Source organism: Methylotenera sp. (genome assembly GCF_030653755.1).
Taxonomy (GTDB): domain Bacteria; phylum Pseudomonadota; class Gammaproteobacteria; order Burkholderiales; family Methylophilaceae; genus Methylotenera.
The window spans coordinates 1-187810 of the sequence record NZ_JAURYU010000011.1; the positions used below are offsets into that span (position 1 = coordinate 1).

At 42.0% G+C, this 187810-nt stretch carries 161 protein-coding genes and 1 pseudogene; 102 read left to right on the forward strand and 60 right to left on the reverse strand.

Annotation, left to right across the window (positions count from 1 at the left end; all coding sequences use genetic code 11):
• A partial coding sequence (locus Q7U33_RS01700; RefSeq protein ID WP_304857818.1) for a type IV pili methyl-accepting chemotaxis transducer N-terminal domain-containing protein occupies window positions 1–1073 on the reverse strand: 1073 nt, incomplete at its 3' end.
• A 771-nt stretch (window positions 1074–1844) separates the two neighbouring features.
• Here Q7U33_RS01700 and Q7U33_RS01705 point away from each other — a divergent pair.
• Window positions 1845–2165 (forward strand): PepSY domain-containing protein, encoded by a 321-nt coding sequence (locus Q7U33_RS01705; RefSeq protein WP_304857819.1) that lies wholly within the window; start codon window positions 1845–1847, stop codon window positions 2163–2165.
• Here Q7U33_RS01705 and Q7U33_RS01710 read toward each other — a convergent pair.
• The 6 genes from Q7U33_RS01710 to ftsY form a co-directional block, all read right to left on the reverse strand.
• The gene (locus Q7U33_RS01710) at window positions 2146–3498 is read right to left on the reverse strand and encodes a sensor histidine kinase (protein WP_304857821.1); all 1353 of its coding nucleotides are present in this window, start codon (window positions 3496–3498) and stop codon (window positions 2146–2148) included. The genes Q7U33_RS01705 and Q7U33_RS01710 overlap by 20 nt on opposite strands.
• The gene (locus tag Q7U33_RS01715) at window positions 3498–4163 is read right to left on the reverse strand and encodes a response regulator transcription factor (RefSeq protein ID WP_304857822.1); all 666 of its coding nucleotides are present in this window, start codon (window positions 4161–4163) and stop codon (window positions 3498–3500) included. The genes Q7U33_RS01710 and Q7U33_RS01715 overlap by 1 nt, the downstream gene beginning before the upstream one ends.
• A gap of 3 nt (window positions 4164–4166) precedes the next feature.
• Window positions 4167–4496, reverse strand: a complete 330-nt coding sequence (locus Q7U33_RS01720) for a PepSY domain-containing protein (RefSeq protein WP_304857823.1) — start codon at window positions 4494–4496, stop codon at window positions 4167–4169.
• A gap of 224 nt (window positions 4497–4720) precedes the next feature.
• Entirely contained in the window at window positions 4721–5641 is a 921-nt protein-coding gene (gene ftsX / locus Q7U33_RS01725) for a permease-like cell division protein FtsX (protein ID WP_304857824.1), read from the reverse strand.
• Entirely contained in the window at window positions 5638–6351 is a 714-nt protein-coding gene (ftsE, locus tag Q7U33_RS01730; RefSeq protein WP_304857826.1) for a cell division ATP-binding protein FtsE, read from the reverse strand. The genes ftsX and ftsE overlap by 4 nt, the downstream gene beginning before the upstream one ends.
• Before the next feature lie 45 nt (window positions 6352–6396).
• The gene (gene ftsY / locus Q7U33_RS01735) at window positions 6397–7377 is read right to left on the reverse strand and encodes a signal recognition particle-docking protein FtsY (protein WP_304857828.1); all 981 of its coding nucleotides are present in this window, start codon (window positions 7375–7377) and stop codon (window positions 6397–6399) included.
• A 320-nt stretch (window positions 7378–7697) separates the two neighbouring features.
• On the opposite strand from ftsY, the gene Q7U33_RS01740 reads away from it, so the two are divergent.
• The 9 genes from Q7U33_RS01740 to Q7U33_RS01780 all read left to right on the forward strand — a co-directional run bounded on the left by Q7U33_RS01740 (window position 7698) and on the right by Q7U33_RS01780 (window position 13245).
• Window positions 7698–9023, forward strand: coding sequence for a pitrilysin family protein (locus tag Q7U33_RS01740; RefSeq protein WP_304857829.1), 1326 nt, complete (start codon window positions 7698–7700; stop codon window positions 9021–9023).
• Window positions 9024–9070: 47 nt separating this feature from the next.
• The gene (locus Q7U33_RS01745; RefSeq protein ID WP_304857831.1) at window positions 9071–10411 is read left to right on the forward strand and encodes a pitrilysin family protein; all 1341 of its coding nucleotides are present in this window, start codon (window positions 9071–9073) and stop codon (window positions 10409–10411) included.
• A gap of 146 nt (window positions 10412–10557) precedes the next feature.
• Window positions 10558–11118, forward strand: a complete 561-nt coding sequence (gene rsmD, locus Q7U33_RS01750; RefSeq protein WP_304857832.1) for a 16S rRNA (guanine(966)-N(2))-methyltransferase RsmD — start codon at window positions 10558–10560, stop codon at window positions 11116–11118.
• Entirely contained in the window at window positions 11105–11599 is a 495-nt protein-coding gene (gene coaD, locus Q7U33_RS01755; RefSeq protein ID WP_304857833.1) for a pantetheine-phosphate adenylyltransferase, read from the forward strand. Before rsmD ends, coaD begins: the two co-directional genes overlap by 14 nt.
• Window positions 11600–11612: 13 nt before the next feature.
• Entirely contained in the window at window positions 11613–12008 is a 396-nt protein-coding gene (locus tag Q7U33_RS01760) for a hypothetical protein (RefSeq protein ID WP_304857834.1), read from the forward strand.
• The gene (locus tag Q7U33_RS01765) at window positions 12009–12260 is read left to right on the forward strand and encodes a YfhL family 4Fe-4S dicluster ferredoxin (RefSeq protein WP_304857836.1); all 252 of its coding nucleotides are present in this window, start codon (window positions 12009–12011) and stop codon (window positions 12258–12260) included.
• Window positions 12261–12274: 14 nt separating this feature from the next.
• Complete coding sequence (gene gloA, locus Q7U33_RS01770) at window positions 12275–12664, forward strand: lactoylglutathione lyase (protein ID WP_304857837.1); 390 nt, start codon at window positions 12275–12277, stop codon at window positions 12662–12664.
• Between the two features lie 82 nt (window positions 12665–12746).
• A complete protein-coding gene (locus Q7U33_RS01775) occupies window positions 12747–13004 on the forward strand; it encodes a GIY-YIG nuclease family protein (protein WP_304857838.1) in 258 nt (85 codons plus the stop codon).
• Complete coding sequence (locus tag Q7U33_RS01780) at window positions 12997–13245, forward strand: hypothetical protein (protein WP_304857840.1); 249 nt, start codon at window positions 12997–12999, stop codon at window positions 13243–13245. Before Q7U33_RS01775 ends, Q7U33_RS01780 begins: the two co-directional genes overlap by 8 nt.
• Before the next feature lie 187 nt (window positions 13246–13432).
• Here the strand turns inward: Q7U33_RS01780 and Q7U33_RS01785 are convergent, their stop codons facing one another.
• The 4 genes from Q7U33_RS01785 to creB all read right to left on the reverse strand — a co-directional run bounded on the left by Q7U33_RS01785 (window position 13433) and on the right by creB (window position 17938).
• A complete protein-coding gene (locus Q7U33_RS01785) occupies window positions 13433–13933 on the reverse strand; it encodes a M23 family metallopeptidase (RefSeq protein ID WP_304857842.1) in 501 nt (166 codons plus the stop codon).
• A 362-nt stretch (window positions 13934–14295) separates the two neighbouring features.
• A complete protein-coding gene (gene creD, locus Q7U33_RS01790; RefSeq protein ID WP_304857843.1) occupies window positions 14296–15693 on the reverse strand; it encodes a cell envelope integrity protein CreD in 1398 nt (465 codons plus the stop codon).
• A 93-nt stretch (window positions 15694–15786) separates the two neighbouring features.
• Window positions 15787–17241, reverse strand: a complete 1455-nt coding sequence (creC, locus tag Q7U33_RS01795; RefSeq protein ID WP_304857844.1) for a two-component system sensor histidine kinase CreC — start codon at window positions 17239–17241, stop codon at window positions 15787–15789.
• A 16-nt stretch (window positions 17242–17257) separates the two neighbouring features.
• The gene (gene creB / locus Q7U33_RS01800; protein WP_304857846.1) at window positions 17258–17938 is read right to left on the reverse strand and encodes a two-component system response regulator CreB; all 681 of its coding nucleotides are present in this window, start codon (window positions 17936–17938) and stop codon (window positions 17258–17260) included.
• A gap of 166 nt (window positions 17939–18104) precedes the next feature.
• Here creB and ybaL point away from each other — a divergent pair, with 166 nt between their 5' ends.
• Window positions 18105–19796 carry a YbaL family putative K(+) efflux transporter gene (gene ybaL / locus Q7U33_RS01805; RefSeq protein WP_304857848.1) on the forward strand — a complete coding sequence of 564 codons (1692 nt, stop codon included), beginning with the start codon at window positions 18105–18107 and terminating at the stop codon, window positions 19794–19796.
• 98 nt (window positions 19797–19894) lie between these two features.
• Here the strand turns inward: ybaL and dnaJ are convergent, their stop codons facing one another.
• From dnaJ to waaC, 5 genes are all read right to left on the reverse strand, one after another.
• A complete protein-coding gene (gene dnaJ / locus Q7U33_RS01810) occupies window positions 19895–21025 on the reverse strand; it encodes a molecular chaperone DnaJ (RefSeq protein WP_304857849.1) in 1131 nt (376 codons plus the stop codon).
• 101 nt (window positions 21026–21126) lie between these two features.
• On the reverse strand, window positions 21127–23049 hold the full coding sequence (dnaK, locus tag Q7U33_RS01815; RefSeq protein WP_304857850.1) for a molecular chaperone DnaK: 1923 nt from the start codon (window positions 23047–23049) through the stop codon (window positions 21127–21129).
• A 149-nt stretch (window positions 23050–23198) separates the two neighbouring features.
• The gene (gene grpE, locus Q7U33_RS01820; RefSeq protein WP_304857852.1) at window positions 23199–23711 is read right to left on the reverse strand and encodes a nucleotide exchange factor GrpE; all 513 of its coding nucleotides are present in this window, start codon (window positions 23709–23711) and stop codon (window positions 23199–23201) included.
• Window positions 23712–23852: 141 nt separating this feature from the next.
• Window positions 23853–24833, reverse strand: coding sequence for a UDP-glucose 4-epimerase GalE (gene galE, locus Q7U33_RS01825; protein WP_304857854.1), 981 nt, complete (start codon window positions 24831–24833; stop codon window positions 23853–23855).
• The gene (waaC, locus tag Q7U33_RS01830; RefSeq protein ID WP_304857856.1) at window positions 24830–25849 is read right to left on the reverse strand and encodes a lipopolysaccharide heptosyltransferase I; all 1020 of its coding nucleotides are present in this window, start codon (window positions 25847–25849) and stop codon (window positions 24830–24832) included. The genes galE and waaC overlap by 4 nt, the downstream gene beginning before the upstream one ends.
• A gap of 41 nt (window positions 25850–25890) precedes the next feature.
• Here waaC and Q7U33_RS01835 point away from each other — a divergent pair, with 41 nt between their 5' ends.
• Window positions 25891–27045: a glycosyltransferase family 4 protein gene (locus Q7U33_RS01835; protein WP_304857858.1), complete on the forward strand. Its 1155-nt coding sequence runs from the start codon at window positions 25891–25893 to the stop codon at window positions 27043–27045.
• Window positions 27038–27871, forward strand: coding sequence for a lipopolysaccharide core heptose(I) kinase RfaP (rfaP, locus tag Q7U33_RS01840; protein WP_304857859.1), 834 nt, complete (start codon window positions 27038–27040; stop codon window positions 27869–27871). Before Q7U33_RS01835 ends, rfaP begins: the two co-directional genes overlap by 8 nt.
• 143 nt (window positions 27872–28014) lie before the next feature.
• Here rfaP and Q7U33_RS01845 read toward each other — a convergent pair whose 3' ends face one another.
• On the reverse strand, window positions 28015–28884 hold the full coding sequence (locus Q7U33_RS01845) for a lysophospholipid acyltransferase family protein (RefSeq protein WP_304857861.1): 870 nt from the start codon (window positions 28882–28884) through the stop codon (window positions 28015–28017).
• Between the two features lie 156 nt (window positions 28885–29040).
• On the opposite strand from Q7U33_RS01845, the gene Q7U33_RS01850 reads away from it, so the two are divergent.
• The gene (locus tag Q7U33_RS01850) at window positions 29041–29820 is read left to right on the forward strand and encodes a lipopolysaccharide kinase InaA family protein (protein ID WP_304857862.1); all 780 of its coding nucleotides are present in this window, start codon (window positions 29041–29043) and stop codon (window positions 29818–29820) included.
• Between the two features lie 39 nt (window positions 29821–29859).
• On the opposite strand, the gene cptA is transcribed toward Q7U33_RS01850, so the two are convergent.
• Entirely contained in the window at window positions 29860–31539 is a 1680-nt protein-coding gene (gene cptA, locus Q7U33_RS01855) for a phosphoethanolamine transferase CptA (RefSeq protein ID WP_304857864.1), read from the reverse strand.
• Window positions 31540–31772: 233 nt separating this feature from the next.
• On the opposite strand from cptA, the gene Q7U33_RS01860 reads away from it, so the two are divergent.
• The 12 genes from Q7U33_RS01860 to Q7U33_RS01915 all read left to right on the forward strand — a co-directional run bounded on the left by Q7U33_RS01860 (window position 31773) and on the right by Q7U33_RS01915 (window position 46434).
• Complete coding sequence (locus Q7U33_RS01860) at window positions 31773–33239, forward strand: lipopolysaccharide kinase InaA family protein (protein ID WP_304857865.1); 1467 nt, start codon at window positions 31773–31775, stop codon at window positions 33237–33239.
• 22 nt (window positions 33240–33261) lie between these two features.
• Window positions 33262–34980, forward strand: coding sequence for a carbamoyltransferase (locus Q7U33_RS01865; protein ID WP_304857866.1), 1719 nt, complete (start codon window positions 33262–33264; stop codon window positions 34978–34980).
• Between the two features lie 183 nt (window positions 34981–35163).
• On the forward strand, window positions 35164–36978 hold the full coding sequence (gene edd / locus Q7U33_RS01870) for a phosphogluconate dehydratase (protein WP_304857868.1): 1815 nt from the start codon (window positions 35164–35166) through the stop codon (window positions 36976–36978).
• A 222-nt stretch (window positions 36979–37200) separates the two neighbouring features.
• Window positions 37201–37827 (forward strand): bifunctional 4-hydroxy-2-oxoglutarate aldolase/2-dehydro-3-deoxy-phosphogluconate aldolase, encoded by a 627-nt coding sequence (gene eda, locus Q7U33_RS01875; protein WP_304857870.1) that lies wholly within the window; start codon window positions 37201–37203, stop codon window positions 37825–37827.
• A 121-nt stretch (window positions 37828–37948) separates the two neighbouring features.
• Window positions 37949–38608: an HAD family hydrolase gene (locus tag Q7U33_RS01880; protein ID WP_304857872.1), complete on the forward strand. Its 660-nt coding sequence runs from the start codon at window positions 37949–37951 to the stop codon at window positions 38606–38608.
• Entirely contained in the window at window positions 38605–39315 is a 711-nt protein-coding gene (locus Q7U33_RS01885; RefSeq protein ID WP_304857873.1) for a toluene tolerance protein, read from the forward strand. Before Q7U33_RS01880 ends, Q7U33_RS01885 begins: the two co-directional genes overlap by 4 nt.
• Window positions 39316–39330: 15 nt before the next feature.
• Window positions 39331–40434 (forward strand): glycosyltransferase, encoded by a 1104-nt coding sequence (locus Q7U33_RS01890; RefSeq protein WP_304857874.1) that lies wholly within the window; start codon window positions 39331–39333, stop codon window positions 40432–40434.
• Window positions 40435–40438: 4 nt separating this feature from the next.
• The gene (locus tag Q7U33_RS01895; RefSeq protein WP_304857876.1) at window positions 40439–41323 is read left to right on the forward strand and encodes a DUF6625 family protein; all 885 of its coding nucleotides are present in this window, start codon (window positions 40439–40441) and stop codon (window positions 41321–41323) included.
• A 97-nt stretch (window positions 41324–41420) separates the two neighbouring features.
• On the forward strand, window positions 41421–43304 hold the full coding sequence (locus Q7U33_RS01900) for an acyltransferase family protein (RefSeq protein ID WP_304857877.1): 1884 nt from the start codon (window positions 41421–41423) through the stop codon (window positions 43302–43304).
• A gap of 115 nt (window positions 43305–43419) precedes the next feature.
• A complete protein-coding gene (locus Q7U33_RS01905; protein ID WP_304857878.1) occupies window positions 43420–44466 on the forward strand; it encodes a glycosyltransferase in 1047 nt (348 codons plus the stop codon).
• 89 nt (window positions 44467–44555) lie between these two features.
• Entirely contained in the window at window positions 44556–45422 is an 867-nt protein-coding gene (locus Q7U33_RS01910; protein ID WP_304857880.1) for a hypothetical protein, read from the forward strand.
• A 145-nt stretch (window positions 45423–45567) separates the two neighbouring features.
• Window positions 45568–46434, forward strand: a complete 867-nt coding sequence (locus Q7U33_RS01915) for an NAD-dependent epimerase/dehydratase family protein (protein ID WP_304857882.1) — start codon at window positions 45568–45570, stop codon at window positions 46432–46434.
• Between the two features lie 12 nt (window positions 46435–46446).
• On the opposite strand, the pseudogene Q7U33_RS01920 reads toward Q7U33_RS01915, so the two are convergent.
• The 8 genes and pseudogenes from Q7U33_RS01920 to hrcA form a co-directional block, all read right to left on the reverse strand.
• Window positions 46447–46628, reverse strand: a pseudogene (locus Q7U33_RS01920) (transposase); the annotation flags it as partial.
• Between the two features lie 16 nt (window positions 46629–46644).
• Window positions 46645–48180: a hypothetical protein gene (locus Q7U33_RS01925; protein ID WP_304857884.1), complete on the reverse strand. Its 1536-nt coding sequence runs from the start codon at window positions 48178–48180 to the stop codon at window positions 46645–46647.
• Between the two features lie 50 nt (window positions 48181–48230).
• Entirely contained in the window at window positions 48231–49247 is a 1017-nt protein-coding gene (waaF, locus tag Q7U33_RS01930; RefSeq protein ID WP_304857885.1) for a lipopolysaccharide heptosyltransferase II, read from the reverse strand.
• 49 nt (window positions 49248–49296) lie between these two features.
• Window positions 49297–50757, reverse strand: a complete 1461-nt coding sequence (rfaE1, locus tag Q7U33_RS01935) for a D-glycero-beta-D-manno-heptose-7-phosphate kinase (RefSeq protein WP_304857887.1) — start codon at window positions 50755–50757, stop codon at window positions 49297–49299.
• Window positions 50758–50882: 125 nt separating this feature from the next.
• Window positions 50883–51458, reverse strand: coding sequence for an SIS domain-containing protein (locus Q7U33_RS01940; protein WP_304857888.1), 576 nt, complete (start codon window positions 51456–51458; stop codon window positions 50883–50885).
• Window positions 51458–52462, reverse strand: a complete 1005-nt coding sequence (rfaD, locus tag Q7U33_RS01945; RefSeq protein ID WP_304857890.1) for an ADP-glyceromanno-heptose 6-epimerase — start codon at window positions 52460–52462, stop codon at window positions 51458–51460. The genes Q7U33_RS01940 and rfaD overlap by 1 nt, the downstream gene beginning before the upstream one ends.
• A 78-nt stretch (window positions 52463–52540) precedes the next feature.
• Window positions 52541–53647 (reverse strand): ferrochelatase, encoded by a 1107-nt coding sequence (gene hemH, locus Q7U33_RS01950; protein ID WP_304857891.1) that lies wholly within the window; start codon window positions 53645–53647, stop codon window positions 52541–52543.
• A gap of 63 nt (window positions 53648–53710) precedes the next feature.
• The gene (hrcA, locus tag Q7U33_RS01955; protein WP_304857893.1) at window positions 53711–54721 is read right to left on the reverse strand and encodes a heat-inducible transcriptional repressor HrcA; all 1011 of its coding nucleotides are present in this window, start codon (window positions 54719–54721) and stop codon (window positions 53711–53713) included.
• Window positions 54722–54994: 273 nt separating this feature from the next.
• On the opposite strand from hrcA, the gene Q7U33_RS01960 reads away from it, so the two are divergent.
• Window positions 54995–55864 carry an NAD kinase gene (locus tag Q7U33_RS01960; RefSeq protein ID WP_304857895.1) on the forward strand — a complete coding sequence of 290 codons (870 nt, stop codon included), beginning with the start codon at window positions 54995–54997 and terminating at the stop codon, window positions 55862–55864.
• 185 nt (window positions 55865–56049) lie between these two features.
• Window positions 56050–57702, forward strand: a complete 1653-nt coding sequence (gene recN, locus Q7U33_RS01965) for a DNA repair protein RecN (RefSeq protein WP_304857898.1) — start codon at window positions 56050–56052, stop codon at window positions 57700–57702.
• Window positions 57703–57733: 31 nt separating this feature from the next.
• Here the strand turns inward: recN and fur are convergent, their stop codons facing one another.
• The gene (gene fur / locus Q7U33_RS01970) at window positions 57734–58159 is read right to left on the reverse strand and encodes a ferric iron uptake transcriptional regulator (protein ID WP_304857899.1); all 426 of its coding nucleotides are present in this window, start codon (window positions 58157–58159) and stop codon (window positions 57734–57736) included.
• An 88-nt stretch (window positions 58160–58247) separates the two neighbouring features.
• Between fur and Q7U33_RS01975 the strand changes: the two genes are divergently transcribed.
• The 7 genes from Q7U33_RS01975 (at window position 58248) to Q7U33_RS02005 (ending at window position 66358) form a co-directional block, all read left to right on the forward strand.
• A complete protein-coding gene (locus Q7U33_RS01975; RefSeq protein WP_304857901.1) occupies window positions 58248–59237 on the forward strand; it encodes an outer membrane protein assembly factor BamE in 990 nt (329 codons plus the stop codon).
• 42 nt (window positions 59238–59279) lie between these two features.
• Window positions 59280–60089 (forward strand): 4-hydroxy-tetrahydrodipicolinate reductase, encoded by an 810-nt coding sequence (gene dapB / locus Q7U33_RS01980; protein ID WP_304857902.1) that lies wholly within the window; start codon window positions 59280–59282, stop codon window positions 60087–60089.
• Window positions 60090–60100: 11 nt separating this feature from the next.
• A complete protein-coding gene (locus Q7U33_RS01985) occupies window positions 60101–60718 on the forward strand; it encodes a DUF2238 domain-containing protein (RefSeq protein WP_304857904.1) in 618 nt (205 codons plus the stop codon).
• Between the two features lie 165 nt (window positions 60719–60883).
• Window positions 60884–62023: a glutamine-hydrolyzing carbamoyl-phosphate synthase small subunit gene (carA, locus tag Q7U33_RS01990; protein WP_304857906.1), complete on the forward strand. Its 1140-nt coding sequence runs from the start codon at window positions 60884–60886 to the stop codon at window positions 62021–62023.
• A gap of 106 nt (window positions 62024–62129) precedes the next feature.
• A complete protein-coding gene (gene carB / locus Q7U33_RS01995; RefSeq protein WP_304857909.1) occupies window positions 62130–65333 on the forward strand; it encodes a carbamoyl-phosphate synthase large subunit in 3204 nt (1067 codons plus the stop codon).
• 90 nt (window positions 65334–65423) lie between these two features.
• Entirely contained in the window at window positions 65424–65906 is a 483-nt protein-coding gene (greA, locus tag Q7U33_RS02000; protein WP_304857911.1) for a transcription elongation factor GreA, read from the forward strand.
• 14 nt (window positions 65907–65920) lie between these two features.
• Window positions 65921–66358, forward strand: a complete 438-nt coding sequence (locus tag Q7U33_RS02005; protein ID WP_304857913.1) for a DUF4149 domain-containing protein — start codon at window positions 65921–65923, stop codon at window positions 66356–66358.
• Window positions 66359–66419: 61 nt separating this feature from the next.
• On the opposite strand, the gene yhbY is transcribed toward Q7U33_RS02005, so the two are convergent.
• Complete coding sequence (gene yhbY, locus Q7U33_RS02010; protein ID WP_304857915.1) at window positions 66420–66728, reverse strand: ribosome assembly RNA-binding protein YhbY; 309 nt, start codon at window positions 66726–66728, stop codon at window positions 66420–66422.
• A 72-nt stretch (window positions 66729–66800) separates the two neighbouring features.
• Here yhbY and rlmE point away from each other — a divergent pair, with 72 nt between their 5' ends.
• From rlmE to Q7U33_RS02040, 6 genes are all read left to right on the forward strand, one after another.
• Window positions 66801–67421, forward strand: a complete 621-nt coding sequence (rlmE, locus tag Q7U33_RS02015) for a 23S rRNA (uridine(2552)-2'-O)-methyltransferase RlmE (protein WP_304857917.1) — start codon at window positions 66801–66803, stop codon at window positions 67419–67421.
• Window positions 67422–67504: 83 nt separating this feature from the next.
• Entirely contained in the window at window positions 67505–69409 is a 1905-nt protein-coding gene (gene ftsH, locus Q7U33_RS02020; protein ID WP_304857919.1) for an ATP-dependent zinc metalloprotease FtsH, read from the forward strand.
• Window positions 69410–69581: 172 nt separating this feature from the next.
• The gene (gene folP, locus Q7U33_RS02025; RefSeq protein ID WP_304857920.1) at window positions 69582–70430 is read left to right on the forward strand and encodes a dihydropteroate synthase; all 849 of its coding nucleotides are present in this window, start codon (window positions 69582–69584) and stop codon (window positions 70428–70430) included.
• A gap of 36 nt (window positions 70431–70466) precedes the next feature.
• Window positions 70467–70748, forward strand: a complete 282-nt coding sequence (locus Q7U33_RS02030; RefSeq protein WP_304857921.1) for a hypothetical protein — start codon at window positions 70467–70469, stop codon at window positions 70746–70748.
• A gap of 63 nt (window positions 70749–70811) precedes the next feature.
• Window positions 70812–72167 carry a phosphoglucosamine mutase gene (glmM, locus tag Q7U33_RS02035; protein ID WP_304857922.1) on the forward strand — a complete coding sequence of 452 codons (1356 nt, stop codon included), beginning with the start codon at window positions 70812–70814 and terminating at the stop codon, window positions 72165–72167.
• A 226-nt stretch (window positions 72168–72393) separates the two neighbouring features.
• Entirely contained in the window at window positions 72394–72930 is a 537-nt protein-coding gene (locus tag Q7U33_RS02040) for a phosphatase PAP2 family protein (RefSeq protein WP_304858012.1), read from the forward strand.
• 43 nt (window positions 72931–72973) lie between these two features.
• Here Q7U33_RS02040 and Q7U33_RS02045 read toward each other — a convergent pair whose 3' ends face one another.
• Window positions 72974–73825 (reverse strand): zinc dependent phospholipase C family protein, encoded by an 852-nt coding sequence (locus tag Q7U33_RS02045; protein WP_304857923.1) that lies wholly within the window; start codon window positions 73823–73825, stop codon window positions 72974–72976.
• A gap of 169 nt (window positions 73826–73994) precedes the next feature.
• Here Q7U33_RS02045 and Q7U33_RS02050 point away from each other — a divergent pair, with 169 nt between their 5' ends.
• Window positions 73995–75209, forward strand: a complete 1215-nt coding sequence (locus Q7U33_RS02050) for a glycosyltransferase (protein ID WP_304857924.1) — start codon at window positions 73995–73997, stop codon at window positions 75207–75209.
• A gap of 191 nt (window positions 75210–75400) precedes the next feature.
• On the opposite strand, the gene pstB is transcribed toward Q7U33_RS02050, so the two are convergent.
• The 6 genes from pstB to Q7U33_RS02080 all read right to left on the reverse strand — a co-directional run bounded on the left by pstB (window position 75401) and on the right by Q7U33_RS02080 (window position 81034).
• Entirely contained in the window at window positions 75401–76180 is a 780-nt protein-coding gene (pstB, locus tag Q7U33_RS02055; protein ID WP_304857925.1) for a phosphate ABC transporter ATP-binding protein PstB, read from the reverse strand.
• A gap of 44 nt (window positions 76181–76224) precedes the next feature.
• Window positions 76225–77160, reverse strand: a complete 936-nt coding sequence (gene pstA / locus Q7U33_RS02060; protein WP_304858013.1) for a phosphate ABC transporter permease PstA — start codon at window positions 77158–77160, stop codon at window positions 76225–76227.
• Window positions 77161–77162: 2 nt separating this feature from the next.
• Window positions 77163–78110: a phosphate ABC transporter permease subunit PstC gene (gene pstC, locus Q7U33_RS02065; protein ID WP_304857926.1), complete on the reverse strand. Its 948-nt coding sequence runs from the start codon at window positions 78108–78110 to the stop codon at window positions 77163–77165.
• Between the two features lie 93 nt (window positions 78111–78203).
• Entirely contained in the window at window positions 78204–79205 is a 1002-nt protein-coding gene (locus tag Q7U33_RS02070) for a PstS family phosphate ABC transporter substrate-binding protein (protein ID WP_304857927.1), read from the reverse strand.
• Between the two features lie 163 nt (window positions 79206–79368).
• The gene (locus tag Q7U33_RS02075) at window positions 79369–80367 is read right to left on the reverse strand and encodes an inorganic phosphate transporter (RefSeq protein WP_304857928.1); all 999 of its coding nucleotides are present in this window, start codon (window positions 80365–80367) and stop codon (window positions 79369–79371) included.
• A 10-nt stretch (window positions 80368–80377) separates the two neighbouring features.
• On the reverse strand, window positions 80378–81034 hold the full coding sequence (locus tag Q7U33_RS02080; protein ID WP_304857929.1) for a DUF47 domain-containing protein: 657 nt from the start codon (window positions 81032–81034) through the stop codon (window positions 80378–80380).
• Between the two features lie 294 nt (window positions 81035–81328).
• Between Q7U33_RS02080 and prfB the strand changes: the two genes are divergently transcribed.
• From prfB to Q7U33_RS02105, 5 genes are all read left to right on the forward strand, one after another.
• A protein-coding gene (gene prfB, locus Q7U33_RS02085; RefSeq protein ID WP_304857930.1) for a peptide chain release factor 2 occupies window positions 81329–82433 on the forward strand; the annotation gives its coding sequence in 2 pieces (ribosomal slippage) (window positions 81329–81409 and window positions 81411–82433; 1104 coding nt in all).
• A gap of 1 nt (window position 82434) precedes the next feature.
• Window positions 82435–83997, forward strand: a complete 1563-nt coding sequence (gene lysS, locus Q7U33_RS02090; RefSeq protein ID WP_304857931.1) for a lysine--tRNA ligase — start codon at window positions 82435–82437, stop codon at window positions 83995–83997.
• A 207-nt stretch (window positions 83998–84204) separates the two neighbouring features.
• Complete coding sequence (locus tag Q7U33_RS02095) at window positions 84205–85656, forward strand: porin (RefSeq protein ID WP_304857932.1); 1452 nt, start codon at window positions 84205–84207, stop codon at window positions 85654–85656.
• A gap of 160 nt (window positions 85657–85816) precedes the next feature.
• Window positions 85817–86461: a DUF2490 domain-containing protein gene (locus Q7U33_RS02100; protein WP_304857933.1), complete on the forward strand. Its 645-nt coding sequence runs from the start codon at window positions 85817–85819 to the stop codon at window positions 86459–86461.
• A 342-nt stretch (window positions 86462–86803) separates the two neighbouring features.
• Window positions 86804–87775 carry a serine protease gene (locus Q7U33_RS02105; protein ID WP_304857934.1) on the forward strand — a complete coding sequence of 324 codons (972 nt, stop codon included), beginning with the start codon at window positions 86804–86806 and terminating at the stop codon, window positions 87773–87775.
• Between the two features lie 52 nt (window positions 87776–87827).
• On the opposite strand, the gene Q7U33_RS02110 is transcribed toward Q7U33_RS02105, so the two are convergent.
• Genes Q7U33_RS02110 through Q7U33_RS02120 form a run of 3 tightly spaced genes read right to left on the reverse strand, consistent with a single transcriptional unit; the run spans window position 87828 to window position 91104 of the window.
• A complete protein-coding gene (locus Q7U33_RS02110; protein ID WP_304857935.1) occupies window positions 87828–88295 on the reverse strand; it encodes a response regulator in 468 nt (155 codons plus the stop codon).
• 8 nt (window positions 88296–88303) lie between these two features.
• A complete protein-coding gene (locus Q7U33_RS02115) occupies window positions 88304–90271 on the reverse strand; it encodes an ATP-binding protein (protein WP_304857936.1) in 1968 nt (655 codons plus the stop codon).
• A 53-nt stretch (window positions 90272–90324) separates the two neighbouring features.
• Window positions 90325–91104, reverse strand: a complete 780-nt coding sequence (locus Q7U33_RS02120; RefSeq protein ID WP_304857937.1) for a LuxR C-terminal-related transcriptional regulator — start codon at window positions 91102–91104, stop codon at window positions 90325–90327.
• Between the two features lie 106 nt (window positions 91105–91210).
• On the opposite strand from Q7U33_RS02120, the gene Q7U33_RS02125 reads away from it, so the two are divergent.
• The 5 genes from Q7U33_RS02125 (at window position 91211) to Q7U33_RS02145 (ending at window position 94528) form a co-directional block, all read left to right on the forward strand.
• Window positions 91211–91471: a hypothetical protein gene (locus tag Q7U33_RS02125; protein ID WP_304857938.1), complete on the forward strand. Its 261-nt coding sequence runs from the start codon at window positions 91211–91213 to the stop codon at window positions 91469–91471.
• Window positions 91472–91522: 51 nt separating this feature from the next.
• Window positions 91523–91792 (forward strand): hypothetical protein, encoded by a 270-nt coding sequence (locus tag Q7U33_RS02130; protein WP_304857939.1) that lies wholly within the window; start codon window positions 91523–91525, stop codon window positions 91790–91792.
• 58 nt (window positions 91793–91850) lie between these two features.
• A complete protein-coding gene (locus Q7U33_RS02135; protein WP_304857940.1) occupies window positions 91851–92123 on the forward strand; it encodes a hypothetical protein in 273 nt (90 codons plus the stop codon).
• 157 nt (window positions 92124–92280) lie between these two features.
• A complete protein-coding gene (locus Q7U33_RS02140; RefSeq protein WP_304857941.1) occupies window positions 92281–93825 on the forward strand; it encodes a SulP family inorganic anion transporter in 1545 nt (514 codons plus the stop codon).
• A gap of 58 nt (window positions 93826–93883) precedes the next feature.
• Window positions 93884–94528, forward strand: a complete 645-nt coding sequence (locus Q7U33_RS02145; RefSeq protein ID WP_304857942.1) for a carbonic anhydrase — start codon at window positions 93884–93886, stop codon at window positions 94526–94528.
• A gap of 103 nt (window positions 94529–94631) precedes the next feature.
• Here the strand turns inward: Q7U33_RS02145 and fdx are convergent, their stop codons facing one another.
• The 12 genes from fdx to Q7U33_RS02205 form a co-directional block, all read right to left on the reverse strand.
• Window positions 94632–94973 carry an ISC system 2Fe-2S type ferredoxin gene (gene fdx / locus Q7U33_RS02150; RefSeq protein ID WP_019897759.1) on the reverse strand — a complete coding sequence of 114 codons (342 nt, stop codon included), beginning with the start codon at window positions 94971–94973 and terminating at the stop codon, window positions 94632–94634.
• A 95-nt stretch (window positions 94974–95068) separates the two neighbouring features.
• Window positions 95069–96964, reverse strand: a complete 1896-nt coding sequence (hscA, locus tag Q7U33_RS02155) for a Fe-S protein assembly chaperone HscA (RefSeq protein ID WP_304857943.1) — start codon at window positions 96962–96964, stop codon at window positions 95069–95071.
• Window positions 96965–97061: 97 nt separating this feature from the next.
• Entirely contained in the window at window positions 97062–97592 is a 531-nt protein-coding gene (gene hscB / locus Q7U33_RS02160; RefSeq protein ID WP_304857944.1) for a Fe-S protein assembly co-chaperone HscB, read from the reverse strand.
• A gap of 12 nt (window positions 97593–97604) precedes the next feature.
• On the reverse strand, window positions 97605–97928 hold the full coding sequence (iscA, locus tag Q7U33_RS02165) for an iron-sulfur cluster assembly protein IscA (protein ID WP_304857945.1): 324 nt from the start codon (window positions 97926–97928) through the stop codon (window positions 97605–97607).
• Between the two features lie 101 nt (window positions 97929–98029).
• Window positions 98030–98425, reverse strand: coding sequence for a Fe-S cluster assembly scaffold IscU (gene iscU, locus Q7U33_RS02170; RefSeq protein WP_304857946.1), 396 nt, complete (start codon window positions 98423–98425; stop codon window positions 98030–98032).
• Between the two features lie 366 nt (window positions 98426–98791).
• On the reverse strand, window positions 98792–100045 hold the full coding sequence (locus Q7U33_RS02175; RefSeq protein WP_304857947.1) for an IscS subfamily cysteine desulfurase: 1254 nt from the start codon (window positions 100043–100045) through the stop codon (window positions 98792–98794).
• Window positions 100046–100102: 57 nt separating this feature from the next.
• Window positions 100103–101248 (reverse strand): cysteine desulfurase family protein, encoded by a 1146-nt coding sequence (locus tag Q7U33_RS02180; protein ID WP_304857948.1) that lies wholly within the window; start codon window positions 101246–101248, stop codon window positions 100103–100105.
• Between the two features lie 20 nt (window positions 101249–101268).
• On the reverse strand, window positions 101269–101796 hold the full coding sequence (locus Q7U33_RS02185; RefSeq protein WP_304857949.1) for a Fe-S cluster assembly transcription factor: 528 nt from the start codon (window positions 101794–101796) through the stop codon (window positions 101269–101271).
• Window positions 101797–101942: 146 nt separating this feature from the next.
• Entirely contained in the window at window positions 101943–102692 is a 750-nt protein-coding gene (gene cysE, locus Q7U33_RS02190; RefSeq protein WP_304857950.1) for a serine O-acetyltransferase, read from the reverse strand.
• A gap of 166 nt (window positions 102693–102858) precedes the next feature.
• Window positions 102859–103911: a serine protease gene (locus tag Q7U33_RS02195; protein WP_304857951.1), complete on the reverse strand. Its 1053-nt coding sequence runs from the start codon at window positions 103909–103911 to the stop codon at window positions 102859–102861.
• 133 nt (window positions 103912–104044) lie between these two features.
• Window positions 104045–104629 carry a type II secretion system protein gene (locus Q7U33_RS02200; protein ID WP_304857952.1) on the reverse strand — a complete coding sequence of 195 codons (585 nt, stop codon included), beginning with the start codon at window positions 104627–104629 and terminating at the stop codon, window positions 104045–104047.
• 121 nt (window positions 104630–104750) lie between these two features.
• On the reverse strand, window positions 104751–105494 hold the full coding sequence (locus Q7U33_RS02205; protein ID WP_304857953.1) for an RNA methyltransferase: 744 nt from the start codon (window positions 105492–105494) through the stop codon (window positions 104751–104753).
• Between the two features lie 122 nt (window positions 105495–105616).
• On the opposite strand from Q7U33_RS02205, the gene Q7U33_RS02210 reads away from it, so the two are divergent.
• Both Q7U33_RS02210 and Q7U33_RS02215 read left to right on the forward strand, forming a co-directional pair.
• Window positions 105617–106429: an inositol monophosphatase family protein gene (locus tag Q7U33_RS02210; protein ID WP_304857954.1), complete on the forward strand. Its 813-nt coding sequence runs from the start codon at window positions 105617–105619 to the stop codon at window positions 106427–106429.
• 227 nt (window positions 106430–106656) lie between these two features.
• Window positions 106657–108687, forward strand: a complete 2031-nt coding sequence (locus Q7U33_RS02215; RefSeq protein WP_304857955.1) for a site-specific recombinase — start codon at window positions 106657–106659, stop codon at window positions 108685–108687.
• A gap of 136 nt (window positions 108688–108823) precedes the next feature.
• Here the strand turns inward: Q7U33_RS02215 and Q7U33_RS02220 are convergent, their stop codons facing one another.
• A complete protein-coding gene (locus tag Q7U33_RS02220) occupies window positions 108824–112033 on the reverse strand; it encodes a methyl-accepting chemotaxis protein (protein ID WP_304857956.1) in 3210 nt (1069 codons plus the stop codon).
• A gap of 134 nt (window positions 112034–112167) precedes the next feature.
• Window positions 112168–113970: a GGDEF domain-containing protein gene (locus Q7U33_RS02225; protein WP_304857957.1), complete on the reverse strand. Its 1803-nt coding sequence runs from the start codon at window positions 113968–113970 to the stop codon at window positions 112168–112170.
• Window positions 113971–114212: 242 nt separating this feature from the next.
• Here Q7U33_RS02225 and Q7U33_RS02230 point away from each other — a divergent pair, with 242 nt between their 5' ends.
• The 6 genes from Q7U33_RS02230 (at window position 114213) to Q7U33_RS02255 (ending at window position 121516) form a co-directional block, all read left to right on the forward strand.
• The gene (locus Q7U33_RS02230) at window positions 114213–115061 is read left to right on the forward strand and encodes an ABC transporter permease (RefSeq protein ID WP_304857958.1); all 849 of its coding nucleotides are present in this window, start codon (window positions 114213–114215) and stop codon (window positions 115059–115061) included.
• Window positions 115051–115734, forward strand: coding sequence for an adenylyl-sulfate kinase (gene cysC / locus Q7U33_RS02235; RefSeq protein WP_304857959.1), 684 nt, complete (start codon window positions 115051–115053; stop codon window positions 115732–115734). The genes Q7U33_RS02230 and cysC overlap by 11 nt, the downstream gene beginning before the upstream one ends.
• Entirely contained in the window at window positions 115731–116999 is a 1269-nt protein-coding gene (locus Q7U33_RS02240; protein WP_304857960.1) for an ABC transporter ATP-binding protein, read from the forward strand. The genes cysC and Q7U33_RS02240 overlap by 4 nt, the downstream gene beginning before the upstream one ends.
• The gene (locus Q7U33_RS02245) at window positions 116990–117901 is read left to right on the forward strand and encodes a glycosyltransferase family 2 protein (RefSeq protein ID WP_304857961.1); all 912 of its coding nucleotides are present in this window, start codon (window positions 116990–116992) and stop codon (window positions 117899–117901) included. Before Q7U33_RS02240 ends, Q7U33_RS02245 begins: the two co-directional genes overlap by 10 nt.
• Before the next feature lie 35 nt (window positions 117902–117936).
• A complete protein-coding gene (locus Q7U33_RS02250; RefSeq protein WP_304857962.1) occupies window positions 117937–120033 on the forward strand; it encodes a hypothetical protein in 2097 nt (698 codons plus the stop codon).
• A gap of 190 nt (window positions 120034–120223) precedes the next feature.
• Complete coding sequence (locus Q7U33_RS02255; RefSeq protein ID WP_304857963.1) at window positions 120224–121516, forward strand: glycoside hydrolase family 99-like domain-containing protein; 1293 nt, start codon at window positions 120224–120226, stop codon at window positions 121514–121516.
• Here Q7U33_RS02255 and Q7U33_RS02260 read toward each other — a convergent pair whose 3' ends face one another.
• Window positions 121517–122455 carry a glycosyltransferase family 2 protein gene (locus Q7U33_RS02260; protein ID WP_304857964.1) on the reverse strand — a complete coding sequence of 313 codons (939 nt, stop codon included), beginning with the start codon at window positions 122453–122455 and terminating at the stop codon, window positions 121517–121519.
• Between the two features lie 280 nt (window positions 122456–122735).
• Between Q7U33_RS02260 and mutS the strand changes: the two genes are divergently transcribed.
• The 11 genes from mutS to Q7U33_RS02315 all read left to right on the forward strand — a co-directional run bounded on the left by mutS (window position 122736) and on the right by Q7U33_RS02315 (window position 139651).
• Window positions 122736–125363 (forward strand): DNA mismatch repair protein MutS, encoded by a 2628-nt coding sequence (gene mutS / locus Q7U33_RS02265; RefSeq protein WP_304857965.1) that lies wholly within the window; start codon window positions 122736–122738, stop codon window positions 125361–125363.
• A gap of 273 nt (window positions 125364–125636) precedes the next feature.
• Window positions 125637–126200 carry an ANTAR domain-containing response regulator gene (locus Q7U33_RS02270; RefSeq protein WP_304857966.1) on the forward strand — a complete coding sequence of 188 codons (564 nt, stop codon included), beginning with the start codon at window positions 125637–125639 and terminating at the stop codon, window positions 126198–126200.
• A 232-nt stretch (window positions 126201–126432) separates the two neighbouring features.
• Window positions 126433–127737 (forward strand): CmpA/NrtA family ABC transporter substrate-binding protein, encoded by a 1305-nt coding sequence (locus Q7U33_RS02275; RefSeq protein ID WP_304857967.1) that lies wholly within the window; start codon window positions 126433–126435, stop codon window positions 127735–127737.
• 45 nt (window positions 127738–127782) lie between these two features.
• Window positions 127783–128625 (forward strand): nitrate ABC transporter permease, encoded by an 843-nt coding sequence (gene ntrB, locus Q7U33_RS02280; RefSeq protein ID WP_304857968.1) that lies wholly within the window; start codon window positions 127783–127785, stop codon window positions 128623–128625.
• A gap of 28 nt (window positions 128626–128653) precedes the next feature.
• Entirely contained in the window at window positions 128654–129457 is an 804-nt protein-coding gene (locus Q7U33_RS02285; protein ID WP_304857969.1) for an ABC transporter ATP-binding protein, read from the forward strand.
• A gap of 58 nt (window positions 129458–129515) precedes the next feature.
• On the forward strand, window positions 129516–130943 hold the full coding sequence (locus Q7U33_RS02290) for an alginate export family protein (protein ID WP_304857970.1): 1428 nt from the start codon (window positions 129516–129518) through the stop codon (window positions 130941–130943).
• Window positions 130944–131176: 233 nt separating this feature from the next.
• Window positions 131177–133606, forward strand: a complete 2430-nt coding sequence (gene nirB / locus Q7U33_RS02295) for a nitrite reductase large subunit NirB (RefSeq protein WP_304857971.1) — start codon at window positions 131177–131179, stop codon at window positions 133604–133606.
• A 42-nt stretch (window positions 133607–133648) separates the two neighbouring features.
• The gene (locus tag Q7U33_RS02300) at window positions 133649–134854 is read left to right on the forward strand and encodes a NarK/NasA family nitrate transporter (RefSeq protein ID WP_304857972.1); all 1206 of its coding nucleotides are present in this window, start codon (window positions 133649–133651) and stop codon (window positions 134852–134854) included.
• 36 nt (window positions 134855–134890) lie between these two features.
• Window positions 134891–136585 carry a bifunctional protein-serine/threonine kinase/phosphatase gene (locus Q7U33_RS02305; protein ID WP_304857973.1) on the forward strand — a complete coding sequence of 565 codons (1695 nt, stop codon included), beginning with the start codon at window positions 134891–134893 and terminating at the stop codon, window positions 136583–136585.
• Between the two features lie 28 nt (window positions 136586–136613).
• A complete protein-coding gene (nirD, locus tag Q7U33_RS02310; protein WP_304857974.1) occupies window positions 136614–136928 on the forward strand; it encodes a nitrite reductase small subunit NirD in 315 nt (104 codons plus the stop codon).
• Window positions 136929–136933: 5 nt separating this feature from the next.
• Window positions 136934–139651, forward strand: a complete 2718-nt coding sequence (locus Q7U33_RS02315) for a nitrate reductase (RefSeq protein ID WP_304857975.1) — start codon at window positions 136934–136936, stop codon at window positions 139649–139651.
• Window positions 139652–139989: 338 nt separating this feature from the next.
• Here the strand turns inward: Q7U33_RS02315 and Q7U33_RS02320 are convergent, their stop codons facing one another.
• The 5 genes from Q7U33_RS02320 to nadB form a co-directional block, all read right to left on the reverse strand.
• Entirely contained in the window at window positions 139990–140475 is a 486-nt protein-coding gene (locus Q7U33_RS02320; protein ID WP_304857976.1) for a hypothetical protein, read from the reverse strand.
• 45 nt (window positions 140476–140520) lie between these two features.
• On the reverse strand, window positions 140521–141000 hold the full coding sequence (locus tag Q7U33_RS02325) for a peptidylprolyl isomerase (protein ID WP_304857977.1): 480 nt from the start codon (window positions 140998–141000) through the stop codon (window positions 140521–140523).
• Between the two features lie 89 nt (window positions 141001–141089).
• A complete protein-coding gene (locus tag Q7U33_RS02330; RefSeq protein ID WP_304858014.1) occupies window positions 141090–141551 on the reverse strand; it encodes a YaiI/YqxD family protein in 462 nt (153 codons plus the stop codon).
• 27 nt (window positions 141552–141578) lie between these two features.
• Window positions 141579–143066: a DEAD/DEAH box helicase gene (locus tag Q7U33_RS02335; protein ID WP_304857978.1), complete on the reverse strand. Its 1488-nt coding sequence runs from the start codon at window positions 143064–143066 to the stop codon at window positions 141579–141581.
• 448 nt (window positions 143067–143514) lie between these two features.
• Window positions 143515–145161 (reverse strand): L-aspartate oxidase, encoded by a 1647-nt coding sequence (gene nadB / locus Q7U33_RS02340; RefSeq protein WP_304857979.1) that lies wholly within the window; start codon window positions 145159–145161, stop codon window positions 143515–143517.
• 300 nt (window positions 145162–145461) lie between these two features.
• Between nadB and rpoE the strand changes: the two genes are divergently transcribed.
• The 21 genes from rpoE to Q7U33_RS02445 all read left to right on the forward strand — a co-directional run bounded on the left by rpoE (window position 145462) and on the right by Q7U33_RS02445 (window position 164706).
• Window positions 145462–146079: an RNA polymerase sigma factor RpoE gene (gene rpoE / locus Q7U33_RS02345; protein ID WP_370651974.1), complete on the forward strand. Its 618-nt coding sequence runs from the start codon at window positions 145462–145464 to the stop codon at window positions 146077–146079.
• A gap of 57 nt (window positions 146080–146136) precedes the next feature.
• Window positions 146137–146628 (forward strand): sigma-E factor negative regulatory protein, encoded by a 492-nt coding sequence (locus Q7U33_RS02350; protein ID WP_304857981.1) that lies wholly within the window; start codon window positions 146137–146139, stop codon window positions 146626–146628.
• Window positions 146629–146648: 20 nt separating this feature from the next.
• Window positions 146649–147620, forward strand: coding sequence for a MucB/RseB C-terminal domain-containing protein (locus Q7U33_RS02355; RefSeq protein ID WP_304857982.1), 972 nt, complete (start codon window positions 146649–146651; stop codon window positions 147618–147620).
• A gap of 27 nt (window positions 147621–147647) precedes the next feature.
• Window positions 147648–148112, forward strand: a complete 465-nt coding sequence (locus Q7U33_RS02360) for a SoxR reducing system RseC family protein (protein WP_304857983.1) — start codon at window positions 147648–147650, stop codon at window positions 148110–148112.
• A 51-nt stretch (window positions 148113–148163) separates the two neighbouring features.
• Entirely contained in the window at window positions 148164–149573 is a 1410-nt protein-coding gene (locus tag Q7U33_RS02365) for a DegQ family serine endoprotease (protein ID WP_304857984.1), read from the forward strand.
• A gap of 202 nt (window positions 149574–149775) precedes the next feature.
• A complete protein-coding gene (gene lepA, locus Q7U33_RS02370; protein WP_304857985.1) occupies window positions 149776–151569 on the forward strand; it encodes a translation elongation factor 4 in 1794 nt (597 codons plus the stop codon).
• An 82-nt stretch (window positions 151570–151651) separates the two neighbouring features.
• Window positions 151652–152431, forward strand: a complete 780-nt coding sequence (gene lepB / locus Q7U33_RS02375) for a signal peptidase I (RefSeq protein ID WP_304857986.1) — start codon at window positions 151652–151654, stop codon at window positions 152429–152431.
• 39 nt (window positions 152432–152470) lie between these two features.
• The gene (locus tag Q7U33_RS02380) at window positions 152471–152869 is read left to right on the forward strand and encodes a DUF4845 domain-containing protein (RefSeq protein ID WP_304857987.1); all 399 of its coding nucleotides are present in this window, start codon (window positions 152471–152473) and stop codon (window positions 152867–152869) included.
• Between the two features lie 45 nt (window positions 152870–152914).
• Complete coding sequence (gene rnc, locus Q7U33_RS02385; protein ID WP_304857988.1) at window positions 152915–153607, forward strand: ribonuclease III; 693 nt, start codon at window positions 152915–152917, stop codon at window positions 153605–153607.
• Window positions 153604–154533: a GTPase Era gene (era, locus tag Q7U33_RS02390; RefSeq protein ID WP_304857989.1), complete on the forward strand. Its 930-nt coding sequence runs from the start codon at window positions 153604–153606 to the stop codon at window positions 154531–154533. The genes rnc and era overlap by 4 nt, the downstream gene beginning before the upstream one ends.
• A 30-nt stretch (window positions 154534–154563) precedes the next feature.
• Window positions 154564–155298 (forward strand): DNA repair protein RecO, encoded by a 735-nt coding sequence (gene recO, locus Q7U33_RS02395; RefSeq protein WP_304857990.1) that lies wholly within the window; start codon window positions 154564–154566, stop codon window positions 155296–155298.
• A 77-nt stretch (window positions 155299–155375) separates the two neighbouring features.
• Window positions 155376–156104, forward strand: coding sequence for a pyridoxine 5'-phosphate synthase (pdxJ, locus tag Q7U33_RS02400; protein ID WP_304857991.1), 729 nt, complete (start codon window positions 155376–155378; stop codon window positions 156102–156104).
• A 28-nt stretch (window positions 156105–156132) separates the two neighbouring features.
• Entirely contained in the window at window positions 156133–156510 is a 378-nt protein-coding gene (acpS, locus tag Q7U33_RS02405; RefSeq protein WP_304857992.1) for a holo-ACP synthase, read from the forward strand.
• Window positions 156510–157310, forward strand: a complete 801-nt coding sequence (locus Q7U33_RS02410; RefSeq protein WP_304857993.1) for a tRNA threonylcarbamoyladenosine dehydratase — start codon at window positions 156510–156512, stop codon at window positions 157308–157310. The genes acpS and Q7U33_RS02410 overlap by 1 nt, the downstream gene beginning before the upstream one ends.
• 99 nt (window positions 157311–157409) lie before the next feature.
• Window positions 157410–158396, forward strand: coding sequence for a class 1 fructose-bisphosphatase (locus Q7U33_RS02415; protein ID WP_304857994.1), 987 nt, complete (start codon window positions 157410–157412; stop codon window positions 158394–158396).
• Window positions 158397–158431: 35 nt separating this feature from the next.
• The gene (gene fba, locus Q7U33_RS02420; RefSeq protein WP_304857995.1) at window positions 158432–159475 is read left to right on the forward strand and encodes a class II fructose-bisphosphate aldolase; all 1044 of its coding nucleotides are present in this window, start codon (window positions 158432–158434) and stop codon (window positions 159473–159475) included.
• A gap of 3 nt (window positions 159476–159478) precedes the next feature.
• Window positions 159479–160279, forward strand: coding sequence for a triose-phosphate isomerase (gene tpiA / locus Q7U33_RS02425; RefSeq protein ID WP_304857996.1), 801 nt, complete (start codon window positions 159479–159481; stop codon window positions 160277–160279).
• 43 nt (window positions 160280–160322) lie between these two features.
• Window positions 160323–160487 carry a DUF2256 domain-containing protein gene (locus Q7U33_RS02430; protein ID WP_081621918.1) on the forward strand — a complete coding sequence of 55 codons (165 nt, stop codon included), beginning with the start codon at window positions 160323–160325 and terminating at the stop codon, window positions 160485–160487.
• Window positions 160484–162031, forward strand: coding sequence for a cryptochrome/photolyase family protein (locus tag Q7U33_RS02435; protein ID WP_304857997.1), 1548 nt, complete (start codon window positions 160484–160486; stop codon window positions 162029–162031). The genes Q7U33_RS02430 and Q7U33_RS02435 overlap by 4 nt, the downstream gene beginning before the upstream one ends.
• Before the next feature lie 102 nt (window positions 162032–162133).
• Window positions 162134–164212 carry a polyphosphate kinase 1 gene (gene ppk1 / locus Q7U33_RS02440; RefSeq protein ID WP_304857998.1) on the forward strand — a complete coding sequence of 693 codons (2079 nt, stop codon included), beginning with the start codon at window positions 162134–162136 and terminating at the stop codon, window positions 164210–164212.
• Between the two features lie 20 nt (window positions 164213–164232).
• On the forward strand, window positions 164233–164706 hold the full coding sequence (locus Q7U33_RS02445) for a histidine phosphatase family protein (RefSeq protein WP_304857999.1): 474 nt from the start codon (window positions 164233–164235) through the stop codon (window positions 164704–164706).
• Between the two features lie 274 nt (window positions 164707–164980).
• On the opposite strand, the gene Q7U33_RS02450 is transcribed toward Q7U33_RS02445, so the two are convergent.
• Entirely contained in the window at window positions 164981–165445 is a 465-nt protein-coding gene (locus tag Q7U33_RS02450) for a hypothetical protein (protein WP_304858000.1), read from the reverse strand.
• 75 nt (window positions 165446–165520) lie between these two features.
• Entirely contained in the window at window positions 165521–167044 is a 1524-nt protein-coding gene (locus Q7U33_RS02455; protein WP_304858001.1) for a Ppx/GppA phosphatase family protein, read from the reverse strand.
• A 216-nt stretch (window positions 167045–167260) separates the two neighbouring features.
• Here Q7U33_RS02455 and Q7U33_RS02460 point away from each other — a divergent pair, with 216 nt between their 5' ends.
• The 10 genes from Q7U33_RS02460 (at window position 167261) to Q7U33_RS02505 (ending at window position 187294) form a co-directional block, all read left to right on the forward strand.
• A complete protein-coding gene (locus Q7U33_RS02460) occupies window positions 167261–167506 on the forward strand; it encodes a hypothetical protein (protein ID WP_304858002.1) in 246 nt (81 codons plus the stop codon).
• A gap of 69 nt (window positions 167507–167575) precedes the next feature.
• Complete coding sequence (locus Q7U33_RS02465) at window positions 167576–168208, forward strand: ParA family protein (RefSeq protein WP_304858003.1); 633 nt, start codon at window positions 167576–167578, stop codon at window positions 168206–168208.
• A 118-nt stretch (window positions 168209–168326) separates the two neighbouring features.
• A complete protein-coding gene (htpG, locus tag Q7U33_RS02470) occupies window positions 168327–170228 on the forward strand; it encodes a molecular chaperone HtpG (RefSeq protein ID WP_304858004.1) in 1902 nt (633 codons plus the stop codon).
• 162 nt (window positions 170229–170390) lie between these two features.
• Window positions 170391–172910, forward strand: a complete 2520-nt coding sequence (locus Q7U33_RS02475; RefSeq protein WP_304858005.1) for a glycogen/starch/alpha-glucan phosphorylase — start codon at window positions 170391–170393, stop codon at window positions 172908–172910.
• Between the two features lie 114 nt (window positions 172911–173024).
• The gene (locus Q7U33_RS02480) at window positions 173025–173708 is read left to right on the forward strand and encodes a DUF4197 domain-containing protein (RefSeq protein ID WP_304858006.1); all 684 of its coding nucleotides are present in this window, start codon (window positions 173025–173027) and stop codon (window positions 173706–173708) included.
• A gap of 663 nt (window positions 173709–174371) precedes the next feature.
• Window positions 174372–175919: a TolC family protein gene (locus Q7U33_RS02485; RefSeq protein WP_304858007.1), complete on the forward strand. Its 1548-nt coding sequence runs from the start codon at window positions 174372–174374 to the stop codon at window positions 175917–175919.
• Entirely contained in the window at window positions 175920–176840 is a 921-nt protein-coding gene (locus tag Q7U33_RS02490) for an efflux RND transporter periplasmic adaptor subunit (RefSeq protein WP_304858008.1), read from the forward strand.
• Window positions 176841–176894: 54 nt separating this feature from the next.
• Entirely contained in the window at window positions 176895–183776 is a 6882-nt protein-coding gene (locus Q7U33_RS02495; protein ID WP_304858009.1) for an Ig-like domain-containing protein, read from the forward strand.
• 43 nt (window positions 183777–183819) lie between these two features.
• Window positions 183820–185187, forward strand: coding sequence for an efflux RND transporter periplasmic adaptor subunit (locus Q7U33_RS02500; protein WP_304858010.1), 1368 nt, complete (start codon window positions 183820–183822; stop codon window positions 185185–185187).
• Between the two features lie 4 nt (window positions 185188–185191).
• Window positions 185192–187294, forward strand: a complete 2103-nt coding sequence (locus tag Q7U33_RS02505) for an HlyD family efflux transporter periplasmic adaptor subunit (RefSeq protein ID WP_304858011.1) — start codon at window positions 185192–185194, stop codon at window positions 187292–187294.
• Window positions 187295–187810: the final 516 nt, after the last annotated feature.

The following is a 187810-nucleotide window of genomic DNA, read 5'->3' on the forward strand; positions in this document are numbered from 1 at the left end:
CTAAAGTAATGGTCGTGGCTAGTTTTCTTTTCAAAATCAACTTGCCAAATTTTCTGTGCCTCAGTTAAATCTTCTGGATGAACAACCGAAATCCATTTTTCTATGGATAGGCTGTCGTTTGGATTCAGTCCTGTAAAATCAAACCACTGCTTATTGGTATAGGTGAATGATTCGCCATCAAATGCCCACATATGAATATTCGTGTTATTGAGCAGAATTGATAGCCTTTGTTCGCTTTCTGCAAGCGCCTTACTTCTGGCCGCTAGCTCAGAGGTTCGCTGTTTTATTCTATCTTCAAGATGCTCTTGGTGTACTAAGATTTCGTCTGTAGCGTGCTGGAGTTTCCCAATCACGGCTTTAATGTGTTTGATGAATGGATTGAAAATTAGCAATGCCTCTAGTGACAGCAACAATAGCGTTAGAAGCCATAATGCGGTCTCTGCACTTTCTAATTGTTTGATAGAAGCTTCACCCTCTAATTGATATTGATGTACGGCTTTATCAAGAGATGATACTAAGGTGGTTGGTGCTGTGTTGGTAATATAGCGTAGTGCGGCGTTATCTGGATTGAGTTTATCTTTATCTGTGGCGAGTAATGCGCGCACAGTATTGATGTAAGTCCTAACTTGATTGTTAAGTGCTGAGTCACCTTCAAAATACATGGTTCTAACTGCTGGTGACATTGTTGATGGAAGTCCCATTTCTTGATTGCCATAAAGTAATCCATGATGCGAGACTGCCATTAGTTCAATAGATTCGTTCAATTTGCTACGAATAGACGCTCGTTCGTTTGCGGGTGCCGTAACTAATAAGTTAGCGAACAATGCTGTGCGCTGGCTTAGCATACGTTGACGACCGCTGATGTTAACGACAGCGGCGGTGCTTTCCTGCTCTAAGATTACAAGTTTAAGGCTGTACCAAGCGGCGGTTGAGAGAGCAGCAACAAGAGATAGTGCAAGTACATAGCGCCAAGTGAGAGCCTGTGCGATACCTAAGTCATCTTTGATGTGTAGTTTTGCAAACAAGTTTTTCTCGGTTCTTGCCACTGCATATGACAATTGTGTATGAATCAAAACCCTAGATATAGTTAAGTTTACATTTATTATTAAATATTTAGGTTAATTGTATATGGGTTTTACTTCGTACTTTGTTTTATTGCGTCAATTGAGGGCTTAAATAAACAAGGTATCAGTATGTATGCAAATTTCATTCCATAGGCAGCGGCTATTTCTAAAGAGTAACGTTTAGCCAATATTTTTATTGGGATATGAAGTGATATGAGGCAATTTATGTGTAGGACTAAAACTTGATAAGCAGGTGTTTAGTCTAGTGGTGATAGATCGCAATATTCACCTAATTAAATTGGGCTTAATTACCTTGGCATAAGCTAACACACTTGTTGTATAGCAATGCATGGTTAGAGAAGTTGATATGAAGTATAGAAAGTTTTGTTAGGGTTGGATGTCAGTTACAGATTGTTGATGTAGTTGGATTTGGGTAATTACGCACATGGATAGAGCCGTCCTGAGCGTTGTATTTAATCACAATGCTGGTGCATAACTACCCATAATAGAGTGTGGTATGTCGAAATTGCATCATTATTGTGCACTGTCACATAAGTTACCCAGCATTTATAGCGGATTTTTACGAGTGCTTTTATGGTTGTTGTGAGATTTCGTATCTACGGTAGTTAATTTTTTTGGTGCAAATGATAGGTTTTGATGAGGAGGTAAATGTCAATTTAAGTGTTGATTAAAGTTATTTGATACCTAATTAGTTTTTAAGCTTGATTTAAGCTTAAGCGCATAAAGTGATGCTCACCAATCATTAAAAGGAGTTTCATCATGAAAAAATCAATGAATATATTTACCTTAGCGTCAGTTATCTCAATAACTTTATTATCGCCATTAGCATTTGCAGATAACGATATTCAAAAAATTGAAGCAATTTCAAAAGAGTTAGGTTTAATTACATTAGAACAAGCGAAAGCCAAAGCACTTGCAGCAAAGCCAGGTGTCGTAGATGATGTTGAACTTGAAAATAGAAAGTTTGGTAAAGGGTGGGACTACGAGTTTGAAATTGTGGATGCCGACGGGCGTGAATGGGAGGTGTTGGTGGATGCTAAAACTGGCGTAGTAAGAGATGTTAGTCGTGAGTGGTTTTAAGTGAGTGCTTGCGGGGGCTAAACCTAACTTCAACGCGTAAGCCGCCCAGTGCGGCCGAGCGGCTAAAGCTTAGGTTTGCGCCATAGCTATTTGCAATATCATAGACGATAGCAAGCCCCAAGCCACTACCCGCAACAGATTCATCAGCTCTAAAGCCACGTTGTGTGAGTGAGTTTAATTCATGAACAGGGCAGCCTGGCCCATCATCTTCAATCACAAAAATTGGTGATTCGTTACCCGTGACCGTCAGTGATACATTACGCTTGCACCATTTACAGGCGTTGTCCAGTAAGTTGCCAAGTATTTCCAATAGGTCTTCGCCATCGCCATGAAACTTTGTGCCGTCGGCGACTTCCCACGTGATATTCACGATTTTACTTTTGTAAATCATGCGCATGGTATGCGTGAGTTGCGCAATTTCAGTGTTAAGATCTATTTGCTGCATAGGCTGAACGTTACCCATTAAGCGCGCGCGTTTTAACTCTCGTTCAATAATTTGGTCCAAGGCGTCCGTTGCTGCGTATATTGACGCACGAATGTCTGGCATTTTTTCAATTTCTGAACGCTCAGCGGTTTGATTAAGCAAGGTGAGCTTTGTTTTGAGGGCGTGAGCCAGATTACCTAGAGACTCTCTGGAGCGTTTAGACTTTTGCTGGATAGTTTGTAGCAGATGATTAAGTTCTGTAATCAGTGGCGCAATTTCTTCAGGACCTTTGGATGCTATCTGGTTGGTTTCACCGCGCTCTAGTTTTGCAATATCACTTTGAATCTTTTTTAATGGCAGAAGTGCATGCTGAATAATTAGCCGCTGTATGCCTAATAATATCATGAGGCCTAGTAATGAAATTGCGGCATATATCAATTGAAAGCGCGCAATGCTGGCTTTTAAGGGGCCTAAATTTTCAGCAATTGCTATCGTAATGGCTTGCCCTTGTTTTTGATAGCCATTGGCAACAATCAGCAGTGATTGCGCTTCAGGACCTTTGCCATAAAGCAGTCTTTTTTCATCTTTCGCTAAGCGACCGATATTGAGGTCGGTATCCCATAATGAGCGTGAAATGAGGCGTTGTTTACCAGAAGTAACAACATAATAGTGTCCAGAGAATGCGCGCTGGTAGATAGCACTTAAGCGTTGCGGGTCGATTTTAAGTTGATTGGATGCATTAAATTGCGCACTGGCAAGCAGGCTCTCGCCCTCATGTTGCAGACGTTTGGATAATTGGTCTTCGCTGAGCTTGTTAATTGCGTAGCTCACCACTAGCCATTGTAGCGAGAGTAGCAAGACTAGACTAAGCGTTAAGCTCCAAGATAGGCGACCCTTGAGCGATAGCATTACGTTGTTGCCCCAAATACATAGCCCTGGCCACGCCTTGTTTGTATTAAGTGACTCCCAATTTTTTGGCGCAGACGGTTTACATAGACCTCAATTACATTACTATCTTTATCTTCATCATATTCATAAACATGTTCAGTGAGCACTGTTTTAGAAAGAATGTATCCTGAATGCAGCATAAAGTATCGTAGTAATCTAAATTCGATATTGGTGAGCTTACATTGCTCGCCATTGTCGAATATAACTGTTTGCGTTTGTTCGTTTAATGTAAAGTGCCCTGCATGTAGCGTTTCTACAGCATTACCTGTGCTACGTTTAAGTACAGCGCTGATGCGTGCAAGTAACTCTTCAATCTGAAAAGGCTTGCTGACATAATCATCGGCACCAGTATTAAAACCAGCTACTTTATCTTGCCATCCACCTCTGGCAGTGAGAATAATGATAGGCGCAGTGATTTGCGCTTTGCGCCAGTTAGCTAATATCTCTAGGCCATTACGTTTTGGTAGGCCTAAATCTAGTATGACCAAGTCGTAAGGCTCTAATTTACCTTGTATTTCAGCTTCTATGCCATCTGTCGCTAAGTCTGTGGCATAGCCAGCGCGTTGCAAGCTTGTTTGAAGTTGCGGACCAAGTATTGCATCATCTTCAACTAAAAGTAAGCGCATTATTTAATCCTCAAGCTCCAGCTTGATTAGCTTGCCTGTTTTTGCATCAAGCTTAATTTCCCAAACTTGACTGTGCGCATCTAGAATTTCCACCTCATAGATATGTCTTCCTTTTTTGCGCTCAAGTTCTGTTTCCAGCACTTCGCCAGGTTTAATTTCTTTTGCTAATTTTATGATTTTCTCTAATGGGAGAATCTCGCCAGCGCTTAATAGTTGACGCGCAGTTTGCTGATTACTATCAGCGTTGGCATGATGATTAGTCAATATCAATACGCTTGCTAAGAGTATACAGGCGACAATGGCTAATACAGATAAGCTAAATTTTTTCATCATAATATGTTGTTTGTTTAGGTGGTATTGCGCACCTAGACAACACTCCAATTGAAAGATAATGGTAACGCATTGTGCATGAGAAAGCTTAATCTAAGCTTAAAATCTCAGTGCTTTGCTAGGCTAGGAGAAGATGAGTGACGCTTAAAAATAGTTAATCTCGCGACACTTTCTTATCAAAGTATGTCGCTAACATAGTATGTTTAGAGGTGAGTTTGAAAAGACTATTAATTAATTTTATAGCTTGCAATTGCGCGTGATACAGCGATATATGAGCCTACCCAGCCAATGCCGATTGCGGACATCATGACAGTGAGGAATAGTTGTGCATCAAACAGCGTTAGGCTGAAGTCATTGCTATATAAATGGGCGATTTGCGACATGGATAGATTAAACGCCTGAATCATGCCGACAAGCATCAATACAGCCAATAAGCCGCCAAATAAGCCGTAAAGTGCGCCAGCATATAAAAACGGCATGCGTATAAAACTGCGGGTGGCGCCGATAAGGTTGCTCACTTCTATTTCATCTTTCTGCGTTAATATCTGCATGCGTACAGTGTTGCCGATAATCACTAACAGTACGATGGCTAATAAGCCAGCAATCATCGAGATAAGCTTTTTACCTAGGTTTAATAAAGAGGAAAGACGCTTCACCCATTCGGTATTGAGCAAAGCCAGCTCTACATTCGGTAAGTGTTGTAGTGTATCTTTTAGTTGAATCAAGCTGTCAGGGTCTGATGATTTTGCTTGAATAAAAAATGCGTCTGGTAATGGGTTTTTACCTAGTTGCGATACAGCATCGTTCACATCTTGATTACTTTTTGATTTAACTTGTAATTGTTGCCACGCTTCTTCTTTAGTGACTAAATGAAAACGCTGAATATCCTGATTTTTCGCTAATTGTTGTTCAATTTTTTTAATTGCATCAGGATTGATGTCTACTTTGAGAAATAGGCTGATCTCTGTGTCTTTTTGCATGTGCTCAGTGAGCTTTGATAAGTTATCGACAGCCAAATAGAATAAGCTGGGCAGGCACATGGCCACACCAATTACCAAGCAAATCATAAACGTTGAAAGCATGTTGTTACGCATGCGACTAAGCACAAGCTTAAGTGTCTGTATGTGTTGATTTAGCCAGTTGTTCATGATGTGGAACGCTCTATGGAAGATAACGCTTGGTCTACATGAGACTCTTTAAGTAAATGCTCAGTCAGTGAGCCTTGGTTGATATGCATCACTCTGTTTTGTCTTGCGCTCATGCCTAATGCATCATGAGTGGACATAATCACTGTTACCCCCACTTGATTAAAAGCATAGAAAATCGCCATAATATCTGCGGCGTAGCTAGCATCTAAATTGCCTGTAGGTTCATCCGCAAGTAATATCGATGGACGGCTTACCACTGCACGTGCAATCGCTAAGCGCTGTTGTTCACCACCAGATAAAGTAATTGGCATCGCCTTTTCTTTATTTAATAAGCCTACTTTATCCAGTGCTGCGCGTACGCGTTTAGCAGCTTCTTGTCCTGTTATGCCATTGATACGTAAAGGTAAAATGACGTTCTCAAAACAGTTTCTGTCATACAGCAGTTTATGGTCTTGAAAAATCAAACCAAATCGACGGCGTAAAAATGGGATGGCAGAAGGTTTAAGCTGGTTAACATTCTGATTGGCAATCAGCACGGTGCCACTGGTAGGGCGCTCTGTGGCGGCAATCAGTTTTAATAATGTACTTTTACCAGCGCCAGAATGCCCAGTAAGAAACACAAACTCACCAGCATCAATGTTAAAACTAATGTTTTTGAGTATTTCATCGCTACCTGGGTAGCGCTTGGTGACTTTATCAAATTGAATCATATTTGTATTTTAGTCTTAATGCGGGTGCGTTTTGAAAATTGTTTTTTATGACTCAATCATCGCGTCAATAAACTCATTTGCATTAAATGGTCTAAGGTCGTCAATTGCCTCACCAATGCCAATATAGCGGATAGGTATTGGCCTTGCCTGTGCAATTGCCGCAATCACGCCCCCTTTGGCGGTGCCATCCAGCTTGCTTAACACTAAGCCTGTGACGCCGAGTGCGTCATCAAAAATTTTCACTTGAGATACTGCATTTTGCCCAGTGTTAGCATCTAGCACTAGCAACACTTCGTGCGGTGCGCCAGGTAATGCTTTGTCCATCACACGTTTAACTTTTGCAATTTCATCCATCAGGTGCATTTGCGTAGGTAGGCGGCCAGCTGTATCTGCCAACACAATATCAATGTTTTTGGCACGCGCAGAGTTAATAGCATCAAACATCACCGCTGCAGGGTCGCCACTAGTTTGGGCAACCACATGTACATTATTACGCTCACCCCATACTTGTAATTGTTCACGTGCGGCTGCTCTAAATGTATCGCCAGCAGCAATCAGCACACTCTTGCCTTCTGATTGAAAATGTTTGGCTAACTTGCCTATAGTGGTGGTTTTCCCCGCGCCGTTCACGCCAGCCAGCATGATAATAAACGGTTGGTGGGTCGTTGTTTCTAGTGGTTTTTGTAATGGTAAGAGTAAGTCAGTGAGTGACTCTTTCAGGGCCGCTTTAAGTTGCACTGTGTCATCAAGGTTTTGGCGTTTTACGCGACTTTTGATGTCATCAAGTAAATGTTGTGTTGCACTAATGCCTACATCAGACGTTAATAATATCGTTTCTAGTTCTTCATAAACCTCAGCGTCAATTTTCCCACCACCAAAAATACTGGCGAGTTGATTGCCCAGCTGGCTTCTGGTTTTTGCTAAACCTTGTTTTAAGCGCGTAGCCCAACTTTGGCTTTGAGCTACTTCATTAGGTTTAACTTCTGGCGTAGTAACTGGTTTGTCTTTTTTGAAAAAATCGAACATAAATTTTTAACTGAGTTTAGTAGCACTATTTTAGCTTAATTTTGCTTGAGGCAAACCAGTTCATTTCATGTATGTTAATGAACTCATATGACCTTTTAATTAAGCATGATTGCCATTAACATGGCTGATTTAGAATAATGCCAGTGATTTATTGAGATACGGTCCAGGCTGAACTAAGTCAATGGTATCCTTGTCACAAAAGCTTATTCAATGAGTCGTCTGAATTTATGTCAGACTTAGCGTTTGTTTAATCATACTGATAAAAATAACTGGAGATAAGTCCTGTGCGTACAAAATGTTTTTTAATCCTTTTGTTATTAATGCCACTCACTGTTTTTGCTAATCCATCCATCAAAGAATTCAAGCTAGATAATGGCCTTAAGGTGATTGTGCAAGAAGATCATCGCGCCCCTGTTGTAGTGTCTCAGGTTTGGTATCGTGCTGGCAGCTTGGATGAAGTGAACGGAAAAACAGGCGTGGCACATGTGCTTGAGCATATGATGTTTAAAGGTACAAAAAAAGTACCCGCTGGGCAATTCTCACGTTTAATCGCTGCGGCAGGTGGCAAAGAAAATGCATTTACTAGTACTGATTACACCTGTTATTTTCAGCAACTAGAAAAATCACATTTGCCGCTTTCATTTAAGTTAGAAGCTGACCGCATGGCGAACTTGCAACTAACCGAAGAAGAATTTGCTAAAGAAATCAAAGTGGTGATGGAAGAGCGTCGCTGGCGCACTGATGATAAGCCGCAGTCCAAAGTGAATGAAGCATTTCAAGGGGTTGTGTATCGAGCACATCCATACTCACGCCCTGTGATTGGCTTTATGGATGACTTAGAAAACATGACCGTTGAAGACGCGCGTGAGTGGTATAACAATTGGTATGCACCTAACAACGCAACATTAGTAGTGGTAGGTGATGTGAAAGCTGATGAAGTGTATCAGTTAGCAAAACAACATTTTGGAAAGCTAAAGCCTAAGGTGTTGCCTGTACGCAAACCTCAAGTCGAGCCAGTACAGTTAGGCGAGCGACGTGTCGTTGTAAAAGCCCCAGCTAAACTACCGTATTTGTTGATGGGCTATCATGTGCCGCCTGTGCTTAATCCTGAATCAGACTGGGAGCCTTATGCATTGGAAGTGCTGGCTGGTGTATTAAGTGGCAACCCTGCAGCACGACTCAACCAAAGTTTGGTTCGAGACTCACAATTAGCCATTGATGCAGACGCTGGCTATGATTTGTTATCACGCGGACGCCAAAGTTTATTTTCTTTAGATGGCACACCTAGTGAAGGCAAAACGGTGGTTGAGCTTGAGCAAGCATTATTGCAAGAAATCGAAAAAATTAAGAAAACAGGCATTTCACAAGAGGAGCTTGATCGTGTTAAAGCGGGCGTAATTGCTGCTGATGTTTATCAACGTGACTCTATGTTTTATCAGGGCATGCAGTTAGGTACGATAGAAACGATTGGGTTCTCTTGGAAAATAATAGAAGATTATCCTAATAAACTGCGTGCGGTGACTGCTGAGCAAGTGCAGGCTGTGGCAAAAAAATATCTGCATCAAGATAACCTCACGATTGCGACATTGGATCCTCAACCGATGGACCCTAATGCAAAGCCACAGGGTCAGCCACACGTACACTAATTGAATATAACACTTTAATTTTTAAGAATTTTTAAGGTAAAAAAATAATGAGTTTGCAATTTATCAAAAGAATAGTCACATCCAGTCTTTTAGTCATCAGTTCAAGTGTTATGTTTGCCGTCACCAGCGTACATGCTGCCGTGAACATTCAGCAATGGCAAACCTCTGCGGGTTCTGAGGTTTACTTTGTAGAAAACCATGATTTGCCTATTTTAGATATTAGTGTGAATTTTGCAGCGGGTAGTGCACGCGATACAGCAGAAAAATCTGGCGTGGCTGGCATTACTCGGTACTTAATGACATTAGGTGCGGCGGGCATGACAGATGAAACCATCGCCAATAAGTTCGCAGATGTCGGTGCGGTGTTAGGCGGTAGCTTTGATGCTGATCGCGCAGCGCTATCGTTACGTACTTTAAGTAGTGAGCGTGAGCGTTTGCAAGCCCTTAATGTGTTTGCGCAGATTCTGCAAAAGCCAGACTTTCCTGAATCTGTACTAAGCCGAGAGAAAGCCCGTATTATCTCAGGCTTGCAAGAGTCAGCGACTCAGCCAGAAAGTATTTCAAATAAAGCTTTTATGTCTGCTTTGTATGAAAACCACCCATACAGCTTGGATGAAAGCGGTGAGATTGACACCGTAGCGAAAATTAAACGTGACGATTTGCAAGTATTTTATCAACAGTTCTATAGCGCTAAAGGGGCTGTCATCGCCATGATTGGTGACCTAACGCGCGAGCAAGCGCAGCAGATTGCTGAGGCTATTAGCGTAGGTTTACCTGCTACCGCAGCACCAGCGCCAATTGCGCCAGTTAATATGTCAAGCAAGGCAAAAGAGCAAAGGATTGCACATCCTGCTTCTCAGTCTCATATTTTATTGGGTCACACTGGTATTCAGCGTAATGACCCAGATTTGTTTCCGCTTTATGTGGGCAACTATATTTTAGGAGGGGGCGGTTTTGTTTCTAGGTTAACAGAAGAAGTGCGCGAGAAGCGCGGCCTTGTTTACAGTGTGTATAGCTACTTTATGCCAATGGCTGAACTTGGGCCGTTTCAAGTTGGCTTGCAAACTAAAAAGGACCAAGCAGAAGCCGCATTGGCGTTGGTGCATGAAACATTGGAAAAATTTATTAAAAATGGTGTTACCGAGGCAGAGTTAAAAGCGGCAAAGGCTAATATCATTGGTGGCTTCCCAATGCGCATTGATAGTAATAAGAAAATTCTGGATTATCTAAATGTCATCGGTTTTTATAAGTTGCCACTAAACTACCTAGATGAATACAACAAAAAAGTAGAGCAGGTAATGGCTACGCAAATTAAAGACGCTTTTAATCGCCGTTTAAAAACTGAAAATTTTGTGACGGTGATTGTAGGTGACCCAAAAGTACAATAACAATCACTCAAGTTCTGGAAGACCAAGCGTTTGTAATATTCTGGGTTAATCCCAAGTAATTGTTAACGGAAACTACTTGGGATGAGTGGTGATGCGAATTGGTAGTAAAATGCGGTTTTATAGCAACATTTAGCACCGCATTCAATATGGCCGAGAAGAAATCAAATACTGTACGCATTAATGCGGGTGAGTGGCGTAGCCGTTTACTTAAGTTTCCAGATGCACAAGGTTTGCGCCCTACGCCAGAGCGCGTTAGGCAAACTGTATTTAACTGGCTAGGCCAGGACCTCACAGGTCGAGTATGTTTGGACTTGTTTGCAGGCACTGGCGTGATGGGCTTCGAGGCTTTATCACGCAATGCCAAGTCTGTTGTGCTGGTGGAAAAAACGGCAGCCGTTTATAAAGCAATGCTAGAGAATAAAACCATGCTGAAAGCCGATGCCGCGCAGATACTGAACATGGATGCTTTGGTTTTTCTGGATAAAAATCAGCAGTTATTTGATGTGGTATTTCTCGACCCACCTTATCATCAAGGTTGGCTGGATAAAGTCTTATTGCAACTACCCAAACATTTGAGTGCGCAAGGTATTGTCTATGTTGAGGCTGAATACGCATTGGCAGATAATGATGTTTGGCAAGTATTTAAGCAGAGTAAAGCAGGTAATGTTTTTTATCATCTGATAAAATTGCGTGATGACACAAATTAAAAAACGAATTGCTGTTTATCCAGGTACTTTCGACCCAATTACTTTAGGGCATGAAGACCTTGTGCGTCGCGCTGCCTATCTGTTTGATGAGGTAATCGTCGCAGTGGCGGGTAGTACTAATAAAGCGACACTTTTTAGCTTGGATGAGCGGGTGCGTTTGGCGCAAGAAGTGTTTTCAATGTATGCCAATGTGCGTGTAATCGGGTTTAGTGGTTTATTGATGCAATTTGTGCAGGCGCAAAATGCACACATGGTGATTCGCGGTTTACGTGCCACCTCTGATTTTGAATATGAATTTCAATTAGCAGGCATGAATCGCAAGCTTTACCCAGAATTTGAAACTTTGTTTCTAACCCCCTCTGAGCAGTTTATGTTTATTTCATCTAGCCTCGTGCGCGAAGTCGCAACACTAGGTGGCGATGTGCAGGCATTTGTGTCGCCTACGGTGAAGGACGCGATTTTGCAGAAGTTGGAAAAGTAATGAAAAAATTTACATGATAAATTTTAAAAGATGCGTTCTATTTTGCCTCATTGTGCTGGTTTCAGCCTGTGCAACCAATCAACCTAACCCATTGCAGAACTTGTCTGGCACCTATGTTGGTCAAGTGGTTTCTGTGACTAATATACCAATCACAACCGAATTTAGTGTGAATGATCAAGGCGTTAGATCTGGGCGGTATGTCATGACGGAACGAGATGGTACGCAAGTGTCAGGCACCTTGGATGAGTTTAAGCAAGAGGGGCCGTATACTTTACTGGCCAGTTGGCATGATAAATATGGGAATGGTAAGTTAAGAATGTTGTTTTCACAGCAACAACTTTTATTTAAAGGATTATGGGGGCATCATGCTGATAGCACCCTAATGCGTTGGGATGGAGTAAAAGAGTAAATGGCTTTAATGATTACCGACGAATGCATCAATTGTGATGTGTGTGAGCCTGCATGTCCCAATAGTGCAATTTATCAGGGTGAAGAAATCTATGAGATTAACCCAGATTTATGCACCGAATGTGTGGGGCATTACGATAAGCCGCAATGTCAGCAGGTTTGCCCGATTGATTGCATTCCGCTCGATCCAGAAAGAGTAGAATCCAAAGAGCAATTGCTGAACAAATATCATCAATTGACAACAACACATTAAATAAAGGACCGCAAATGCGCATGTTACATACTATGCTTCGTGTTGGTAACATGGAGCGCTCAATTAAGTTCTATACCGAAGTATTAGGCATGAAACTGCTACGCCAACATGATTTTCCTGATGGAAAATTTACGTTGGCATTTGTTGGCTATGGTGCAGAAAGTGACCACACGGTATTAGAGCTTACCTACAACTATGGCGTTGAAAGTTACGACATGGGTAAAGCCTATGGCCACATTGCGATAGAAGTGGACGATGCTTATAAAGCATGCGATGCAGTACGAAATGCTGGCGGTAAGGTTGTGCGTGAGGCTGGCCCGATGATGCACGGCACCACAGTGATTGCCTTTATTGAAGACCCTGATGGATATAAAGTAGAATTTATCCAAGCAGGTACTTATTAATAGTTACTTAATAGTAACGCGAGTTGTATTTTATGCACAGGCACGGTGTTCACTTTCAATTAAGCCATAGAATTTACGGTTAATGGTGACTTGGGTACTCTATTTACTCGAATGTAAAAATGGCGCTTTTTACGCAGGGATTACCAATGATTTGGCATCAAGATTCTCTGCACATCAGGCGGGTAAAGGTGCGCGCTACACTCGCGCTAACCCACCTACCAAGATACTAGCCTCTAGGCCATACCCAGACCGTTCTACCGCAAGCGTTGCCGAAGTACAATTAAAACGGCTACCCCGACATAAAAAGCTCGACTTCTTTGAGTGTGTAAATCATGGATAAAGATGCATTATTAAAAGCAGTGCTGGCAGCACAAGCTGGTGATTGGCATACCTCACATAACATCGCACAAAACTATAACGACAGCACAGCCAACTGGCTACACGCAGTGCTGCATAAAATTGAAGGTGATGAGTGGAATAGCAAGTATTGGTACGCACGCACTGCGGGGCGGCATTATGATGATTTTGTTGATACCACTTCAGAGCTCTTAGCCATACATCAAAGCTTGTTGCAGAAATAGGCCGCACAAGCATGGTTAAGCCTGTCAGAAACTTTGCGTAGCTAAGGAAAATGGAATAAGTCGCCGAGCGAGATAAAGTGCTAGGCGCACGGAACGCAGAAACCGAGATAGTATGCAGTATACAGCGAGGTTGCGAGTACCGCGCAACGCAGCAATTTGCTCGCGCAGGCACTTATTCCGCGTTTCCCTAAATAAATTGGTCTTGTGGGTTCAAATAGAACATGCGTTTCCAGCCCTGCAATTCAGTTGTGATATTTGTAGGTTTGGGGGTTAATGACACCACGCTGTAATGCAAATGTGGTGGTTTGCCAGCGGCATTGCCAGAGTCGCCCACTTTACCAATTTCTTCTCCTTGCGAAGCCCAGCTTAAGCACCTTGTATTGATTTCTTGTAGATGGGCATAATAATGTATCTGCCATTGGGGGCTTAGTACAGCCACCACTTTGCCTCCCATGTCGATATCGCCTGTAAACACGACTAATCCACCAACGCTGGAAAGGACTGGCGTGCCGCTTTTTGCAAAGATATCAATGCCCTTATGTACACCAGACTTACCCCAAGGGGAATACCAAAAGCTATGTGGGTTCCAGTCTTTAGACGTGGCGTTCTTGACAGGGATGATGCCACTTTGTTTGAAATTACAGCTTGCAATGATTGCAATCAATAATATGAGAGATAGTTTTTTCATCTGCTTACTTTCTTATGATCGTTTTGCACGAAGTCGGTTTAACCTTAGAAGTCGACAGTTACGTCATCCTCGCGGAAGCGTGGCCCCATCTAACTATAGCTATTCCACTAAATAATTCTATTGCCACCTAGTCATTCCGTGCTTGACACGGAATCCAGTGACTTAAAGACTTTGGATACCGACTTTCGTCGGTATGACGATTTGTGCGATGGGGTACAGCATCGGATTATTTGATGGAGCAGCTATATTTGATTAAAATGGACTCCAGCTTTTCGCGCTTCTACTTGGCACTTAAGTGTTGGAGGTCTAGTCCTTACTATTTTTAACGAAGGACTAGACTTTATTTAATTTCTATCTAGTATTTAATTGGTATCAGGGCTGCCAATTTGGTACCAATCGACTTTTCTTGTCACCACCATGGTGAGTGCGAGTAAGCCAAAGACTAAAAGTGTACCCATGAGCAGTGCGTTATCCTCTGAGGCTAATATGCCGTATAAGGCGCCATATAAAGTAATGAGCATGGTGCTAAATACAAAGCCGTGCATCTTACTTTTTAGTACGTGGCTCAAGTAATAGCCTAATAAAATCACGCATGATGAGCTTGCGGCAAGGTAAGACCAAGCAAAACCAATATGCTCTGAGAATGAAATCAATAGTAAATAAAATAACGCCATGCTCAGGCCAACTAATGTGTATTGCGCTGGGTGGATGCGTAGTTGTTTTAGAATCTCAAAGATAAAGAAGCCCGCAAAAGTTAAGCCAATGAACAGTAGGCCATATTTAGTGGCACGGTCGGCTTGGCTGTACACGTTAATAGGCTCAACAAAACTGACAGAAAGCGATTCAATGCGGTTATCAGCATTGGTCATAGATTGATTGGCCGCAGTGGCTGCAGCATCCCAGCGTTTAGTTAATGCGTTGCTAAGTGCGGCTTGGTTGCTACTAGATAGCGATGATATCTCCCAATGTGCTTCAAACCCAGCTGGTGTAATCTTTTGTGTAGCGGCATTGGGTAAAAAGCTACCACTGAAATGAGGATGTCTCCAGCTTGATTGCAGTGATATCTTGTTGTTTTCTGCAATCGGAGAAAAGTTAAAGTTTTCCATGCCTCGTAAGTTAAGGTTTAATTCAAAAGGAATGTTTTGAGCCACCCCTACGGTAATGATGCCAATAGTTGCATGTATGCCGTTGCCTAAAGATTCAATACTGCTACCTTGCTCAAACTTTAAAGCTTGCTTGTTCCATGTAATAGTTGGCTGGCCAGTGATCCCACGAGTGTCACTAATGCCTAATGCGATGTATGCTGGTTGAAAGGTAATCTTTCCATCTTCGTGCGAAGGGCTAATATCGAGATTTGCAGGGAGGATGAAGTTACCTTTGACCATCCCGCCCAGTTGGTACATTAAAGCTTTGTAGATGCCTAGTTTTTTATATTCATTAGAAAAGCCACCAGTAAGCTCAAGGTTTTCTGGTAAATAATATTTGATAGAAGACGCTCGCTTACTGATGGGCTTTAATATTTTATTGCCAGCAGCGTTAAACTCTTCGTTGTACTCTATATATTCCTCGGTGTATGGCACGGCTAGTATAGGCCCAATCATAGTTTGTGACCCAGCGGAGCTTTGTGCAATGTTGCGCTTTACGTCTTCTTGCCTACTTTGACGTTCAATAATGAGCGAGTTAACGTAACTTACCGCCCACGACATTAGTATCGTGAGTAAAAAAATGCCTAATACTTTAAAAAGAAATGGTCTATTCATGATATGCCCCTGATGTTTTCTGGAGCCTCAAGAATAGAGCGCTAACGTGAAGTGTTAATGCGCTTGTGTGAAGTGAATGTGAAGTGGCTTAAGTTAGAGCGTAATGGTTGCTTTTACGCCACCCTCTTGGACGTTGCCAACAGTTAATGTGCCGCCATGCAGTAGGATGACTTCTTTGACAAAATTCAAACCCAAGCCAGTGCTTTTCTGACCAGCATTGGCGGAATGTTCAGGGCGTGGTAGCGAGTAAAACTTATCAAATATTTTATCCATTGCAAACTCAGGGATACCCGTGCCTTGGTCTTGAATACTTAACACTAGGTGGTTGTGTTCTCGGTTTAATGTAATGCTAATCGTACTTTTATTTGGGCTAAAATCCAGCGCATTTTCAAGTAAGTTATTAATTGCTTGGCTTAATAAAAAGCGATCACCCTCAAACATCCCTTCATCATTCGCGTGTAACGCAAACTGAATATCACGTTTGGATGCTTTGTCTTTGAGTAGTTGCATTTGGTCTGTGATGAGGTCTTGAATGTGTAAGGGCGTACGGTGTACGAGTTGTTGTTGATGCTCAAGCGCAGCTAAACCCAAAATGTTTTGTATCATGTTTTGCAGGCGTTGCGATTGCGTTTGAATATTGCCCAGAAAGCGTAGCTGGTCAGCCGCTGGCATGTTAGGTGACATTAATTCACTTGCAGCCTGAATCGCGGTAATGGGGCTTTTAAGCTCGTGCGTGATTTGATGAATAGCATCTTGCACATGTTGTTTGCCATCTAGCTCATGGCGCATAGATTGCATTGCGTTGGCTAACTCGGCAAGTTCATCATTGCTAGAGCTTGGGTTGCTTGCTTTTTTACCTTGAGCCACTGCAATGGCATAGTCTCTTAGCCGATGAATAGCGCTGGTAAAACGCCATGTAAATAGCACGCCGATAGCGAGTGATAGCACAAACAATAATAAACCCCAGCGCATAATTTTTAGCTGCGCGCGTTCAATAAACGGCAATAAAGAACGGTTAGGTTTAGCAACGGTCAGTGACCCGATGATTTTCTTGCCATCTTTAATGGGGGCCGCAATATACATAATGCTATCACCATGCTCATCTCCCGCAACTACAGGGCTGGAACGTACGCCATATTTTCCGCGCAAGGTGAGATAAACATCATTCCAGCGCGAGTAGTCTTGCCCTAAGGCAATGTTTGCAGAGTCGTAAATCACAATACCTTGCGTGTTTGTGATGTAAATGCGGTAATCGGTCGCGTTTTTATGCACACCCCAAATATTGGCAGTATTCGGATTTTTTAAATACGCTTTGATGGCTTGAGAAAAATTACCCGATTGTATTTTCCCTGTTTTAACCTCATTGCTTGCAAGAGATGCCAATACGTTGGCGGTATCTACCAACGTGTTCTCCATGGCCTGTCTTACCCCTGGTTTAACCTCATCGACAAAAACAGTCAGCACAAACCAAGCCGCCAAACCCACTAGTAAAAAATAGCCTAAAAATATTTTCAGGCTGATCGTCATTTTAAAAGGTAAGCGCATCATTAAGCTAAGTGCATCATTAGTTAAGCAAGCTATAACCCATGCCCCGATGCGTGACAATCACATCAGACTCAGCGTTTACCTCACGCAACTTTGCGCGCAAGGTTTTAATATGCGCATCTACCGTGCGCTCTAAGGTATTTTCAGCATTGACCCACACAATATCCATCAACTGATCGCGAGAAAATACCCGCTGTGGCTGGTGAATAAGTGTTTTGAGTAATAAAAACTCATAACGCGTCAGCTCTAAAAATCTGTCGTGATATTGAATACGATTTGCTAATGCATCCACAACAAAGTGTGTGGAATTTTTTTCAGGTTTAGCCAAGTCAGCACGGTTTTCAGTCCGTCGTAAAATTGTTTTTACGCGAGTGACCACCTCACGCGGGCTAAATGGTTTGGTCACATAATCATCCGCACCAATTTCTAAACCAATAATTCGGTCAATTTCATGGTTGCGCGCGGTAAGAAACAATAGCGGAATTTGTGAAGTTTCACGGATTTTTTTACAAACATCAAAACCAGACATATCGGGTAAACCAACGTCTAACAACACAAAGTCATAGGCGTGATGATTAAGCTCAATAAGCGCATCGCCACCCAATGATTTATGCGTGGCTTGCATGCCCATTTCGTGAAATGCGTAAATCAGCGTTTCCGCAATGGCAGGCTCGTCTTCAATAATTAGCACATTAAACATGTACGTATTTTAGATGAGAAATTTATCTTTATGTGATTTGGATTGTTTTTGTTGGTAGAATCGATGCGTGCACCATGCATACTTGTCTTATTCTTAAAATATAATCAAAAATCCATTTAATCAAAGATCTAACTTCATTGTTAGTAATGTAAAGATGTAAAAACTTATGGAACATAACGTAACACTTATCACTACTATTGCAGCTGGGTTTGGCCTTGCGTTAGTTTTTGGTTTTATTGCCGAGCGTTTTAAGTTGTCAGCATTGGTAGGGTACCTGGTTGCTGGCATCTTGATAGGGCCAGCAACACCAGGATTTGTTGCAGATGCGCATATTGCTTCTCAGTTATCAGAAATTGGTGTGATGTTGCTTATGTTTGGTGTTGGGCTTCATTTCTCAATTGATGACTTAATGTCGGTTAAGCGTATCGCCATCCCAGGTGCAATTGTGCAGATGACGATTGCTACATTGTTGGGTATGTATGTCTCTAGCCTATGGGGCTGGACGATGGGTGAAGGCTTGGTTTTTGGCTTGTCACTGTCTTGTGCAAGTACTGTTGTGTTGTTAAGGGCGTTAGAGTCTAGAAACTTGCTAAATACTATCAATGCCAAGATTACTGTTGGCTGGTTGGTGGTGGAGGATTTAATTACAGTATTAGTCCTAGTACTTTTACCTCCACTAGCAAGCTTACTAGGTGGCTCGGCACCAGAAGCTGAATCGACATCCATTTGGCAAACGATAGGGATGACGTTGCTACAGGTCGTAGCGTTCGTCATGATTATGTTGATAATTGGCAAGCGATTGTTACCTTGGTTGTTGTGGCATGTTGCAAAAACTGGGTCACGCGAGCTTTTTACACTCGCAGTGATATCCGCTGCGATAGGCATCGCCTATGGTGCGGCAGTGCTTTTTAGTGTTTCATTCGCGCTAGGCGCATTCTTTGCTGGCATGGTGATGCGTGAATCAGAGTTTAGCCATCGTGCAGCACAGGAATCACTTCCCCTCAGAGATGCATTTGCAGTACTGTTCTTTGTGTCAGTCGGCATGCTGTTCCAGCCGTCGATTTTGATTAATAAGCCGTTAAGTGTGCTCGCAGTTGTGGGTGTCATTGTGGTTGGTAAGTCTATCGCTGCGATGGCGATAACATTAGCGTTCCGCTACCCGCTTAACACGGCCTTGGTGGTTGCAGCGAGTCTTGCGCAAATTGGCGAGTTCTCATTTATATTGGCTGGCTTAGGTGCCTCTCTTGGCATTCTTCCAATTGATGGGATGAGTTTAATTCTGGCTGGTGCATTAATTTCAATTGCCATTAACCCACTCTTATTTTCCGCGATTAATCCATTTAAAAAGTGGTTAGTTGGCTTGTCCGACCTTGCAAGTGAGTTGGAAAAAAGATCAGATCCTTTTGCTGAGCTACCAATGAGCACTGAGCGTAAGTATTTAGAAGGGCAGGTTGTTCTTGTGGGTTATGGACGGGTCGGGCGCAGAATTGCTCAGGAACTGACAGAACATGACATTCCTTTTGTGGTTGCAGAACAAAACAGAGAACTTGTTGAAGGATTAAGAAAAAAAGGCATACCTGCAGTTTCTGGTAATGCATCAGAACCTAGTGTGTTGATTCAGGCGCATATCGCCAATGCATCTATGCTGGTAGTAGCAACACCAGACACTATTGATGTGCGTAAAATGGTGGATACAGCCAAAGCATTGCGACCTGAAATTAGAATTGTATTAAGAACACACAATGAAGCTGAGTCTGAGTTGTTGCGCAAAGATAATTTAGGTACTGTGTTCTATGGGGAAGAGGAGTTAGCTAATGGGATGTGTAAATTCATTGTGAGCCAGTTTGCACCTAAGTGACGATGATGACTGTGGCGATAAATGAATCAAATTAAGAGGCCTGCAAATGCAGGCCTCTTAATTGAGTGTTAAGACTTTAACTTAATTCATAGATGAAATTATCCAAAAAAGTCTTTGGCTTTATCTACCCAACTTTTATTTTTTGGACTGTGCTTGCCAGCATCTGCTTGCGTGCTTTCTTCAAACTCGCGTAACAGCTCTTTTTGGCGTGTAGTTAGTTTTACTGGTGTTTCCACCACTACATGCACCATTAAATCACCGTAGTCACTAGAGCGTAGCGGTTTAATGCCTTTACCACGCAATCTGAATACGCCACCAGTTTGCGTTTCAGCTGGGATCTTCATCTTGGCTGAACCATCTAGTGTAGGCACTTCAATTTCACCACCAAGTGCGGCAGTGCTGAAGCTGATTGGCATTTCACAATGTAAATTACCGCCATCACGTTGGAAAATCTCGTGTGTTTTCAAGTGAATCACCACATACAAATCACCAGTTGGGCCACCGTTGACACCAGCTTCGCCTTCCCCACTTAAGCGAATTCTGTCGCCTTCATCCACCCCAGCTGGGATTTTGACTGAGAGTGTTTTGTTTTGCTTAACGCGGCCAGCACCATGGCAGCTAGGACATTTATCATCTTCTTTAATGACTTTACCTGTGCCGTGGCAATTAGGACAAGTTTGTTGTACAGAGAAAAAGCCTTGTTGCATACGTACTTGACCATGACCCGCACAGGTAGGGCAGGTAACAGGTGATTTACCCGATTTTGCACCTGTACCGCCGCAAGGGTCGCATTTCGCTTGTACTGGAATACGAATCTTGGTTTCAGTGCCTTTAGCTGCGTCTTCAAGCGAGATTTCCATGTTGTAGCGTAAATCTGCACCACGATACACATTGCTGCGTTGGCCGCGAGCGCCACCACCAAAGATATCGCCGAAAATATCGCCAAACGCATCGCCGAAGCCAGCACCACCAAAGCCAGCTCCGCCACCACCCATGCTTTGGTCAACGCCAGCATGGCCGTATTGATCATACGCCGCACGTTTTTGGTCGTCAGATAGCATTTCGTAGGCTTCTTTTGCCTCTTTAAATTGATCTTCTGCTTTAGGGTTGTCAGGGTTGCGGTCAGGATGGTACTTCATCGCCAGTTTGCGATAAGCCTTTTTAATCTCTTCTTCAGAGGCATCCTTATTTACACCTAGGACTTCGTAGTAATCTTTTTTAGCTGCCATAAATTTAGTCTGTAGTAGTTAGTTGGGACTTGCTTGTTAAATGGAAAAGTCGTTAGCATCTTTTGACGCTAACGACTGTCGACCATAAGCTAGCGCTAAAATTAGTCTTTCTTCACTTCTTCAAACTCTGCATCCACTACATCACCATCCACAGTTTTTTCACCTTCTGGGCTTGGTTGTGCGCTTTCAGTGTTTGCTTGCGCTTGTTGCTCTGCGTAAACTTTTTCACCTAGTTTTTGTGATGCGGTGGTTAAGGCTTCTGTTTTTGCTTCGATTTCAGCTTTGTCGTCTGATTTTAAAGCTTCTTCAACGTCTTTAATTGCAGTTTCAATCGCTTCTTTTTCAGCAGCATCTAACTTATCACCATGTTCAGTCAATGATTTTTTCACTGAGTGAACCATGCCGTCTGCTGTGTTACGTGCATCAACAAGTTCGCGTAATTTGCGGTCTTCATCTGCATATTTAATAGCATCTTCTTCCATCTTTTTGATTTCTTCTTCAGAAAGACCAGAGTTTGCTTTAATCGTGATTTTGTTTTCTTTGCCAGTGGCTTTGTCTTTTGCTGAAACATGCAAAATACCATTAGCATCAATATCAAACGTCACTTCAATTTGTGGCATACCACGTGGTGCTGGTGGAATGTCGCTTAAGTTAAATTGACCAAGTGATTTGTTAGCAGATGCCATTTCGCGCTCACCTTGCAACACTTGAATCGTGACCGCATTTTGGTTGTCGTCAGCAGTAGAGAATACTTGCGATGCCTTGGTTGGAATCGTAGTATTTTTCTTGATGAGTTTAGTCATCACGCCGCCTAGTGTTTCAATACCTAATGACAATGGGGTCACGTCTAGCAACAACACGTCTTTCACGTCACCTTGTAACACACCACCTTGAATCGCTGCACCTACTGCAACTGCTTCATCAGGGTTCACGTCTTTACGTGGCTCTTTACCGAAAATCTCTTTTACTTTTTCTTGCACTTTAGGCATACGGCTTTGACCGCCAACCAAAATTACATCGGTAATGTCGTCGATAGACACGCCAGCATCTTTAATGGCAGTTTTACAAGGTGCCATCGTACGCTCAATCAAGTCATCTACTAATGACTCTAATTTTGCACGCGTGATTTTCACCACTAAGTGTTTAGGGCCAGTTGCATCCGCTGTAATGTAAGGCAAGTTCACTTCAGTTTGTTGTGCGCCAGACAATTCAATTTTTGCTTTTTCAGCCGCTTCTTTTAAGCGTTGTTTTGCTAATAGGTCGTTACGTAAATCTAAACCGTTTTCTTTTTTGAACTCATCAGCCAAGAAGTCGATTAAGCGGTTATCAAAGTCTTCACCACCTAGGAATGTGTCACCATTGGTTGAAAGCACTTCAAATTGATGTTCGCCATCAATGCTTGAAATTTCAATGATAGATACGTCGAATGTACCGCCACCCAAGTCGTACACAGCGATTTTACGGTCGCCTTCTTGTTTATCTAAGCCGAAAGCCAATGCAGCAGCAGTTGGTTCGTTAATGATACGTTTAACTTCTAAACCAGCGATACGGCCAGCATCTTTAGTGGCTTGGCGTTGGCTGTCGTTAAAGTATGCAGGTACTGTAATTACAGCCTCAGTCACTTCTTCACCTAAGTAATCTTCAGCTGTTTTCTTCATTTTACGTAAAACTTCAGCTGAGATTTGTGGTGGTGCCATTTTTGCGCCGCGTACTTCAACCCATGCATCGCCGTTGTCAGCTTTAGCAATGGTGTAAGGCATTAAGCCGATGTCTTTTTGTACTTCTTTTTCCTCAAAACGGCGACCAATCAAACGCTTTACCGCGTAAAGTGTATTTTTTGGGTTAGTTACCGCTTGGCGTTTTGCAGGAGCGCCCGCTAAAATTTCGCCATCTTCTTGATATGCAATGATAGATGGTGTTGTACGTGCGCCCTCTGCATTTTCAATCACGCGTGGCTTGCCGCCTTCCATGACTGCTACGCAAGAGTTCGTTGTACCTAAGTCAATACCAATAATTTTTCCCATGTTTATATCCTTTTACTTTTAATTTGTTTAACCACTTTTAAGATGGTTGTCTAAAAGTGGTTTAATTCATAACCTTGATTGCTAGATGGTGATTGTTTTTTTAAATTCAAGTGTTTTTCTAAATTCAAACGGTATATTTAAAAAAATAATTATTTCGCCACCATCACTAATGCAGGGCGTAATACGCGGTCATTCAATGTGTAGCCTTTTTGCAGTACGCTAGTTACGGTGTTAGGTTCACCACTGTTTTCTAACATTGAAATCGCTTGATGTTTGTTAGGGTCAAACTTTTCGCCTACTGGGTTTATCTCAGCAATATTGAATTTTTCAAATACGCTAGATAATTGTTTCGCGGTAAGTTCAACACCATCTTTATAGCTTTGTACTTCGGTGGCTTCAATGGATATAGCAGCATCTAAGCTATCTTTAACTGCCAACAATTCGCCAGAGAATTTTTCTAAAGCAAATTTACGTGCTTTATCAATATCATCTACTGCGCGACGGCGAATATTTTCACCTTCAGCTTTTACATATAACACACTTGCCTTGGCTTCTTCCAGTGCCGCTTCTAGTTCAGCAATTTTTGTTTCTGGTGAAGTGGTTTCTGGCATCTCTGTGCTGATTTCTTGCTCAGGTTGTTGGTTCTCTTGATCTTGCTGCATAACAGTCCTCTTTTTTCAAACCTAGTGGTTTAAATGTGTAGTGGTTTAAATATAACGATTATTTGGAGATGGGGCGGGGTTTTAATTTTTCAATAGCTAAAAGTTGAACTATTTAAAAATAGCATCAATTTTAAGTGCGAATTAGTTTTTTGCTAATTCCCAAGCCCATGCATGTTGAATGATTTCGGCTAAATCGCTGTATTGAGGTTGCCAACCAAAAGTATTTTTTGCGAGTGTAGCGTCAGCGACTAAGCGCGCAGGGTCGCCAGCTCTTCTTGGGGCATACGTGCGTGGGACTTCTTCCCCAGTGACTTTGCTTGCGGTCTGGACGACCTCATTGACGCTATAGCCCAAGCCATTGCCTAGGTTAAAAACGCCAGATTCGCCACCGTTGTTGAGATAGTTCATGGCTAATATATGCGCACTTGCTAAGTCCTCCACATGAATATAATCGCGGATACAAGTGCCATCTGGTGTGTCGTAATCTTGCCCAAATAGTTGCAGTGGTGGGCGTTTACCTGTAATGGCTTGTAATACAAGTGGAATCAAATGTGTTTCAGGGTCATGCTGTTCGCCGATGCGCGCTTGCGGGTCTGCACCTGCTGCGTTGAAGTAGCGTAGGGCAATGTATTTTTGCTGATGTGCGCTCGCAAAATCGGCAAGCATCTGCTCTACCATCAGTTTACTGCGTCCGTATGGATTAACCGCATTGGTTGGGTGTTGTTCATTAATCGGCGTATATAAAGGTTCACCATACACTGCGGCGGTAGAGGAAAACACCAAAGGCCCCACTTGATGATCGCGCAATGCTTCTAGTAAGGTGAGTGTTGCTGCCGTGTTGGCGCGATAATATTTCCCTGGATCTTTGACTGATTCGCTCACCACGATTTGCGATGCGAAGTGGAAAACACCCGAAAATTGATGTTGTTGAAATAGTTGGTCTAAAAATGCACGGTCTTCAAAGTCATGAACGATTAACTCGCCACCAAGGACTGCGGTTGCTTTACCTGCTGATAAATTATCGACAATAATCACACGGTGATGCTGCTCAATAAGCGCTTTGACAAGATGCGAGCCAATATAACCCGCGCCACCAATCACTAAAAATGTCGCATTTTTCACGGCGTGTCCTTGTTAATATAGTCCTTGTTGATAAAGTCCTTGCTGATAAATTTGCGTGCTAAATCAAATACGTCTTCTGCACTTGGTGTTTGCGCTTTACCGCCAATATTAATCGCTGCATTGTTGCCACCGCCCATCACCCCCGTGTATTCGGGGTTGGTATCTGTGTAAATGGCAATGCTTGGTTTATCTAACGCGGTTGAAAGGTGCATTAAGCCTGTGTCAACACCAATGTTAAATTGTGCATGTGCCAAAATCGTAGCCAGTGGCGTGAGTTTTAATTTAGGTAATACCAATGCATTGCTGGCTTGTTCAGCGATTGATTTCGCACGTTGTTCTTCAGCGGGGTTTGACCATGGTAGTACCAATGACAAGCCTGCTTCTTTAAGGTGTTTGGCTAGCGCGACCCAGTGAGAAATTGGCCAAAGTTTTGAATCTCGACTTGTGCCGTGTAGCCCAACAACATAGTGCGCTGGTAGCGCTAATGGAAGTGACTGTAATGAGGTGGCGGCTAAACCATAATCAGGCGCTGATGTTGGGATAGGGTAGTGTAGTGCAAGCGCAGCTAGTGCTCTGTTACGTGAGACTGCATGTTGTTGCTTGGCTACGTGATGTTTTTGCTTGTAAAAGAAGCTGGCAATTGGCTCGCGTGCAGAGTGGTAATCCATACCATGAATGTCGCCGTGGGAAAATTGGGCTAGTAGCGCACTTTTGAGCAGACCTTGCGTATCAATAATCAAATCATAAGTCGTAGGACTAAGGCGTTTTTTTAGTTCAGCAATTTCATGCCAAGTGTTACGATGTAACAGTGATTTACGCCAACGTCTAACAGCAACAGGGATAGTGTTGCGGACTTGTGGGTGTAAGCGAGGTATTTCTGCAAAGCTCTCTTCCACCATCCAGTCAAAGTGCGCGTCTGGGTAATGCGCACGAATATCGGCGATGATGGGGAGGTTGTGAATGACATCACCCATGGATGATGTTTTGACGAGCAGTATCTGCGGCATATCTAGCATTTTCGCATACAATTATATTTTTTGACCAGCAAGAGTACATATTGAAATTTTCATTCTTGATTTTTAAGTACTTTCCGTACGGCGGTATGCAGCGCGATATGTTGCGTACCGCAAATGAGCTTGTGAAGCGTGGTCACGAGGTGGAAATATTCACCATGCGTTGGGACGGTGAGTTGCCAGAGGTAACCACGCCATCAGCAATCAAGGTGCATGTGTTACCGCAAACAGGTTTGTTTAATTACCAACGCTATCAAAAATTTATTGATGCGGCTTTTAAGTTAATCAAGGCTGGCAAGTTTGATTATATTTTTGGCTACAACCGCATGGCGGGTCTGGACGCACATTTTGCAGCGGACCCTTGTTTTATTGAGCGTGCACATCAGCAACGCAGTTTTTTTTATAGATTGTTGCCACGCTATCAATGGTTTGCGGCATGTGAGCGCGCAATATTTTCGCACGATCAAAAAACAGAAGTGTTAGCAGTGTCACTCACTGAGAAACCGCATTTTCAAAAATGGTATGGCATTCAAGATGCACGGTATCACTATATTCCCCCATTTTTATCGCCAGAGCGGTTTGTATTGCAAGACAAGCAAGTGATGCGTACGTATCTGCGCGAGTCTTTTGGGTTTGGCGCTGATGATTTTGTTTATCTGCTGACAGGGTCAGGTTTCGCAATGAAGGGGCTGGATCGAGCGATTTTAGCGCTAGCCGCTTTGCCCGAGCACTTACGCAGCAATACACGCTTAGTTGCAGTGGGTCAGGATAATCCTAATACTTTCAACAAGATGGCAAAAAGCCTAGGTTTACAAAACAATGTGGTGATCTCAAAAGGGCGACCAGATATTCCACAGTTAATGCAAGGTGCTGATGTGTGTGTGCATCCAGCATACCGCGAAAACACTGGTTTGGTGATTTTAGAAGCGTTAGCTTGTGGCGCCCCGATATTAGTCACTGCAAGCTGTGGTTATGCGAACCACGTGGCAGATGCTCATGCTGGCATTGTGCATGCAATGCCATTTAACCAGGAGAAATTTAATCAGCAGTTTTTAGAAATGCGCCAATCAGCACAAAAGCAACAATGGTCTGTCAATGGATTGCAATATGCCAAAGAGATTATGCAAGCCAATGACGGCAGTGCTGAGGCGGCAATTTTGATTGAGCTTGCATTGCAGAAAACAAACGTTCATGACTAAAAAAACACTGGTAGTGTCCAATGAAATTAAGCCACACCTTGTGGGGCACGATGCATTCTCAGCCATGATGAATCTGTCAGGTAAGGTGTTTCGTGATGTTCGTGGGCGTAAGACCATGCAGCTCATGCTAGGCGGTAAAAGTTACTTTATTAAGCAACATTTTGGTGTAGGTTGGGCAGAGATTATCAAAAATCTGCTGAGCTTTAAAAAGCCCATATTAGGCGCAATGACCGAAGTAAACGCAATTCAAAAGCTTAACGAGATCGGGATTGCAACCACACCTTTGGCTGCCTATGGTGTAAGTGGTTGTAATCCTGCGACAGAGCAATCCTTTATACTCACTGATGATTTAGGTGACATTGTTTCTTTAGAGGACTTATGCTTAACTTGGGCGAGTAATCCGCCCACTATTAAGTTCAAACGTCGCTTAATTATTGAAGTGGCAAAACTGGCACGTAAGCTTCATGAGCGTGGCGTTAATCATCGTGATTTCTATCTTTGCCACCTTTGTTTAGATGCTGAATTACTCAAAAATGAAGAAATTAAACTTTATTTAATCGATTTGCATCGTGTGTTGATGCATCGTAGTGCTTCACAAAAACACTCAATGAAAGATATGGCCGCACTTTATTTTTCAAGTATGGATGTAGGGTTGTCACCACGTGATTATCTGCGATTTAAGCGTTACTATGGGCAGGGCTTTAGTATTTGTACTTCGCCGCATTTTTGGCGGCAGGTTGAAACCCGCGCCCAAAAACTATATGCCAAATTCCATAGCGATAAATTTCAAAAAAGACTCGCTAATGAAAAGCGATTGGTGGAGTAAGCAACTTTTAAATGATGGTTTTTACTTTTTAAGTGGCTGTCTTTACTTTGGTGTGATTGTCATTAAGTTAACGTTGCCAACACAGCCTCAGTGAATTGAAATGGACAATATGGTGAGCCGCCCAAGATCATCGTCACTTTGATTTAATCGCTATCTGTACTGGCCGTTTCATTTTTAACAGAATGTCTTCTTACTTTGTAACGTGGATACTGCCATAAGTATTGCTCTGGTTTTTGTTTCACCTGCGCCTCAATGACTTGATTAAGCAAGGTGGGCGTAGCAATTGAATCATCGGGCAGTTGGTTAAAATGCACGATATAGCCCTCACCGTTTTCGAGTCTTTCGCCAAATGCCATGATAATGGCAGCCCCAGTTTTATTGGCTAGTTTACTAGCAAGGGTCATGGTGTAAGCTGGTTTCCCAAAAAAATCCGCCCACTCACCTTCACCAGATGCTGGGATTTGGTCGGGTAAAATGCCGATAGCCTCACCTTTCTTTAATGCCTGCATCAGTGAGCGTACGCCATGTAAATTGGCTGGTGCTAGTTTTACATGACCTTTACTTCTGCCATCATTAATGAATGATTCCAGCCATGCTTGTTTTGGCGGACGAAATAACACGGTAACAGGGTGATGTTTACCATAATAAAGTGAGCATATTTCAAAACACCCTAAATGCGGTGTTAAAAAAATGATGCCTTTGTTTTTTGCAAGTGCCGCTTCTACCTCAGGCCACCCCTTACATTCTTTTACCCAATCTAGTACTTCGTGCTCTTTTTTTTGCCATAATGCAAAGCTCTCAAGCAGTGCTTTTGTATTTTCCTGCATGTTGCGTTTGATGGTGTGGATGAGATTTGCATCATCTTCGACCAGTTTGCTCTGTAATAAGTGGTCGCGAATACGTTTTTTAGATTCTGGCATCAGCCAAAATAGTAAACATCCCAAGATGGTGCCTAGGTGATGAATGCTTGGTAATGACAGAAATGAAAATGGCTTAAGTAGTAATTTCAACATGGCTAGAATCATAGCATAGGCCGCTATGATTGCTAAACAGCGGCACAAAACTTGAGATAAGTGATCCCTGATATAATCGATGTGCTAAGTGAAAGTCTAGTAGGTTTAAAGTTTCTCGTATTCATTGCCCGTATTTATAGATAGATAAACTAGATAATGAAAAAAATATTGATTGCACCACATCACCAAGTTTTGTTGGCAAGTTATCAGCTAGATAATTTTGAGGCTTTGTGGGAACACGAGATTGACTGGTTTGAAGAACCTAACCAGCGACGAGGCGGATGGAGTGGTGTAGGGCGACTAGAATTGAAGCAAGAAGGTTTAGCTAGTCTTAACGTGTTTGTTAAAAAACAGCAAAATCATGGACGGCGTACTTTATTACACCCTGTCAAAGGTGAGCCTACATTTAGGCGAGAGTTTGAGCGCTTACAGTTTTTAGCATCACATCAATTTGCGGCACCTAAAGTGGTATTTTATGCAGAGTCTGAGGTCGGTGGCTGTCAGCGTGCGATTTTAGTCACAGAAGCATTGGATGACTATCAGCCTTTAGATACATTTATGAGTACATGGCGCGACAAATTAAGTCGTCAGCAACAATCTACTTTTATTCAACAGCTTGCCATTGAGCTTAGTCGTTTTCACAAGCTGGGTCTGGTGCATCGTGCCTTATACCCAAAACATATTTTTGTGAAAGATGCGCACCAAAACGCGAGTATTGCTCTGATAGACCTAGAAAAAGCCAGATTTTCTCCTTGCCTCTTTTATCGAGCTTTCTTTGACCTTGCCGCGCTGAACCGACACGTGGAAGGTGTGCGTAAAACGCAAAAGCTAGCCTTTTTTATGCATTACTTTGGGATGACAAACTCACCATTAAAGCGAATGAGCGTTTTTTATCAATGGGTTTGTCGATGTATCGTTAAACGCAGTCAGCGCTAACTTGCTTTAATATCGTACATTTAGCTTCAAAACGTAGGCTTAAGGTTGGTAAAAAAACTTTTTGTTGTTTGAACTGCCAACCCATAACGGCCTTTCAGTAAATGCTGGGTTTATTACGCTTTTTGTTGCATCAAACTCATCAAAACTTAAGCCAGCTAAGTCAGCCCAAGTGTGAATGAAGTGACTGGTGCTATATGGTCGATTAGTCATACTATTCAAGTCCATATTAGTGCCGTTTTTCCATTCTGGAGATTGCCACATCATAAAAGGCACTGCATACATAGCTAAACTAGGCTTGCCTTCATTGCGACCAAGCATTTGATGTGGTGGCGTGTCGTACACATCTTCACCATGATCTGAGAGATAGACCATTAAACTACGATTATTTTTTACTTCCAATTGATCAATGAGGCTGGAGATAACGTGATCGTTATATAACACTGCATTGTCGTAAGTGTTAATCACTTCTACCTGATGGTTATCAAATACATCAGCAAGGCCTGAGCGGTCGTTGAATACTTCATACTCTGGTGGATAGCGATAGTTGTATTTCATATGCGTTCCCAGTAGATGGATAATAATGAATTTGCGTGGCGCTTCATCATTGAGCGCATTTTGAAACGGTTCAAACACATTTTCGTCGTATTCTCGTGAATTTTGTGCGCGGCTATTGTTCATGTAACGTTGCACATCCATCTGTTTAGAGAACGTTGTCAGCATGGTGTTGCGTTTGGTAATCGTTTGCTGGTTAGTAATCCAGTAAGTTTTGTAGCCTGCCTGTTGCATCACGTTCATTAATGATGGTTTTTTGAGTACAAGATCAGTGTGCTCTTGGTCAGCAAATGTCAGCACTTGTTCTAAAGCCTCTATCGTATATGGTCTGGCTGAAATGACATTATTAAAAACGGAAAGTTGATCTTTAATTTTGTCTAATTTTGGAGTGGTTGGTCTGCTGTAACCATACAAACTCATATGTTCACGATTTGTGGACTCACCTAAAACCAATACTAAGGTGGCAGGTAAGCCTGCATACTTGTCTTTAAGATTTTTAATCGGAGGTAGTTTGCTGTTTTGAGCGAGTAATGATTGCATGTTGTCGAGTTGCTCACGATATTGCAGGTAGCCCATAACCAATTGCCATGGTTCAGCAGGCTCTAAACGTATCTGTAATTTATCAACAGTATCTTCCCAAGATTTACCTTTGATGAAGTAATCCTTGAAAGTAGGAATTGCGATTGTGAGTGCAAGTATGATGCCACTGAAAATGAGTGCGTGCTTCTGAGATAACTCGATTGGACGAACGCGACGCCAAAGTGTAAATGCGACAAATGAATGTGCTACAAACACTAAAATCATCCACCACTTGAAATATTGAGCAACGTATTCAGAAGACTCCGCAGTATTTGACTCAAACATGATAAATAAGACGCTTTGGGAAAACTCTTGTCCATATATGCAGAAATAACCAAGGCTGAGCAAAGAGCTAATCCATAAAATAACGCCAATCAACCCTGAAATTGACTTGGTCTTTTTTGGAAAAAGCATCAATGGAATTAACCATAGTAAGCTGATATAGATTGCTTGCCTCAAGCCAACAAAAATTGTTGTATCAGTGACTTGTAATAAAAAGTGAGTAATACCTGAGAAGTAAAAGAAAAAGAGATAATTGTTTAATGCTGCCATTAAGTTATTATTGTTCAGTGCCATTCTTTTCAACATATGATTGTTTGCTATATGGATGATATCAAGCGCAAAATCATATCACACCTATTAGATGTTGAACGGTAGGTGTTGAAAAGCAGGTTGTGGTGAGATTATTTTAATTGGCGCATAATTACACTTTTAGCATTCAGCTAGCTGTTGAGATGTGCTTAATGACAAGGTGGCTTTTATCGGACTTCACTATTGACAGCATTTCCCTTGCCCCAAACCCCTAAAACTAAAAAATATTCATGGAACATTCATTTGTGACGCAACAGGAAATATTACGCACTTTTGGTATTGAGTCTGCCCGAGTCGCTTTGTTAAATGGTACTGAGCTTGAGATTAAGTCACTTGTTCGCATCGTGCCAAATAAAAGAATTGTATGCCGTGCGGTATGGAATGGGCAGGATGTGTATGCCAAGATATTTGTGGGTAAAAAAGCACATTATTATTGCGAGCGAGATAAGCGAGGCGTTGAGCAGTTAATTCAACATAATATTCAAACACCCCCGTTACTTATCGCAGATCGGTTAAAAGAGATAAATGCCGCAATCTTAGTATTTGCAGAAATTAAACCATCTGAAAATGCTGAGGTGATTTGGCAGTCATCGGCATCAAATCAGCGCTTTGATTTGGCTGTTCAATTGATGCGGGAACTTGCTGGGCATCATCGTGCCAATCTATTGCAAACAGATTTGTACCTAAAAAACTTTTTGGTCAGTGGTGAGCTTATTTACACGTTGGATGGTGATGGCATACGTCATTACCCTGCATTATCAAGAAAAAAAGCGTTGGATAATGTTGCTACTTTGTTATCTAAATTTGACGTATTAGATATGCAAGCTTGGTTACCTAATCTGCTTCAAGTTTATGCGGGAAGCGCGAGGCATAGGCTGCCAAGCCATCCGCATATGTTGCGATTGATTAATCACAAGCGTAAACAAACGACTAATCACTATGCAAATGTCAAGGTTTTTAGAAAGTGCACAGATGTGGATGTTGAGCGAACTTCGCGTCATTTTCATGCAATATCAACGCAATTTCTTTTTAATCACTCAACAATGACCGCTGAAAAGTTAGATGATTTGATTGATACACAAGCACGCTTAAAAAGTGGCAATACTTGTACTGTTGCGCTGGCTAATGTGGAAAATGTGCCATTAGTCATTAAACGCTACAATATCAAAAGCTTTTGGCATGGTGTCGCACGGGCATTGCGCCAAACACGTGCTGCGGCTTCTTGGGCGAACGCACATCGCTTAACGTTGCTAGGTATTGCCGCGCCTAAGCCCATTGCGCTAATTGAGCAACGTTATTTTGGCTTAAGAGGCAAAGCTTATTTTATCAGCGAATATCTAGAAGCCCCTGATGCTGAAATGTTTTTTGAACGGCAGCAAGAGCAAGTTACACGTGCCCATGCGATCCACAATATTGTGATTTTATTTTATCGCCTGTATTTGCTTAAAATATCTCATGGCGATACGAAAGCGACCAATATTAAGTTGCTTGATGGCTTGCCGTGGTTGATTGATCTTGACAGTATGCGCCAGCACGACTGGGATAGATTTGCATTGAAAGCACATATTCAGGATTTAAAACGCTTCATGAAAAATTGGCAAGATGAGCCTAGCCTGTATAATGCGTTTATTAAAGAATTTTTTGCTGTTTATGCAGATCCTCTTCCTTTGCGATTAGCGGGTCTGTCTCATTATTAATGATAGTTTTTGAGATGTTTACATGATAGTTTTAGGTTTATCTGGTGCATTAGGACACGACGCTTCAGCGGCTATTTTGGTCGACGGTAAAATTATTGCAGCGGCGGAAGAAGAGCGTTTTATTCGCGATAAGCATGCGAAAAACAAATTTCCGTATGAAGCTGCAAAATTTTGTATGAAGCAAGCTGGCATCAAACCAGAGCAGGTTGATATTGTCGCTTTTCCTTATGCTGAAATTCCATTAAGTACGAGTGCGCGTTGGCATTACGCTAAACGTCACTGGTATGCACCAGACCGTGCGCTAGATGCGATTTTTAATGGCAATCGCCGTTTCCGTCGTAATCGCGATAAATCTTTAAAATTAATGGCTGACTTAGGCTTAACTAACGCTAAGTTCGTGCCTGTTGAGCATCACTTGGCGCATGCTTCAAGTGCTTACCATTTGAGCGGATTTAAAGAAAAAACAGCGATTGTTGGTATTGATGGTAAAGGTGAGTACGCGACCACATTCTTTGGCTATGGTGAAAACGGAAAAATTCATAAAATCAAAGAGTTTTACGATCCTGACTCGTTAGGTGGCATGTATGGCGCAATCACCGAGTATCTTGGTTTTGAGATGCTAGATGGTGAGTTTAAAGTCATGGGCATGGCGCCGTATGGTGATGCAAGCAAATATGATTTATCTAAGTTAGTGACGTTTGAAAACGGTGATTTACGCATTAATACTGAGCTGGTAAACGTGGTTGGCTTACGTCGCTATAAAGAAAATGGTAAAGGTTATTATTTCACACCTGAATTAATTGAATGGCTAGGCCCTAAGCGCCACGGCGATGAAATTGATGATCCTTATATTCACTATGCAGCTTCTGTACAGGCATTGCTAGAAGATGTGGCGCTGAAAATGATTGATTATTACCTCGGTGATATTATCAAAGAAACTGGCCGCATTGCGATGGCGGGGGGTGTAGCGCTTAATGTGAAATTGAACCAACGTATTATTGCCATGCCTCATGTGAAAGAGTTGTTCGTACAGCCTGCATCAGGGGACAATGGAACTTCATTGGGCGCGGCAACTTATGCGGCGCACTTGGCGGGCGATTCAATTCAAAAAATGGAACATGCCTACTTAGGGCCAGCTTTTACATCAGAAGAATGTATCGCGGCATGTGAGGCACATCCGCAGAAGCCAATTTTTACACGCGTTGAAAATGCAGCGCAAAAAGGTGCTGAACTGTTAGCGAGCGGCAACCCTCTTGCATGGTTGCAAGGCCGTATGGAGTTTGGTCCGCGCTCACTTGGTTGCCGTAGTATTTTAGGCGACCCAAGTTATCCTGGGGTGGCAGATCGTATTAATGCGCAAATTAAATATCGTGAGCGCTGGCGTCCGTTCTGCCCGAGCATGCTTGACCGTGTTGCACCTGATATTTTGCAAACTGAGCACCCAGCACCTTACATGACGTTTACGTTTGATGTAGCCGAACATTGGAAGCCACGCATTCCAGAAGTCGTGCATGAAGATGGTACTGCGCGAGCACAGGTGGTCACGCGAGAAACTAACCCGCGTTACTATGAACTGATTGAGCATCTTGAAAAGTTACGTGGTGTACCAGTCGTGCTGAATACCTCGTTAAATCGTCGTGGTGAGCCTATGATTTGTTCGCCGACCGATGCGTTGAATATGTTTTATGGTTGCGACCTAGAGTATTTGATGATGGAAGATGTTTTAGTGACTAAAAAATGATTTGATGTAAATTAAGAAGGTCTAGATTGATGTCAAACAAAAGCCGCTAATAAGCGGCTTTTGTTTGACGATATGCCTTAGTTTAGCGATAATCGGGGTTGATGTTTATCTTTACTTAGTAAGTCATTTTTATTATTAAGTTCCGCTAGTTAAGTCAGTTATCTGAGTAGAGTATCTAAAATTATGAAACAGTCCCATATAGAAGTTACTGAACGTATTATTGAGAAAAGCCGCCCAACGCGCACGGCCTATTTGAACCGTTTAGATGATATTGTTAATCGACCACGTGGCGCAGACCGTCTAGGTTGTGCCAACGTAGCCCATGCTTTTGCTGCAATGCCCGCTAATGATAAGTTGCGTGTGGTGGTAGAAAAAGCACCTAATATCGGTATTGTTACCGCCTATAACGAGATGCTTTCGGCACATCAGCCTTATGTTAACTATCCTGATATTATTCGCGATGAAGCACATAAATACGGTGCGACTGTTCAAGTGGCTGGTGGCGTACCAGCGATGTGTGATGGCATTACCCAAGGCGAGCCAGGCATGGAGTTGTCGCTATTTAGCCGCGATACGATTGCGATGGGTACTGCGATTGCACTTTCACATGATGTGTTCGACGCTGCATTGTTATTAGGTATCTGCGATAAAATCGTGCCAGGTCTTTTGATTGGTGCGTTGCAGTTTGGGCATTTGCCTTGTGTATTTGTGCCAGCAGGTCCAATGAGCACTGGTATTGATAACACTACTAAATCTAAAGTACGTGAGCAGTATGCGCAAGGTAAAGTTGGTCGTGAAGAGTTGCTTGCCTCAGAGTCGGCGGCCTATCATGGTGCTGGTACCTGTACGTTCTACGGCACTGCTAATAGCAACCAAATGTTGATGGAAGCCATGGGCTTGCATGTGCCTGGTGCTGCATTTGTACACCCTCACGAAGGATTGCGCGAGTTGCTCACGCGTGAATCTGTGAAAATGGTGTTAAATAACATCAAGAGTAAAAACTTCACGCCGATTGGCCGCATGGTAGATGAGCATGTGATTGTGAACGCAATGGTGGCTTTGCTGGCTACTGGCGGTTCTACTAATCATTTGATTCACTGGGTCGCAATTGCGCGCGCAGCAGGCATTATTATTGATTGGACTGACTTCTACCATTTAGCTAAAACAACGCCACTATTAGCGAGTGTTTATCCTAATGGTAGAGCAGACGTGAATGAATTTCAGTCTGCAGGCGGTCCAGCATTTGTGATTCGTGAATTGATTGAGGCTGGTTACATGTTCCCTGACGTGTTAACCGTTGCGCACGGTGGTTTACGTGAGTACGGTAAATTGCCAGTTAAAGAAGAAAATAAAGTAGTTTGGAAAGATTTGCCAAAAGAAAGCAGTGATGAAACGATCGTGCGCACAGCGGCATTCCCATTCAGTGAGTCAGGTGGCTTGCGCTTACTTAAAGGTAATTTGGGTCGTAGCGTGATTAAAATCTCAGCAGTGCCTGAAGATCGTCACATCATTGAAGCACCAGCGATTGTATTTGATGCACAGGAAGAGTTATTAGCCGCGTTTGACCGTGGTGAGCTCGAAAAAGACTTTGTTGCAGTGGTGCGTTTCCAAGGACCTAAAGCCAACGGTATGCCAGAGTTACACAAGTTAACACCACCAATGGCTGTGTTGCAAAACAAAGGATTTAAAGTGGCAATTGTGACCGATGGCCGTATGAGTGGGGCATCAGGCAAGATTCCAGCAGCTATCCATTTAAGCCCAGAAGCCTCAGCGGGTGGTCCATTAGCTAAAGTGCGTGATGGCGATATTATTCGCCTCAATGCGACTGTAGGCATGGTAAACGTGCTTGTCGATGAAGATGAGTGGGCAGAGCGTGAAGTTGCTGAGCTTTCTGATAGCAAGCGCCATAGCAATGCACATGGCTTTGGTCGTGAGTTGTTTGGAGGTATGCGTAAGAACGTACTATCAGCCGAAGAAGGCGCAGTCACTTGGTTGTAACTTTGCAAATCAGCCGATAACGTTGTTACATTTCGCTTGCCGTACTGTTCGTACTGTCTGCGCTCATGTGCCTAGTTCTCAGCTGATTATCAAAGTTTAAATAGCCATTTGGCCAAAATAAAACTAACCAAAATATTAAACTAGCATTCCCGTCGTTCCCTGAGCTTGTCGAAGGGTGGTGAGAATCCAGTAAAAAATAAATTAACATCATAGGTAGAAAAAATGAGTACATTAGATTTAGCTAATCACGGTCCAGTGATTCCAGTGATTGTGATTAACAGAGTAGAAGATGCTGTGCCAATGGCAGAAGCATTGCTTGAAGGTGGCATTAAAGTGTTAGAAGTCACATTACGCACTTCATGCGCTTTAGCAGGTATGGAAGAAATTGCTAAGCATGTGCCAGATGCAATTTTAGGATCAGGTACAGTGCGTAATCTTAAAGATGCACAAGCGTCTAAAGATGCTGGTTGTCAGTTTGCGGTAAGTCCTGGTTACACTAGCGAACTAGGTCAATATGCACGTAAAATCGGCTTGCCATTGTTGCCAGGCGTTTCTACGGGCTCAGAAATCATGATGGCTAATGCGGATGATTACTACTTTTTAAAACTATTCCCAGCAGTGGCAGTGGGTGGTATTAATTTGTTAAAAGGCTTTTCAGGTCCATTTGGTGATGTGAAATTCTGCCCAACTGGTGGCGTGACTGTTGAGAGCGCACCACAGTTTTTAGCGTTGCCTAACGTGGTAGTTTGCGGTGGTACATGGTTAACACCAGCTGATGCTGTGGCACGTAAAGATTGGGCACACATTACTAAGTTAGCTAAAGAGGCGAGTGCGATTAAAGCGGCTTAGGTGAACGCCCTGAAATAGTGACTAAGGTCACTAAACGTTATATCAGAAAGCTATCATCGGGCTTTGTACTAAACATTAGTGCAAAGCCCTTTTTTATTGAGATTCAAAGTTTGGATAAAGTTTGCAGATAGATATCAAAAAATATAAAACTATCGTGTTTGATTGTGATGGCGTTGTGCTGGACTCTAACGTGGTTAAGACTGAAGCATATTTTCGTACAGCTAAGCACTTAGGCGCTACCGATGAACAGGCGCAAGCTTTGGTTGATTATCACGTGAGGTTAGGGGGTATTTCTCGCTATCATAAGTTTGATTATTACCTACGTGAAATTACACATCAACCTGTCACTCAAGAAGCCATTCAAATTTTATTAGATGAATTTGCACGCGAGCTTGCAGTCGTGTTGATGGAATGTGAAATAGCCGAGGGTCTAGATGCATTGCGACAAGCCACACCACAAGCTAAGTGGATGATACTATCTGGTGGAGATCAGCAAGAGATTCGTACTTTGTTTGCTAAGCGGGATTTAGCAAAGTACTTTGATGGTGGCTTGTTTGGAAGCCCAGATAACAAAGATACGGTATTAGCACGTGAAAAAGAAAACGGCCACTTGCAGTCCCCAGCCTTGTTTATTGGGGATAGTAAATATGACTTTGAGGCAGCAACACGTGCAGGTTTGGATTTTGTATTTCTAAGCGATTGGACTGAGGTAGCTGATTGGCAGGATTATTGTAAAAAAAATCAAATCAATGTCGCTAAAAATCTGATGGAACTACTATGATTGCTAGCCTTAATAAGTGGATACGCCCAAGTTTGTTGCTCACACACGATACATTTGACCAGATGATTTCTGGTGGCGAAGTGTTAGAGCAAGATGAGCGTGGCTATAAGGTCATTAAATTAAACTCAGGCGATATTTTAAAAATATTCAGATTAAGACGTAGAGTTAGCGGCGCAAGTATTTACTCAAACGCACGCAAGTTCGCACGTAATGCAGAAAGATTGCAGGCTTTAGGTATCAATACCGTTCAAATTAAGCAACTTTATCATTTTGAGCATTCAACCAATACCGCAGTTTTGTATTCACCTTTGGTGGGATTCACACTGAAAAAATTATTAGAGGGCAATTTACTTAATCAGGAAATGGCGTTTGCTTTAGGTGGCTATGTGGCAAAGTTGCATCAACTGGGCATTCACTTTCGATCCTTACATATGGGCAATATTGTCATTACCCCAGAAGGTGAATATGGCTTGATAGATATCTCTGATATGAGCATTTATGCTTGGCCATTATTTGGTAATACCAGAGCAAGAAACTTTAAGCACTTAACGCGCTATCCTGATGACATCATTAAGCTAGGTGAATCAAGTTGGGAAAGTTTTAAAGAAGGCTATTTATCTAACGCTCAATTAAACGAAGTATCTAAAAGTAAATTGCGAAACGCTTTAAATAAGGCAGTGAGTTTTAGGCCTTTGAGTGACATTTAGTTAGGAGCAGGAATTTTGTACGTTCTTCAAATCTGCCATTGTTATTATCCTCCGTTTTTAGATTGTGCCAGACAATACGCACAACTTTTTCAAGGTACTGGTATTAAGGTAATCACGGTTTATCTCACAGGCGAACCAGATGATTCGGTTGTGAAGGGTAGTGCATCAGATGAAGTGATTTTTCTGGGCTATCAAAGTAAGCAGGTAAGAGGTTTAAAGTTAGGTGCGATTAAACAAATCAAGCAGATAGTAAAAACTAAACCCTTTTTGTTTTGTATTGCCCATCGCGCTAAGCCTACTTATGTGGCGCTATTAGCAACCAACTTGCCAGTGGTGAGTGTTCGCCATAACTATGGTGATTTTGGAAGATTCTCACGTCGTGTGATGGTGAGTTTGTTCAAAAAACGTCTTCTGTTACTAGGCGTATCTGACTCAGTGAGAGATGAAATAAGAGCGCAGTTGCCTCAATGGCCACATCATCAAATAGAGACTTTATACAACCGAATTGATGTGGCCGCAACGCAATCGGCATTTTTACCTAAGCAAGAGGCTAAACAGTTTTTAGGGTTACCAGAGCATGCTTGGGTGGTTGGTAATGTGGGCAGACTGCATCATGATAAAGATCAGGCAACGCTGTTGCGTGGCTTTCAAAAAGCACTACCCCAATTAGCCGTTGGAAGTTTACTGGTGGTGATGGGCAAGGGGCCACTGGAAAAAGATTTAAAACAGTTGGCGCAAGACTTAGGCATCACTGCATCTGTTGTTTTTACAGGCAATGTGCCAGAGGGAAAGCAATACTTTAAGGCTTTTGATGTATTTGCCTTAACATCAGATCATGAACCATTTGGTATGGTGTTGCTAGAGGCAATGGCGGCTGGCTTGCCAATTATTTGTAGTGATTGTGGTGGCGGAAAAGAAGTAGTGCAAGATGTAGGGCGGCTGTACCCCCTAGGTGATGATGGTGCTTTGGCTAAATCTCTAGTAGAGACTTACGAAAATAGAACCAATGTTAACCAAGCAGAAATTATACAAGCGCTACATCATCGCTTTTCTGACGAGGCAGTACGCGCAAATTTTTGGGCTTTGTCGTTTGTAAGCGATTTTGTAAAGCGTAAGTAATGCCATGAGCAATCACGAACAAATAAAACTAAATAGCATTTGTATCATCATCCCATATTTTGGTAAGTGGCCAGTTTGGATGCCTTACTATTGGGAAACTTGCAGGTTCAACGCCGATATCAATTGGGTATTTTATACAGATTGCGGCATGCCTGAGCATTTACCATCCAATGTGAAAGTGATTGAAATTAGCTATGCTGACTATTGTCAGTTTGTCTCAAGAAAATTGACAATCCAATTTTCACCTTCTAACCCTTACAAACTATGCGACATTAAACCACTACTGGGTTATTTGCATGAGGATGAGTTGAAGGACTATGACTTCTGGGGTTTTGGGGACATAGATCTTATTTATGGGGACTTACGAGCATATTTCACCCAAGCGCGACTTGCTAAAAAAGATTTATTTTCAACCCATGCTAGACGTATTTCAGGACATTTGTGTTTGATAAGAAATACGGTAGAGATGCGTACCGCTTTCAAAAAAGTAAAGGGATGGCAAGCGCTTATTGCAAGTGATCAGCATCAAGCATTTGATGAAAAAGCGTTTAGTAAAGTATTTTTAAGGCACAAAAATTCACCACGATTTGTACGCTGGGTTGCTGGGCTGATGGACCCTTGGCTTAAAAAAGCAGAGTTCATTGAGGCCTACAGCACACCAAATGCAAAAATCGCTTGGATAGATGGTACGTATCGCAACCCAACAGAGTGGGTTTGGGAAAAAGGCCGATTAACTAATGATATTGATGGTAATAGGCAGTTTCCATACTTTCACTTTATGGTGTGGAAAAAAAGCTGGGGTACTTTGAGTAATCAAGCGTTGACTCAGAGCACTATTATAAACCTTGACGTATTTTTAATAACCGATAGTGGTTTTGTAAATAAGTAGAACAATTATCTACTTATCGATATCAATATAAGCAACAGTTATGCAGATTGCATCAGTAATTCAATAAAATATATAACATTCAAACTTAAAAGAGTCTATGAAATATCGTTCAGAAATAGATGGTTTACGTGCATTAGCAGTAACTTCAGTAATTCTTTTCCATGCCGGGCTCAAAGCTGTAAGTGGAGGATATGTTGGGGTTGATATTTTTTTTGTAATCAGTGGCTTTTTAATCACAACCATTATTCTTAGTGAGATTCAGGCAGGTAATTTCTCTATTGCGAATTTCTATGAAAGAAGAGTAAGAAGAATACTGCCAGCGCTTTTCTTTGTAATGTTAGTTTGCGTTCCGTTTGCCTGGGTAGTGCTGAGTCCGTACGATATGAAGTATTTCAGTAAAAGTCTGGCATATGTCTCCATTTTTCTATCCAACACTATTTTTTACAAACAAAGTGGCTATTTTGATGCAGCCACAGAGTTAAAACCCTTATTACATACCTGGAGTCTTGGTATTGAAGAGCAGTATTATGTTTTCTTTCCGTTAATATTAATTTTACTTTGGCGTTACGCTAGAAATTACATACTTCATGCATTAACTGCAATTTTCATTATTAGCCTACTTTATGCGCAGTATAAAGTGCAAGTGAAGCCAGCTGCGGCATTTTACTTACTACAGTCAAGGATTTGGGAGTTGATGGCTGGCTCAATATCAGCTGTGTTAGTTAATAAAGACTTATACGGAATGCAAACAGGAAAGCTTAAAAATCCATTATCTATTGCGGGGTTTATTTTAGTTTTAATAGCTATTTTTGGGTTTGACAAGGCAACTCCATTTCCAAGTTTTTATACCTTGATACCTATTTTAGGCACAGTGTTAATCATTTTGTTCGGCACTGAAAAAACATTGATAGCCAGACTTTTCTCATTTAGACCTATAGTAGGTGTGGGCTTAATAAGTTTTAGTGCTTACCTATGGCACCAGCCCATATTTGCATTTTATAGACATCAAAGTTATTTAGAGCCCTCATTAATCGAAATGTTTATATTGATATGCGCCGTTCTTATATTAGCTATCTTAACTTGGAAGTATATAGAGCAGCCTTTTCGTAATAGAAACTTTCTTAATAGGAAACAGATTTTTACAATCGCGCTGATAGTTTCGTTAGGATTTATTAGTTTTGGTCTTGTTGGGTACTACAATAATGGCTTTCTAAGCAGGCTCTCACAGAATGAGCAAGCAATTAACGACTATAGAAATCATGGAGGAGATTGGCGCAGAGGCTCTTGCTTTTTGGGACTTGAGCCAGACAACGTATCATACGTACCTGAGTGTTTTGCAAATGGAGATCAGCGTCAAACGATACTGTTATGGGGTGACTCACATGCAGCAGCGCTATATTCAGGCCTTAGAAAAAAAACAGACCAATTGACACAGCTAACAGCCGCTGGGTGCCCGCCAGTGTTAAACGATGACTATGATGTATCTAAAACAAATAAGAAGTGTGTTGCTGCAAATAAATTAGTAAGTCAGTTTGTTAAAAATAAAAAACCAGGAAAAATATTTTTACATGCCGTTTGGGATGGTTATACGGACGAAAAGATTCTAATAGGATTGGGGCAGACTTTAAATTTTATACAATCGGTATCTCCAGAATCTAAAGTATATATAATAGGACTTGTTCCTCAATGGAAGCCAACCTTGCCTGATGTTGCCCTGCGTAAGCACGTTTCACTAGATAAGGAAACATATCTGAAAATGCCTTTGTATAATAAACTTTATCAACTAGAAGAAAAAATTAAAGTAGTCTCTGATCAGCATAATGTAAGTTACATATCACCTTTTGCTAGGATGTGCCAGTTAGATCAATGTCTTGCAGTAGGACGTGTAGACAATAGGTTTGCATTAACAGCTTTTGATTACGGTCATTTGACTGAAGAAGGTGCTGATATTTTGGCTGACTACATATTTAGTAAACAGTAGCTCCTAATTGAAAATAAGATCTATTATTCGGGGACATTACAGCTAATATTTTGATGCTGTAGTAGATATAACTCTATAGTCTATTTGTTACGCAATTTATTTTTTTAATAAGAATATGAAAAAACTCTTAATTCTAGATGGTTTGTCTGAATTGTCACTGGCGAAAGATTTTTATCAAGGTAGCGTGCTTGCCCATATTGATGCGGAGTATTGTGATTTAGCATCACTTCCAAAAAAGAGATTTTATTTTTTATTTAAGTTTATCAATAAATTAAAAAGTACATTTTCTGGTTCGCGTAAAAGTGATTTTGTGAAGCTATCCAAGACCGATCCACATGCTATTGAAAAAGTCATCACGGCCAGTATACCTACACATATTCTTGTATTTCGTTATGCTTATAAATTCATCAAGCCAGATGTATTGAAAAAGCTTGCAAAAGCTTCAAATTGCAAGATTTATCTTTATGATACGGATAGTTGCAATTTATTTCCTAATCAAAATGAATTTATTTATTTCATAGAAAATGAACTGGTTATTTATGATGAAATATTTTCTTTTTCCAAGGTGGCAACAGACTTTTTTATAAAAACGAGGAACCTACCCGCGACTTACTTTCCCTACGGCAGCAACCCAATCACAAAAGCAAATACTGCAGCTAAGACCATTGATGTTTTATTTGTAGGAAGGTCGAGTTTTAGGCGTATTTTCCTGCTCGAATATATTAAAGATAAAGTTTCTATCTATGGCAATCGCTGGAATAAGAGCTATCCTGTTATTTCATCAGACCTTAAAGGCCAAGTTGTCAATAAGACAGTATGGGGTAATGAATTGACTGACTTGATGTTTCAGTCAAAGATAGTCTTGAATATCACTAACAGCAACTTTTATTGTGTAGAGACAGGTTTAAATCTCAGAATATTTGAAGTGCTTGCCGCTGGTGGTTTTTTGCTTACTGACCATTATGAAGAGATTTCAGATCTTTTTGAAATTGGTAAAGAGATAGAAACCTACTCATCTGGCAAAGAGCTCAAAGAAAAAGTAGAGTATTATCTAGCTCACGAAGAGGAAAGGGAGAGGATTGCGGCAGCTGGCAAGAAAAAGTTTTATGAGCTTTATACCTGGGAGCGGCGCGTAAAAAACTTCGCAGAAAAGGTTAGTTGATCTGCTAAATTGAATCCACCAATCTTAATATAAACTTTTAGCGGACATGTGCGCCTATTGTTCTTAATTCTGACTTAAAGAAAATTTAGATGAAAATTAATAAATTGGTAATTGCTGTAACGTTTTATTATGTAGAAGATCGGTTAAAGTATTTATCAGCCATATCAAAAGAGTTTGCTAGCTTGGCAAATGAGGTTGAAGTCTTTGTTCTCACAAACACTGACGAAAATATACTTCAGGACAAGATTATGGCAGTACTTGATACAAAACTAAAAGCAAAAATTCTAGTTCCACAACTTTTAGGGCATCCTTATTTATTAACTTGGTGTCATTTTAGTGTCTTTAGAGAAAAGTTTGAACAAAATGAGAGTATTAGTCATTTTATGTATCTTGAAGATGACTTACTGATTCGATCAAGCAATATAGCTTATTGGCTAAAGGCAAGAGAAGATTTAAGGCCGTACGGATTGATTCCTTCATTCCTAAGATTTGAATTGAAAACAGGTGAAACTGAGCCATATAGCTCTGATGTGATTAGAAAAGCTCCATTCAACCAACTTCCGAAAGTGAAAATCTCAGATAATTATTATTATATAAATCTGCCCAAGCCTTATCAGGGAATGTACTTAATGGATCGTGAACTTTTGAAAGAGCATTTGTTTGGACCTTCATCAAATCCAGATTTTGGAATTTGGAATATTAGAGAAAAAGCAGCACAAGGACTAACTTTTTCAAAGGTTCCAAAAGGATATTTTTCAAGGAACCTCATAGGTTACGATAATAATAAAAGGCAGATAGATACGAATGCTTTGATACACCACACCCCTAATAACTATGCGGATAACCCAGATACTGAATTTGGTAATATGCCAGTAAACTCAGTGGTGGATAGATCTCTAACAGGCTATTTACGTGGTCTAGTAAGCTCTAAAAAACTACGCAAGCAACGCTATTAGTATAGTTTGTGATGATAAAAGTAATTTAAAGATTAACCTAAGGCGGCTCAATTTAACTTTAGTATGAGTCACTATATCTATATGAATTAGAAGGGATGTAATTGACTGTTTTTTTCAAGACAGCTTAATTACTTTGGGAGTCTATATGAAAAAGAAAATATTGGTAACTGGGGGAGCTGGTTTTGTTGGTAGTCATCTGTGTGAGAAGTTAGGAAAAAATGATAGTTATGAGGTTTATAGCTTAGATAATTATTTCACAGGTAATAAAAACAACCATGTACCTAATGTAACTTACATCGAGGGTAATACAACTGATATAGCTTCTTTAATTACTTTTTCACCTGATATGGTTTATCACTTAGGTGAGTACTCAAGAGTTGAACAAAGTTTTGATGATGTTGATAAAGTATGGAAATTTAACATAGATGGAACTTTTGCAGTTTTAGAGTTCGTGAGAAAAGTAGGCTGCAAAATACTCTATGCTGGAAGTAGCACAAAATTTGGTGATTCAGGGTTGGGAGTCAATTCAAGTCCATATGCCTGGACGAAAGCATCAAATACTGAGCTCGTGATGAATTATGGTCTTTGGTATAACGTACCGTATGCCATTACATATTTCTATAATGTGTATGGCTCTAGGGAAATTCGAACGGGTAAATATGCGACTATTATAGCTATTTTTAAAGAGAGCATGAAAAATGATAGACCGCTAACAGTTGTAAGTCCAGGGAGCCAACAAAGAAACTTTACACATATTGACGATATCGTCGATGGCTTGGTGTTGGTTGGTGAAAATGGCTTTGGGGATGGTTTTGGTATAGGTAGCCCTGAATCTTTTAGCGTGGTTGATATAGCGAATATGTTTGGCGGGAATATAGAAATGCTGCCTGAGCGAAAGGGTAATCGTATGATGGCAAATCTATTTACTGAAAAAACACAAGCTTTAGGATGGAGACCAATGAAAAATGTTAAAGAATATATTTTAGAGTCAAAGATAGATAATTGGATTTAAGTAAGAGGGCTATCTGGAGTACAGCGAGATGATCTTGTCATCAAAGCCAGTCCAGCGCGTTTGATGTTTGTGAATGAGTTGTGGCTCGAAGCTGCCTTCACGGTCACGAGGGACTTCAATCGACAGTTCAACAAACTCACCCTTAAAGTTTTGCTACTTTTGCCGTTACGGGCATTGCCAGCTGCATTGGTGACATTGAGCCATATTGAGTTAATTCTTTCGATATATCACAATAGACTTCTTTTCTTTGGATTGGCTAAAACGTTTTATTTCTGAGTATTCTGGCAGCTGTTCAGCAATAAGCACTTCTTGCTCTGGGCGCTTTTTAGAGTGGCTAATCATCAAAATGTCATAGTTTTTGATAGATCCATTTTCGATTGCACTTTTAATCGCTGGCCAGTTAAATTCAGCATTGCGAGAATATGGCTCGTTCAAATAGTAGCGCACACGAGTTTCATCATAAAAGACTGGTTTGTTGTCTTTGTTATATGTTTTAATCCATGCTGCAGCATCCTGCATATAGTTGTAACCCTCTGCCTTAGGCAGGATGTTTTTAACGATACTTAGCGTCATGAATACAATCAATGCAACCGCCAACCATTGCTTTCTTTGACTATTCTCGGATTTACCTGTGCTGCGCATGAGTATGGTGGCGAATTGAAATGCTGCAAAAATCATCAAAATAAACGCCAAGCCAACCACATATCGACTCGACAACACAAACACTTTGGTAATAATGAGTGCCATATTCATCAGGCTGATAAGTGCGATGGCAGTGAGCACTTGGAATGATTTTGATTCTATCAGGGCTGATCTATTTTTAACGGTAAAAACCGCCATGATGAAGTTGATCAGCCCAGTAGTTGAGATGGCTTTGACGATCATGACGTAGATAAACGTCAGTAATAACCCCTGTACCGCAAATTCTTCTAGATATTTTCCAAGCACATCGTTTGACATGATTGCCGCATGAGAAAACAGTTGGCGTGTCAGTTCCTCATACAGGTTTAGTGTGAAAACCTCTTGCAAGCGACCTAGATTTTTCATGGAAAAATCACCATGTAATGCTAAGAATAATATCAATGCGAGTGCTAAAAAGAGATTGAGTGAATGGCTCATCAAAAAGTAACGAATACGCGTTTTTAAATCTGCATTCATACATACCAGCACTAGCGTAGGTAGTAGTACCAGATAAGTGATGGCTTCTATTCTAAATAGGGTAGCGATGATTGCACTGACCTGCCAAAGTAAGGCGTCTTTAAGTTTAAAACCTTGATAAAAGCGGATAAAAAATACAATTGAAGTGAGGTAGAAAGCCCAAAAACCTTCATCACGCATGAGCATTTCTAGTACATCGCCTACAATATATTGCGAGCTGAATAATATTAATGCACCAGCTACCATTGTTAGTTGTTTGCCACCTGCCAAGCGGATAATTTGGATAAAGCTAAACGCTGTTAAGCCAAAAAATAGCACGTTTAATACTTGAGCCGATGCCTGAATACCAAGGAAAGTAATCTTGTGCACTGTGGCAATTAAAATTGGGTAAAGTGGCCAGTTCCACACTTGTAGTGCCTCTTTCCACTGACCAACGGCGATCAATTTTGCAGACTCAAAATACAGTATGCTATCTGGGTTGATCCAGCCGTGTTGAATATACTGCATTTGTGCCGCTAGTAACATTGCTAGCAAAATAATGACCGCGTGTAGTGTATTAATCGGGCTTTGTTCTATTTTTTTAATCAAAGAATTCATAGGGTTAAATTAATATATGTAAAAGAGTAAGCGTGCGCTAACTAAATATTGATGTGAGTGTAAATTTTGGCTGGCGTGATTTGTTTTAAACAATTTAAATGCCCTAATGGGCACTCACGTTTGAAACATGGACTACACTCCAAACCAAGATACTCAACCACTGCATTGGGGTGCATTGGTGGCGTATGATGCGGGTCTGACGAGCCATAGATCGCAATCAGGTGTTTGTCTAAGGCTGCAGCCACGTGCATCAGGCCTGAGTCATTGCTGATGATAGTGTCGCACATTGCCATCAGGTCAATTGCCTCACCAAGTTTGGTTTTTCCGCCAAAATCAGCACAGCGGTTTTGTGTTTTTTGATTGATGGCAGCGGTAACAGGAATGTCTTTTTCAGAACCAAATAGCCAAACTTGCCAGCCTTGATCTAAGGCTTTATTTGCGACCTCAGAAAAGTGCTCAATCGGCCAGCGTTTTGCTTCACCATATTCTGCCCCTGGACATAAGCCTAGTATCTTGCTTGTTGGCTCAAGCATACCCATTTTATTTAGCACAGATAATGCATTGTTTTTATCATGCATCAGGGTGGGAATTGGTATTTCAATAGCTAAGGTTTGATGTTTTTCTAAACCTAAACTGACGAATCGCTCGACTGTTTTCTTTAGTTTGGTTTTATCCAGTGGCCGAATATCATTAATCAGGCCATAACGCATTTCACCTAAATAGCTCGTCCGCTGTTTAATATTGGCAGCCCAAGGGAGTAAAGCAGACTTCAGCGAGTTTGTTAAAATAATCGCTTGCGTGTAGCCTTGATTTTTAAGTGATTTTCCAAATTTGATTCTATCAAAAAAGGCGAGTTCGCCATGTTTAAATGGCAGTGGAATCTTGCCAGAAACTTCTGGCATGCGTTCTAGCAATGGCAGTGTCCAAGCAGGAGCTGCAACATCGATAATACAATCTGGCTGATTACTTTTTAGTACTTTAAAAAGGCTTTGCGCCATTACCATGTCACCCACCCAAGCGGGGCCAAGCACTAGAATTTTGTTGGTTGTATTTGTCATTAATGCTTTAGTGTGGTTGCGGCTGGTTTTGTATTTGCATGGTTGAATACTAACTATTCATTTTTTTTATGATGTTGCTGGTACTGCGGCCTGCCACTAAGTCAATTAACGCAATTTCACCACCCCAAGATTCAACCTCTTTTCCACCTACGACTTGGTCGGCCGTGTAGTCACTTCCTTTGGCGATCACATCTGGCTTAACCGCATTGATTAAACTAAGTGGCGTATCTTCATCAAATAGAATCACAGCATCGACAGACTCTAATGCCGCAAGTACGCGTGCGCGGTCATTTTCATGCACTACTGGGCGCGTTGGTCCTTTAAGCGCGCTCACTGATCTATCGGTATTTAACCCTAAAATCAGTTTATCCCCACGTTTCTTCGCGGCCTCTAAATAGGTAACATGGCCTGCGTGTAACAAATCAAAACAGCCATTGGTAAATACGATTTTTTGATTCGCTTTTTTCCAAGTGTCTACTTTTTGCATGAGGTGAGCTAGATCACTCACTTTATGCGCCTGTTCTGACGATTGCTCACTGGCTAAAGCTTCAATTAAGTCATCGCGGCTAATGGGCACTGTGCCTACTTTACCCACCACAACGCCAGCCGCAATGTTGGCAAGTTGCAATGCTTCCAATGGGCTGAGTTTGTGCATTAGGCCTGCCGCAAGGGTAGCAATGACAGTATCACCTGCACCAGAAACATCAAACACTTGTTTAGCTGTGGCTGGTAATAAGTGGCTGGTATCATCAATCAATGAAATACCTTCTTCGCCACGTGTGACTACTAAAAACGCTAGGTCTAACGTATTTTTGAGGGTTGTTGCTTTATCAATTAAGTTGGCATTATGGATAGAAACTGCACAAGCCTCTGCGGTTTCTTTTTTGTTCGGCGTCAGTGCTGTAGCGCCTTTGTATTTGCTGTAATCATGCCCTTTAGGGTCAACCAGTGTGGTAATGCCTTGTGCATTACACATTTCAATAATTTTCTGACAAACCTCAGTGCTCAGTAAACCCTTTGCATAGTCAGACAAAATAACAACCGCGGGTTTAAGTGCAATCTCTTCAGCAATCGCGTGTAATAATTGCGTATTTTCATGTGTGCCAAATGTGGTGCTGTCTTCCTGATCTAATCTCATCATTTGTTGATGTCCGCCTAAAATGCGGGTTTTGGCGACAGTTGGGCGCTGATTTGAACGAATTACATGATTGATATTAATTTTGTTATCAATCATTAAATTTAGCAGAAGGTTGGCTTCATTATCTGTGCCAACACAGCCAATAATATGGGTTTTGATGCCAAGTAGGGATAAATTGGCAGCCACATTCGCGGCACCACCAGCTCTATCCTGTTGAGACTTGATTAATACGACTGGAACAGGTGCTTCTGGAGAAATACGGTTTACTTCTCCCATTAAGTAACGATCTAGCATCACATCGCCAATGACTAGCGCATGCTGATTGAGATTGCCGAATTGTTTAACAGTATCGAGAAGTGTTTGTTGGGTCATGGTGGATGAGATTATACATCTATCAATGTTATATTCGTTTTTGTCATTGCTACCAAAGCAGGCGTTTGGTGTCTTTTAAGTACATAGGGATTTCAATCTAGGTTGTAATCCCTATGTTAAGTATTTTATTCAGACTCTAAAATCTCACAAAGTGAATGCCCAACAAAGATATGTGCTTCTTGAATGCGCGCCGTTACGCTGGATGGGATGACTATATTGTAAGTGCATAGGTTATTCAATTTGCCGCCAGTGCCACCAGTTAAGCCAACTGTGGTTGCACCAATTGTGTTTGCAGCTTCAATAGCACTCACAACATTTGCGCTGTTGCCACTGGTGGTAAGTCCAATCACTAAGTCCTCTGGGCGGCAGAGTGCTTCTACTTGCCGTGCAAAAATGTAGTCGTAGCCGTAATCGTTGCCAACCGAGGTGAGAATCGATGTGTCAGTTGTTAGTGCGATTGCAGGCATGCCTTTACGTTCTTTTTTAAACCGACCGACAATTTCAGCGGCAATATGTTGGCTATCGGCTGCGCTACCACCGTTCCCCATGAGTAAGATTTTTCCACCATTTTTAATGGTGTTCTGCATGGCGATGCCTACATCGCTGATCAGCGGGAAAAGTGGTTCTAAGGCATTAAACATCGCCATATGGGCGGCGTGTTCGCCTTTGAGGTAGTCAACGTACTTTTTTGGTATGCTCATTAGCAGTATTTATCCTCTTGCGTTAAGTAATTTTGCACGTAATCACGTACGCCATCTTCTAGGCTGTGAAAAGGTTGCGTGTAGCCAGCTTTTGCAAGCTTGCTCATCGTCGCCTCAGTAAAGTATTGGTACTTGCCTTGTAAGTCTAGCGGCATGTCTACAAAGGTAATATGTGGCTCGCGATTCATGCTTTGCATCACATTGGTTGCTAAATCTTTAAAGCTACGTGCTTTACCTGTGCCAATGTTGTAAATACCGTTTGGTGCTGATTTATCAGATAGCGCAGATTGAAGGAAGAAGTTAACAACGGCAGCGGCATCTTTGACATAAACAAAATCACGCATTTGCATGCCGTCTTCAATGCCAGCTTTTGTGCCCTTAAACAGTTTCATGGTACCAGTTTCGCTGAACTGATTGAACGTGTGGAATGCTACGCTGGCCATACGTTCTTTATGGTATTCATTTGGGCCATACACGTTAAAGAATTTAAACCCTGCCCAATTGGGAGGTGTTGGTAACTTTTTACTTACTTGGCGTAATGCCCACTGGTCAAAAAAGTGTTTTGAGTAGCCATAGCCATTTAGTGGGCGAAGATTATCTATGCTTGCATCGTCATAACCCAAATTACCATCACCATAAGTGGCAGCCGAGCTTGCATAGAAGAATGGCACTTGATGATTTGCACACCAAGTCCATAGGTTTTGTGAGTATTGAATATTGGTTTCAACCAGCTTATTAAAGTCGCGCTCAGTGGTGGCGCTAATAGCTCCCATATGAATCACGGCTTCAATATCTGTGCGGCCTTTATTGTCTTCGCCTTGTAGCCAAGACATGAGCTGATCTTTATCTAAGTAATGCGCGTACTGGCGATGTGCAAGGTTTTGCCATTGCTCTTCATGCGTGATGTGGTCAACAATCACTAAATCATCGCGTTTTAATTGGGTGTTTAGATGCCATGCGATGATAGAGCCTATCATGCCAGCGCCGCCAGTAATTACTATCATGGATTAATACCTAATTCATTATTACACTGCAAAAAATTAAGCAGCATTTTTGAAATTATAAAGCATTCAGTATAGCGCTTATTGATTATTGGCTAAACTTTCTGCCCTTAATTTTGTTAGTTCAGCGTCTTTTTTAGCCATATTGATATCCCAATCAGTGCTTACCCAGCCTTGCAGGTTCTCTAAGGCAATGGTTGTCATGGCATGTATCCAAGCATCATTCTCATTAAGTGCTTGAATGTAATGATATTCGCCACCACCACTGCTCTGGAATATGTGTTTACCTTCCATGGCAATTTCTTCTAGCGTTTCTAGGCAATCGCTAGAAAAGCCAGGGCAGATGACATCAATGCGCTTAAGTTTGGCTTTGCCTAACGATTCCAACATGCTTGCTAAATAGGGTTTTAACCACTCTTGCTTACCAAAACGTGATTGAAATGCAATTGCGTATTCATCTTTATTTAGTTCGAGTGCCTCTGCTAGTAATCGCGCAGTTTTATGGCATTCGCAGTGGTACATATCGCCTTTGAGCAGATGGAATTTTGGTACACCATGAAAGCTCATAATGAGTTTGTTTGGCTTGCCATTGATGCGCCAATGCTCACGCACGCTTTGTGCTAATGCTTCAATATAGGCAGGATGGTCGTGATAATGCTTAATGCTGCGAATCGCTGGCACATTGCGTGTTTTGAGCAGCGTGCGCCAAACGGCATCTAATGCACTTGCTGTGCTGCTCGCAGCGTATTGTGGGTAGAGTGGAAACACTAAAATGCGGTCGCAGTGTTGTGCTTTTAGCTTTTCAATGGCACTTGCCATTGATGGATTGCCGTAGCTCATGCCTAACTCTACGGTGAACGGGGAGTTGATTTTTTGCGCCAGAAACCCACGAAGTAACAGTGTTTGTTTTTTTGCATGCACCATTAAGGGAGAACCTTCGCTAGTCCAAACACTGGCATATTTCTCAGCAGATTTTTTTGGGCGAATCACTAAGATAATGCCGTTTAAAATGAGCCACCAAATCGCGCGCGGAATTTCTACAATGCGCCTATCGCTTAAAAATTGACGTAAATAAGGCCGTAATGCTTTTGCTGTCGGTGCTTCTGGTGTGCCTAAATTCGCAAGCAAAATGCCTACTTTGAGCTGGTCTCCATGGTCGTACTTTGGTTCTGGGTTGTAATATGACATGTTATCAATCTATTTATAATGGATTTAGTATCAACTTCTTAAGTAGAGGCTGTTTTGATTTTTTTACTGAGAAGATAGTGCATTTGACAATAATTTTGCAGTGACATCTACAATTGGAATCACTCGCTCATAAGCCATACGCGTAGGGCCAATCACGCCTAAAGTGCCTACGACTTGCCCATCTGCTTCGTAGGGTGCGGTAATCATGCTGCACTCGTCCAGAGGCAAGTAACCACTTTCGCCACCGATAAAGATTTGTATGCCTTCCGCACGTTGGCTATTGTCCAATAGTTGCATCAGGCTGGTACGCCGTTCAAAAATCTCAAACAGTTTGCGCAAGCTTGTGACATTGGTAGATAGGTCATCCACTTGCAATAAATTGCGTTCACCTGCAATTACCACGCTATCGTCATCTGTTTTCTTGCTACTTGCTTCGAGTGCGGCTGTCATGAGTTGGTTCATGTCATTTTGCATTTGCTTAAGTTCAGCATGTAGCTTTTGTTGAACTTCCTCAAACGTATGGCCAGAAAAGTGTGCGTTAAAATAATTACCTGCCTGTGTTAGTTCGCTGGCGCTAAAGGGTTTTTCAGTCAAGATGATACGGTTTTGTACATTGCCGTCACTGGTCACAATAATGACTAATATTCTTTTCTCTGACAGTGTTAAAAATTCCAGATGTTTAAATGCAACGCGCTTACGTTTTGGGGTCATCACTACACCTGCAAACTGAGTCAGTTGCGATAACATATCTGCTGCATTCGCAATCAGTTCACTAGGGTTGGGTGATGATAGGCCAGTTTTAAGTTGCTGTACGATCTGAACGTCTAGTGGCTTTACTGTGAGTAGTGAATCTACAAATAAGCGGTAACCTTTTTGTGTGGGGATGCGGCCTGCCGAGGTGTGAGGGCTGGCAATAAATCCAAGTTGCTCCAAATCGCTCATTACGTTACGGATGGTTGCAGGGCTGACATCTAGGCCTGAGTGTTGCAATAGGGTGCGCGAGCCGATAGGTTGACCATCACTAATGTAATGTTCAACTAAAGTTTTAAGTAAAATTTGAGAGCGTTTATCCACACCTCAAATTATCAAGTAGTTGGCTTAATTAGGCAATCTTATTAAATTGTTCAGCTTGGTTTCTTTTTGGTTTATTTTTTAACAAGGTGTGTTTGTAAACCTAATGTGTATGAAAGCTATACTTACTTGTTTCAGTATGTAAGTGAGTAGATTGCATTCACTATGAATTTTTATAAAATATATTTGCAATAAATTCATGATTTAATGCGTTTATTGCAAATATATTTTGTATCTAGCTTTGCTAAGATTTACTGACTATGTTTTAATTCTGCCGTGCAGACAAACTTTAAAAAAATAGCGCTTATTGGCAAATATATGAACGTATCAGCTTTAAAGTTGATGCAAAATGATTTGGCTGATTTAGCACGGCATTTATCCGCTAAAAATCTCGAAGTATGTATTGAGGAAAATACGGCACATCATGCTCAGCTTGCTGAGTATAAAGTCGTGACCTTAGACGAAATTGGTAAAACTGCCGATCTTGCTATTGTGATGGGCGGAGATGGCACCATGCTCAGCGTGGCGCGCAGCCTGATAGATACAGATGTTCCATTGGTGGGGATCAATCGTGGGCGTTTTGGTTTCTTAACCGATTTGCGTGCAGAAGACATGCTTGTTGAAATTGACCGCATGCTTGCTGGTGATTTCATTAAAGAGCCACGTATGTTGCTATCTACTGACGTGGTGAGAGATGGACAGATTGTTTATAGTAGCCATGCCCTAAATGATGTGGTGATTAAAAGTGGCTTGCGTTTGATTGAACTTGAAATTGAAATAGACAATAAGTTTGTGTATAAACAACGCAGTGATGGCTTAATCATCAGTACGCCAACGGGCGCCACCGCCTACGCACTGTCTGCAGGCGGGCCGATTTTACATCCTAATTTAGAAGCAATCTCATTGGTGCCAATTTGTCCACATACACTCAGTAATCGTCCAATCGCGGTGAATAGCGCTAGCAATATTGTGGTGACTATTGTGCAGTTTGATGAAGCGCAACTCAGTTTTGATGGGCAATTTCAGGTGGGCTTAGAAATTGGCGATAAAATTATAGTGCGGCGTGCTGAAAAAACAATTTCATTATTGCACCCAATAGAATACTGTTATTTTGATATGCTCAGAAATAAGCTCAACTGGGGCTAATGTCGCGGTGTAGTCGTCAAAGTATTTGAGTCACAGATTTGTTAGTTACGTTTTCCTCTGGTAATGATTCCGTATTTACATGATATGCAGGCAATACTGATTCTATATTATTCGTATTAATAATGTTCAATATTGCTTAACGCCTTGTCATTTCGATATGGCAATAAAAATGGATTAATTGAATTATGCTACAAACGCTTTCAATTCGCGATTTTGTCATTGTTGACAAGCTGGATCTGGATTTTCAATCTGGGTTTACTGTGCTGACGGGTGAAACTGGTGCGGGTAAATCTATTTTAATTGATGCACTATCACTCGCGTTGGGAGCGCGTGGCGAGGGTGGGGTTACTCGCGTTGGCTGTGACAAAGCTGAGATTAGTGCAAGTTTTTCTTTACAAGACAACGATGAAGCTTCAACTTGGCTGGCAGGGCAGGAAATTGCTCACGACGAACCTGAGCTGCTACTCAGGCGTGTTATATATGCCGATGGACGCTCGCGCGCGTTTATTAACGGTATTTCAGCGACTATGCAGCAACTTAAAGAGTTGGGCGAGTTTTTGGTCGATATCTACAGCCAGAATGCACACCACTCTTTACTCAAACCTGCAACACAGCGTCAAATTTTAGATGAGTTTGGCGGCTTGCTTGATGTGGCTAAAAATGTTGCTGAGCATTATAAGCTTTGGCTTCGTCTGCATATGGCGCGCCTAGCGTTGGAAAAAAATGCAGAAGCCTATGCAGATGAGTTAGCTTTGCTGAGAGATAACGTACGTGAGTTGACGGCGTTAGCATTTAATGTAGAAGAGTGGGAAGCGCTACAGCAAGAGCATGTGCTTCTTTCAAATGGCGCTAGCTTAATTACTAGCGGGGAGTCTTGTGTAGAGCTGCTGAGTGAAGGTGAATTGTCGGCGTTAAATTTATTAGCGCAGGTACAACATCATCTGCAAAGTATGCAAACTTACGATACAAGTCTGGCTGAGGTGTCTGAGTCACTTGATTCTGGGGTGATTCAACTGCAAGAGGCTAGTCGATCTTTAAATCGATATATTCAGCGTATGGAATTAGATCCAGCTCGTTTGAGTGAAGTCGATGCGAGAATTCAATCGGTTCATTCTGCGGCACGTAAATATCGGTCACGTGTAGAAGATTTGCCAGCATTGCTCGAAAGTTGGCAGGCTAGAGTGGCTGAATTATCAAGTTTTACAGATGATGGCGCACTTGCCGAGCAGGAGGCTGCAGCATTTGATGCGTATAAAAAGTTAGCCGAACATTTGAGTGAGGGTAGAAAAAATGCCGCATTAATCTTGCATCAAAAAATTACGGCTGAAATGCAACGCTTATCCTTGAGCGGAGGGCAGTTCTTGGTAGAGTTGGCGCCAATTGAGTCGAGTGTTAATGGTTTAGAGCAGGTCGAATTTTTAGTAGCTGGTCATGCTGGTGTTGCACCAAGGTCCTTAAGTAAGGTGGCTTCTGGCGGGGAGTTATCTCGCATCAGTTTAGCAATTCGAGTGGTAACTGCGCAGCAGGGAAGTGTGCCCACCATGATTTTTGATGAGGTTGATGTTGGTATCGGTGGTGGAGTGGCAGAAGTCGTTGGTAATTTGCTTAAGCAATTGGGTGAACAACGTCAAGCATTAGTGATTACTCACTTGCCGCAAGTGGCCTCGCTTGGCAAGCACCATTTACGCGTAAGCAAATCACAAGTCAATGGTCAAACCTTAAGTACTATTGCTGCATTGGATGCGGCTGACCGTATAGAAGAAATTGCACGTATGTTAGGTGGGATTGAAATTACCGAAACAACCAGAGAACATGCAAAAGAAATGCTGTTAAGGTAAATAGTTACTCTGATTGAGATTGCTTAGCTGTTTACTCTTTGTTTTCGCAGGGTTGTTTAGCACATACGCCATAAATAGTAAGCGAGTGATCCTGCATGGTGAACCCTAGTTTAGCCGCAGCACTTTCTTGTCTTTTTTCAATCTCAGGGTCGTAAAATTCCTCAACGCGACCGCATTTTATGCAGACGATATGGTCATGATGACCACCGCTATTGAGTTCAAACACGGCTTTCCCACTCTCAAAGTGGTGTCTAACTAATAATCCAGCTTGTTCAAACTGCGTGAGTACACGATATACCGTTGCTAAGCCGACATCTTCACCAGAGTTAATCATGATTTTGTAGATATCTTCAGCAGATAAATGTCGGTCTTTACTATTTTCAAATAGGTTCAAGACCTTGAGCCGCGGCAAGGTGGCTTTTAATCCCGCATTTTTTAAATCTTTTTGATCTTGCATAATTTATAATGTTCACAATTAATAGGTGGATGTTTTGGCTTAACGCGCTACGTGGTATATTAACGCCAATTCAAATTAAAGTCATGATATGCGTTATTTTTCTATTTTACGTTATCTAGTTGTATTACTTGCACTACTTTGCTCTGCATGCGGTACCGCTGTGCCAAGTATTAAGCCATATAAGCTAGATGTCCAGCAAGGCAATGTGGTGACATCCAAGATGTTATTACAGTTGCGACCAGGTATGACAAAGTCTCAAGTCCGTTTTATTATGGGGACGCCGCTTATTCAGGATAGCTTTCATGGTAATCGTTGGGACTACGTATACCAAATGCGTGAAGCAGGCAAGGTGACAGAGCAGCGTCGCGTGATTCTTGATTTTGAAAATGATTTATTAAAAACTGTGCGCGGCGATGTTATTCCAGCAGGTAGCTCAGCGCCAGATAGAGCCGAAGGGCAGGTTAATACTGGTACGCGCGTGGTTGAGCCTTATAAAAAGCCTGAAGAAAAAAGCTTGATGAATAAGCTGAAATTTTGGGATAAAGATGATGCTGCAAAAGCTGAGATCACTACCGAAAAGGACATGGTGAAAAAAGAATCCGATGCGGTTGTTAAGGTTGATGGAGTGTCAGCGGTGATTGCTTCAGATGCGGATGCGTCTAAATCTATGCTTGCAGTTCCTTTAGATGTGCCAATAACACCAGTTGCTGAAGCTGTTGTAACAGATGCAGTTATTGCACCAACAGAAGCAGTTGCAGAGGTGGGTCAAACAGTAACGCCTATAACAAGTGAGTCAGTGGTTTCGAGTGATATTAAAGACGCTGTGGCAGAGGTTGTATTGCCAGTTGTTGCCTCACCAATTACTGATGTGTCTGGTAATTCGCCATTTTATGAGTCTCCATCTGGCATGGTATTTGATCGTCAGTTGCGGTCATTACCTGAAGAGCTAGAACCAGAAACTGTTGCTGAAATTCCTTCAACGCGGGTAGGCAATAAAACGATGCCAACGCCAAAAGGTTTGCCGCCAGAAAATGAGCCTAGCTTTTTTGACCGCATGTTGGAAAAGATTGGTTTTTAATCTTTTTTGAAAGTAATTTGTAGAGATTGATAGGTTTTTGATATGGTTAAACCATTAAAAGTTGTGATTGCTGGCTGTTCTGGACGTATGGGGCATGCTTTGTTAGAAGGCGTATTTGCCGATGGTGAACTGGTGTTACATGCTGCTTTAGATCGTGCTGATAATCCTCAGCTTGGTAGGGATGCTGGTGAGCAGTTTGGTCGGGCGTCAGGCATCAAAGTCATCTCTGATATTGATTTTGCACTAAAAGATGCTGATGTGCTGGTTGACTTTACAAGACCTGAGGCAAGTATGGCTTATTTGGCGGCATGTCAGAAGCATCAGGTGAAAATGATCATTGGTACCACGGGATTTTCTGTTGAAGAAAAACAGGCTATCGAGGCTGCTTCAAAGAATATTGCCATTGTGTTTGCGCCAAATATGAGTGTCGGTGTGACATTGCTGATTAACCTTGTGGAACAAGCAGCTAGAGTGTTAAATCAAGGCTATGATATTGAAGTTGTGGAAATGCATCACCGTCATAAAGTGGATGCACCCTCAGGCACAGCTTTGCGCTTAGGTGAGGCAGCAGCGTATGGATTGGGCCAAGACCTAAAAGACTGTGCAGTTTATGCGCGTGAAGGCGTGACAGGGGAACGTGAGGCTGGAAAAATTGGCTTTGCTACCTTGCGCGGCGGTGATGTGGTGGGTGATCATACAGTGGTGCTTGCTGGTATTGGTGAGCGTGTAGAGCTTACCCATAAAGCGAGCAGTCGAGCCACTTTTGCATTAGGTGCCTTGCGTGCCGCTAAGTATTTAGCTGATAAAACATCTGGCTTGTATGATATGCGAGATGTGTTAGGTTTGCGCTAGTCTCTGCTGAGATGTCTCGAGCTAATCGTTACCTCTATATTGTTTTACTCAGCATACTAAGTGCTGTGTTTGCGTGGTCTGCGATTCATCCTGCCGATAGATTAACATGGGTGCTGGAAGTGGCGCCCGTGGTAATTGTCTTGCCTATTCTTGTTTTTACTTATCGGACCTTTGTATTCACCCCGTTGGTTTATGTGCTCATATTAATTCATGCACTGATCTTGTTGGTTGGCGGGCATTACACTTACGCCGAAGTGCCATTATTTAATTGGTTGCGTGATACTTATGAGTGGTCTCGTAATTATTACGATAGGGTTGGTCATTTTGCACAAGGTTTTGTGCCTGCCATGGTAGCTCGCGAAATCTTATTAAGAAAATCTCCTTTAGTGCCAGGTCGATGGTTATTCTTTATTGTGAGCTGTATCTGCCTAAGTATTAGTGCATTCTATGAGTTGATTGAATGGTGGGTGGCAGCCTATGAGGGCGGTGCTGCGGATGCCTTTCTAGGCACACAAGGTGATGTGTGGGATACGCAGTGGGACATGTTGGTGGCATTGGTGGGAGCGCTCACTGCGCAAGCGTTTTTAGCGAAACTTCATGATCAGCTGATGATGAATGTGTCACGTTGACATTGATTAGTCGGATTTTTTTCGCTATAATTCGTTAATTCTGAAACGGGAAGAGTATATACAAGCTCCTCCCGTTTTGCACATCTGCCATCTGTTCATGATGGACTAAAGATTAGAAGTTTTTAATGTCGTAAATTTTAATTATCGTAAAACCGAGGAGTCATTGTGTCACAAAACCTGCCCGCCATACTTGTACTAGCAGATGGAACCGTGTTTCGTGGCATGTCAATCGGAGCTTCTGGGCATGCTGTAGCTGAAGTTGTGTTTAATACTTCGATGACAGGCTACCAAGAAATATTGACAGACCCATCTTATACCAAACAAATTGTTACGTTGACTTATCCGCACATCGGAAACTATGGTGTTAATAGTGAAGACGTCGAGTCTGGCAAAGTTTACGCCAGTGGTTTGGTGATTAGGGATTTACCGTTAACACATAGTAACTTTAGAAATACGCAATCTTTATCTGAATACTTAGTCGCTAACAATGTGGTGGCGATTGCTGATATCGATACGCGTAAATTGACAAGAATCTTACGTGAAAAAGGCGCGCAAACAGGCGTAATCATTGCTGGTGAAGCAGATGAGGCAACAGCACTTTCACTGGCCACACACGCAATCGCAGGTTTCCCAGGCTTGGCTGGGTTGGATTTAGCTAAGGTAGTGAGCTGTGATAAGGCTTATCAATTTACTGAGGGTGAGTGGGCGCTTGGTCAAGGCTTTACTAAAACAACTGAAGAGCAGTTCCATGTAGTTGCATTTGATTACGGTGTTAAACGTAATATTTTACGTATGCTGGTTTCACGTGGTTGTAAAGTAACGGTGTTGCCTGCGCAAGCAACTGCTGAAGAGGCCTTGGCGCTTAACCCTGATGGTGTGTTTTTATCAAACGGTCCTGGTGATCCCGAGCCCTGTGATTATGCAATCTCTGCGATTAAAACAATTGTAGATAAAGGTATCCCTACTTTTGGTATCTGTTTAGGGCATCAATTGTTAGCGCTTGCTTCTGGTGCTAAGACGCTTAAAATGAAATTCGGCCATCACGGTGCAAACCATCCAGTGCAGGATGTTGAAACCAAGCGTGTATATATTACCAGCCAAAACCATGGTTTTGCAGCGGATGTTGCTACTTTGCCAGCAAATGTCAAAGTGACGCATGTGTCGTTGTTTGATGGAAGCTTGCAAGGGATCGCACGTACCGACAAGCCTGCATTCAGTTTTCAAGGTCACCCAGAGGCGAGCCCTGGTCCAACTGAGATGAGTTATCTGTTTGATAAGTTTATCGACTTAATGCGGGCGCAGTAACTGAGGTTTATCTAGCCGTTTACTGTAATGGGAGATGGTTTGGATAAAAAGCATCACGCAAATTCGCGTGTTTAGATGCAAGATAATTTGTTAAAAAGTAAATCTAATGGCAAAACGTACAGACATAAAATCAATTCTTATCATCGGTGCTGGCCCAATTGTAATTGGTCAGGCTTGTGAGTTCGACTACTCAGGGGCGCAGGCATGTAAGGCGCTGCGTGAAGAGGGTTATCGTGTTATTTTAGTCAACTCTAATCCTGCTACGATTATGACCGACCCTGAAATGGCCGATGCTACCTATATCGAGCCAGTGACCTGGCAAGTGGTTGAAAAGATTATAGAAAAAGAGCGTCCAGATGCCCTCTTACCTACCATGGGTGGTCAAACCGCGTTGAACTGTGCTTTAGATTTAGATAAGCATGGTGTGCTGGCTAAATATAATGTAGAGCTCATTGGTGCTTCAAAAGAGGCGATTGATAAAGCTGAGGAACGTCAGAAGTTTAAAGAAGCCATGACCAAAATTGGCTTAGGTTCTGCGCGCTCTTCAATAGCTCACAGCATGGAAGAAGCTTTGCAAGTGCAAGCTAGCATAGGCTACCCTGCGATTATTCGCCCATCGTTCACGATGGGTGGTAGCGGCGGCGGTATTGCTTACAACCGTGAAGAGTTCATTACTATTTGCGAACGTGGTTTAGATGCGTCACCAACTAATGAATTGTTGATTGAAGAGTCTCTACTCGGTTGGAAAGAGTATGAGATGGAAGTGGTGCGTGACTCTGCTGATAACTGCATCATTATCTGTTCAATTGAAAATCTGGACCCGATGGGTGTGCATACTGGCGACTCAATTACAGTAGCGCCAGCACAAACCCTGACAGATAAAGAATATCAGATTATGCGTAACGCTTCGTTGGCGGTATTACGTGAAATCGGCGTTGATACTGGTGGTTCCAACGTTCAGTTTGCGATCAACCCAGATGATGGCCGTATGATTGTAATTGAGATGAACCCGCGCGTGTCTCGTTCATCAGCACTTGCTTCAAAAGCGACAGGTTTCCCTATTGCTAAAGTTGCAGCTAAATTGGCTGTAGGCTTTACATTGGATGAGCTACGTAATGAAATTACAGGTGGCGCAACACCAGCGTCATTTGAGCCAAGTATTGATTACGTTGTGACCAAAATTCCTAGATTTGCGTTTGAGAAATTCCCACAGGCTGACTCTCGCCTAACAACGCAGATGAAGTCAGTGGGTGAAGTGATGGCCATCGGCCGCACATTCCAAGAATCATTTCAAAAAGCATTGCGTGGTCTTGAGGTTGGCGTAGATGGTTTAGATGAAAAAACAACAGATTTAGATACCATCACCAAAGAAATTGGTGTGCCAGGCCCTGAGCGTATTTGGTACGTAGGCGATGCATTTAGAATGGGCTTGAGTGTTGATGAAGTATTTAATATTTCAAAAATAGACCCATGGTTCTTGGTGCAGTTAAAAGACATTGTTGACCGTGAGCAAGCACTAAAAGGTAAGCATATTGCGGATCTAGATAAAGCCGCTTTATTACAACTGAAGCGCAGAGGCTTTTCTGATAGGCGTTTAGCTAAATTATTAGATACTGATCAGCATGCTGTGCGTGCTTATCGCCAAGCATTGAGTGTGCGCCCTGTATACAAACGCGTAGATACCTGCGCGGCAGAGTTTGCAACGAATACTGCTTATATGTACTCTACTTATGAAGAAGAGTGCGAGTCTAAGCCTACTGATAAAAAGAAAATCATGGTGTTAGGTGGTGGTCCGAACCGTATTGGCCAAGGGATTGAGTTTGACTACTGCTGTGTACATGCAGCATTTGCAATGCGTGAAGATGGTTACGAAACCATTATGGTGAATTGCAACCCTGAGACTGTATCCACCGATTTTGATACTTCAGATCGTTTGTACTTTGAGCCTGTAACGTTAGAAGATGTGTTAGAAATCGTTGCGCTGGAAAAGCCAGTGGGTGTGATTGTGCAATACGGTGGACAAACGCCGTTGAAATTAGCGCGTGATTTAGAAAAAGCGGGTGTGCCAATTATCGGTACCACGCCTGATGCAATTGATAAAGCTGAAGACCGTGAACGTTTCCAGAAAATGTTGCAGGAATTAGGTTTAAAACAACCACCAAACCGTACAGCCAGAACGCCAGAAGAGGCGATTCGTCTAGCAATGGAAATTGGCTATCCGTTAGTGGTGCGTCCAAGTTATGTGTTGGGCGGCCGTGCGATGGAAATCGTACAAGAGCAAAGTCAACTTGAGCGCTATATGCGTGAGGCCGTTAAAGTTTCTAATGAGTCTCCAGTGCTGCTCGATCGCTTCTTAAATGACGCGCTTGAAGTCGATGTGGATGCATTGTCTGATGGTCAAGAGGTCATTATTGGCGGCATTATGGAGCACGTTGAACAAGCGGGTGTTCACTCTGGCGACTCAGCATGTTCATTGCCACCTTATAGCTTATCGGCTAAGTTACAAGATGAGCTTCGTGTGCAAACTAAACAAATGGCAAAAGCGCTGGGTGTAATTGGGTTGATGAACGTACAATTTGCGATTCAGGGTGAGACTGTTTATGTGCTAGAAGTGAACCCGAGAGCGTCGCGGACTGTCCCATTTGTATCTAAAGCTTGTGGTTTGCAGTTGGCTAAAGTTGCCGCACGTTGTATGGCGGGTCAAACACTTGCATCACAAAATGTGACGCGAGAAATTATTCCTCCATTCTATTCAGTTAAAGAAGCGGTATTCCCATTTATTAAGTTCCCTGGCGTAGATACGATTCTAGGTCCTGAAATGAAATCAACGGGTGAAGTAATGGGTGTAGGTAGTACTTTTGCTGAAGCTTTCTTGAAGTCACAGCTTGGTGCTTCAACCAAGTTACCTGAAGGTGGTCGCGCATTTATTAGTGTGCGCAAAGAAGACTATCTAAAAGTAGTTGAAATTGGACAGCAGCTTAATCAATTAGGTTTTGAATTGGTGGCTACAAAAGGTACAGCGTCAGCATTAATCGAGCATGGTTTGAAAGTGCAAGCTGTTAATAAAGTTGCAGAAGGTCGCCCACACATTGTTGATATGATTAAAAATGGTGATATTAGTTTTATCGTGAACGTGACAGAAGATAAGCGTGCTGTTGCAGACTCTTATGAAATTCGGCGTACTGCATTGCAAAATAAAGTGACTTATTACACGACGATAGCTGGTGCAAAAGCCGCATGTATTGGTATGGCGCATATGCAAGAGCTACAAGTCGAGTCATTGCAAAACTTGCATAAACTGCTAAGCTAAAATAAACTTAAGCTAATTAATATATAATCAATTTTACTTATGAAACCACGCTCGTGTGAGTGTGGTTTCTTTTTTATTCGAGGGTGTAGTATGGCATTGAGTCAATTTCCAGTAACCATTCGCGGTGCAGAATTATTAAAAGAGGAATTACAACGTTTACGCAGCGTTGATCGTCCTAATATTATTCAGGCAATTGCTGAAGCGCGTGCGCAGGGTGATTTGTCTGAAAATGCAGAATACGAATCAGCAAAAGAGCGTCAAAGCTTTATTGAGGGGCGCATTGCTGAGTTAGAGGCCAAGCTATCTAACTTGCAAATAATTGACCCACAAACATTGAATGCGGAAGGTCGCGTAGTGTTTGGTGCAACAGTCAATATTGAAGACTTAGATTCAGGCGATAATAAAACTTATCAAATTGTTGGTGAAGATGAAGCCGATATTAAGAATGGTAAGATTTCTGTGAGCTCCCCGATTGCACGTGGTTTAATTGGTAAATCCGCTGGAGATATTGCCGAAGTTTCAGCACCAGGTGGCGTTAAAGAGTATGAAGTGCTTGATGTGCTGTATATTTAAATAAGGTGACGACGGTGGCTTATCGACTATCATTAATTTTAATTGCCTTGTGGGCTGGTGCTTTGTGGAGTACCGGCATGAGTGCATATGTGCTTTTTGATAGTCTTCAAGATAAGCAATTGGCGGGAAGTCTTGCGGGTAAATTATTCAACGTTGTGACCTACATTGGTTTTGTCAGTGCTTTTTATTTACTGATTCATCGATTAGTGCAATTCGGTACTTCAGCACTTAAACAGTCGTTCTTTTGGGCTGTTTTTGTGATGTTGCTATTGGTATTAGCTGGTCATTTTGGTATTCAGCCAATTTTAGAGGGTTTGAAGTCTCAAGCCTTTCCCGCAGATGTGATGCAGAGTGTATTTGCGGACAGGTTTAGAAACTGGCATGGTGTTGCCAGTTTAGCGTATGTATTTGAATGCGTGCTTGCAGTGGTGATGGTGCTAAAAGCACGCTAGCAGTTAAGCGTTAACTATTTTAAACAAGTCGGCCTGCTTTTTTGAAAACAGGCCGAGTGTTTTAAAGTTTAGGAATTACTACTTTAGCACTTTCTTTAATAGTGCTGCTTGCACGGTAAAATACTAGTTGCTTTCCAATGTGATGCACTGCAATAGCGTTTGTGAGTTTGCAGACCTCATCAAACATAGCTTTGCGAGCCACACGGTCATCTCCAGCTACTTGCACTTTAATGAGTTCATGAGCGTTTAAGTTAAGTTCGATTTCTTTAACAACATTTTCCGTTAAACCATTATTGCCTATCATGACAACAGGGTTTAAGCTATGAGCAAGGCCTCGTAGGTGTGCGATTTGTTTGGTACTTAGTTTCATATTTTTTAACAGAATTAATTAGTTAACTATTTTAACACGAAGCAATGTTTATTTGATGGCAAAGTATCAACGATGAAACCTACACGTACCAGTAAAGCTTGGATGCAAGAGCATCTAAACGACCCTTATGTAAAGCTTGCGCAAAAAGATGGATATCGCGCGCGCGCTGCATATAAGCTGATGGAGATTGATGATAAAGATAAATTAATCAGGCCAGGCATGACTATTGTGGACTTGGGTTCTGCACCTGGTAGCTGGTCGCAAGTCGTGGTACAGCGTTTAAAAGGGCAGGGGAAAGTGATAGCTCTTGATATATTGGACATGAGCCCAATAGGCGGTGTAACCTTTTTGCAAGGTGACTTTCGTGAAGAATCTGTTCTTAGATTATTAGAACAAACATTAAATAATGTGAAAGTAGACCTTGTAATTGCTGATATGGCCCCCAATATCAGTGGAGTAAAAGATGTAGATCAGGCGGGCGCTGCTTATTTAACAGAGTTGGCGCTCGACTTTAGTCAGGAATGGTTGAAACCAAGTGGAAACTTTTTGGTCAAGGTATTTATAGGTGCAGGTTTTGAAGAGATTTTGCAAAATATGCGTCAAATGTTTGATAAAGTAGTGACTCGTAAGCCAAAGGCATCACGTGATAGAAGCAGTGAAGTTTATTTGCTAGGAATAGGTCGTAAACCTTAAAAAATTGGGTTAAACTGCTTTTATAAGACCTGAAATACTTAAGAAATTTAAGCGTAGTAGTTGTTGATAAAAGGATAAAGATTTTGAACAACGTGTTTAAGAATGTCGCTATTTGGTTAGCAATCGCCATGATACTGATGGCGGTATTCAACTTGTCTGGCGTGAAGAGTAACGCAGACGACCAAATTGTATATTCACAATTTATTCAAGACGTTAAAGACGGACGTATTGCCAAAGTGCAGATAGATGGTCGCGTGTTGCGTGGCACTACCCAAGAGGGTAAAAAGTTCAACACTTACGCACCTTCTGATCCTTGGCTTGTATCTGACTTACTTAAATACAATGTTGCGGTTGAGTCTAAACCTGAAGAAGAGCAATCATTGCTCATGAGCATTTTTGTGTCATGGTTCCCAATGATTTTACTGATTGGTGTTTGGATATTCTTTATGCGCCAAATGCAAGGCGGCGGTAAAGGTGGTGGTCCATTCTCTTTTGGTAAAAGTAAAGCTCGCCAATTAGATGAAGGGAATAATCATACAACGTTCGCTGATGTTGCAGGATGCGATGAGGCTAAAGAAGAGGTGTTCGAATTAGTGGAATTTTTGCGTGATCCATCGAAATTCCAGAAACTAGGTGGTCGTATTCCACGTGGTGTACTAATGGTAGGCCCTCCAGGAACAGGTAAAACATTATTGGCACGTGCCATTGCTGGTGAAGCTAAGGTGCCATTCTTCACGATTTCAGGGTCTGATTTCGTCGAAATGTTTGTTGGGGTTGGTGCGTCGCGTGTACGTGATATGTTTGAAACTGCTAAAAAGAACGCACCATGCATCATCTTTATTGATGAGATTGATGCGGTTGGTCGTAGCCGTGGTGCTGGTACTGGCGGTGGTAATGACGAGCGTGAGCAAACACTTAACCAAATGTTGGTTGAAATGGATGGCTTTGAAGCTAACTCTGGTGTAATCGTGATTGCAGCAACTAACCGAGCTGATGTTCTGGATAAAGCGTTATTGCGCCCAGGCCGTTTTGACCGCCAGGTGATGGTAGGCTTGCCTGATATTAAAGGCCGTGAGCAAATATTGTTAGTGCATATGCGTAAAGTGCCGATTGATCCTGATGTTAAAGCGGATATCTTGGCACGCGGCACGCCTGGCTTTAGTGGTGCAGATTTAGCAAATCTTGTGAATGAATCTGCACTGTTTGCGGCGCGTCGTAACAAACGCACTGTGGACATGCAAGATTTTGAAGATGCTAAAGATAAAATTTTCATGGGACCTGAGCGTAAGTCGATGGTGATGCGTGAAGATGAGCGTCGCAATACTGCTTACCATGAGTCTGGTCATGCGGTAGTTGCTAAGTTGCTACCAAAAGCTGACCCTGTGCATAAAGTAACGATTATGCCGCGCGGTTGGGCATTAGGTTTAACATGGCAGTTGCCAGAGTTTGATCGCATTAGTAACTACAAAGACAAAATGTTGGAAGAGATTTCTATTCTATTTGGTGGCCGTATTGCTGAAGAAATCTTTATGCATCAAATGTCTACAGGCGCATCAAACGATTTTGAACGTGCGACAAAACTAGCGCGGGATATGGTGACACGTTATGGTATGAGTGATGCAATGGGGACTATGGTCTACACTGGAAGTGAGCAGGACTCATTTTTTGGTAGCATGAGCTCCAAGACCGTTTCAGAAGCGACACAGCAAAAAGTGGATGCGGAGATTCGTCGTATTCTAGATGACCAATATCATATTGCGCGTAAATTACTAGAAGATAATCGCGATAAAGTTGAAGCAATGACGGCTGCTTTGTTAGAGTATGAGACGATTGATGCTGATCAGATCAATGACATCATGGCTGGTATACCTGTGCGTGAGCCTAAGCCTCGACAGGCCAGTATTCCACCAACTACTGATACAGGATCTTCTGGATCAAGCTCAAGTCCAGCATCAACTGGAGCACCTCAGCATAGTGCAAATACATAATCATTGATTGCGGTGTGTGTAATTTTTAAAAGGGCTAGTTTCTATCTAGCCCTTTTTATTGTCTAGAACATTGATGAATGTTTTATTATTGATTTAAGTGTAGCGTGTAGATTTGTCAGAGATGACTACTACACGTTAACGGCTTTTATTAAGATTTAAGTATAATTAGCATATGCAAACTCAATATCAATTCAATTGCGGTAAGTATCAGCTCAATTTAAATCGCCCTCATTTGATGGGGATTGTCAATGTAACGCCTGATTCATTTTCTGATGGTGGTAAATACTCCAGCACCGATTTAGCTGTAGCCCATGGTTTAGAATTGATTGCTGAAGGCGCTGATATTTTGGATATTGGGGGCGAATCTACAAGGCCTGGCGCACCGCCTGTCAGTTTGGACGAAGAATTAAGGCGAGTGATTCCTGTGATTGAGGCTTTAAGTGCAGTTTCAACAGTACCACTGTCAATTGATACCTATAAGCCAGAGGTCATGCGTAGCGCAATTGCTGCAGGCATTGATATTGTGAATGATGTGCGTGCATTGCAAGAGAATGGTGCGCTTGATGTGGTGGCAAATAGCCATGTAGGTGTATGTTTAATGCATATGCAGGGCATTCCACAAACCATGCAGTTAAATCCAAGTTATGTTAACGTGGTTGAAGAGGTAAAGCAGTTTTTGCATGCGCGACTAACAGTTTTAACTGGGCGAGGGCGAGGGGTAGCGCGTGAGCGTATTGTACTTGATCCTGGTTTTGGTTTTGGTAAGACGACAGCACATAATATAGCCCTCATTCAAGCGTTGGATACATTAAATGATTTGGGTCAGCCGCTTTTGGTTGGCTTGTCTCGTAAATCTGTGCTGGGAAAAATCGCAGGTGGTGATGAACAGCAGCGCTTGTATTCTGGGTTAGCAGCCTCGGTTATCTCTGCGATGAAAGGCGCGAGTATACTACGCGTGCATGATGTAAAAGCAACTCGGGATGCGCTCAAAGTTGTGGAAGTTGTATTAAACAGTATTTAAGTGTTAGCAATTTACATCTATTAAAGGTGAGTATGAATGAGCACTAATCATATTGCACATGATAAGGCGACACTGAGCCCCTCAGCAATTGAGGCATTAGAACATGGAAGCATTATTGAAGCGATTAAGCTTACTAGAACTGCTACAGGGATGGGGCTTAAAGAATCTAAAGCTTGTGTAGAGGCTTATCTTTTGAATAATCCTGAGACTAAAGAAAAGATGGATGCATCGCATGTAAATTGGAATATTACGCGCGAACATATTATTTTATTGCTGGCTGCTGTGATTTTATTTTTATACTGGATATTTAAGTCTTGAGCTAGATTTTATAGTGGCTTGTTGTTTAGCTATTTAGTTTAATGGAGTATGGAAAGCATTAATATGAGTAAGAAATATTTTGGTACAGACGGTATTCGTGGACGCGTAGGGGATGCATTAATCACGCCAGAGTTTGTGATGCGTTTAGGTTATGCGGCTGGACGAGTGCTGACCAGTATTGACAGCCATTTAGCTAAAGGTGCGCATCCTGCTGTATTAATTGGTAAAGATACTCGAATTTCTGGCTACATGCTCGAAGCAGCACTAGAAGCTGGTTTGTCAGCTGCAGGTGTGGATGTTTTGTTGACAGGGCCGATGCCAACACCTGGCGTTGCTTATTTAACGCGCGCATTGAGAGCGCAGGCGGGTATTGTTATTTCTGCCTCACATAATCCTTATGACGATAACGGGATTAAATTCTTCTCAAGTTTGGGTACTAAATTACCAGACGATGTTGAACATGCAATTGAGGCCGCGCTTGATGAGCCAATGCAAGTGATGGAATCGGCTAAGCTTGGGAAGGCGCGTCGCATTGATGATGCAGCAGGCCGTTATGTTGAGTTCTGTAAAAGCACTTTTCCTAACCAATTAGATTTACGCGGATTAAAAATTGTTTTAGATTGTGCGCATGGTGCTACTTATCATGTGGCGCCGCCTGTATTCCATGAGCTAGGTGCGGAAATTGTTGTCATTGGCAACCACCCTGATGGCTTGAATATTAATGAAAAAGTTGGGTCTACTCATCCACAAGCGCTACAGGAAACGGTTGTTAAGCATCAGGCAGATTTGGGTATTGCTTTTGATGGTGATGGTGACCGAGTGATGATGGTCGATCATGAGGGACGATTGCTAGATGGGGATCAGTTGCTTTATATTATTGCCGCAGCGCGTCATCAGGTTGGCATGTTGCAGGGTGGTGTGGCTGGCACGCTGATGACGAATTTAGCGCTAGAGCATAAACTTGCCGCGATGAATATCCCTTTTGCGCGTGCAAAAGTAGGTGATCGTTATGTACTTGAACTGCTGAACCAAAATAACTGGCAATTAGGTGGTGAGAATTCTGGGCATATCTTAACCTTAGATAAACATAGTAGTGGGGATGGCATTATCGCCGCCTTGCAAGTGTTGCACGCGGTGATTCAGACTGGTAAAACTTTAAGCGAGCTAGGAGCGGACTTAACACTTTATCCGCAGGTGTTAATTAATGTGACCACTAAGCAAAAGATTGATTTGGAAAATGCGCTGATTCAAGACGCTGTGAATCAGGCCGAGGCGGAACTAAAAGACTCTGGTCGTGTTTTGTTAAGAGCGTCAGGAACTGAACCAAAGATTCGCGTGATGGTAGAAGGTGAAAATCAGGTTCAGGTTAAAGCATTAGCCCAAGCCATTGCTGATGTGGTTAACCAAGTTGCGTCTTAGTCTGCGTTGTACTTACTGTTTTATTAGCTTTAGTAGGCTACTGTGACGTTAGAACCTCTCAGATAGGGTTATTTAGTAGTAGCCTCTGTTTCATCATTTCATTAGCTTGTTGGGTTGAATGTTACTAATTTTATGTTCAATTCAACAAACCTTCATTTGTTGTTCATCAATTCTTCATATTTCAATGACAAGCTAGCTCCAGTTTAACCAACATTGGAGGTGAATGATGACATCTAGAATGCGATTATATTTACATCGTATGCACCAGTTAGATAGCAATGTATGTGTGGCGGTTAACCATACAAGCCGATATAAACTAGTGCGAGATAGTTTTAGAATGGTCAGCCGATTAGGCGATGGTGTGTTCTGGTACGTGCTGATGATGACAATCTTGCTTATTAAGGGTAGTGATGGTTTTGTCCCTGTGTTACATATGGGGTTGGCTGGATTATCTGGTACGTTGTTGTATAAGTGGTTAAAGGGTAAAACCCTACGCCCACGGCCTTATGAAGTTAGGCAGGATATCTGGTTAACAGGGGCGCCGCTTGATAAATTTAGTTTTCCATCAGGACATACCTTACATGCTGTTGTGTTTAGTGCGGTGGCTTTAAGTTACTATCCTCAACTGTCATTTGTATTAGTACCCTTTACGCTAATGGTTGGTTTGTCTCGCGTTGTCTTAGGGTTGCACTATCCTAGTGATGTATTGGCTGGTGCTGTTATTGGCGTAGTGTTAGCGATGCTGTCTTTTTTAGTGATTTAGCGATAAGCTAAATCTGCTGTGGTGTGATGTTTTAGTGACCAACTCATGATAAGTGTTTTGGTTTAATGAAGTATTGCACAGGTTGAGGGTGTGTTTGGCGCAAGTGATCTAAACAAGCTTCACGCCAGAGTTCTAATTGATCTATGCTGATGTTCTTTAGCTCAGCTTCATATGCAGGTTGGTTTCCGTTAAGTACTTCACCAATATCGGCCAACGCTATCTGTGTTTTTGCTATGTAGTATACAAAATTCTTGCTAACTTGCTTGTCAGCTAAGCGTGCAACTTTGTGAATTATCTGTGGCAGCTTAATACTTCTTAATAGCCTATCACCTAATGCTAGACGTTTAATTGCAGTGCGTGTGATATGTGTATCGCAATTAAAGTGAACTGAAATAAAGTTCGTCATTACTGCGCTGTGTTTTGTGAGTAAAGCATGTGGTGATGTGTTGATCAGTGGTGCTAAATACGCATCCATAGCCCATTCAGAAGTAATATGCGTGAACATGGTGCTTTTAAACCACATGGCCTCATGTGCTGGTACAAAATGATGATGTGCAATCACATCAATATACAAATGACTAGCGTAACCGATTGCAATCGCAGTTTCTTCATCAGATTCCGCAGCGTTAATGAGCTGGTGAGTCTTTTCCCATAAGTGAGTTCTTTTGAAGTGGTGACTAATAAGTGCCAAGTCAGGAATGCATGCGCCCGCCATCACTAAATCAGGAAATCTTTTAATAGCCCTTTGCAATTTTGGGTCTAATAATGGCATTGCCCATAATAATGATTGCGCAAAATAAAGATGGGTAAACAGCCCCCATGCGTTTGCATCCGCTGAGTATGCACAGCATGGTAGCCACCAGTAATATTTTTTGATGAAGTCTGGTATTTTCATGCCAGCTACTGTGCCAATTGAATGTGATGCTAATATGACATTAGCATGATGTTTTTATGCAGAAAATGATGAGGTTAGTTATCTTTGATTGTTCATGAAACTGTCATATAGCGTGTTTATATTGTTGGTGACGAAATAGAATTTATTAACAAATAGGTGAGCAACGCGTATGAAGATACTATTCATTTCTGATGTATATTTTCCACGTATCAATGGCGTATCAACTTCAATTAGAACCTTTGTTGAGCAGATGCAAGGCTTAGGGCATGAAGTACATTTAATCGCGCCAGACTATGGCGTTTACACTCAAGATGAATCGTGGATTAAGCGCATACCAGCACGCAGTATTTATTTTGATCCTGAAGACAAGCTAATGAAATATGGGGAGGCAATTCAACGCCTACCTAGGCTACGTCGGGAAAAATATGACATTGTGCATGTGCATACTCCTTTTGTGGCGCATTATCTAGGGCTTAAGTTAGCGCGTGAGTTAAATGTGCCATGTGTAGAAACTTACCATACTTTTTTTGAAGATTACTTACATCATTACTTGCCTTGGATACCAAAGCCAATGGCACGTGGCGTGGCCAGAATGATTTCTAAGCGACAATGTAATGCTGTTGATGCGATTGTTGCACCATCGCAGCCTATGCTTGATGTGTTGCGCGGCTACGGTGTGTCTGTGAACGCTGAGGTAGTGCCTACAGGCTTGCAAATGCAGAGCTTTAAGGATGCTGATGGTCAGGCCTTTAGGCAAAAGTACGAGATTCCTTTAGAGCGGCCAATGCTCTTATATGTAGGTCGTGTAGCATTTGAAAAGAATATTTCATTTTTGCTTGAAATGGCCAGTGTGCTAGTTAAAGAAGTACCTGATGTATTGCTGGTGATCACGGGTGAGGGGCCAGCTGAAGCAAGCCTGCATCAACTGACACAGCAACTTTGCATATCGAATAACGTTAAATTTATTGGATACTTAGATCGCGAGCGCGAACTTAATGCTTGTTATCAGGCCGCAGATATATTTGTGTTTGCTTCAAAAAGTGAAACACAAGGCCTTGTGCTACTAGAGGCTATGGCGCAAGGTACACCAGTTGTAGCGATTGCAGAGCTTGGTACAGCATCAATATTGGTGAATGGTGAGGGAGCGCTGATCGCACCTGATCATGTTATCGGTTTTGCAGATAAGGTGAAGCATTTATTGATTTACCCTGAGGAGCGATTTGAGCTTGGTGTGCGTGCCAGATCTTATGTGCTTGCAAATTGGACTGCGTCAATACAGGCAGAGCGTATGGTGCAGTTTTATGCCACAATTATGCATGCTAACGTATCTGCTGATAAGAATAGCCAGCTAAGCATTACGCAGAAACATGTTGTGATTGATTAATAGTTAATTGCCCCTGCTAGCGTAAGGGGGCGCCAAATAACAAAGGCCAACATTGTTGGCCTTTGTTATTTGGGTAAGAATCTACTTGATTTAGCTTTTACTAACTAACCAGATTTATAAAGTTATTTAGTAAAAGCACCCAGCTAGTTAAAGTTAGTTAGCTAGTAAAATCATCTAGCTTATAAAGTTAGTTAGCCGAATTTACCAGTAATGTAATCTTCAGTTTCTTTACGGGTAGGGCGTGTGAAGATGCGGTCAGTTTCACCATGTTCAATCAGTTCGCCTAAATACATATAGGCTGTGTAATCAGAAACACGTGCGGCCTGTTGCATGTTGTGGGTCACGACAAGAATCGTTAGCTTGTTACGTAACTCACTCATTAACTCTTCAATATTTGCGGTTGCGATTGGATCTAATGCTGAAGTCGGTTCATCAAACAGCATAATCTCAGGGTCGGTTGCCAGTGCGCGTGCAATACATAAACGTTGCTGCTGACCGCCTGATAAATTGAAGGCTAGGTCTTGCAATCTGTCTTTTACCTCATTCCAAAGTGCAGCGCCCTTTAAAGCCTCTTCTACTTTATCATCAACAATGCGTCTATTTTTTTCGCCACGTACACGTAAACCATACGCCACGTTTTCATAAATAGATTTTGGAAATGGATTAGGTTTTTGAAACACCATGCTAATACGCATGCGTACTTCAATCGGGTCTACATTTTTCTCTAGGATATTGGTGTTATCTGGATGCATGATAATTTGACCCTCATACTTGTTGCCAGGGTATAAGTCATGCATACGGTTAAAGCAGCGTAAAAATGTAGATTTACCGCAACCAGACGGTCCAATCAGTGCAGTAATTTTATTTTCATACAAAGGCATAGAAACGTTTTTTACTGCATTATTGCCACCGTTATAAAAAAAACTGAGGTTACGTGCTTCAGCTTTTACTGGTGTAGTTGATGTCATCATGAGAATTTAGATTCCTGTTGATAAATATAGAGATAAGTCGTGCATTACCATTTAATGTTTTTACGCATTTTGTAACGCATTCTGATGGCAAAGCCGTTCATAATTAGTGTCACTAAAATGATAATCACCCCAGCGGCTGCGGCGTTAACATGGAATGCTTCACTTGGACGTGATAACCAACTAAACATCTGAATCGGTAAAACTGTGAAGCCTGATGATAGCCATTCAAAGTTAAGAAATGGCGCAGTTGTTGTCACAGGAGATGGTGGTAAAAATGCAATGAATGTCAGTGCGCCAATGGTAATAATCGGTGCAGTTTCCCCAATTGCGCGCGCCATGCCGATAATGACACCAGTTAAAATACCGCCAAAAGAATACTTAATGACGTGGTCATATACCACTTGCCATTTGGTTGCCCCTACAGCGTAGGCCGCCTCACGAATCGCAATAGGGATGCTACGTATTGACTCACGGGTTGCGACAATCACGACAGGTAAAATTAATAAACCTAAAGTAAGGCCTGCTGTGACGATACTTTGGCCTAGGTCTAAAATGTAAACAAATAAGCCAAGTGCTAATAAGCCGTAAATAATTGAAGGCACAGCCGCTAAGTTTGAAACGTTGATTTCAATCAGGTCCGAAAACCAGTTTTTTGGTGCGTATTCTTCAAGATAAATAGCCGCCATGACGCCCATCGGGACTGCTGACAAAAAGGTTACCAGCATCACTAATGATGAACCAACTAATGCGGATAATAATCCAGCACTAGACGCACGACGTGATGGGAAGTCTGTATAGAAACTTAAAGATAATAGTTTAGGGTAACCTTGGAGGACTAAATCAATAAACAGCGTTAATAGCGTAATAAGGCCAACCATTAAGCACAGTAAACCGATGATAGAGAAAATATAATCATTGAGTTTATGCCGTTGAATCATGGCACGTACTTCATTCAGGTTTTTAGTTTGTTGCTTGTTCATCATTAGTACCTCTCGCTATATTTCTTGCGGGTAATGTGGCCGATAATATTGAGCGTCAATGTCATTAGCATCAAGACTAAGCCTGCTGCAAAAATACTTTGATAGCCAATACTGCCATGCGGTAAGTCACCCATGGCAACTTGCACGATATAAGCAGTAATGGTGGCAGCGGCATCCATCGGGTTAAACGTTAAGTTTGGTTGTTGGCCAGCCGCGATTGCAACTACCATGGTCTCCCCAATCGCACGTGAGATACCTAAAATATAAGCAGCAACAATCCCTGAAACTGCGGCAGGGGTGACCACCCTAATGGCTGTTTGAAAACGCGTTGCACCCATCGCATAAGAGCCTTCGCGCATGCTCATTGGCACAGCACGCATGGCATCTTCTGATAGCGAGGCAATGTATGGGATAATCATAATGCCAATCACGATGCCAGAGCTCAACATATTAAATGTTGGCAAGCCCGGTATTATTTTTTGTAAAAGTGGCGTGATAAATAGTAGCGCAAAGAAACCGAACTCAATGCTTGGTACGCCTGCTAACAACTCTAAGATTGGTTTCACTGTTTCACGCACACGGTGTGACGCAAACTCTGAAAGATAGATAGCACTGATGGTACCAATAGGTACAGCAATTAATAGTGCAACGCCAGTGACAGTAAGCGTACCAGAAACTAAAGGCAATATACCGTAGCGTGGGTTTTCAAATAACGGTGTCCATACAGTATCTGTCAGAAAGTCTGATATAGAGACATGTTCAAAGAAACCATAAGATTCGTATAATAGAATGCCCATAATCGCAGCAGTCGTTAATACTGCAGAGAATGCAGCTAGCATTAAAATGAATTCAATCACTCGCTCTTTTAAGTGGCGATTGAAGTTCTTAGATAAGCGATCACTAATTTGAGGCGTTAATGAGTTATTTAGCACTTGGGTTACCGTATTCACGTGATATGTACCAGCTAGTTTATATTATTTGTAAAGCGGCGCTTGTCTGAAACATAAAAAATATGTATTTCAAACAAGCGTCAGTTAAGCATGCTATTTAATACGTGCTAGCAACTCTTCAATTTTTACACCAACTTCAGATTTTCCACCAAAGCCAGAACCTGGTTTAAGTGCTTTCCAGTGAGTAATCACGGCTTTTTGTTCTTTAGCTGGTAAAGCTACATATTTTACTTCCTCGATCAAAGGTTTGCTGTTTTCTAAATAATAGTTAACAAATGCTTTCACTTCTGGTTTGAAAGCAGCAGCCGTTGCATTCACATAAATAAAGATAGGACGAGCTAGTGGCTGATAAGTGCCATCTTCAATTGATGCTTTTGATGGTAATACAGCTGGTTTTCCAGCTTTTTCGATAATAGCCACTGCAGTTAATTTGTCTTGGTTTTCTTCATAGTAAGCATAACCAAAGTAACCAAGTGCACCTTTATCACCTACCACACCTTTAACCAAGACATTGTCATCTTCAGATGCGGTGAAATCACCACGGCTAGATTTAGCTTTGCCAACAATCGCTTCCGTAAAGTAATCAAACGTACCTGAGTCAGCACCTGGGCCATATAGCTTAACTGGTGTATTTGGCCATGCAGGGTTTACTTGATTCCAAGTTTTTACTTTACCTTGAGCCGCTGGTTCCCATAATTTCTTAAGTTCTGCCGCTGTCATTTTCTTAGCGAAGTCATTTTGAGGGTTGATGACAACAGTTAATGCGTCATAGGCTACTGGTAATTCAATAAACTGTACGCCAGCCTCTTTACATGCATCAATTTCTTTTTGCAGAATAGGGCGTGATGCATTTTGTACATCAGTTTCACCACGGCAGAATTTTTTGAAGCCGCCGCCAGTGCCTGAAACACCTACGGTTACCTTGGTTTTTGTTGCTTTTTGAAACTCTTCTGCAACCGCCTCAGTAATTGGGTAAACAGTGCTGGAGCCGTCAATTTTAACAATTTTTTCAGCTGCAACAGCCATGGTTGGTAGTGCAAATAATGATGCAACTAAACCGGCTATTGATGAGTATTTAGTAAACTGGTAATTCATTTGATGCTCCTTATGAGAGTAGTCTGTTGTTAAACTTTACGTATCATATGAAGCTATTGTGACAATATAATGACAAAAAATAAATTAGTAAAATGAACAAATAAAAAGGGGCTAAATTTAAGCCCCTTTTTTACCATCCATACTGATTATTTCATACTATTGATTACATGAAAGTGCGGCCTAAGTGATAACCCGCAGCAGCCATTAATCCAGCACATGGAATGGTCAGCACCCATGCCCATACGATTCTGGAAGCCAAGCCCCAGCGTACGGCAGACATGCGGCGAGACAAGCCTACACCAATAATGGCACCCGTAATGGTGTGCGTGGTTGAAACTGGAATCCCTAATGCGGTTGCTGAAAATAATGCAATGGCACCAGATGTTTGCGCACAAAACCCACCTGATGGACGGATGCGCGTAATGCCCATGCCCATGGTGCGTACAATGCGCCAGCCACCAAATAGCGTACCTAAGCCCATTGCCACTTGGCATGAAATGACCACCCAGAATGGAACATGGAAGTCACCTTGTAAGTAGCCATTTGCATAAAGTAACACAGCAATGATACCCATGGTTTTTTGCGCGTCGTTACCACCATGGCCTAAGCTATAGAGTGATGAAGAAATAAATTGTAATTTATTGAATCTTCTTTCAGTTGGGTATGGAGATGCTTTTTCAAACGCCCATAGCGTAAGTACCATCAATAGTAATGCGAGCAACATGCCGAATAACGGCGACAAAATAATTGCCACTGAAGTTTTAGTGAGGCCTGCAGCGACAATTGAGCCAGTACCTGCTTTAGCTACCCCTGCACCTACTAGGCCGCCAACTAATGCATGTGATGACGATGACGGAATACCAAACCACCATGTGATGACGTTCCAAGTAATTGCACCGCTTAATGCGCCAAAAATCACAGCATTATCAATCACATCTTTTGAAATAATGCCTTTACCTACGGTATCAGCTACGTGCAAACCAAAAAATAAGAATGCGATCAGGTTGAAAAATGCTGCCCATGCCACTGCAGCTTGCGGTGTTAGCAAACGCGTAGATACCATCAGCGCAATGGAGTTAGCTGCGTCATGGAAGCCATTCATAAAATCAAATATGAGGGCAACCACCACGAGCAACGCCATGATGAGAATTGCGTGATCCATGATTTACCCCTTAAATACGCTCAAGTACAACGCCATGAATCACGTCTGCAACGTCCTCACAGCTATCAACGGCTTCTTCAAATAAATCGTAGAGTTCTTTTGAACGGATTAAGGTGCGTGCATCTTCAACTTCGGCAAATAGGCGTTGCATGCCTGAGCGCATGACGTGATCAGCTTCTCCTTCAATGCTGCTGATTTCTGCACAGGTGCGTAAAATGACTTCAGCATTTTTCATGTCAGACAGCATGTTGACAGCTTCACGGACTTTTTCAGAAGCGCGTAATAAAATTTGCGCTAGTGCTACCATTTCTGGGGTAAAGCTTGAGTGACCATAGATTTTTGCACTTTGTGGAATAGCTTCCATGTAATCAATGATGTCATCAAGTGCCATTGCTAGTTCGCGAATTTCACGACGGTCGAACGGGGTAATAAATGTTTTATGTAGGGAGAGTAAAATTTCTTTTGTGTATTCGTCAGCTTCAGATTCAATTTTTCTAATTTCAGCAAAGTGCTCGTCGAACTTATCGCTGTCTCTCACGGCTGCCATCATCGCGAGTACTTTAGAGCCTTTAACTGCACAATCTGCAAGGCTATTAAATAGTACAAAATAATTGTCATTACGGGGTGTGATTGCCGCCATTAGGCGACCAAATGCAGCATTTGCCATAATTCTTGAAGCTCCTAATTTATTACAAATTTATTACTTTTAGATTACAAATTTATGAATGTTGCAAGTTTAACCGTCTAGGCCAAAATCTGCGAGTATTTAAATTGATTTAATGGAACTTTTTTAAGATACATCAATAATTTTGTCTTTTTTAAAACGATTAAGTATGGCTGCTCAAAGTATTTAGCGTAGATTGTACTGATGCTTTTCAGTCGACAAGCATTAGATCATCCTGCAATATGGTGTGATAAGCCTTTGCTGTATAATGACGTTTTTTAGTAATACGTAAGCATTATGGAAGCAGAACAACTCAATATTATTGCTAATCGTTTAGACGATTTAGGCGAGCGTAACCTTGCTCTTCGGGGGTATCTTTGACTTTGAGACAAAGAGCCAGCGTTTAGAAGAAGTCAATGGTCTACTGGAAGACCCCAAAATTTGGGATGACAATGCCAAAAGTCAGGCATTAGGTAAAGAAAAACGTAGTCTTGAGATGGTAGTAGAGACGCTCACGCATGTGCAATCTGGGTTAAAAGATGCTCAAGAGCTGTTTGAGATGGCGCGTGAAGAAAATGACGATGATACTTTATTAAGTGTCGAGCAAGATTCGCTAGCACTTGAAAAGCAAATTGCCGAGATGGAATTCAGGCGCATGTTTTCTGGTGAGTTAGATGCTGCGAACTGTTTCATTGAGTTTCAATCAGGAAGTGGCGGCACTGAAGCGCAAGATTGGGCAAACATGCTGTTGCGTATGTATTTACGCTATTGCGAGCGCAAAGGCTTTAAGGTTGAAGTGTTGGAAGAATCAGAAGGTGATGTGGCTGGTATTAAGGGCGCATCAATTAAAGTGTCTGGCGATTACGCCTATGGTACTTTAAGAACTGAGAACGGCGTACATCGTTTAGTGCGTAAATCTCCATTTGATTCTAACGCTAAGCGCCACACTAGCTTTGCCAGCGTGCAGATATTCCCAGAAGTAGATGATTCGATTCAAATTGACATTAACCCTGCCGACTTGCGTGTTGATACGTATCGAGCGAGTGGTGCGGGTGGTCAGCACATTAATAAAACTGATTCTGCGGTACGGATTACGCATATTCCGACTAATACCGTGGTGCAGTGTCAAAATGACCGTTCGCAACATCGCAATAGAGAAGAAGCGATGAATATGCTGAAAGGTGCGCTTTACAATTTAGAGTTAAATAAGCGTAATCAAGAGAAACAAGCACTTGAAGATGCCAAAACCGATATTGGTTGGGGTCATCAAATCAGGTCTTATGTGTTAGATCAGTCACGTATTAAAGATTTACGTACTGGTGTGGAAATTGGCAATACGCAAGGCGTGCTGGATGGCGACCTTGATCCATTTATTACCGAAAGTTTGAAGCAGGGAGTGTAGTGTGAGTAACGTGCAAAATAATGAACAAAATAATCAGCAGATTAATGAAGCGCCAGCAATCGATGAAAACCATGTGATTGCGGAGCGCCGTGAGAAATTAAAAGCGATTCGTGAAAATGCTAAGCTTAATGGCAGCGTTGCTTTTCCAAATGACTTTAAACCAGAGCAACATGCTGCGGGCTTGCATGCTGAATTTGGTGGTTTTGATAATGAAGTACTACAACCTAGAGCCGTACATGTGAGCATCGCTGGTCGCATGATGCTTAAACGTGTGATGGGTAAAGCAAGTTTTGCCACAGTGCAAGATAGCACTGGTCGTATTCAACTGTTTATTTCTAAAGACAATTTCACTGATGATAATAGTGAAGCTGTTTACGATGCATTTAAGCATTGGGATTTAGGCGATATTATTGCGGCTAAAGGCGTGTTGTTTAAAACTAAAACGGGTGAGCTTTCAGTTAAAGTGTCTGAGTTGCGTTTATTGACTAAATCATTGCGTCCATTACCAGAGAAGTTTCATGGCTTGCAAGATCAAGAAGTTAAATATCGCCAGCGCTATGTTGATTTAATGGTGTCTGAAGAAACGCGTGCAACCTTTATTGCACGTAGTAAAGTGGTGTCAGCAATTCGTAGCTTTATGCTTGAGAATCAATTCTTAGAAGTAGAAACGCCAATGTTGCACCCGATTCCAGGTGGCGCATCAGCTAAGCCTTTTATTACGCACCATAATGCATTAGATATGCAAATGTATATGCGTATTGCACCTGAGCTATATCTAAAACGTTTGGTAGTGGGTGGCTTTGAGCGTGTGTTCGAGGTGAATCGTAACTTCCGTAATGAAGGCTTAAGCGTTCGCCATAATCCAGAATTCACCATGATGGAATTTTATGCGGCTTATACTGATTACCTATGGTTGATGGACTTTACTGAACGTTGTATTCGCGCGGCTGCGATTGCTGCTTGTGGTACAGCGGTATTGCAATATCAAGGTCGCGAATTGGATTTAAGTAAGCCTTTTCAACGTTTAACCATTGTTGGCGCAATTCAAAAATACGCACCGCAATACACGCTTGAGCAGTTGAACGACGCAAACTTCTTGCGTGCTGAAATACTTAAATTTGGTACCAAACCATTTGATCACGCAGGCTTAGGTGCACTGCAATTAGCTTTGTTTGAAGAAACCGCAGAGAGCCAATTATGGGAGCCTACCTATATTATTGATTATCCTGTTGAGGTGTCACCATTGGCACGAGCATCAGACAAAAACCCTGAGATTACAGAGCGATTTGAGTTGTTTGTGACAGGGCGTGAAATCGCTAACGGTTTTAGTGAGTTAAATGATGCAGAAGACCAAGCCGCACGCTTCCATGCGCAAGTGAAGGCCAAAGAGGCGGGTGATCATGAAGCGATGTATTACGATGCAGACTTTATCCGCGCACTAGAATACGGTATGCCACCGACAGGTGGTTGTGGTATTGGTATCGACCGCTTAGTGATGATGATTACTGATAGTGCAAGCATTCGCGATGTGATTTTATTCCCACATATGCGTCCAGAAGCTTAAGCCTGAATATACATTAAGCTTTATCCAATAGCTTTACTTGGGCCCTGATTAGTAAATACTAATTGGGGTTTTTTGTTGTAAAAATACAACATTTATGTCATTTTTATGATAAATGTAGTTCTGTCATCAAACTGTAATACAGCTATCGCAAAATCCCTCTTGTTGAAAAAACGCAGTAAATAACTATTAAACTAAGAGGGAATTGAAATGAACTACAAATTACGTAGCTTGGTGGCAGCGACTATCACTGGTTCACTAATGTTAGGTCTTGCTCAACATGCTTCGGCAGATTCTACCACTGACATTGTGAATGCGTTGATTACTAAAGGGGTATTAACCGAGGAAGAGGGTGCTTTGCTTACCAAGGGCCGTGATAGTGAAATAGACACACAAAAGAAAAAAGAGAAAAAGTTTTCTTCTGGCAAAGTTGGTGGGGCAGTGAATATCCGTGGTTACTTACAAGTGCGTAACACCACCATGCTTGGTGGAGATGACGTAGGTGTCAACCTATTCTCAGATCGCTCAGTTGGTAATGATCGCTCTTTGGGTGACCAAGATAAAAACTTTTTAATTCGTCGAGCACGTGTCATTTTATTTGGCGACATTGGTGAGCGTTTGTACTATTACATTCAGCCTGACTTTGCATCTTCTACAGGAGATACTGGTAATATCGCACAACTACGCGATGCTTATGGCGATTTAAAATTAACTAAAGACAATGTGCATAGGATTCGCGTAGGTCAATCTAAAGTACCTTATGGTTTTGAGAATTTACAATCGTCACAAAATCGCTTGGCTTTAGATCGTGCGGATGCATTAAATAGTGCTGTAAAAGATGAGCGTGATTTAGGTGCTTTCTACTATTATACGCCACTAGAAACACAAGCATTGTTTAAAGAGATTGGTAAATTAGGCTTGAAACACTCAGGCGATTATGGCCAGTTTGCCTTTGGTGCATATAATGGCCAAGGTGCAAACCAGCGTGAGCGCAACGACAATTATCACATGGTGGCACGGTATACGCATCCGTGGAAAACAGAATCTGGACAGATCTACGAAGCAGGTATTCAGGCATATACTGGCGATTATGTTCCAGTATCCGTATCATCATCAACAAGTCAATATCGAAGAAGAGACCCTATATCTGGTGTAATTTCAGGAGCTACACCTGGAATTGCCGCAGAGGGGCGCAATGGGTTTAAGGACGAACGTGTTGGTGTCAGCTTTATGATGTATCCACAACCATTTGGTTTACAGGCTGAGTGGAACTGGGGTAAAACACCAGGCTTAGATATTGCTGCCAATGAGATTCAACAAAAAAGCTTAAATGGTGGCTATATTCAAGCGATGTATAAAATTGATAATTTCCAAGTTTTTGATACTAATGGCACTTTGATTCCATTTGTCAAATGGCAATACTTCGATGGTTACAATAAAGCTGAATCTAATGCGGCACAGAATAAAGTTAACGATTGGGAAATTGGTGCTGAATGGCAAATCGCTCCTGAGGTTGAGTTAGTGGCCTATTACCATCGCATGAAGCGCTCTAATCTTGTGCGTGGCGCATCTGCTGCAAATGCTGCTTTAGGTGGTCCATCAACTGATTACGAGGTATTTAACGCAGATGCACTTCGCGTGCAGTTGCAATATAACTTCTAAATTAATTTAATGTAGATTTAGTAGGTAATAGCAGTACTTTTAATCTTAAATTAAGATCGATGTTCTAAAATAGCCACCTTAGATGCTTAAGGTGGTTTTTTTATAGGTGGTGCTTGTGTTGAATATGTTCAAATATAGTTTATTAATTGGGTCAGTCTTGATGTTTTTAACTACTCGTGCATGTGCTGAGAGTGTTGAGGATGGACGTGCTTGGTTAAATCTGACGGTTACTGGGGCTTTACCTACAGAGGGATGGCGTTGGTATGCTGAATTGCAACCTCGCTTACGAGAAGAGGGCGCGCATTTGGATCAAGTGTTGATGCGCCCAGCAGTTTATTATCAATTAACTGAGCAGAGCAGTATTTGGGCAGGTTATGCGCATGTGGTGACGCACCCAGTGAGTAGGTCTGCATTTGATGAGCATCGGCTATGGCAACAATATCTGTATCAGTTTGCACACATCAACAATATTGCTATACAAAGCCGTACACGTCTGGAGCAAAGGTTTATTGAAAATGCGGATGACACCGGGCATAAGTTAAGGCAAATGTTGAGATTTGTAGCGTCTTCTGGGGTGCATCCTAAGCTTAGTTGGGTGTTTTATGATGAGTATTTTATTAATTTAAATAATACTGATTATGGTGCGCAAAAAGGTTTTGACCAAAATCGTGCATTTTTGGGTGGAAATTGGACGCTTAGTCCTGAGGCTAAGATAGAGCTTGGTTATTTAAATCAGTATGTTAAAACTAAACAAGCTAATTTTATGAATCATGTGTTTTCCACGACGCTCATTTTTTCATTTTAGATGTTTGCGCTAAATATATAACTACTTGAATGGACTATTCAACTTCACTTATTTATTAAACCAAGGTTATTAAATCTGGGCTATTAAATCAAGCCGCATTATTAAACCTCTTTTCGCACCAGTTTGCACAATTCACGCACTTTAAAAGTGCGTATTTTTTATTCTTTATACGTGATTTAGTTTGAAAATCCGTCATCTCTTCGTGTACTTTTAAGCATTGACGCCATCTGTAGTCAGGTTTCTGAAAGTTGGAACGAGAATTGCTATTTATTCATTAAGTAATCCTGTTTTGTATTGAATAAGTCTTTATAGACTTTGTTTAATGGTAGCGAGGAGAGCATCATGAATAAACATTTTTCAGCTTTATTATGTACTGTATGGTTTCATTTGCTTTTTACAGGCATGGCATCTGCATCACCATCATCTGAAATGGTGAGTAAGCTCAACGCACAGGTTTTACGTGTACAAGTTAAACACAATAATGGTAATCATGGTTTGGGGTCAGCAGTGGTGATTGATAAAGACCAAGTAGTGACCAACTGCCATGTGGTGACTGATGCACATGACGTGCATGTGATGGTTAACGGTGTAGCGCATGTTGCTACCGAAGTGAGGCCTGATTGGCATCATGATCTATGTATTTTAACCGTGGCTAACTTAGATGCGCCTATTGCAAAAGTTGGTGCCAGTAAAACTCTAAAATATGAAACCCCAGTATTTACTATTGGGTATCCTGATAAGACCACCGAGCCTGTGAATACATTTGGTGTGGTTAAGGGAATGTTCCCTTTGGATGATGGCGTAGTGATTCGTGCTACTAGCCCTTTTAGATTGGGTGCTAGTGGTGGAGGTGTGTTTGATGAGATGGGTAGTTTAGTCGGCATCATCACATTAAAGAGCCGCGGTAGCCAAGCCCATTATTACTATATGCCAGTAGAGTGGGTGCAAGCACTCAAGCATAAGCCAGCTCAGGCATTAGGCACTAAAAGTGAGAAACCTTTTTGGGCCGTTGGTGCAAGTGAGCAGCCTTATTTTATGCAAGTAGTGAAGCCTTATATCTCACATGACTGGAAATCACTGTTAGCGGTTTCTCGTGAATGGGTAAATGCTGAGCCTGATACTGCTGAGTCTTGGTTCTACTTAGCGACAGCTGAATACGAAACAAAAGACTACAATAAAGCGGGTGAGCATTTTAGAAAGGTGTTGGCAATTAATGATGATCACCGTCAAGCACTCGAGTATTTAAATAAAATTACTGAAAAAACTGCTAGCGCTAAAGTTAATTTTGATCAATTGGCATTGTTAGCTAAATAGTTTGGTAAAAGGTCTTAATTAAGAGCTTAGTGCAAACTAAGCAGTTAATTAACTACTCAGAAGTCTGGTTGATATGTACTACTGGCGTTACTGCAGCGTTGAGTGATTTCAAATGACGATACAAAATACGAGTTTCAAGCAGGTTCCAAACACGTAACATTGCTTCAATCGTATCAAATGGCTTGGTTAAAAAGTCTTTGGCACCTAGTGCCAAAGCTTTTCTTTTTGCACTGATTGTGGCATCTGCTGTTAGCACTAGCACTGGTAAATACTCATCTTTAGGAATGTGCCGTGATAGCATTTCTAACACCGCATAGCCATCTAGTTCTGGCATCATTAAATCGAGCAAGATTAAGTCAGGCTCAAAAGCTTTGTATAAATCTAAGGCACGCGTAGAGTCTGCCGTGCTGATGACCTGATGAAAACCTTCTCTTGTTAATAGGTCTTCTAGTAGCTTTAAATTAGCTTCCGCGTCATCTACAATTAAAATTTTGGCGTTTAATATTTCAGCCTCGTTCATTTTATTTCCTAACTTTGAATTAATTCTCTTACTTGTTTATTAAATACGGCAACATCTAACGGCTTTGTCATGTAATAAGCCACACCTGCAGCTTGTAATCGATTGATGGTGTCTGGCAAAGCGTCTGCACTTAAAATCATCATCGGGATATTTTTTAATCTAGGCTCGGACATCACGTAGTGTACGAGGTTTTCTCCTGAGCCATCAGGCAGGTTTAAATCTATTAATAATAGCGAAGGCTGTAACTCGTTTAAATATTGCTTTGCATCTTTGATTGTGGACACACAATGAATGCGCAAATCTCGTTGACGTAGAATAATGGCTTCAACCAGTGCACGATTACTAATGTTGTCTTCTACATAAAGAATCGAGTGTTTGTTTGATAGATTAAGTTGTTTTGATTTTTCTTTTTGTTGAGGTTGTTTGCTAACATCTGTATTGGCCTCACAGGCTGAAATTTCAACCCAAAATAGGCTTTTATCTTTTGCAAGATGAATGCTCCCATGCATTGCAAGCATAATTTGTTTGGATAGTGCTAAACCTAGACCAGTCCCTTCAATTTTAGTATTTTCTGCACCTAATCTATCGAAAGGTGTAAATACTCTTTCCCTTAACTCAACAGGAATACCTAGCCCATCATCTTGTACTTCAATCATGATTTGATCTTGCTTACGATAAGCATTTAATTGAACTGCAGAATTAACCGGACCGTATTTTAGTGCATTAGAAAGTAGGTTGAGTACGACTTGTAATAGTTTTTGTCGGTTAGCCATTGCCCATAGGTTTGGCTCAATATCCGATTTAATTTCGATGTCTCGAATTTTTCCGATTGGTGCAATGTAATGTATTGCTTCTTCTAACAAGTTATTAAGGGCTATAGGTGCTAACTCTAATGAGACTTCACCTGACTCTATTCTTGCAATTTCTAGTACTTCATTAATTAATTTGAGTAAATGTTGACCCGCGCCTTTGATAAGCGAAACACTGTCGCGTTGCTTTCCTGGTGCTAAATCTTGTTCTAATAGTTGTGCAAATCCTAAAATTGCATTGAGCGGTGTTCTAAGTTCATGACTGGTTCTTGATAAGAACATACTTTTCGAGGCGCTGGCTTCTTCTGCCTCTTGCCTAGCTTGTAAAGCGTCGCTAATGTTTTTGGCTAGCAATTGAGAGGCGTGATCTAGCTCATCTGAGAGTTGCCCTAATTCGTCTTTACTGCTTGAGGGTAAATCGAGCGCTTCTGCACGCGCCAAGTGGCCTGCACTGTCCCGAAGTAAACGTACACGTTTAACTATCGTACGTGAAAAGATCCAAACAGCCATGAGCGAACCAATAATGCCTGCAATTGCGGCAATGAGCGTGACAGAAATACTTTGCTGACGCTGTAGAAAAATCTCTTGCTGATCTTGCTCTACTAGTAACGCCTCTTCTGCATTGAGTGCTTCAATTTCTTTTCTAAGCTGGTCTAGCGTGGCGACTTGTGATTTAAATTGCGTAATCAAACTATCTGAGGCTATTTCTGAGTCGTGATCTGACAGCGCTTTTAAATCTGCTAAGTTCTTAGCAACCAATGGCACGATGACAAGTAAGCGATTCTTTTGCTGATCGCTTTCTAGGCGATCTTCTAGTGTATTGATAATCTCAGGAAGTATTTTTTCAGCTTCAAAAAAAATGTTTAAGAAGTGTTTGTCACCTGTAAGCAGATAGTCTCTCACGCCAGTTGATGCTTCTAAAAGCTGGGTATGTACGGTCTGAATATCACGTTGGTTTTGTAAAGCATGCTTAAGATTGTTTTCGAGCATGGTGGATTCTAGTTCACGTATATAAAGTGAAGCTAAAGATGCTAATAACACGGTTAACGGTAGCGCAATCACAAACATACCTTTAAACCCAAGGGGCAAATCTTGCCACGCCTGCGCTGCCCAATGTAGGGGGCTGATGTTTTTTCTTTTCGCTGGGATGTGTGATTTACTCATCATTAACAATCATTTTGCAAATATAAATTTACAACCTATTAAGACTGATTAGCCTATTAAGATTTATAACCAAGCTCAACTGCCTTCACCGCAGCTTGCGTTCTGTCTTTGACACCAAGTTTATTTAAAATACGCTCTACATGAATTTTAGCGGTACCTGATGCAATACCAAGTTTAAGACCTAATTGATTGTTGCTTAAACCAGCGGGCAACAGTGCGAAAATTTCACGCTCTCGTGGTGTTAGTGTTTCTAAAATAGATAAATCAGCTTCACTACGAGCAGGACCTTGATGCTGTGAAATAGCGAGTGCGATTAAGCCTGATACCGCATTTAAAGCTTCTATCTCCGCGTTGTTTAGCACTAACTTCTTACCCGAAAAAGCGATGACGCCTTTACCATGCTGCCCTAAAGCGATAGGGACTAAGCACTCATGATGTTGTAAGTCTGCATGTGTCCATAATTGTGTACTTTTATTTTCATGAACAGTAAATTGAACTGGGTTCTTTAGCATCATAGCTAATATGCCCATCATAGGAATTCTTGATCCTACTGGCAGTGTTTGCCCAATTTGAGTAAATATTACAAGTTTGCCAGAATTTTCAATCGCTAATATTGCGTGTTGTGCAGAGAGTAAATTACATAATGAATGTAGCAAGCTACTCGCCGCACTGATATTCCAACCGTGTGCAAATAATTGCTGACCAAAGTTTAGATACAGCCGTAAATGGGTATCGTTTGCTTGCGTTTCTTTCAAGCTTTGTCTAAGCGCGCGAGCGCTACTTGGTTGATTTATATTTTCATGTAGGTCACTTGGCATATGCCGAACAGTATACACCGTTATACCTATAATGGTAGATTTTTAGTTGACTCAGACCATTCATAATGCACTCCATCAACAAAGCAATTAAACGAACAACAGACAGTCTTACAAGGAGAAAAGAATGAAAGCTTTAAATTTAGTAGCAATTGTTTCTTCAGCAGTTTTATTAGTAGCAGGTGCAGCACATGCTGAAAGCAACTATAAGAGTAATGCACACAACCAAAATTTTATTTCTAAAAGACCATATCAGCAAGTGGTTACAAAAAGCGATCAGAAAAAAGATCAACAATGGGAAGGTGCAACATTGATTGAGGATGAAGCGAAAGTTAAAGTGGGTTCAAAAAACCGTAACGCATCGCGCATCAATAAGTATGCTGAATAAGCGAGATACTAAAAATAGTATCACTAGATGAAAAACGAATTGGAGAAAATCATGAAAAGTAAAAGTTTAATCACACTAATATCTGCAGCAGCATTGTTGGTAGCAGGTACAACGCATGCTGAAGGTAACTTTAAGAATAATGCACATCATCAAAACTTTATTTCTAAAAGACCATATCAACAAGTTGTCACAAATAGTGACCAGAAAAAAGACCAACAGTGGGAAGGTGCCACACTGATTTCTGATCAGGCTTCAGATGATGTGGTTGCTGGCAGTCGTCATACATTACGTCTTAACATGTTAAGTAAACGCCCATACTAAAGCTAATTTTTTAAACAATGTTGTACTGAATACAAATACATAATTATTGGAGAATATCATGAAAAACAAATACTTAATCACACTATTGTCTGCAGCAACTTTATTGGCAGCTGGTGCAGTATCAGCAGATGAAGACTACAAACATATTAATAAACAAAACTTGTCTAAACGCCCATATCAGCAAGCACCTGCTGATCCAGCACTAAACAAGAAGGAAAATTTTGAAGGCGCTACATTGATAGACGAGAGTGCTGAAACTGATGGTAAACATAAGCAAATGCGTCTTAACATGTTGGGTAAACGCCCATATGTAGAAAGAAATACGGACTAATGTCATAGATATGTCATATTAGTTTTTTAAGCTTGCCCTGCCGTTATTTAACTGGCAGGGCTTTTGCGATTGTAGGCGTTTGATATAGTATTCTTAGCGTTACCTCAAGCTTATAAGCTAATCATTATCATTTTTATAAAAGGAATTAAAATAAAAAATGAATTTATTCAAAGAGTTTAAAAGCGATTTTCCGGCAAGTATTGTCGTATTTTTTGTGGCATTGCCATTGTGTTTAGGTATCGCACTTGCTTCTGGCGCACCATTATTTTCAGGTGTGATTGCAGGTATTGTTGGCGGTATTGTTGTGGGTATGTTTAGTGGGTCTCAGCTTGGGGTGAGTGGCCCTGCTGCGGGTCTTGCGGTGATTGTGCTCACGGCAATTGGAACATTAGGTTCTTTTGAAGCATTTTTATTATCTGTGATGGTCGCTGGGGTGATTCAGTTTTTACTTGGCTATTTTAAAGCTGGCTTCATTGCATACTTTGTACCTTCATCTGTCATTAAGGGGATGTTAACGGGTATCGGCTTATTGATTATACTTAAACAGATACCGCATGCATTGGGTTACGATGATGACTACCAAGGTAGTGAGTCTTTCGTGCAGGCTGATGGTAACAATACGTTTACTGCCTTAGCTGATGCATGGAATTTACTAACGCCAGGTGCCTTATTAATTGCAGCTATTTCTATGGTGATCCTAATTTTATGGGATACAACCTTAACAAAGAAAAATCGCTTGTTTGAATTGCTACAAGGTCCGATTGTTGTAGTGCTTGTTGGTATTTTATTAAACTATCTGTTCCAGTCAGGTGTTCTTAATTTTTCTTTAGCAGAAAAGCAGATTGTGCAATTGCCAGTTGCTAATAACCTCGGTGAGTTTGTTGGCCAGTTTACAACGCCAGATTTCTCACAGCTTACTAATATAGAAATTTATAAAGTCGGTTTAGTGATGGCGATTGTGGCGAGCTTAGAAACACTTTTATGCGTAGAGGCAACTGATAAGCTAGATCCAGTTAAGCGTATTACACCAACAAATCAAGAGCTTAAGGCACAAGGCATTGGTAATGTGTTGTCAGGCTTGATCGGTGGATTACCTATTACACAAGTCATTGTGCGTAGTTCTGCAAATATCACCTTTGGCGCCAAAAGTAAGCTGTCAGCAATTTTGCATGGTATTTGGCTATTGCTCAGTGCAGTGACGATTGCAGGTATGTTGAACATGATTCCTTTAGCTAGTTTGGCTGCCATTTTGATTATGGTGGGTTATAAGTTAGCTAAGCCATCATTGTTTTCACATATGTATAAGTTAGGCTGGGAACAGTTCGCGCCATTTATAGCGACTGTTGTCGCTATATTGCTCACAGACTTATTAACAGGGATTGCCATTGGTTTAGTGGTCGGTATTTTCTATACCCTACATCATAGTTACCGTAACTCTCACTATCTTAAAGAGAGCAAAACGACAGAGGATGGTCGTCAGGTTCATCACATTGTATTAGCTGAAGAGGTTTCATTCTTTAATAAGGCGAGCATTTTGCAAGTGCTCGAGGCGATACCTAAAAATGCAAAAGTGGTTATCGATTGCTCTAATTGTAAGTCGATTGCGTATGACGTCGTCGAGTTTATTCGTGATTATCCACTCCACGCTAAATTAAAAAATATTGAAGTCGAAACAATTAATTTTATTCAGCCTAAGTATTAATAGCATTAATGATACTAAGGTCAAGCTTGTTAATAAAGATCAATGATAGGAAATAAAAATGTACAAACACCCATTACTTAATCGCGACTTAATGTCTCCAAAAGAAGCTTTAGATATTCTAATTGAAGGTAATATTCGGTTTACGAGTAACTATTCTGAAGATAAAGACTTTCAAAGTTTGCTGAATATTACTAAAGATAAGCAACATCCTTTTGCCTCTTTTTTAAGTTGCAGTGATTCTCGTGCACCAGTTGAATTGTTATTTGACCAAGCGTTAGGTGATATTTTCAGCGTGCGTTTGGCAGGTAACATTGCGTCTGATAAAGCCATTGGTAGCTTAGAGTTTGGTTCTAAATATTTGGGTAGCAAATTGATCGTTGTGATGGGGCATACCAGTTGTGGTGCTGTTAAAGCTGCATGCGATGATTTTAAAGATGGGCATATTGGCGAAATTATTAACTTTATTAAACCATCTATTCGTCACGAAAAAACTGTACTGAACAAAGATGATAGAAACTCTAAAAATCCAGACTTTGTTCAAAAGATTAATGTGCTGAATGTAAAGCATCAGATTGATACCATTATTCGTCAAAGTGATATCGTGAATGACATGATTGAAGCACGCCAAATTGCGATTGTTGGGTCTATTTATGATCTTGCTACAGGTAAGGTTAACTTCTTAGAAGACACTTATGTTGGCTAATAGTTAATCCGTAAAAAAAACCGCCAATAGGCGGTTTTTTTTACGGGTAGAACATTAATTAATTTACCGCGAGCTTTGTAGGCTAGCAGTTGTTTTGATTTTTCTAGCGATGGCCTTCTTTTGCCATGTTGATGCTGTATTTTGGAATTTCTACGACTAAGTCTTCTGTGCCAACCACAGCTTGGCACGATAGCCTTGAGTTTGGCTCTAAGCCCCATGCTTTATCAAGCAAATCATCTTCTTGCTCTGTAGATTCGCTGAGTGATTTAAAACCCTCACGTACGATGACATGGCATGTTGTACATGCGCAGGCTTTGTCGCAGGCATGATCGATATCAATGTCATTGTTTAGTAAGACATCACAGATAGATTCGCCAGTTTGTGCTTCAATGGCTGCGCCATCGGGACATAGTTCTACATGTGGCAGAATAATAATTTGTGGCATGTTGTTTCCTTAAAGTAGGCCCGATTTGTAAATCGTGAGTGGCGGTAGTAACCACGCAATTTCGGTCATGTTACTATCGAAATATAATATCGCGCCTACAGGTTAATTGAATCTAAATTTTTTCCTGCTAGCGCACGGCTTACGCTGGCGTTCATGCGGGCAGCTGCAAATGCCTCCGTTGCATGATTGAGCGTATCCACTGCTTGATTAATCGCAGTAGCATCTTCAGCCGTTGTAAGTGCTTGCAATTTTTTAATTTCGGCCTCAATTGCTTCTACTTCAGTTGCACTGATTAAATTGCCATCTACGGCTAAAGCGGCACTTACTGAGCTGATAATTGCGCCTGCATTCACTCTTGCTTCTGCAAGCATACGTGCTTTTTTATCTTCTTCGGCACTATTAAATGATGCTTTAAGCATGTTGGTGATTTCATCTTCAGTGAGTCCGTAAGATGGTTTCACGGCAATATTTGCTTCAATACCTGTACTTTGCTCACGGGCTGATACTGATAACAAGCCATCAGCATCTACCGTAAACGTTACACGAATTCGTGCTGCACCAGCTGCCATGGGTGGTATGCCGCGCAATTCAAAACGGGCTAAGGATCTACAGTCGCTGACCAGTTCTCGCTCACCTTGCACAACATGAACACTCATCGCGGTTTGTCCATCTTTATAAGTGGTGAACTCTTGGGCGCGAGCAATTGGTAGTGTGCTATTACGATGGATGACCTTTTCTACAAGCCCACCCATGGTTTCTAAGCCTAAAGAGAGCGGGGTAACGTCTAGTAGCAATAAGTCATCGTCACTCTTGTTGCCAGCCAAGATATTTGCTTGAATCGCTGCACCTAAGGCAACGACTTTATCAGGGTCTAAATTAGTGAGAGGTTCTTGCTGAAAATATTCTTGTACTGCATGTCTAATATGCGGCATACGTGTAGCACCACCAACCATGACTACACCATTAATGTCTTCAAGGTTAAGTTTGGCATCGCGCATTGCTTTGCGTGTTGGTGATAAGGTTTTGCTGACTAAATGCTCGGTGACTTCTACCAATTGAGACGCGGTAAGTGTTACGTCTACCAATGTACCGTTGCTTAATTTGCAAACAATTTGTGCTTCAAAGTTGTCAGTGAGCCATTCTTTTGCCTGACGTGCTTTTGTGAGCAACAGTCTGGTATCTTCTTCAGTAAGCGGTGAGAAATTGGCATTGGTTTCACGTACTTTATCTAACACCCAGCAATAGATGCGGTGATCAAAGTCGTCACCGCCAAGCGCTGCGTCACCATTGGTAGCAAGTACCTCAAATACACCTTTAGATAAACGTAAGATAGACACATCGAATGTGCCGCCACCTAAATCGTAAATGACAAAAGTGCCTTCTGCGGCGTTATCTAGGCCATAGGCTACCGCAGCAGCCGTTGGTTCATTGAGTAAGCGTAGTACATTTAAACCTGCTAAACGTGCAGCATCTTTAGTAGCTTGACGCTGCGCATCATCAAAGTAAGCGGGCACTGTAATGACTGCACCTACTAATTCTCCGCCTAGAGATTTTTCTGCACGTGCTTTGAGTGCTTTAAGGATTTCAGCCGAAATCTCAATAGGTGTTTTAAGACCAGCACGGGTTTGTAGTTGCAAGCTACGTGTTGTCGTTGAGTCTGTACCCTCTACAAATCGATATGGGATATGTGCTTTATTGGAGATGTCATTTAAACTACGACCCATAAAACGTTTGACTGATGTAATCGTGTTGATTGGGTCTTCGCTTTGGTGTGCTTGCGCCTCGTGGCCAACGACAATGTCCCCATTAGGCATGTAGCGAACAACAGAGGGTAATAAAGCATGACCAAAGTCGTCTTGCAAAACGGTGCTCATGCCACTGCGAACAGTGGCAATCAGTGAATTGGTGGTGCCTAAGTCGATGCCTACAGCAAGTCTATGCTGATGTGGTGCGGCACTCATGCCAGGTTCTGAAATTTGGAGTAATGCCATAAGTTTACTTGTTGCTTATCTATTATTTGCTACATTGATGTGATTGCTATGCTAATGATATAGCTTTTATTCGCTAACTTTTAATCATCTAGCTGTTCTAGTCATCTAGCTGTTCGATGACTTGGTCAATGTCTGCGCAAACTTTATCGATGAAAATAAGTTTACGAGTCACCGCTGTTGCCGAAGCTAGATCTTTCTTAATGTCCAGTAACTCATGTAGTTTATTGATTAATGAGTTGGTTTCTAATTTTAACTCGCTTGCAATCTCATCTAACTCAGTGATGCTACGTGCCATTTTTGCATCTTCAATACGTTCGCGCCATTCCATTTGCTGCATCAAAAACTCGGCTGGCATTGCAGTGTTTGTATCTGCAATAGCGTCTATGCCATGCTGTTCCAGCATGTATTTAGCACGTTTGGCAGGGCTCTTTAACACGCTGTAAGCTTCATTAGCTAAGGTGGCCAATTGCATGGCTACGAGTTTCTCTGATGCTGGCGCACTGACAAACCGATCAGGGTGATTTGCCGATTGAGTTTTGCGGAAATTGCTTTCTAGCGAAGCTACATCAAGCTCAAACTGTTCTGCAATCGCAAATAGTTTAAAGTAGTTAATTGGGGTGCTCTGCATGTGCATCTATGTTTAAACAGTAAAGCTCTCACCACAGCCACATTCATCTTTAACATTAGGGTTGTTAAATTTAAAGCCTTCGTTCAAGCCTTCTTTAGTAAAATCTAACTCAGTGCCGTCAATGTAAACCAAGCTTTTTGGATCAACAATGACTTTAACGCCATGGCTCTCAAACGCAATATCTTCTGGCTGCATATCATCTACGAACTCAAGTGTGTAAGCCATGCCTGAGCAACCAGTGGTTTTAACGCCCAGGCGTAAACCTACGCCTTTACCGCGATTCGCAAGAAATTTTTCAACGCGGCTTGCCGCTGTTTCTGAGAGTGTAATTGCCATGGTTCTTTATTTAATCCTTTTAGACCTCTATTTTATACCACAAAGCCACGTTGGTTTTTTCAACGTGTTTTTTTAGTGCATTTGCCATGCAGTAGTCGTACTTAAGCTGCTACTTTTGCCGCTTGCTTAGCTTTAATGTCGGCTACGGCAGCTTTAATTGCATCTTCGGCTAGCACTGAGCAGTGAATTTTTACTGGCGGCAATGCAAGCTCTTCTGCGATTTCAGAATTCTTAATGGCATAAGCCTCTTCAATGGTTCTACCTTTTAGCCACTCTGTCACTAATGAGCTAGAAGCAATTGCAGAGCCGCAACCATAAGTTTTAAACTTTGCATCTTCAATAATGCCGTTGTCATTCACTTTAATCATCAGTTTCATCACGTCGCCACAAGCGGGTGCACCCACCATGCCAGTGCCTACCTGAGGATCATTTTTATCTAATGAACCAACATTACGCGGGTTCTCGTAGTGATCTAATACCTTGTCTGAATATGCCATTTTGGTTCTCCTGTGATGAGTTAAAATGCATTGCAAACTCTGCGTTGGCTAGCCTTGCCGTACCATTCGCACTGTCTGCGGCTTGCCGTCTTGATTTTGCTTCGCTTTTTAATTCATTTAATAATTTAACTACTTTGTGTGTTTGAAATACATCGCAAACTCGGCGTTGACTGCGCTTTGCCGTACTTTAAGTGCTATCTTCAGCTTATCGCTTTGATTTTGCTTACTATTTCAAACGCTTGCATTATTTCTTAAAACTTTTATAAAAAAACTTTCTCTTTCTTATATGACTAGCGGTAAGTGCATTCGTTTAGTTTTATAAACGAATGAGGTGACAACAAAGTCAGGTAAGCAAAGAGCGTTTCTTTAGTGTGCTGCCCATTCTACTTTTGACAAATCTACACCATCTTTAAACATTTCCCAAAGTGGTGATAGTTCTCTTAATTTATCAATTTTGCCTTTCATTAAACTGATGGTGTAATCTACATCTTCATCTGTTGTGAAGCGACCAATTGAAAAACGGATTGAGCTGTGTGCTAATTCATCACTACGGCCAAGTGCACGTAACACGTAGCTAGGCTCAAGGCTGGCTGATGTACATGCCGAGCCGCTAGATACTGCAATGCCTTTTACTGCCATAATCAGTGATTCACCTTCAACATAGTTAAAGCTGATGTTTAAGTTGTGCGGTACACGTTGTTCTAGGTCGCCATTGACGTAAACTTCTTCAATGTTTTGCAGACCATTAAGTAATTTATCGCGTAAGCGACGGATGCGAATATTTTCTTCATCCATCTCTTCGCGCGCGATACGGAATGCTTCGCCCATGCCAACAATTTGGTGTGTCGCTAAGGTGCCTGAACGCATACCGCGCTCATGACCGCCACCGTGCATTTGCGCTTCAATACGGATGCGTGGTTTACGACGCACGTACAATGCACCAATACCTTTAGGACCGTATGTTTTATGTGCACTAAAGCTCATTAAATCGACTGGCAATTTTTCTAAATCAATGTGTACTTTGCCAGTTGCTTGCGCAGCATCCACGTGGAATATGATGCCATTTTCACGACAAATGTTACCAATGGCGGTGATGTCTTGTGTCACACCAATTTCGTTGTTTACTAACATGACAGAAGCTAGCACTGTATCAGGGCGAATAGCCGCTTTAAATTTTTCTAAATCCAGCAAACCGCTTGGTTCTGGGTCTAGGTAAGTGGCTTCAAAGCCTTGACGCTCCAGTTCGCGCACAGTATCAATGACCGCTTTATGCTCAGTGGTCACGGTAATAATATGCTTGCCTTTAGCTGAGTAAAAGTTGGCAGCACCTTTAATAGCAAGGTTGTTAGATTCTGTAGCACCTGATGTCCAGACAATCTCACGAGGATCTGCGTTGACTAATTTAGCGACTTCTTCACGAGCGTTTTCTACCGCTTTCTCTGCTGTCCAACCATATGGATGGCTACGTGAAGCTGGATTGCCAAAATGTTCTGTAATGTATGGAATCATTTTTGCGGCAACGCGAGGATCTACAGGCGTAGTGGCTGAGTAATCCAAATAAATTGGATGAAGGTCATGCTCTGAGCCTTTCAATACTTGCATTTCAATTGATGCTGACATTTCTTAATTATCCTTACCTGTTACGTTATATATATTAATAGCGCTGATATTGGCTGCTTATGCGGCAATACTAGTGAGCTGTTTTAATCTCAAAATTTCATTGTTAAGCGTTGTTAAAAAGTCTGTTACCTGTTGCAATGTGTTATGCTCGCCGAAGCTCACACGTACCGCACCACGTGCTAAATCTGGCGCAACACCCATCGCCAGTAATACATGGCTAGGTTCTGTGCTATCACTCGAGCATGCTGAGCCACTAGCCACTGCAAAGCCTTTACGGTCTAATGCTGTGACTAAGGTTTCTCCCTCAATGCCGTCTAATGCAAAAAAGCTGGTATTGGGTAAGCGCGTTGCATTACTGCTAAATACCGTGGTGTTGAGCGATTTTAATCCATGCTCAAATGCACTACGTAACATTTGTGTGTGGCTATTAAAGTGCGTCAAGTTTGCTATTGCAAGCTCACATGCTAGCCCGAAGCCAACGATAGCCGCAATATTTTCTGTGCCGCTACGTAACCCACGTTCTTGACCACCGCCGTGTAACAGTGGCTGTATATCAACACGTTTATCTAAAATCAGTGCCGCTGCGCCTTGTGGGCCATGAATTTTATGGCTTGAAACTGTCATCGCATGCACGTTTAAATCAGTAAAATTAACGGGTATTTTACCTAAACCCTGAACTGCATCGGTATGCATAAACGCGCCCGCTTTGCGTGAGATTTCAGCAATCTCTGCAATGTTCTGAATGACACCCGTTTCATTATTGGCCAGCATTACCGATACAACGCTGCTTGGTGTTTGAAGCTGCTGCTGTAACTGTGCAATAGTTAAAACGCCGTTTGCATCCACACCAATTTCACTACTTAACCATCCTGCCTGTTGCATTGCTTTTGCTGGGCGAGATACACAAGGGTGCTCAATCGCGCTGTACAAAATCTGACTACCTGCTTGACTACCTGCAATCCCTTTGACTGCAAAGTTATTCGCCTCAGTGCCTGATGCCGTGAAAATCACTTGAGAAGCATAAGCGCCACATGCTTCAGCTACTTGCGACCTAGCGAGTTCAACTGCATCTCGTGCTGACCTGCCGAATACATGACGGCTTGTTGGGTTGCCACTTTGGTTTTGCATCCATGGCAACATGCTATCTAGCACACGCTGGTCAAGCGCTGTCGTCGCGTTGTGATCTAAATAGATGCTAGACATGGGTTCAACCTAATCAAACTTTAGTTAGCAACCGCGGTTGCTGTATTAGTCGCTACACTTTTATCGTGAGTGTTAGCTTTTTCATGAGTAGCACTACAGTTGCGCGGGGTGATTAACACTTTTTGGCCACTTTGCTGTGATGCGACCATGTCTGCTAGCGTGACACCTGCTAAGTATTCTAAAATTTTAGTGTTTAACGAAGACCATAAGTCATGTGTCATGCAACGACCTTCATCTCTGCAATTTTCATGGCCACCGCATTGTGTTGCATCAATTTGCTCATCGACTGCATGAATGATCTCAGCCACTGAAATATCTGCATAATTTTTAGCCAGATTATAGCCACCGCCTGGGCCACGAATGCTTTTGACTAAACCTTGTCTGCGCAAGCGACTGAACAACTGCTCTAGATATGAGAGTGATATATCTTGACGCTCACTAATGCCAGCGAGCGTCACGGGCTTAGTTACTGGCGCGTCTTTTGTCTCATTGATCGCTAGGTCCAACATTGCTGTGACAGCAAACCGACCTTTAGTGGTTAATCGCATAATATTTTATATTGGTATGTATCATTGATGAGCTAATTGTATAATTCCTTACAAATTTAGTCAACTATTATGCAATTCAGTTCAACTCAGTCGGAATTAATTTAAATCGTTTAATCATTGCATGCTAATTCTAAGGCTGGATTAAGTTATGGCTTGTTGTTTGTTGGAGGAATGTTAAAAGCCTCGGCCACTTCTGTATCACTATGTTCGTCTGTATTCAGTCGTGCTAACTGAGTTTGTAGCTCGGTAATCGCTTGATCTTGTTTGGATGCATGATCTAGCAATGAATGTATTGCTTTAATCATGGGGTCATTTTCGTCATTACCAACTGCATAGGCGGCAAATCCAATTTTCTGCGCTGTTTCTTCGCGTTTTTTTGATTTTTCTTCTTCCAAAATACGTGCAGGAATGCCGACAGCAGTTGCATTGGCTGGCACATCTTTGACGACAACGGCATTGGAGCCGATTTTTGCGCCTTCACCAATCGTAATGGGGCCGAGTACTTTAGCGCCTGCGCCAATGACGACACCTGCTTCTAATGTTGGGTGGCGTTTGCCTTTGTTCCATGAAGTGCCGCCAAGCGTTACGCCATGATACAAGGTACAGTCATTGCCAATAATCGCGGTTTCACCGATGACAACACCCATGCCATGATCGATAAAAACACGACGTCCTATTGTGGCACCAGGGTGAATCTCAATACCAGTGAACCAGCGACCCAAGTGTGACAAAAACCGACCAAGCCAGAAAAAATTAGCCTTCCATAGCCAATGGCTCAGGCGGTGCATCAATAGTGCATGTACGCCAGGGTAGGTGGTTAAAATTTCCCAGTGTGTGCGAGCAGCAGGGTCGCGCTCGAAAACGATAGAAATATCTTCTTTGATGTGGTCAAACATGTGGTTTGGCAATGGTTTTAAATAGTGCGTAATTATGCCATAAATCAACAATGGTTGACTAATTTACTAGGGCTCTGGTGTCAGCGCACTTTTCATTAATGCATGATTAACATATGAATGTGCGACATCGCTTAACTGACTATTCTTACTTGCATGGTGAATATAGTTAACATTGACTTATTTCGCAGTCGTTGCCTGTTGCAATGCCTAGTTTCTCGTTCAATTGGTTTGCTGCGTCTTTGTCTAACTGATCAAGAAGTGTCGCTGTTTTGATGGCCTCATCTTTATTGCCAGATTCTGCTGCAATCATTCCCAAATGTAATAAAGCATTGGCGTGATGTTTGTTTTGAGCATAAATTTGGCCGAAATGCTGCTGAGCATTTTTAGTTTCTTTAAGGTTGTATTCAGCAATAGCTAAGTAATTAAGTGCTTCGCTTGTTTTTGGTTCTAATAGTAACCATTCGGTAGCAAGTTTTTTGAGCATTTCCCAGTTTTTAGTTTGATATGGTTGAATCACACGCATGAAGTAAGGGCGTTTTTCTTCTGGGGCATCCCAGAAAGGTAATTCACCCTTAGTGTTAATGGCAATCTCTGGTTGTTTTAACAGATTTTTAATCCATTCAACAGGCATGTTGTAGTAAAACGCGTTTCGCCCAGGGCTTTTGAGGGTGATGATGCCTACTAGTTTGCCATCATCACTAAACATAGCACCGCCACTAGCGCCCAATCTAAAGTCATTAGTAGTGCGGATAATTACGCTGTCATCCATTGGGTATAGCGCCTTTACTGCGCCATAAGTGGTGAGTGGCCTAGGGGAGTTGTTAGGAAAGCTGATGGTGAAAACGGATTGTTCATATTGTAAGCTGGTACTTTCACCTAACGTTGCAACCGTTGTGTTTAATCCATCAAAGCCGACAATACAAAGGTCGTGCTCCCAGTCTGCTTTTAGGCTTGTTGCACGATGACTTTCACCAAATTTAATCACATTAATGGCATGTGCATTAGCGACGACATGGCAATTAGTGACAACTTGGTCTTCAGCGACTACTACGCCAGAACCAACACCATAGTGGCCGTTAGGGAGTATGACGCGAATTTTTACAACGCTAGATTTGAGTGCATATACCAAACCATCTGGCGGTGTTGCGAATGCAGTGATGTTAGTAAAAATAAAACTAATGCTGAGCATGAGCCCAAGGCCAAGTGTCAGTGTGCGCATCAGTGAGTCTCCAAAAGATGGATAAAGCTTGATAGTACTATTTTGATAAGAAAATATTGATGAGGAAAAGTTCTATTAAGATAGATAGAACAATTGGTTAGTGTTAATTAAGCGGTGGAGTGAGTTTGTTTTTTCAGCAACCACTGGTGTGTGCTGTAACAACAGGCGTACCACTGCCGTTGTAACGATATTGGACTGCACATTGGTTAGGTGTGCTTGCGGATTCTATTCTCCAGCCAGCATCGCCAGTAGGAATGGTGGAGTTGCCAAACCCGTAAAAAGTCAGACCGTTATTTTCAATGGCAGCATTACTTAGATAGCATCCAGCGGTTGGGACGATAAAACCTTGTTGCAATACGCCTATGCCATCGCACCAGCGGTCCGGATAGCCACTCCAAACTCTAACATTGGTGCCATCCGCCAGCTGGATCCAAGTGATGTTGGGTTGCTGACCAGCTGAGCCCATCCCTTTTATCATCACTTGACCTTCTACAAGGTGCATTGAGCTTCGTACTGACCCTGCCAGACTTTGTATGGCGGCAACTCTTGCCTCTCTACCTAGATTGATGAACTTAGGTAATGCTGTAGAGGCGAGTATCCCTAATATGACAATTACCACAACTAATTCGATGAGCGTGAAGCCTCGTTGTATATAGTCAGCAGGGCTAATAATATTTTGTGTGACCTTATTTAAATTGTGATTAGATTTTTTATACATTTTCCCAATGACGAACTGAAAGGCACATATTTTACTTTTCAAATACTTCAACGATTTAATGGCTGGAGACTATTGTTATGATATGTAAATATATACCTTTTTATTCTAGTAAGTGAGTGCTTTAATACTTATCATGTTTTTTTGGTGTGATTGATAAAGTTAAGATCCCTCTCAATAGATTGACCTCTTCTTTTTCTAATTTGGCGCGAGCATAAATGCGACGTATGCGCTCACTGAGTTTTTTGGGGGCGGTTGGGTTGAGATAGCCGATTTTAATCAGGGTGTCTTCTAAATGTGCATAAAAGCCTTCGAGTGCTTCGTTGGTGGCGAGTTCTGGTTGGTTTGTTGGTACCTCCAGTTTGCCATCTAATATAGCCATGCGGATTTCATATGTCATGACTTGTACTGCTGCTGCAAGGTTGAGTGAAGAGTATTCTGGGTTTGCCGGAATCATCGCGAGTAGTTGGCAGCAATCTAGCTCTGCGTTTGAAAGTCCACTCATTTCTGTGCCAAATACAAGGGCAATAGGTTGATTTTGTGCGATAGAGACTGCACGCTCTGCGGCTTCACGCACGTTCACTAGTTCATGTGAAATTTGTCTTTTACGTGCGCTCATGCCGATGGCTAATACACAGCCGGTGAGGGCCTCTTGCAGGCTAGTGCAAACTGTTGCAGTTTCTAGTAGGTCAGCAGCGCCAGTGGCAAGTGAAGTTGCCTGCGGATCTGGGAAATGTAATGGATTCACCAAATATAAATGGTTTAAGCCCATGGTTTTCATGGCGCGAGCCGTAGAGCCAATGTTGCCAGGATGACTGGTTTGGCATAAAACGACACGAATGTGATTGAAAATATTTTGTTTATCCACTTGGCTGGCCTAATTTGTTAAAAATTATTCACTTAGCGAACCTTAATTTGATATAAGAATTTGGTATTAAGGTCGATAAAAGCTAAAATAGCATTTTATCAGCTCTTTTAGAAAATCTAGTCATGCATCCAATGCTATCTATCGCAGTAAAAGCCGCTCGTGAAGCGGGACGTATCATTAACCGAGCCTCGCAAGATGTAGGTTCTATCAGTGTTCAAACTAAAAACTATAATGATTTTGTTAGTGAAGTGGACAGATCAGCCGAGCAGGCGATTATTGATGTATTAAAAGATGCGTATCCTGACCATGGTTTTTGGGGCGAGGAAAGTGGTCATGATAACCATGAAGCCGATAATATTTGGATTATTGACCCATTAGATGGTACGACCAATTTTTTACATGGTTTCCCGCAATACTGCATTTCTATTGCTTTGCAGCAAAAGGGAGTGCTTACTCAGGCGGTAATTTACGATCCAGTTCATAATGATTTGTTTACCGCAACCAAAGGTCGCGGTGCATTTTTAAATGATAAGCGTATTCGTGTGACTAACCGGAGTAAATTGCAGGATTCACTAATTGCGACTGGTTTTCCATTCCGTGACTTTACTCACTTAGATACTTACTTGGGTATGTTAAAAGACATGATTAAGAAAACGACAGGCATCCGTCGTCCAGGATCTGCTGCGTTGGATTTAGCTTATGTTGCTGTAGGTTGGGTGGATGGTTTCTTTGAAATTAACTTATCAGCTTGGGATATTGCTGCGGGTGGCCTCATTGTGCAAGAGGCTGGTGGCATCGTTGGAGACTTTGAGGGTAACGAGAGCTGGATAGAAACGGGCAACATTGTGGCAGCTAACCCAAAAGTGTTTGCACAAATGTTACAGACATTGAATCCTCATTTAACAGATTCACTTAAAACACCTAAAAACGCTTAATTTATTAAACGCTTTTATTTGATGTTTTCAATACGCCTGCCATTTTTGGTAGGCGTTTTTATTGTAAATTCACGTTCTTATATTGATTCAACAATACTGCTGTATCAATATAAAATTAGTTACCCTTGTATATTTAGTTATCCCAGTACAAGCGTAAATCTTAAGATAACCTCATCAGTAGCTTTGCAATCGGGCAGAGTTGCCTTGTTTTAAAATGGAATTTCAATATGAATAATAAAGTGAATAGCCATACTAACTTGATGGAGCAGGTGTTTGAGCAGTATGCGCATCATGATGATGCGCCGAGGTTAATTGCAGACTTGGTAGCTCAGGTTCGCCCAGCAAAGCCTGAGCAAACAGATTCTGCGATTAAATCAATACAGGCACTTTGTTACTTACTGAGTACAGATGCTGAAAGAGCGCGTCAGCTTAGAAGTGCCATTTTATTGTTATTAAGCGCTTATAACCCGCTCTCACTTTTTTTAATTGCACGACACTCAGTATTTACTGGTTTTTTTGCCGAGATGCGCAGAAGAATCGCCCATAAAATTCTGCCAGAAGCGATAGATGGTGATTATCTCGTTGATTTGTTTGCAATTTTCTTCACAAAGACGACTGATGAGTTATGGGTGAATACTGTGCCAGATGATGTATGGTCGCAGTTGATTAAAGTGATGCGGTTTGATTTGGCAGACAAAGAGTTGATTTTATCTTGTCAGCAAAATTTGTTCGCGGCGTCACAAGTGCTTTCATATCGAACCGCTGCACTTGGATTAGAGCCAGAGTTATTGCGCAATTATCCTGAGCTAGAGCAACATAGTTCACCATTTATTATGCAGCAAGCTGAATTGGCCGAATTCATGGGCGCGCAGGATGTAGACAATGCGCATACTGATATTAAGCATATTTTAGTGATGCTCGATCAGTGTAAGGCGATTGTTGCAAAAGTTAGAAGGAATAGCGCTCTCACTGGGACTAGTATTCATCTAACGCAGTTGTTGCAGCGGATACTAAGGCAGATTGAGCGATTAGAAGAGCTGCTCAGTATTTTGCATTGCTTTCAGCATGGCCAATCGGCTGATGCAGTGATTGTGAAGTTGTTTAAAGACTTGGTTTACAGCGAATGTCATAAGAATGACCTGCATGAGTATTGGCAGGAGAGCATGGAAGTAATGGCGGTGCGTGTGACTGAAAACGCAAGCCGTGCTGGTGAGCATTACATTACGGAGAATCGCAGTGAGTACTTTGCGCTGATGCGCTCAGCGATGGGGGCAGGCGTAATCATTGCGCTCATGGCTATGTTTAAAATTGTGTTGGCTAAACAACATTTTGCGCCGCTAGCTGAGGCTATTTTCTTTAGTTTGAATTACGGTATCGGTTTTATGTTGATCCATATATTGCATTTTACGGTAGCGACTAAGCAGCCAGCGATGACGGCTGCGGCGATTGCTGCCACGATTGATAATGCATCGGATGGTAAAACCAAAGATATGCATAATTTAGTGACCACAGTGACGAATACCATGCGCAGCCAAGCCGTAGCAATTTTTGGTAATGTAGTGGTAGCGATTCCAGTAGCGATGCTGCTATCTTGGGCAGTACTTTATTTGTCTGGGCATCATTTTGTAACGCCAGAAAAAGCACATAAACTATTAAGCGAGATTCATCCTTTTACTAGTGGTGCATTTTTTTATGCAGCTATTGCAGGTGTTTGTTTGTTTTTATCGGGCTTGATTGCTGGCTATCACGATAATTTGGCGGTTTATAACAAGATTCCACAGCGATTAAAAGCGATTAAGTGGTTGCAACGACTTTTGGGTGTGGAACGCTTAGCGCGAGTTGCGCATTACGTAGAGCATAATTTAGGGGCGCTTGCAGGTAACTTCTATTTTGGTTGTTTATTAGGAGGTATGGGCGCTTTTGGGTTATTGCTTGGTCTGCCAATTGATATTCGGCATATTGCATTTTCATCTGCCTTTGTGGGTTTTGCCAGTTTTGGTTTGGAGTTTATGCTGACTTGGCAAATGGTTGCTTATGCAGCGTTAGGGCTTGCGTTAATTGGGTTAGGTAATTTGATGGTGAGTTTTGGCTTGGCGCTTTATGTGGCAATGAAGTCCAGAAAAGTACGCTTTAATGGTTGGCGCTTACTGTTACGTAATTTAGGCAGTCGACTCAATCAGCATCCTGCTGAGTTTATATTTCCACCAAGAGATTTAATGCCAGAGGCGTTAGTTAATGAGACTGAACCCGAAGTTTAATAAATCTTGGTGAGTATGAGTTTGTGGCAAGTAATTGCGACAAGAGGTAGTAGGGGAATGGCAGTTTTAAAGCTGCCATTCCTTAAACTGAACTAGTACAACTTATCAGTTGCACTAGTGCATATCTATTTATTAATTAAAAGCTATCCCAATGCCCATTGCTGTAATCAGCCACGCTTACTTTAATGCCTAGCTTTTTAGTGTTGCCAAGGGGTGGTTTTGGAATCGGGCGCATTTTAACCACGTTGTCAGGATGCGTTAAATGTTGCCTATCTATCAATTGTCCATCTAGCTTAAATACGCTGACTGCATCGGCTAAGGCGCTGGCTTGTTCTAATAGCGATTGTGCAGCTGCGGTGGCTTCTTCTACAAGTGAAGCGTTTTGTTGAGTTGCTTCATCCATACTAGTCATGGCTGCGTTGACTTGATTTATCCCTGCGCTTTGTTCTGTAGATGCGGCGGCTATTTCACTAATGATGTCTGCCACCTGTTTAACTGAAGAGACGACCTCTTCCATGGTTTTGCCAGCATTTTCAACTTGTTTTGTTCCTTCGTAGGTTTTGCTTACAGAGTCATTAATCAGGTCTTTGATTTCTTTAGCGGCGCTCGCTGAGCGTTGTGCTAGGCTTCTTACTTCACCTGCAACTACTGCAAAGCCACGACCTTGTTCACCAGCTCTTGCCGCTTCAACCGCAGCATTGAGCGCGAGAATGTTGGTCTGGAACGCAATGCTATCAATCACGCTGATAATATCTTCAATTTTTCGTGCACTTTGGTTAATGGCGGTCATGGTCACTACCGCATCTGAAACGACAGCACCACCTTTGATGGCAACCCCTGAAGCTTTGAGTGCTAATTGATTGGCGCGTTTTGCGTTATCTGCATTTTGTTTAACGATAGAGGCCAGCTCTTCCATACTAGCCGCAGTTTCTTCTAAGCTTGCGGCTTGCTTTTCTGTTCGCGCGGAGAGGTTGTTATTACCAGATGTGATTTCTTCGGCGGCAGTGTTAATAGTTTCTACTGATGCTTTCACAGTGGCGATAGGGCCTACGATCATTTCTAATGTTTCGTTAACACCTTCTACTATCTTTCTAAAATCTCCTGAATGCGTATTTGCATCAACACGCACTGAAACTCTACCGTCATGCGCTGCATTTGATAGAATCTTTACATCACTCACCAATGCATTAATCGCAGTGATGCATGTGTTGAGGTTGTCTTTAATGTGATTAAAGTCGCCGTTGAAGTTTGCAGTGATTTTTTCTGGAATTTCACCACGGGCAATGAAGTCTAAATTGCTGGCAGCTATATTAAGCGGCGTCACAATCGCGTCTAGTGTTGCATTAAGACCTTCAATCACTTTACGATATTCACCAAGATGTTTAGCGCTATCGGCACGTGTTGTTAGCGCACCAGCTTCTGCACTGTTTGCTAATAAATTTGCATCAGCAACCAGTGCTTTAATGGCAAGGCCACAGGCATTTAGATTATTTTTAATGATATTAAAGTCACCGTGGTAGCCATCGGTAATTTCGCCTGGAATGATGCCTTTTGATAGACTATCCACATAATTTGCAGCCATAGTGAGCGGCGTGATGATGGCATCTAATAGCTCATTAATGCCGCTACTGATGTCTCTAATAACACCCGTTGGCAATGTGTTGGTGTCGATGCGTTTGTTGAGATTACCTGCGACAGCTTGCTGGATAAGCTCAGCTACATTTTTTTCAGCAATCACTTCAGCAGTGCGATCGCTCCATTGTGTCATTCTTCCTAATGCGTAACCGTCTGTTTCATCATATACGTTATTAATCACTAACTGTAGATGGTGGTCTGCCATCGTTGTATTTATGATCTTTTGTGTATTAATTTCACCGTTAAATTGCGCGCAATCAGCCTCGCTTTCCAAATATTGGTCTAGGCGTTCGCCCATCATCGTGGCTGATGTGAAATCTGGATGATGTTTGCTGATGCCTGCACTCATCTTATCAAAGAGTGTTTTTGCGGCATTATTCATATAGATGAGCTGATTATCTTTATTCGATAATGTGACGGCGATGGATGCCTGATCTAACGTGGCTTTAATTCTTTGTATATTGCTTAGGGTTTCTTTGTGGTCAAAATCAAGCCTCGTTTTGAGTGCATGATAGGCATCGACGACATCGGTTAATTCATCGCGGTGTTCTGATCTAGGCACGAGTTTGTTATTCATTTCCTCAGCACTTTCTCGCAAATTGCTGCCGATAGCACGTAAGCGTGGAATGATAGATCGGTTAAGGTTAAAGCCAAGTAGCCCGCATATCATCAGCGCGACAACAATAAATGCAATTGCGTAATCTTTATGTTTAATATAGTTAAGTTGAGTGGTTTCATATTCAGTGGCAACACCAGCGTAATGCAGATTAATCAACTGGTTGAGGCTTTCTGTCAGTGGGTCGATCGCTTTGTAAACATCTGAAGTATTAAAGGTCATGAGCCGTTCAATATCATCACTACGAATAATCCCTTGCAGCAAAACAGCAGCCTCTAAGGCTGTTTCAAATAAAGGCTGAATATCGTTTGCTAATTGCGACTCCGCTTCTTCATGAGGGCTCGCTAAATAGTCTTTCCACTGCTTATCTAATACCAGCAAAGCCTCATCAACATTAGCCGCCGCGTCGCTAGAGGCAATGATTCCTCTTTGTAGTTTTTGAGCAGTGCTGACGATATTAGTACTGTACATGTCATTGATGATTTTTAACTGTTGCAATGGCAAGACTCTGTTTTTGTAAACATTTTCTAACCCATTGTTACTTTCCTTAATGCCCGATATCCCGCTAAAGCCAAGCATTGAAGTCGTTAACGCGACCATGATAAAAATGCATGCAATTTTATTGCTGATTGTGATGCGGTTGCTAAATTCTTTAATTCTTCTAAATATTGCGGTATACCAGCGTTCTTCATGCTTGATTGCGCGGTAATGCGCGCGGGCTTTTTCAATCTGTTCTTGGCTTGCTTTTTTGCTAACGGAAATATAACCAATCACTACGCCATTTTCACGTATCGCTGTGACGCAAGAGTAAACCCAAAAATGGTCACCATTTTTACAGAGCCTTAGTTCTACACCAATCCAAGGTTTCTTTGCTTGTAGTGTCTTCCATATGTCTGTCAGTACTTCTGATGGCATATCTGGGTGATGGATAAGATTCTGTTTTTTAAAGATCAAATCCTGCTCAGTAAAACCGCTTACTTCTGTAAAGTCGCGGTTAATGTAAGTTACTTTTCCTTCTAAATTAGTTTTTAAAACGATAGAAACTGATTCGTTAATCTCACGTTCACTTTGCGTTAATGTGATATTTTTTTTCATTACAACCCTTTTTTATTATGTGGTTTTATTATCTGGATAAAAATATTGAATAGATATTATGGGTGTTGAACGCTTAGCCCTTTATTTAAGTTGCTAATTTTTATGACTTTGTTGTTGTTCTATTGTTTCTACCTTTACTCTTGAGGGTTGCGACGCTCTATAAAAAGGCAATTGCCTGCAATTGCCTTAGCTTGTTTTTTTGCATGAACACAAGCAGTTGAAACTTGGTGGTGCGATTGATAAATGGTGGAATCCACAATGAGTGCGCCAATAGAGAGGCTGATGAATGGATGAAAGCGTTGTTCACCTTGTCGGTCTTGCGTGGTAATGCCGCCATTGCGTAGATCTTGTGCTGAGTAAAACGATGGAAATGTTTGGGCAATATTAGAGAGCAATGTATTGCAGCGACTTTCCCAGTTTTTGCTTTGAAAAAGTACGATAAAGTCATCACCACCAATATGTCCAACAAAGTCGTACGGGCCGCAAATTTCAGTAAGTAGTTGACCTGTTTTTTGGATGACTTCATCGCCTTTTTTATAGCCATACACATCATTAAAAGGCTTGAAATGATCCAAGTCGCAGTAACACGCTACAAACTGAGTGCCAGATTGCAGCAGACTATCGATTTGCTCACTAATTGGCACATTGCCAGGCAATAAAGTGAGTGGGTTGGCATATCGAGCAGTATCAATCTGCATTTTGGTAATCAGTCTAAGCAAGTCATGACCGCTTGCCATGCCGATATATTGGGTGTTTTCTGTAATGATGAACCCAGCAGAGAGATGGTGCGGTTTACTTTGTAATATTAAATTGCTGAGGTCTTTGAGACTGGTATCTTTGTCTACGATGAGTGCTGATTTATCCATCATCATTTCACATGAGCGTTGCCCATAAAGTTCCTTACGATAAGGGCGTGCATAATCGTTAATCATGACTGAGCGACTAATGAGCCCAACAGGCTTGCCATCTAGCACTACTGGGATGGAATAAAGCTCTGTGTTTTCGTCAAACATTTTAAACACATCTTGGTTATGGCATGTGGGGCTAACAGGTGCAAAGTGTTTCAGTAGTTTTTCGACAGTGGCTCTATTTTGTAATAGATTCTCACGCTCGATTTCAAATCTAACGAGTGGGGCAGTGATTTCAGATGAGGCCTGATGTAAGGGCTCAGCATGTGGTCTGGCAATGTGATAGCCTTGGCTGTAGGCGATGCCTAAGTCTCTAATCGCCATTAGTTGTTCATGGGCTTCTATTCCCTCGGCGATGACTTTCGCGCTAGCTTTAGCCGCTATTTCTTGTATAGAGCGTACAAACTGCAGCTTTACAGGATCTAAATGAATATTTTGTGTAAAGTGTTTATCAATTTTTACGTAATCAGGGCGAATCTCCGACCATAAACGCAAGCTAGAAAAGCCTTCACCTAAGTCATCAATGGCAATCTCAAAGCCCATGTTTCTATAGTGATGGGTTGCATCACGCATGAGTTGGTAGTCAAGTGTTTGCGCATTTTCTGTTAATTCAATAATGACTTGGTTGGGCTGTAGGCCCAGTGCTTCTATATATTTAAGCGTTTCGCCTGAAGTTGAACACCGTTGTAATAAGATGTCAGGGCTGATATTAAGAAATATTTTTCCTGGGAGTTTGAGCCTAGCAAATGATTCAAGCACAGTACGACGAGAAAGATATTCCAGCTCTGCCACTAAGTCACATTTTCTTGCCATTGCAAACAAGCCTAGGGGTGAGTGAAGCACACTGTTAATTGGCCCTCTGATTAAGCCCTCGTAGCCAATGAAATTGCTTTGTTGCATATCGAGGATTGGTTGAAAAACAGCAGTGAGTTGCTTACCTTGAATGATGTCATGCAGATGTAGGCATGCGGTTTCATTAGATGTGGCGCCTAACGCTGTCATCCATCTTTCATCATTCACGATACTCATTTAGACCTCTTATTCGTCTTATTTTGAGTAAGAATGGTGACTGACTAATGTGACATAAAAGTGACAGTTTGATGAATGTTAGTTGGTTGCTAACGGAGTCTACGAAAAGAAATTGTGATTATTGGTCTGTGATTTTTTTAAGGTTTATTGTGATTAGGTTAAAATAATCGTTTGGGTACTAGTTCCTATGGTCTTGTTATAAAGACTAGTAAACTAAACCTTAGTCATTTTAAAGAGTCTGCATGAGCCTTGTATCTACAACAACTAATCCGCATGCCGCCCAACCAACATCGCTTGTGGCTTTAGCTAAAAGCCTGTGGCGTAATCGTCAGCTTATTATACAAATGACTAAGCGTGAAGTGGTTGGTCGCTATAAAGGCTCGGTTATGGGCTTGGCTTGGTCGTTCTTTAATCCAGTGTTTATGCTGGTGATATATACCTTTGTGTTCTCTGTAGTGTTCAGGGCGCGTTTAGGTGTTGGTGAGGAAAGTAAGCCGTTATTTGCCATCACACTTTTTGTAGGTTTGATAGTACATGGGTTATTTGCCGATATAGTTAATGGAGCGCCTCGTTTAATTCTTTCAAATGTTAACTACGTTAAAAAAGTAGTGTTCCCGCTTGAAATTTTGCCCGTTATCACTATGTCCGCTGCACTGTTTCATAGCATAGTCAGTCTATGCGTATTAATCATGGCATTTGTTATATTGAATGGATTTTTGCACTGGACATTAGTTTTTATACCATTAGTATTATTGCCATTTATTATTCTTACCCTTGGCTTTGCGTGGATGTTGGCAGCGTTGGGCGTCTTTCTGCGTGATATTGGTCAAGTCATTGGTATGGCCACTACGGTTATGATGTTTTTAGCTCCAGTGTTTTACTCCGTGACTGCAGTACCAGAGAGATTTCGTCCTTTCATCATGGCTAACCCACTTACCTTTATTATCGAGCAAGCGCGCGAAGTGCTGATATGGGGACATTTGCCAAATTTGATAGGGTTGGGTATTTATACCGTTGCCGCTATCGTAGTTGCTTGGGCTGGTTATGCTTTATTCCAAAAAACCAGAAAAGGGTTTGCGGATGTCCTCTAATCTAAATGATCAAGTTTCAACCAATGTGGTTTGGCATAACGCCACTGTTACCCGTGTGCGTCGTGAAGAGCAAAATGGTCATCGTGGTGCAATTATCTGGTTTACTGGCTTATCAGGTTCGGGTAAATCTACACTTGCACATGCAGTTGAGGAGTCCCTACATCAGCAAGGGCGCCGAACTTTTGTATTAGATGGAGATAACGTGCGACACGGGCTTTGTGGTGACTTAGGTTTTTCAGATAAAGGCCACCAAGAAAACATACGGCGCATTGGTGAAGTTGCCAAGCTCTTTATGGAGGCGGGGGTCATTGTTTTAACCGCCTTTATCTCACCATATCGTGCAGACCGCAACCGTGTGCGTGGTATGGTTTATCAGAATGACTTTGTTGAGGTTTGTTGTGACACACCAATTGAAATTTGTGAAACACGCGATGTGAAAGGCTTGTATAAAAAAGCCCGTGCTGGAGAAATTGCCGAATTTACAGGAATCTCATCTCCCTATGAAAAACCAGAGAACGCGGAGTTGGTTTTAAATACAGGAGCGGTGTCATTGGATGTGTGTGTGCAAGAAGTTGTTAGTAAAATAATCAGCATAGGCATCCTAGACAAAACTCGCTTAATACAGGATTTTGAAGTCGAAATGCAGCTACAAGATAATGGAATGCAGCCATGACAGATGTAGCAATTAGCGTTCAAAATCTTTGCAAGTGTTACCAAATTTACGAAAACCCACGTGATAGGCTCAAGCATTTTGTTATGCCTAGAATCAGGAAGATAATAGGTAAACCTAATAAGCAATATTGCCGTGAGTTTTGGGCGCTTAAAGACGTTTCATTTGAAGTGAAAAAAGGTGAAACTATTGGGATTATTGGGCTTAATGGCAGTGGTAAGTCAACTTTGTTACAGATGATTGCAGGCACACTTAATCCTACCAATGGAAGTGTGGAAGTAAACGGTAGAATTGCTGCATTATTAGAACTTGGAAGTGGTTTTAATCCAGAATTTACTGGGCGCGAAAATGTTTATATGTATGCTGCAATTCTTGGGCTTAGTAGTAAAGAGCTAGCTCAACGATTCTCTGATATAGAGCAGTTTGCGGATATAGGCGACTTTATTGATCAACCAGTTAAAACCTACTCAAGCGGTATGGTTGTTCGTCTTGCTTTTTCTGTATCTGTTAATGTTCAACCTGACATTTTAATTGTAGATGAAGCTCTCGCCGTTGGTGATGCAGCATTTCAATTTAAATGTATGGAACGATTAAATGATTTGACCAACTCTGGAACTACATTGCTGTTTGTATCGCATGATTTGAACTTACTTAAGATGTTCTGTAGTCAAGTCATCTATCTTAAAAATGGTAGCGTACATGCATCTGGATCTGCTGAAGATGTGACTAATATTTACATCATGGACTTACGGGATAGCCAATCAAGTTTAAATGAATCTAAACAACAAATCAAAAAAAAACCTTCTTTAAATAATGGCTTTGCTTATGGGACAAGTGAGGGAAGAGTCGTCGATGCACAATTTACTACTGGAGGAAGACTCTGCCAAGTAACTAAAGGTCAGGCGTTGTCTTTTTGGATAGAAGTAGAATTCTTCGACACAGTCAAATGCCCATCAATTACTGTATTGGTAGAAAGTGTAAAGAAAATACCGATTGGTGGGCAACAGTATTTAATTAATAAAAATGAGCCAATTAATGAGATTCATAACTATCGAGTTCATTGCGAATTATCTGCGAATTTCTCTGCAAATAGATATTTTGTATCAGTTCGGTTAGAGGATGGTTTAATTGACCAGAATTTCTACGTTATAGATAAGCAGGCAGCGCTATTATCATTTGAAGTGATTAACGACAATGCTGGCGGTTTGAGAGGTATGGTTGATTTGGGCATAAAGATTCAACAGCAGGAGTCCCTTTTATGCGTGTAGTTGCGTTGCTGGCAATAAGAAATGAAGCATTATTTCTTGAGCGTTGCTTAAATCATTTATACCACCAAGGAATTGAAACCTGCATTATTGATAATGACTCAACCGACAGTTCTTTAGCTATCGCTCAATCTTATATTGGTCGAGGTGTGAGTCGAATAGTTAACTTACCTTATGAAGGCTGCTTTGACCTCCCTAGGATTTTAAAGTTAAAAGAAATGCTCACAAGAGAAATTGATGCTGATTGGTTCATTCATTACGATGCTGACGAAATTCGAGAAGCTCCTAAACCGTATAACACACTACTAGAAGGAATTGAAGAAGCAGATAAGCAAGGGTTTAATGCAATTAATTTTGATGAATTTGTGTTTATGCCAACGAGTAATACAGAAGCATATGAGAACAAAGACTACGTTGCACAAATGCAATATTATTATTTTTTCGAGCCATACCCGTTAAGGCGCCTTAATGCTTGGAAAAAAATGCCAGAGCCAGTTGATATTGTAAATTCTGCAGGTCATTGTGTTAGTTTTCCAGGGCTCAACTTATTCCCTACAAGCTTCATTATGCGGCATTACATCTGCCTAAGTAGGGAGCATGCAATTGCCAAGTATGGTACAAGAGTATTTTCATTAAACGCGGTAAAAGAGCGTGGGTGGTCAAAAGACAGGGTCAACTTTACTGCTGATAATCTTTATTTTCCAGAGAAAAGTAGACTAAAACAAGTAACAATATCTGGTGACTGGGATAAATCGGACCCATGGGTGCGTCATAAGAGTTTGTTTGGTGACAAAATTACCGCATCTAAGCAAATTTCGAATCAGACAGTATATGAAACTCAGGCTTGCAGAAGTAGATCGAGCGGTAATTGGGCTCGTCGATTACTTTCATCATGGTTTAAATAGATTGTTTATTAATATTTTTTTGTTGGAGAAATTGAATGTGTGATTTGCCTGGGCTAGATCTTCGTGTACTTTATGCGGTGGAGTCATTTCCTCACTTAACACAGACTTATATCCATACAGAAATAGAAGCTATGCGTCGTTTTGGAGTACACGTTGAGGTTTGGTCTTCAAAGCAACCCTTAATACCATATGCTACTGATATTCCTGTACACAATGGTACTTTTGAAAAGGCTATAGAGTCTGTGAAGCCACATCTTGTACATACGCATTGGACGCATATGGTGAAACGCTTTCGAGATGTCGTTGCACAGGCAGGCTTACCTTTGACTGTTCGAGGTCATCATCCATATGATTTCTCTCAAAAAGTTAATGATGAGTTGCAGTCTGATCCTGTGGTGCAGGGGGTGTATATGTATAGCAGATATGAAAATAAACTCCCCATTAAATATACAAAAGTTTTACCTATAGATGCGTGTTATGACCCTGTGTTATATCACTCAGATAATGTAAAAGACCCAAAGCTTGTTGTTCGAGTGGCACCAGCAAGAACAGTTAAAGAACTTGATTTCTTTATACGAGTAGCTGCCAGATGTCCCGATCATCGATTTGTACTTGCTGCGGGCACCACGATTGAGCTCACCTGCCCTGACGAGCTTCTGGAATATAATAAAAAACTTGGTGAGCCTGTAGAACTGTTCATTGATATTTCATATGAAGAGGTTTCAAAACTTATTCAAAAGGCAGGTATTTACCTTTACACAGTTAAGCCAAGCGAAGAGTACTCCATGCCAATTTCCGTCTCAGAGGCATTGGGTGCTGGATGCTATGTAATTAATCGAGCAAGCGAAGGCGCTCAATTACATCTTGCTGGTGCGGGTGTAATGTACGAGAGTGAAGATGATGCGGTTAGACTAATCAAAGAAACACTTAATTGGGAAGAAAGCCAGTGGTCTCAGGAAAAGAATAAGGCACTGGAACGGGCTCAAAGCCTAACTAGTTCAGTAGTCTTGAGACCAATGCTTAATGACTGGCTCAATATTGCAGAAATTCACAGTGGTTTTGTTCGAAAAGATCGAACTACCCATTTACTAATCAATCGCGCAAAACGGTTAGTAGTTGTTTTAGGCGCTCATCGCTCTGGCACTAGCACCATTACTCGAGGTTTAAAGGTGATGGGAGTAGATCTAGGCACAAATTTGATACCAGCACTAGACCATAACAATGAAAAAGGATTCTGGGAAGATGCAGAACTTAATGCATTTAATCATCAAATGCTGCTGGCGATTGGGAGCGATTGGGACGGCTTAGCTCCCATTAATTTGAATGATGTTGATGTCCTCTATAACAAGGGCTACTTCATTGGGGCCGTTGGATTGTTGCATAGAAAATTAGAGAATGCTTCCGTTTTCGGCTTCAAAGATCCACGCATGGCAAGACTGCTACCTTTCTGGCAAAGAGTGTTTGCACACTGTCAATTTAATATAAGTTATGTACTTGCTATTCGCCATCCATTAAGTGTAGTAAATTCACTAGCTAGGCGCGATGGCTTAAGTGCTACTTATAGTTATCTTCTTTGGCTGGGCCATGTCATAACAAGTCTTTCAGGTACAAATGGTGCCAATAGAGTACTTGTCGATTATGACTGTTTGATGCAGTCACCAGAGTTGGAAATTAAGCGCATTGCTCAAGGTTTAAAGTTTGAGATTGATCCAGAACAATTAGAAGAGTATCAATATGAATTTATCGACAAAAACTTACGGCATACATGCTATGACTTGAATGCTTTGCTGATTGATGACATGTGCCCCCAAATTGTTCGTGAAGTATATGCAATTCTTCTTGATGTGGTATATAGCAAGACATCGCTAACTGATCTAGAGCTTCAAACCAATATAGCTAAGTGGTCTGAGGAGCTTGGTCGGTTAAGAACAATATTAGTTTTAGTTGATGAGTTTAAGCAGTCATTAGCAGAGCATGAAGCTGATGTTGCTAGACTAAGTCAGTCATTAGCAGAACGTGAGGCTGATGTTGATAGATTAAGTCAGTCATTAGAGTTGCTTTATAGCTCAACTAGCTGGTTGATTACAAAACCTTTGCGGTATATAAAAAACGCTATAAGCGGTGCAGATTAGCGTTGCGTTTGAGGAGGTGAGCTAATAACCTTAAGTATCAGGTAAGCCATTTTCCAGAGTGTTTCATCTGGGCGAGTATGGTTTTAGCATCTATTTTATTTTTCCTGAAGTGACCTATTCAAAAAATCGCTTAGGAGTTAGAAACCTACTTCAACTCTTTAGAAAATTAGAAGTTTATTAAGAAAATACAATGACTGTATCAAATAAGAATGTAAATATCACTTCACCTCGGTTGATAGCTTTTTATTTAACTCAATATCATCCAGTACCTCAAAATGATTTATGGTGGGGAAAAGGGTTTACTGAATGGACGAATGTCACAAAAGCAAAACCGTTATTTGAAGGACATTACCAACCACATCTACCAAGTGACTTGGGCTTTTATGATTTGCGTTTGCGAGAAACGAGACAGGATCAAATAAATTTAGCTAAACAATATGGAATAGATGGGTTTTGTTATCATTATTATTGGTTTTCAGGTACACGCATCTTAAATTTACCACTAGATGATATGCTCCTTGATAGCCATTCTGATATGCCATTTTGCTTATGCTGGGCAAACGAAAATTGGACTAGACGTTGGGACGGCGCTGAGCAAGAAGTATTGATAGCGCAAAAATATTTGCCCGATGATGATTTGAATTTCATCAAATCTCTGATTCCTTTTTTTGAAGACAAACGTTACATTCGGGTTGATAGTTGCTTATATATTATTGTTTACTTCCCTCAACATTTACCTGATGCAAAAAAGACCCTCACTGTTTGGCGAGACTACTGTAGATATGTTGGATTGGGTGAGCTTCACATTTGCGCAGCATTGACACATGGTAACGAAGATTATGCTCAGTATGGATTTGACAGTGGTGTTGAATTTCCACCTCACAACATAAAAGTTGAAAACTGTAGTAATCAAATGAATTTTTATGAAGCTCACAAAGGTGGCATATATCAATATGCTCAAGTTGCTGAATTCTATATGAATCGCAACTGTACTAATCAGAGAGTATTCAAAACAGTTTTTCCATCTTGGGACAATACAGCTAGAACGAAAGAACGTGCGTTAGTAGTATTGAATGGGCATCCCGATAATTATGAGTACTGGTTGTCTTCAACTATAGATCTGGCGAAACAAAAACAAAATGGTGAACAGTTGGTCTTTATCAATGCTTGGAATGAATGGGCTGAGGGCTGCCATCTTGAACCTGATCGTTGGTTTGGTCATGGATTTTTAGAAGCAACTCTAAATGCAAAAAAAGGAATGCGAAGATTTACAACATTCACACAAATTGGCTTGCCTCATGAAGAGAGTTTAGCTCATCGGACGTTTTTAAAAGACCTAGTTACGGTGTTCCATTATCATTCAAATTTAATATTTTCTGATATGAAACGTGCTATTCATAAGCGACCTTATTTATATAAAGGATTGTTTCCAATAGTCAGTTTAGCTCGCAAAATTCGATCAAAAATTGGTAGGCTTAATTGATTAAATTTTATTAATGATTGTTGCCAGCCATAGAGATAAGGTCCCCTGCCAAGTTTGACGATAAAGGCCACATACTTCTAATAGGCGAACTCTATCTTTAAAACGTGCTCCACGAAACCGACCAAATATTTCTAAAATATCTTGGGTGTCTTTGGTTAATAATTGGCGAACATTGCAAAGTGCAGTGTAATTAATATTATTCCAATTTTTGAAGCGCCCATTAACTACATAAAAAATTCGTTCAACTCTGGCTCCAAAAGATGAGTTTGCACCAATAAGTGCATTTGTATGCTGACGGTACAGTAATGACGGTTTTGGGTCGTAATAAAAAATGCCACCAGCACCTTTTACAATTAGGTATAACCACCAGTCGTGCGACACAACTTGTTGCATACCTGCACGCTCTAAGAGTTCTTTTGCTGGTTGATTAAACACCTGAGTATTGCCTCCGGCAATGCTTTGCACAAGTGCGTTACGAAATGATCTTGGTAATGTGAATTCAGGTGAAAATCCAAGCGGCTTTAGTGCTTCATTTACTATTTGGGTGCGGCTACCATAAGCTGTGGGGACTTGTGATTCATTATTCTCACTGAAAAAGGTAACAGCTCTTTCAAGTTTATCAGCAAGCCAAACATCGTCTTGGTCTGAGAAAGCGTATAAGTCTGCGCGTATTGTTGCATCACATGCCATGGATAAAAAGTTTTGGCAAAACCCCTGTTGCGGACCTTGGCATATTTCTAGGCGATCACTTCCCCACTTTTCTTGGAATTGTTTGACAATGGCTAAGGTATTGTCGCTTGAACCATCATCGCTAATCACCAAGCGCCAGTTTTGATGTGTTTGATCTGCAATCGATTGTAGCTGTTCAGCTAGAAACTTTTCACCATTGTAGGTAGACATGAGTATGCAGATGTGAGGTATATTTTTTTGATGATTCATTATTTCTTTGATTCATATGCGTATATGCACATTTTTTTTAGAAAAAACTAATTCTAGCAGAAGGGATGCTGGCATGGCGCGACCATTTTAGTTAATAAAAATTTTGGCTCTTAGTGCTCTTGTTTGTTCTAAACGTGTCTATGAATAGAGGTAGCTTGTTTTAATTGTGATCACTTTAGTTTGTGTGAGTTTTGCTAATTAAAAATTAGTGGTGATTTACTAGCTTAAGTTTAAGTGAGTTAAAATGGGCTAACCTTAGCATGTGCTTGTGATTATTAATATGAAGAGTATACAAAAAAACAATAACAAAGAGATTGATTCTGGCGTGTTAGAAACTCACACCCCCATGATGCGCCAGTACCTTGGCTTAAAGGCACAGCATCCTGATATGTTGTTGTTTTATCGTATGGGTGATTTTTACGAGCTGTTTTTTGAAGATGCTGAAAAAGCTTCTAGCTTGCTTGGTATCACCTTAACACAGCGTGGTAGCAGTAATGGGCAGCCCATTAAAATGGCAGGTGTACCTTATCATGCGGCTGAGCAATATTTAGCCAAACTTGCCAAAATGGGCGAGGCGGTCGCTATCTGCGAGCAAGTGGGCGACCCTGCCACCAGTAAAGGCCCAGTAGCGCGTGAAGTAGCGCGTATTTTAACGCCAGGCACGCTCACCGATGCGGCGTTGTTAGATGAGTCTCGTGATAATCAATTACTCAGTATTTTTCAGGCGGATGGTGTGGTTGGTCTTGCACGGTTGAACCTAGCCTCTGGCAGTTTTATATTGAGTGAAATCGCAGTGGGTTTGGTGGCGCAGGAAATAGAACGCATTGCGCCTAGTGAAATATTACTTTCTGACGACTTTCAACACAGTTCACTCAATGCCAGTAAAGTGGCTAAACGGCGCTTAAGTGCATGGCAGTTTGATTTTGATAGTGCTTTTTCTACGCTGACCAAACAATTTAATACTTATGATTTAAATGGCTTTGGCTGTGCCGATATGCACCCTGCAATTTGTGCGGCAGGTGCATTGCTTGATTATGTAAAGCATACGCAACGCACCACTTTGCCGCATATCAATGCATTAAGTGTAGAAACCACCAGCGCCTATTTACAGCTGGATGCCGCGACTAGGCGTAATCTTGAAATTGATATGACCTTGCGCGGTGAGGCAAGCCCTACGTTATATTCATTACTGAATACTACCCAAACCGCGATGGGTGCGCGTTTATTGCGACATTGGCTACACCATCCTTTGCAAGACAGTAACTTGGTGATGAAGCGTCATGAGGCAGTTGCTGATTTAATACAAACCAACCAATATTTGAATTTACGGCAGACCTTAAAGTCTGTGGCTGACATTGAGCGTATTACTGCGCGCGTTGCCCTTAAAACAGCGCGCCCAAGAGACTTGTCTGGTCTTGCTGTGAGCCTACAGCAATTACCTTTGCTGCAATCGCAACTTAATCAGCAATCTGCCAGTTTATTACAAACCTTAGCCAGCAATTTAATACCATCTGCTGCGGTAGTAAGTTTGCTTACCACTGCCATTAAAGCGGAACCTAGTGTAGTGCTCCGTGAGGGCAGCGTGATAGCAGATGGCTATGATGCCGAGCTGGATGAACTACGTGCGATACAAACCAACCATGGCGAGTTTTTGTTGCGATTTGAAGCGGCAGAAAAAGAGCGGACAGGGATTACCAATCTCAAGGTGGAATACAACAGCGTGCATGGTTTCTATATTGAAATGAGCCGCACCCAAGCGGAAAGTGCGCCAGCAGAATATAGGCGTCGCCAAACACTTAAGAACGTAGAGCGATTTATTACCCCAGAACTTAAAGCGTTTGAGGATAAAGTACTCAGTGCAAATGACCGTGCTTTAGCCCGCGAAAAGATGTTGTATGAACAGGTGTTAGTAGAACTTGGGCAATATATCTCTGCATTGCAAACCAATGCAGGCGCAGTAGCTAGTTTAGATGTGTTGTGTTGTTTTACCGAGCGTGCTATTAGCTTAAATTATGTGTCGCCCACATTTACAACCGAGGCTGGGTTAGAAGTAGTGAACGGTCGCCACCCTGTGGTGGAGCAGATTTCTATGCAAGCCTCAGGTCAGCCCTTTATTGCCAATGATGTGACACTTAACCCTTACCGTCAATTGTTGCTGATTACAGGCCCGAATATGGGCGGTAAATCTACTTTTATGCGGCAAACTGCTTTGATTGTATTACTGGCGTATTGTGGCTGTTATGTGCCAGCAACTTCAGTAAAAATTGGTGAGATTGACCGCATCATGACACGTATTGGCGCTTCGGATGATTTAGCAGGCGGACGTTCAACCTTTATGGTAGAAATGACAGAAACGGCCAATATTTTACATAATGCGACAGACAAAAGTTTAGTACTGTTAGATGAAATCGGGCGCGGTACCTCTACATTTGACGGATTAAGCCTCGCATGGGCGGTTGCCAAGCAGTTATTAGAGAAAAACCGCGCTTATACTTTATTTGCTACGCATTATTTTGAGCTGACGCGTATTGTTGATGAGTTTAAATATGCAGCTAATGTACATCTAGACGCGGTTGAACATGGCAACAGTATAGTGTTTATGCACAAAGTCGAAGAGGGGGCGGCCAATCAAAGTTATGGCTTACAAGTTGCGCAACTGGCAGGGATTCCTAAGCCCGTTATTAGTGCGGCAAAAAGAAAATTAGCGCAATTAGAGTTAAATCAGGTGGCTAATCAGGATGCAACAGCAGTGCCGCAAGTAGATATGTTCATGATGAATGAGCAAATTGAGGACGTTCCATTACATCCAGTGCTCACTGAGTTGGAGTCATTGCAGGTCGATGACCTCACGCCCAAGCAGGCTCTGGATATGTTGTACAGACTAAAAGAAGCCGTCAATCAAGTGTAATAATAGCAGTCAGTGCTTCTGTTGATAGGTCAGGGCATACTAAAAGGAAGCACATTACTCTTCGCGCGCATCATTGAAGTGCGTTTTGTCTTGATGCAAGCGTGTGCATGCGCACCTTATTTGTGCGAACTGATGTTTTTTGAAGGTATTTCTACCACTACGTATAATTACGTATTCCATATTAAACAAGTGGTTAAGCAATTTTTTAATAGTTGGCACACCTATTGCTTATATTTGCTCAGTCGATTGAGTTAAGCTGCTATGTTAAAAGTAATGATTGTTGATAATAATTTGGAGCGTGTTAAACCACTCAAGCAGTCATTGCTTGATAACGGTTACGACGTGATTGCGCATCTAAGAGACACTATCAACTTAAATGATGCATGCAGTAAATTGCAACCAGATGTCGTGGTGATCGATACAGATTCGCCAAGTCGAGATACTTTAGAACATATCTGTGTCATGACGATGAATGATCCACGTCCAGTGATGATGTTTACACATGATGGGGATAAAGAGCAGATTAAATTAGCAACGCAGGCTGGTGTGTGTGCTTATGTGGTGGGTAATTTACCCAATGAGCGCTTGCAACCAGTAATTGATGCGGCAGTTGCAAGGTTTGAAGAGTTTAAGAATTTACGTGTTGCCTTACAAGAGGCCAATACCAAGTTAAGTGAGCGCAAAATCATTGAACGTGCGAAAGGTTTGATCATGAAGCAGCGCAACGTTGATGAAAATGAAGCGTATAGCATGCTAAGAAAGATGGCGATGGAAAAACATACGCGTATCGGGGCGTTAGCAGCACAAATTGTTGAAGCAGCACAGTTGTTACTTTAACTGATAAAAGATTTATATATTTGTTGGTGGTTGAGTCCAAAAGTCCAATGACGGACTGATGAGCTAAATCATCCAAGCAGTAAAAAAGAGCCAATGGTGGCTCAGATCATGTAATACAAGACAAAGGCGTCTTGATAAGCAATTAACTCTTTCATTTAGAGTTAGTTCAACTTATCAGACGCCTTTTTTTATGAATTTTTTAGATTGTTTGGATTATTTTAGGAGAACTAAGATGGGCAATGACAATATCAGTAACAAAGTAATTACGTTGGATCAGAAACCGGAAGTGGTGATAGATTCTGCACGCCGTGACTTTTTTAAAATGAGTGCAATGGGTGCATTCGGTGCAGCAGCCATGATGGGTTTAGTGCCAAACGGTATTCGCACACAAGCTTATGCGGCAGGGTCTGATGCGCCAGAAATTACCGATGTAAAAATTGGCTTTATTCCACTCACGGACTGTGCACCGATTGTCGTGGCTGCAGAAATGGGCTTTGATAAGAAATACGGCATCAAAATCACCCCTTCAAAAGAAGCGTCATGGGCAGCAGTGCGTGACAAAGTGTCTAATGGTGAGTTGCATGCAGCACATATTCTGTACGGCATGGTGTATGGCGTACAGCTAGGTATTGGTGGTCAGCAAAAAGATATGGCGATGCTCATGGGCTTAAATCATAACGGCCAAGGCATTACACTTTCTAGCCAGCTCAAAGAAAAAGGCGTGAAAGATGGTAAGAGTCTTAAGCGCTTAATTGATAACGAAAACCGTGACTATACCTTTGCACAAACTTTCCCAACAGGTACGCATGCTATGTGGCTTAACTACTGGTTAGCTGCAAACGGTATTAACCCAGTAAAAGATGTGAAAAATATTGTAGTGCCTCCACCGCAAATGGTGGCCAATATGCGTATTGGTAATATGGATGGCTATTGTGTTGGTGAACCTTGGAACGCTAGGGCGATTTTCGACAAAGTAGGATTTACTGTCGCAACAACACAAGATATCTGGGTAGATCATCCTGAGAAAGTGCTAGGTTGTACTGCTGAATTCGTAGAGAAAAATCCAAATACTGCACGTGCAATTATCATGGCGATTCTTGATGCCTGTCGTTATATTGATGCTACAGAAAACCGTGCGAAAGTGGCTAAGCTGATTTCAGGTAAAGCTTACGTCAATGCGCCAGAACAAGTGATTGCAGGCCGTTTTGTGGGTGATTACGACAATGGCAACGGCAAAGTATGGAAAGACCCTAACTACATGAAGTTCTTTAGTGACGGTAAAGTGAATTATCCATATTTATCTGATGGTATGTGGTTCTTAACACAGCATAAACGTTGGGGCTTGCTCAAATCTGATCCTGATTACTTAGGGGTTGCCACTAAGATCAACCAAGTAAAACTTTACTCTGAAGCTGCATCGCAACTAGGTATTAGTGTGCCGAAAAGCGCGATGCGTAGCAGTAAGTTAATGGATGGCGTTGTGTGGGATGGCTCTAATCCAGCTGCTTATGCTGCATCGTTCAAGATTAAAGTGTAATTCATGAAGCATTGCACAAATAGAGTTGCGCCTTAAGGAGTTGAAATGACAAATACTGTAAATAAAATAATGCCTACCGCTAAACCTTTCACTTTAGGCAGTTCTCGTCGTTTAAATACGCAGGCTTATCGCTTTTTTGGATGGGTGCTACCGCCAATTTTTGGGTTGTTCTTGCTGGTTGTAATTTGGGCTTTGATTGCAGAACATACACAAGAGTTGCCAGGACCAATTAAAACTTGGGTCTCTGCGGTTGAATTGTTTAGTGATCCGTTTTACGACCATGGTATCAATGATAAAGGGGTGGGTTGGAATATCCTGGCATCACTGGAACGTGTTGGTTTGGGTTTTGGCTTAGCTGCATTAATTGGTATCCCGCTTGGTTTTATTATCGGTCGTTTTGAGTTTGTGGCAAGAATGACTGCGCCAGTGATCAGCTTGCTACGTCCAGTCTCACCACTTGCATGGTTACCAATTGGTTTGCTGGTGTTTAAAGCAGCTAATCCTGCAGCGATATGGGTAATCTTTATTTCAGCAGTATGGCCCATGATTATCAACACAGCAGTTGGCGTAAGTAAAGTCCCGCAAGACTATATGAACGTAGCTAAAGTGTTGAACCTAAGTGAATGGAAAATTGTGACCAAAATACTGTTTCCGTTTGTATTGCCTTACATGATGACTGGTGTGCGCCTATCTATCGGTGTTGCATGGTTGGTGATTGTGGCGGCAGAAATGTTAACGGGCGGTGTTGGTATCGGTTTCTGGGTGTGGGATGAGTGGAATAATTTGAATGTTGAACACATCATCATCGCAATTTTTATCGTCGGCATTGTTGGTTTGTTGCTTGAGTTAATGCTCACACAAATCGCTAAACGATTTAGCTACGAATAACACACTTAAATATCCTTTAGGAACGATCATGGAAAAAGCAAACGCTGACAAATATGTACAACTGGAGCACGTAGATATGACCTTTCATACCAAAAAAGGGACATTCAATGCGCTCAAGGGTATTAATCTTAATATTAAAGAAGGCGAGTTCATTTCAATTATTGGGCACTCTGGTTGTGGTAAATCTACAGTGCTAAATTTAATCGCAGGCTTGTTACAACCGTCTGATGGCTTGTTGTTCTGCGCAGGCCGAGAAATTGCAGGGCCAGGGCCTGAGCGAGCAGTCGTGTTCCAAAATCACTCTTTATTACCATGGCTAACTTGTTTTGAAAACGTGTATCTCGCAGTAGAACGCGTATTTAGCACCGAGACCAAAGCACAACTTGAGGCGCGCACGCATGCCGCTATCGAGTTGGTAGGGCTGTCACACTCTAGCGACAAACGACCTAATGAAATATCAGGTGGGATGAAGCAGCGTGTTGGCATTGCCCGCGCTTTGGCCATGGAGCCAAAGGTGCTGCTGTTGGATGAGCCATTTGGTGCGTTAGATGCGCTAACCCGCGCTAACTTGCAAGATGAGTTGATGAAGATTATGGCGAAGTCAGGTTGTACTGCAGTGATGGTCACGCACGATGTGGATGAGGCTGTATTGTTATCAGACCGTGTTGTGATGATGACTAACGGACCAAGTGCAACTATTGGCGAAATTTTAGAAGTTAAATTGCCGCGACCAAGAGCACGTTTAGAATTGGCAGAAGATCAAGAATATAACCATTTACGTAGTGAAGTATTGCGCTTCTTATATGAGCGCCATGCTAAGAAATCGGCATAAACGCCATTGATTTAAACACTACAACGTCAAATTAAAATTTAATTAAAGGATTATTAACATGAAAACTAAAACATTATTCAAAATGAATATGGTCATGGCTTGTACTACATTAGCATTAGCAGGCATGGCGCAATCAGCTTATGCAGAAGAAGAAGCTGTTGCTGAATATACATTTTTAGATGCTATTAAAGATGGTAAGCATATGACGAATTTTCGTTTACGTTACGAAAACGTGAATCAAGAGGCATTTAGCGGTGGCAAACGACTTGATACAGGCGAAGCATTTACCCTACGTAGCTTGATTGGCTGGCAAACTGCGCCATACAAAAACTTTAGTTTTGGTGCACAAATCACTGATGTTCACGAGTTTAACGATAACTTTAACGACCGCAGAGGTAATCTTCCTGAGCATAATAACGGCACAGCAAGCTCTAGCCCAAATAAGGCCCGCTACCCTAATATTGTTGACCCAGGCTTTACCGATATTAATCAACTTTATGTGGATTGGACTGGTATTAAAAACACTAAAGTACGTTTAGGTCGTCAACAAGTTAACTTAGATAACGTTCGTTTTGTTGGTGACATTGCCTTTAGACAAAACATGCAAGTGTTTGATGGTGTGACTGTGTTAAATAAAAGTATTCCAAACGTAGAAATTTTTGCAGCACACTTTGATAAAGTGCGTCAAATTACCACCAAAGATCGTCATGGCAATATTGATATTGTGAACGCAAAGTACCGCATTTCACCATCAGAATCATTGACTGGTTATGGCTACTTCGTTGATGTGGCAAACTTGGGTCAAAACGGTGGTAACCCAGCTGCCATCGGCACTGCTGCACAAGGTGGTAATGGTCTTGGTGCGAGTAAGGACTCTGTACGTTCAGCAACGACTGATGCCAGCAGCAAAACTTTTGGTGCGCGTTTAGATGGCGTACGTGCGATTAATCCTGATTGGAAAATGCTCTATACAGCAGAGTATGCAAGACAAAGCGATTTGGCTGGTGGCAGTCCGCTAATTGATGCACATTATTTCAAATTAGGTGGCGGTGCGGCATACGGTGCATGGTCATTACGTGTGGACCATGAAAAGCTTTCTAGTAATGATGGGCAGTATGCATTCCAAACGCCATTGGGAACTAACCATCTATTCCAAGGTTGGTCAGATCACTTTTTAGCAACGCCACGTCAAGGGATAGAAGATACCTTTGTCACTGTTGCGGGAGCTATCGATAAATTCAAGCTTTATGCTGAATATCATGTCTTTAAATCTGACGAAAAATATCAATCTATGAATGGTAAGTTTGGTGATAAGTATGGTACTGAGTTTGATGCTAGCGTAGCGTATCCATTTAACGATAAATTATTGGGCAAGGTTGAGTACGCTAACTTTAGAGAAAGTGATGTATACGGTACGAGCTTACAAGGCGCTGCACGTAAAGGCGACAAAGAAGTTATTTGGGTGACTGGTATGTACACGTTCTAAATAGCATCTAGATTTTTTTAGGTGTTTTAGTGTTATAAAAATGCACCATTGTGGAATTCCATAATGGTGCATTAGCACTATAAAAGCGCTGGTGTGATGGTGGTTGTTATTTGGTATTGAAAATAAGTACTTGTTTTAAATATAAAAAAAATAATTTAAAAAATCATAAAATTTGGCATAAATAGTGCATGTTTATGAACATATTGCAATTTAAATAAATCGATGGTGAGAAAATGCAAAAGATGAAATTAGTAGTAATTGGTAACGGTATGGCCGGGATGCGTACAGTAGAAGAGTTGCTGAAAATAGCGCCTGATATTTATGATATTACGGTGTTTGGTGATGAGCCTTACCCTAATTACAACCGCATTATGTTGTCTCCTGTGCTCGCAAATGAGCAAACCATTGATGACATCATTTTAAATACCAGAGAGTGGTATGCTGAGAATAATATCACCCTGCACACAAGTGCAAGAGTGCATAAGATTGACCGTAAAAACCGTGTGGTATATACGGAAGACGGCATAAGCGCTGAATACGACAGGCTATTGATTGCGACAGGTTCCAAACCATTTATGCCACCAGTCCCAGGTAATGAGTTTGAGGGTGTCTTGGGTTATCGTGATATTAAAGATACGAACGACATGATTGAGGCAGCAAAAGTCTATAAGCATGCTGTAGTGATCGGTGGTGGCCTGTTAGGTCTAGAAGCAGCCAACGGCTTAAAAATCCAAGGCATGGATGTCACAGTTATTCATAAAAACGAGTGGTTATTAGAGCGTCAGTTAGATAAAACTGCAGGTGGAATGCTGCAAAAAAATCTAGAAGCTAAGGGCCTTAATTTCTTATTGAATAAAAATACAGAACAATTGGTTGGCGACGACAAAGGTCGCGTGAAGGCAGTGAGATTTAGCGATGGTCAGGAAATTCCAGCAGACTTGGTAGTGTGGGCAGTTGGTATCCGTCCAAATTACGCATTAGCTGAGTCGGCAGGTATTTATTGCAATAGAGGTATCGTGGTCAATGACACCATGCAAACTTATGACCCACGTGTGTATTCAGTGGGTGAGTGTGTGGCACACCGTGGTATTTCTTACGGACTAGTGGCGCCATTGTTTGAAATGGCTAAAGTCTGTGCAACGCACTTAGCTAACTTTGGCATAGGCCAATATAAAGGATCAGTGACATCAACTAAACTTAAAGTAACGGGTATTGATTTATTCAGTGCAGGTGACTTTATGGGCGGTGATGATACAGAAGAAATTGTTTTGCACGATGCAGTTGGTGGGATTTACAAAAAGCTCATCATCAAAAATGACAAAATCGTTGGTAGCGTGCTTTATGGGGATACCACGGATGGTTCGTGGTATTTTCAGATGTTAAGAGATGGTAAGGCGATTCACGAGATTCGTGATCACCTGATGTTTGGCCAAGACTCACTAGGTAATAGTGGTCATCAAGGCCAAGATAAAGCAGCTTCCATGACCAATGAAATGGAAGTGTGTGGTTGTAATGGTGTATGTAAAGGCACCATTGTTAAAGCCATTCAAGATAAAGGTTTATTCACCATTGATGATGTGAAGAAACAAACTAAAGCTGGGTCAAGTTGTGGTTCTTGCGTGGGCTTGGTTGAGCAAATTCTTGCTTCTACTTTAGGTGGTGGTTATGCGCCTCCATCCACAAGTAAAGCAGTGTGTGGGTGTACTACAAAGAGCCATGAAGAGGTGCGTGCAGAAATCCGCACTCATAAATACCTAAGCATTCCAGATGCCATGAAGGGGATGGCATGGTCTACACCAAACGGTTGTGCAACTTGCAGACCAGCACTTAACTACTATTTACTTTCAACTTGGCCACACGAGGCAAAAGATGACCCGCAATCACGTTTTATTAATGAACGTGTGCATGCAAATATCCAAAAAGATGGCACTTATTCTGTGATTCCACGTATGTATGGCGGCGTGACGACTCCTGACCAACTCAGAAAAATTGCGGATGTTGCAGATAAATATGCAGTGCCGATGGTGAAAGTGACAGGTGGTCAACGGATTGACTTGTTAGGTGTGAAAAAAGATGACTTGGTCGACATGTGGAAAGACTTAGACATGCCATCAGGTTACGCTTACGGCAAGAGTATCCGTACGGTTAAAACCTGCGTTGGTTCAGAGTTCTGTCGTTTTGGTACACAAAACTCTACTCAATTAGGCATTGATATCGAAAAAGCATTCGACCACATGTGGGCGCCACATAAAGTGAAATTTGCGGTGTCTGGATGTCCACGTAACTGTGCTGAATCAGGCGTTAAAGATGTGGGTATTATCGGTGTGGATTCTGGCTGGGAAATTTATGTAGGCGGTAACGGCGGTATTAAAACCGAAGCTGCACAGTTCCTATGTAAAGTGAAAACTTCAGAAGAAGTCATGGAGTACTCGGGTGCATTTATCCAGATTTACCGTGAAGAAGCGCGCTATTTGGATCGCACCGTGCATTGGATTGAACGTGTTGGTTTAGAGTATGTAAAACAACGTATTCTGGAAGATGCTGAAGGCCGTAAGGCAGCATACGAACGCTTGATTTACGCACTACAAGGCGCATCAGACCCTTGGGCTGAACGCGTGAAAAATCGTGAGCAACATAAAGAGTACGAAACTATTACTGTTTAATACATTGATTTAATGCATTGTTAAAGATTAGGAAATAACATAATGAAATCTAGTTTTTGGAAATCAGGTCATACACCGACCTTACTATCATCTTTTTTATATTTTGATTTAAGTTTTATGGTGTGGGTGTTACTCGGCCCATTAGCGGTACAAATTGCGACTGACTTGCAACTGACCCCCGCTGAAAAAGGCTTAATGGTCGCAACTCCTGTGTTAGCTGGTGCACTATTACGTATCGTGATGGGTGTTTTAGTTGATCAAATTAAACCTAAAATGGCAGGCTTAATCGGTCAAGTGATTGTGCTTGCTAGCTTATTGGTAGCATGGTTACATGGCTTACAAACTTTCCAACACACGTTAATGTTAGGATTGGGTTTAGGGTTTGCTGGCGCTGCGTTTGCGGTTGCATTACCTTTAGCAAGCCGTTGGTATCCACCTGAGCATCAAGGTACGGCACTAGGTATTGCTGGTGCTGGTAACTCGGGTACTGTATTTGCAGCATTGTTTGCACCTGGTTTAGCCGTGGCATATGGTTGGAATAATGTATTTGGTCTAGCATTAATTCCATTAAGTATCGCCATGTTTATCTACATCGTTTTTGCAAAAGATGCGCCTGATGCACCAGCGGCAAAATCGCTAAGTCAATACATGCAGATTCTTAAAGATAAAGATGCTTGGTGGTTCATGTTTTTCTACAGCGTTACCTTTGGCGGCTTTGTAGGTTTAGCTTCATCATTGACCATTTATTTCAATGACTTATATGCGCTAGGCCCTGTAGTGGCTGGTTACTGTACAGCAGCATGTGTGTTTGCAGGTTCGCTTGTACGTCCTTTAGGCGGCTGGTTAGCTGATCGTGTTGGCGGTATTCGTACTTTATTAACCATGTACATATTAGCTGCGGTGTTGTTGGTAGTGATGAGCTTTGGTCAACCAACTTACCAATTGGCGTTATGGGTGATCGTGCCAACAATGGCGATTTTAGGTATGGGTAATGGTGCAGTATTCCAGTTAGTACCACAACGTTTCCGTAAAGAAATTGGCGTGATGACTGGTTTAGTGGGTATGGCGGGTGGTGTTGGTGGTTTTTACTTAGCATCAAGCTTAGGGATCATTAAACAAGCCACTGGTAGCTATCAAGTTGGTATACTGATTTTTGCAGGGCTAGCTGCTTTAGCTGTACTTGGTTTGGTCGGTGTTAAAACACGCTGGCGTACTACTTGGGGCGCAGCAACGACTGCCAAAGTATAAAAACTCAAGGTGTAAAGCTAAGGCATCACGTCAATCATGTCACTTCAATTCACTGTAGGCCAATCAAGCCTTACTGGGCCACGTACACGTAATGAAGATTATGTTGGCTTAGTAACGCCATCAGGCGAGCAATTAAGTGTAAAAGGTGCACTTTTTGCAATCGCCGATGGCGTAAGTGGCAATGCTGGCGGTGGTGAAGCTTCTGAGATGACGGTACGTACCGTCACCACAGATTACTATGCCACACCAGATACTTGGGAGCCGCTTACTTCTCTAGACAAGGTCCTAACTGCTGCAAACCGTTGGCTGATTGCGCAAGCAAATGCGAATAGTGATATGGTGGGCATGGCGACAACCTTGTCATTGCTTGTGTTGCGTGGGCAGCGCTACTATGCAGCCCATGTGGGCGACACCCGTATCTATCTATTGCGAAATGGCGCACTCAAGCAACTAACCACTGACCATGTTTGGGACAGACCAGATATGCGTCACGTGTTAAAGCGCGCAGTGGGTTTAGATCGACATCTGGAAGTAGACTTCTCAGAAGGCGCATTGCAAGAAGGTGATGTATTTGCTTTAATGAGTGATGGCGTGTGGGATAGCGTAGGTGAGCAGGGTATCCATAAGCTTTTGGGCTTATACAATAACCCACAAATGATTTGTGATCATCTTACTAAAATGGCCATTGAAAAAGGCAGTCAGGATAATTCTACTGCGGTTGTGTTAAGAGTCACTGCCTTAGGTCAGGATACGTTATTAGAGCTTTTGGCTGGTGGTAAACATCTCACGGTGCCAGAAAAGTTAAGTGTGGGTGACCATATTGATGATTTTGAAGTACTTGAGTTGATGTATGAGTCACGGGCAAGTTTGCTGTATAAAGTGCGGCATACGACAACTAAGCAATTGTTTGTATTAAAAACCCTGCAACCAGCATTAGCAACGGATACTGAGAGTTGTCATGGCTTGCTGAATGAGGAGTGGTTAGCAAAACGTGTGGTTTCTCAGTACGTGCCGCAGGTGTTCCCAGTTTCAGTAGAGAAGCGAAGCAAGCTTTACTACGTGATGAGCTGGCATGAAGGTGCAACCTTACAACAAAGATTAGATAGCGGACACCATTTTACGGTAGCTGGTATTCTTAAAGTTGGCATCGATATGATGCGCGGTATTGGCGCCTTACATCGTCTCAACATTGTGCATAGAGATATTAAACCTGCTAATGTGCATCAAGGAAGTGATCAGCGACTGCGCATTTTAGATTTAGGCGTTGCACTGAGTATGCAAACGAATAAATCAGATGTATTACAGAACCCTGGTACCCCCAGCTATATGGCGCCAGAATTGTTTGATGGTGAAATGGCAACCCCCCAAAGTGATATTTATGCAGCTGGCGTTACACTGTATCATCTACTTACACGTAAATATCCACATGGTGAAATAGAACCTTTTCAAAATCCAAAATTTGGTAGTCCTACGGCACCGACAAGATACCGTCCAGATATTCCGTATTGGTTAGAAAATATTGTATTAAAAGCAATTGCAACAGACCCTAAAGTGCGGTTTGAAACAGCAGAAGAAATGCTGATTGCACTTGAGCATGGTGAGTTAAAGCCTATTTTGCCACCAGCACGTACACCATTAATTGCACGTGCTAGATTGGTTAAGTGGCAATGGATAGCGATTTTTTCGTTAATCTTAAATTTTTTATTGATTTATTTATTAGCAGTTTCATGATTCAACTAGATATAAAGGTAGGACTAAAATGAGTAATTGGGTAAGAGTTGCACCTCTTGAAGAAATCCCTAAGTTAGGTGCACGCGTTGTGCGCAGTAAAGACATTGATATCGGTGTGTTTCGTTTAGAGGATGACCGTATCTATGCTGTGAATAATAGCTGCCCACACAAAGGTGGTCCACTATCAGAAGGTATTGTGTACGGTGACAAAATTGCTTGTCCATTACATAGTTGGAAAATCAGCTTAGTGGATGGTAAAGCTGATGAACCAGATGAAGGCGAGACAGCATGTTTTAACACCAAGATTGAAGGTGGCGTCGTTTATTTAGAGCTAAAAGAGTAATTGATTTGATTAAGCAAACTAAAAGTACTTGTTGTTACTGCGGTGTTGGCTGCGGGGTGATTATTCACTCTGAAAATGACAAAATTATCGATGTTAAAGGTGATCCACAACATCCAGCAAACTTTGGTCGTTTGTGTACCAAAGGCTCTACGTTGCATCTTTCAGCTAAGCTGGATAATCGCTTGCTGTACCCTGAAGTTCGCCAGAGTCGTCATTTACCACGAACCAGAGCGACATGGGACGAGTCACTCGACTTAGTGGTTGAGAAGTTTGCTACATTAATCGAAACACATGGCCCTGATAGTGTGGCTTTTTATATTTCAGGCCAATTGCTGACTGAAGATTATTATGTCTTTAATAAACTAGCCAAGGGTCTGATTGGTACGAATAATGTGGATACCAATTCAAGACTTTGCATGAGCTCAGCCGTTGCTGGCTATAAATTAACGCTAGGTGCTGATGCGCCGCCTGCTTGCTACGAAGATATTGACCATACAGATTGCTTATTTATTGCAGGGTCTAATACTGCTTTTGCACATCCAATCCTTTATCGTCGTATTGAAGATGCCAAAGAGAAAAATCCAAATTTAAAAATAGTGGTGGTAGATCCTCGCCAGACTGACACAGCCAAGGCCGCAGATTTGCATTTAGCAATCTTGCCAGGTACTGATGTTGCGTTATTCAATGGCATGTTGCATATCATGCTATGGGAAGGCATGTTGGATAATGACTTTATTGATGCCCATACCAATGGCTTTGCTGAGCTAAAAGAAACGGTGCGCGAATACACCCCTAAAATGGTAGCTGATATTTGCGGTATTAAAGAAGCGGATATTATCACTGCGGCTAAATGGTTTGGTAAAGGCCCAACGCTTTCTATGTACTGTCAAGGCCTGAATCAGTCGATTAATGGCAGCGATAAAAATGCAGCGTTGATTAACCTGCATTTGGCTACAGGTCAAATTGGTAAACTTGGCGCAGGTCCATTCTCACTGACTGGTCAGCCTAATGCCATGGGCGGGCGTGAGGTTGGTGGTATGGCTACGCTGTTATCTGGTCATCGTGACCTAGCTAACCCAGTGCATCGTGCTGAAGTGGCTAGTTTTTGGGGTATCGAAAGCATTTCTGATATACCTGGTAAGTCAGCCGTCGATATGTTTAAAGCAGTTAAAGATGGCAGTATTAAAGCAATCTGGATTGCCTGTACCAACCCTGCACAATCGATGCCTGATCTCAATGATGTATTAGAGGCATTAGATAATGCTGAGCTAGTGGTTGTACAGGATGCCTTTGATAATACTGAAACTTGCCAATATGCTGATGTATTACTGCCAGCCAGCACATGGGGAGAAAAAGAAGGGTCGGTTACCAACTCTGAGCGCCGTATTACACGTGTTAATCCTGCTGTTATTCCACCAGCTGAAGCTCGCCATGATTGGGCAATTGTTGTAGATTTTGCACAACGCTTAGAGCAAAGACTCGCAAAAAACACTGCGTTGTTCCCATATACGACGACTGAGCAAATTTTCGATGAGCATCGTGAAACCACACGCGGACGAGATTTAGATATTACTGGCCTAAGTTACACATTGCTCAATGAGCAGGGCCCGCAGCAATGGCCGTTTAAAAACGGTGATGTAACAGGTAAGGCCCGTTTGTATGCAGACGGCGTATTCCAGAAGCCTGATGGCAAAGCACAGTTCCTGAACGCTACCTATAAAGGCACTGCTGATAAAACAGATGCACGTTATCCATTGCACCTACTGACGGGGCGTCTACGCGACCAGTGGCACGGTATGAGTCGAACTGGTAATGTTGCGCAGTTATTTAATCATGCAGAAGAGCCTGTTATTCATATGAGCGCAGACGATATGATGCGCCGCTCCATTCAAAATGGGGATGTCGTTAAGGTCAGTAACAAACGAGGTAGTCTAGTACTACCTGTACAAATGTCCGATGAGGTAAAACCATCTCAGACCTTTATCCCAATGCACTGGGGTAGCCAGTTTATGCATGGTTTAGGCGTCAATGCATTAATGCCTTCAGCGTATGACAAAGTTTCTAAACAGCCAGAACTTAAGCACACCGCGATTAAGCTAGAGAAGTTAGAACTACCTTGGCGCATGACTGTGATGCGCACCATACACAACTTGGATGTGTTGCAGAAGTTAAAAGGGTACTTATCTCACTTTGAGTATGCTAGTTGCGGGCTATTCGGTCGTGAGACAGAAACACATTGTGGCATGCTCATTTTAAGAGCTGCACACACAGAAGCACCTGATGATCAAGTGATCCAAGACATAGATACTTTGCTCGGCATGACAGGGGACGCACCTTTGCTCAATTATCTGGATGCTAAGCGTGGCATTAGTAAACGTATTCTGGTTGAAACAAACTTGGAAAATAAGGCAGAGGTAACAGGCGTTAGGTTAGTGGGGGAGACCTTAGCTGCTGCCTGGCTTAAAGATGTCATGGGGACAGGGGAATTTAGCCCTGAGTTACGTCGCTGGGCATTAGCGCCATTGAGTGCTCCGCCAGCTGGTCAGCGTAGTCGCGGTAAGATTGTTTGTAATTGTTTGGATGTTGCTGAAAACGAAATTATCGATAATATTCAATTGGGCGCAGATTTGCTCACATTACAGAACAAGCTTAAGTGCGGTACGCAGTGCGGGTCTTGTGTACCTGAGTTAAAACAGTTGGTTCGTATACATGCTAAACACTAGGGCTACGTGTTAAGTCAACTCCTATTGGGTGCTGACTCTTAGCGCTTGATGCTTAGGCATAATAGCTGCCACTAAAATAAAAAGCGCGCGATGAGTATTCATGGCGCATTTTGCCACCGATGGTATTCAGCATTAGATAGTCAGTACGTGGTATTTTTCAGCGGCCATATGCTCCATCTCACCGTAAGCTGTAAAGTCTCTGATGTGTAACGGTTGAGCGTCGCGGTCATTCGTTGCGCATAAAGCAAATCTTTTGCACAAAAGACACCATCAGCGCATTGTAGGTTGGGGTCTGCCTCACAGCGTGCAATCACTTGGTTAGTCTGTGGTGCTTATGACTATTCCGATGTAACCTTACTAGCAGGGGCGTATGGGGTTTTCTTAAGTCGTTTAGCTTCTATTAACAGATCTTCGGCAAGCTTACTTTGCTCTTTTTGTTGCATACAGGACTGCTCAATCGCATTTTTCACTTCTAAAGAGGTGCCTCTGTTATTGTAAACCTCGTTTACTAGGGCCAGAGTCTGTGCATCTTCGGCGCTCTCTAATTGCTCTTCTTTTGTTTTACCTGTCTGTCGAAGCCACATCATTTTCTTTGCCGCGTCACCACGTTGTTTGCAGTCAGCATCTACTTGGTATGGAGATAAATCTCTATCTTTCGTAGCACCATCACTAGCCTTTGCTGCTTTCATGGTTTTACTGTAGTTTTGGTTAGCACATGGCGTGTCTTGAAAACTACTGCCACAACGATACATTGTGGCAGCTAGCGTAATCTGCGTGCAACATAACAACGCGCAGGTGGTGATACTAAGCAATAATGATTTCATATGAATAGGCTGTGAGCGTATTTAGGTCATCAATGATGGTATTGATTAGTGGTGATGGCCGCCTGCACCGTGCACATGTTGATGAGCAACTTCTTCTTTGTTAGCAGGGCGAACATCTTTAATCGTTGCTGTGAATACAACGCGTTCGCCGGCCCAAGGGTGGTTGCCATCCACAATCACTTTGCCGTCAGCAATTTCTGTCACTGTGTACAGGATGACATCGCCTGTTTCATCTTCACCTTCAAATTGCATACCAACTTTTAACTCAGCCGCAGGGAACGCGCTGGCTGGTTCAATTTGTACTAACTCTTCATCATATTCACCAAAAGCATCCGCAGGTTGTAAATCTACAATGACTACATCGCCAATGTCTTTACCATGCATGGCTTCTTCTACTTTTGGGAAAATATTGTCATAACCACCATGTAAGTAGGCTACTGGATCATTGCTAGATTCAAGCACGTTGCCATCAGCATCTTTAAGTTCGTAAGTCATTGTGACAACAGTGTTCATTGCAATTTGCATGGTGAAATCCTCTACCTAGGTTTTTTAAAGTAATGTTGAAATTTTAATCTATATTTTTGAAATTGCTTAAATGTAGGCAATATTTATTTTCAAGCTTGTATGTTTTTCAGGTGCTTAGCAATTAATCGATCCAGCGATGCTGCGAAAGCTTGTCTGTCACCCTGGTTAAAAGCGGACTGCCCGCTAATTTCTACACCATTGCTACGTAGCTCTTCCATCAGGTTGCGCATACTTAGACGTTCCTTAATGTTGGCTTCGGTATAGAGTTCGCCGCGCGGGTTTAAGGCATAAGCCCCTTTTTCTACGACTTGTGCTGCAAGCGGAATATCCGCCGTAATCACCAAGTCGCCAGCTTCTAGCGCAAGTACAATGTGATTGTCTGCGACATCAAAACCACTGGGTACTTGTATGGTTTTGATGTATGCAGAAGGCGGTGTACGTAAAAACTGATTAGCGACGAGCGTCGTCGTAATTTTTGTGCGCTCAGCTGCTCTAAATAAAATCTCTTTAATCACAACTGGGCATGCATCTGCATCAACCCAAATTTTCATCATGTATCTGACGTTGTTTAGCTAATCTTAGCGGCCTCTGCCACCAGTTTTGTGCTGACTGCCAGCGATTGCTGTGCCTCTATTTTGCTGGCCACGCGGCGCATGGCTACGATTACCGTTGTTGGTTGGTTGAGGTGAAAATATGGCTGCTTGTGGCATTGCTTGGTGTCTAGCCGCTTCAGACATTGGCTTTTGTGATCGAGGTTGAGCAGGCACTGGCTGCGCGCGCCTAGGTTGTTGGGCTTGTGTAGCACCATTTTTCTGTGGTGCTGCTTGTCTGCCGTTTTCCTGTGGTTTACGACGTTGGCCTTGTTGCGGGCGAGGTGCGCGTGGTGCTTCTGGCTCTGGGTTTGCTGCTGGGGTAAACCCTTCAACGCTCACGCGTGGAATTTCGCGTTTAATTAGTTTTTCTATGTCTTTTAATAGCTTGATTTCTTCTCTATCCACTAAAGAAACGGCAGCACCACTGCTACCCGCACGGCCAGTACGACCAATACGGTGTACATAGTCTTCTGGTACATTCGGTAATTCAAAGTTAACCACTTGTGGCAATTGGTCAATATCTAAGCCACGTGCTGCAATGTCAGTGGCTACTAGTACACGCATGCTGCCATCTTTAAATTGCGCGAGTGCTTTAGTGCGTGCGCCTTGGCTTTTGTTGCCATGAATCGCAGCAGCTTGTATATCATCTTTGATTAACTTCTCAGCTAAGCGGTTTGCGCCGTGTTTGGTGCGAGTGAATACTAACACTTGCTTCCAGTCGTGGTGTTTAATCAAGTGGCTCACTAAATCACGTTTATGTGCTTGTGGCACCATATGTACCGTTTGCTCAACCAGTTCTGATGCAGTATTACGACGCGCCACTTCAACAAAACCAGGGTTATGCAATAGGCCATCGGCTAAGGTTTTAATCTCCTCAGAGAATGTAGCCGAGAACAGCAGGTTTTGGCGTTGCTTTGGTAACATTGCGAGTATTTTCTTAATATCACGGATAAAGCCCATGTCTAGCATGCGGTCAGCTTCATCTAATACTAAAATTTCGATGCCAGACAAATCAACATTTTTTTGATTAGCATGGTCAAGTAAACGGCCTGGCGTTGCGACTAGAATATCGAGTGGTTTTTTAAGTCTTGCAATTTGTGGGTTAGCATTCACGCCACCAAAAATGACAGTAGAAGTCAGTGGTAAGTATTTACCATAGGTTTTTACTGATTCTTCAATCTGCGCAGCAAGCTCACGCGTTGGTGTCAGCATTAAGCAACGAGGACGGCTTTTAGCAACCTCTGCTAATGGCTTTTGGCTGAGTAGATGCAAAATTGGCAGGGTAAAACCTGCTGTTTTGCCTGTGCCTGTTTGTGCGCCAGCCAATAAATCACCACCAGTTAATACGAGTGGAATGGCATTGGCCTGAATCGGGGTTGGTGATGTGTAGCCAGCGTCGTTAATCGCACGCAAAATAGGCTCAGATAAACCTAACGCATCAAAGTTAAGTGTGTTTGTTGTTTCAATAGTCAAAGTAATAGCTCCAGCTTGGAAATTTAGCGAAGTTCTGTATGAGTGGTTGAGCGTTTAAAGAGCTTGTAACCGGCTGCAAAAGTGCATGAACTAGTATTTTTTTTACTGGGTTCGTTTGTATTGCAAGGTGCTATTTATTTTGCTCGCTGACTTTTTTCAGCGCTTCTATCGCCAACCCATCACTATCAAAGTAACACCAATCGAGGTAGGCAACAGTAATCATCATTTATTTGTGTGAATAAAGATGAGAGGTAAAAAGACCGCTACGCTGATTGGTTGCGTAGGGCATTAGATTTTGTGAGATTATACGGTAGATTCAAATTAAAGCTAGATAAAAAATATTGATCACGTCAATATTTAAGTAGATCACCTAGTCATGAGCTACATAAAGTGGCGTGAATACTTAAAAATTTGGCCTATCAATAGCAAGACTTCATATTGTTAGCCGTTAGTGCTTGGCGTTGTCATGATAATGACCGTGCTCGCGATCTAATATACTGTAATAGTTTGAAGGCTCAAGTACTGTAGGTATAGGGTCTTCGTCTGTGTTGGGGTGGTCTTTACTGAAATGTAAACCTCGGCTCTCTTTACGCTCAATTGCGCTTCTTACAATTAACTCGGCAACCTGTAGCAGGTTTCTTAGTTCTATGAGGTCGTTACTGATTTTAAAGTTGCTATAAAACTCATGAACTTCATCACGCAACATATGAATCCGATGCAATGCGCGGCTCAGGCGCTTATCTGTGCGCACAATGCCAACGTAATTCCACATAAAGCGACGCAGTTCATCCCATGTGTGGGTAATCAGCACCTCCTCATCCGCATCAGTCACGCGGCTTTCATCCCAATAGGGCAAATTGGTGATTGCACGAGGTGTTTGATTGAGGATATCTTCGGCGGCTGCCTTACCAAATACTAAGCACTCTAATAATGAGTTGCTGGCTAATCGATTGGCGCCATGCAAGCCTGTGCAAGAAGTTTCACCAATTGCATACAGATGCTTAACGTCTGTTTGCCCCTTGTCATCCGTCATGACACCGCCGCAAGTGTAGTGTGCTGCTGGCACAACAGGAATAGGTGTCTTGCTGATATCAATACCCAATTCCAAGCAACGTTTATAGATGTTAGGAAAGTGCTCTTGAATAAAATCGAGCGGTTTGTGTGAAATGTCCAGATAGACACAATCAAGTCCGCGCTTTTTCATTTCAAAGTCGATGGCACGAGCCACAATGTCTCTTGATGCAAGCTCCGCACGTGGGTCATGCTCGGGCATAAAACGCGTGCCATCAGGTAGCTTCAGTAGACCACCTTCACCTCTCACTACTTCAGAGATTAAAAATGATTTAGCATGGGGGTGAAATAAACAGGTAGGGTGAAACTGAATAAACTCCATATTTGCAACACGACAGCCAGCGCGCCATGCCATGGCAATGCCATCTCCCGTGCTCACGTCAGGGTTGGTGGTGTATAAGTAAACTTTTCCTGCGCCACCTGTGGCTAATACGGTATTGTGGGCACCAATCGTAATCACTTTTCCAGTGCTATTATCTAGCACATAAGCACCAAGACACGCATTGTCGTCTGCAATTTTGGGGTTAATATTTTTAACTTTATGCGTTGTAATTAAATCTACTGCAATGTGGTTTTCAAGTAAGGTGATGTTAGGGTGTTGCCTCACTTGGTCAGCGAGCGTGGTTTGAACCGCATTACCTGTTGCGTCTGCTGCATGAATAATACGACGGTGGCTGTGACCACCTTCACGAGTGAGATGGTAGTTACTATTGTTGTTTTCACGCGTGAATTTAACGCCTTGCTCTATTAACCACTCTACCGTTTCTTTTCCGTGCTCAACGACTTTTTTTGTGACCGCTTCGTCACAAAGTCCCGCACCTGCGATTAGCGTGTCCTGAATATGCGCATCTATTGAGTCATCATTGTTAAGCACAGCAGCGATGCCGCCTTGTGCCCAATTGCTAGCCGTATCATTAATGCTACGTTTGCTGACTAAGCAGATTTTTTTATGGTCAGCCGTTCTCAGAGCGAGCGAAAGTCCTGCTAGACCACTGCCAATAATTAAAACATCAAATTGCTGCATAATTTACAAGAATTGTGTGGAAGAGAATTGAATTATTATGAACTTCTAAGAGTGTATCGTGGTCCTTATAAAAGGCAATAGAAATAACGTTGTAAACATAAATAAAGTAATTATGGATTTTATTTAAATGAAAAATTCTAAGCTGTGGAGGCGAACATAATGATACAACCCAGTAAAATTCAGGAATTAGCCCAATTTAACTTCATTCAATCAGCTGGCCAAGGTTATACTTACAAGAGTGAGAGATTTGATAATAAAATTGGACAGGCTAAAGTTGGTTTGGCAGAGGGGTTGCAAGTAGTGGCTACTGCGCCAGTTTCAGGTAATCGTGAAATTGATCACGAGCTTGTTTTGCGTGCGCAACGCGGAGACAAGCGTGCTTTCGGGCTACTCGTTGATAAATATCAACGTAAGTTAGCTCGATTGTTGTCACGCATGATTCGTGACCAAGCTGAAATTGAAGACGTGGTGCAAGAGTCCTTTATTAAAGCTTACCGTGCATTGCCAAACTTTAGGGGCGATAGTGCCTTTTATACTTGGCTATACCGTATTGGCATTAATACGGCAAAAAATTACTTAGTTTCGATGGGTCGCCGCCCAACTGTGTCTACCGATATTGAAATCGAAGATGCTGAAAATTTTGATAGCGGCGATGAACTACGTACGACAGAAACGCCTGAATCAAGCATGATGACTAAGCAGATAGCCCAGACTGTCAATGATACTGTTGAAGGTTTGCCTGAGGAGTTGAAAACGGCGATTACTTTACGAGAGATTGAGGGGTTGAGCTATGAAGAGATCGCTACCATCATGAGTTGCCCGATTGGCACTGTGCGTTCAAGAATATTTAGAGCGCGCGAAACAATCGCCCTGAAATTAAGACCTTTGTTGGATACGCCAGATAATAAACGCTGGTAGTTGAGAGAAAGCCGAAAAGTAACAATGCATTGTTCGTTAATGTATTAGGAGTAAATAATGAGTGAACAAATATCTGCTTTAATGGACGATGAAATCGCAGTAGATGATGCTGAGCATTTGATTACGTCAATCCATGCTAACAAGCAAGCTTCGCAGAGTTGGAATCATTACCATTTAATCGGTGATGCGATGCGAGGTGATATTGGTCTTCCGTCGGACTTTAAACAAAAGCTTATGCAGAAGATTGAACTTGAGCCTACAGTGCTAGCCCCTAGTGCTTCGCAGGCACGTGTTAATAAAACGGAGATCTTTAAAGACAGGATGCCTGCTAGATGGTCAATTGCCGCTTCATTTGCTGCTGTCATGGTGGTGGGCTGGATGGCTTTGCAACAGCAGTCTCAGTCTGATAGTCCATCAGCGATGATAGAAGTCGCTGAAGTGTCAGCAACGACCAGTGAGTCAATTCCTGCTGAGTATCTCACAGCACATCAATCATCAGCACCATCAACAAGTTCATACTATATACAATCGGTGAATTATTCAGAATGATTTTAATCAGTCGAGTTATTTTGGCTAAAATTCTTGCAGGAGTTACGCTATTTGTTTTATGCATCACCAGCTTCACTAGTGATGCATCCACAGATGACGAGCTATGGATAATGTTGCAAAAGGCTGCAGTTGCAGCGCGTGCTTTAAGTTATGAAGGTATTTTTGTCTGTCAAACTGGTCAGCAGGCTAAGTCTGTGCAAATTACACATTTGTTTGATGGAAGAAACGAGTTTGCTAGAAATGTTGTTTTAGATGGTGCAACGCGTGAAGTGTTAAGTCAAGGTAGTAATCTCGTTATATACAATCAAAAAAATGAAAAAATAATCATTGAAAAAAGACGTGGGCAGAATATGTTCCCTGCCATATTGCCGTTAAATTTTGATACGATAAAAGATAACTATACTGTGCATCTAAGCACTATTGAACGTGTGGCCGACCGACAAGCGCAGGTTTTGTTTTTAGAACCAAAAGATCGATTGCGTTTTAGCTATAAGTTTTGGATAGATACTGAATATGGCTTGCTGTTGAGGTCGGTTAGATATAATCAGCGCAGTGAAGTTATTGAAAATATTGGTTTTAACCGTTTATCATTGATAAACTCAGTGGCGCTGGATTGGTTTACACCAAAAATTGATAGTAAAAAGAATTATGTCATGGAGGATGAGGCTGTTATTCTTCCTGATGGAAAGTTGTCAGTGACATGGGAAATAAAAGAGCTACCATCAGGTTATCGTAAAGTTGATCAGATGGTGCGTATGGTGCCAGGTAAGTTAAAACCTGTGATGCATATGATTTTTTCTGATGGGTTGGCATCCGTTTCTTTGTTTATAGAACCAACCAGTAAAAGTGATAAGACTAAAGTTGCGCTAGTCACAACTGGAAGTACAAGTTTTTATGCTGCGGTTAATCATGGTCATCTTGTGACAGCCGTTGGCGAGGTACCAGAAGCTACTGTGGTGCAAATTGCAAACGCAGTGGTCATTAGTAAATAAATTTAGCTCGATTTTTTAGTAAGCATTATGATAGAAGAATATGCAGTAGTCATTCAGTGCAAGCAAGATGCAGCTGAGTTGGAAATCGAACGTAGGACTGCATGTGGTATCTGTGGTCAAAAGCGCGGTTGCGGCAATGCAACTTGGGGCAAGTTGCTGGGTCATAAAACGCACACATTTGTAGCGCATAATGCCATCAAGGCAAAAGTTGGTGATGCTGTCGTTGTTGGGATTGATGAGCATGTTGCATTGCGATCTGTATTTTTTCTTTATGTCGTGCCGTTATTGAGTCTAGTCATTTTTTCAGTAATGGCTGAGGTCTTATTTCAGAACCAACTCTACGTAGTACTTTCAGCTATATTGGGGTTAATCGTTGGCTTTGTCTTGGTTAAATTTCACTTGGTTGGCGACAGTCAACATCACGCTACTATATTGCGCTTTGCAGAATCAATGCCGACTTGTGGTATTAATAATGATTCCGAAAATGCATGACACGATATATGTTGATTAAATATGATTTTTCAAACTAAACGAGGTGAGTACATGATGAGAACTTGGCTTGCTGCAGTGACATTTATTTTGTTTTCTGCAGTGAATGTAAACGCTAAAGATTTGCCAGATTTTACTGAATTGGCAGAGAAGCAAGGCCCTGCTGTGGTTAATATTAGTATCACACAAAGCATGCGTGCAAATAATGTTCAACTTCCAGGAATGTCTGGAGATGAGCAGATGCAAGAGTTCTTTAAGCGCTTTGGCATCCCTAATTTCCCTGGTCAAAATGGTAGCGCACAGCCTGAGTATAAGTCTCAGTCTTTAGGGTCTGGTTTCATTATTAGCAGTGATGGTTATATTTTAACTAATGCACATGTGGTAGCTGAGGCTGACGAGGTAATTGTTAAGTTATCAGACAAGCGTGAGTTTAAAGCTAAGATTATTGGTGCAGATAAGCGTACTGATGTTGCGTTGGTTAAAATTGAAGCAACAGGCTTACCTAAAGTGGTGACTGGTGATCCGAATAAGTTAAAGGTGGGGGAGTGGGTGGCCGCAATTGGTTCTCCATTCGGTTTAGAAAACACCATGACTGCGGGTATCGTAAGTGCAAAGGGACGCGCTTTGCCACAAGAAAATTTTGTGCCATTCATTCAAACCGATGTGGCGATTAACCCTGGTAACTCTGGTGGACCATTGTTTAATCTGGCTGGTGAAGTAGTGGGCATTAACTCACAAATTTACAGTCGTAGCGGTGGCTCAATGGGGCTGTCATTTAGCATTCCTATTGATGTAGCGCTTGAAGTGACTAATCAGTTAAAAGCATCTGGCAAAGTCACAAGAGGTTGGTTGGGTGTGGTGATTCAAGAGTTGAACAAAGAGTTGGCAGAGTCATTTGGCATGAAGAATACCAATGGCGCTTTGGTGGCTGGTGTTGAAAAAGGTGGCCCTGCGGACAAAGGTGGTTTAGAGGTTGGTGATGTGATTACTAAGTTTGATGGGAAACCGATTACAAGCTCGTCTGATTTGCCGCGCGCCGTTGGTGTTGCCAAGCCAGGTAAAGCAGTACCTGTAGAAGTTTTGCGTAAAGGTAATGAAAAAAGCTTGAGTGTTGCAATCGGTGAAATGCCATCAGATTCAATGGAGCTTTCACAAGCTAATAAGCCACCCGTTAAGCAGGAAGTAGATCGTATTGGCTTAATTTTGAAAGAGCTAACACCACAGCAAAAGAAAAAGCTAAATGGTAAAAATGGCTTGCTGGTGATTGAGTCCCAAGGTGTGGTTGCTCAAGCTGGCATTAGGCGGGGTGACGTTGTGTTGGGCTTGAACAACACAGAGATACAAAGCCTAGAGCAATTTAATAAGTTATTGGCTAGTTTTGGAGCTGGTAAGTCAGTTGCATTGCTTGTGCTACGTGGTGAGAGCACTTTGTATGTGCCAGTTAAAATCCCAGCAACCAAGTAAACACCATCTTGCCATACAATTAAACAGTAAGCATTAATCTATAGATGTTAATACTTTGAATTTGCTGTAAAATCCGAGCTGTTCGGTTAACAATAAGGGCGCCTAGTGCGCCCTTATTGTTAAGACCGCATCTGTTTCTTCTTGAACAACTCGTTAGTAACAGCTCGTTAGTCGTCAATTTAGTCATTATTAAAAATTAAACATGAAAAATATTCGTAACTTTTCCATTATTGCTCACATCGATCACGGTAAATCCACCTTGGCTGACCGTATTATTCACTTGTGTGGTGGCTTGGCAGATCGTGAGATGGAAGCGCAAGTACTTGATTCTATGGATATTGAGCGTGAGCGTGGTATTACGATTAAAGCACAAACAGCAGCTTTGGAATATAAGGCGGATGACGGACAGATTTATCATTTGAATTTAATTGACACGCCAGGCCACGTAGATTTTAGCTACGAGGTTTCGCGGTCACTGTCAGCTTGCGAGGGTGCGTTGCTGGTGGTTGATGCCAGTCAGGGCGTTGAGGCGCAAAGTGTGGCTAACTGCTATACCGCATTGGATTTGGGCGTTGAGGTGACGGCAGTACTGAATAAAATTGACTTGCCGTCAGCAGACCCTGATCGCGTGATTCAGGAAATTGAAGATGTGATAGGTGTGGATGCCTCTGATGCTGTGCGCTGTTCCGCAAAAACTGGTGTAGGTGTTCGTGATGTATTGGAAGCAGTGATTGCTAAAGTACCACCCCCTGTGGGCGATGTCACTAAGCCATTAAAAGCCTTAGTAATTGATGCATGGTTTGATAACTATGTGGGTGTGGTGATGCTAGTGCGTGTGGTGGACGGAACACTTAAACCTAAGGATAAGATACGCCTGATGGCGACTGGTTCTGAGCATCTATGTGAGCAGGTGGGTGTGTTTACACCAAAATCGCTACAAAAAACATCATTGTCAGCGGGTGAAGTAGGTTTCGTGATTGCCGGTATTAAAGAGTTGGCTGCAGCTAAAGTGGGTGATACTGTGACTTTGGCTGGTAAGCCAGCAGCAGAACCGTTGGCAGGCTTTAAAGAAGTGAAACCGCAAGTGTTTGCGGGCTTATATCCTGTTGAGTCTAACCAGTTTGAAGCGTTGCGTACTGCGCTGGAAAAGCTGAGTTTGAATGACGCGTCTTTATTGTTTGAGGCGGAAAACTCAACAGCATTAGGCTTTGGTTTTAGATGCGGCTTCTTAGGTCTGTTGCACATGGAGATTGTGCAAGAGCGTTTAGAGCGTGAGTACGACATGGATTTGATTACCACAGCGCCAACAGTAGTTTATGAACTGCTACTTAAAAATGGCGAAGTGCAGCAGATTGAAAATCCATCTCGCTTACCAGAACCATCACGCATCGAAGAGATTCGTGAGCCTGTGATTGTGGTGAATCTGCTGATGCCTCAAGATTATGTAGGCCCAGTGATGACCTTGTGTAATGGTAAACGTGGTATTCAGCGCAATATGCAGTATTTGGGTCGTCAGGTGATGTTAAGCTATGAAATGCCACTCAATGAGGTGGTGTTAGATTTCTTTGATAGACTAAAATCTGTATCACGCGGTTATGCAAGTATGGATTATGAGTTCTTAGAATTCCGAGCGGCAGATTTGGTTAAGCTAGATATCATGGTGAACGGAGAGCGTGTAGATGCATTAAGCCTTATTGTGCATCGCAGTAATAGTGTTTACCGTGGTCGTGAAGTTGCAGCGAAAATGCGTGAGTTGATTCCGCGTCAAATGTTTGATGTGGCAATTCAGGCATCAATTGGCGCCAATATCATTGCGCGTGAAACCGTAAAAGCCATGCGTAAAAACGTGATTGCAAAATGTTACGGTGGTGATATTACACGTAAACGTAAGTTGCTAGAGAAGCAAAAAGAAGGTAAAAAACGCATGAAGCAAGTGGGTAACGTTGAAATTCCACAAGAGGCGTTTTTAGCAATTCTAAGAGTTGAAGATAAATAAAAACTATTTAAACAAAAGCTATATATGTATAAAAACTGTATAGGTACAAAGTTAAGATAAATAAGAAAATAAGGTAAACGCCATGATGTTCGCGCTTTTCATGATAGTGGTATTGCTGGTGACAGGGCTAATATGGCTATTTGACAGTTTAGTGTTAAGTAAAAAACGCCCTGCGGGGGTGGATGAGCCCGTTGTAGTTGAGTATGCTAAAAGCTTCTTCCCTGTCATTTTAATGGTATTTTTAATTCGCTCGTTTATTGTCGAGCCATTCAAAATACCATCAGGTTCCATGATGCCTACGCTATTAGCAGGTGATTTTATTTTGGTAAATAAATTTACCTATGGATTGCGTGTGCCGATTTTAAATAACACCTTCTTAAAAGTGAATAAACCTGCACGTGGCGATGTGATTGTGTTCCACTATCCACCAAATCCTTCTATTGATTACATTAAACGCGTCGTTGGCTTGCCTGGTGATAAAGTTGGCTATCTAGACAAACGTTTAACGATTAATGGACGTCGAGTTGATGTTGAAGATGCTGGCTATTATGAATATGTAATGTCTGGGCTTAATGTGGTTGAAGCCAAGCAATATCATGAACAGCTAGGGGTAAAAAAACATGATATTTTAGTGCACGATGTGATGGGTAGTTATGACACAGACACGATAGGTGCTAAATTCTTAGAGGGTGAAGAAGTGACTGTCCCTGATGGACATTATCTGGCGATGGGGGATAATCGTGATAATAGTTCGGATAGCCGTGTATGGGGGTTTGTACCTGAGCAGAATCTTGTTGGGAAGGCGTTTTTTATCTGGATGAATTTTGATCAGGGTTCTAGAATTGGCACTAAAATAGAGTGATTTTAAGCCGTACCAACTTCAATCAGCATGGAGACAAGCGTGATAAACACATTAACCAAGATGAAAAGCGCAAAAAATCAACCTAAGAGTCAGCAAGGTGCAACTTTACTGGGTATGTTAATTGTTGGGGTGTTTGTCGTATTCATTGCTTTAATTGTAATGAAGGTAACGCCTGCTTATATCGAGTTTATGTCGGTAAAAAAAGTACTGAAAGCGATGAATCAAGAGTCTTTAAGTACGATGACTAGCAAAGAAATAAAAGATTCTTTTAATAAACGAGCTTCTACTTCATATGTAGAGGTTGTCAGGGGATCTGATCTTGTGATTGAAAAAGGTGCGAGTGGCACTGTGGTCACAGTGAATTATGAGGTCGTAAAGCCTATCATTGGTAATGTAAGTGTGCTGATTGATTTTTCAGCCCGTAGTGACGGTAAATAGTGCATTTTAAAGAGATAAATAAGCAGTTAATTGTTGGTGGTGTTGATGTCTAAGCAAGACTTATTAAAGCACTTGTCGCATCAGTTTGTGAATGAAAACTTGTTAACGCAGGCGCTCACTCATAGGAGCTATGCTGGACTCAATAATGAGCGTCTTGAGTTCTTAGGCGATGGCGCTTTAAACTTTATTATTGCACACCAGTTGTATCAGCGTTTTCCAAAATTAGCAGAGGGTGATCTTAGCCGCCTGCGCGCTCAGTTAGTGAAAGAGGCAACTTTATCTGAAATTGCCTTAACACTTGATCTTGGAGATGCTTTGTTATTGGGGGAAGGTGAGCTAAAGAGCGCGGGCTGGCGCAGACCTTCTATCTTAGCGGATGCACTTGAAGCAATTATTGGCGCAGTTTATCTTGATAGTGGCTTTGAAGCCGCTCAAAACTTTGTATTAGGGCTTTATGCCAATAAGCTCGAGACAATTGATCCTAAAGTGATTGATAAAGATCCAAAGTCTTTATTGCAAGAGTTGTTACAGAGTAGAAAAATCGCAGTTCCTGAATATACAGTGACCCATACCAGCGGCGAAGCACACGAGCAAAAGTTTGTGGTGGAGTGCTTGGTTGAGAAACATCAAATTCGCACAGTAGGTGAAGGCCGTAGCCGTCGCATTGCTGAACAGCAGGCAGCAGAACTTGCTTTGCTTGCGTTAAATAAACTCCATATTGGAAAAGTTAAAAAATGACAGATATTAATCAAGAGCTTGAAGTGAAGGCAGTGACTGCTTTCGATGGCCCCTTTAAGTGCGGTACGGTGGCCATTGTAGGTCGTCCGAACGTGGGTAAGTCCACGCTATTAAACCATATTTTAGGTATGAAGCTCGCTATTACATCGCGTAAGGCACAAACTACACGCCACCGCCTATTGGGCATACACACCACAGATGATACGCAGTATTTATTTGTGGATACGCCAGGTTTTCAGCAAAAGCACTTAAACACATTGAATAAAGGTCTTAATAAAACAGTGACACAAGTGCTCACTGAAGTAGATGTCGTGCTGTTTGTGATTGAGCCTATGAAGTTGGGTGAGGCTGACCGCAAAGTGTTGCAGTTGTTATCAGATAAAACGCCAACTATCTTAGTGGTGAACAAGTTGGATTTGATGGGCGATAAAGGCAATGTGTTGCCATTGATTCAAGACTTTGACTTGGAGTTTCCATTTTCAGAAATCGTACCAGTGAGCGCTAAAAAGAGCTTGAATCTAGATGAGCTATTAAAATCTATCCGTACCTATTTGCCTGAGCAAGAGGCAATATATTCTGAAGATGAGTTGACCGATAAGAATGAGCGTTTTCTTGCGGCAGAGTTAGTACGTGAGAAAATATTTAGGTTGCTTGGAGATGAAATTCCATATTCAGTCGCTGTGGAAGTTGAAAAATTTGAAGTGGTAGGTAAATTGCGCCGTATCTTTTGTGCCATTATTGTGGACAAAGATAGCCAGAAACCAATGCTAATTGGTAAAGGTGGCGAAAAGCTCAAGCAAATTTCTACCGAAGCACGTCAAGACATGGAAAAACTATTTGGCGGTAAAGTGTACCTAGAAACTTGGGTGAAAGTGAAGGGCGGTTGGGCTGATGATGCGCGTGCGCTAAAATCCTTAGGCTATTGATACGCTAGTAGAGATATAAGTAGAGACCCTATGGCCTCGGTGAGTACACATCGTCAGGATAATCAAGCCGTTTACGTGCTACATACCTATCCTTTCAAAGAAACCAGTTTAGTGGTTGAGTTGTTTACGCGTGATTTTGGGCGCGTAGCAACCACAGCCAAAGGCGCACGGCGCCCACGTTCTGCAATGCGCGGTATGCTGCAAGCGTTTCAACCTATGTTAGCCACTTGGTCTGGTAAGTTAGAGTTAAAGACATTACATAGTCTTGAATGGAACGGCGTACTGCTTCTGTTACAAGGAGAGGCGTTGATGTGTGGCTTTTACCTCAATGAGTTACTGTTGAGGTTGCTGCCACGAGAAGATCCGCATGAGGCCTTGTTTGAGTACTATGCTGATACATTAAAGACCTTGGCGATTAGTCATGATCTAGCCACAACACTGCGCCGTTTTGAGTTGAAGTTTTTGCAAGAGTTGGGCTATGCAATTCCATTGCATTTGGATGCTAATAGCGTACCTGTACTTACGCAACAGCATTATCGTTATGAAGCCGAGCATGGCGCGTACCCCCTGCGGGGCATATCGGCACGCCATGAAAATGGCGTGCAGTTGTCGGGCAAGACGTTAATTGATATGTCGAATGATGATTATCGTGATGAGCAAACGCAGCAACAAAGTAAGCAATTGATGCGTTATCTATTAGCTCATTACCTAGGTGACAAACCTTTACATACCCGACAATTATTAATTGATTTACAGGGCTACTGATTCACTTCTTGAGACAGCTCAATACTAACTTAGTATCAGAGCTGGCATAATATTACGATTTATAAGGCTATAAAATCATGATTAAATTAGGTGTTAATATTGATCACGTTGCAACGATTCGTCAGGCACGTGGCACTAAATATCCTAGTGTAGTACAAGCGGCTTTACGTGCAGAACAATCTGGTGCGGACAGTATTACTTTACATTTGCGCGAAGACCGCCGCCACATGCAAGACGCAGACATCTTTGCATTGCGTCCACTTTTGCAAACCAAAATGAATCTAGAGTGTGCAGTGACCGATGAAATGCTCGATATCGCGATTAAAGTGATGCCGCAAGATGTATGTTTAGTGCCTGAGCGTCGCGAAGAGCGCACCACAGAAGGTGGGTTGGATGTGATTGCCCATTTTGACAAAGTGAAACATGCGGTAAAAAAACTAAGCGATGTGGGTATTCGTGTGTCATTGTTTATTGCACCTGATTTAGCGCAGATAGACGCGGCGATTAAGACTGGAGCGCCAGTGATTGAATTGCATACTGGGACTTTTGCGGATGCCGAAATCGAGCGTGTGCAAATTGCAGAACTTGATCGTATCGAGCGCGCACTGCATCATGCAAAGGATGCGCGTTTAGTTGTTAATGCTGGGCATGGCTTGCATTACCATAATGTACATCACGTTGCACGTATGTATGGGTTTGAAGAGCTGAATATAGGCCATGCGATTGTGGCGCATGCATTGTTTGTGGGTTGGGATAATGCTGTGCGTGAAATGAAATCTTTGATGAAAGAGTTTGCACCTAAGTAGTACCCTGCTAACAGCAAAAAGGCGATGAATGATTTTTGGAATCGGTACAGATGTGGTTGAAGTTGCACGTATTAAGGACTCTGTTGCAGAGTTTGGTGATACGTTCGCAAAAAAGATTTTGGCTGAAAGTGAAATGCCAAGTTATCAGCAATCCAATATTAAATCTCGCTTTTTAGCTAAACGGTTTGCTGCAAAAGAGGCTTTTTCTAAGGCGCTAGGCACTGGGCTGCGAGCACCAGCTACTTTGCAGAATATTGCAGTTTCTCATGATGATTTGGGTAAGCCTATCTTGGTGTTAGCGCCTGCCTTACAAGCGTTATTAGATTCAAAAAATATCACTAAGAGTCACCTTAGCATTAGTGATGAGAAAAACCTAGCAACTGCATTTGTTGTGTTGGAAATGTAATGGAAGCAAATGCGATAGATTTCAATACACCAGATATTGCACGCCGTTTTGGAGGCGTTGCTCGGTTGTATGGTGCAGATGGTCTAGCTAAGCTACAATCATCACATATATGTGTGATTGGTATCGGTGGTGTGGGTAGTTGGGCTGCTGAGGCTTTAGCTCGTAATGCGATAGGGACGATTACTTTAATCGATCTGGATAACGTTGCCGAATCTAATGTTAATCGGCAGTTGCATGCTTTAGATAATACCTTTGGTAAAGCCAAAGTTACTGCGATGCGTGAGCGTATCCTGAGTATTAATCCGTTTGCGCAGGTACATGAAATTGAAGATTTTGTGACCGTTGAAAATGTCAGTGTGATGTTAAGCAATCAATATGATTACGTCATTGATTGTATTGATGATGCTAAAGCCAAAATAGCAGTTGCTGCTTACTGCCGTCAGCACAAATTGCCACTAGTCACAGTGGGTGCAGCAGGCGGTAGGCTAGACCCTACGCGTATTCAAGTGGCTGATTTGGCTCATGTATCAGGTGATCGTTTATTGGCTAAAGTGCGTAACCAATTGCGTCGAGATTATCAGTTTCCTAAAGCGACTAATTCAAAAAAATCGGATAAATTTGGCATACAGGCAGTTTATTCCGATGAGGTTGTGATTAAACCAGATACTGTCTGCGATGTAGAATCAAACGCTGGGGTGACAGGTCTTAACTGTGCTGGTTATGGTTCTAGTGTGTGTGTGACAGCACCTTTTGGTTTTGCTGCCACAGCTTTTGCCCTTAAAGCTTTATTAGCTAAGTAAATATTGGCTTATTTAATATCTCTGTATTTTCTTTAGCTAAGCGCGCATGATTGATACACATCGTCTCCCGATAGGTGTAAATCATAAATGGGTGGATATATGAAATTAAGTAACTTCTTAAATCAGTCTTGCGCGAACCTAAATCATGCTAGTCAGTTATCAGCGTTAATCTTGAGCATTGCCGATGCTGGTAAGCAGATTGCTGCGCTAGTGGCCAAAGGTAAGCTAGCAGGTGCTACCAATAAGCTCGAGAGTGTCAACGTTCAGGGCGAAACCCAAATGCAGTTGGATATTACTACTCATGATATTTTCATCGATTGTTTATCAGCTACTAAATTAGTGGTTGGTGCAGTGTCAGAAGAGTTAGCTTCTCCTTATTACTTTGACGACCACGCTGTAGATGCCCCATATTTAGTATGTTTTGACCCGCTTGATGGTTCTTCAAATATTGCATTTGATGGTGTGGTTGGTTCTATTTTTTCTGTACTACCCGCACCCTTGAATGCTGATCGCAGTGAGGCCATGTTTTTACAACAAGGTATTCATCAAATTGCCGCTGGCTATTTGCTGTATGGGCCTGCGACCATGTTAGTGATTTCACTAGGAGCTGGCACACATGCTTTTACCCTAGACCCAGATACACAGTTATTTGAATTGACGCACCCTGATTTAAAGATTCCAGCACATTATCCAGAGTTTGCAATTAACGCCAGTCGGCAACGTTTTTGGGAGGCGCCTATGCAGCAATATATTGCTGACTGTATTGCTGGTGAAGAGGGTGTTCGGCAATGTAATTTTAATATGCGATGGATGGCTAGCATGGTGGCAGATATCCACCGCATATTAATGCGAGGAGGCGTATTTCTTTATCCAAAAGATCGCCAAGTAACAGACCGAGCAGGTCGGTTAAGATTATTATATGAAGTGAGCCCGATGAGTATGTTGATTGAGCAGGCTGGCGGGAAAGCCAGCACGGGTCGTTCATCAGTCTTGGATTTGCAGCCCTCACAGATTCATCAGCGGGTATCTACTATATTAGGCTCTATCAACGAAGTCGATTTAATCGAGCAGTATCACCAGCGGTGAGGGTTTTACGCTGAGTTATTATTAAAGGACGTTCTATGGCGATGATATCTCTAAGGCAGTTGCTAGACCATGCCGCCGAGCATGATTACGGGTTGCCTGCATTTAATATCAATAATATGGAGCAGATACACTCGATTCTGTTGGCAGCCAATGAGGTAGATAGCCCTGTGATTTTACAAGCTTCTGCTGGCGCACGCGGGTATGCTGGGGAGCCATTTTTAAGGAAAATGGTTGAGGCTGCCATTGAGCAATATCCGCATATTCCTATTTGTATGCATCAAGATCACGGTGCATCACCTGCGGTGTGCCAAATGGCTATTCGGAGCGGATTTTCTAGTGTGATGATGGATGGGTCATTATTGTCTGATGCTAAGACTCCAGCTAGCTATGAATACAATGTAGATGTTACTAAGCGCGTAGTTGAATTTGCACACGCCGTGGGTGTTTCCGTGGAGGGCGAGCTAGGTTGCTTAGGGTCGTTAGAAACTGGACAGGCAGGTGATGAGGATGGTAGCGGTGCGGCAGGGGTGTTGGATGAATCACAATTGCTAACAGATCCTGATGAGGCGGCGGCCTTTGTGGCAGCGACTAAAGTGGATGCCTTAGCCATTGCCATCGGAACCAGCCACGGCGCTTATAAGTTCAGCAGACCGCCCACAGGAGATACACTTGCTATTGATCGGATTAAAGCGATTCATGCGCGCATCCCTAATACACATTTAGTGATGCACGGATCTTCCAGCGTTTCACAAGACTCATTGGAGATGATTCGGAAATATGGCGGGAAAATTAAAGAAACTTATGGAGTGCCCGTATCGCAAATTGTAGAAGGCATTAAAAATGGCGTGAGAAAAATCAATATAGACACCGATATACGCTTAGCCATGACCGCAGCAATTAGAGAAAGTATGGCCTTGCATCCAGAGGATTTTGATCCACGTATCTATTTTAAATCTGCTATCTTGGCAGCACAGCAATTATGTAAAGACCGTTTTGAAGCATTTGGCAGTGCAGGGCGTGCTAGCCAGATTAAAGTGGTATCAATGGAACAGATGGCTGCGCGCTATACTAAGGATTAATCAATGAACAGTTCGCGGCGAGGCTTGATTGTAGGTAATTGGAAACTGCATGGAACCCTTGAAGGTAATCGTGATTTATTGTTGCAATTAATAGCCAATTTTAAAGATTTGAATGCGGTCGATTTTGCAGTATGTTTACCTTATGTGTATCTGTTTCAAGCGCAACAGCTACTGGCTGGTAGTAATATTCTGTGGGGCTCGCAGAATGTGAGTCAATATGATGAAGGTGCCTACACCTCTTGCATTTCAGCCGCGATGATTGCGGAATTTGGTTGTCAATATGTGATTCTTGCGCACTCTGAGCGACGAATGCTCAGGCTGGAAAGTTATGAAGTGACTGCTCAGCGTCTTTTACGCGCATTAGAAGGCGGCTTAACGCCAATTTACTGTGTAGGTGAGGCGCAAGCTGAACGTGATGCAGGGTTGGCTGAAGATACGGTTAAGAAGCAGGTGCTCAACATGTTGCATAGTTTGGATGACGATGCGTTTGCTCGTGCCAAACAATATAATATGGTTGTGGCTTATGAGCCTGTCTGGGCGATCGGTACGGGTCAACATGCAAGCCCGCAACAAGCACAATCAATGCATGCTTATATCCGGCAGCTGATTGCCACCAGAGCGCCTGATTTTGCAGAGCACATACGGATTATTTATGGCGGAAGCCTAAGCGCTGATAATGCAGATGCAATGCTGAAAATGCCTGATATTGATGGAGCATTACTTGGGCGCTCTGCATTAGTAGCAGAAGCGTTTACAGAAATTGGCCGTATCGCTAATGACTTAGCTTTAGAAGCGCATCAGTAAGCCTAAATACTGAACCTATAGTAAAGGCTGTAGTCATTGTTAGATGTCTCAAGCCACCCATCTCTCATTTAAAGGTAATAAATCTTATCTTCCTAGCAAACTTTGCGTGCAATGTGGACGCACCATGACATGGCGTAAGTCATGGTCTAAAAATTGGGATTCTGTTAAATACTGTTCAAACACATGTAAGCAAAGCGCAAAAAAATGATGAGAAATGTAATCGTGATATTGGGTGACCAACTCAATTTGGATAACCCAGCATTAGAAGGGTTTAACCATCAGCAGGATATGGTGTTGATGATTGAGGCGCCAAATGAGTCGACGCATGTATGGTCACACAAAGCACGTATTGCATTGTTTTTATCAGCGATGCGTCATTTTGCAGAAACCTTGCAAGGTCAGCATTATCCCTTACGCTATTTAAAGCTAGGTGATCATGATTATATTGATTTAGCCAGTGCATGGTTAGCTTTGCTATCAGAATATGACCCGCAACAAATCATCGTTTGTGAGATGGGAGATTATAGGGTTTTAAAAGTGCTAGAGGATTGTGCATCAACATTAAATAAACGGCTGATCGTGCGTGATGATACGTTTTTCTTATGTAGCCAGGCGGACTTTAAGCGTTGGGCCGGACAAGGTAAACAGTTGCGCATGGAGTATTTCTATCGATACATGCGCAAACGCTACCAAGTCTTGATGGCGGGTGAAGAGCCTATTGGTGGAAAGTGGAATTATGACCACGAAAACCGGAAATCTTTTAGTAAGGATGGCCCACAAAATATTCCAGCTGTTCCACAGTTCGAAATAGACCAAATTACTCAAGCAGCTTTTGCTGATGTTGAGCGATTCTTTCCAGAGCACCCTGGCAAGCTGGATCATTTCTGTTGGCCAGTCACACGAGCGCAAGCACTATTATTTTTGCAACACTTTATAGCGACTAAATTAGTTGATTTTGGTGTGCATCAAGATGCAATGTGGCAAAGTGATTTAGTCTCAGGTGCGTTTTTATGGCACTCATTATTAGCCTCATCCCTCAATTTAAAACTGCTGCACCCAAAAGAAGTGATTGAGGCTGTAGAGCAAGCTTATGAAAAAAACAATTTACCTTTAGCCAGCGTAGAGGGGTTTGTTCGGCAAATACTAGGGTGGCGAGAGTTTATCCGAGGACTATATTGGTTAGATATGCCTGCCATGGCTCAGGCTAATCACTATGAGCATCAGCGAGATTTACCGAATTGGTACTGGACAGGTAAAACCAATATGAATTGCATGCGTCAAACTATTACGCAGACTATGCAGTATGGATACGCACATCATATTCAGCGCCTCATGGTAACGGGCATGTTCGGTTTATTAGCAGAAATTGAGCCTAAACAAGTTGCAGATTGGTATTTAGCAGTCTATGTTGATGCGGTAGATTGGGTTGAGTTACCCAATGTAATCGGTATGGCTTTACACGCGAATGGTGGAAGATTCACAAGCAAACCTTACATTGCCAGTGGTGCTTACATTAAACGCATGAGCAATTACTGCAATAGTTGTAGCTACAAGCCAGACCTGAAAACTTCAGCAAAAGCTTGCCCTGTGACTACGCTATACTGGAACTTCCTCATCAAGCATGAGCAAGTGATGCTCAACAATCCAAGAACAGTGCTAATGGTTAAAAATCTTAATAGATTTAATAATGAAGAAAAGGCGTTGATTCAACAGAAAGCCCATCAGGTCTTAAACGCACTTGATGAAATTTAAGTTAATATTGATGCTAGGTTGATATTGATGGCTTTTGTGAATTTTCATGATACTGTCATAATCAGCCATTATGCTGGATGAAACAATTTATTAAAAAATATCATGCGTTCAGTTAACTCTCCTCTAAAACTACTCAATCGAGATATCAGCATATTAGCTTTCAACGCGCGCGTATTGAGTCTTGCGCAAAATACAGAATATCCTCTGCTCGAGCGTTTACGTTTTCTTTGTATCGTGTCATCTAATCTGGATGAGTTTTTTGAAGTGCGCGCTGCACCACATGTGGATGCCATGCGTGATAATGAAAAAAAGACCGATGTTAATGTCCAAAGCTATTTAGAGATTTCTAAAGCCGCCCATACCTTAGTAGAAAAGCAATATGAAATCTTTAATACAGATTTAATGCCAGCTTTAGCGGGTCAGGGCGTACATTTGGTCTCGCACGGTGACCGCACTGTAGAGCAAAAACGTTGGGTGGCACGTTATTTTGAGTCTAATGTTCGTCCGTTATTAGTGCCAGTTGCACTTGATCCTTCCCATCCTTTTCCACAGGTTGCCAATAAATCACTCAATTTTATTGTGTCCTTGGGCGGTACGGATGCTTTTGGTCGCAATAATAATATCGCGATTGTGAAAGTGCCGAGGGCGCTACCTCGATTAATTAAGCTACCAAAAAACCTGAGTGGCAAGCAACAAAAGTTTGTGTCTTTATCTAGCATTATTCGTGCGCATTTAGCGAGTTTGTTCGCGGGTCGTGAGGTGCTTAGCTTCTCACAATTTAGGGTCACTCGACATTCTGACTTAGCAGTAGATGAAGAAGATGTGAAAAACCTAAGAACCGCACTCCGAAAAGGTTTGGTGCAAAGACACTATGGTGAGGCTGTGAGGTTGGAAGTATCACACGGTTGTGATGAAAAGTTAGCGAAGTTACTATTACAGCAATTTGATTTACCTAAGCAGTCGCTTTACCGCGTGAATGGCTTGGTGAATTTAGCACGCTTAATGCAGTTGGCCGATTTAGCTGAGGGAGAACAGCTCAAGTTTAAGCATTATGAGCCGCAAATCAGCCAGCAGTTAGTGCCAAATCAATCATTTTTTACCCAACTTAAACAGCAAGATATTCTGATTCATCAGCCTTATGAGAGCTTTGAGTCAGTCATTGATTTCTTGCGTGAAGCTGTGAACGACCCTGATGTACTGTCCATCCAGCAAACTATCTATCGCACAGGCTCAGACCCACGCATGCTTAAATTGTTACAAGAGGCAGTGCGTCGTGGTAAAGAGGTGATGGCCGTCGTTGAGCTAAAAGCCAGGTTTGATGAAGAGGCAAATATTAACTGGGCAGAGGACTTGGAGTCTGTCGGTGCGCAAGTGGTATATGGCATCGTGGGTCTGAAAACCCATGCAAAAATGTTGCTAGTGATGCGCCGTGAGGCAGGTGGCCTTAAATACTATGGACATGTTTCTACTGGAAACTACAACCCACGCACAGCGCGTCTTTATACTGATGTCAGCATGCTCACTTCTGACGCCCAAATTACCCGTGATATGGAGTATTTGTTTAGACATATTGCCAGCCAAGTAAAACTACCCCGTATGCAGAAGCTACTGGTTGCTCCTTTTAACTTACACAAACAGATGCTTGCTAAGATTAGGTCGGCCGAGCTTAGTGCAAAAGCTGGTAATGCTGCTTCTATTATTTTAAAAATGAATGCATTAACCGATGAAGCGCTAGTGAAAGCATTGGTTAAAGCAGGGCGAGCTGGTGTGCAAATTGACCTGATTCTGCGCGGTGCTTGTATTCTACCGATTGATGCGCCTGGACTAGAAGGGCGGATTCGTGTGCGCTCAGTGATTGGTCGCTTGCTTGAACACTCCCGTGTATTTTATTTCAAGATTGCAGAGGTTGAGCACATGTGGTTATCCAGTGCGGACTGGATGAATCGTAATATGATGCGCCGCGTTGAAATTGCATGGCCAATTATTGATGCAAAAAATCGTGCACGTATTTTGCAAGAGTGCTGTCAGATGTATTTGGACGATAATCATGATGCATGGATATTAAATGCAGATGGTAGTTATCAGCCTATTGCAGCACAGATGCATAGTCGTGCCAAGTCTGGTGAGCCTGTTCGTATTTATAGCGCACAATTACAACTGTTGCATAAATATGCCGATTAACTAAACTGCTTCAATAAACTATGGCAAATTTAATCATTTGGCGACATGCCGAAGCCGAAGCGCAAAGTGGAACTGGTCACGATATTGACCGTGCATTAACCAAGCGTGGCCATAAAGATGCTGCTAAAATTGCTAAATGGCTTCATAAGCATATACCTGATCATGTTGAGCTACTTTGCAGCCCAGCACGCCGTTGTTTGCAAACGGCACAGGCTTTGCATGATTTAAATCATACGGAAATCAAAGTATCTGATTTTTTAAGCGTGGATAGCAATGTAGCGCGTATTGCTAAAGAGATATCAAATACAAATGAGTCGCAAACCATATTAATAGTAGGACATCAGCCTAATCTTGGGTTGTTAATCAGTAAGCTTTTAGGGCTACACGAAACTGCCTGTTTAGTGAAAAAGGGCGCTGTTTGGTGGTTAAGGCAACGTAAAATGGGGCGTTCGACACATTATTATATTGAGGCTGTAAAGCAACCCAGAATTTAATAACAGGGTTCTAATTAAAAGCACCATCAGTTCTTTAATGAGCTAGCAGTTGTAAGCTGCATTTTATTGGAAATGTTTTACATTTGATGTTTATGTAACAAGATTACGGTAATTAGGCAACCGTGACTATAATGCAACGCTTGTGTTTTGCTGATGATGCGTATCTAAGGCTCGTATGGTAAGCATGGCTGCATTGAAATGCATTTTCCATCACGCGATTGATGTAGGTCTAAATCTAGTGTCAATCGCGCGACATAAGCCAAATTATTTCAATTTATTTCTTTTTTGGTCTGCCTGTTTTAATTGCAGGCACTTTGCTCATGGCGGCTTTTAACGCTGCATCTGTCATTGCACTTAATTGCATGATGCCTGCACGTAGTAACTCGCTTTTTTTGGCAGGTTGTCCTAATTTAGTTAGGCGCTCTTTTAACACGGAAAATTGTGCATATTCTGTTTTAGGCATAGTGAAGCTATCACGCTCCATTTTTAATTTTGGAGTTTTCTCTTTAACTACTTTTGTTTTTTCGGCTTTTTTTGTGTCAGCAATAGTTGCTTTTGCTGGGATCTTATTTGCAGGTGCAGTTTTTACCGCAACTGGTTTTGTGGACGTTGCTTTTGTGGTTGGTGTGGCTTTAGCAATGGGTTTGGTATCGGTCTTTGCTGGTGTTGCGCTCACAACCTCAGTTTTTTGTGTAGATGGTTTTAACGCTTCAGCTTGAGGTGTGTTGGTTTTTGACATGGCTTTGCTCCAAATAAACGATATAAACAGTTTATACCGTTTATTTTTGAATGCAAATGAATTTTTTGTGACAGTTTATTGGGCGCTAGTTAGTTCAAAATGCCAGCTTACTTTTTGCCATGCTAAGGTTTCTTCATCAAGCAGATAGTAGGATTGAGGGTATTTAGTTGCCCATGATTTTGGCAGCGTGAGCTTGAAACTATTATTGTTTAACACTAGCTGTATGCCACGAAGGTTTGGCATATTCCTAGCATGGCATAAAATTACTGCCAACCGCATACAGATTAGCTGCATCACAAATACCCGGTCAGAGAAGTCAGCTTCTAGTCGTTTTAATTTCCCGCGATGACCTAAAATAATTAAGCTTAAACAATGCAATTCACTTTGCGAGAAGCCAACAGGTTCGGTGTGATCTAAAATATAAGCACCATGAAGGTGTGCATCTACTGGAGAGATAATGCCGCCGATTTCATGTAATAGCGCAGCCCAGCGTAGTTTGCGAGCGTGTTTAAAGCGTTCTCCCTCTGCAAAGGTAACGTCTTCACCGATTTTTTCAAACAGCTTTTCAGCGACTTCTGCAACCGTTTTGGCATGTGTTTCATCTACGTCAAATTTACGCGCTAGGCGTTGTATGGATGCGTTTCTTAAGTCTAGCATATCGTTTTCACGCGCTAGCATGTCGTAAAGTAGGCCGTGGCGTAGCGCACCTTTTGCAACATTTAAAGTGTCAATATTTAAAAACTCAAATACCGCAATTAAAATAGAGAGGCCTCCGCCAATGACTGGTTTACGGTCTTCTTTTAAACCATTCAGACGTAGTTTGTCTGTATAACGTGCTTTTAGTAGTTCTTCACGTAACCAATATAGACTTTCTTTGCTGATAGAGTCAGCAGGTTTGCCATATTGCACTAATACGTCGGCAACAGCGCCAACCGTGCCAGATGCTCCATAGGCAATATCCCAATGCTGGTTATTGAAATGCTCACCTAGCGTTTCAAAAATAGATTCAGCGGAGATTTCTGCGCGTGTAAACGCCTTTTCAGTAAACTCTCCATTGGCAAAATGCTTGAGCGACCATGCAACTGAGCCTACATGTAGCGAGGCGGTATGTGTTGATTCAAAACCATGACCAAGGATAAACTCTGTCGAGCGTCCGCCAATATCAATGACTAATCTTTTTTCATCTGACTGTGGCAAAAATCGACTAACACCTTGATAAATAAGGCGCGCTTCTTCAACGCCAGAAATGACTTCTACTTCAAAGCCTAGCGCTTTTTTAGCGAGCTTTAGAAAATGGTCGCGGTTGTTTGCTTCCCGTAATGTTTGCGTTGCAACAGCACGTACATGAGCGGCATCAAACCCTTGCAAGCGTTCACCAAATCTAGCTAGGCAACGTAGGCCTCTTTCAATCGATTCAGGCGTGAGATTGCGATTCTCATCCAGATCGCCACCTTGACGAACAGCCTCTTTCAAATATTCTACGCGCTCAATGTGACCGCTGTCTAAGCGGCCAATTTCAAGCCTAAAGCTATTAGAGCCTAAATCGATGGTGGCTAATAATGCTTTGTTAGCGGGGATGTTGTTGGTTTGATTGTCCATAAATTGCGCTTGGTTTCTGGCTTTTAGTTTTGGTTGAAACAGTAATATTGTTTATTTTGTAATTATAGTTTGAAAGTTTGATGACAAAGGATAAATTAAATGCGCTGAATAAACTTTTAATGCAATCAATGTTATTTTCATAAATATGTCACACATTGAAATGAAGTACCACTTTATACTTTGATCTATTATTGAGTTATAAAGCTAAGCATATTTATGAAAATTAAAACAGCAAGTGATGCATACATTGAAAAAGCTAAAAATTTAACTCAAGAGGAGTCTGAGCGCCTGCAGAGTAGAATGCGTGGTAAGTTAACACGTAGGCTAGAAGATCAAAAGCTGGATACGATCGAAGCGCTGGCCATACAGCTTGAGCTAGATGATGAGCAACTTCAGGAGTGGCGAGATAGAATGCGGGAAGTTAGTAAAAAAGATAAAGCCACTAAATCTGATAAAAAATAGGCTGTTTTTTGCATAGGTCAGTTTATACGGTATGCTTTAATTGTATTTGACTGCAGAGGAGCTAAATGTATGAGAAGTATTTTAGTCGCAAACCCCAAAGGGGGGAGTGGTAAGACAACTTTAGCGACTAATCTTGCTAGTTGCTTTGCAACGCTTGGACATCAAGTAATTTTGTCTGACTTGGATCGTCAGCAATCCTCAGCGCAATGGGTGGAGCGTCGTCCGTCTGCGCTTCCATTTATCCAAGCGCATACCCAGCGAGGTAAAGCTCCTGCCTTCGAACCAGATTGGATGATTGTAGATTCTCCTGCTGGGCTTCGAGATGAAAAACTATCGGCTGCGGTAAAAGATGCGGACTGTGTCATCGTGCCAGTTCAGCCGTCAGCTTTTGATATAGGCGCCACCCGAGACTTTTTGGAAGTGCTGACGGAAGAAAAAGCCATTCGAAAAAATAAAACCTTTGTTGCCTTGGTTGGTATGCGTGTGAATAGCCGCGCCAACTCTGCGCTAATTTTGTCAGAGTTTATGAATCAAGCTGGGTTTCCAGTGCTGACTTATTTACGTAATGCGCAAGTTTATGTCACGGCAGCTGAGCAGGGTTTAGGCCTTTTTGATATGCGGGCGTCGCTGGTGGAGCAAGACCTTCAGCAGTGGGAGCCATTGTTGCAATGGATTCTCGAGACGACAGAAACTAGAGATTGATACATTGTATATTGCATGACCTTATACATAGTTTTGTCTAAATTTCTACTTGAAAAAGTATACAGCCATCCCCAACTAAGCTCTAACGTTTATTTCTAAACCATTAGGAGCTTAATTTATGTCCACTGCGACAGCACAACAAGAAACTCATCCAAAAGAATCAATGGCTTTTCAGGCTGAGGTGAAACAACTCTTACAGTTAATGATTCACTCTTTGTACAGCAATAAAGAAATTGTATTGCGTGAGTTGATTTCAAATGCATCTGATGCGGCAGATAAATTACGTTTTGAAGCCTTAGCTGATGGTGCGCTTTATGAAAATGATAGCGAGTTAAAAATCAGGCTCGCTTTTGATAAAGAGGCGCGTACTTTAACCATTGCTGATAACGGCATTGGCATGAGCCGTGATGAAGTGATTGCAAATATCGGCACCATTGCTAAATCAGGCACAAAAGAATTTTTTAATGCGCTCACTGGAGACCAAGCAAAAGATGCTAACTTAATCGGCCAGTTCGGTGTGGGTTTCTACTCAGCATTTATCATTGCAGACAAAGTAACATTGACTACGCGCCGTGCAGGAGCAACAGAAGCGGTGCGTTGGGAATCTGCTGGTGAGGGTGACTTCACGATAGAAGCCGCAGAAAAAAGCAGCCGTGGTACTGAAATTACACTTCATTTGCGTGAAGGTGAAGACGAGTTCTTAAGTGATTGGAAATTAAAAACGATCATCCGCAAATATTCAGACCATATTACTTTGCCTATCGTGATGAAAAAATCTGAATGGAAAGATGGCGCTGAAGTAGCAACAGATGAAGAAGAAACGGTCAATAAAGCATCTGCATTATGGGCGCGCAGTAAAAATGATATTACCGAAGAAGAATACCAAGAATTCTATAAGCATGTATCGCATGATTTTGAAAACCCATTAGCCTACACCCACAGCCGTGTAGAAGGTAAACAAGAGTATATTTCATTACTCTATATCCCTAGCAAAGCTCCGTTTGATTTATACGACCGTGATCGTCGTCATGGTATTAAGCTTTATGTTAAACGCGTATTTATTATGGAAGATGCTGAAAAGTTGATGCCACAATACTTACGCTTTGTGCGTGGTGTGATTGATACCTCAGATTTACCGTTAAATGTCTCGCGCGAGATTTTACAATCAAGCCGTGATGTGGATGCCATTAAAGCGGGTTCAGTGAAAAAAGTGCTTGGTTTGTTAGAAGATATGGCCGAAAACAAGCCTGAAGATTATGCTAAGTTCTACAGTGAATTCGGCCGTGTGCTCAAAGAAGGCCCAGGCGAAGACTTTGCTAACAAAGATAAAATCGCTGGTTTGTTACGCTTTGCCTCAACTAAGGCGGATACTGATGTTCAAGAGGTATCGTTTAAAGATTACATCTCACGCATGCAGCCAGAGCAAGATGTAATCTACTACATTACAGCAGATAGCTTTGCCGCGGCACAACATAGCCCGCACTTGGAGATCTTCCGTAAAAAAGGCATTGAAGTATTGCTGATGAGTGACCGTGTGGATGAGTGGTTGTTAGGTAGCTTGACCGAGTTTGAAGGCAAGAAACTACAATCAATCGCTAAAGGTGATTTAGATTTAGGTAAGCTTGAATCTGAGACTGAGAAAGAGATTCAAAAGAAAATTGAAGAAGAATCTAAAACTTTGGTAGAAAAAATCAAGCAAACCTTGGGTAGCCAAGTAAAAGATGTGCGTGTGACGCATCGTTTGACTGATTCACCAGCTTGCTTGGTGAGTGATGCACACGACTTATCAGGTAACTTAGCGCGTATTTTAAAAGCAGCAGGTCAAAATGCACCAGAGAGCAAACCAATATTGGAAATCAACCCAACACATAAGCTGGTCAAACGACTTGAAGCTGAGTCAGCAGAGGCTATTTTTGCAGATTTAACACACGTAATATTTGATCAGGCGCTTCTAGCTGAGGGTGGTACATTGGAAGATCCTGCTAGTTTTGTAAAACGTATGAACAGTTTGATTAGCTAAGCTGTTGTTATAAAAAACAAAAGCCGCCAGACGTAAGTTTGGCGGCTTTTTTATACGTGTTTAAAATACATGACTGAAATGTAACATTCAAACATCTGTCATAAAGCTGGCTCATTTTTTGCTAAAATAACAATACCATTCAATAATTTAAGACTCACTCATATGAAAACGCCAGCCGAAACGAAAGCCAAACCTAAGAAAACCGTTAAAGCTAAGTCAGGCGCAATACCTAAACTTGCTCCCATTGATCAGGCTTTACAAAATCATTTGATATTTTCTAGCTTCAAGACTAGCGATGCAGCCACGCCTAGAGACTGGTATGACGCCGCAAGTTACACCGTGCGTGATCACGTGGTTGAGCGTTGGGTCAAAACCGCAGAGTCTTATTATCGTGATGATCCTAAGCGCGTTTACTACTTATCACTAGAGTTCTTAATTGGGCGCATGTTGAGCAATGCTGCACTAAACTTGGGCATCAGTGAAGAGCTTAAGGCTGGCATGGCAACATTGGGCCACGATTTAGAAAACACTTTTGAATTGGAAACGGATGCTGCACTAGGTAATGGTGGTCTAGGTCGTTTAGCAGCTTGCTTTTTAGATTCAATGGCAACGATGGATATCCCAGCTGCTGGATATGGCATACGTTACGAGTACGGTATGTTCAGACAGTCCATTGAAAATGGCCGTCAGGTAGAGAATCCAGATAATTGGTTACGCTATGGCAATATTTGGGAGTTTCAACGTCCAGAAGCGACCTACAATATTAAATTCCACGGGCATGTGGTGAAATTTCCTAATGACAGAGGCGAAGAAGTCCAGCATTGGGTAGATGCCGAGCATGTGATCGCGATGGCATATGATGTGCCAGTACCAGGTTATGGTACCGAAACAGTAAACAACCTGCGTTTGTGGTCAGCCAAAGCGGCTCGTGAGTTTGACTTGAGCCATTTTAATGATGGTAATTACGAAAAGGCAGTTGAAGAGCGTAACGCAACAGAAAATATATCAAAAGTACTTTACCCTAATGACACTTCTGTACTGGGTAAAGAATTACGACTAAAACAACAATACTTTTTTGTTTCAGCCTCTATTCAAGACATTTTGCGTCGCTTCTTAAGCACACATGAAATTAAAACCCAAGATGACTGGAAGATGTTGCCAGAGAAAATTGCGATACAGTTAAACGATACGCACCCATCAATCGGTGTAGCGGAGATGATGTATCAGTTAGTGGATGTACACCAACTGCCATGGGCGTTTGCGTGGGAGCAAGTCGTCAAGATTTTTGCTTACACCAATCATACCTTAATGCCAGAAGCACTTGAGACATGGACCGTAGATTTGTTTGGCCGATTATTGCCGCGTCACTTAGAAATTATTTATCAAATCAACTACGAGTTCTTACACATGGTCAATCACCATTTCCCTGGTGATCCTGAGTTGTTAAGACGTGTATCGATTATCGATGAAGATCACGGACGTCGCGTACGAATGGCGCATTTGGCAGTTGTAGGTAGCCATACGGTCAATGGTGTGGCTGCACTTCATAGTGAACTACTCAAAAGCACATTGTTTGCTGATTTTGATCGCATATTTCCAGGGAAGTTGACCAACGTCACCAATGGGATTACACCACGCCGCTGGTTAAATCAAGCGAACCCTGGGCTCACCAATCTAATTGAAAAAGCGATAGGTGCTGAGTTTAAAAAAGACTTGTCACAAATTAAAAAAATTACACCACTGGCTGATGATGCTGATTTTAGAAAAGCATTCGCACAAGTAAAGCTTGCAAACAAACAACGTCTGGCTGCAAAAATAGAAGCTAAAACGGGTGTTAAGTTAAATGTAAACAGCTTGTTTGATGTACAAATCAAACGTATCCATGAATACAAACGCCAATTACTGAATGTGTTGCATGTGATTACCTTATATAACCGTATTCGTCGAGGTGAACAAGGAATTACACCACGTACGATTATTTTTGGCGGTAAAGCAGCCCCTGGTTACTGGATGGCAAAACATATTATTCGTTTAATTAACGATGTGGCGACTATCGTGAATGAAGATGTTGCCGTAGGAGATATGTTGAAGGTGGTGTATTACCCTAACTATGAAGTTTCAGCGGCTGAGATTTTATTCCCAGGGAGTGATCTATCAGAGCAAATTTCAACCGCAGGTACCGAGGCTAGTGGTACTGGTAATATGAAAATGGCCTTGAACGGTGCATTAACCATTGGCACACTAGATGGCGCTAACGTAGAAATTAAAGAAGAAGTGGGCGATGAAAATATTTTCATCTTTGGTTTAACTACGCCACAAGTCGCTGAATTAAAGGCAAGTGGTTACAAGCCTCGTGATTACTACAACAGCAATCCAGAACTTAAACAAGTGTTAGATATGATTGCCGATGGATATTTCTCAATCGATGAGCCAAATCGCTACCAAGTGATTGTCGATAACTTGTTGAATAATGACCAATATTTATTATTAGCAGATTATGCGAGCTACATTGATGCACAAGAGCGAGTAGGTAAACTATACCAACATCAGGACGATTGGACACGTATGGCGATATTGAACGTAGCCAATATGGCTAAGTTTTCAAGCGACCGTGCGATTGGTGATTATGCTAAAAACATTTGGCATGTAACACCTTTTGCAAAGGCTAAAGCTAAAAAGTAAACAATGATTAACGTGGTAAGCTTAGCTTGATTACTTCATTGTTAATGCCGAGTATTTGTCGTAAGATTAAGTCAGTATTAAGGCATAATTTTACGATAAAGAACGGAGTAGCATATGCGTTACCTAGTAGCAGTTTTAGGGTTTGTGTTATTTGCGACGCATGCTAATGCATTAAGTGTCAATGACTTAAGCAATGCAGAAGCTAGTAGCGGGCTAAAAGTAGCGTTGATTCAAGCCGCAGGTAAAGCGGTTGGTCAACTAAGTGCCGTAGATGGATTCTTAGGCAATAAAGAAGTCAAAATTCCATTACCAGAATCGATGCAAAAAGCTGAAAAAGTCATGCGTATGTTTGGCATGGGTAAGCAAGCAGATGAACTAGTACTCAAAATGAACCGCGCAGCTGAAGCAGCAGTGCCAGAAGCTAAAGCTTTACTGGTTGATTCGGTGAAAAAGATGAGTGTTGCTGATGCTAAAGCAATTTTGGTGGGTGGTGATGACGCAGCAACGCAGTATTTCAAAAAAACCACTTCAGCGCCTATGGCTGAAAAATTTCTGCCGATTGTAAAAAAAGTGACAGAGAACGTGCAACTCGCTCAGCAATATAACAAGTTTGCAGAAATGGGCAGTAAGTTTGGCGTTGTCAAAAAAGAGCAGGCTAATCTTGAGCAATACGTCACACAGAAAACATTGGATGGTGTTTATTTGATGATGGCGAAAGAGGAAGCGGCTATCCGTAAAGATCCTGTAGGACAAGCAAGTAACATACTTAAAAAAGTGTTTGGTACGCTAATTAATTAAGCTATAGCATCACGCCAAGCTTGATAATAGATATTTCTTGATGGCATTCTATGCTCCGCTCCGCAGCGTGTCGTGGCTGTAACTTAGCAAAATATTAGGTGCCGTATTTATATTCTGTATGAATGTTACTTCACTTTAAGTCTTTATTTATCCTAAATTAAACAATTTCTTAAGATAATATTAGTGTGTTGTAAGTGAGCGCTTATCGTAAAAGTTGTTGGTTTTTTGAAAGCCTCCTACATAGGTCTGCCCCGTTATTAGTGATGATATATTGCTGGAGCGGAGTCAATTGTTTGGGTAAATACAAAAAACTACTTTCATGCGGATATCACCGCATAACTCCTATTGACCATCACCTTTTCGTAGATAATTACAATGTCTTGGAAAGAGCTTGCAGGCTTACTAAGATAAGTTAGCAGTTGCTAACTGCTAATAGTTTAGCTGATGATTGATTTTGTTGATAAAAATCAATTCTGATTGAGTTACTTAAAGGAGCTATTGATTGCCCTTAGCTGGACTGATATGATGAATTGCAGATGATAACTCTTGATTTTTTGTGTGCTTTAAAGGCGCAGACAGTCTGTGGTGGTTTCTTGCATTTGATATGCTATATATTTCCGTATTTAGTTAAACCTTTTAAAATAATAATTTAAGGCAATTAGTATGGCTCTGATGAGTTCGCGTTATTTAGTTTCTGTTGTTTTTTTTATAAGTATACTGACCCTTTCTGGTTGCGTTAGCATTGCACCGCAGCCATTGACCATCGCTGACATTAAAGCGCAAACAGTTGCTGACCAAAGTGTTGCACGCGCAAATGTAGAGCCATTGCTTGGCCCTTTAACGATAGAGGAGGCTGTCGCTAGAGCCCTTAAATACAACCTTGAACGTCGTACACGTATGCTAGAAGAGGCAATTGCTTTTAACCAGCTAGATGTGGGTAAATTTGATATGTTGCCAAAACTGGTTGCATCAGCAGGCTACAGCCATAACAGCGAGTATAGAATCGTACGTGCTGTTGACTCGGTTACAGGGGAGCCTTCTTTATCAAACCCATTTATATCCAATGATCGCATCCATACAGTGAGTGAGTTAGGGCTATCTTGGAATATGCTGGATTTTGGTTTGAGTTATTACAACGCTAAACAAGATGCGGATCGCGTGTTGATAGCCACAGAGCGTCGTCGTAAAGCGATGCATAACCTTATCCAAGATGTCAGGGTCGCTTTTTGGCGCACTGCGAGTGCACAAATGTTGAGAAATCAAGTGCGCGAGGCTATTTTGCTGGCAGAGGACGCTTTGCAGGATTCAAAAAAAGCAGAGGCAGAACGTTTAAGGCCACCACTTGATGCATTGCGATATCAGCGTCAAGTTTTAGAGAATCTTCGGTTATTAGAGGCGATTGAACAAGAGCTTTCTACTGCTAAAATTGATTTGTCCCACCTGATTAATATTCCTGTATCTGAAGAGTTTAAAGTGGTTGAGCCTCGAGTTAAGTTAAGTCGCGCGATGCTTGACCAACCAGTTGATGCCTTAGAAGAGTTGGCAGTTATTCAAAATGCCGACTTAAGAGAGCAGTTCTATAACGCAAGAATCTCAACATTGGAAACTAAGAAAGCACTGGTTCGAATTTTCCCAAATCTGAATTTTGGGTACAGCGCTAAGCATGATGACGACCAATATTTAGTTCATCAGAACTGGAATGAGGCGAGTGCACAAATTTCTTATAACTTACTTAACATACTCTCTGCACCAGCTCGTCTGAAATTGGCAGAAGCTGGGATTGCGTTAGCAGATCAGCGACGTGTAGCAACACAAATGGCTATTCTTGCACAAGTGAATGTGGCAAGGCTGCAGTATGCGAGCGCGATTTCGCAATTTAACCGTGCAGATGCTATCTGGATGGTTGACGATAGAATTAATACGCACGTTGCAAATAATGCAAAGGTACAAAAACAAAGTAAGCTAGACCAAGTGGCAAGCAACACCTCGATGATTTTAAGCTTATTACGCCGATATCAACTGCTTGCTCAGGCGCAGGCTGTTGCTGGTAAATTGCAGGCAACATTAGGCATGGAACCTGTGATTGATAGTGTGCAGGATCAATCTCTAGCAACGCTTACTCAGGTAATTACTACTTCTTTTGCGCAATGGGATGATGGTATGTTGTCTAACCAAGAACAAGAAACGCTGACATCTGTAAGCACTGAATAAATGACAGCGTTTAATAACATGAGCTTCAATACGATAGTTACCAAGCCAGCTAAATTAAAAGTGATTGTTTCACTAAATAATGTGCATCATCTACATCTGATGGGTAAGCGATTATGGTTGGTTGTATTGGTATGGTTGGTTGTGTTGCCGAGCTATGCTGAAACTAAAGCGCTTGCACCTGCTGCTGTGTTACCCCAGATTAGTACGCCCGCAGTGCCTGTGTCACCAGCAAAAAATCCAACGCATACAATTGATCAACGTGAGATGCGTGCTCAATTGACAGCAAGGCGTTTTACTACCGTAGCCGCTGAACTTGGTGCAAAAATCAGTAAGATACTGGTGTCTGAGGGCGGTAGATTTAAAATCGGACAACCACTGATTAAGTTTGATTGTACTTTGCAGCAGTCACAATTAAATAAATCTCAAGCAGCGCTTGCTGCAGCTAATGCAACTTGGGATGCAAATAAGCGATTGTTAGAATTGAATTCGATTGGAAAAGTTGAGTTGGATGTGTCTGAAGCTGAAGTTGGCAAAAACAAAGCAGAGGTTGCAAGTATGGCGACTATGCTAGGAAAGTGCAGTGTTTATGCGCCGTTTAGTGGGATTGTGACTGAGCAAAAAGCGAGGGAACAGCAATATGTTCAGCCTGGTCAGGCACTCTTGGAAATTATTGATGATAGTGCGCTAGAACTGGAGTTTATCGCCCCTTCTAGATGGCTAAGATGGCTTAAAGCTGGTTATAGGTTTGATATTACAATTGATGAAACAGGTAAAACTTATCCTGCAAAGGTGTTGAGATTTGGAGGTAAAGTGGATCCTGTTAGTCAGTCTATTAAGGTCGTTGCTGTAATCGATGGTAAATTTCCTGATTTATTAACTGGTATGAGTGGGCAAGCCAAGATTGTTGCGCCACCTTTATAGTTGTTAATATTGATAATAGTTTTTAATTTTTAGCTTCTGAGCTGTGAGATTGCTATGAAAAGTCTACGCGAAGTGATGAATAACTGGCCTTCATTGACCAAAAAAGGTAATGGCGCAACTCAGCGACCGTTTGCAAAAGGGATTGTGCGTTGCAAAGCTCAGATGATGGCACTTGAAGCGCGATTGATGTTTGATGGAGCAGCATTGGCTGAAGCGACCTATGTTGTGGCGGATGCGACCTCTGGAACCCAAGAGCCTTCTGCACAAGCGTTATTTGAGTTAGCAGTTCCAGCGACTTTAGAGGCAACACAAAGCCAATTGCTGACACAAGCTCAAATCGAGGCGCAGCAATATATTACAGATTTCCTACAATCTGAAATGGTGATAGACAAGCTATTTAGCATGTTCCACGCAGGCCACCAGACAATGTCTGATGAATGGCTACAGGCGGCCAATGATTTTCTACTTGCATTTAACCGGGGTGAAGTGTCCTTAAATGTATTATTGCAAAGTGGTCTGGAAATGCGTGGTGCCATGGGTGCTTTTGCAGCAAATTCGGCAGAGGGCGAGCCAGCCATCTACTTAAATGTTGATTGGATTCAGTCTGGCGTGGCAGCTGGCGATATCACTAAAGTGCTGTTAGAGGAGTTTGGGCATCATATCGATGCTGTGATCAACGGCTTGCTTGATACTCCAGGAGATGAGGGGCAGATGTTTGCGGCAGTCCTGCTGGGTGAGCAGACCTCTTATAATGGTTTTGCACAAGATGATGACCATGCCACCTTACAGATTGGTGAAGATTTGGTTGCTGTTGAGCTTGCAAACTTTAATTTTATCAACGCTTACGAAGTGGACACTACCTTTACAGCTGCGGGTAAAGAGTCGAATACGCACGATTTTAATTTCAATGAATCACTGGGACAGGTCAATGTCACAGATACGCTTGATAGTAGATATTTTAGCGGTAATGATGTTTCGGCAATCAGTATTGTTGTCAATGGTGAAACCCTCTATGGGTGGATCAGCCGTCCGATTAAAGATCAGGGGATTGTGAGGGGCTTTTATTTTTGGACGGATGCGGACTTTACCTCATTACAGCTGGCACAAGCCGATGGTAATACCGATGGTGACCGCAATGTGGCTGATAATCGCGGCTTTATCCTCGTTGTTGATCAAAACTACTTTAACAGCTTAAGTTTTAAATCTGGCTCTACTACGATTAAAAATGTAGGTTCATCTTCTGACCGTGTTGATAGTTCGATGAACTCATTGATTTCGGTTAACACTGCGCCGGCATTGACGAACGATACAATCAGTATTTTGGAGGATGCTAGTTCAGGGAACACAGGTAACGTACTTGATAACGATACAGATGTGAACACCAGCGACGTATTGCGTGTTAGCCAGTTTGTTATCAATGGAGTTAGTTATGCGATTGCATCACCAACCCCTGATAACCCTACGAGCAACACCGCACTCATCAATGGCATTGGTGAACTTACCATGAGTAGTGATGGTAGTTATACCTTTGTGCCAGCAGCCAATTATTTTGGTGCTGTTCCCACCGTGACTTATACCGTAAACGATGGTAATGGTGGTGTGTCATCTGCTTTTTTATCGATTATTGTTACTTCCGTAAATGATGCACCGACGGCTACTGACGACAGTATTACGATTGCTCAGGGCTCTACAGTATTTCTTAATCTGAATGATTTTGGTGTCTATCAAGATGTCGAAAATAGCCCGTTGGCTAAGATTATGATCACTACCTTGCCTGACCATGGCACATTAGAATACTTTAATGGTACAACATGGGTGTTAGTCACACTTAATCAGGAGCTTGCTGCCTCAGTAATCAATGCAGGTAGGCTACGCTTTAGCCCTACAGGGACAGAAAATGGCGATGCTTATACAACAATAGGCTTCAAGGTTTCTGATGGTAGTGATTACAGTGAGGGTGCTTATGCCCTAACGGTAAACGTAACCTCAACGCCAGCCTTACCTCTAGCCAATAACGACAGTGGCGATACTACTGTGTATGTGGCAAAAGAGGCTGGCTATAATGAGGTGGGCTACAGTGCTTCGGGGGGCAATGTACTTACTAACGACACGCCAGCATCAGGAATAACTGTAACTTCGGTGTTTAACACCAGTATCATTACCAATACTGAAATTAAAGGGATGTATGGCACATTGGTAATGAGTGCAGATGGTACGTTTAGTTATGTCGCTGATAATGCCAATCCATTGGTAGATGCACTCAATGTAAATGATACGCTTAGTGAAACCTTTACTTATACGATAACCAATGCAAATGGCGATACCTCTACAGCTACGCTAACGGTTAAAATTGCAGGCACAAACGATGCACCAATGGCAAGCGATGACACTAACTCACTTAAAGAGCTATTTGTTGCTTCGAATGGAAATTATGGTACTGTCAGTGGCTCCGTACTAACGAATGACACTGATATTGATAATACTGGCTTGCAAGTAGTAATTGGTTCTTCCGACACTATCCCGAGTACACCAATCTCTGTTACTGAGGGTGCAAGCTCGCCAATTACTAGTGCAACCTACACTATTGTCCAGGTTGCAGGTAGCCAATGGAATAGTGCCAATGGTGTCCCAGCAGGGCAGGCTAACGCAGTTAATGTGTTAATTGGTGGGCAAACTGTACTGGCTTCGGATGGTGTTAGCACACTAAAAGTGTGGGGTGAAGGGAATGGCGCAGCGTTTAAACTGGTTGCTAACGACCCTGTTACATTTTATCGATACTCGCTTGATACTGTGTATGGGGTGACTGGTTCAACAACGACATTTAAACTTTCAAGCATTACAGCTCAGGTTGCTAGTTCTACCACCATTACTGTCACTGATGGAGATGCAACTGGGGTTCAGGTAGGCTATATCGTTACGGGTGATGGTATCCCTACTGGCGGTGAGCCAGTCACTGTACAGACAATCAATGGTAGCTCAATTACACTGAGCACCAATGTGACAGTTCCCTCTAATACCATACTTACTTTTACAGATCCCGCTAGTATAGGGCCTGTTGCTGGGACTGGAGAGATGTTGCTACTAGGCAACAAAGGATATTTAACACTCAGGCAAAATGGCACATACACCTACACATTAACTGACAACACTTTGAATGCAGGTGATAGCTATGTTGAAACCTTTAATTATCAGGCTAAAGATGCAGACGGAGTGACGAGTTCAGCTATCCTAAAAATTAGGATTGATGGCACGTCATCAGAAATTATTCCAGTTGCTAATGACGATCAGCTCACACTGAATGAAGACACCGTAGGCAGTATTGCTAATCTTTTAAGTAATGATACAGGAACAGCAGTTCATAGTTACACATGGGGTGAGTATGCTGGTACGTTGGGAGTGCCTTTGGTGATAGATGGAGTTGGCACATTAACTATTACCAGTGCAGGGGCCCTTACTTTTGTACCAGCCACAAATTACGCAGGATCAGTACCGTCGGTTACATATACTATCTCTTGGGAAACAAATAACGAAAAAGCATCGGCAACTGTAAGCATTATTATTACACCAGACAATGATGCCCCAACTGCAACAGATGATGTCATTACGATTGAAAAGAACACTAGTGTGATTCTTTCGTTATCTGATTTTGGTACCTACAGTGATATAGAAGGTGATGCGCTGTCACATATTCAAATTACCAATATTGGAACACAGGGTACGTTAGAGTATTTGAATGCTTTCTCTCAATGGGTGGCTGTTGTAGCAGGTGATGAGTTTACCGTTGCAGAGATTAGTGCGGGTAATTTACGCTATACACCAGACAATAACGAGGTTGGGAATAACTACAATGCGATTCAGTTTAAGGTGAAGGATGGGGCAGACTACAGCACAGCCAGCTCTATTTTAACGATTAACGTATTAGACGTTGATGTTCCTAGCGCACCAGTCAATACGATTGCAGCACAAAATGAAATTGCTGAATATCAAACCCTTAGCTTTACTGGGCTTTCAGTAGCGGATGTCGATAATGACATTGCCTCGGTCACATTAAACGTTGCTAATGGTTCGCTCTCTGTCAATGGTATAGGCGCATTGTCGACTGGTACTGGTAGCACCAGCAATCCTCTGGTTTTGACTGGCACCCAAGCGGAAATCAATGCGATGTTGGCCACTTTGGTTTATACCCCAGTATCCGGTTTTACGGGTGAAGATACACTACGTATGGTGTCGGTTGATTCAGGTGGCAGAACAGATACTGACTTTGTTGATATTACCGTCAATGCTGATGTGCGCGCACTGACCGTGACAGGTACTACGGTCAATGAAGCCTCACCTTATCTTTTGTTTGAGATAGGAGGGCATGCTGGACAAAACGTGACCTTGGCGCTAGCGACGACAGGAGTAGGCGAAGGGTATGCCACCTTAGGTCAAGATGTTTCAATGAGTCTTGAGTATTACAATGGCAATACATGGGAGAGCTACACAACTGGTACTGTGACCATTCCAGGTGCAAGCGGTGCTGCATCATTGATGGTAAGGGTAGCTGTGTATCAAGATGTGGCATTTGAAGGGCTGGAAACGCTTAAGTTAATTGCAAGCAACTCGGCAGGCACATCATTTGAAGGCCTAGGAGGTATACGGGATGATGGTACAGGTGAAGTATTCACTGCAACTGACTTGGATCGAGACCCAGACACTACACCATCCTTGTCAGCACTTGATGATGACAGGCCATTGCTCGTCAATAATATTACCGTGAATGAAGCATCACCCTATGCAGTCTTTGAAGTGACAGGCACAGCAGGGCAGCTTGTGACTTTGTCATTAGCGCAAGGCTCGGCTACGGAAAATACAGATTATGGCACTGTACTTGAGTATTACGATGTAAACCAGACGGGAAATGGTAATGGGGGCTGGGTAGCTTATACCACTGACCTTGCGATTGAAGTCCCTGCTGGCAATAAATTGCTTGTTCGTACCACCATAATCAATGATAATCCAGCCGTTTTTGAGGGGCCTGAAACCTTTGCTTTAGTTGCCACTAATCAAAGCAACCTTAGTGTAGTAGGCACGGCCACGATTGTTGATGATGGTACAGGCGTAAAGTATGACGGCACTGTCACTGCTAATACTGCTACAACATCCACGACAGGGTTAGACAAAGACTACATTTTAGCATTGGTAGGAGAAGGGCCAGTTAATGAGGGATCTACCTATGCCATGTTTAATGTGACAGCGAGTGCAGGCGAAACACTAGACCTGTCGTTAACTGCTACGGTAAACTCAGATGATCGAGATGCAACTTTAACTGAGTTCATTATTCAATTCTCATATGATGGAATAAATTGGACAACCTACAGCAATACTAGTAAACCGACTGTCCCTATTGGGGATGCTTCTGGTGAAGTCTATGTCCGAGTTAACATATCTAATGAGCAAGATGATATTTATGAAGGCGCTGAAACTTTCGTGTTGAATGCCGCAATATCCGGCCATATTGCTACTACGGCCTCTGTGACGACGACGATTATCGATGATGGCACAGGCACGAAATATGATGGTACTGTAATTTCAGGCACTAGTAATGTAGATGCTAGTGTACTGGATGATGATCGTAATGAACCTGCTACATTTGATGGAGATGATACTGCAAGCGTTACGGAAGATAGTGGCACTTACACTGTGGGTGGTACATTAATTGTAGAGGATATAGATAGCTCACCGGCAGTTGTAGTACAGAATGGCACGTTAGGAAACTACGGTAGCTTTAGCATAGATGCAAATGGAGTATGGACTTACACTGCAAATAATAGTTTATTGCAACCACTAAGTACCTCAGCTCAAGCTACAGAAACATTTACGATTACAACGGCGGGTGGTACAACGCACAACATTGTGATTACTTTAAATGGTATCAATGACGCGCCTTCATCAAGCGATGGTAGCATTAGCACCTCGTTTAACACACCTAAGAGCGTTAATTTGCCTGTTGCAACAGATGTGGATACAGGTGACGCAATTATTTATGCTAAAGCCTCTGATCCAACTTATGGCACAGTAACTGTCAATGCAAATGGTAGTTATACCTACACACCGTTAAATGGTTTCAGTGGTGTAGATACTTTTAGTTATAGTGTGACTGATGGGCATGGTGGAGTGAATGTCTACAACATTACTGTGACGGTTGCAGAAAATGCGGTGGTGCCTCCACCTAACTTTATTCCAGAAACCCCTCCTTTAAATAATGGGCCATTGCCTAATCCTGTTCCTTTTGAGCCCGCACCAGTTTTACCTAGTCCGAATCCATTTGACGGCTTAATAAGTGAGCTGGGTCTTAAACCAAGTGAGTTGGAAATTAACAGGTTGCCAACCGCATTGCCATGGTTACAGTCGGAGTTATTCAATTTACCTAGCCAAGCGCAACCTAATTCGACAGAGTCTAATCGTTTACTCACTAGCAATAGCGAGCGCGCATTCCCAATTGTAGTGACTAAAGCGGATGAGCCAATTCTGATTTACTTTTATGGGATTGCAGATCAGGCAGTTAACCCAGAAACAGGGCTTGTTCAGTTTAGTGTGCCTACGGATGCTTTTGCGCACTCTAACCCACTCGCATCAATACGATTGCATGCACAGCTGGCGAATGGACAAAAATTACCTGATTGGTTAGCCTTTGATTCTGTAACAGGAACTTTTGTAGGTGAGCCACCCTTAGGTGATTTTGAAGATATTGAAGTAAAGGTAATTGCCATAGACGAGGGCGGCAGGGAGGCCGTTGCTGTGTTTAAAATTCGACTTGTGCGTGATGGCAAAGTGATTGAGTTCATTGAGCCGCTGGGACGTAGCAGTCTATCAGAGCAAGTGCGTCAGGCGAGTCAGCGTGCGAGTGAAATAAAACGTCTTGTTGATCCAGTACGCTCCGTAAGGAGTGCTTAGGTGTGTAATAGATAATGTCTTTTGATGGTGTTGGTTATTATCTATGACAGTTAGTAATGATGCTAATAACTCGTTGTTGCTGACGCTTATTGAACTAATCCGCCGCGCTCAAAAAGCTGCAAGTGCCGATGAGTTAGCGTTTTTGGTAACGAATGATACTTATGGCCTGTTACCCTATCGGCAATCTGCGTTATGGCTGGCCGATAGTGGTGTTAAAACTCTTTCAGGCGTTGTACAAATTGAAGCGAATGCCCCATATGTGCTTTGGCTTAATAAGCTTTTTGAGCTACTTGCAACACAATCGCTATCTCCTCAATTAGTAAGCAAAAATGACGTATCGGAAATAGTCGCGTCTGAATGGGTGGAGTGGATTCCCGCCTATGCATTATGGCTACCGCTGATGACCAAAGAGGGCACATTGTTTGGAGCACTCTTGTTCGCAACTGATCGAGCTTGGACAGAGCAGGATCAAGCATTGTTGGTAGAGTGGGTTGCAAGTTGGCAACATGCTTGGCTGGCGATGTTTAAGCCTAAGTCATTTACATGGTCAACAATCAAGCAGTTAGTTAGTGACCTCAGGCATCTGAAGCAAGGACTTGCTTGGTGGCGACATACACGTTTTTATTGGCTATTGGCATGTTTTATACTTTTTTTGATGCCTGTGCATCTTTCTGTTTTGGCGCCAGGCGAACTCGTACCCTCTGACCCCGCACTTATTAGGGCGCCACTTGATGGCGTGGTTGGCCAGTTTTATGTGAAACCCAATCAAATGGTCAAAGCTGGGCAGCCACTGTTTAGCTTTGATGAAGCCACATTGCTAAGTAGGAAAGAAGTTGCACGTCACTCACTAGCTACGGTAGAAGCTGAATATCGTCAGCAACAACAGCAAGCACTTGCTGATGTAAAGGCAAAGTCTATGTTGGCAATGACAGCGGGACGCATTGCAGAAAAGCAAGCAGAACTTGAATTTGTGGAGGGGCAAGTGAGTCGTTTGCAGGTGCTGGCCCCAATAGACGGTATCGCCTTATTTGATGACCCAAGTGAGTGGATAGGTAAACCTGTGCAAACAGGGGAGCGTATCATTAGAGTCGCTAATCCTAGTGAAGTAGAGGTGGAAGCTTGGGTTGAAGTCGGTGATGCAATTCCAATTGCGGTTAACTCAAAAGTGTCATTATATTTAAACGCAAGTCCATTATCTTCTGTTTCTGCAAAAGTACGTTATATGGCACATGATGCAGTGCAGCGGCCAGATGGTAGTTACGCTTATCGAGTAAGAGCAAAATTAGATGAGAAATCTAATCATCGTGTGGGTTTAAAGGGAACTGTACGCTTAAATGGTGAGCAAGTTCCCCTTATCTACTGGATTATCCGGCGTCCTTTAGCTGTTATTCGACAGGCGATAGGCTGGTAAAAATATGGCATTTCCTTCACTTAGAGAAGAGTTGGCCTTGTTGCCAGGACCTTCTCTTGCAGATGGTCAGCCTAGCTGGTCTTTACATGATCCGATCCGTAATCAGTTTTTTAGAATCGATTGGCAATCTTTTGAAATATTAAGCAGATGGCAAATGGCAAACTCACAAGCGATTGCTGAGGATATTTGTCAATCGACTACGTTGCAACTTGAGCCAGAGGATGTTGACGCATTCATTCAATTTCTAGGTGACAATCAATTATTGCGCGAAGTAGGGGCGGCAAATATTCGCAAACTTACGTCGCGTCTTGAGGCTGTTAAAGGAAGTTGGAAACAGTGGTTATTGCATCACTACTTATTTTTTCGTGTGCCCATTGTTAAGCCTGATAATTGGCTAAATGATACGGCAAAATATGTGCAATTCTTTTTCTCCCCTTTGTTTTTTAAATTAACCATTGCAGCATTAATGATAGGGCTGATAGAGGTTGCTCGAGATTGGGAGCGATTCCATTCTACTTTAGTAGATATGTTTTCTTGGCATGGTTTAGTCTCGTATGGTATGGCATTGGTGGTTGTGAAGGTGTTGCATGAACTTGGACACGCGTACACCGCTAAGCGATTTAATTGTCGTGTACCTGTAATGGGGATTGCATTCTTAATATTATTGCCAGTCGCTTACACAGATACTAACGAGGTATGGAAGCTCACTGACCGTCGCCAAAGACTCAAAGTGGCTGCTGCAGGCGTGATAACGGAATTGACCATTGCGGCCTGGGCAACGCTTGCTTGGGCTTTTCTACCAGTAGGTGACCTTAAATCAATAGCTTTCATTTTGGCTACAACTTCATGGGTGGCAACACTTGCAATCAACGTTAATCCATTTATGCGCTTTGATGGCTACTTTTTATTATCAGATTGGTTAGATATGCCCAATCTACACACCCGTGCTTTTGCACTGGCGCGCTGGAGCCTACGTGAATATTTATTTGACCTTGGAGAACCTCCGCCAGAATATTTCTCAAGGAAATGTACCCGTTGGTTGATAATATTTGCCTATGCAACATGGGCTTATCGGTTGATATTGTTTTTTGCTATTGCTGCATTGGTCTACAGTTTTTTTATCAAGGTAGTCGGTATATTCCTTTTCATCGTTGAAATTGTTTGGTTTGTTTTAATGCCATTGTATGGTGAGTTTAAAGTGTGGCGTCAAAAATGGCCGTTGATTAGGCAACAGTCACAATCCAGAAGAAGCTTATTTTTTTGTTTAATTCTGCTGTTACTTATTTCACTACCTTGGCCAAGTCGAGTAGTGACTTCTGGTGTAATAAAACCAGAGAAAGTATTTACTGTCTATGCACCTGCTGGTGCGCAACTTGTTGCCAACCCATGGAAAGAGGGAGCGATAGTTAATGCAAGTGAAACCATTCTAACGTTAGCGGCACCTGAATTAACAAAACGTTGGAATATTGCAAATGCATATTATATAAAAAGTAAGGCGCAACTTGAATCAGCGACCGTTGATGCAGATCAACGACCTAATTTGCAAGTGCTACAGCAGGCCGTTGAAGTTGCACAATCGGAGCTAGATCAAGTTAAAGCTGATATGACTCAATATGCACCTATAGCACCTTTCACTGGAGCATTATATTATGCAGATCCTGATCTGGATGTAGGGGGGTGGGTCAAATATCAAGAGAAACTTGCAACCCTTGTGTCAAAAGATAAGTGGATAGTTGAAACTTATCTGGATGAAGAGGTAATACGTCGGATTGCAATAGGTGATAGTGCTTTATTTATGAGTGACGGGCGTGGACAGTCAGCGATAAAGCTAACCGTTGTAGATATTGATCAAGATGCCACAAGAGCTCTTCCAAGTGCTTTACTGAGTACTCCTGCTGGTGGGAGTGTGATGGTGAGAGAACAAAATGGGCAATGGATACCTGAAGTGGCTTCTTATAGAGTTTTGTTAAGCGTAAAAGGTGATGTAGGTGAGCTTAATGATGTTGTTTTGCGCGGGCAAGTGATTATTCGCGGTAATTGGGCCGTACCTTTGATGAGGTATATTAGGTCGGCATTAACTTTGATTTGGCGTGAGGCTGGTGTTTAAATGATGAGATTTTACTAATACGTGTGTCTTGTCAGAGTTGTTTTGTGCACGGTGTTCAGCAATCTTGATTGAAAAAATAAAATTGTGGGCAGACTACGACTTATGGCATTCAGGCAAGTATGTTAAAAGGTTTTAATCAGGACACGGTCTCCGATTGTGGGTATGAAGAAACCATAGTCTGCCTCTGCTCTTGATAATTAGGTGATTTTTAACCATATTGGCGAACCTTAATCATAAAAATATTCGTTATCAGTGTTGTTGCCTTGTTAGCTTATTAAGCGTTAAATTTGTAATTTAGTTACGGGTTTTACTGAATTTGTTATTTAATTTAAATTAATCAATTGCTTACGTAGAGATTTTGGGTTTATTGGTAAGTAAGCCAATTGTAAACAATGGTTAACTTTGCAGGTTGATCCGATTGCCACTCAGGCTTGTCGGCTATTATTCTCAAAAAATTGAATTAGCGTTAATCGCTATCAGAAGTTGATGAAAATAATAACGACTAAAACAATCAGA

Bases quoted from the DNA above. Each gene is read 5' to 3' on its own strand.
- Q7U33_RS02110 (WP_304857935.1), bottom strand. From the start codon at position 88,295: ATGAACGAGGCTGAAATATTAAACGCCAAAATTTTAATTGTAGATGAC.
- Q7U33_RS02485 (WP_304858007.1), top strand. From the start codon at position 174,372: ATGGCTCTGATGAGTTCGCGTTATTTAGTTTCTGTTGTTTTTTTTATA.
- Q7U33_RS02125 (WP_304857938.1), top strand. From the start codon at position 91,211: ATGAAAGCTTTAAATTTAGTAGCAATTGTTTCTTCAGCAGTTTTATTA.
- dnaJ (WP_304857849.1), bottom strand. From the start codon at position 21,025: ATGGCAGCTAAAAAAGATTACTACGAAGTCCTAGGTGTAAATAAGGAT.
- Q7U33_RS02105 (WP_304857934.1), top strand. From the start codon at position 86,804: ATGAATAAACATTTTTCAGCTTTATTATGTACTGTATGGTTTCATTTG.
- ybaL (WP_304857848.1), top strand. From the start codon at position 18,105: ATGGAACATAACGTAACACTTATCACTACTATTGCAGCTGGGTTTGGC.
- recN (WP_304857898.1), top strand. From the start codon at position 56,050: ATGCTACAAACGCTTTCAATTCGCGATTTTGTCATTGTTGACAAGCTG.
- Q7U33_RS01860 (WP_304857865.1), top strand. From the start codon at position 31,773: ATGGAACATTCATTTGTGACGCAACAGGAAATATTACGCACTTTTGGT.
- ftsY (WP_304857828.1), bottom strand. From the start codon at position 7,377: ATGTTCGATTTTTTCAAAAAAGACAAACCAGTTACTACGCCAGAAGTT.
- rfaP (WP_304857859.1), top strand. From the start codon at position 27,038: ATGACTAAAAAAACACTGGTAGTGTCCAATGAAATTAAGCCACACCTT.
- era (WP_304857989.1), top strand. From the start codon at position 153,604: ATGACAGATATTAATCAAGAGCTTGAAGTGAAGGCAGTGACTGCTTTC.
- Q7U33_RS02435 (WP_304857997.1), top strand. From the start codon at position 160,484: ATGATGAGAAATGTAATCGTGATATTGGGTGACCAACTCAATTTGGAT.
- hscB (WP_304857944.1), bottom strand. From the start codon at position 97,592: ATGCAGAGCACCCCAATTAACTACTTTAAACTATTTGCGATTGCAGAA.
- Q7U33_RS02230 (WP_304857958.1), top strand. From the start codon at position 114,213: ATGAGCCTTGTATCTACAACAACTAATCCGCATGCCGCCCAACCAACA.
- Q7U33_RS02045 (WP_304857923.1), bottom strand. From the start codon at position 73,825: ATGAAAATACCAGACTTCATCAAAAAATATTACTGGTGGCTACCATGC.
- Q7U33_RS01760 (WP_304857834.1), top strand. From the start codon at position 11,613: ATGATAAATTTTAAAAGATGCGTTCTATTTTGCCTCATTGTGCTGGTT.
- folP (WP_304857920.1), top strand. From the start codon at position 69,582: ATGCAAACTCAATATCAATTCAATTGCGGTAAGTATCAGCTCAATTTA.
- Q7U33_RS02480 (WP_304858006.1), top strand. From the start codon at position 173,025: ATGCGTTACCTAGTAGCAGTTTTAGGGTTTGTGTTATTTGCGACGCAT.
- Q7U33_RS01975 (WP_304857901.1), top strand. From the start codon at position 58,248: ATGCGTTATTTTTCTATTTTACGTTATCTAGTTGTATTACTTGCACTA.
- Q7U33_RS02135 (WP_304857940.1), top strand. From the start codon at position 91,851: ATGAAAAACAAATACTTAATCACACTATTGTCTGCAGCAACTTTATTG.
- Q7U33_RS02460 (WP_304858002.1), top strand. From the start codon at position 167,261: ATGAAAATTAAAACAGCAAGTGATGCATACATTGAAAAAGCTAAAAAT.
- Q7U33_RS02285 (WP_304857969.1), top strand. From the start codon at position 128,654: ATGGAAAAAGCAAACGCTGACAAATATGTACAACTGGAGCACGTAGAT.
- yhbY (WP_304857915.1), bottom strand. From the start codon at position 66,728: ATGAAACTAAGTACCAAACAAATCGCACACCTACGAGGCCTTGCTCAT.
- recO (WP_304857990.1), top strand. From the start codon at position 154,564: ATGGCCTCGGTGAGTACACATCGTCAGGATAATCAAGCCGTTTACGTG.
- Q7U33_RS01745 (WP_304857831.1), top strand. From the start codon at position 9,071: ATGAGTTTGCAATTTATCAAAAGAATAGTCACATCCAGTCTTTTAGTC.
- Q7U33_RS02320 (WP_304857976.1), bottom strand. From the start codon at position 140,475: ATGAAATCATTATTGCTTAGTATCACCACCTGCGCGTTGTTATGTTGC.
- Q7U33_RS02070 (WP_304857927.1), bottom strand. From the start codon at position 79,205: ATGAATTACCAGTTTACTAAATACTCATCAATAGCCGGTTTAGTTGCA.
- Q7U33_RS01845 (WP_304857861.1), bottom strand. From the start codon at position 28,884: ATGTTGAAATTACTACTTAAGCCATTTTCATTTCTGTCATTACCAAGC.
- Q7U33_RS01865 (WP_304857866.1), top strand. From the start codon at position 33,262: ATGATAGTTTTAGGTTTATCTGGTGCATTAGGACACGACGCTTCAGCG.
- iscU (WP_304857946.1), bottom strand. From the start codon at position 98,425: ATGGCATATTCAGACAAGGTATTAGATCACTACGAGAACCCGCGTAAT.
- Q7U33_RS01705 (WP_304857819.1), top strand. From the start codon at position 1,845: ATGAAAAAATCAATGAATATATTTACCTTAGCGTCAGTTATCTCAATA.
- Q7U33_RS02245 (WP_304857961.1), top strand. From the start codon at position 116,990: ATGCGTGTAGTTGCGTTGCTGGCAATAAGAAATGAAGCATTATTTCTT.
- Q7U33_RS01915 (WP_304857882.1), top strand. From the start codon at position 45,568: ATGAAAAAGAAAATATTGGTAACTGGGGGAGCTGGTTTTGTTGGTAGT.
- Q7U33_RS01715 (WP_304857822.1), bottom strand. From the start codon at position 4,163: ATGCGCTTACTTTTAGTTGAAGATGATGCAATACTTGGTCCGCAACTT.
- ftsX (WP_304857824.1), bottom strand. From the start codon at position 5,641: ATGAACAACTGGCTAAATCAACACATACAGACACTTAAGCTTGTGCTT.
- Q7U33_RS02495 (WP_304858009.1), top strand. From the start codon at position 176,895: ATGAAAAGTCTACGCGAAGTGATGAATAACTGGCCTTCATTGACCAAA.
- Q7U33_RS02115 (WP_304857936.1), bottom strand. From the start codon at position 90,271: ATGATGAGTAAATCACACATCCCAGCGAAAAGAAAAAACATCAGCCCC.
- lepA (WP_304857985.1), top strand. From the start codon at position 149,776: ATGAAAAATATTCGTAACTTTTCCATTATTGCTCACATCGATCACGGT.
- dapB (WP_304857902.1), top strand. From the start codon at position 59,280: ATGGTTAAACCATTAAAAGTTGTGATTGCTGGCTGTTCTGGACGTATG.
- ftsE (WP_304857826.1), bottom strand. From the start codon at position 6,351: ATGATTCAATTTGATAAAGTCACCAAGCGCTACCCAGGTAGCGATGAA.
- ntrB (WP_304857968.1), top strand. From the start codon at position 127,783: ATGACAAATACTGTAAATAAAATAATGCCTACCGCTAAACCTTTCACT.
- Q7U33_RS01720 (WP_304857823.1), bottom strand. From the start codon at position 4,496: ATGATGAAAAAATTTAGCTTATCTGTATTAGCCATTGTCGCCTGTATA.
- cptA (WP_304857864.1), bottom strand. From the start codon at position 31,539: ATGTTGAAAAGAATGGCACTGAACAATAATAACTTAATGGCAGCATTA.
- Q7U33_RS02185 (WP_304857949.1), bottom strand. From the start codon at position 101,796: ATGCGATTAACCACTAAAGGTCGGTTTGCTGTCACAGCAATGTTGGAC.
- Q7U33_RS02255 (WP_304857963.1), top strand. From the start codon at position 120,224: ATGACTGTATCAAATAAGAATGTAAATATCACTTCACCTCGGTTGATA.
- edd (WP_304857868.1), top strand. From the start codon at position 35,164: ATGAAACAGTCCCATATAGAAGTTACTGAACGTATTATTGAGAAAAGC.
- Q7U33_RS02095 (WP_304857932.1), top strand. From the start codon at position 84,205: ATGAACTACAAATTACGTAGCTTGGTGGCAGCGACTATCACTGGTTCA.
- Q7U33_RS02195 (WP_304857951.1), bottom strand. From the start codon at position 103,911: ATGCGCACACTGACACTTGGCCTTGGGCTCATGCTCAGCATTAGTTTT.
- Q7U33_RS02175 (WP_304857947.1), bottom strand. From the start codon at position 100,045: ATGTCAGCATCAATTGAAATGCAAGTATTGAAAGGCTCAGAGCATGAC.
- Q7U33_RS02030 (WP_304857921.1), top strand. From the start codon at position 70,467: ATGAGCACTAATCATATTGCACATGATAAGGCGACACTGAGCCCCTCA.
- Q7U33_RS01740 (WP_304857829.1), top strand. From the start codon at position 7,698: ATGCCACTCACTGTTTTTGCTAATCCATCCATCAAAGAATTCAAGCTA.
- mutS (WP_304857965.1), top strand. From the start codon at position 122,736: ATGAAGAGTATACAAAAAAACAATAACAAAGAGATTGATTCTGGCGTG.
- Q7U33_RS02145 (WP_304857942.1), top strand. From the start codon at position 93,884: ATGTACAAACACCCATTACTTAATCGCGACTTAATGTCTCCAAAAGAA.
- Q7U33_RS02360 (WP_304857983.1), top strand. From the start codon at position 147,648: ATGATAGAAGAATATGCAGTAGTCATTCAGTGCAAGCAAGATGCAGCT.
- Q7U33_RS02505 (WP_304858011.1), top strand. From the start codon at position 185,192: ATGGCATTTCCTTCACTTAGAGAAGAGTTGGCCTTGTTGCCAGGACCT.
- Q7U33_RS02250 (WP_304857962.1), top strand. From the start codon at position 117,937: ATGTGTGATTTGCCTGGGCTAGATCTTCGTGTACTTTATGCGGTGGAG.
- Q7U33_RS01885 (WP_304857873.1), top strand. From the start codon at position 38,605: ATGATTGCTAGCCTTAATAAGTGGATACGCCCAAGTTTGTTGCTCACA.
- Q7U33_RS01710 (WP_304857821.1), bottom strand. From the start codon at position 3,498: ATGCTATCGCTCAAGGGTCGCCTATCTTGGAGCTTAACGCTTAGTCTA.
- rlmE (WP_304857917.1), top strand. From the start codon at position 66,801: ATGAAACCTACACGTACCAGTAAAGCTTGGATGCAAGAGCATCTAAAC.
- rsmD (WP_304857832.1), top strand. From the start codon at position 10,558: ATGGCCGAGAAGAAATCAAATACTGTACGCATTAATGCGGGTGAGTGG.
- pdxJ (WP_304857991.1), top strand. From the start codon at position 155,376: ATGATTAAATTAGGTGTTAATATTGATCACGTTGCAACGATTCGTCAG.
- Q7U33_RS01780 (WP_304857840.1), top strand. From the start codon at position 12,997: ATGGATAAAGATGCATTATTAAAAGCAGTGCTGGCAGCACAAGCTGGT.
- Q7U33_RS02050 (WP_304857924.1), top strand. From the start codon at position 73,995: ATGAAGATACTATTCATTTCTGATGTATATTTTCCACGTATCAATGGC.
- Q7U33_RS02365 (WP_304857984.1), top strand. From the start codon at position 148,164: ATGATGAGAACTTGGCTTGCTGCAGTGACATTTATTTTGTTTTCTGCA.
- dnaK (WP_304857850.1), bottom strand. From the start codon at position 23,049: ATGGGAAAAATTATTGGTATTGACTTAGGTACAACGAACTCTTGCGTA.
- rfaD (WP_304857890.1), bottom strand. From the start codon at position 52,462: ATGATAGTAATTACTGGCGGCGCTGGCATGATAGGCTCTATCATCGCA.
- Q7U33_RS02140 (WP_304857941.1), top strand. From the start codon at position 92,281: ATGAATTTATTCAAAGAGTTTAAAAGCGATTTTCCGGCAAGTATTGTC.
- Q7U33_RS02300 (WP_304857972.1), top strand. From the start codon at position 133,649: ATGAAATCTAGTTTTTGGAAATCAGGTCATACACCGACCTTACTATCA.
- Q7U33_RS02075 (WP_304857928.1), bottom strand. From the start codon at position 80,367: ATGGATCACGCAATTCTCATCATGGCGTTGCTCGTGGTGGTTGCCCTC.
- cysC (WP_304857959.1), top strand. From the start codon at position 115,051: ATGTCCTCTAATCTAAATGATCAAGTTTCAACCAATGTGGTTTGGCAT.
- eda (WP_304857870.1), top strand. From the start codon at position 37,201: ATGAGTACATTAGATTTAGCTAATCACGGTCCAGTGATTCCAGTGATT.
- Q7U33_RS01785 (WP_304857842.1), bottom strand. From the start codon at position 13,933: ATGAAAAAACTATCTCTCATATTATTGATTGCAATCATTGCAAGCTGT.
- Q7U33_RS01895 (WP_304857876.1), top strand. From the start codon at position 40,439: ATGAGCAATCACGAACAAATAAAACTAAATAGCATTTGTATCATCATC.
- Q7U33_RS02455 (WP_304858001.1), bottom strand. From the start codon at position 167,044: ATGGACAATCAAACCAACAACATCCCCGCTAACAAAGCATTATTAGCC.
- Q7U33_RS02490 (WP_304858008.1), top strand. From the start codon at position 175,920: ATGACAGCGTTTAATAACATGAGCTTCAATACGATAGTTACCAAGCCA.
- coaD (WP_304857833.1), top strand. From the start codon at position 11,105: ATGACACAAATTAAAAAACGAATTGCTGTTTATCCAGGTACTTTCGAC.
- creD (WP_304857843.1), bottom strand. From the start codon at position 15,693: ATGAATAGACCATTTCTTTTTAAAGTATTAGGCATTTTTTTACTCACG.
- waaF (WP_304857885.1), bottom strand. From the start codon at position 49,247: ATGACAAATACAACCAACAAAATTCTAGTGCTTGGCCCCGCTTGGGTG.
- Q7U33_RS02350 (WP_304857981.1), top strand. From the start codon at position 146,137: ATGAGTGAACAAATATCTGCTTTAATGGACGATGAAATCGCAGTAGAT.
- Q7U33_RS02275 (WP_304857967.1), top strand. From the start codon at position 126,433: ATGGGCAATGACAATATCAGTAACAAAGTAATTACGTTGGATCAGAAA.
- nadB (WP_304857979.1), bottom strand. From the start codon at position 145,161: ATGCAGCAATTTGATGTTTTAATTATTGGCAGTGGTCTAGCAGGACTT.
- Q7U33_RS02200 (WP_304857952.1), bottom strand. From the start codon at position 104,629: ATGTATAAAAAATCTAATCACAATTTAAATAAGGTCACACAAAATATT.
- ppk1 (WP_304857998.1), top strand. From the start codon at position 162,134: ATGCGTTCAGTTAACTCTCCTCTAAAACTACTCAATCGAGATATCAGC.
- Q7U33_RS02180 (WP_304857948.1), bottom strand. From the start codon at position 101,248: ATGTCTAGCATCTATTTAGATCACAACGCGACGACAGCGCTTGACCAG.
- Q7U33_RS02210 (WP_304857954.1), top strand. From the start codon at position 105,617: ATGCATCCAATGCTATCTATCGCAGTAAAAGCCGCTCGTGAAGCGGGA.
- nirD (WP_304857974.1), top strand. From the start codon at position 136,614: ATGAGTAATTGGGTAAGAGTTGCACCTCTTGAAGAAATCCCTAAGTTA.
- Q7U33_RS02220 (WP_304857956.1), bottom strand. From the start codon at position 112,033: ATGAAAAAAAATATCACATTAACGCAAAGTGAACGTGAGATTAACGAA.
- creC (WP_304857844.1), bottom strand. From the start codon at position 17,241: ATGATGCGCTTACCTTTTAAAATGACGATCAGCCTGAAAATATTTTTA.
- gloA (WP_304857837.1), top strand. From the start codon at position 12,275: ATGCGCATGTTACATACTATGCTTCGTGTTGGTAACATGGAGCGCTCA.
- Q7U33_RS02270 (WP_304857966.1), top strand. From the start codon at position 125,637: ATGATTGTTGATAATAATTTGGAGCGTGTTAAACCACTCAAGCAGTCA.
- fba (WP_304857995.1), top strand. From the start codon at position 158,432: ATGGCGATGATATCTCTAAGGCAGTTGCTAGACCATGCCGCCGAGCAT.
- Q7U33_RS02100 (WP_304857933.1), top strand. From the start codon at position 85,817: ATGTTTTTAACTACTCGTGCATGTGCTGAGAGTGTTGAGGATGGACGT.
- cysE (WP_304857950.1), bottom strand. From the start codon at position 102,692: ATGTTTGACCACATCAAAGAAGATATTTCTATCGTTTTCGAGCGCGAC.
- pstA (WP_304858013.1), bottom strand. From the start codon at position 77,160: ATGAACAAGCAACAAACTAAAAACCTGAATGAAGTACGTGCCATGATT.
- grpE (WP_304857852.1), bottom strand. From the start codon at position 23,711: ATGCAGCAAGATCAAGAGAACCAACAACCTGAGCAAGAAATCAGCACA.
- glmM (WP_304857922.1), top strand. From the start codon at position 70,812: ATGAGTAAGAAATATTTTGGTACAGACGGTATTCGTGGACGCGTAGGG.
- Q7U33_RS01985 (WP_304857904.1), top strand. From the start codon at position 60,101: ATGTCTCGAGCTAATCGTTACCTCTATATTGTTTTACTCAGCATACTA.
- iscA (WP_304857945.1), bottom strand. From the start codon at position 97,928: ATGGCAATTACACTCTCAGAAACAGCGGCAAGCCGCGTTGAAAAATTT.
- Q7U33_RS02450 (WP_304858000.1), bottom strand. From the start codon at position 165,445: ATGTCAAAAACCAACACACCTCAAGCTGAAGCGTTAAAACCATCTACA.
- Q7U33_RS02330 (WP_304858014.1), bottom strand. From the start codon at position 141,551: ATGAAAATTTGGGTTGATGCAGATGCATGCCCAGTTGTGATTAAAGAG.
- nirB (WP_304857971.1), top strand. From the start codon at position 131,177: ATGCAAAAGATGAAATTAGTAGTAATTGGTAACGGTATGGCCGGGATG.
- fdx (WP_019897759.1), bottom strand. From the start codon at position 94,973: ATGCCACAAATTATTATTCTGCCACATGTAGAACTATGTCCCGATGGC.
- Q7U33_RS02410 (WP_304857993.1), top strand. From the start codon at position 156,510: ATGGAAGCAAATGCGATAGATTTCAATACACCAGATATTGCACGCCGT.
- rfaE1 (WP_304857887.1), bottom strand. From the start codon at position 50,757: ATGACCCAACAAACACTTCTCGATACTGTTAAACAATTCGGCAATCTC.
- Q7U33_RS01910 (WP_304857880.1), top strand. From the start codon at position 44,556: ATGAAAATTAATAAATTGGTAATTGCTGTAACGTTTTATTATGTAGAA.
- Q7U33_RS02290 (WP_304857970.1), top strand. From the start codon at position 129,516: ATGAAAACTAAAACATTATTCAAAATGAATATGGTCATGGCTTGTACT.
- Q7U33_RS02040 (WP_304858012.1), top strand. From the start codon at position 72,394: ATGACATCTAGAATGCGATTATATTTACATCGTATGCACCAGTTAGAT.
- Q7U33_RS02305 (WP_304857973.1), top strand. From the start codon at position 134,891: ATGTCACTTCAATTCACTGTAGGCCAATCAAGCCTTACTGGGCCACGT.
- Q7U33_RS02130 (WP_304857939.1), top strand. From the start codon at position 91,523: ATGAAAAGTAAAAGTTTAATCACACTAATATCTGCAGCAGCATTGTTG.
- Q7U33_RS02465 (WP_304858003.1), top strand. From the start codon at position 167,576: ATGAGAAGTATTTTAGTCGCAAACCCCAAAGGGGGGAGTGGTAAGACA.
- hemH (WP_304857891.1), bottom strand. From the start codon at position 53,647: ATGTCATATTACAACCCAGAACCAAAGTACGACCATGGAGACCAGCTC.
- pstB (WP_304857925.1), bottom strand. From the start codon at position 76,180: ATGATGACATCAACTACACCAGTAAAAGCTGAAGCACGTAACCTCAGT.
- Q7U33_RS01765 (WP_304857836.1), top strand. From the start codon at position 12,009: ATGGCTTTAATGATTACCGACGAATGCATCAATTGTGATGTGTGTGAG.
- Q7U33_RS02325 (WP_304857977.1), bottom strand. From the start codon at position 141,000: ATGCAAATTGCAATGAACACTGTTGTCACAATGACTTACGAACTTAAA.
- lepB (WP_304857986.1), top strand. From the start codon at position 151,652: ATGATGTTCGCGCTTTTCATGATAGTGGTATTGCTGGTGACAGGGCTA.
- Q7U33_RS01850 (WP_304857862.1), top strand. From the start codon at position 29,041: ATGAAAAAAATATTGATTGCACCACATCACCAAGTTTTGTTGGCAAGT.
- htpG (WP_304858004.1), top strand. From the start codon at position 168,327: ATGTCCACTGCGACAGCACAACAAGAAACTCATCCAAAAGAATCAATG.
- Q7U33_RS01905 (WP_304857878.1), top strand. From the start codon at position 43,420: ATGAAAAAACTCTTAATTCTAGATGGTTTGTCTGAATTGTCACTGGCG.
- Q7U33_RS02430 (WP_081621918.1), top strand. From the start codon at position 160,323: ATGTCTCAAGCCACCCATCTCTCATTTAAAGGTAATAAATCTTATCTT.
- fur (WP_304857899.1), bottom strand. From the start codon at position 58,159: ATGCAAGATCAAAAAGATTTAAAAAATGCGGGATTAAAAGCCACCTTG.
- Q7U33_RS02080 (WP_304857929.1), bottom strand. From the start codon at position 81,034: ATGGCAAATGCTGCATTTGGTCGCCTAATGGCGGCAATCACACCCCGT.
- acpS (WP_304857992.1), top strand. From the start codon at position 156,133: ATGATTTTTGGAATCGGTACAGATGTGGTTGAAGTTGCACGTATTAAG.
- greA (WP_304857911.1), top strand. From the start codon at position 65,424: ATGGCATTGAGTCAATTTCCAGTAACCATTCGCGGTGCAGAATTATTA.
- carB (WP_304857909.1), top strand. From the start codon at position 62,130: ATGGCAAAACGTACAGACATAAAATCAATTCTTATCATCGGTGCTGGC.
- Q7U33_RS02500 (WP_304858010.1), top strand. From the start codon at position 183,820: ATGACAGTTAGTAATGATGCTAATAACTCGTTGTTGCTGACGCTTATT.
- Q7U33_RS01775 (WP_304857838.1), top strand. From the start codon at position 12,747: ATGGTGACTTGGGTACTCTATTTACTCGAATGTAAAAATGGCGCTTTT.
- Q7U33_RS01940 (WP_304857888.1), bottom strand. From the start codon at position 51,458: ATGAGCATACCAAAAAAGTACGTTGACTACCTCAAAGGCGAACACGCC.
- Q7U33_RS02260 (WP_304857964.1), bottom strand. From the start codon at position 122,455: ATGAATCATCAAAAAAATATACCTCACATCTGCATACTCATGTCTACC.
- rnc (WP_304857988.1), top strand. From the start codon at position 152,915: ATGTCTAAGCAAGACTTATTAAAGCACTTGTCGCATCAGTTTGTGAAT.
- waaC (WP_304857856.1), bottom strand. From the start codon at position 25,849: ATGCTAGATATGCCGCAGATACTGCTCGTCAAAACATCATCCATGGGT.
- Q7U33_RS02225 (WP_304857957.1), bottom strand. From the start codon at position 113,970: ATGAGTATCGTGAATGATGAAAGATGGATGACAGCGTTAGGCGCCACA.
- Q7U33_RS02415 (WP_304857994.1), top strand. From the start codon at position 157,410: ATGAAATTAAGTAACTTCTTAAATCAGTCTTGCGCGAACCTAAATCAT.
- Q7U33_RS01900 (WP_304857877.1), top strand. From the start codon at position 41,421: ATGAAATATCGTTCAGAAATAGATGGTTTACGTGCATTAGCAGTAACT.
- Q7U33_RS02475 (WP_304858005.1), top strand. From the start codon at position 170,391: ATGAAAACGCCAGCCGAAACGAAAGCCAAACCTAAGAAAACCGTTAAA.
- hscA (WP_304857943.1), bottom strand. From the start codon at position 96,964: ATGGCATTACTCCAAATTTCAGAACCTGGCATGAGTGCCGCACCACAT.
- creB (WP_304857846.1), bottom strand. From the start codon at position 17,938: ATGTTTAATGTGCTAATTATTGAAGACGAGCCTGCCATTGCGGAAACG.
- Q7U33_RS02215 (WP_304857955.1), top strand. From the start codon at position 106,657: ATGAATAATAAAGTGAATAGCCATACTAACTTGATGGAGCAGGTGTTT.
- Q7U33_RS02445 (WP_304857999.1), top strand. From the start codon at position 164,233: ATGGCAAATTTAATCATTTGGCGACATGCCGAAGCCGAAGCGCAAAGT.
- Q7U33_RS02240 (WP_304857960.1), top strand. From the start codon at position 115,731: ATGACAGATGTAGCAATTAGCGTTCAAAATCTTTGCAAGTGTTACCAA.
- tpiA (WP_304857996.1), top strand. From the start codon at position 159,479: ATGAACAGTTCGCGGCGAGGCTTGATTGTAGGTAATTGGAAACTGCAT.